Here is a 224,523-nt window from a genome sequence, read left to right on the forward strand (position 1 = left end):
CCCGGCGATGCCGAAACCGAGGTCGCGGCGGAAGTCCCGCTCCGGGCCGAACGCGGCGGCCCGCACCCCCGAGTGCACGCCGTCGGCCCCGACGACCAGGTCGAACTTCCGCGGCGCCCCGCGCCGGAAGGTGACCTCGACGCCGTCCGCGCGTTCGGTCAGGCTCGTGACGCGGTCGCCGAAGACGTACTCGGTGTAGTCCGCGGTGTGCTCGTACAGGACGCGGGCGAGATCACCGCGCAGGATCTCGACCTCGCCGCTCCACGCGGCGCCGGGCACGCTCAGCTGCGGCTTCCCGTCGAGGCCGAGCACGGTCTGCTCACCCATCGCCGTCTCGAACCGGCGCACGTCGCCGAGGACGCCCATCGCGGCCAGCAGCTTCACCTGCTCACCCCGGAAGTCGACGGCCTGGCCGCCGGGCCGCAGCTCCGGCGCGGTTTCGACGACGGTGACGCGGTAGCCGCTGCGGTGCAGCCAGTAGGCCGCGGACGGGCCGGCGATGCTGGCCCCGGACACGAGCACGGTCTTGGCGGTCATCGGGAGTTCCTCTCGGTCGGTGATGACCGAAGACTGCGTGCCGCCGCTGACGACCCGCGCACCGTTCACTGACGGCGGCGCCACTCGCTGGGCAGCACGCCGTAAGCCGCGCGGAAGCGGCGGGTGAAGTGGGTCGGGTCCTTGAACCCCCAGCGGCGGGCGACCGCGGCGATCGGGAGGTGCCGGTCGGCCAGGTCGGCGCGGGCCCCCGCCAGCCGGGCCGTGATGATCCACTGCTCGAGGCTCAGGTCCGCGGCCGCGCAGGCCCGGTAGAGCTGGCGCGGTGACACCGAGAGCGCGGTGGCGACGGACGCGGGGGAGAGGCCGGGGTCGCCGAGGTGGTGGCGCACGTGGGTGCGCACCTGGGCGATCAGCGTCGGCTCCTCGCCCGCCGCGCTCACCAGCAGCGCCCGGACCAGGTCGACGCACACGCGGCCCAGCGCGTCCGCCGCGGGCGTCGCGCTGAGGGCGTCGGCGTCGCGGGCCAGGGCCTGGACGTGGTGCGCGACCAGCCGGTGGAGCGGGCTCGCCGCGAGCCGTGGTGCGGCCCGGCGGACCGTCGCCGCGGACAGGCCTAGCTCGTCCGGCGGGAGGTGCAGCGTCCGCGAGCCGCCGGGCCCCAGCCAGACGAACGTGACCGGCCGCGGGGTGCTGATCAGGCTCAGCTCGCCGGGCTCCTCCCCGCGCGGGCAGGGGATGTCGGCGGCTTCGACGCGGGACAGCGTCAGCGGCCCGAACGACCACCAGGCGAGCTGCGTCTCGAAACCCACGGTCATGAAGCCAGTCAACCGGACGGCTCGGCGTCCCGACAGCGCCCGGATCCCGCAATCGCGTGGCGCGGACGGCCGAGGGCCGGGCACCGAGAGCCGATCCGGCACGCGCCGGGCGCTCCTAGGCTCGGATTCCGGAGGAAAAGAGGTCGTGATGCCGTACGCCAGCACTTCCGACGGTGCCGAGATCTTCTACAAGGACTGGGGTTCCGGGCCGCCGGTGGTGTTCAGCCACGGCTGGCCGCTGAACGCCGACGCGTGGGACCCGCAGCTGAACCTGGTGGCGTCCAACGGGTTCCGCGCGATCGCGCACGACCGGCGTGGCCACGGCCGGTCCAGCCAGACGTGGACCGGCAACGACATGGACACCTACGCCGACGACCTCGCCGCGCTCATCGAGTCGCTGGACCTGACCGGCGTCGTGCTCGTCGGGCACTCCACCGGCGGCGGTGAGGTGACGCGCTACCTGGGCCGGCACGGCACCGAGCGCGTCCGCAAGGCGGTGCTGCTGGGCGCGGTGCCGCCGCTGATGCTGCAGACGGCGGCCAACCCCGGCGGCCTGCCGCTGAGCGCGTTCGACGACATCCGCGCCGGCGTCGCGGCCGACCGGTCGCAGTTCTACCAGGACCTGTCGGCGCCCTTCTACGGCGCGAACCGGCCGGGTTCGACGGTCTCGCAAGGCCTGCGTGACCAGTTCTGGCGCCTGAGCATGCAGGTCGGGCTCAAGGCGGCCTACGACTGCGTCGCGCAGTTCTCCGAGCAGGACTTCACCGGCGACCTCGGCAAGATCGAGATCCCGGTGCTGGTGGTGCACGGCGACGACGACCAGATCGTGCCGATCGACGCGGCCGGCCGGCGCAGCGCCGAGATCCTGCCGAACGCCACCCTCGTCGTCCACGAGGGCGCGCCGCACGGCCTGTGCGGCGACCACGAGACTCGGTTCAACGCCGAGCTGCTCGAATTCATCCGGGAGTGACCGTGACCGTCCCCGCACCCACCGCTCAGGAACTGGCCGAGGTCGAGCGGGCCAACACCTCAGGCAAGCAGCCGGTCGTGTTCGTCCACGGGCTGTGGCTGCTCGACACCAGCTGGGACCGCTGGGCCGAGTTCTTCGAGGCCGCGGGCTACGCCGCGGTCACCCCGGGCTGGCCCGACGACCCCGCCACGGTCGAGGAGGCCCGAGCGAACCCGGACGTCTTCGCGAACAAGAGCGTCGGCGACGTCGCGGCCTACCAGCAGGCCATCGTCGAGAAGCTGGACCGCAAGCCGGCCATCATCGGGCACTCGTTCGGCGGGCTGCTCGTCCAGATGCTGGCCGGACGCGGGCTGTCGGCGGCGACCGTCGCGATCGACCCGGCGCCCTCGCGCGGCGTGCTCCCGCTGCCGGCGAGCGCGCTCAAGGCGTCGTCGGCGGTGCTGACCAACCCGGCCAACCGCCACCGCGCGGTGGCGCTGACGTTCGAGCAGTTCAAGTACGGCTTCGCCAACGCCGTCAGCGACCAGGAGGCTCACGAGCTGTACGAGAAGTACCACGTCGCCGGCTCGGGCGTGCCGATCTTCCAGGCCGCGTTCGCGAACATCAACCCGCGCACCGAGGTCAAGGCCGACAACCTCAACCCCGACCGCGGACCGATGCTCGTCATCTCCGGGGAGTACGACCACCAGGTGCCGCACGCCATCGCGCACGCCGCCTACGAGCGGCAGCTGAAGAACCCGGGGACGACGGAGTTCGCCGAGCTCCCCGGCCGCGGGCACTCATTGACCATCGACAGCGGCTGGCAGGAGGTGGCGGCCGCCGCGCTCGACTTCGTCGGCCGGTTCGTCAAGTAACCGCAGGTCACGCGGGTATGGGCGCAGTTGGCCGGTGATGTCCGGTTCCAGTGGCTAGCATGGCGCGGTGGACCGTTCCGCCGCAGGCCGGATCCAGGAAGACGCCGACGAGGCCGTCGAGGCGCGCATTCTGGACGCCGCCGCGCACCTCATCGCCGAGGACGGCTTCGGCCGGATGAAGCTCGGCGGTGTCTGCGCGCGCTCGGGCTACGCGAAGGCCGTGATCTACCAGCACTTCGGCGACAAGGACGGCCTCGGCGGCAAGCTGGTCGAGTACGCCGTCGAGGAGTTCACCGACGCCTACAGCGAAGCGGTGGCGGCCCGGACCGGGTCCGCCACCGCGACGCCGATGGACATGCTGCGGGCGCTGCTGGACATCATCTTCGAGCTCATCACGACGATGCCGACGCTCAACCACGCGTTCCTGGCCCTCTGGGGCGACGCGTCCGCGGAGAGCTCGGCCATGCGCGCCGCCCTCACCGAGGCCGACCGCCGGTTCCGCTTCGCCATCGCCCAGACCGTCGCCAGCGGCGTCGCGGACGGGAGCATCACGGGCGTCCGGGACGCCGACGCGTACGCGTCCGCCCTGCTCGCCCAGCTGCGCGGGATCTCGATGCAGGCCCTGATCGACCCGGACGGCATCGACCTGCGCGGCGTCCGCGCCGAGCTGGAGCGCGGCGTCGACCGGCTGTCCGCGAGCTTCCGCGGCACGCTACAGGCTGAAGGCGATTGACCGCAGCACCAGCACGGCGACGAACACCAGCGTGAAGGCCAGATCGAGCGAGATCCCGCCGAGCCGCACCGGCCGCACCACGCGGCGCACCGGCCCGATCACGGGCTCGGTCGCCGCGTAGGCCAGCCCGCGGGCTCGCCGGGTCCACGGCGGGCTGGTGCCCACCATGCCGACCCAGTCCAGCACCATCCGCGCGATCAGCACGAGCATGTACAGGGTCAGCGCGAACCCCAGCAACGTCCCCAACGCACCCATCGGTCCTCCTCCGTCTTGCTACCCGATGAACGCGCGGGGGTGGCGGAGAGTGCCAGGTCTGTCCGGTTTCACAGCTTTTCGACAGAAACCAGGGTGACGCGGTACCGCCAGGACCCGTCGTCGCGGACGCCGCCGTGCCGCTCGATGGTCTTCGCCGAGGCGACGTTGCCCGGCTCGCAGACGAGGACCACCTCGGGCATCCCGCGGGCGCGCGCCTCGTCGAGCACGCGGGCCAGGGCCCAGCCCGCGAGCCCACGTCGGCGCGCGGACGGCCGGACGCCGTAGCCGATGTGCCCGGCACCCGCGTCCCTGCGGCGCAGCGCGATCCCGCCGAGCACGCGCTCGCCGTCGACGATCCACCAGTACTCGGTGGACTCGTCGGTCGCCAGCCGCGTCAGCCAGGCCGCGAACCCGGCCGGCGTCGCGACCTCGTCGGCGGGGAGCAGCCCGAATCCGTCCTCGTGGCGGCCGGGGCCCCACTCGGCGTGCGCGTCCAGCCAGGCGGTGCGGCGGTCCGCGGTGGGCGTGATCAGTTCCGGCACTCCGCGACCGTATCCGCCCAGCGGTGGATCGCGAAGTGGCTGCCGTCGCGGCGGATCTCGGCCGCGCCAGGGCCCGCGAAGTGTGCCGGCACAACGAGTTCCCGGTTGTCGGCCGCGCGTTCGAGCACGCTCCGGCGGGTGGCGGCGGCCTGGCGCGGGTCTTCGCAGAAGCAGCTGCTGTGGCGGGGATCGAGGATCTGCACCGGGCTGTGCAGCAGGTCGCCGACGAACACGGCGCGGTCCGCACCGGACGTCAGGCGCACGAGCGACGAGCCGGGCGTGTGGCCAGGCGCCGGCTCGAGCGTGAGGTTGCCGTCGATGCGGTGGCTCGTCTCCCACAGCACGGCCCGGCCGAGCACGGGGGCGATGCTGTCGGCGTAGACGAGAAGGCTGCCTTCGCGGCGCAACTGCTCCTGCTCGGTGCGCGGCGCCGGGCGGCGGTGGGCGTTGCGCGGGTCGAAGTACGTCTGGTCGGCGCGGGGGATCAGGTAGGTGGCGTTGGGGAAGGCCGGCACCCACTCGTCGTTGCGCAGCAGGGTGTTCCAGCCGACGTGGTCGTAGTGGATGTGGGTGTTGACGACGACGTCGACGTCGTCGGTCCGCACCCCGGCGTCGGCCAGACGGTCCAGGAAGCCGGTCTTCAGGTGGTCGAACAGCGGGATCTGCGGCCGCTGCCGGTCGTCGCCGACGCCGGTGTCGACGAGGACGACTTTCCCCTCGCTGCGCAGCACCCACGTCTGGACGGCGGCGTGGTAACCGTCGGTCTCCGGGTTCCAGTGGTCGGGCGCGAGCCAGGACGCGTTGTCCCGCCGGAGCCCGGCCGGGCTGTCCGGCACGATGGTCCGCAGCGGGGCGATCTCGCCCTGCCACTCGACGACCTTGAGCACTTCGACGTCACCGATCTGCATGCCTCCACGCTAAGACGCTCGCGTGAGTGTTTCCATGGCCGAAATGCTCGTCTGAATGCGCGATCGTCTCACGGTTACGATGGTCTCGTGGACCTCCTGAGCGACGCGATCGCCGCGATGCGGATCGGGCAGCCGACGTCGAACCGCCTGCGCGCCGGCTCGACGTGGTGCTACCGCTTCGCGCCGTACGAGGGCGCGGGGTTCCACGTGCTGCTGCGGGGGAGCGGCTGGCTGGTCCCTTCGTCCGGCGAGCCGGTGCCCTTGGGCGCGGGCGACGTGGTCCTGGTCCCGCACGGCAGCGCCCACACGCTGTCGTCCGCCCCGGACGCCGCCGGCGCGGTGCCGTTCGAGACGGCGGTGCCCGACCCGGACGGCCGCACGGAGTTCCTGTGCGGCAAGTACCGCCTGGACCGCGCGCGCCAGCACCCGGTGCTAGCGGGCCTCCCGGAGGTCGTCCACCTCCCCGCGAGGATCGGCCACCACCCGGAACTGCGCGCGGCGATCGACCTGCTGGGCGGCGAGGTTGCGGCGTCCCGCCCTGGTCGCGACACGGTGGTGACGGGCCTGCTGGACCTGCTGCTGGTGTACCTGGTCCGGGCCTGGCTGGCTTCGACCGAGCACCCGGGCTGGCCGGAAGCCTTGCGGGACCGCGAGATCGCGGCCGCACTGGCGGCGTTGCACGAGAATCCCGCGGCCCCGTGGCGCATCGAGGACCTGGCGGCCCGGGTCGGCCTGTCGCGCGCAACGCTGGCCCGCCGCTTCACGGCGTTGACGGGCCGCCCCCCGATGGCGTATTTGACGTGGTGGCGCATGACTACGGCGGCCCGGTTGCTGCAGGACACGGACCTGCCACTGCCGTCGATCGCGTCGAAGATCGGTTACAGCTCGCCGTTCGCCTTCTCGCACGCGTTCAAACGCCAGTTCGAAGTCGCGCCCGGCACATACCGCTCGAGCGCCGGTCGTAAATGATCTTTCGGTCGTTATCTTGACGAACAAGTCATTCTCGCGGGGGATCGCTATCGGTGACCAGTTCGGGAAAGCCTCGAATATTGGCTGGTCAGGCTCATTTCGGTGGCTGTCGAGTTTGTTGGGCCGGGTCGAACAGTGAGCCCAATCGGACTAAAACGGCAAGGATGAAGCAAGTTGTTGCAGAACCTCGCTACGATGGCCTGGGCTATGCCCATAGTGAGGTGGAGGACTTGCGATGATGGGTGAGACACCGGGCGCGGGTGCCCTGTGGTCTCTGGTCCAGGCATTGCAGGGCGTGTCGTGCCTGAGCGACCCCAACAGCCGTCGGCTGGTCCTCCGGTTGCTCTCCGACGAACTGGGCTATTTGTTGCCCGTTAACGAATATTCGCAGACGAACTTGCATTTGCTCGCGATCGTCGACTCGTGCCGGCAGCGGCCGGACGGCTTGCTCGTCCTCCTCGGTGTGCTGGAGAGCGTGGAGCCCGGCACCATCGCGCTGACAGAGGTCCGGCAGATAATTCTCGACCTGACGTCGCTGCAAGCCTGGACGGCCGAGGAGCGGCACCAGTTGTTCGGCCTGTTGTCCGGCGTGACCGCGTCCGACGTCACCGACATCTACGCGCACGTCGCCGGTACCGGTGCACCCCCACTGCCGCCCGAAGCGTCGCTGGAGCAGGCGTTCTTGCTGCTGGAGACCCTGAACTGCGGTCCGGACGGGGTGCCGAAGAGCTTGATGCTCGTCGAGCACGTCGCCGCGCGGCTTAGGTTCGACCTGGCGGCGGAGATCCGGGGATGGGTGGACGAGAAGGCTCGCCGGATGGATCTGGTCAAGGAACTTGAAGGTTTCCGTAATCAGATCAAGGGTGTAGCCCGTTTGGTGGATCCGCCGAAACCCCGGTCGGAGGCCTACCTGGTTTTCCTGCTGCAGCCCGACGGGCCGACCGGCGACGGCTATCTGTTGTCGCACTGGCGGCAGCTCGACGTCTCCAGTGGCTGGTACCCGGAACGCGGACCCGACTTCTTCGGCGGATTCGACGAGGTGCGGCGCAAAGTCGCCGAACTGGCCGAGAAGGTCGAAGGCGAGTGGGCGCCGTACGATCCGGACATCCGGCTCGATTTCATCCTTTCCCGGGACTTGTTGCACCTGGACGTCGACCAATGGCAGTGGGAAGTCGAGACCAGCATTCCGGAACCGCTCGGTTGTCATTTTCCCATGGGGGTGCGGAGTCTGGAAAGAATGAAGGCGAGGAAATGGCACCGTGCGTGGTACGTGCGGTGGAAAGAACTCAAAGCGCAGGCGGGGGGCGGTGGCCCGATCGCGCTCGAATCCGGGTTTTGGAGCCCGCGGGACGAGGCGCGGAATTTGCGTGAACTGACGGCGTGGTTCGAGGCAAAACCGGATCTCGTCGCCTTCGTACTCAGTGAGCCACCTCGCCCGTTCACCGTGGAAAGCGACGAGATCGCCGTAGGCCTGCGCGCCGGCTTTCCCGTCATGGTCTGGCATCGAGAAGACTGCCGTTCGGAGGAATTTTCCCACACCGTGAAAGAGCTACTGCACGCCGAAGATCCGCACCACCTGCTGGAACGCCTTCGGCTCATCAGGCTATCAGCGTTCGCCGAAGGGCCGGAAGGAAGTCACGTCGGCAGCCGGCTGGCGATCTTGTGGGACGACCCCGAACGCATGGTGGTACCGCAGCGCCCGACCGCACCCGAGGCGGTGTCGAGCGTATGACCGGCGCCGAATCGGAAAACCACGAACGCGACTGGCAGGTCTACCGGGGAACCGGGCTTCCCGCCGGAACCGGGGAGGTATCGCTGCCGGACCCGCCACCCTGGCGTGAGTTCGGCGGTGAGGGGCCGGTCACCCTGCCGCCCGACGACGGCGGTGACGGACAACGCCGGATCGGACGGCTGCGCAGCCAGGCCCGGGTCTCGGACCGGCAAGAGGTCGCGATGGTCAACGCGGCCATCTACCTGCGGCGCCCGTTGCTGGTCACCGGTCGTCCGGGGACCGGGAAATCGAGCCTGGCATACCTGGTGGCCACGGAACTCGGGCTCGGCCCGGTGCTCAAGTGGCCCATCTCCAGCCGGTCGGCGTTGAAGGACGGGCTCTACCTCTACGACGCGATCGGCCGCGTCCAGGCGGCGGGCGAGCACCACGCCGAACCGGCCGACATCGGCGGCTACATCCGTGTGGGCCCGCTCGGCACCGCTCTGCTGCCGTTCGAGAAACCGCGGGTCCTGCTCATCGACGAACTCGACAAGAGTGACATCGACCTGCCGAACGATCTGCTGAACGTGTTCGAAGACGGCGAATACGAAATACCGGAACTCGTCCGTCTCGCGAAACTCCGGTCGGAAGTCACCGTGCTCACGCACGACCGCGGCGGTACGGCTGTGGTCAAGGACGGCCGCGTCCGGCCGCGGGCCTTTCCGATCGTCATCATCACGAGCAACGGAGAACGGGATTTCCCGCCCGCCTTTCTCCGCCGGTGCTTGAAACTCGAAATGCGGCCGCCCACGTTCGAGCAGCTGGGGCTGATGGTGGCGGCCCAGTTCGGCGACACCGACGGCCTGGACATCCGGCTGCTCATCGAGCAGTTCCTCGAACGCAGTGAACGCGTGGGTGGCTTGGCGGCCGACCAATTGCTGAACGCCGTCCACATGGCCGCCGAACTCGCGACTTCGGGGGCATACCAGCGCGACGGCGACTGGACCGAACTCCTCGAAGCGATTTGGCACCCGTTGTCGTCCTTGGAGTCGGAGTGACCACGACGCCCAGTGGAGCTCAGCCGCCCCGGGAACCGGGCGCGGCCGAGCCGGCGCTGCGCGTGCGAGACCTCTCGTGGCGGGAGACCCGGGACATCTTGTGGCTGGCCGGCCGGCTCGGTGTGCCGCGAGCGGCGGCGAAACCGGCGAGGCCTGGCAAGAAGAACCCGCCGCCGGCGGTCGACGGGACAGACCAGGCACCGCCCGAAACGCCGGACACCGGCCCCGTTCCCCGGCAACCGGACGACACGGACAACACCGGGCCGGCGGGAGAGGCTGCCCCAGCGGACCCCGGGGCGTCATCGCTGCGCAGGCAGGACTGGCTGCCGGGGCCGACCCGTTTCGTCCACGCCGCGAGCGTGACACCGGACGACGGCCGGGAGACCGCGCCGCTGAACTGGCCCACTGCGCCTGCACTGCCGCAGGCGCGGGAGATCAGCCGGGCGCTCCGGCCGCTCATGCGGTCGTCGCCCTCGCCGTGGGCGACGATCCTCGACGAGGAAGCCACCGCCACTCGAGCCGCCGACGACGGGATGTGGTTACCGGTCTGGAAGCCGGACCTGTGGCACCGGTTCGAACTCGCGCTCGTGGTGGACACCGCGCCGTCGATGGAGCTCTGGCAGCACACCGTCGGCGAGTTCCGGAACCTGGCCCGCAGGCAGGGAGCCTTCCGGGACGTGCGGGTGCACCTGATGGACAGCTCGGAGCCGTCGGCCGGCGATCCCATCCTGCGCGCGGAAGGGAGTGGCGGGGCGGTCTACCGGGCCAAGGACCTCGCCGATCCGACCGGGCGCAGGTTGATCATGGTCATGACGGACGCGATCGGCACGACCTGGCACGACGGCGTCGCCCACGAAATGCTGGCCCGGTGGTCCGAGCAGATGCCCGTGGCCGTCGCGCACATGCTCCCGCAGCGGCTGTGGATGTGGGGCGGGCTTTCCCCCAGCAGGCTGCGGCTGTCGGCGTCCGCTCCCGGCGTGCCCAACCGCCGGTTGCGGGTCCACACCAAGAGGTCCGGCGCGCCCGCGACCGGCGACACGCCTTCGGCGGCGATCGAGGGCGCGGTCGCCGTTCCGGTCCTGACCTTGTCGGAAGCCTGGTTGCGGGACTGGGCCAAACTGGTTTCGACGGCCACCACGATCGAGACGACCGCCGTGCTCGCCCACCCCGACCACCGCAAGCGGCTGCTGGACGCCGCGGGCCAAGCCGAGCCGCCCGAAGAAGTGACGCCACGGAACCAGGTGCTCCGCTTCCGCACCTACGCGTCCGAGCAGGCCTTCCAGCTGGCGGGCCTGCTCGCGGCCGCGCCCCTGAACCTGCCGATCATGCGGCTCGTGCAACGCGTGCTGCTCCCGGGTTCCGGACTTCCCGCGCTGGCCGAGGTGCTCCTCGGCGGTTTGCTCCACCGGGTCTCGCGAAACCACGCCTCGGCCGATCCGTCGGAAGTGACTTTCGAATTCCGGGACGGTGTCCGGGCCGAACTCCTTTCCGGCGAGCGGCGTGACACGACTGTGAGAGTCGCTCGTGTTCTCGGTCAGTACGCGGGTTCTCGGATCGCGGCGTTGCGGAACTACCGCGAAGCGGTCGACGACCCAGATGCCGCGTCGTTGCTGGACGCCTCTCCGGAAAACGTGCCCTACCTGCGTGTTCAGGAAGCTGTATTCCGCGCGCTCTCGGGCAGGTACGCGCGTCGCGCGAAGAAACTCGAGGCGGATCTGGCACCGCACGCAGATCCGGCGAGCGGCCGTGCTTCCGGAGCCCCTAATGTGGTATCTGACACTGTTTCTGGATCAATTCAGAAATCCGGACCCGACCTCGAGGACCACGCCTTGACCACGATTGACACCCGGACCTCGTCGGGTGAGCCCGCGGGTACCACCACCCCCTCCGGAGGAGACGACGCCGTGACAGTTCCCGCCTCGCCTGTACCGGCCGCCACAGGTCCACAGCGAACATCACGGCCGCAGATCTGGGGAACAATTCCCTTGCGCAACCCGGATTTCGTCGGCCGGATCGATCTGCTGGACCAGCTCAGGGCCCGGCTCGTCCAGGCCGGTGGGGCGACAGCGGTGCTTCCCGAGGCCTTGCACGGCATGGGTGGTGTCGGCAAGTCGCAGACCGTGGTCGAGTACATCTACCGCCACGCCAACGACTACGACGTCATCTGGTGGATTCCCGCCGAGCACCCGTCGCAGATCTCGAGCAGCCTGGTCGACTTGGCCAAACGGCTCGGCCTGCAAGTTCCGGGTACGGCGGACGCGGCGGTGCCCAGTGTTCTGGAAGCACTGCGCAAGGGCGATCCCTATTCACGCTGGTTACTGGTCTTCGACAATGCGGACCGGCCGGAGATCGTGAGCCCGTTCTTCCCGGCGGTCGCCGGCGAAACCGGGCACATCGTCGTGACTTCCCGGAACTCCCAATGGTCCGGAGTGGCGCGGACGGTCGAGGTCGACCTCTTCACCCGCGAAGAGAGCAAAGAACTGCTTCGCCGCGCCGGCGGTGAGATCAACGACGGTGACGCCGACCGGCTCGCCGAGGCACTAGGAGACCTGCCGCTGGCCATCGAGCAGGCAGCGGCGTGGCGCGCGCAAACCGGCATGCCCGTCGCCGAATACCTGGAACTGCTCGACCAGAACCTGGCCGAGATGACGGAGAGCGAAGGCTCGGCCGACTACCAGCGATCCGTGGCCGCGGCGTGGAACGTCCCGCTGGCCAAGCTTCGCGCGTCGCACCCGGCCGCGCTCCAATTGCTCCAAGTGTGCGCCTTCTTCGGACCGGAACCCATCTCGCGGAACTTGTTCACTGCGGTGCGCGGCGTTCCGGTGCCCGATGATCTCGCCACCGCGTTCAGCCAGCCGATCAAGCTCAACCTGGCGATCCGCGAGATCAGCCGGTACAGCCTGGCCCGGCTGGACCACCGGAGCAACACCCTCCAGCTGCACCGGCTGGTCCAGACCGTGCTCAAGAACAAACTGGACGACGCCGAGCACGACGTGATGCGGCACGCCGTCCACATCCTCCTGGTTCACGGCGACCCGAACGACCCGGAGAACTCGGCCAACTGGAAGACGTACTCCGAGCTGCTCCCGCACGCCATGGTGTCGCGGATGATGGAGTGCCAGTCCGACGCGTGGGTGCGCCGGATGATGGTCAACCTGGTTCGCTACCTCGTCAGCTACGGCGACTACGAGGGCGCGCGCGAAACTTCGCGGCAGGCGCTCACCAAGTGGACCGAGATGTTCGGCGAAAGCGACCCCGACACGCTGGCCATGGCCCGGCTGCAGGGTGTCTCGCTGTGGCGGCTCGGCCGCACGGAAGAAGCCCGGGAACTCAACAACCGCACCTACGATCTGGTGCGGGAGACCGTAGGGGAGGACAACGAGCTCTTCCTGAACGTCGCCGGCACCGTGCGGCAGGACATGCGGTCCCTCGGCCGGTTCGACCGGGAGCTGGAAATGGGCGAGGACATCCTCGAGCGGTCGCGGCGGGTGCTCGGCGAGGACGACCCGGCGACCCTGGCCGCCGGTGGCAACCTGGCGAGCACGCTCCGCCTGGTCGGCAAGTTCTTCGAGGCGAGGGATCTCGACGAAGACGTCTGGCGGCGCAAGAAAATCGCGCTGGGCGAGGAGCACATCGACACGTTCCTGACCCTGAACGCGCTGGCCATGGACCTGCGTGAGTGCGGCCAGTACGTCGAAGCGTGCGAGCTTCAGGAGGGCACGTTGAAGCGGCAGCGCGAGGTCGTCGGCGACGATCACCCGCGCACGATCGGCGCGATGCGCAACCTCGCCGTCGCCCGGCGGAAGGCCGGTGACCACACGGGGGCGTTCGAGCTTTCGCAGGAATGCGTCGAGCGCTATCGCCGCCGGCACGGTGACCGCCACCTCGACACCATCACGTCGGAAACCTGCATGGCCGCCGATCTGCGGCACCTGGGCGACCTGGCCGGTGCCCGCAAGCTCGGCGAGTCGAGTCACCAGCTGTTCGTCGAGACCCACGGCGCGGAACACCCGTTCACCTTGGTGTCCGCCATCAACCTGGGAATCACCCTCCGCTTGATGGGTGACATCGGGCAGGCGCGGCTGATCGACGAACGGACGAGCGCGGCGCTGCAGCGGGTCTTCGGCCACGACCACCCGTCCACCATGGTGTGCGTGACCAACCTGGCCAGCGACCTCGAAGCGCTCGGCGAGACCGAGGCGGCGTACGAACTCGACGTCGCGAACCTGGAGCGGTCGGGCCGGGTACTCGGGACGGAACACCCCGCCACGCTGGCGATCGCCCTGAACCTGTCGATCGACATGCGCGCCATGGGCCGCGAGGACGAGGCCACGATCCTGCACGCGAACACGCTCGCCGGACTGCGCAAGGCCCTTGGCGAGCAGCACCAGGCCGTGGCCGCGGCGGTCAAATCCGAGCGGGCCAACTGCGACACCGACACCATGCAGCTTTGACGCACACGCTTCCGTGCTCGCCGTCAATCGGCGGGCACGGAAGCGGTGTTCAACCAGCGCACCAGCTCGACCGGCCGGTCGATCCGGTGGTTCCGGGCGAGCAACTTGTCCCGGACGGCGAGGACGACGTGCGGCGAAGTGAGCAGGACGCTGCGCGTCCCGCCGGCTTCGGCCGGCGATGTGAGCCCCAGCCCGAGCCATGCCTGGTCGTCCTGGGGGCTCGCGCGGATCGTGGCGGCGTAGGCCGCCCGGGCCTGGTTGCGGTCTCCGGTCACGTAGTGCAGGTCGGCCGTGGACAAGTTGCGCGTTCGCGCGGGTGGGACCGCGTTCTCCTGGCCCAGGAATCGCAGCTTGAGCAGATCGGAGCGAGGCGACCGGGTGAGTGACCGGTAGCACGGGACGACGACGGCCGGTTCGAGCGGGCCGGGAGGTTCCTGGGCGCCGGCCGACCAGGCTTTTGCGAGGGCGAGGACCTGGTTCTCGTCGGGGCGCAGGTGCTGGAGCCGCCACGCGGCCTGGTGTTCATCCGCGACCTTCGCCACCACTTCTCGTACCTCGTCGGTGACCTCGCTGTCTTCGACGGCCGACAACCGCTCGGCGATCGAGGCGACGAACCGGCGGCCGAATCCGGTCAGCGCCGGCGACGCGAGCAGCGTCTCGGCCGTCTGCCGCACTTGCCGTCGCCGGTAGGCGTAGTTGAACTGGGCGTACCGCCCATCGTCCTCGTCGTGCTCGGCTTGCACCCGCCAGAACTCCACGGCCGTCACGAACGCGAGGGCGCCGTGGAGCAGGCCGCCGATCGGACGAGGGTCGTCACGCCACGGCGCGTAGAAGAGTTCACCACAGTCCGGGTCGTGCAGTTCGACGAGATCGAACAGTGCGTTCAGCTTCGAATGCTGGAGTTCGTGGACGAGTGCTTCGGCCAAGTCGACGGCCGAATATTTCGCGGTCATCGCGATCGCGCCGAACGCGATGGACGAAGACGCGCCGGTGATGGAGTTCTCGCTTTCCAGTGGAACGAGTGCGGACATGCCGGCGGACAGTTCTTCGGCGAATCCCCGGTAGTGCGTGGTGAGGATGTCCCACGCCTCGTCGAGCAGTTTGGTCCATTCGGCGTACTCGAGCGGGTCGAGCGGGCGAGGGCGGATCGGCGCCGAAAAGGTCCGATAGGGGCCGCGGTCATCGATTTCGATCGAAAGGCGGAGCCGGTGCGAAGTCGCGGTGTGCCGGGCGACGGGCACGAATCCGGGGCTGGGTTCCGGTGCGGAGAACGTGACGGACGCGCTCGAGGTGAGCGCCCGCACGGCCGCCGTGCCGTCCGGCGAGACTTCGAGGACCGCGTGGCCCGCGGGGAACGCCGAGGGCAGGGTGACCTGGCCGACTGTTGGCAGCGTGATCACTCCGTGCACCACCGGTACTTCCAGAGTGCAGGGCAGCCCGCAGCGCGTCGCCGCCGCACCGGCGACCGAGGCGAGGTAGTCCAGGTCGGTCCGCAGCGGCGTGCTGTCCGTCGCCGCTCCGGATAATTTCCGGAGCGTCCGGGTCAGCCAGACACCAGCCGAGGGGTGCAGCAGCAGTTCGTTGACCAGCCCGGGATCGCGCCGGTCGGCCGCGACCAGGACGGACCAGGCGTGCGCTGGGCTGTCCGGCCTGGTGTCGAGGAGTTCCGTCAGTGCGCGAGCCTGCAATTTCCGCCGGCTGAGCTGCCCGGAGCGCAGGTTTTCGATGACGGCGGCCGATGCGGGCCCGGTGCAGAGCTGGACGAAGAACGACCACGGCAGCCGGTGACGCGGCAGTTCGGCCTGCATTCGATTATGCTCCTTTTCGCCGGTTCGCCTGAAGCGAATCACGGAGATTCAGGCGCAGGACCGTCCGTCGTGGATCAGATCGAAATCTGCCCTTGAATCTCGTCGACGTCGACTTGCCTGGAGCAGTCGAACACTTTTCTGATTGCCGTGTTCAGCGATGGAGTGTGGAGCGTGCGGAGTTCCCCGAGGGGAACTCCGGTGAGATCGAGCAATTCCGTGTGTACCTCTGAATCGGTTGACCTCACGCCGACCAGCCTCCCTATCGCGATCGCGTTGTTCCATTATGCATGAGGGACATACCCCACGGGAACCGTCCAGCGGCGGGTCTGGGCCGGGTTGTCCACAACTTGTCAAGCCGAGACGGGTCGGCTGCAGGGTGGCACGGAGGAGGAAATGAGTCGGCCCCTACCCGCGTTCTCGCTGGTAGGGGCCGGTTTTGCGCATTGGATCTGGGTGCCCTCGGCAGGATTCGAACCTGCGACACCTGCCTCCGGAGGGCAGTGCTCTATCCCCTGAGCTACGAGGGCCCATCGCTGGGCGACGTCAGAAGTTTAGCGCATCCCCCGTGACCCGCGCGGGCAGGGCGCCGCAAAACGTACTCGCTGGTCAGGGGGCTGAAGTTGATCCATTCGTGGGCGTCTCGATAGCGTGGGAGGCCCACCTGAAGGAGCTGTCGTGGTTGAGCCGTTCCGGGTACCGCTCGATGAGGCCGACGTCGCCGACCTGCGGGAGCGGTTGCGGCGGACCCGGTGGCCCGAGGCCGAGACCGTCGACGACTGGTCGCAGGGGGCGCCGCTCGCCTACGTGCGGGAGCTCTGCCGGTTCTGGGGCGAGGAGTACGACTTCGGCTTCGCCGGCCGGCTCAACGCCTTTCCGCAGTTCCGGGCCACCGTCGACGGCGTCGGCCTGCACTTCCTGCACGTCCGGTCGCCCGAACCGGACGCGCTGCCGCTCGTGCTGACGCACGGCTGGCCCGGGTCCGTCACCGAGTTCCTCGACGTGCTCGGGCCGCTGACCGATCCGCGAGCGCACGGCGGGGATCCGGCCGACGCCTTCCACGTCGTCGCGCCGTCGCTGCCCGGGTTCGGGTGGAGTGACAAGCCCGCGCTCAAGATCCCGCGGGTCGCCGAGCTGTGGGACGCGCTGATGACGTCGCTCGGCTACGAGCGCTACGGCGCCCAGGGGGGCGACTGGGGTGCCGCCGTCACCAACGCGCTGGCGCGGTTCGAGCGCGTCGCCGGGGTGCACGTCAACTACGCGCCCGTGTCGCTGGATCGGGACGATCCGACGGAGCAGGAGCGGCAGGCCCGCGCCGACCTGGCGGAGTTCCGGCGGACCGGCAGCGCCTACGCCGCGCAGCAGGGCACCCGGCCGCAGACGCTCGGTTACGGCCTGACCGACTCGCCCGCCGGGCAGGCCGCCTGGATCGCCGAGAAGTTCTGGGCCTGGACCGACCACAAGGGACAGCCCGAGGACGCCGTCGCCCGCGAACGGCTCCTCGACGCGATCTCCGTCTACTGGTTCACCGCGACGGCCGCCTCGTCGGCGCGGATGTACTGGGAGAACACCGACCGCGACCTGTCCCCGATCACCGTGCCCGCCGGGGTTTCGGTGTTCCCCAAGGAGATCGTGCGGCCGTCGCGGCGGCAGGCGGAGCAGTGTTACGCCGACCTGCGGTGGTTCGAGACGCTGCCCGTCGGCGGTCACTTCGCCGCGCTGGAGCAGCCCGAGCTGTTCGTCCAGCAGGTCCGCGGCTTCTTCCGGCTGGTGCGCTAACCGGAAGAAGCGCCGAAGCGTAATCGGTCCGCCAGGCGGGAAACCCCTCCTGGTGGATTGGTCGGCGCGCGCGTGCGGGGTACTTTTCGGATGGGTGAACTTAGGCTCCCCTCTGTTGCACATATGCGCATCCGACTATATGTTGGGCCTCGACGGTAACCGGGAACGGAGGCGAAATGGGGCACGGACACGGGCACGGCCAGGCGGCCGCGCCGGCGAGCGCGTCGGGCAGGTACGTCCGGAGCCTGACGATCGCCCTGGGCATCGGCGCCGGGTTCATGGTGCTGGAGTTCGTCGTGGGCTTCGCGACCGGCTCGCTGGCGCTGATCTCGGACGCGGCGCACATGTTCACCGACGTCCTCGGGGTCGGCATGGCCCTGACCGCGATCATCCTGGCCCGCCGCTCCGGCCCCACCGTCAGCCGCACGTTCGGCCTCTACCGCGCGGAGGTGCTGGCGGCGCTGGGCAACGCGATCCTGCTGTTCGGCGTCGCGGGGTACGTCCTCGTCGAGGCCGTCGGCCGGATCAGCGACCCGCCCGCGGTGGCCGGCCTGCCGGTGCTGCTGGCCGCGACGGCCGGCCTGGTGGCGAACATCGTGTCGTTCGCGGTGCTGCGCTCGGGGGCGAAGGAGAGCCTCAACGTCCGCGGCGCGTACCTCGAGGTGCTGGCCGACCTGATCGGCTCGGTCGGCGTGCTGGTCAGCGGCGCGCTGACGCTGCTCACCGGCTGGCGCTACGCGGACCCGATCATCGGCGTCGCGATCGGCCTGTTCGTGCTGCCCCGCACGTGGACCCTGGCCCGCCGCGCGTTGCGCATCCTCTTCCAGCACGCCCCGCAGGGCGTCGACGTCGGCGCGATCAGCGCGGAGCTGTCGGCGCTACCGGGCGTCGCGGACGTGCACGACCTGCACGTCTGGACCCTGACGTCGGGCATGGAGGTGGCGTCGGCGCACCTGACGCTCGCCCCGCCGGCGCAGCAATCGGACGTGCTGACCGAGGCCCAGAACCTGCTCTCGACGCGCTACGCGATCGAGCACGCGACCCTGCAGGTGGAGGCACCGCACTGCGCGCGCCGCTGCCAGGAACTCTCCTGGTAGCTCGCGCCGCCCCAAGCCCCGAAAGCCGTGAAGGCCTCCTTGCCGGCCATAAGAGCCGGTAAGGAGGCCTTCACGGACCTCGAAAGCTCGTCAGGGGAGTGGCTGGGCGCCCCGGCCCGCGAGCATCAGCTTCATCTGGTCCATCTCCGCGCCCTGGGACGTGAGGATGCTGTTCACCAGGGCCTTCAGCGCCGGCAGGTTCGAGTGCTCCGACGCGTACTGCGCCATCGACGTGCCGCCCTGGTGGTGGCGGAGCATCAGCTGCAGGAAGTAGACGTCGAACGGGCGGCCCGACAGTGAGCGCAGCTTCGTCAGCTCCGTGTCGGTCGCCATGCCCGGCATCAACGCGCCTCCTGACGGCGACAGCGACGACGGGGCCATCGACATGCCGTCGTGGCCGGACATCGGTTCCGTCATCCACTTCATCGGCGCGCCGATCGCCTGCTCCGGCTGGTCCCACAGCATGAGCCAGCCCTTCATGCGGCCGACCTGCTCGAGCTGCGTGCGTTCGATGTCGAACGCGAGCTGCTTGATCTCCGGGTCGGTCGTGCGGTCGCGGGCGATGCCCGACATCGTGACCGCCTGCAGGTGGTGCGTCGACATGTCCTGCGCGAAGCCGACCTCGACGGAGTCGCGGGCCGGGGTGGCCGTGGCCGCCGGGTCGTCGACGGCGCGGGTGAGGAACATCCCCGCGACGCCGCCGATCAGCAGGACCGCCAGCAGCGTCCCGCCGATGATCACCCAGCGCGACCACATCGGCTGCTCGACGACCTCATCGGTTTCGAGGTCGTCGAGGTCGGCTCCGGAACTCACTGGGACGGCGCGCCCGAGGCCGGGGCGGACGCGGGGGCGGTCGGCACGCCGCCGGGGGCGCCCTGCTCACCCTGCGCGGCGGTGCTGCCCTTGTAGTCCATCGGCTTCGCGTCCGGGCCCGGCTTCGACGGGTCGAACGGCGGCGGGTTGTCCGGGTCGAACGAGCCCGGCACCGCGTCGCAGGACGCGCCGACCTCGGGGTAGACGCCGTTCGGGTTGCTGCGCAGGGCCGCGATGAACTCGTCGATCCGCGGGTCGTCGGCGCTGTCCAGCTTCAGCTGGTGGCCCCAGGACTGCAGCGAGATCGGCTTGTCGAGGCCGGGGTAGGGCGACAGCATCGTGAACGGCTTGTCCTTGGCGCGCACGCTCAGCAGGTTCAGCGCGTCACCCGAGATCTGCTGCGGGTTGTAGGCGATCCACACCGAGCCGTGCTCCAGCGCGTGCACCATGTTCTCGGTGCGGACGGCGTTCGGGTAGACGATGCCGGTGCAGGTGGCCCACGTCTGGTCGTGCGGGCCGCCGAACGGCGGGGTCTTGTCGTAGGCGACGCGCTCGGTCGGCAGGACGTGCACACTGCCGGTGTAGGTCGCGGTGATGACGCCGGGGATGCGCTTCGAGGGATCCGGGTCGGACGCGGTCGGCGCGAACGCGGCGGCGGCCTCTTCACGGCTGGCCTGGTCACGCTTCGGCGCGGACGCCACCATGTAGTAGGTGATCACGGCGGCGGCGAGGGCGACGATGGCCACGACCGCGATGATCGTGCCCCACGGCGTGCCCTTCTTGCTGACCACGGAACCGCGGGCCGCTTTCACGGCCGACCCCTTTTTCCCAGTTGTCCGGTTCGCCATGGCTCCCGCGTTCTCCTCTGCTGGCTGCGGACGGATTCCCGCCCGGGCCAGTGTAGAGACCACACGTCTGATCACCGTTAACACCTCACACAGTGCCCACCGAAGGCCGGGGGCTCCGCCACCCGGAACCCCCGAAAAGCGGTCTGTGGACGCCCGCCGTGACGTGGCCGAGACCGCCGGAAGCGCCCGACCTGGGCACACCTAGAATTCGACGAGTGACTCCCGCCGCTCTCGCCGACCTGGTCCGCAGCTCCGCCGTGCAGGTACTGACCGCACGCGGCATCGACGACACCGTGCTGCCGGAGCAGGTGACCATCGAACGCCCGCGCAACCCCGACCACGGCGACTACGCGACGAACCTGGCCCTGCAAGTGGCGAAGAAGGCCGGCCTGAAGCCGCGTGAGTTCGCCGAGGCGCTGGCCGCGGCGGTCGCGGCGGCCGACGGCGTCGCTTCGGCCGAGGTGGCGGGCCCTGGCTTCCTCAACTTCCGCCTGGCCGCGGCCGCGCAGGGCGACATCGTGCGCCAGGTCATCGAGGCCGGCGCCGCCTTCGGCCGCGGGGACGCGCTGGCCGGCACCAAGATCAACCTCGAGTTCGTCTCGGCCAACCCGACCGGCCCGATCCACCTGGGCGGCACCCGCTGGGCCGCGGTCGGCGACGCGCTGGGCCGCGTGCTCGGCGCGCAGGGCGGCGAGGTCACCCGCGAGTACTACTTCAACGACGCGGGCGCGCAGATCGACCGGTTCGTCCGGTCCCTGATCGCTGCCGCGAAGGGCGAGCCCGCGCCGGAGGACGGCTACGCGGGCGGCTACATCAACGACATCGCCGCCGAGGTCATCAAGGCCGAGCCGAGCGCGCTGTCGCTGCCGGAGCAGGAGCGGCACGAGACGTTCCGCCGCATCGGCATCGGGCTGATGTTCACCGAGATCAAGGACAGCCTGCACGAGTTCGGCACCGACTTCGACGTCTACTTCCACGAGAACTCGCTGCACGAGTCGGGCGCGGTCGACGCCGCCGTCCAGCAGCTGAAGGACTCCGGGAACCTCTACTTCGCGGACGGCGCCTGGTGGCTCAAGTCGTCCGAGTACGGCGACGACAAGGACCGCGTCGTCATCAAGCAGGACGGCAACCCGGCCTACATCGCCGGCGACCTGGCCTACTTCAAGGACAAGCGCAACCGCGGCTTCGACCTCTGCATCTACATGCTCGGCGCGGACCACCACGGCTACATCGCCCGGCTCAAGGCGGCCGCGGCGGCGTTCGGCGACGACCCGGCCACGGTCGAGGTGCTGATCGGCCAGATGGTGAACCTGGTCAGCGACGGCAAGCCGGTGCGGATGTCCAAGCGCGCCGGTACCGTGATCACGATGGAGGACCTGGTCGAGGCGGTCGGCGTCGACCCGGCCCGCTACGAGCTGATCCGCTACTCCGTCGACTCCACTTTGGACGTCGACTTGGACCTGCTGCGCAAGCACTCCAACGACAACCCGGTCTACTACGTCCAGTACGCCCACGCGCGCCTGTGCACGATGTTGCGCGGTGCGGCCGATCTCGGCCTGAAGTCCACTGAGGACGTCGACTTCGGACAGTTGACGTTGCCGGTCGAGGGCGACCTCATCCGCACGATCGGCGAGTTCCCCGAGATGGTGCGCCGGGCCGCCGAAATGCGCGAGCCGCACCGGGTGGCGCGTTACCTGGAGGAGCTGGCGGGCGCGTTGCACAAGTTCTACGCGGTCCGTGAGGCCCGCGTGCTCCCGAAGGGCGACGAGCAGGCCACCGCGGCCAACTTCGCCCGGGTGGCCCTCTGCGAGGCGGCGCGCCAGGTGCTCGTCAACGGTCTCGCCCTGGTCGGTGTCTCTGCTCCGGAACGGATGTAATCGATGGCGCACCCCGCGGGCCCACGGCACGCCGACGTCTACCCCCACGCCGACTCCTCCGGGTTCCCGCCCGCGAGCGGCGACGAGCTCGACCGGCTCTACCCGAAGGTCTGGCCCCGCAACACCTTCCGCGGCGCGGACGGCGTCGTGCGGATCGCCGGCGTCGACGTGCGCGAGCTGGCCGAGCAGCACGGCACGCCGCTGTTCGTCGTCGACGAGGCCGACTTCAAGTCCCGCTGCGCGGACTACGCCGAGGCGTTCGACGACCCGGCGCTCGTGCACTACGCGTCCAAGGCGTTCCTCTCCATCGAGATCGCCCGCTGGGTGGCCGAGCAGGGGCTGAGCCTGGACGTCTGCAGCGGCGGCGAGCTCGCCGTGGCGCAGCGCGCGAGCTTCCCGGCCGAGCGGATCACCTTCCACGGCAACAACAAGTCGCCGGCGGAGCTCGAAGCCGCGGTCGTCGCGGGCGTCGGCACGATCGTGCTCGACTCCTACTACGAGATCGCCCGGCTGGCCGACACCGCCGCGCGCCACGACGTTGTGCAGCCGGTGCTGATCCGGGTGACCGTCGGCGTCGAGGCGCACACCCACGAGTTCATCGCGACGGCCCACGAGGACCAGAAGTTCGGCTTCTCGCTGGCCGCCGGGGACGCCGCGGAGGCGGTGCGGCGGGTGCTCAACGCGCCGTCGCTGAAGCTGACCGGCCTGCACAGCCACATCGGCTCGCAGATCTTCGACGCCGACGGCTTCGAGGTCGCCGCCCGCCGCGTCGTCGGGCTGCTCGCCGACCTGGCCAAGGAACACGGCCCCGAGCTGCTCGACCAGCTGAACCTGGTCGACCTCGGTGGCGGATTCGGCATCGCCTACACCGACAAGGACAACCCGCCGCCGCCGGCGCAGATGATCACGCAGATCCGCGAGATCGTCCGCAAGGAGTGCGCCTACGCCGGGCTCCCGGTGCCGCGCATCGCCGGCGAGCCGGGCCGCGCGATCGCCGGGCCGGGCACGATCACGCTCTACGAGGTCGGCACCATCAAGGACGTCGCGCTCGGCGACAACGCCGTGCGCCGGTACGTGAGCGTGGACGGCGGGATGAGCGACAACATCCGCACCGCGCTCTACGACGCGGTGTACGACGTCCGGCTGGTTTCCCGCTCCGCGAGCGACAACGAAGAGCCGGTGCACGCCGTGCTGTCCCGGGTCGTGGGAAAACACTGTGAGTCCGGCGACATCGTCGTACGAGACTGCTGGCTGCCCGACACGCTGGCTCCGGGCGACCTGGTGGCCGTCGCGGCGACCGGTGCCTACTGCTACTCGATGGCGAGCACGTACAACCGGCAGCCGCGCCCGGCCGTGGTCGCCGTGCGCAACGGCGGCGCCCGGCTGCTGCTGCGGCGTGAGACGACCGACGACATGCTGCGCCTGGAGGTCTGAGAAACCGTGTCCGAACGCAGTGACACTCCAAAACGTGCGATCAGGGTCGCCCTGCTCGGCTGCGGGACCGTGGGCGGCGAGGTCGCCCGGTTGCTCACCGAGCAGGCCGGCGAGCTGGCCGCCCGGGCGGGCGCGCCGGTCGAGCTGGCCGGCATCGCCGTCCGCCGCCCGGACAAGCACCCCGAACTGCCACCGGAGCTGCTGACCGCCGACGCCGAGAAGCTCGTGACCTCCGACGACGTCGACGTCGTGGTCGAGCTCGTCGGCGGGATCGAGCCGGTGCGCAGCTGGCTGCTGGCCGCGCTGAAGGCCGGGAAGTCCGTGGTCACCGCGAACAAGGCGCTGCTCGCCGAGCACTCCGCCGACCTGTTCGAGGCGGCCGACGCCGCCGGTGTCGACCTCTACTTCGAGGCCGCCGTGGCCGGGGCCATCCCGCTGCTGCGGCCGCTGCGCGAGTCCCTGGCGGGTGACCGGATCACCCGCGTGATGGGCATCGTCAACGGCACCACGAACTACATCCTGTCCGCGATGGACTCGACCGGCGCCGGCTACGCCGAGACGCTCGACGAGGCCAGCCGGCTCGGGTACGCCGAGGCCGATCCGACCGCCGACGTCGACGGTTACGACGCCGCGTCCAAGGCCGCGATCCTCGCCTCGCTCGCGTTCCACACCCGGGTGACGGCCTCGGACGTGCACCGCGAGGGCATCGCCGACGTCACCGCCGCCGACCTCGGCGCGGCGCGCGTGCTCGGCCGCACGGTCAAGCTGCTCGCCATCTGCGAGCGGGTGACCGACGACGACGGCGTCGAGTCGGTGTCCGCCCGCGTGCACCCGGTGATGATCCCGCGCAGCCACCAGCTGGCCGGCGTGAGCGGCGCGTTCAACGCCGTCTACGTCGAGGCCGACGCCGCCGGCGAGCTGATGTTCTACGGCCAGGGCGCGGGCGGCGCGCCGACGGCGAGCGCGGTGCTCGGCGACCTGGTCGCGGTGGCCCGCAACCAGGTGGCCGGCGGCCGCGGCCCGCGCGAGTCGGCGCACGCGGCGCTGCCGGTGCGGCCGATGGGCCAGACCCCGACCCGGTACCACGTAAGCCTTTCCGTGGCCGACCGCGCCGGGGTGCTCGCCCAGGTGGCGCAGGCGTTCGCCGCCCACGGCGTGAGCATCGCGGCGGTCCGCCAGCTCCACGTCGACGACCGCGCGAGCCTGGTCGTCGTCACGCACCAGGCCCCTGACGCCGCCCTGCGGTCCACTGTGGACGAGATCGGGCGGCTCGACGTCGTCCACCATGTTGTCAGCGTGATGCGGGTGGAAGGCGAAGACGCATGAGTATCAAGGCCTGGCCCGGCATCATCGAGGCCTATCGGGACCGCGTTCCGGTCCCGGACGGCGCGCGGGTGATCACGCTCGGGGAGGGCAACACCCCGCTGCTGCCCGCCCGCTACCTGTCCGAGCTGACCGGCTGCGACGTCCACCTCAAGGTCGAGGGCGTCAACCCGACCGGCTCCTTCAAGGACCGCGGCATGACCGTGGCCATCACGCACGCGCTCGCCAGCGGGCTCAAGGCGGTGATCTGCGCGTCGACCGGCAACACCTCGGCCTCGGCCGCCGCCTACGCCGTGCGCGCCGGGCTCACCTGCGCCGTGCTGGTGCCCCAGGGCAAGATCGCGATGGGCAAGCTCGCCCAGGCCGTGCTGCACGGCGCGCGGATCCTGCAGGTCGACGGCAACTTCGACGACTGCCTCGAGCTGGCCCGCAAGACCGCGGCCGACTACCCGGTCACGCTCGTCAACTCGGTCAACCCGGTGCGCATCGCCGGCCAGAAGACCGCCGCGTTCGAGGTCTGCGACGCGCTCGGCCGGGCGCCGGACGTCCACTGCCTGCCGGTCGGCAACGCGGGCAACATCACCGCCTACTGGGCGGGCTATTCGGAGTACGCGGCCGATGGTGTGGTGAAGAACACCCCGCGGATGTTCGGCTTCCAGGCGGCCGGCGCGGCGCCGCTGGTGCTGGGCGAACCGGTGCGCGACCCGGACACGATCGCCACCGCGATCCGGATCGGCAGCCCGGCGTCGTGGACCGCCGCGGTCAAGGCGAAGAACGAGTCCAACGGGCTCTTCGAAGCCGTCACCGACGAGAAGATCCTCGAGGCGTACCGGCTGCTCGCCGGGCGTGAGGGCGTGTTCGTCGAGCCGGCGTCGGCCACCAGCGTGGCCGGCCTGCTCGCGACGGCCGCCGACGGCCGGCTGCCGAAGGGCGCCACGGTCGTCTGCACCGTCACCGGCCACGGCCTGAAGGACCCGCAGACGGCGCTGGCGGGCAACGTCGAGGTCGAGCCGCTGGCCGTGGACCCCTCGGCGGTCGCGGCGGCCCTGGACCTGCGGTGAGCGGCGCCTTCCGCGTCACGGTCCCGGCGTCGACGGCGAACCTCGGGCCGGGCTTCGACGCGTTCGGGATGGCGCTCGCGCTCTACGACGTCGTCGAGGTGCAGGTCACCGACGAAGGCCTCAAGGTCGAGGTGATCGACGCGGGCGCGGGCGGCGTCGCCGACGTGCCCACCGACGAGTCGCACCTCGTGGTGCGGGCGATCCGGCGGACCTGCGCGCACCTCGGCGTCGACCCGCCCGGCCTGCACCTGCGCTGCTACAACGCGATCCCGCACGCGCGCGGGCTCGGGTCGTCGGCCGCCGCGGTGGTCTCCGGCGTCGCCGCCGGGTACGCGCTGGCGGGCCGGGAAATCGACGAATTCGACGCGCTGCAGCTGGCCGCGGGCTTCGAGGGCCACGCCGACAACGCGGCCGCGAGCCTGTTCGGCGGGCTCGTGCTGGCCTGGTGCGAGGGCACGGTGTTCCACGCCGAGCGGCTGACCCCGCACGCCGGGATCCGGCCGGTCGTCGCGGTCCCGGCCGTCCGCTCGGCCACCGCGACCACGCGCGGCCTGCTGCCGGCGACGGTGCCGCACCGCGACGCCGCGCACAACGCCGGTCGCGCCGCCCTCGCCGTGCACGCGCTCACGGCGAAACCGGAGCTGCTGCTGGCGGCCACCGAAGACCGCCTGCACCAGCTCTACCGCGCACCCGCTTACCCGGCGAGCACGGCGCTGGTGGACACGCTCCGTGCACAAGGCGTGGCCGCGGCGATCTCCGGCGCGGGCCCGACGGTGCTCGCCCTGACCACGACGGGAATATTGCCGCCAGGGGCCGGTGTTGAGGGTTTCGACGTCTACGAGCTGCCCGCGGATCTCGCGGGTGTGCAGGTTGCGGCTCAGTAAAGGCTGGGTCACGTGCCTGCGGTGGGGGCCGCCACGCGGGGGGTGGTTGTTGCACCCGGCACCGGTGCGGTCTACCCTCGGGGGCGTTCGATCACCGTGCGTTTCCGCACCCGATGCCGGTCCAGGGGAGTTTCCCGGATCGCATCCTTCGTCGATCCGCCAGATCCGCACCGCCTGGCAAGCGGGGTAACGCGGAGGGACGCAGGCGGGTTTCCGGTCTCGGCGGTGTCGGATTCCGCATCCTCCGAATGGAGGACGCAAACCCCTGTGGTGGAGGCGCTCCAGCTGTGTTTCGCACGGCCGAAGAGCTCATCTCCCGTATCGGGGGGCAGTTACGCCGGTTCGCGATCAGAAGCGAGCGGCAGTCCGCTGATCCGCCTGGAGGCGTGGATCGGTCAGGAAGGACATGTGTGAGCAACACCGATCTTTTGAGCGACGTGGGTAACGGCGCCGCAGAGTCGAACGGCACGGCCCCCGCTCCCAAGAAGACGGTCGGCGGGTTGACCGGCAAGACTGTGGCCGAACTGCGTTCGCTGGCTGGGGAGCTCGGCGTCGGCGAGACGACGGGTATGCGCAAGGGCGACCTGATCGCCGCGATCCGTGAGCGTCAGGGCAAGTCTCGCAAGCGTGCGGCGAACGAGACCCTGCCTCTGGAAGGCGTCGGCGAACCGCCCAAGGCGGCCCCGAAGAGCGAGGCCAAGGCCGCGGCCCCGGCGACCAAGCCGGAGCCGAAGAAGGCCGTGGTCCCGGAGGCGTCCGTCGAGGCGCCGGCTGCGCCCGTCGCGGACACCCAGCCGCAGGCCGAGCGCCCGCAGCAGGACAAGCAGGACGGCCAGCAGGGCCAGGACGGCGCGCCCGAGGAGGGCGGCCGCAGCCGACGTCGCCGCGGTTCCAACCGCGCCGCCGGTGCGCCCGAGAGCCAGAACGGCGCCGACCGCCAGAACGACCGCCAGCAGGGTGGTGACCGCCAGAACGGCGGCGACCGCCAGCAGGGTGGCGAGCGTCAGGGCAGCGGCGAGCGTCAGCAGGGCGGTGACCGCCAGCAGAGCGGCGACCGTCAGCAGCGCGACCAGCGTCAGGGCAACCGGAACGACAACCGGCAGGGCCAGGACGGCAACCGTCAGCGCAACCAGCAGGACGGTGGCAGCCGCGGGCAGGACAACAACCGCGACCGCGACCGCGACAACCGCGCCCAGCAGCAGCAGGACGACGACGAGGAAGGCGGCCGTCGCGGCCGTCGCTTCCGCGACCGTCGTCGCCGGGGCACCGGCGGTGGCCAGCGCGAGGTCGGCGGTTCGCCGGACACCGAGATCCGCGAGGACGATGTCCTGCTGCCCGTCGCGGGCATCCTGGACGTGCTCGACAACTACGCGTTCGTCCGGACGTCGGGTTACCTCGCCGGCCCGAACGACGTGTACGTCTCGCTTTCGCTGGTCCGCAAGTACGGCCTGCGCCGTGGTGACGCCATCACCGGCGTCGTGCGTCAGCCGCGTGACGGCGAGCAGCAGCGGCAGAAGTTCAACCCGCTGGTGCGCGTCGACTCGATCAACGGGCTGGAGCCGGACGAGGCCAAGCGCCGCCCCGACTTCACCAAGCTGACCCCGCTGTACCCGAACGAGCGGCTGCGCCTCGAGACCGAGTCGCACAAGCTCACGACCCGCGTGATCGACCTGATCATGCCGGTCGGCAAGGGACAGCGCGCCCTGATCGTGTCGCCGCCGAAGGCCGGTAAGACCACGATCATGCAGGACATCGCGAACGCGATCTCGACGAACAACCCCGAGTGCCACCTGATGGTCGTCCTCGTGGACGAGCGTCCGGAAGAGGTCACGGACATGCAGCGCTCGGTGAAGGGCGAGGTCATCTCCTCCACCTTCGACCGGCCGCCGGCGGACCACACCTCGGTCGCGGAGCTGTCCATCGAGCGGGCCAAGCGCCTGGTCGAGATGGGCCACGACGTCGTCGTGCTGCTCGACTCGATCACGCGTCTCGGCCGCGCGTACAACCTGGCGGCCCCGGCGTCCGGCCGGATCCTGTCCGGTGGTGTCGACTCGACCGCGCTCTACCCGCCGAAGCGGTTCCTCGGCGCGGCGCGCAACATCGAGAACGGCGGCTCGCTGACCATCTTCGCCACGGCGATGGTGGAGACCGGGTCGACGATGGACACGGTCATCTTCGAAGAGTTCAAGGGCACCGGTAACGCGGAGCTCAAGCTCGACCGCAAGATCGCCGAGCGCCGCGTGTTCCCGGCCGTCGACGTCAACCCGTCCGGTACCCGCAAGGACGAGCTGCTGCTCAACCCGGACGAGCTGGCCGTGACCGTGAAGCTGAGCCGGGTGCTGCACGCGCTCGACTCGCAGCAGGCCATCGACCTGCTGATCTCCCGGCTGCGCAAGACGAAGACGAACACCGAGTTCCTCATGCAGGTCTCGAAGACCGCCCTCGGCGGCAACGAGGACGACTGAGTTCCGGTCGCAAGTCCGTGAAGGCCCCCTTACCGGCTCTTATGGCCGGGAAGGGGGCCTTCACGGCGTTCCCGGCCGGGAATACCAGGTCAACGGGGTCTGTTCAAGTCATTGTCAGCCTGTCTGGCAGAATCACCCGCTGAAGTCCGGCACCGGTTCACCCCGCTCGAAGACTGGGGACCCGGAGCCAACGAGAGAGGACACCATGAAGAGCGGCATTCACCCCGAGTACGTGGTCACGAACGTCGACTGCGACTGCGGTAACACCTTCACCACGCGTAGCACGAAGACCAGCGGCACCATCCACGTCGAGATCTGCTCCAACTGCCACCCGTTCTACACGGGCAAGCAGAAGATCATGGACACCGGTGGCCGCGTCGCGCGCTTCGAGGCTCGCTACGGCAAGCGTCAGAAGAAGGACGCCGAAGCCAAGTAGCTTGGTCAACGGCGCCCACCCGCACGTTCGGGTGGGCGCCGTTTCTTTGTCTGAAAAACCGGGCCTGAGAGGTGGCAGAGGTGGATTCGAGCTCGCTCAAGGGGCTGCTCGCCGAACACGCGGAGCTGGAGACCCAGCTCGCGGACCCGGCGGTGCACGCCGACCAGGCGCGCGCCCGCAAGCTCGGCCGCCGCTACGCCGAGCTGACGCCCGTGGTGCGCGCCGTCCACCAGCTCGACACCGCCCGTGAAGACCTCGTGGCCGCGCGCGAGCTGGCCGCGGAGGACTCCGGGTTCGCCGCGGAGGCCGACGAGCTGGCCGCGGGGATCCCCGAGCTGGAGTCGAAGCTCACCGAGCTGCTGCTGCCGCGCGACCCGTACGACGGCTCCGACGTCGTGATGGAGATCAAGTCCGGCGAAGGCGGCGAGGAGTCGGCGCTGTTCGCCGGCGACCTGCTGCGGATGTACCTGCGCTACGCCGAGCGGCACGGCTGGAAGGCCGAGGTGCTCGACTCGGTCGACTCCGACCTGGGCGGCTTCAAGGACGTCACGCTCTCGATCAAGACGAAGTCGGCGGTCGTCGACGGCGTCTGGTCGCGGCTGAAGTTCGAGGGCGGCGTGCACCGCGTCCAGCGCGTGCCGGCGACCGAGTCGCAGGGCCGGATCCACACGTCGGCGTCCGGGGTGCTGATCTACCCGGAGCCCGAAGAGGTCGAGGTCGAGATCGACCCGAACGACCTGCGCATCGACGTCTTCCGCTCGTCGGGCCCGGGCGGCCAGAGCGTCAACACGACCGACTCGGCGGTGCGGATCACCCACCTGCCGACCGGCATCGTCGTCTCGTGCCAGAACGAGAAGTCGCAGATCCAGAACCGCGCCCGCGCGCTGCAGGTCCTGCAGGCCCGCCTCCAGGCGGTCGCCGAGGAGGAGGCCGCGGCCAAGGCGTCCGACGCCCGCCGCTCCCAGGTCCGCACGGTCGACCGCTCGGAGCGCATCCGGACGTACAACTTCCCGGAGAACCGCATCTCGGACCACCGGGTGAACTACAAGTCGTACAACCTGGACCAGGTCCTGGACGGCGAACTGGACGGCGTCCTGGACGCCCTGGCGACCGCGGACCGCGAAGAGCGCCTGGCCTCGCAGTCCGGCTGAGGCCGTGTCGTCGCTCCAAGCACGCGTGTCGACCTTCTGATCACGCTAGCTGACCCTTCAACCACGGGCCGGGCGTGCACGGAACGCCGACACGCGTGATTGAGCAGTCGACTCGCGTGATTGCGGGGTCGACACTGCATCGCGTCAGCGACTCCCGGAACGCCTCGAACACGTGGCAATCCGGCTGAGGCCCGCCGCCCGCTCGGCGGACGGCGGGCTCGTCACGTCAGCCGCAGGCGACCGGTCCGGCCGAGGCGCGGAACTGGTTGACCTGGCCGGTGCCCAGCGAGAGGCTGCCGGAGACGTAGATGCAGTGGCCGTTCGTCCCGGTCACCACCACTCCGCCGGCGAAGGTGGAGAACGTGCCGGAGTCGGTCACCGTGGCGGAGGTGTCCGTCCGGATGCTGACCGACATGGAGTGCGACCCGGACGCGTCGTCGTAGACCTTCGCGCAGTTGGTGCCGCCGTTCGCGCTGGAGTACCACAGGCGCAGGGTGCCGGCCTGCTCGCCGAGCTGGTTCTTCAGCGGCTTGGGCAAGCCCTCCTTGTGGAGTTCGGTGCCCGGACAGGTCGTCACCGGCGCGGCCTCCGCGCCGGGCACCGCGACGAGAGTCGCCGCCACGACGACACCGGCGACGACGGCGAACTTCCGTACTGCTGACCGCACACTTGCCTCCCACAGGTAAGCGGTGTCCGGGCTGCTCCCGGACCACCGCCTTCCCCACGCCCGGGAGGCCGGAACGGTTTAGCGGACCGCGGGCTTCTCCGGCTCCCGGAAGGCGTCGAAGACCTCGGTCATGGCCTCGGACTCCGGCTCTTCCCCGGCGTCTTCCGGCACGACCCGGGACGGCCGCAGGAAGAAGCTCAGCACCGCGAACACCAAGGCCAGGAACGTCGGGAACAGCGTCAGCAGCTGGTGCTTCACGCCTTCCACGCCCTCGCCGAGCGCCGACAGGCCGAACTGGCCGATCGCGAACAGCAGCAGGAAGAACACCACCGTCCCGTACTCGCGCGCCTTGCGGCGGAACGCGCGGATGCCCGCCCAGCCGATCAGCAGCCAGAACGGGACCAGCGCGAACAGGCCCAGCGGCGCGGCGAGCGCGGACAGGCCTGACAGCACCGGCACCCGGTACTCCTGGGCCATCTGCGGGTAGCCGGCCGACTCGGCGAAACTGCCCAGCCGCGACGGGCGGGCCGTGAGCGTGTCGACCGCGCCCTGCTGGAGGACCTGCAGCGTGCGGGTCGGGTGGGACGCGTAGTACTGCACGACGTTGCGGCGGCTGATCTTGTCGCGGTAGGTGTTGTAGCCCGGGTCCGTCCAGGGGCTCGCTTCCCACCAGCCCTTGCCGATGAACTTCTTCGCGTCCGGCGGGAGGCCCAGCGCGGTCAGGTCGGCGTCGGTGTCGTGCTTGCCGTCCACGATGCTGTCGAACACCACGTGGAACATGTTGGCTTCGCGGTACTCGGCGTTGGCCGGGTCGCCCTTCGACTGCACCATCGCCGTGCCGGCGCCGACGATCACCAGCACGCCCAGCGGCACCAGCCACCGCGCGCGGCCCTTCGCGCCGAGCGGCCGGACCAGCGCCAGCGCGATCACGAACAGCGGGATCAGCAGCAGCGTCTGCGACTTCGCGTTGATCCCGATCAGCGCGCCCACCACGGTCAGCCCCGCGCCCCAGTAGCGCCACGCGCCCGTGCGGTGCATCAGCAGCAGCCCGCCCGCGGTCAGCAGCATCCCGACGAACCCGGCGCCTTCGCTCAGCACCGAGGCGAAGTAGCCGAAGAACGCCGAGTCGGCCATCACGAGCAGCAGCAGGACGGCGGCGATGACGCGGTTGCGGCGGCTCAGGTCCAGGCCCAGCACGGTGGCCGCGACGCCCACGGCGACCAGCACGCACGTGATCGCGCCGAGCACCAGCAGGTTCAGCTCGGCCGACGAGCCGAGCACGTGCCCGAGCTTGCTCGCGAACCAGTCGAGCCACGCCTGGCTCGAGATGTAGTCGCTCTTGCAGGCCGAACCCGGCCCGTAGCTGAAGTGGACGTAGAACTCGGGCTTCAGCTCCGGGTGCCGGCCGCCGAGGTTGCACAGCAGGCGCCAGCCGTCGCCGTTGTCGGCCATCCCGACCGGCCTCGGCACGAGGAACCGGAGCAGCAGGACGCCCAGGGAAAGGACGAAGACGCCCAGGCCGAAGCGCAGTTCACGGGATCGCACGCAGGTCAGCGTACGAGATCACGCTGAGTCGGCGGGTGTCGCACCGGGTACCGGCGTCACCGGCCGGTGGCGGAAGACGACGTAGTGGTAGAGCAGGTAGTTCCAGAACAGCCCGACGACGATCGCGGCGCCCTTGGGCACCAGCAGGTTGACCCCCGGGAACAGGTGGTTCACCAGGGTGATGACGAGGAACTGCACCACCCACAGCCCGAACGCGGTGACCACGAAGAACAGCACGGCCTGGCGGCGGACGTCACCGTCCTTCGCCCGGAACGTGAAGTTCCGGTTCAACGTGAACGACAGCAGCATGCCGACCGTCGTGGAGATGAAGTTCGCGACGAACGTCGGCACGCCGAGCGTGGCCAGCAGCGCGTACCCGAGGACGTCGACCAGCGTGTTGCCGATCCCGACGATGCCGAAACGCACCTGCGTGGCGGTGACGAGCCTCATCGGACGGTGCTCCGGCTGTCCTCGGCGGCCTCGTTCGCGCCCGTCCGCACCGACGCGACGCTGTAGAGCGGCCGGTTCTGCACCTGCGAGTACGTCCGGCCGATGTAACTGCCGAGCACGCCGAGCATGATGATCTGGACGCCGCCGAGGAAGAACATCGCGATGGTGATGAACGCCCAGCCGGGCACCGCGGTCTCCGGCTCGAACAGCTTGACGCCGATGACGTAGAGCACGCCGAGGAAGCTCAGCAGCGAGAACAGGTACCCCATCCGCGTGATCATCCGCAGCGGCGTGGTCGAGAACCCGACGATGCCGTCGGCGGCGAACCGCATCATCTTCGTCAGCGGGTAGCCGGTGGCGCCGGTGTGGCGCTTGTCGCGGTCGAACAGCACCGCCGTCTGCTTGAAGCCGATGTAGCTGACCAGGCCGCGCAGGAACCGGTCGCGCTCGCGGTACTTGCGCAGCTCGTCGACGACCTTGCGGTCGACCAGCCGGAAGTCGCCGGTGTTCTTCGGGATGTCGACGGCGGCCATCTTGCCGAGGAACCAGTAGAACGCGCTCGCGGTGAGCCGCTTGAACGGCGAGTCCTGGCGCGATCGCCGCTGCGCGTAGACGACGTCGAAGCCCTCTTCCCACTTCTCGATGAGCTCCAGCGCCACCCGCGGCGGGTCCTGCAGGTCGCTGTCCATGATGATCGCGGCGTCCGCGTCGACCAGGTCGAGCCCGGCGGTGACGGCCATCTGGTGGCCGAAGTTGCGGGACAGCTCGATGACCGTGATCCGGCCGTCGCGGGCGCTCAGCCCGGTGAGCGCGGCCAGGGAGCCGTCCTTGCTGCCGTCGTCGACGTAGATGAAGCTGAAGTCGTACTTCCCGGCCAGCGGCGCGGTGACCTCGTCGACCGTGCGCTGCAGCAGCTCGATGTTCCCTTCCTCGTTGTAGATCGGGAAGATGAACGCGACCCGGCGGCGCGTGGTCGGCTCTGTCGGCACTGGCGCTCCCGGGGTTCGGCGTCTCGGGCATCCTAAAGACCGGCGACGGCCTCGGCGAACGCGGTCATCCGCCGGTCGAACGCCTCGGCCGGGCCGAAGTGGACGGCCACCGCGTCCGCCCCGGCCAGGATATACGCCCGGAACCGGGCGACGGCGGCGTCGAGATCGGTCCCGTCCCACTCCATCCGGGCGGTCGGGCGCACGTCGCGGCCGGCGGCCAGCTCCCCGAGCTTCCCGGCCCGCTCGCCGAACTCGGCGGGGGACAGCCCGGCGCTCTGCCACGCCGAACCGACGCGGGCCGCGCGGCGCAGCGCGATCGTGGAGTTGCCGCCGACGGTGATCGGCACCGGTCCCGCCGGCCGCGGCTCGAAGTGGCCGCCGCCGGGGCCGCGGCCGGTGCGGAACAGCTCCGCGAGCAGGTCGAGGGTGGTGTCGGTCCGCTTCCCGCGCGTCGTGAAGTCGGCCCCGACCTCGGCGAACTCGGGCTCGTTCCAGCCGGTGCCGACGCCGAGGTCGAACCGGTGCCCGGACAGCGCATCGAGGGTCGCGACCTGCTTGGCCAGCGCGAACGGCTCCCGCAGCGGCACGATCAGCACCGACGTCCCGAGCCGGATCCGGCTCGTCAGCGCGGCGATGTGCGCGAGCGTGACGAGCGGTTCGTAGACCCCGCCGAAGACGTCGCCGAACGCGCCGGGCGGGATCAGGTGGTCGGGCAGCCACGCCGTGCGGTAGCCGAGGTCCTCGGCGAGCCGGGCCAGCTCGGCGGGCCGCCCGGGCGGCAGGTCCGGCTGCTCGTTCGGCAGTACGACTTCGAGGTTCACGACAGCCTCCCGAGGAACTTTTCGATCGCGGCGAGCCACTCGTCGCGGGCTTCGGCGCCGATGTTGTGCCCGGCTTCGACCTCGACGAGTTCGGCGCCGGGAATGCCGTCCGCGAGCTCCCGCGACAGCGCGGGCGACGCGAGCCCGTCGAGGGTGGTGGCGACGACGAGCGCAGGCACGGCGATCCCGGCCAGCTCGGCCCGGGTGTCGACCTTCGCGACCAGGGCGACGTGCTCGGGACTGCCGTCGGGGACGAACGCGGCGAGCTGGTCGACGGCCGTCTCCAGCTGCCCGGGCGTCAGGGCTTCGAGGTGGTCGCGGCCGGTCGCGACCAGCGTGAGGAACTTCGCGAGCAGCTTCGGGTCGTCGTGCAGCAGCGCGGCCCAGACGTCGACGGCGAGCCGGATCCGGTTGTCGAGCCGGGCGAAACCGCTGGTCAGGACCAACCCGGTGACCCGATCGGGGTGCCGCGTGGTGGCGCGGACCGCGACGGCCGTGCCGAGGGAGTAGCCGAGGATCGCGAACCGCTCCAGCCCGGCGCCGACGGCGATCGCGACCAGCTCGTCGGCGAGCTCGTCCAGGTCCAGCGGGGTCGCGCTGCGCGGCGTCGTGCCCGAGCCCGGGTAGTCCGGGCCGACGACGGTGCGCGTCCGCGCGAGGTCGTCGAGGATGGCGCCGAAGTTGCCCTCGACGCTGCCGCCCCCGCCGTGGGCGAGCAGCAGGCCCGGGCCGGTGCCGCGGACGACGTGGTGGAAATGTTCGGTCATGCCGGCGACGTTAGGTCTTCACATCAGTGTGAAGGTCAAGTCCGGGGGACACATGCGGATCGGCGAGCTCGCGGAACGGACGGGCGTCAGCACGCGCCTGCTGCGCTACTACGAAGAACAGGGCCTGCTGGTGGCGTCGCGCGACCGCAACGGCTACCGGTGCTACGGCGAGGACGCCGTCGTCCGGGTGCGGCAGATCCGCCGGCTCCTCGGGGCCGGGCTGACCACCGAGGTCATCGCGTCGGCGCTGCAGTGCGCGAGCGGCGAGGAGGCCCACCTCGACCTCTGCCCGGAGCTCGCGCAGCTGCTGCACCGCGAGCTGACGGCGATGGACGACCGGATCGGGACGCTCCAGCGTCGTCGCAGCACCTTGGCCGGGTACCTGACCGAGGAGGGCGGGTGACCGCTCGCTCGATACGCTGCACGGCGTGGGACCGGCGCGTGTCCTGACGGGGGAGTTCCGCCTGGTGTGCCAGGCTTGACGAGGTGAAGGACGACGAGTGAATCGGCAGCCGCTGCGCCTGGCCATCATGGAGGCCACCCGCATTCTCGAGCGGGCGGGCGTCGCTTCGCCGCGGTTCGACGCCGAAGTGATCGCCGCGCACGTGCTCGGGGTCGAACGCGGGCGGCTGCCGATGGTGCCCCTGGTCGATCCGCCCGTCATCGAGGCCATCGGCCAGCTCGTCCAGCAACGCGCGAAGCGGATCCCGCTGCAGTACCTGACCGGCTGGGCTGCACTGGGTGACATCACCGTCGCGGTCGGGGCCGGCGTGTTCGTGCCGCGCCCGGAGACCGAGCTGCTGCTCGAGTGGGGCGTCAAGTTCCTGCAGGGCCGGGAGTTCCCGGTCGTCGTCGACCTGTGCACCGGCTCCGGGGCGCTCGCACTCGGCGTCGCGCACGCGCGCCCGGACGCCGTCGTCTACGCGGTGGACGTCGACCCGCAGGCGCTGGCCTGGGCGCGGCACAACGCGGACGTCCACGCCGACGCCGGCAACACCCCGATCCGGCTGTACTCCGGCGACATCAGCGACCCGACGATGTTCGCCGAGCTCGACGGCCTGGTCGACCTGGTGCTGTGCAACCCGCCGTACGTCCCGGACGGCACGCCGGTGCCGCCCGAGGTCGCCGAGCACGACCCGCCGCGCGCGGTGTTCGCCGAGGAGAGCGGCCTGGCGGTGATCCGCCACGCGATCGCGGCGGGCGCGCGGCTGCTGCGCCCGGGCGGCGGCTTGGCCATCGAGCACGACGACACCCACGGCTCGGCGGTCCCGGCGCTGGTCCGCGCGCGCCGCGTGCTGACGGCCGTCGAGGGCCACAACGACCTGGCGGGCCGCGCGCGGTTCGTCACGGCGAAGCGGCTGGGCTGAGCAGCCCCCGAATTCCACGTTAGCCGGGGGAACCGACAGTTGCGGCTGCTCGCCGGGCCCGCGGGCGGACTTGTCCACAGTGCCGGGCTCCTGGCGATGCCTGACAAACCGGCCAGACTTTCGTCGTGGGGCAAGCGGGTAAACCCTCGCTTCGGGGCAGAACCGCGACAGCGCGGCTCAATACGGTCGATCACGGGACACCGCGACCCCGCCGGTTCCCAGTGAAGGAGCCGCAGATGCGCGCCAGAACCCCGAAAGCGCTCGCCCTGCTCGCCGCCGTCACGGTCTTGACCGGGCTCGGCGCCGGGACCGCGGCCGCCGAACCGCTCACCCGTGGCTGGCCCGCCCCGATCGACGCCGCGCACTGGGAGAACCAGGACCACATGACGTGGTCCGACTACCGCAAGGTGCCCGGGACGAACTGGGCCGACCCCGCCCTGAAGCCGACGCAGCGCGTCTTCAAGGGCGCCGTCGTCCTCGCCGACTACCCCGACCAGGACTTCGTCGTCACGCAGCCGCCGAAGTCGACCGTCTTCGGCAATCCCGGCCCCGAAGCCGCGAACATCCCGCGGGCGGGCGTCGCGCAGTACTACCAGGACTTCCTCAACAAGCCCGAAGCCCTCAACAACGGGCACACCATCAACGAGTACTGGATGGAGGACTCCGGCGGCCGCTTCGGCGTGCAGCTGACGGCGTTCGGCCCGTACCGGATGCCCGGCCAGTCCTACGAGTACGGCATGGAGTTCCAGCCGAACGCCTGCCCGCCGAGCGCGAACTGCAACCGGGACATCCGCACGGACGCCGGGAACGCCTGGCGCGCCGACGTCGGCGACACGGCGAACCAGTTCGACTTCGTCTTCTACCTCTCCGCCGGCCAGGACGAGAGCTCGACCTGGCAGGAGTTCGGCGAGATGAAGTTCGGCACCAAGGAGAACGTGCCCGACGCGTTCGGCCCGCCGAACCACGACCTGCCCAACTACGCCGCCACCCGGTACGTCCCGTGGACGTCGTGGGCGTCGGCCGCCAGCATCTGGCCCAACGCCGGGAACGGCAGCTCGGTGCAGGCCGAGAGCTCCGGGCAGTCGACCTACGCCCACGAGTTCAGCCACATCCTCGGGATCGGCGACAACTACAACAACCCGTTCGGCGTTCCACCGTCCCGCAGTTACAGCGGGCCGTGGGACATGCTGTCGCGCGGCACGTTCAACGGACCGGGCGGCCCGCACACGCGCTGGCAGATCCCGGCCACGCAGGGCAGTTCGATGGGCGCGCAGCACCAGCTGCGCAACAAGCTGAAGCTCGGCATCGTCGACCCGGCGGACGTGCTGCAGCTCGACCGCAACCAGCTGGCGACGTCCGGCCCGGTGTCGGCTCGGCTGACCGCCCGCGAGACCGAGGCACAGCCGGGTGCGTTCACCGGGCTGAACATCAAGCTCACCGGCGGCGACAAGAGCCCGAAGTGCGACCGCGCCAAGGACCCGTTCTGCGACGGCGGCGGCTACGACAACTACACCGTCGAGGTCGTCGACCGGATGGGCGCGGACTCCTTCGCGCCGGACTCCGGAGTCATGATCACCAAGACGAAGAACCAGGACAACGCGCCGTTCGACTGGGTGATCGACGCCAACCCGCAGGACATCGGCATCACCGACTACACCAAGCCGGACGGCACACCGGTGAAGATCACCATCGGTGACTACCGCCAGCTCAACGACGCGCTGTTCAAGGCGGGCACCGAAGCGGCGGCGCCGTACGAGTACACCGACCAGGCGAACCGGCTGAAGTTCCTGATCACCGACCTCGCCCGGGACCGCAAGGGCGTGCTCTCGTACACCGTCACGGTCGCTTCGCTGGACGGCTCGGGCAGCCAGGCGCGCGGCGCCGCGGTGACCCCGGCGCTGCCGGCGTTCGCCCGCGGCGGGCTCGCGACCTGCGACTTCGGCCTGTTCAACACCGGTTCGGCGAAGGGCGCGAAGGCGCCGTACGACACCGACACCTACCGGCTGAGCGCGTCGACCGGCGCGAAGGGCTGGCAGGTCCGGCTGCCGAACGAGCTGGCCACGGCGAAGTTCGGCCAGTTCGTGAAGGTGCCCGCCTTCGCGAAGCGCAGTGGCGGTGACCTGGCCGCCCGCGTGAAGCTCACGGCGACGTCGGTGAGCGATCCGTCGAAGACGGCCACCGCGAGCTGCACGGCGTTCGGCTTCTGACGCGCACCTCGTGACCACGACCCGGAGGGGCCTGCCGCGGCGGGCCCCTCCGGCGCGCGGGGCTACCCTTGGCGCCATGAGCGTGGTCTACGACTGCAGCAAGCGGGACTCCCGGGCGGACGGGCTGGCCGCCGCGGCCGGCGCGGTCCGGTCGAGCCGGCTGGTCGTCCTGCCGACCGACACGGTCTACGGGATCGGCGCCGACGCGTTCGACGCCGGCGCCGTCCAGGCGCTGCTGCGCGCGAAGAACCGCGGCCCGGACATGCCGGTCGGCGTGCTCGTCGGCTCGTGGTCCACTGTGGACGGTCTGGTCCTCGGCGTGCCGCCGCAGGCCCGCGCGCTCATCGAAGCCTTCTGGCCCGGCGATCTGTCCATTGTGCTCCCGCACGCGCCGAGCCTGCAGTGGAACCTCGGCGACGCCCGCGGCACCGTGATGCTGCGGATGCCGCTGCACCCGGTGGCGCTGGAGCTGCTGCGCGACGTCGGCCCGATGGCCGTCTCGAGCGCGAACGTCTCCGGCCGGCCGCCGGCGAGCACGGCGCAGGACGCGCAGGAGCAGCTCGGCGACTCGGTCGCGGTGTACCTCGACGGCGGCTCCAGCGGCGAGGCCGTCGCGTCGAGCATCGTGGACCTCACCGGCACCGAACCGGTGGTGCTGCGCGAAGGCGCCGTGAGCAAGGACGCCATCGCGGAGGTGCTCGGTGTCCCCGCGGAATCGTTGGCGTGAAGCCGGATCAAGGCGCCGGGCGCGGCACGATAGCGTGTCGCGGGTGACCCCGACCCCGCGAGCGTGACGCACCCGTGCCGCCCACATCCGGTCTTCTCCCGATCCGGGAATACATCCTCGTCGCGCTGACCGCGACGGCCGTGACCTACCTGCTCACCGGCGTCGTGCGCCGGCTCGCGATCCGCGTCGGCGCGATCGCGAACCCCCGCGCGCGCGACGTGCACGTCGCGCCGATCCCGCGCATGGGCGGGATCGGCATCTACCTCGGCGTCGCCGCCGCGATGGGCCTGGCCCACCAGCTGCCCGCGCTGTCGCACGGCTTCGACGCCTCGTTCGACTCGGTCGGCGTGCTGCTCGCCGCCGGCGTCATCTCGCTCATCGGCGCGCTCGACGACCGGTTCGAGCTGGACGCCTGGACGAAGCTGGCCGGCCAGGTCATGTGCGCCGGGATCCTGGTCATCTTCGGCGTGCAGTGGGTGTCGTTCTGGGTGCCGTGGGGCGGCACCGGCGCCTCGTTCGGCTCGGTGCTGGTGCTCGACAAGAACCAGGGCGCGCTGCTCACCGTGGTGATGGTCGTCGTGATGGTCAACGCGATGAACTTCGTCGACGGCCTCGACGGCCTGGCCGGCGGCCTCGGCTTCATCGCGGCGGCGGCCACGTGCGCGTTTTCGCTGGGGCTGCTCGACAGCTCGGGCGGCGACGTCGGCACGTACCCGCCGGCGCTGATCGCGGCCACCCTCGCCGGCGCGTGTCTGGGGTTCCTCCCGTACAACTTCCAGCCCGCCAAGATATTCATGGGCGACTCGGGCTCGATGATGATCGGCCTGATGCTCGCGGGCGCGACGACGTCGGCGTCCGGACGCGTGCCCTACCCGCAGTTCAGCGGCAAGGACGCGATCGCGCTGCTGTCCCCGCTGGTCGTCGTGGCGGCGGTGCTGTTCGTCCCGATGCTGGACCTGATCATGGCGGTCGTCCGCCGCACCCGCCGCGGCGAAAGCCCGTTCGCCGCGGACAAGATGCACCTGCACCACCGGTTGCTGGAGATCGGCCACTCCCAGCGCCGCGCCGTGCTGCTGATCTACTTGTGGGCCGGCATCCTGGCGTTCGGCGCGGTCTCGGTGACCCTGTTCGACGACGCCGCCGCGCTCTGGATCATCGGCGTCGGCCTGGTGTTCGCGGTGGGGGTCTCGGTCATCCCGCGGCTGCGCTCACGCCACCAGCCGCGTACCTAGTCCGCGGGGTTCTCTACACTCGGTGTCGAACCGAGCAGGGAGCCAGCTGTGAGCGAGACCGAGACTTCGACCGAAGCGCAGGAGAACCCGCACGCCAAGGTGGTGCTGCAGGCGGCCCGCGCCATGACGAAGGCTTCGCTGCTGGTGACCCCGCCGGCGGTGGTCGTCTGCATCGTGCTCTTCAGCGTCCTCAACGGCATGCCGGGCTTCTGGGGCTCGCTCGTCGGCGGGGCGCTGGCGATGCTGGCGTCGCTCTCGACCCTGGGCATGATGCGCTTCAGCGCCGGCCAGGACCCGATGTTCGTCATGGTGATCGCGCTCGGCGGGTACGTCGTGAAGGTCGTCCTGCTGTTCGGCGCGCTGACCCTGCTGAAGGGCGTCTCCGCGCTGCACCCGATGTCGCTCGGCATCACCATGATCGTGGCCATCCTGCTGGCCGCCGCGGCCGAGTTCGCCGCCTTCCGCAAGACCAAGATCCCGACGATCATCCCCTCCTGACGCCGTCCGGTCCGCCGGGGTGTTCCGTTACCCACGGTGAACCGGCCTGCGGCCACCCGGGTGTGACCGGCGTCACGGCCGTGCGCTTTCGCGCGGGACCCGAAAAGGGTCCCGGACGGCTCGCCTGCGACGTTCCCGGGAGGGTCCCGGCCCCCACCGGACCTGGGTCCCGGGTCGACCCGGGACCTAAGTCCTGGGCTGATCGGTTGGTATGGAGTACGCCTGTACGGCACTGATTGACCTGCTGGTATGGTCCGCGTCAAGGGTGGCGGCCTCGGCCGCGCGCTTCCTGAGACGAACCGCGATCAGCAGTGTGGCGACCGTGTAGTTCCGCCTTCCGCCGCTGGTCCGAAGTAGACCGCAGGGCAGTGTTCACGCGAGACAACCCCATGTGCAGAACGTGAAGCCGTGTTCATCGCACAGTGGGGCAGCCGCCTCCGACGTCCCGATACGTATCGGGTACGTTAAGTCCAGATCGTGACGATTCCCCCGGCGGAGTGAACGCCGGCCGGGAGAACCGGAAGGAGCCCAGTGGGCGCGCTGGTATTGGCCGAGGGTGCGATTTTCGAGCCCCCAGGTGCCGAGAGCTTCATCTTGCCGCCGATTTTCGGCAGTGTCACCAAGCCGATGGTGCTGGTCGTGCTCTCGGTCGTGATCATCGCGACGTACTTCCTCGTGGCGACCCGCAAGCTGAAGGTCGTGCCCAGCAAGGGGCAGTTCGTCGCTGAGTCCATCTACGACTTCAGCCGCAACAACATCGCGCGCGAGCAGATCGGCTCGAAGGACTTCAAGCCGTACGTGCCGCTCGTCTTCGCCTTGTTCACCTTCATCCTGGTGAACAACCTGTACGGGATCATCCCCCTCTTGCAGTTCCCGACCATGGCGCGCTTCGGTTTCCCCGTCGCGCTGGCGGTCCTCGTGGTCTACCCGGTGTACCACTACGCCGGGTTCAAGCGGCACGGGTTCGCGGGTTACTTCAAGAAGGAGCTCGCGCCGCCGGGCGTGCCCAAGGCGGTGCTGCCGCTCTTCTCGGTGATCGAGTTCGCGGAGAAGTTCTTCCTCAACCCGCTGACGCTCGCCATCCGTGTTTTCGCGGCCATGTTCGCCGGCCACCTGATCCTGGCGGTGTTCACCCTCGGCGGCACGTTCCTGCTGACCGAGACGTCGAGCTGGGCGCTGAAGCCGGTTTCCGTGGTGGCCTGGATCTTCGCCATCGGGATGACCTTCCTCGAGGCCTTCATCCAGGTGCTGCAGGCCTACATCTTCGCCCTGCTCTCGGCGGGGTACATCGGCGCCGCGCTGGCGTCGGAGCACTGAGAACACAAGCCCCCGATCCGCGCGAGCGCGTGGACCGAAGTGAAGGGAAATGCACGTGAGCAACATCGTTCTGGCCCAGCAGGCCGCCGAGGCCGTCAACCTCAACAAGGGTCTTGCTGCGATCGGTTACGGCCTGGGCGCCATCGGCCCCGGCATCGGTGTGGGTCTGATCTTCGCCGCCGTCATCAACGGCACCGCCCGGCAGCCGGAGGCCCAGGGCAAGCTGCAGGGCATCGGCTTCTCGACCTTCGTGCTGACCGAGGTCCTGGCGCTGATCGGCATCGTCATCTACTTCATCGCCTCCGCCTGAGTCCTCTGCTCATCGCTTAAGGAGACGTTGTGGTGACGAACGAACTGGTGTTGGCGTCCGAAACGCCGTTGCCTATCGTGCCGGACATTTCGGAGCTGATCCTCGGCATCGTCGCCTTCCTGATCCTGCTGTTCATCCTCAAGAAGTACGTCGTCCCTCGCTTCGAGGCCGCGTACGAAGAGCGTGCGCAGAAGATCGAGGGTGGCATCGAGAAGGCCGAGAAGGCTCAGGCCCAGGCCGAAGCCGCGCTGGCGGAATACCAGGCGCAGCTGAAGGAAGCTCGTGGCGAGGCCGCGAAGATCCGTGACGACGCCCGGCTCGAAGCCGAGCAGATCAAGGCGGAACTGCGGGCCGAGGCCGAGTCCGAGTCCCAGCGGATCGTCGCCCAGGGCCAGGCTCAGCTGCAGGCCCAGAAGGCGCAGATCATCGCCGAGCTGCGGGCCGACATGGGCCGCAACGCCGTGGAGCTGGCCAGCCGCATCGTCGGCGAGTCGCTCGAAGACGAGGCGCGCCGTCGTGGCACCGTCGACCGGTTCCTCGCGGAGCTGGACACGGCCGGTGCCGCTGGTGGAGCGGGGAAGTAGACCCGAATGACGTTGCATGCTGCGAGCCGTGAAGCGCTCGGCCTCGCCGAGGAACGCCTCGGCGAGGTTCTGGCCGACGCGGGAGCCGACGCGGCCACGGTCGGCGACGAGCTGCTCTCGGTCGTCGACCTGCTGGACCGGGAGATCGGTCTGCGCCGGGCGGTGAGTGACGCCTCGGCGACGCCGGAGTCGCGCACCACGCTGGTGCGCCGGCTGTTCGACGGCAAGCTGTCCGAACCGGCACTGAAGGTGCTCGACGCCGTGGCGGGCAGCCGCTGGTCCAGCCCTCGTCAGCTGGTCGACGGGCTCGAGTCGCTCGGGCACTCCGCGCTGCTCACCGCCGCCGGGAAGACCGGCAACATCGACGCCGTCGAGACCCAGCTGTTCCAGGTCTCGCGCGTCGTGGCCAACCACCCGGAGCTCGAGACCGCACTGGCGGACCTGGCCGGTCCCGCCGACGCCAAGCGGTCGCTGGTGCGCGGGCTGTTCGCCGACAAGGTGGACGTGGTCACCGAGACCCTCGTCGAGCAGGTCGTCCGCCGGGCCAAGGGCCGTGGTGTCGGCGCCGGGCTCGACGCGCTGGTCAAGCTGGCCGCGGAACGCCGTCAGCGCTCGGTCGCCTACGTGACCAGCGCGAGCCCCCTGACCGACGAGCAGACCGCCCGGCTGGGCGAGAAGCTCGACACCATCTACGGGCGGTCGATCGCGCTGCACGTCGAGGTCGATCCCAGTCTCGGCGGCGGGCTCGTCGTCCGCGTCGGCGACGAGATCATCGACGGGAGCGCGGCGGGTCAGCTCGCTGCCCTGCGCAGGCGGCTGGCCCGGGCCTAGTCCCCGGCCACACAAGACTTTGCATACTGGCAAGAACGAAGCGAGAGCGGGAAAGACATGGCCGAGCTGACGATCTCCTCGGATGAGATCCGTAGCGCGATCGAGAACTACGTCTCGAGTTACGCCCCGGACGTGAGCCGGGAAGAAGTTGGCGTCGTGATCGACGCGGGTGACGGTATCGCCCACGTCGAGGGCCTCCCCTCGGCCATGGCCAACGAGCTGCTCGAGTTCCCCGGCGGCGTCCTGGGCGTCGCACTGAACCTGGACGCGCGCTCCATCGGTGCCGCGATCCTCGGCGACTTCGAAAGCATCGAAGAGGGCCAGCAGGTCAAGCGCACCGGCCAGGTCCTGTCCGTGCCGGTCGGCGACGGCTACCTCGGCCGTGTCGTCAACCCGCTGGGCGCGCCGATCGACGGTCTCGGCGACATCGAGACCACCGACCGCCGTCCGCTGGAGGTCAAGGCCGCTTCGGTGGTCGAGCGCCAGCCGGTGTCGGAGCCGCTGCAGACCGGTATCACCGCCATCGACGCGATGACGCCGATCGGGCGCGGCCAGCGCCAGCTGATCATCGGTGACCGCAAGACGGGCAAGACCGCCGTCGCCGTGGACACGATCATCAACCAGAAGTCCAACTGGGAGACCGGCGACGAGAAGAAGCAGGTCCGCTGCATCTACGTCGCGATCGGCCAGAAGGGCTCCACGATCGCCGCGGTCAAGAAGTCCCTCGAGGACGCGGGCGCGATGGAGTACACCACCATCGTCGCCGCGCCGGCGTCGGATTCGGCCGGCTTCAAGTGGATCGCGCCGTACACCGGCTCGGCCATCGGCCAGCACTGGATGTTCGAGGGCAAGCACGTCCTCATCGTGTTCGACGACCTGACCAAGCAGGCCGACGCGTACCGCGCGATCTCGCTGCTGCTGCGCCGCCCGCCGGGCCGCGAGGCCTTCCCCGGCGACGTCTTCTACTTGCACTCCCGTCTCCTCGAGCGGTGCGCGAAGCTCTCGGACGAGCTGGGCGCCGGCTCGCTGACCGGGCTGCCGATCATCGAGACGAAGGCCAACGACGTGTCGGCCTACATCCCGACGAACGTCATCTCGATCACCGACGGCCAGTGCTTCTTCCAGTCGGACCTGTTCAACGCCGGCCAGCGCCCGGCCATCGACGTGGGCATCTCGGTGTCCCGCGTGGGTGGTGCCGCGCAGGTCAAGGCGATGAAGTCGGTTTCCGGCTCGCTCCGCATCGACCTGTCGCAGTACCGCGAGCTGGAGGCGTTCGCCGCCTTCGCCTCGGACCTCGACGACGCCTCGAAGGCGCAGCTCGAGCGCGGTGCCCGGCTGTACGAGGTGCTCAAGCAGTCGCAGTACTCGCCGATCCCGGTCGAGGAGCAGGTCTGCACGGTGTGGCTGGGCACGAACGGCCACTACGACTCGGTCCCGACCGAGGACGTGCGCCGCTTCAACCACGAGTTCCTCGACTCGGCGCGCCGCAAGCACGACGACGTCCTTAGCGCGATCCGCGACTCCGGGAAGTTCGAGGACGCGACCGCCGAGAAGCTGGTCGCCGCGGTGAACGAGTTCAAGAAGGAGTTCACCACCGCCGACGGCAACTCCCTGGTCGGGGTGGACGCCGACGCGATGGACGCCGACAAGGTCGGGCAGGAGACCGTCAAGGTCAACAAGCCCGCCCCGAAGAAGTGAGCTGATAGCTCATGGCCGCACAACTCCGGGAACTCCGGTCGCGCATCAAGGCGACCAAGTCGATCGGCAAGATCACCAAGGCGATGGAGCTCATCGCCACCGCGCGCATCACCAAGGCGCGGGCGAAGGTCGCCGCTTCCCGGCCGTACGCCGACGAGATCACCAAGGTGCTCTCGGCGCTGGCCGGTGCGGCGGCCAACCTCGACCACCCGCTGCTGGTCGAGCGCCCGAACCCGAAGCGGGCCGCTGTCCTGGTCGTGACCAGTGACAAGGGCCAGTGCGGTGGTTACAACTCCAACGTGCTGCGCGCGACCGGCGAGCTGCTTTCCCTGCTTCGCGACGAGGGCAAGGAAGCTCGGGTCTACGTCACCGGCAACAAGGGCCTGAACTACTACCGGTTCCGCGGCCGCGAGGTGGTGGACGGCTGGACGGGCTTCTCCGACCAGCCGAACTACGCCGCGGCGGTCGAGGCGGCCGAGACCCTGGTCGAGTCGTTCATGGCCGGCGTCGACGACGGGCACGGCAACGCCGACGGCATCGAGGGTGTCGACGAGATCCACATCGTCTACACCGAGTTCGTGTCGATGCTGACCCAGCGGCCGATCGCCAAGCGCGTCGCGCCGCTCGAGGTCGAGTACACGGACGGCGACGAGGAGCAGAAGCCCACCGGCGACCTGCTCCCCAGCTACGAGTTCGAGCCGAGTGCCGACAAGCTGCTGGACTCGCTGCTGCCGAAGTACATCAACACGCGCATCTACTCGGCGCTGTTGGAGTCGGCGGCGTCCGAGCTGGCCGCGCGCCGGACGGCGATGAAGGCCGCGTCGGACAACGCGAACGACCTGGTCGGCAACCTGACGCGGGAGATGAACCAAGCGCGCCAGGCGCAGATCACCCAGGAGATCTCCGAAATCGTCGGTGGCGCGAACGCGCTCACCGCAGCAGGAAGTGATGATTGATGACCAGTACTGAAGCCCCGCGCGCCAAGGGGCGCATCGTGTCGGTGACCGGTCCGGTCGTCGACGTCGAGTTCCCGCGCGGTTCCGTTCCCGACCAGCACAACGCGCTCAAGGTCGAGATCGAGTTCGAGCAGCTGCGCAAGACGGTGACGCTCGAGGTCGCCTCCCACCTGGGTGACAACCTCGTCCGCACCATTTCGCTGCAGCCGCAGGACGGTCTCGTCCGCGGTGCCGAGGTCACCGACACCGGTGGCCCGATCACCGTGCCGGTGGGCGACAAGGTCAAGGGCCACGTCTACAACGCGCTCGGCGAGTGCCTCGACGAGCCCGGCTACGGCGACGACCTCGAGCGCTGGGGCATCCACCGCAACCCGCCGTCCTTCGACCAGCTCGAGGGCAAGACGGAGATGCTGGAGACCGGCCTGAAGGTCGTCGACCTGCTCACCCCGTACGTCCAGGGTGGCAAGATCGGCCTGTTCGGCGGCGCCGGCGTCGGCAAGACGGTGCTCATCAAGGAGATGATCACCCGTGTCGCCCGGAACTTCGGTGGTACGTCGGTGTTCGCCGGGGTCGGCGAGCGCACCCGTGAGGGCAACGACCTCTTCCTGGAGATGAGCGAAGACGGCGTCATCAACGACACCGCCCTCGTGTTCGGCCAGATGGACGAGCCGCCGGGCACGCGCATGCGCGTCGCCCTGTCCGCGCTGACCATGGCGGAGTACTTCCGCGATGTGCAGAACCAGGACGTGCTGCTGTTCATCGACAACATCTTCCGGTTCACCCAGGCCGGCTCGGAGGTGTCGACCCTGCTGGGCCGGATGCCGTCGGCCGTGGGTTACCAGCCGACGCTGGCCGACGAGATGGGCCAGCTGCAGGAGCGGATCACCTCGACCCGGGGCCGGTCGATCACCTCGATGCAGGCGATCTACGTCCCCGCGGACGACTACACCGACCCGGCCCCGGCCGCGACGTTCGCCCACCTGGACGCCACCACCGAGCTTTCGCGTGGTGTCTTCCAGAAGGGCATCTTCCCGGCGGTGGACCCGCTGGCGTCGACGTCGACGATCCTCGACCCGGCCATCGTCGGCGAGGACCACTACCGCGTGGCTTCCGAGGTCATCCGGATCCTGCAGAAGTACAAGGAACTGCAGGACATCATCGCGATCCTCGGTATGGACGAGCTCTCGGAAGAGGACAAGCTCACCGTCCAGCGCGCCCGCCGGATCGAGCGCTTCCTCTCGCAGAACATGCTGGTCGCGGAGGCGTTCACGCAGATCCCGGGCTCGACGGTGCCGCTGTCGGAGACCATCGAGTCGTTCGACCGCATCGCCAAGGGTGACTTCGACCACTACCCGGAGCAGGCGTTCCTGGGTATCGGTGGCCTCGAAGACCTCGAGAAGAAGTACAAGGAAATCACCAAGAAGTGATCTCCTGAGGCGGCGGGGGCAGTGTCCATTGTGGACTCGGGCCCCCGCCGTTCTCATACCGGGATACAGACCTATTACACTCGGTGGCAACACCCCGAGCGAAGGAGTGCTACGTGGCTGAGATGTCCGTGGAGCTGGTGGCCGTCGAGCGCCGTCTCTGGTCGGGTACCGCCACTTTCGTGGTGGCCCAGACCACCGAGGGCGAGATCGGCATCATGGCCGGTCACGAGCCCGTGCTCGGGCAGCTCGTCGAGGGTGGCGTGGTCAAGGTGACGACCACCGACGGCGAAACGGTCTGCGCGGCCGTGCACGGCGGTTTCCTGTCGGTCACCGGCACCGGGGTGAGCATCCTCGCCGAAAGTGCCGAGCTTTCCGACGAAATCGACGTCGACGCGGCGAAGGCGGCCTTGACCGCCGACGACGAGACCGAGCGGACCAGGGCCTCGGCCCAGCTCCGCGCGGCAGGTCAGTCGGTCTGAGCGAGCGACGGGCAGGAGCCGGGCCGTGCAGATCACCGTGGTGGTAGTCGGGCTCCTGATCGTGCTCGTGGTGCTGGTCGGCTGGTACGGCCAGCGGTGGATCCGGATGCGCCGCGGTGGGGGCGTGAGCGTCGCGCTGCGGTGGCGTCCGGACAGCGCGCGGGCCAGCTGGCACCTGGGGCTCGGCCGCTACGAGGGTGACGAGTTCGTCTGGTACCGGGTGTGGAGCCTGCGCAGCGGCCCGGACCGCGTCTTCCAGCGCGCGAGCATGCAGATCGCCGACCGCCGTGACCCCTCCGGCAGCGAGGCCTACGCGGTTCCCGAAGGCGCCATCGTGCTGCGCTGCGAGTCCGAGACCCAGGAAGCGATCGAGATCGCCATGGGGCCGGGCGCGCTCACCGGGTTTCTCTCCTGGCTCGAGTCGGCCCCGCCCGGACGACGACTCCCGCGCGCGTCCTGACCTACCCTTGTCTCAAACCGAGACAGTCAGGGCCGCCGTTTTGGCCTACGGTTGAGCGCATGATCTTCATCGTGGTCAAGTTCCCGGTCAAACCGGAGCACGCCGAAGCCTGGCCGGACATCGTGGCGGACTACACCAAGAACACCCGCGCCGAAGCGGGCAACCGCTTCTTCGAGTGGTCCCGCAGTCTCGAAGACAAGAACACGTACGTGCTGGTCGAGGGCTTCGAAGGCCAGGACGCCGCCGTCGCGCACGTCGGCTCCGACCACTTCAAGTGGGCCACCGAGAACCTGGGTGCCTACATCTCGGACAACCCGCAGATCATCAACGTCCAGGACGCCTCCGACTGGGGCCCGATGGCCGAGATCGCCCCCCACTAAACTGGGGTTCGTGACCCTCGTCGACATCCCCGGCTCCAAGTCCGTCACCGCCCGAGGCCTGTTCCTGGCCGCCGCCGCGCGCGGCACCACCGTGCTCGGCCGTCCGCTGCACTCGGACGACACCGAGGGCTTCGCCGAGGGGCTCGTGAAGCTCGGTTACCAGGTCGACCGGCGGCCGGACGCCTGGACGATCGAGGGCCGGCCGTCGGGGCCGGGCGTGGCGTCCGCCGACGTCTTCTGCCGCGACGGCGCCACCACGGCCCGCTTTCTGCCCGCGCTGGCCGCGGCCGGCACCGGCACGTTCCACTTCGACGCGTCCGACCAGATGCGCCGGCGTCCGCTGGGCCCGCTCACCGACGCGCTGCAGGAGCTGGGCGTCGACCTGACCTTCGAGGGCGAGCCGGGCCACCACCCGCTGACCGTCCGCGCGAACGGCGTCAAGGGCGGAGACCTGACCCTGGACGCGGGCCTGTCGTCGCAGTTCCTGACGGCGTTGCTGCTGCTCGGGCCGCTGACCGCGGAGGGGCTGCGGATAACGGTGACCGACCTCGTGTCGGTGCCGTACGTCGAGATCACGCTGGAGATGATGCGGCGCTTCGGCGTCGACGTCCGCCGCGAGGGCAAGACGTTCGTCGTCCCGCCGCAGCCGTACCAGGCGTGCGACTACCCGGTGGAGCCCGACGCGTCGACGGCCAGCTACTTCCTGGCCGCGGCGGCGGTCACCGGCCGCACGGTGACCATCCCCGGCCTGGGTTCGACGGCGCTGCAGGGCGACGTCCGGTTCGTGGACGTCCTCGAGCGGATGGGCGCCCACGTGCAGCTCGAAGAGGACTCGGTGACGGTCGCGGGCCCCTCGGACGGCCTGCGCGGCGTCACGGTGAACATGCGCGACATCTCCGACACGGTCCCGACGCTGGCGGCGATCGCGCCGTTCGCGAGCGGCCCGGTGCGCATCGAGGACGTCTACAACACGCGCATCAAGGAGTGCGACCGCCTGGACGCGTGCGAGGAGAACCTGCGCGCAATGGGCGTCTCCGTGGAAACGGGCCGCGACTGGATCGAGATCCAGCCGGGCGTGCCCGCCGGTGCCCTGGTCAAGTGCCGCCGCGACCACCGGATCGCGATGGCGTTCAGCATCACCGGCCTGCTGGTCGACGGCATCACGCTGGACGACCCGGAGTGCGTGAAGAAGACGTTCCCCGGCTTCCACCAGGCCCTCGGGTCCCTGCGGGAGAGCTGGGGGATCTAGGAGGGCTGCCCGCCCGGCTGCCACAGCACGTCACCCTCGGGGTTGGCCAGCCGGGCGAGGATGAACAGCAGGTCCGACAGCCGGTTCAGGTACTTCACCGCGATCGGGTTCGTCGTCTCCGGCTCGGCCTCGTACAGCTCCCACGCCGAGCGCTCCGCGCGGCGTGACACCGTGCGCGCCTGGTGCAGGAACGCCGCGCCCGGAGTGCCGCCCGGCAGGATGAACGACGTCAGCTTGGGCAGGCGGTCGTTGAAGTCGTCGCACCAGCCTTCGAGCCGTTCGAGGTACTTCTCGGTGATGCGCAGCGGCGGGTAGGGCGGGTCGTCCTGGATCGGCAGGCACAGGTCGGCGCCGACGTCGAAGAGGTCGTTCTGCAGCACGCGCAGGACGTCCGTGATCTCGGCCGGCAGCGCGCCCATCGCGACGGCCAGCCCGATGACGGAGTTCGCCTCGTCGGTGTCGGCGTAGGCGCCCAGCCGGGACGATGTCTTGGGCACGCGCGACCCGTCGCCGAGCGCCGTCGTGCCGTTGTCGCCGACCTTGGTGTACACGCGGTTGATGCGAACGACCATGAAGCCACCATAGCGGCCCCCGCCCGGGTCGAATCCGGGCGAGAGGGCATGATTGGCGGCCATGAGCGAGCACTTCGACGTGCATGGCGGAGCCCGGCTGGTCGGCGAGGTCGACGTGGTCGGGGCCAAGAACAGCGTGCTGAAGCTGATGGCCGCGGCCCTCCTCGCGGAGGGCACCACGACCATCACGAACTGCCCGCAGATCCTCGACGTCCCGCTGATGGGCGACGTGCTGCGGAGCGTCGGCTGCGAGGTCGTCATCGAAGGCGACACGGCCACCATCACCACGCCGGCCGAGCTGTCCTACCGCGCCGACTCGGCGGCCATGGGCAAGCTGCGCGCGTCCGTCTGCGTGCTGGGACCGCTGGTCGGCCGGCTGAAGCAGGCCGTCGTGGCGCTGCCGGGCGGTGACGCGATCGGCTCGCGGCCGCTGGACATGCACCAGAACGGACTGCGCAAGCTGGGCGCGACGAGCACCATCGAGCACGGCTGCGTCGTCGCGAGGGCCGAGACGCTGGTCGGCGCGCAGATCTGGCTGGACTTCCCGAGCGTCGGCGCGACCGAGAACATCCTGATGGCCGCCGTCCTCGCCGAGGGCACCACGGTGATCGACAACTGCGCGCGCGAGCCCGAGATCGTCGACATCTGCACGATGCTCGTGGAGATGGGCGCGAAGGTCGAAGGCGCCGGGACGTCGACGCTGACCGTGCACGGCGTGGAGCAGCTGCACCCCACCGAGCACAGCGTGATCGGCGACCGGATCGTGGGCGCCACCTGGGCGTTCGCCGCGTCGATGACCCGCGGCGACCTGACCGTGCGCGGGGTCAACCCGCACCACCTCGACCTGGTGCTGGACAAGCTCCAGCTGGCCGGCGCCGAGGTCACCACGTTCGGCGACAAGGGCTTCCGCATCGTGCAGGCCGAGCGCCCGCAGGCGGTCGACTGGGTGACGCTGCCGTACCCCGGCTTCGCGACCGACCTGCAGCCGTTCGCGGTCGCGCTGTCGGCGGTGTCCGAGGGCACGTCGATGATCACGGAGAACGTCTACGAGGCCCGGTTCCGGTTCATCGAGGAGATGATCCGGCTCTCCGGCGACACCCGCACGGACGGCCACCACGCGGTGGTCCGCGGCGTCGAACGGCTCTCCAGCGCGCCGGTCTGGGCGTCGGACATCCGCGCGGGCGCCGGGCTGGTGCTGGCCGGGCTGTGCGCGGACGGCGTCACCGAGGTCTGGGACGTCTTCCACATCGACCGCGGCTACCCGCACTTCGTCGAGAACCTGAACCGCCTGGGCGCGCGCATCGAGCGCGTCAGCGGCGAGCCCGACCGCACCTGAGCCGTCACACGTCCTGCGCGCCCAGCGCGCGCAGGACGTACTCCACCAGCCGGTCCAGGTAGTCCGGCTCCACCGGGGCCCGGCGGACCACCATGCGCCAGTAGATCGGCGCGCCCAGGACGTCCATCGCCATCTCGACGTCGAGGTCCGCCGGCAGCTCGCCGCGGTCCATCGCGCGGCGCAGCATCACCTCCGCGCGGTCGCGGCGCGGGCCGCCGATGCTGGCGCGCGCGCTTTCGGCCATCTCGGGGTTTCGCGCGCCCTCGGCGACGAGGTCCGGCAGGATCCGCGAGAACACCGGGTGCGTGAGCCAATCGATCATCGCCTGCAGCGTCACGCGCAGGTCGCCGCGCAGTGAGCCGGTGTCTTCGAGCACCGCGCGCGACACGCTGAACTCCGCGACGACCGCGGTGATCATCTCGTGCTTCGACGTCCACCGCCGGTACAGCGCGCTCTTGCCGACGCCGGCCCGTTTCGCCACCGCTTCCATCGACAGCCGCCCGTAGCCCTGCTCGGCGAGCTCGTGCAGCACCGCGTCCGTGATGGCCTGCGTGACTTCGGGCTGGAGGACCGCGGCGCCGGTCGGGGTGCGTGCCATGCCGCACAGTCTAGCGGGTGGACGGAACGGTACCGTCCCGTCTACAGTGACGTCGGGACGGTACCGTCTCGTCCAAACGCTGAAGGAGGCATCCGTGCGACCGAGCGAACTCGTCGAGCACGCGCTCGACCTGCTGGTGAAGCACGACATGGCCGGGTTCGCCGGGCTGTGGGCCGAGGACGGCGTCCTCGAGTTCCCGTTCGCCGCGGCGGGCTACCCGGCCCGCGTCGAGGGCCGTGACGCCATCGCCGACTATCTGCGCGGCTACCCGGACCTGCTCGACGTCCGGGCGATCACGGCGAAGACCGTGCACGAGACCGCCGACCCGGGCGTGGTGGTCGTGGAGATGACCGCGGCCGGTGTCGTCGTCGCGTCGCAGAAGCCGTACGAGCTGTCCTACATCGCCGTGCTGACGGTCGAAGACGGCGAGATCCGGCGCTACCGCGACTACTGGAGCCCGCTCGCCGCGGCCGAGCTGATGGGCGGCGTCGACGAGCTGACGGCGGCGTTCGCCGGGAGCGACCGTGGCTGACGTCCTGGTCCTCGGCGGCACCGGCACCACCGGCGGCCGGGTCGTCGCGGGCCTGCGCGCCCTCGGCGTCACAGCGCGGGCCGCCACGCGCCAGGTGCGCGAGCCCGGTCAGGTGCGCTTCGACTGGACCGACCGCGGCTCGCAGGTGGCCGCGCTGCACGACGTTTCCGCCGTGTACCTGCTCGCCCCGATCGGCGAGGCCGAGCCCGCGCGGCTCGTCGAGCCGTTCCTGGCGGACGCGCTCGACGCCGGCGTCCGGCGGGTCGTGCTGCTCAGCTCATCGGCCGTCACCGCGGACTCGCCCGGGCTCGGCGAGCTGCAGCGCCTGGTGCGCACCGCGCCGGAATGGACCGTGCTGAAGCCGTCGTGGTTCATGCAGAACTTCACCGGCGAGCACCTGGTCGCCCAGGGCGTGCGGGACGGCGAGATCGTCACCGCCACCGGGGACGGCCGGGTGGCGTTCGTCGACGCCGGCGACATCGCGGCGGTCGCCGTCCGCGCGCTGACCGACGCCGAACCGCACAACACCGAACACGTGCTCACCGGCCCTTCGGCGGTGAGCTACGCCGAAGCCGCCGAGATCGTCGCCGCGCACACCGGACGTCCGGTGCGGCATCGCGCGGTGAGCACCGCCGAGTTCGCCGCTTTGGTTACCGCGTCCGGGATTCCCGCCGAGTTCGCCGCCGTTCTCGCCGCGCTCGACGAGGACATCCGCCGCGGCACCGAAGACCGCGTCACCCCGGCCGTCGAAGAGGTCACCGGCCGGCCCGCTCGTTCGTTCCGCACCTTTGTGATGGAGGAAATCCGATGAAGCAGCTCATGTTCACCGAGGACCCGCAGTTCTGGTTCGAGACCCTGCGCCTGTTCGGCCACGCGGCCTACGGCGGTTCGGACTTCGGCGAGGTGCTCGCGGCGGCGTCGACCGTGACGCCGGGGGACTACGACAGCTGGCACGACGCCTACCGCGCCCTGGCCGACCGGCTGTACGCCGAAGCGGCCGACGCGAGCCCGGTCACCGCGCGGGACCTGCTGCTGCGCGCGTCGACGTACTACTTCTCGGCGGACTTCTTCCTGCACGGCGACCCGGCGGACCCGCGGATCGCGGCGGCGTACGACCGCAGCGTCGAGTGCTTCCGGCGCGCGGGCGTCGCCGAGCCGGTCGAAATCCCGTACGAAGGCACGGTGTTGCAGGGCTACTTCTACCGCGCGCCCGGCGCCGGGCCGAAGCCGGTCTTGGTGATGCACAGCGGTTTCGACGGCAGCGCCGAGGAACTCCACTTCTTCGGCGCGGCGTCCGGCGCCGAGCGCGGCTACCACGTCCTGACCTTCGACGGCCCCGGCCAGCCGAGCGCGATGCACCGCGACAAGCTCGTGTTCCGGCCGGACTGGGAGCACGTCGTCACGCCGGTGGTGGACTTCGTGCTCGGCCTCGACGGCGTCGACCCGGCGCGGATCGCGTTGCTGGGCGTCAGTCTGGGCGGCGAGCTCGCGCCGCGCGCGGCGGCGTTCGAGCCGCGGCTGGCGGCGGTGATCGCGGTCGACGGCGTCTACGACGCGGGCTCCGCGGTGACGTCGATGCTGCCGTGGGACCGCGACGAGATCGTCCGCCGCGCGAACGCCGAGCACGACGAGGAGTTCGACGCGCTGCTCGCCGCCGGCCGGCAGGCCAGCTCGACCCTGCGCTGGGCGTGCGACCACGGCCGGTACGTCCTGGGCGCGGCGACGGACCGAGAGTTCGTCGCGAAGTACCTCGAGTACACGCTCGAAGGCGGCATCGCGGAGAAGATCACGTGCCCGACGCTGATCTGCGAAGCGGCGGACGACCTGTTCTTCGCCGGTGAGACGGAATCCGAGCCGCGCCGGCTGTACGACCACGTGACGGCGCCGAAGACGTTGCTGACGTTCACGGCGGAGGAAGGCGCGGACGCCCACTGCCACGTCGGCGCCCAGCGGCTCGCGACCGGCCGCGTCTACGACTGGCTGGACCGCACGCTCTAGCTTTCGACGGCGAGCGCGGCCCCGAAACCGAGCAGCGCGGCGCCGGTGACACCGTCGAGGGTGCGGCGGACCCGGCGCCGCAGCAGCCACGCGCGAATCCGGTGCACCCCGGCGACGATGACGAGCTGCCACAGCGTCGCGAGCACCCCGACGGTCCCGGCGAGCACTAGCGCTTCGGCGACGGTCGAGTCCGGCGTGAGGAACTGCGGCAGCATCGAGAGGTAGAAGACAAGGACCTTCGGGTTGGTGAGGTTGCAGAGAAAGCCCTCACGCCACCGCCGCCCACCGCGGGGCGCGCCGGCGGCGAGAGCCCGGTAGTCCCCCCGCCACGCGGCGACGAGCGCTTTGACGCCGAGATAACCGAGGTAGCCGGCACCGGCCCAGCGCAGAGCTTCGAAAACGGGTTCGGACCGGACGATCACGGCACTCAACCCGAGCGCGGCGGCCAGACCTTGCGCGAGGTTCCCGGACCCGATGCCGAGCGCGGTCAGCACCCCGCCCCGCCGCCCGCCGGCGAGCGAGTTCTTGAGTACCAGCGCGGTATCCGGCCCGGGCACGACGAGCACGAGAAGGACGAAGAGCAGGTAGGTGCCGTAGGTTCCCCAGGTCATGCCACCGAGGCTAGGACGCACGGCGGCGGTTGTCGCCGGATCCCGGAATGCGGTCCCGCCGGCCGCGGCTGTCACGACGCCCTTCGAGCCACGGCCCCCAGGCCCGCCCCCACCCTCCTCCAGGGGGGCGTGCCCAAGTCCAGTCTATCGGCGGGGACCGACCGGACCGGCCGTGAAGCGGTTTTCGCGCGGAGTTGTCCACATCGGGCGAGGCCTGTGGACAAGGCTTGGACCCGGCTCGCGCGGTGGCCGGAACGGGGTCTCGGAAAGCCTTGCCCCGGGGCGACGAAAGCCTCGCCCAGGGGCAGGCGAGGTCGCGTCAGCCCGGGAGCGGGCGGCGAAAGCGTCGCCCCAGGGGCAGGCGACGGAAGCGTCGCCCGGGGAGGAGCAGGCGACGAAAGCATCGCCCTGGGGGTAGGCAAACTCGCCCCCGGGAGCGGGCGACGTCAGCCTTCGAGGGCCAGCGCCGCGCCGAAGCCGAGCAGTGCCGTTCCGGTGACGCCGTCCATGGCGCGGCGCACCTTCCGCTGCTGCAACCAGCCGCGCACCCGGTGCACGAACAAGAGCAGCAGCACCTGCCACACCACGCCCAGGGCGGCGACCGTGTACGCCAGCAGCAGCGCGTCGCCCTGGTCCGTCACGCCCGGGGTCAGGAACTGCGGCAGCACCGATAGGTACAGCACGATCACCTTGGGGTTGGTGATGTTGGAGAGGAACCCTTCGCGGAACCGCCGGGCGCGGGACGCGCGCGCCCGGCGGACGTCGTCGAGCGCTTCGTAGTCTCCGCGCCAGGCGCCGCGCAGGGCCTGGACGCCCAGGTACACCAGGTAGGCCGCGCCGAGCCACTTCACCGTCACGAACACCGGCTGGTAGCGGGTGATCACCGCGCCCAGCCCGAGCGCGGCCGCCGTGCCCTGCAGGAAGTTCGCGACGCTGATGCCGCCGCACGCCCAGCCGCCGCCGCGCGCGCCGCCGGTGAGCGCGTTCTTCAGCACCACCATGGTGTCCGGGCCCGGCATCATTGCCAGCAACGCCATCATCGCCGCGAACCCGGCGTAGGTGCTCCACGTCATCAGGACTCCAGGGCGAGGGCGGCGCCGAACCCGACCAGCGCGGTGCCGGTGACGCCGTCGAGCGTCCGGCGGACCCGGCGACGGCCCAGCCACGCGCGCACGCGGTGCACGAACACCAGCAGCACCAGCAACCACAGCCCGCCGATCACGGCGGTGGTGTAGGCCAGCGCGAGCGCGTCCCACGTCGTCGTGTGCCCGGGGTCGAGGAACTGCGGCAGCACCGACAGGTACAGCACCAGCACCTTCGGGTTGGTGACGTTGGAGAGCAACCCCTCGCGGAACCGGCGGAAACCCCCGCCGCGACGGCGTTGCTGCGTCTGCTCGACGACGTCGTAGTGCCCGCGGAACGCGCCGCGCAACGCCTGGAAGCCGAGGAAGACGAGGTAGGCCGCGCCGACCCACTTGAGGGCGAGGAACACCGGCTGCGACTTCGCGATGAGCACGCCGAGCCCGAGCGCGGCGGCGCTGCCTTGCACGACGTTCCCGGTGAGGATCCCGAGCGACGCGAGCAGCCCGCCCCGGAAGCCGCCGGACAGCGCGTTCTTCAGCATCACCATCGTGTCCGGCCCCGGCGCGAGCACGATCAGGACCACGATGAGCAGGTAACTCCCGTACACACTCCACGTCACGGCTACCCACGCTAACCGACGGATCTCGGTCCGGTCTCGCGGATTTCCGTCACAGCGTCCGGCGCGTAGTTTGTCCGTATGTACCGGGGGGAACTGAGGCTTCAAGCCGGCGAAAACCTGCTGTGGCAGTGTTCGCCGCGACCCGAACCGCCCGAAGAGCGGAACAAGGCGGTGCTGGCTGGGTCGCCGCGGTCGTCGTTCGTGAGCCTCGGCCAGACGACGTTCGCCGCCGTGCTGGCCGTGTTCGGCCTCGTGTCGGGTGGCTGGTCCGAATACTCGCGGCGGCGGCACGCCGATCTGGTCGAGTAACTTCGCGACCGATCAACGGATCGTCGTCCACAGCGACGAAGAGGGCAAGTTCGCCGGCACGATCACCTTCGCCGGCGCCGAAGGTCGGCGCCGGCACCGGGTCGTCCACATCGACCGCTACGCCGAACCCGATCTCAGGCTCCGCGAGATCGACCACGCACAGAGGGTGTTCGCGCACGTACAGCGCGCTCGGCATGCGGCGCCGGACACCCCGGCAGAGTAGTGTTCGGCCATGTCAGCAGGGGAAATCGATCTTCTACCCGGTGAGCGCGTGCTCTGGGCGGGCGAGCCGGTCCAGCGCCCGTTCTACGTCGCCGCGGACGGGGTGATCGCCCCCGCCGGGCTCGTCGTCACCGCGGCCGCGCTGTGGTTCCTCCTCACGCAGCGACCCGAAGGCGCGGGCATGCTCGCCGGGCTGGTCGTGCTGGTGGCCGGCTTGTACGGCGCGGTCGGCCGGTCCGCCGTCCGCTACCTCGCACTCGGCCGGACGACGTATGCCGTGACGGACAGCCGGATCATCGCGCGCTCGGGCCTGTTCCGGCAGAAGGAACGCTCCAGCGAACTGGCCGGCCTGTCGGCGCCGGTCCTCAAGCCCGGTCGGTCGAGCACGGGCACCTTCGCCTTCCCCGAGCCCGGCTCGGTGACGCTGATGGGCGTCGGCGAACCCAAGCGCGTCCGCGACCTGCTGACCAAGGCCATCGACGAGGCGAAGAGCCGCCAGGCCCCGCCGGAACCGGACAGTTCGGCCGCCTGACGGGCAACCCGGACACCCGCCGGAGCGTGCCTCAGGTGTGCAGGCCTACACGGGTGAACAGGTGCTGTGGACGGGAAAGCCGGTCCACCGGCCGCTCTTGAACCGCCACGACCACAACGCCGTGCTCGTCGGGGCCGTGGTGCTCGCGGTCGTGGGGTACTTCGCGGCGGACCAGGCCGCCGCCGAAAGACCACACGCGCTCCTGGCGATGATCGGCTGCGGTGGTTTGCTGCTCTTCCACTTCGGCTTGCGGGCCGTGCAGCTCAGGCGCCTGACCTACGTGCTCACCGACCGCCGGCTGGTCGTCGACGCCGGTGCCGTGTGGCGGCGCACGCGGACCCAGCCCCTCACCGAGCTGGACGTGCCGGTCGTCGTGCCGGAGCGCGGCGGCGCGGGGACGATCACCTTCGGCCCGGCCGACCCGCGTCTCGTGGCCGCGGCGCGCTACGGCGCCCACCGGATCAAGGCCGTGCCCCTCCCGATCGTGCTGACGGGCATCGCCGAACCGGAGCGAGTACGCGCCCTGTTCGTCGAGGCGATCGGCGAGGCCCGGCGCAAGCAGGCGGCCGGCGAACCGGGTGACTCGCTCTTCTGACCCGAACAGGCAACCACCCGGTCCACGCGTGCGTGTTCCCACTGCTTACGGGGGAGTGGAGGCCACGGTGGACCTGCCGATGAACGTGCTGATGCCGGGAGAACGCCTGCTGTGGTCGGGCGGGCCGCGGCGCGTCGCGTTCGACGGCCAAGACTGGTACCGGCTGGTCTTCGGTCTGGTCTGGGGGTTTCTGACACTGGGGATCCCGCTGTTCGGGCACGCGCGGTTCTTGATCGTCTCGCCGATCTTCGCCGCGTTCGGGCTCGCGGTCGCCTGGGGCCCGATCGTCATCCGGCAACGGGCTCTGCGCCGCGCGGTGTACGCCGTGACCGACCGGCGGGTCGTGGTGGCCGATCGCGTCTCGGGCAGGATCCGCGCCTCGGCGTACCTGGGCGCGTTGCCGCCGCCGGTGGTGCGGGCCGGGCGCGCCGGCGCCGTCACCTTCGGGAGCACCGACGGCCTGCTGGGGTCGTTGACCGGGGCCGCGAACCCGGGGGCGTTCCTGGCTCGGTCCGTACGGCTGGTCGGCCTGTCCGACGCCGAGTACGTCCGGGACCTGATCGCGCAGGCCCAGGCCCGGCCGTGGGCCGCCGGCTGAGCGCGGCCGTCACCCGGACGTGTCCGATTCCACTCCGCCGCATAAGTTACCGGCCGGTACACTCTGTGGGTCGACCAGCGCCGGAGGTGCACAGTGCCGTACCCATCCGACCACGAGCGGGATCGCCCGTGGGTGATGCGCACGTACGCGGGGCACTCCTCCGCGGCCGCGTCGAACGAGCTCTACCGGCGCAACCTCGCCAAGGGGCAGACCGGGCTCTCCGTCGCCTTCGACCTGCCGACCCAGACCGGCTACGACCCGGACCACCAGCTCAGCCGCGGTGAGGTCGGCAAGGTCGGCGTGCCCGTGTCGCACATCGGCGACATGCGGCGGCTCTTCGACGGCATCCCGCTCGCCGAGGCCAACACGTCGATGACCATCAACGCGCCGGCCATGTGGCTGCTCGCGCTGTACGTCTCCGTGGCGCGCGAGCAGGCCGAAACCGAGGGCCGGGACGTCGACGAGGTGCTCGCGAAGCTCACCGGCACCACGCAGAACGACATCATCAAGGAGTACCTGTCCCGCGGGACCTACATCTTCCCGCCGGGCCCGAGCCTGCGGCTGATCACCGACATGATCGCGTGGACCGTGCACCACGTGCCGAAGTGGAACCCGATCAACATCTGCAGCTACCACCTGCAGGAAGCCGGCGCGACGCCGACGCAGGAGGTCGCCTACGCGCTGTGCACCGCGATCGCCGTGCTCGACGCCGTCCGCGACTCCGGGCAGGTCGACCCGGCCGACATGGGCAAGGTCGTCGCGCGGATCTCGTTCTTCGTCAACGCCGGCGTCCGGTTCGTCGAGGAGATGTCCAAGATGCGCGCGTTCACCGCGCTCTGGGACGAGATCACGCGGGATCGTTACGGCGTAACGGATCCGAAGGCACGCCGGTTGCGTTACGGCGTCCAGGTCAACTCACTCGGGCTCACTGAGGCCCAGCCTGAGAACAACGTCCAGCGGATCGTGCTGGAGATGCTCGCGGTGTCGCTCTCCCGCGGCGCGCGGGCCCGCGCGATCCAGCTGCCGGCGTGGAACGAGGCGCTCGGCCTGCCCCGGCCGTGGGACCAGCAGTGGGCGCTGCGGATGCAGCAGGTGCTCGCCTTCGAGACGGACTTGCTGGAGTACGAGGACATCTTCGACGGCTCGCACGTCATCCAGGCCAAGGTCGACGAGATCATGGCCGGCGCGCGCGAGGAGATCGCCCGCGTCCAGGACGTCGGCGGCGCGGTCGCCGCGGTCGAGAGCGGTTACATGAAGTCGCAGCTGGTCGGGTCGCTGGCCGAGTACCGCCGCGGGATGGAGAACGGCGAGCGGGTGCTGGTCGGGGTCAACAAGTTCGCGACGACCGAGCCGTCGCCGCTGCAGGCTGAGGGCGCGAAGGCGATCGAGACGATCGATCCGGCCGTCGAGAAGGACGCCGTCGCGGCGCTCGAGGAGTGGCGCGGCCGGCGGGACAGCGACGCCGTCGAGCGGTCGCTGGCCACGCTGAAGGAGACCGCGCGGACGTCCGCGAACCTCTTCGAGGCCACTGTGGACTGTGCGCGGGCCGGCGTGACCACCGGCGAGTGGTCCGGCGCCCTGCGCGAGGTGTTCGGCGAATACCGGGCGCCCACCGGGGTTTCCGCGACCGCCGCGGGCGGCGGCGACCCGGGGATCGAGCGGGTGCGCGCCCGCGTCCGCGCCACCGAGGCGGAACTGGGCGAGCGGCTGCGGATCCTGGTCGGCAAGCCGGGGCTCGACGGGCACTCCAACGGCGCCGAGCAGGTCGCCGTCCGCGCCCGCGACGTCGGCTTCGAGGTCGTCTACCAGGGCATCCGGCTGACGCCCGAGCAGATCACCGCGGCCGCCGTGCAGGAAGGCGTGCACGTCGTCGGGCTGTCGGTGCTGTCCGGCTCGCACCTCGAGGTCGTGCCGCACGTCGTCGACGGCCTGCGGGCCGCTGGCGCGGGTGACGTGCCGGTGATCGTCGGCGGGATCATCCCGCCCGACGACGCCGCGTTGCTCACCGAACGCGGCATCGCACGGGTGTTCACGCCCAAGGACTACGAGCTGACCGACATCATGGACGGCATCGTCTCGCTCATCCGGGAGCGCCACGGCCTCAGCTGAGGCCCGCCAGGATGTCCTTCGTGGACTTGACGGTGGCGAACTGGTTGTGCAGGTTCGCCGCCGTGACGCGGTACAGCTCGTCGGCGGTGACGACGTCGCCGTCCACGCCCGGCAGGTCGAACGTGAACGTGGCGTCGAGCGCGAAAGTCACGTCGTAGCCGAGGTTTCCGCCCATCCGCGCGGTGGTCTCGCAGCAGAAGTTCGTCTGGATGCCGGCGAGCACGAAGCTCGTGATGCCGCGCTTGCGCAGCCACGCGTCGAGGTCGACGTCGCCGATGAACGCCGAGTTGACCCGCTTGCCGAACACCAGGTCGGGGCGCGCGCCGTCGAGTTCGGGCTTGAAGTCGTTGCCCGGCTGGCCGGGCCGCAACGACGACTTCGGTCCCGTCGAGTCGTGGTGCACCAGCACGACCGGCAGCCGCCGCTCCTGCCACGCGTCGAGCAGGGCCTTGATGTTCGCTTCGGCGCCGGGGTTGTTGCGCGGTCCCCAGACGGGCTCGTCGAACCCGCGCTGGACGTCGATCAGGATGAGTGCCGTTTCGGTCATGACGTCGAGTTTCGCCGTTCCGTGCCGCCCGGGGGAGTGGCAGAAGACGCGCGATGCGGTACTTTTCTGCCATGCGCACGATCGGCGTCCTGCTCCTGCCCGGCACCCGGATGTTCGACCTCGCGGTGATCGGCGAGGTCTGGGGCCAGGACCGCACCGACAGCGGGATCGGCCCGTTCACCCTGCGGCTGTGCAGCCCGGGCCGGGTCCGCACGGCCGTCTCGCCGTTCGGCGACGTCGCGGCCACGCACGGCCTGGCCGGGCTCGACGGCTGCGACCTCGTGCTGGCGCCGGGCCGCGACGACCCGCTCGCTCCGGTGCCTTCTGCCGCCGGCGCGGCCCTGCGGCGGGCGCACCGCGCGGGGACGACGGTGGCGGCGCTGTGCTCGGGCGCGTTCACGCTGGCCGCCGCCGGCCTGCTCGACGGCCGCGCGGCGACCACGCACTGGCGCGACTTCGACGCCCTGACCGTCGCCGCGCCGCGCGCCGACCTGCGGCGCGACGTGCTCTACACCGACGACGGCGGCGTCCTGACCTCGGCGGGCGTCGTCGGCGGCCTCGACCTCTGCCTCTACCTGGTCCGCCGGGACCACGGCGCGGACGTCGCCGCCGCGCTCGCGCGCCGGCTGGTGATGCCGCCGGCGCGCGAAGGCGGGCAGCGCCAGTACGTCGACAACCCGCTGCCGCCGGCGACCGCCCAGCCGGGCATGGCGTCCACAATGGACTGGGCGCTGGCCCGGATCGGCGACGACATCGGCGTCGAGGACCTGGTCGGGCACGCGCGGATGAGCGAGCGGACGTTCCACCGGGAGTTCGCCGCGGCCACCGGCGTGACGCCGGGACGCTGGCTGCGCGTCCAGCGCGTCCGGTACGCGCAGCGATTGCTGGAGACGACCGAGCTGCCGGTCGAACGGGTCGCGCAACGCTCCGGCCTGGGCACCGCGGCGAACCTGCGGCGCCGGATGCGCGCCGAGGTCGGCGTCGGCCCGGACAGTTACCGGCGCACGTTCCGACGGGTTACCGTCGGGGCATGACCGAGTACGAGCACATCCTGGTCAAGCGCGACGGCGACACCGTCACGATCACCATGAACCGCGCGGCACGGCGCAACTCGCTGTCCGCGGACCACCTCGCCGAGCTGCTGGCCGCGTTCCGCGACGCCGGGACGTCCGACGCGACGGGCATCGTGCTGGCCGGCGCCGGCCCGGTGTTCTCCGCCGGCCACGACTTCGGCGACGTCGCCGCGCGCGACCTGATGGGCGTGCGCGAGCTGCTGACGCTGTGCACGGACCTGATGCGCACGATGCAGTCGGTGCCGCAGGTCGTCATCGCGCGGGTGCACGGCCTGGCCACCGCCGCGGGCTGCCAGCTGGTGGCCTCGTGCGACCTCGCCATCGCCGCCGAGTCGGCGGGTTTCGCGCTCCCGGGCGGCAAGGGCGGCTGGTTCTGCCACACGCCGGCGGTCCCGGTGGCGCGCTCGATCGGCCGCAAGCGCCTGATGGAGCTGGCGCTGACCGGCGACGTCGTCGACGCGCCGACCGCGCTCGACTGGGGCCTGGTCAACCGCGTCGTGCCGGACGAGCAGCTCGACGACGCCGTCGCGGAGCTGCTCGCGCGGGCGACGCGGGGCAGCCGGGCGAGCAAGGCGATGGGCAAGGTGACGCTGTACGCCCAGCTGGACCGGCCCGAGGCCGACGCGTACGCGATCGCGCTGGAGGTGATGGCCTCGGCGTCGCAGCTGCCCGGCGCCCGCGAAGGCATGGCCGCGTTCCTGGAGAAGCGCAAGCCCTCCTGGCCCGACTGATCACGGCTTCCCGGCGAGAGTCACCTGATCGGGTACCGCTCGGCCAGCATGAGCTGGGTCCATGCGGCCAGCGACTGCGCGTCGGTCATCTCGCCGGTGAGGATCATCTTCTCGACGTCGGCGCGGGTGAACCAGGCGCTGCGCATGTCCTGCTCCTCGATCTCGCGCTCGGGCTCGCCCTCGGTGAGCTCGGTGGCGAGGAACACCCAGCCGCGCTGGCTGCTCATCCCGGCCGCGACGTCGAGCCGGCCGAGCGTCACCATCGTGCCGGCGCGCAGCCCGGTCTCCTCGCGCAGCTCGCGGGCCGCGAGCTCGCCGGGCGGCACGTCGGCCAGGTCGGGCGCGGTGCCCTGCGGGAACTCCCAGCGGCGTTCGCCGAGCGGGTAGCGGAACTGCTCGACCAGCCGGAACCGGTCGCCGTCCTGGGCGATGACGAGCGCGTACGCCGGTTTGTCGATCACGCCGTAGATGCCGGCCGAGCCGTCGAGACGGCGGATTTCGTCCTCCCGGACGGTCATCCAATTGTTCCGGTACACCTCGCGGGACGCGACACGCTGAATGGGGTCCACCAGACCAGTATCCCGGACCTGTCCTACCCTCCTCGGGTGCGTCTCGTGATCGCGCGGTGCCAGGTCGACTACGCCGGCCGGCTGACCGCCCACCTGCCGATGGCTACCCGGCTGCTGCTCGTGAAGTCCGACGGCTCGGTGTCGGTCCACTCCGACGACCGCGCGTACAAGCCGTTGAACTGGATGAGCCCGCCCTGCTGGCTGATCGAGGACGGCAAGATCTGGATCGTCGAGAACAAGCAGGGCGAGAAGCTGGTGATCTCGATCGAGGAGATCTTCCACGACTACTCCCAGGCGCTGGGCGCGGAGCCGGGCCTGCAGAAGGACGGCGTCGAGGCGCACCTGCAGGCCCTGCTGGCCGAGCACATCAAGACCCTCGGCGACGGCTACACCCTGGTCCGCCGCGAATTCCCCACGCCGATCGGCCCGGTCGACATCATGGCCCGCGACGCCGACGGCAAGTCGGTGGCGGTGGAGATCAAGCGCCGCGGCGAGATCGACGGCGTCGAGCAGCTGACGCGCTACCTGGAGCTGCTGAACCGCGACCCGCTGCTGGCCCCGGTGCAGGGCGTGTTCGCGGCCCAGATCATCAAGCCGCAGGCGCGCACGCTGGCGGAGGACCGCGGGATCCGCTGCCTGACCCTGGACTACGACGAGCTGCGCGGCATCGAGTCCGACGAGTTCCGGCTGTTCTGAGTGGTGCAGCCCGGCCGCTACGTCCACTACAAGGGCCACGAGTACGAGGTGCTCGGCGTCGCGTCGCACAGCGAGACCGAGGAACAACTGGTCGTGTACCGCGCGCTCTACGGCGAGCGGGGCCTGTGGGTGCGCCCGGAAGCGATGTTCACCGAGACGGTCGAGACGCCGGACGGTCCGGTGCCGCGCTTCCGCCGGATGACTTCCTGAGCCACCTTCACCACAGTTCACGTCGAGCCGTTCGAGTGCCGGTTGTTCTTCGCCCTTGCAGGCTGAGGGCCGGTGGCGACTTGTTCGTTCAGCAGATCGGCGAACTCGCGGCCGGCGCGAGCACACCGAGGAACAGCACACGCGGGACGGTCACCCGGTCGTTGCGCCCGTACCGGGTTTCCACGTGAGCGGACAGGCCGTGAAGGGACGTTTCCTCCGGGCGGTCCGGTGGCGGGAAGACGCACCTGAGTCGCTTCACCCGTCGCCGCTGTCACGGTGATGCCGAATCGATGCCGTATTCGTGTATCTGATTCGGTGGCCATTACTCCGGCCGGGGAATTGTTGACCGGATAGCGCGCGTTGCGGTGGGCCGATCATTTCATCCGTCTTATCTTAATGCGCTGTTCGGGTGAGGTGCGGATCCATTGAGTCCGGCTCGTGGGATACTCGATTCGAGGGGTTCCGCCGGTACGTCCGGTGTGGCCGGAGGGTGGTGCGCTCGGCCGTCTTTCTTCGTCGTGCCAACGTTTGTTTCCGCCTTTGAGCTCGGTGTGCGCATGTCCTCCGGTCGATGTGCGCGCGTTTCGCCTGCACGGAGGAGGAAGTCATGCGTTATCGCCCGCTCGGTTCCGATCCGCTCGACCCGCGGCTGGGCCGGTTCATTCCGGACGACTGGGAGCACGTCGAACGGTATCCGTTGTCGGCGCTCGCCGACGACGACCGGCCGACGCGGTCGCCCGTCGTCATCGGGGTCAACTGGTACTCCGCTTTCGACACGCCGGAGCAGGACGAGAAGTCCGGCGAGTTCTTCATCGCGAAGGCGGGCGCCGACGCGCTCGGCCGGATCCGCGGCGGGCACTGCGTCTGCCTCGAACCGGGCGGTACCCCGGACACCGACGCCAACTACGCCTTCTACGACCAGGGCGCGGAAGGCGCCTGCGTCGGCTTCGGCTGGTCGCGGTGCATGTCGCTGTTCAACGGCGGCGAGTACACCGCCCGCTGGCTCTGGGACGCGGCCAAGAAGGGCGACGAATGGCCCGAGACCAACCCCGGTGACGACAACGGCACCTCCGTCCGCGCCGGCGCCGAGGTGCTCAAGGACGCCGGCCACGTCCTCTGGGACGACTCGTACAAGAACGACGACTGGGAGGCGCGGGAGAAGTACGTCCCCGACGCCAAGCAGGGCATCGCGGCCTTCCGCTGGGCCAAGTCGGTCGACGACGTGCACGCCGTCCTCGGCAACCCGCGGGCCGACGAGCTCGGCGCGGTGCCGCTGCTCAACTCGTGGGGGCCGGAGTACCCGCACCGCACCTACCTGCCCGACGACGTGCTCGCCCGGCTGATCGACGAGGAGGGTGAGATCGCCGTCCCGACCGATCGATGATCCCCAACTGAGTCGCTCCCGCGGCGTCGAGGGCGCGTTTCCACTGGTCAGAGACCGGGAAACGCGCCCTCTGTGCACAATGGACAGCTCAGCGTGCCGACCCGGAAACCATGCAGTACTGTCCGGATCCGACAGGACAGTGGTGATTCCTGTCGGTTCTTGTCCAGTTTGAAAGTACAGCCGGGAGGTGGGTCGGGTGCTTCTCGCCGATGCGAACCTGCGACTCGACGCCAACGCGATCGACTACATCGAGCTGGCGTTCTACTTCGTCCTGGTGCTCGGCATCGGGTACCTGGCCCGGAGGCAGGTGTCGAGCAGTCTCGACTTCTTCCTGTCGGGCCGTTCGCTACCCGCCTGGGTGACCGGCCTGGCGTTCATCTCCGCGAACCTCGGCGCGGTCGAGGTCATGGGCATGTCGGCCAACGGCGCCCAGTACGGCCTGCCGACCGTGCACTACTTCTGGATCGGCGCGATCCCGGCGATGCTGTTCCTCGGCATCGTGATGATGCCGTTCTACTACGGCTCGAAGGTCCGCAGCGTCCCGGAGTTCATGCGCCGCCGCTTCGGCAAGCCGGCCCACCTGCTCAACGGCATCAGCTTCGCCGCCGCTCAGATCCTGATCGCCGGCGCGAACCTGTTCCTGCTGGCCAGCGTCGTGAACCTGCTGCTGGGCTGGCCGATCTGGGTGTCGATCATCATCGCCGCCGTGATCGTGCTCTCCTACACCGCGCTCGGCGGCCTCTCCGCCGCGATCTACAACGAGGTCCTGCAGTTCTTCGTGATCGTGATCGCGCTGGTCCCGCTGACGATCATCGGCCTGGTGAAGGTCGGCGGCTGGCAGGGCCTGGTCGACAAGGTCACCGGCAGCCCGGGCGGCACCGCGCAGCTGCACTCGTGGCCCGGTGACAACCTGACGGGCTTCGGCAACAACATCCTCTCGATCCTCGGCATCGTGTTCGGTCTGGGCTTCGTGCTCTCGTTCGGCTACTGGACGACGAACTTCGTCGAGGTGCAGCGCGCGATGGCGTCGAAGAGCATGTCCGCCGCGCGGCGCACGCCGATCATCGGCGCGTTCCCGAAGATGCTGGTCCCGTTCATCGTGATCATCCCCGGCATGATCGCCGCGGTCACCGTGTCCGAGTACGTCAAGGACAAGCAGGTCCTGCTCGACGGCGGCACCGCGGAAAGCGGCGTCACCTTCAACAACGCGCTCCTGCTGCTGATGCGCGACCTGCTGCCCAACGGCATGCTCGGCATCGCGATCGCCGGCCTGCTGGCCTCGTTCATGGCCGGCATGGCCGCGAACCTCAGCTCGTTCAACACGGTCTTCACGTACGACATCTGGCAGACGTACGTCAAGAAGGACAAGCCGGACGGCTACTACCTGCGTCTCGGACGCATCGTCACGTCGGTCGGCACGGTCCTCGCGATCGGCACCGCGTTCATCGCCTCGAACTCCGGCAACATCCTGGACTACCTGCAGGACCTGTTCTCGTTCTTCAACGCGCCGCTGTTCGCGACGTTCATCCTGGGCATGTTCTGGAAGCGGATGACGCCGCACGCCGGCTGGAGCGGCCTGCTGCTCGGCACCGCGTCCGCGATCACCGTCTGGGGCCTGTCGCAGGCCGGGGTGATCGGCCTGAGCGGCCAGGGCACCAGCTTCGTGGCCGCCGGTACCGCGTTCGTCGTCGACATCGTGGTGAGCGTCGTGGTCTCGCTGGCGACCAAGCCGAAGCCGGACGAAGAGCTGGTGGGTCTCGTCTACTCGCTGACGCCGAAGGCGACGCGGCAGCACGACAACACCGGCGAGAACGCGGGCTGGTACCGCAAGCCGGGCCTGCTCGCGGGCATCGTGCTCATCCTGACCATCGCCCTCAACGTCATCTTCTAGGAGGTCCCCGTTATGGCTACCGAGTCCGGCGCGCGGCCGAAGAAGGCGGGCGCTTTCGACATCCGGCTGATCATCGCCCTGCTGATCGGCGTCTACGGCGTCATCCTCACGGTGCTGGGCATCGGGTTCACGTCCGACGCCGAGCTGCAGAAGGCGGCCGGGGTGAACATCAACCTGTGGGCCGGCATCGGCATGCTGGTGGTCGCCGCGCTGTTCTTCACCTGGGCGCAGGTCCGGCCGCTGGTCGTGCCGGCCGAGACCGAGACCGAAGAGACCACCGACACGACCCCGGCGGCGGGCGAATAGCCGGGTTGTCCGGACAGCGGCGCGCTGCTGCCGCTACCGTGCATCGCGTGCTCCCTGATGTTCGACACCGCCGTCTCCCGAAGTTGTTCCTGCTGGTCACCGCCCTCACGCTGACGCTGACCGCGTGCGGGCAGGACCTCGGCCGGTCCAACTTCGCGCGGACGACGGTGCCCGCGGGGGCCGGCTCGGGCCCGGCCACCGACGGCCCGATCACCGACGCCGCGGTGGCCACCGGCGCCCTGCGCACGATCAAGCCGTGCCAGTTCCTGACCAAGGACGCCCTCGGCGCGCTCGGCCTCGGCACGGTCGAGGAGGACCCGACGCCGTCGTCGATCGCCTACGACCGCTGCACCAACAAGGTGAAGGACCCCGGCGGCAAGGAGATCCGGCTCGACTTCGAGATCGGCAACACCCTGCTGCCGCACGCGGACAAGACGACCGGTCTGGTCGGCGGGCTGCCGCTGCGCGTCGACAAGACCGACGACTCGGACTGCACGGTCGCGGCGATGACGGCGCTGAACCCGGACACGGCCATCACCCTGACGGTCGCCTACCCGGGTGATCCCTGCCGTCCCGGGCAGACGCTGATGGACGCCGTCGTGCAGAAGCTGCACAGCTCGCCGGAGAAGTACTCCACGCCGCCGGGCACGCTGCTGACCGCCGACCCGTGCGCGATGGCGGAGTCCTCTGTGGTCGCCTCGGCCGCGCCGTCCGCGAAGCCGGCGCCCTCGGGCCTGCACGCCTGCGATTGGAAGGCCAAGGCCGCCTCCGCGACGGTGACGGTCGGGTTCCTGCCGGGCCTGCCCCCGATCGTGGGCGACGGTTACTCCAAGGTGGACCTCGGTGGCGGGATCACCGGCTTCCAGAAGAAGGGCACGTCGGGCTCGTCGCAGTGCGACGTGGAGTGGCAGCACCGGCCGTGGCAGGGCGACGACGTCGAACTGGCCCAGGTGCGCTACCAGAACTACGACGCCAAACCGGACACGGACGACCCGTGCGGCAAGGCGGTCACCGTCGCGAAGAACGTCGTCACCTTGCTCCCGAAACCCTGACCTGGCGTACGGCCGCGCGGAGATGTAGGAAGAGGGCACCCACCCGCTGATGTGCCGGAGGTTGCCGTGAAGAAGATCATCAACGATCCGGCGAACGTGGTCGTGGAGTCGCTGCGGGGCCTCGCCGCCGCGCACGCCGACATCCTCCGCGTCCAGGAGGATCCGGACGTCGTGGTCCGGGCCGACGCCCCGGTCGCGGGCAAGGTCGCCGTCATCTCCGGCGGCGGGTCCGGGCACGAGCCGCTGCACGGCGGCTTCGTCGGCCTGGGCATGCTCGCCGCCGCCGTCCCGGGCGCGGTGTTCACCTCGCCCACCCCGGACGCCGTGCAGGCCGCCGTCACCGCGACCACGGGTGACGCCGGGGCCCTGCTGATCGTGAAGAACTACACCGGTGACGTGCTCAACTTCGAGACCGCCGCCGAGCTGGCCGCCGCCGAGGGCCTCGAGGTGCGCAGCGTCGTGATCGACGACGACGTCGCGGTCAAGGACTCGACGTTCACCGCCGGCCGCCGCGGGGTCGGCGGCACGGTGCTGCTGGAGAAGATCACCGGCGCGGCCGCCGAGCGCGGCGACTCGCTCGACGCGGTGACCGCGCTGGCGGAGAAGGTGATCGGCCAGGTGCGCTCGATCGGCGTCGCGCTGACCGCGCCGACCGTGCCGCACGCCGGCACCCCCAGCTTCGAGCTCGCCGACGACGAGATCGAGTTCGGCATCGGCATCCACGGTGAGCCCGGCCGCGAGCGGATCCCGCTCGAACCGGCGGACGCGCTGGTCGCGCGCATGGTCGAGGCGATCGTCTCGGACCTGCCGTTCGCCTCCGGGGACCGCGTGCTGCTGTTCACCAACTCGATGGGCGGCACCCCGCTGGTCGAGCTCTACCTGGCCCACGGCATCGCCGAGCGGCTGCTGGCCGAGCGTGGGATCGTGGTCGAACGCCGGCTGGTCGGGCCGTACATCACCAGCCTCGAGATGCAGGGGATGAGTCTGACGTTGCTCAAACTGGACGACGAGCTGACGGAGCTGTGGGACGCGCCGGTCAACACCGCGGCCCTGCGGTGGGGGCTCTGATGACCTGCAAGTCCGAAGGGGTCGCGGCGGCCGTGCGCGCCGCCGCGGCGGTCGTCGCCGAACACCGGGCCGAGCTGATCGAGCTCGACCGCGCGATCGGCGACGGCGACCACGGCGAGAACCTGAACCGCGGCTTCACGGCCGTCGTCGCGGCCCTCGACGCCGCCGAGCCGGACACCCCGGGCGGGGTGCTGAAGCTCGTCGCGACGACGCTGATCTCCAAGGTCGGCGGCGCGGCCGGCCCGTTGTACGGCACGGCTTTCCTGCGTGCCTCGGCCAAGCTGGGCACGACCGCCGAGCTCGACGTCCCGGCGCTGCTCGACGCGCTGCGCGCCGGGCTCGAAGGCGTCCAGGCCCGCGGGAAGGCCGTGGCCGGCGACGCGACGATGGTCGACGCCCTGATCCCCGCGCTTTCGGCCGCGGAGAAGGCGGCCGAGGACGGCGGGGACGTCGCCGCGGTGCTGACCGCGGCCGCCGACGCCGCCGACCGCGGCGCCGAGTCCACAGTGGACCTGGTGCCGCGCAAGGGCCGGGCGTCCTACCTCGGCGAGCGGGCGGTGGGCCACCTGGACCCGGGCGCGCGCTCGTCGGCCCTGCTGCTGCGGGCGTTCGCGGGAGCCGCCCGGTGAGCGTCGGCATCGTGCTCGTGTCGCACAGCGGGAAGCTCGCGGAAGGCCTCGCCGAACTGGCCGCCCAGATGGCCCCGGACGTCACGATCCTGCCGGCCGGCGGCCTCGCCGACGGCGGGATCGGCACGGACTACGACGAGGTCGTCGCGGCCACCCAGCGCGCCGACTCCGGCGCCGGGGTGGTGCTGCTCTACGACCTCGGCAGCGCCCAGATGACCGCCGAGCTGGCCGTCGAGTCGCTGGCCGACCCGTCGGCCGCCCTCGTCGCGGACGGCCCGCTGGTCGAGGGCGCGATCGCGGCGGCCGTCGCCGCGCAGGCCGGCGGGGACCGCAAGGCGGTGGCGGAGGCCGCCGCGGCGGCCGGGATGCCCGAGGACCTGATGCCCGCTCCGCCGGTCACCGGCGGGGGTGGTGGTGACGAGATCGAGCTGGAGCTGCACAACGAGGTCGGCCTGCACGCGCGGCCGGCCGCGGTGCTGGTGCGCACGCTGAGCGCGTTCGACGCCGAGGTGAAGGTGGGCCTCGGCGAGCAGGAGGCCGACGGGCACAGCGTGCTGGCCTTGATGTCGCTCGGTGCCCGGCAAGGTGACCGGATCCGTGTCCGGGCGAGCGGCCCGCAGGCGTCCGAGGCGCTGGCCAAGGCGAAAGAGCTGGTGGAGGGCAATTTCGGCGAGTGAGCCCGCGTTGCCGACCGGGTGACAAACGCCGTTCTGACTCGATTCCGTCTGGGCTTCAGAAGGCGGCGCGTGGCAGTATCGGGGCAATTACCGGCGAGTAACATCACTGGAGGCCTCGATGGCGCGGGACATCTCGACAGTCGGAGTGGTCGGCCTCGGCACGATGGGGGCCGGTATCGCCGAAGTGCTCGCGCGCAGCGGCCTCGACGTCATCACGGTCGAGCTGGACGAGACGGGCGTCGCGCGCGGCCGGGGGCACCTGGAGCACTCGACCGAGCGCGCCCTGTCCGGCGGAAAGCTCGACGAAGCCGGCCGCGAGGCCTTGCTGGGCCGGATCCGGTACAGCACCACGCTCTCGGATCTGTCCGAAGTGGACCTCGTGGTCGAGGCGATCCCGGAGAGCCTGGCGGCCAAGGCCGACGTCTTCACGCAGCTGGACAAGGTCACCCGGCCGGAGGTCGTGTTCGCGTCCAACACGTCCTCGCTCTCGATCACCGAGATCGGCGTGCACACCGCGCGCCCCGGCAAGGTCGTCGGCATGCACTTCTTCAACCCGGCGCCGGTGCAGAAGCTCGTCGAGATCGTGAAGACCGTGGTCACCGAGCCGGAGGTGGTCACCGACGTCGTCGCGTTCGCCGAGCGGCTGGGCAAGGTGCCGGTGGTGATCGGCGACCGGGCCGGGTTCATCGCGAACGCGCTGCTGTTCGGCTACCTGAACCACGCGGTGCGGATGTACGAGCAGCGCTACGCCACGCGCGAGGACCTCGACGCCGCGATGCGCTTCGGCTGCGGCTACCCGATGGGCCCGCTCGCGCTGCTCGACCTGATCGGGCTGGACACCGCGAACGAGATCCTCGACACGATGTACCACCAGTCCCGCAACCGGCTGCACGCGCCGGCGCCGCTGCTCAAGCAGATGATCACCGCGGGCCTGCTCGGCCGCAAGACCGGCCGCGGCTTCTACACCTACGACGCGCCGGACTCGCCGAACGTGGTCGCGGACGCCACGGCGACGTCCACTGTGGACGGTGTCGCGCCGCGGCCGGTCGCGAAGGTCGGCGTGGTCGGCACCGGCACGATGGCCACCGGCATCGCGGAGGTCTTCGCGAAGCGCGGCCTCGACGTCGTGCTGCGGGCCCGGAGCCTGGAGAAGGCCCAGGCTTCCGTGGCGAAGGTGAAGAAGTCGCTCGACAAGGCCGTGGTGAAGGGCAGGCTGTCCGAAGAGGACGCGGCGCTGGCCTTGGGGAGGATCACCCCGGTCACCGACTTCGACGCCCTGGCCGACGTCGACCTGGTCGTCGAGGCGGTGGCCGAGGAACTTTCGGTGAAGCAGGCGGTGTTCGCGGCCTTGGACGAGGTCGTCCGCCCCGGCGCCGTCCTGGCCACGACGACGTCCTCCCTGCCGGTGATCGAGTGCGCCGCGGCGACTTCGCGGCCGGGTGATGTGGTCGGTCTCCACTTCTTCAACCCGGCCCCGGTGATGAAGCTGGTGGAGGTCGTGTCGACGATCGCCACGGCCCCGGACGTCGTCGCCACGGCGAGCGCGGTCTGCCAGGCGGTCGGCAAGCACGCCGTCCACTGCGGCGACCGGGCGGGCTTCATCGTCAACGCGCTGTTGTTCCCCTACCTCAACGACGCCGTGAAGATGCTGGAGGCGCACTACGCCGGCGCCGACGACATCGACACGGCGATGAAGGTCGGCTGCGGCCTGCCGATGGGCCCGTTCGAGCTGCTGGACGTCGTCGGCCTCGACGTCTCCCTGGCCATCCAGCGCACGCTCTACAACGAGTTCCGCGAAGAAGGCTTCGCACCGGCGCCGCTGCTGGAGCACTTGGTCACCGCCGGCCGGCTGGGGCGGAAGACCGGGAAGGGCTTCAAGGACTACTGATCAGCCACCCAGGCTGAGCGCGACGTTGCCGTCGCGCGCGTCCTGCGGCGTCACCATGGTCCGGCCGCGGTGGGCGACCTCGACCAGGTAGATCTGCTCGCCAGCGGGGACGCTCTGCGCGGACAGGGAGAACACGCAGGTGCCCATGCCCGCCGGCCGTCCGGTGCCGAGCGCGCCCCGGGAGAGCACGCTGCCGGCGGCGTTGTAGACCGTGACCGCGGCGCCACCGGCGATGTCCGCGTAACCGCCGGAGCCGACGCACGTGCCGAAGCCGTCCCCGCCGCTGGTCAACGTGAAGGTGCCGCGCAGGTCGAACGTGTCCCCGGACGGGCCCGCGGGACCGCCGGAACCGGCCAGGCCGAGACCGGCCCACAACGCGCCGACCAGCGCCGCGCCGCCCGCGGCCGCGAGAACCAGGCGCCAGGGGCTGGTCCGGCACCTGGGCCGAGCCGGTGCGGCCGATGGTGCGCCGGGATCCGGTTGGTACAGGTCGGTCATCAGGACACCTCCGGTCGGCACGATCGGCGGGTCCGTTCGTGCGAAGGAGGTCGTCCGGAGGATGGCGCCCGTTACCCCGGGGCCCGGATCGTGCTCGGTTGGCGCAACGCTCGCCAGTACCGGTTCCGGGGCTGTCGGCCGCTACCGGTAGTACCCCTCGACCGGGACGCGGGCCTCGTCGAACAACGCGGGGCCGTCGAGCTTGTGGCCGCCCCAGGTGACCGGGGGCCGCAGGGTGAGGAACTGCTCGGTCGACAGCGCGTAGACGACCCGGCCGAGCCCGGACCGCTCGATCGCGCCGGCGCACATCCCGCACGGCTGGGTGCTGGTGAACATCGTGGTCGTCGCCGCGACCTCCGGGGCCAGGTGCTGCGCCGCCCAGCGGGCGAGCTTCAGCTCGGGGTGCGCCGTGATGTCGTCGTCGGTGATCGAGGTGTTGCGGTCCTCGGCCAGGACGTTGCCGTCGGCGTCCGCCAGCAGGGAGCCGAACGGCGGGTTGCCGTGCACCTCGCGCGCTTCGCGGGCCAGCTCGATCGCCCGCCGCAGCAGGGTTTCCTCGGTGTCGTTCACAGTTTCTCCTTCCAGGACGCGGCAATCACCGCGAGGTCTCGCCAAGCCACCTCCGGGTGGAGGGTCTCGGCCGGGTCGGCGTCGAACGGGTCGAGCACGACGGTGTCGGCACCCAGGTCCCGCAACCGCGCCAGGTCGTCGAGGACCTGGTCGAGCGTGCCCTCGCCGGCGCGCCGGTCCGGCCCGGTCACCGGCGCGTTCGTCAGCCGCAGCAGGATCCGCGGCGCGAACGCGGGCACCGGCCGGTCGCCGGCCAGGGTTGTCAAGCGCCCCAACCCTTCCCGGAACCCGGCCATGGTCAGCCGCAACGGGTGCCACGCGTCGCCGAGCGCGACCGCGCGGCGTAGCCCGGCGTCGCTGAGCCCGCCGAGCCAGAGCGGGATCGGGCCCGCGCGGTAGTCGTCGTGTTCGGCCCAGGCCGCGCGGATCGCCCGCAGGTACTCGGTGGTGAGCTTCCCGCGCTGCTCGAACGGGACGCCCAGCGCGTCGAACTCCTGCTTCGCCCAGCCGATGCCGGCGCCGAGCACGAGCCGGCCGCCGCTGAGCTGGTCGAGGTTCGCCGCCATCCGGGCGACCAGCAGGGGGTGGCGGTACGGCACAACCAGCACGGTGGTGCCCAGGCGCACCCGCGTCGTGACGCCGGCCAGCCACGACAGCGTCGTGAACGGCTCGTAGAACGGCGCCGGGTACTGCGCCGCGACGTCGGGCGTGATCGCGACGTGGTCGGACACCATCAGCAGGTCGTAGCCGAGGCCTTCGACGGTCTGCGCCCACGCGCGCAGTGCGCCGGGATCCGTGCCGGGGCCGAAGTTGGGGACGTTCACGCCGATCTTCACCCGCCAAGGCTAACGAGGGGAAACCTCTGATCGGAAGGGATCGGCCACGGCGTTCGCCGGCTTCGGCCGTGGATCTCGCGGTATATTCGCCGGATGACCGAGAGTCTCGATCCGACCGACTGGGCCATCCTGGTCGAGCTCCAGCGTGACGCCCGGCTGCCCCTCACCGAGCTGGGCCGCCGGGTGAACCTCAGCGCGTCCGCGACCACCGAACGCCTCCGCCGTCTCGAGGCCACCGGCGTGATCACCGGGTACCGCGCGGACATCGACCTCGGCAAGGTCGGGTACGCGGTGCTCGCCGTCGTCCGGCTCAAGTACCCGGGCAGCCGCCACGAGCCGCTGCACAAGCTGCTGGCCGAGCGCTTCGAGATCCTCGAATGCGTGCGCACCACCGGTGACGACTGCTACACGCTCAAGATCGCCGCGGCCTCGATGGCCCACCTCGAGCGCACGATGGACGAGCTGGCCCAGTTCGGCAGCACGACCACGAGCATCGTCTACAGCCAGACCCTGCCCTACCGCGGACCGCAGGAGCCCGCCCGTGACCTCGACTCCTGACCGGATCGTCGTCTACGGCGTCACCGGCTCGGGCAAGTCGACGCTCGCCGCGCGGATCGCCGAGCGCACCGGCCTGCCGTACCACTCCGTGGACGACCTGACCTGGCAGCCGGGCTGGGTCCAGGTGCCCGACGAGGAGCAGCGCCGCCGCATCGCGGAGGTCTGCGCGGGGGAGCGCTGGGTCCTCGACGCCGCGTACAGCCGGTGGAAGGACGTGGTGCTGCCCCGCACCCAGCTCATCGTGGGTCTCGACTACCCGCGCGGGCTTTCGCTGGGCCGCCTGCTGCGCCGGACGGCCGTGCGGTCGGTGACCCGCGAGCGGATCTGCAACGGCAACGTCGAGTCGTTCCGCCAGATGTTCTCCGCGGACTCGATCATCCGCTGGCACTTCGCGTCGTTCGCGCGGAAGCGGGCGACCATCCGGGGCTGGGCCGCCGAACCGCCGTGCCCCTCGGTCGTCCGGCTGACGTCCGCGCGCGAAACCCGCCGGTGGCTCGAGACGCTGTGACGTCGACGGCCGGACGTCAAGAGCCGGGTGGCAGCAGGGGGCCACCGCTCCAGTGCTGGAACACCAGGTTCGTGTGGACGCGGGCGACTTCGTCGCGGGCGGTCAGCTCGTCGAGCACCAGCCGCTGCAGTTCGCCGGCGGAGCTGGTGGCGACGTGCGCGAGGAAGTCGTCCGGCCCGGTCAGGTGGTAGACCGCGCGCACCTCGGGCAGGGACAGCAGGTGCTCGATGAACGGGTCCACCAGCGGCCGCCGGTGCGGGCGCACCTGGACGAACAGGAACGCCTCCAGCGGCCGCCCGAGTTTCGCCGCGTCGACCGACGCGTGCTGCCCGGTGATCACGCCGGTGTCCCGCAGCCGCGCCACCCGGTCCAGGCACGTCGACGGCGCCAGGCCGACCGCGGCCGCGAGGTCCTTGTTGGTGATCCGGGCGTCGTTCTGCAGCAGGCGCAGAACGTCAAGATCAACCGGACTGAGTTCGACAGAATCGGGCATCGGCGAATGATATCCGAGACTGTTGCCATGGATCCGGTGAAAGATCGAGCATGCTCGTATGACTTCCGCCCTGCGCACCCGCGCCGTCCACGCCGGCCGTGACGACCTCACGGATCTCGGCGTGCACGCCGCGCCGCTCGACCTGTCCACGACCTACCCGTCCCGGGACAGCGCCGGCGAAGCCGCCCGGATCGACGAGTTCGCCGCCGGCGGCGAGGTGGCCGGCCTGCCGATCTACGGCCGGGTGGGTAATCCGACCGTCGAGCGGTTCGAGCGGGCCCTGGCCGAGCTCGAAGGGTTCGACCACGGCGTCGCGTTCGCCAGCGGCATGGCCGCGGTGTCCGCGTGCCTGCTTTCCGCGGTGGCGCAAGGGAAACGCCATGTCGTCGCCGTGCGCCCGCTCTACGGCTGCAGTGACCACCTGCTCCAGTCGGGACTGCTCGGCACCGAGGTCACCTGGGCCACGCCGGACGCCGTCGCCGCCGCGCTGCGGCCCGACACCGGCCTGGTGTTCGTCGAGACCCCGGCGAACCCGACGCTCGCCGAGGTCGACATCGCCGCGCTGGCTCTCGCGTGCGGGGACGTGCCGCTGGTGGTGGACAACACCTTCGCGACGCCGGTGCTGCAGCGCCCGGGCCGCCACGGCGCCCGGATCGTGCTGCACAGCGCGACGAAGTTCCTCGGCGGCCACGGCGACGTGATGGGCGGGATCGTCGCGTGCGACGCCGAGGAAGCCGCCCGGCTGCGGCAGATCCGCTTCGCCACCGGTGGCGTGCTGCACCCACTGGCCGGATATCTTTTGCTGCGTGGGCTTTCCACGTTGCCGCTGCGGGTCGGCGCGGCGTCCGCGACAGCGGCGACGCTGGCCGAGCGGCTCGCCGCCCACCCGGCCGTGACGAAGGTGCACTACCCGCGGCTCGGCGGCCCGCTGGTGGCGTTCGAGGTCGACGGCGACCCGCACGCCCTGATCGGTGCCGTCCGGCTGATCACGCCCGCCGTCAGCCTGGGCAGCGTCGACACGCTGATCCAGCACCCGGGGTCGATCAGCCACCGGATCGTCGACGCCGGCGACCGCCACGACGCCGGCGTGTCCGAGCAGCTCATCCGGCTGTCGGCCGGGCTGGAAGACGTCGAGGACCTCTGGCACGACCTCGACCAGGCGCTGAAGGTGCTCTGAGGCCGGTCAGCCGCAGCAGCCGCCACCACAGCACCCGCCGCCACCGGCCGGGGCCGCGGGACCACCCGCGGCTCCGGTGAGGGCGACCGTCGTGAGCAGCTTGACGGTGTCCGCGTGGCCCTCCGGGCAGGCGGCCGGCGCGCCGGACTCGCTCATCGGGCGCAGGAGCTCGAAGGTCTCGGTGCACTCGCGGCAGCGGTAGGCGTAGGTCGGCATGCGGCGATTATCGCCGGGCAGGCCCCCGGATGGGAAGGTGGGCGCGTGCAGCCCCCTTCGCTCGCCGACGTCGCGCACCTCGGCCAAGTCGTCCCATCCCTGCTCGCCGCGCTCGGGGTGCCCGGGTGCGCGAACACGCTGGACCTGCCGGCGGCGCGGAGCGCGGCGGTGCTGCTGATCGACGGGCTCGGCTGGGAACTGCTGACCGAGCACGCCGCGGACGCCCCGGTGCTGACCGAGCTCGCCCGGCGGACGTTGCGCGTGGGCTTCCCGTCGACCACAGCCGCCGGGGTGGCCGCGATCGGCACGGGCCTCGCGTCCGGTGAGCACGGCATGGTCGGCTACACCTTCGAGATGCCGGGCGTCGGCGTGCTCAACGCGTTGCGCTGGCGCAGCCACGAGGACGGCGGCGACCTTCGCGGCGCGCTCCCGCCGCGTGAGGTGCAGCCGCTGCCGACGACGTTCGAGCTCGCCGCCGCGGCCGGGATCGACGCGGCCGTCGTGTCGTCCGCGCAGTTCGCCGACTCCGCGCTGACCCGCGCCACCCAGAGCGGCGCGCGTTACGCCGGGGTGCACGCGCTCGGCGACCTCGCCGCCCGGACGTTGTCGGTGCTCGCCGGACGGGCCTTTTGCTACGCCTACCACAGTGAACTCGACCTGCTCGGGCACGTGTACGGCCCGGGTTCGAACGCGTGGCGGATGCAGCTGCGCCAGGTCGACCGGCTCGTGGAGTCCCTTGTGGACGGTCTGCCGGCCGGTGCCCTGCTCGCCGTGGTGGCCGACCACGGCATGGTCACCGTCGAGGACAAGCTCGACCTCGAGGACGTGCCGGAGCTGCTGGCGGGTGTCCGGACGTTCGGGGGTGAGGTCCGGGCCCGGCACGTCTACACCGAGCCGGGTGCCACCGCCGACGTGCTCGCCGCCTGGCGGGCGGTGGTGGGCGACCGGGCCTGGGTGCGTTCGCGGGCGGAGGCCGTCGCCGAGGGGTGGTTCGGTCCCACCGTCAGCGACCGGGTGCTGCCGCGGATCGGCGACGTCGTCGTGGCGGCCCGCGGGCGGTTCGGGATGGTGCGCGGGCTGGCCGAGGCCGTGGAGACGTCGCTGGTCGGGCAGCACGGTTCGCTGACCACCGCCGAGCAGCTCGTGCCGCTGGCGATCGCCCAGGGGTGACGGCCGCCAGGTCGCGTACCCGGGCGGACGGCTCGCGTGCCCGGAGGGTCGGCTCGCGTACCTGGGCGGTCGGTTCGCATGCCTGGAGGGTCGGTTCGCGTGCTCCGGCGGGAATCTCGCATGACTGAGGAGGCATCTCACGTGATGGGAGGGGCATCACGCGTGATTGGAGCGCCGGCACGTGTGATCGGGGGGTCGACACGGGACGGGTGGGGGCTGTCACGCGGGTGCGCGGTGGTGGGTGGGGTGCGGTTACCGTTTGGGCGTGCCTCGACGCAACCGTCCCGGCCACCGCTCGGACGGTGGGCCGCCCGAGCGGGAGATCGGTGCTGCCACCGGGTGGGCCCGCGCCGAAGCCGGGAGCGACGGCGAGTGGCTGGTCCGGACGGTGCCCGGCGCGCAGGCCACGAAGTTCTACCGCTGCCCCGGCTGCGACCACGAGATCCGGCCGGGCACGCCGCACCTGGTCGTCTGGCCCGCCGACGAGACCGGCTCCGTCGCCGACCGGCGGCACTGGCACCGGCCCTGCTGGGACGCCCGCGCCCGGCGCCGCCCGCAGCGCCGCCGGTGATCCGCTTCTCTCTGGAGTTGTCAAACAACGCCCGGCTCAGCGCCGGTAGTGCCGGGACAACGCGCCTTCGTACGTTTCCTCCGTGTACTCGGTGAAGCCGAGCCGCTCGGCCACCCGCAGCGACGGCTTGTTGTCCACGTTCACACTGGCCAGCACCGGCAGGGACGCCTGCTCGCGGGCGCACCACTCCAGGACCGCGGCCCCGGCCTCGACCGCGTAACCCTTGCCCCACGCGGACGGCCGGAACCGGTAGCCGAGGTTGAGCACCTTCTCGCCGTGGAACTCGCGCAGCCGCACCCCGCACACGCCGATGACCTCCTTGCCGCCCGGTTCGGTCACCGCCAGGTAGCCGAAGCCCCGCTCGGCCCAGTGCGCCAGCCAGGCCGTGAACATCTCCGACGCCCGCGCGACGCCGGGTGGGTCGGGATTGAAGCGGTTGGTGCGCGGGTCGGTGTGGATGTCGACCATCGCCTGCCGGTCCGCCTCGTGGAGCGGACGCAGGTGCAGCCGGTCGGTTTCGATGTCGGTGAACACGTCGGCGAAGCTAGCGCGGGGGTCCGACAAAATGACGCGCATGACCGAACTGCCGCTGGTCCTCCTCCACGCCTTTCCCCTGGACTCCCGCATGTGGAACGCGGTGCGCGAACCCCTCGCTTCACACCTTCGGGTGATCACTCCGGACCAGCGCGGGCTCGGCCGCTCGCCGCTGCCGGAGTCCGGCCGTGAACCGAGCCTCGACGACGCCGCGCGCGACGTCGCCGCCCTGCTCGACCGGCTGGACCTGGACCGCGTGGTGCTCGGCGGCTGCTCGATGGGCGGCTACCTCGCGATGGCCGTGCTGCGGCTGGCGCCGGACCGGGTCGGCGAGCTCGTCTTCATCGACACCAAGGCCACGCCCGACACCCCCGAGGCCGCGCAGAGCCGCCTCGACGTCGCGGTGCGCGTCGAACAGGAGGGCACCGCGGGCTGGCTGGCCGAGGCCAACCTGCCGAACCTGCTGGCCGAGTCGACGCGCGAGGAACGGCCTGACGTCGTCGAAACCGTCCGGGAGATCATCGAATCCCAGCCGCCGGCCGGGATCTCGTGGACCGCGCTGGCGTTGCGGACCCGGCCGGACTCGCTTGGCCTGCTGCGGGACGCCGGTGTCCCGGCGCTGGTCGTCGTGGGCGAGGAAGACCCCATCACGCCGGTCGCGGCGGCGAGCGCGATGGTCGAGGCCATGCCCGGCGCCACGCTCGTGGTGCTGCCCGGTGCCGGCCACCTGACCCCGCTCGAGGACCCGGCGGGCGTCGTCGAAGCGATCCTCTCCTGGTACCCGGCGACTCACGAGAAGTAGGCAGCGAGTGCTTCGCGCGCTTCGGGAAGCCGGTGCGGGAACCGCTTCGCGATGATGAAGCGCCACGCGACGGCGAAGAGTTCGCGCAGCTCCGTACAAGCTTCGGTCGGGACGTCGGCCGAACCCGGGTAGGCGGCCGAATACTCCGGACCGCCTTGGCGGGCCAGGATCCCCAGGTCCCAGCCGAGCGGCCCGCGCCAGGTGTCCTCGAAGTCGAGCCAGCACGGCCCGGCTTCGGTGGCGATCAGGTTGCCGGGGTGCGCGTCGCCGTGCAGCGGTTGCACGGCGACGTCCGGCAGGGCGGCCTCGATCCGGGCGGCTTCGGCCCGCAGCCGCGGCGCCGCGCCGTCCATCGTGTCGCCGTGGCGGGCGAGCATCCGTTCGAGGTCGTCGAGCGGGCCGCGCCGGGGCAGTTCGCCCGGATACTCCCGCAGTGCCGCGTGCACCCGGGCGAGCGAACTCGCGACGACGTCCGGTGCGTACCGGTGGTCCGGATCGTGCGGTGTGTGGTGCCAGAGCGTGACCGGGAGGCCGTCCGCGAAATGCGGTCCGGCCGGGGGATCCGCGGCCGGTGAGACGACGAGCACACCACGTTCGGTGAGGAAGCGGGAGACGGCGACGTCGCGGGCCAGCCAGGGTGCGGGCGCCGGCCGGGCGAGCAGCGTCGTCGCCGGCACGCGCGCGACCAGCGGACCCAGCTTCACCAGCACGTTCGACCGCGCGTGCAGGACCTCCGGTGAGTGCTCCGGCAGGCCGAGCCGGGCGGTCACCGTGCGGGCCGCGCGCACTGCCGCGCGGGTGAACTCGTCGGCCATGCGCCGATCTTGCCAGCCGGTGCGCGCGACTGTCGGTAGCGAGGGCTACGATCCCCCTAAGCCGCCGGACCGGGTCTTCCCGGGCCCTGGCGGCGCGACGATGACCACCACAAGGTTTCAAGTGTTGGAGGCAGGAGTGACGGCCGTAGCCCCCAAGCCGATCGCGACGCGCCCGTATCCCGCGCGCGAGTCGGTCAAGGGTTCGTACCTGCTGCGGTTGTTCCGCACGACGGACCACAAGCAGATCGGGATCATGTACCTGGTCACGTCGTTCGCCTTCTTCATGGCGGGCGGCGCGATGGCCATGCTCATCCGTACCGAGCTGGCGCGACCCGGGCAGCAGTTCCTTTCGCAGGAGCAGTACAACCAGCTCTTCACCATGCACGGCACGGTGATGCTGCTGCTGTACGCGACGCCGATCCTCTTCGGGTTCGCGAACTTCATCCTCCCGCTGCAGATCGGTTCGCCGGACGTCGCGTTCCCGCGGCTGAACGCGTTCTCCTACTGGCTGTACCTCTTCGGCGGCTTGATCGTGCTGTCGGGCTTCCTGACGCCGGGTGGCGCCGCCGACTTCGGCTGGTTCGCCTACACCCCGCTGTCGGACGCGATCCACTCGCCGGGCGTCGGCGCGGACCTGTGGATCTCGGGCCTGGTGGTCTCCGGTCTGGGCACCATCCTCGGCGCGGTCAACATGGTCACCACCGTGGTCTGCCTGCGCGCGCCGGGCATGACGATGTACCGGATGCCGATCTTCACCTGGAACATCCTGGTGACGTCGATCCTGATCCTGCTCGCCTTCCCGATCCTGACCGCGGCCCTGATGGGCCTGCTGGCGGACCGGCATCTGGGGGCACACGTCTTCGACCCCGAAAACGGCGGGGTGATCCTCTGGCAGCACCTATTCTGGTTCTTCGGCCATCCAGAGGTCTACATCGTCGCGCTACCGTTCTTCGGGATCGTGTCGGAGATCTTCCCGGTCTTCAGCCGCAAGCCGATGTTCGGGTACAAGAGCCTGGTGTGGGCGACGCTGGCCATCGCGGCGCTGTCGGTCGCGGTGTGGGCGCACCACATGTACGCCACCGGCGCCGTGCTGCTGCCGTTCTTCTCCTTCATGACGTTCCTGATCGCGGTCCCGACCGGCGTGAAGTTCTTCAACTGGATCGGCACGATGTGGAAGGGCCAGCTGTCCTTCGAGACGCCGATGATCTTCTCGATGGGCTTCATCGTCACGTTCCTCTTCGGCGGCCTGACCGGCATCCTGCTGGCCGCGCCGGCGATCGACTTCCACGTGTCGGACAGCTACTTCGTCGTCGCGCACTTCCACTACGTGCTCTACGGCACGATCGTGTTCGCCACCTTCGCCGGCATCTACTTCTGGTTCCCGAAGATCACGGGCCGGATGATGGACGAGAAGCTCGGCAAGTGGCACTTCTGGACCACGTTCATCGGCTTCCACGGCACGTTCCTCGTCCAGCACTGGCTGGGCGCGGAAGGCATGCCGCGGCGGTACGCGGACTACCTGACCAGTGACGGCTTCACGACGCTGAACACGATCTCCACGATCGGCGCGTACATCCTCGGTGCCTCGACGCTGCCGTTCATCTGGAACGTCTTCAAGAGCTACCGGTACGGCGAGATCGTCACGGTGGACGACCCGTGGGGCTACGGCAACTCGCTCGAGTGGGCGACGTCCTGCCCGCCGCCGCGGCACAACTTCACCGAGCTGCCCCGGATCCGGTCCGAGCGGCCGGCGTTCGAGCTGCACTACCCGCACATGATCGAGCGCCTCCACAAGGAGGGCGAGATCGGCTTCTTCGGCAAGCAGAAGCTGAACAGCCACGGGTCGGCGCCGTCGCAGGTGCTCACCGAGGCCGTCATGCCGGGTGACCACAGCAAGGACAACTCGGGCGAGCAGTAAGACACCCCGAACGAGTGAGAGCGCGTGCCCGGCTTTTGTGAAGCCCGGCACGCGCTCTACTTATGTCCAAGGCCGGACCGGCAGACTGATCGTGCAGCGTTGCCGAGCGAGGGATGACCAGTGACCCAAACCCCCGTCCTGATCACGACGACCGGCCCTGACAAGCCGGGCGTCTCGTCCGTGCTGTTCGCCGTGCTGACCAGGCACGACGTCGATGTGCTCGACGTCGAGCAGGTGGTCATCCGCGGGCAGCTCGTGCTCGGGGTGCTCGCCGGGGTCTACCGCGACCCGGAGGGGCTGCAGGAGTCCGTCGAGCAGGCGCTGGCGTCGGTCGGGATGCAGGTCGAGGTCAAGATCGGGTCGGCGATCGGGGAGGACCCGTTCGCGCTCGGCCGCCGCGACTCGTCGCACGTGCTGGTGGTGCTGGGCCGCCCGGTCACCGCGCGGGGCTTCTCCGAGGTCGCGCGCCGGCTCGCGTCGCTCGGCGCGAACATCGACTCGATCCGCAGCGTCGCCGACTACCCGGTGACCGGGCTGGAGCTGTACGTCTCGGTCGACCGTGACACCCCCGACGCGGACGCCGCGTTGCGGACGGTGCTCGCCGACGCCGCCGTCCAAGCGGGCGTCGACATCGCCGTGGAGCGGGCCGGGATCACCCGGCGGGCGAAGCGGCTGGTCGTCTTCGACGTCGACTCGACGCTGATCCAGGGCGAGGTCATCGAGATGCTGGGCGCGCACGCCGGCGTCGAGCCGGAGATCCGCGAGATCACCGAGGCCGCGATGCGTGGCGAGCTGAACTTCACCGAGTCGCTGGAGCGGCGGGTCGCGCTGCTGGCCGGGCTGCCGGCCACGGCGATCGACGAGGTCGCCGCGACGATCGAGCTGACCCCGGGCGCGCGCACGACGATCCGCACGCTCAAGCGGATGGGGTTCAAGACCGGCGTGGTGTCCGGCGGGTTCACCCAGGTCATCGGCGGCCTGGTGGACGACCTCGGGCTGGACTTCGCGGCGGCGAATGAGCTCGAGATCGTGGACGGCAAGCTCACCGGCCGGGTGATCGGCGAGGTCGTCGACCGCGCGGGCAAGGCGAAGGTGCTTCGCCGCGTCGCCGGTGAGTACGACATTCCGCTGGAGCAGTGCGTGGCGGTCGGCGACGGCGCCAACGACATCGACATGCTGTCCGCGGCCGGCATGGGCGTCGCGTTCAACGCCAAGCCCGCGCTGCGCGAAGTCGCGGACGCCGCGCTCTCGCACCCCTACCTCGACGCCGTGCTGTTCATGCTCGGCCTCACCCGCGGCGAGGTCGAAGCGGCCGACGCCGCCGACGGGCTCGAGCTGATGCGTCCGTGAGCAGCGTTCTCGACCCGTTGGGCACCCAGTACGCCTACTGGCTCGGGTTGCCGCCCGAAGACACCTCGGACACCTCCGACGAGCTGCCGGAGGAAGTGCGGGCGATGCCGGTCGTCCTGCGCATCGAACGCGCCGAGCCGCCGGGGCGCACGCCGCTGCTGGAGGCCGCGGCGGCGGCCGCGCTGGCGGTCTGCCTGGACGAGCGGACCGAGCCCGAAGGCGAGTGGGCCGAGCCGATGCACGCGTGGCTCGACAACCGGATACGCAAGGTCGCGCGGCGGGCGCGGGGCGCGCACTGGGCGGCGGTGCAGGAGCTGCCGGGCATCACCGTCGAGGTCGACGGCGCCGAGGCGCGGGCCCTGGTGCCGGGCCTGGTCACCGAGACGCCCAAGGAGGTGTCGCGGCTCCAGATCTCGGGCAGTGAGCTGCCGCCGGACGAGCCGGGCCCGATCCCGGACGGCGTCCCGCTGCTCCTGCTCAACCCGCAGGTCCCGATGACCGTCGGCAAGGGCGCCGCGCAAGTCGGCCACGCCACGATGATCCTCGCCGCGCTGCTGGACGACGCGCAGCTCGCCGGCTGGGCCGCGCGGGGCTACCGGACCGCGGTGCGCACGCCGAGTGTCGCGCGGTGGAAGGAACTGCACCCGGGCGACGACCCCGAGGGCGCGTGGCGGCGCGACCGCGTCATCGCCGTGCGGGACGCCGGGTTCACCGAGGTCGATCCCGGCACGATCACCGTGCTCGCCCAGTTCCCGCCCACCCACTGGACGCCGGAACAAGCGACTTCCTGAGCCGGTTGGAGCCGATATGGGACTCGAAGTACAGCGCGACGGTCAGCACAGCTTCGTCGGACGCAACGACCGCGGCGCCGAGGTCCGGCTGGGCCGGACCGGTGCGGAAGGGGCGTTTTCGCCCGCAGAGCTGCTGCAGATCGCGGCCGCGGGCTGCAGCGCCGTGACGGCCGAAGAGCTGATCACACGACGGGTGGGCGAGGACGCGAAGTTCCGCGTGACCGTCTCGGCCGATCGACGTGAGGGTGCCGCGGAACTGGACGCGGTGCATGTCGCCTTCGATGTCGACGTGTCGACTTTGGCGGAGGATCAGCGGGAAGCGCTCGCCGGCGCCGTGGACCGCGCGATCGAACGGCTCTGCACGGTGAGCCGGACGCTCAAGAAGGGGATTCCGGTGACGGAGGAGTTCCCGACCGCGTAAGCGACGTCAGTTCTCGCTGGATTCCCAGACCACGTAGGCCTGGTCCGCGTCCGTTGTCATGGCTTCGACGAACTTGTCATTGTCGAAGCCCGGCAACGACTGCAGCCGCTCGATCAGGGCGTCGGCCGCCGGGTCGCCGCTCGGGACCGCTGTGCCCTTGCCGTCCGTGCCCACCAGCATGAAGAAGACGTCTTCGTTCCACGGGCCGTCGGGGATGACCCTGACCATCACCGAGGACAGGTCGGACCACGTGACGGCTTCTTCGCTGCCGTCCGCGAGGCGACGGCGCACGCCGGTGTCGTCGACACTGACAGTCCGGGACTGTGCGCTGGACGAATCCTGGGTCAACCGGTGCTCCCTTGTCGCTTCGGTTGCTTCACCGTACCGGTCGGTGTTGTGGACCGCGTCACGCGGGCGCGGCTGCGTCGAGGCGGCGCAAGGCGTCGCGCGCCACCTTCGGATCCATCGTGGGCCAGAACGGCGGCAGCGACGCACGGAGGAATCCGCCGTAGCGGGCGTTCGCGAGCCGCGAATCCAGCACCGCGACGACGCCGCGGTCGGTCACCGAGCGGTGCAGCCGGCCGGTGCCCTGCGCCAGCAGCAGTGCCGCGTGCGTGGCCGCCACGGTGAGGAACCCGTTGCCGCCGCGGGCTTCCACCGCGCGCTGGCGCGCCGACGACACCGGGTCGTCCGGGCGGGGGAACGGGATCCGGTCGACGACCACGAGCTGCAGCGACGGGCCCGGGACGTCCACGCCCTGCCACAGGCTGAGCGTGCCGAACAGACAGGTCCGGACGTCCTCGGAGAACTTCTGGACCAGCAGCGACGTCGCGTCGTCGCCCTGGCACAGCACCGGGAAGTCCAGCCGCTCACGCATTTCCTCGGCGGCCTGCTTGGCCGCGCGCATCGAGGAGAACAGGCCCAGCGTGCGCCCGCCCGCGGCCTCGATCAGCTCGGCCAGCTCGTCCATTGTGGACGACGCGAGGCCGTCACGGCCCGGCGGCGGCAGGTGCTTGGCCAGGTAGAGGATGCCGTTGCGCTGGTGGTCGAACGGCGACCCGACGTCCAGGCCGAGCCACTTCGGGCCGGTGCCGGCGTCGGACGGCGCTTCCTTGTCCGTGGCCGCGCCCGGTGCCTTTTCGACGCGGGCGCCGCCCGGCGGGAGCCCCCACTGGCGCGCCATCGTGTCGAACGTGCCGCCCAGCGTCAGCGTGGCCGACGTCAGGATCGTCGTGTGCAGGTTGAACACGCGCTCGCGCAGCAGGCCGGCGACGCCCAGCGGCGCGACCTTCAACGCCGGCGGGCGCGGGTTCGACGAGAACTTGTCGCCCGCGAGCCAGACGACGTCACGCTGGTGCGCCTGGTCTTCGTCGAACGCCTCGAGCAGCCGGACCGCGGTGTCGTGCACCTCGTCGAGCAGCGTGCGCGCCAGTTTGCGCGCGGTGGCCCCTTCGACGTCCTCCTTGCGGTCGGATCCGAGCGCGGAGATGCACGCGTGCGCGGCGTCGCGGACCGCCGGGATGGCGCCCTTCAACGCCTGCGGCAGCGCGTCCATCCGGCCGGCGGGCAGGTCGTCGACGATCAGGGCCAGCCCGTCACCCGCTTCCAGCAGGCGGTCCGCGACGTCGGCGTCGATCAGCTTGCCGCAGCGGCGGGCGGCGGCCGAGCACATCGCGCTGGTCAGCTCGCCGGTGGCGACCGAGGTGACCCGGTCGACCAGGTCGTGCGCCTCGTCGATGATCACGACGTCGTGGTCCGGCAGGACCTGGTAGCCCTGCAAGGCGTCGATGGCCAGGAGCGCGTGGTTGGTGATGATGACGTCGGCCCGGCCGGCCTCGGCGCGGGCCTTCTCGGCGAAGCAGTCCGTGCCGATCGGACAGCGGGACGCGCCGAGGCATTCCCTTGCGGTCACGGAGACCTGGCGCCACGCCTGGTCCGTCACGCCCGGGACGAGCTCGTCGCGGTCGCCGGTTTCGGTGTCCGACGCCCACTCCCGCAGCCGCGTGACCTCCTTGCCGAGGCGCGACACCGCGAACGGGTCGAAGAGCTGGGCGTCCTCCGGCTCGTCCGGCGCGCCGGAGTCCAGGCGGTGCAGGCACATGTAGTTGCGGCGGCCCTTGAGGATCGCGAAGGTCGGTTCGCGGCCCAGCGGCTTCTTCAGCGCCTTCGCGAGCCGGGGGAGGTCGCGGTCGACGAGCTGGCGCTGCAGCGCGATGGTGGCCGTGGAGACCACGACCGTGGCTTCCTTCTGGACCGCGTGCCGGATCGCGGGGACGAGGTAGGCCAGTGACTTGCCGGTGCCGGTACCGGCCTGCACGGCGAGGTGTTCGCCGGTGCGGATGGCGCGGCCGACGGCGTCGGCCATCTCGACCTGCCCCGGCCGCTCGGCTCCGCCCACCGACTCCACCGCGTGGGTGAGGAGTTCGAGGACGCCGGGGAAGTCAGTTCGAGCGGGCACAGCGACACATTAGCCGCCGCCACCGACAGGATCGGTGATCCGTCGCGAACGGGCCACTCGCGCCGTACTGGTAAACGGCGAAGGGCCCGCCGTCGCGACGGCGGGCCCTTCGGCGAGGGACCTCAGTCTTCGGTGCGGCGCGAGACCAGTTTCCACGTGAGCGGCAGCAGGCCGGCGGCCACGACGATCTTCAGCGCGTCGCCGACCAGGAACGGCGTCACGCCCTTGGCGAACGCCGTCGACAGGTCGAACCCGGTCGAGGCCACCAGCCACGGCACGCCGAACGCGTAGATGACGACGTTGCCGAGCACCATGGTGGCGGCGGTGCGCAGCGGCGTCCGGTCACCACCGCGGCCGGCGAGCACGCCGACGAGGGCGCCCGCGAAGACGAACCCGACGATGTAGCCGGCGCTCGCGCCGGACAGGCCCGCGGTGCCGTTCTGGAACCACGGCACGCCCACGGCGCCGACGAGCAGGTAGACCAGCATCGACGCGGCCCCGCGCGACATGCCGAGCGAGGCGCCGACGAGCAGCGCGGCGAACGTCTGGCCGGTCATCGGCACCGGGCTGCCCGGGACCGGGATGATCAGCTGCGCGGCGGCGCCGGTGAGCACGGCACCGCCGGCGACCAGCGCGATGTCCCGGACGAGCGAGCCGGGCACGAGGTCGGCCAGCACGGGCCGCTTTCCGGCGATGGACAGCGAAGACACAGAACCTCCCACGGTGGACACACGCGACGCCCGAGGTTAACGCTCGTTACCCCCGGGAAACGCCGGAAAGTCGCGTTCCTCACCGGCCACTCGTCCGGGTGGACCCGATCAGGCGGCCCGCCACGCCTGCCGATGATCCAGAGGACGACTACGAAACGTCACGAACCGAGGAGGCCGCTGCATGCGAAACGCCAGGAAGAGGACGATCCGGTTGCTGGCCGTGACGGCGCTGGCGGGGCCGTTCCTGGTCGCCGCCGCGCCGGTGACGTCCACTGGCTGGGCGTCCGCCGGTTCGCTCGACGTGCTGATCGACAACGAGCACGTCGTCACCGGTGAGCTGGCGAAGTGCACGGCCGACGGCCCGGCCTCGGCGCGGACGGACGGCGGCGTGACCGGCGACGTCGCGTCGTTCGGCTTCGGGGAGTCCGGCTGCGGCCGCTCGGGCGAGGTGGCCATCGCGCAGGCGTCCGGGCACCGCTTCGAGGCGACGGTCCTCAAGCGCTACGGCGGCCCGGTGATCACGGTCCGGACGTTCTCGGCGAAGTGCGCGACGAGCGCCACCGGCAGCGGTGGCGAGGTGACGATCGGCGCGGTCACCGGCATCACCGTCCCCGCCGAGATCCCGCCGAACGACCGGATCGTCATCCCCGGCGGCCCGGCGGGCACCGCGCTGGCCACGGTGATCCTCAACGAGACCGTGACGCCGCAGCCGCCGGACGGCAGCCTGGTCACCCACGCGGTGCACATCGTGCTGTTCCCGCAGGGCGGCCCGGCGAGCGGCGACGTCTACCTCGGCACGGCCGCCTGCGACCCGTACGGCAAGAAGAAGTGACTACGCGGTCGTGAAGCGGCCGGCGGCCGCGACGAACTCGCCGGCCCGGGTCGCCAGGTCCGGGAGACTGCCGGCGGAGGTCAGCGCGTCGCCCAGCAACGGCGTCGCCGCGGCCACCGCGATCGCGCCCGACCGCAGGTAGCTCTCGACGTCGGCCAGGTGGACGCCGCCGGTCGGGACGAGCGGCACGTCCGGCAGCGGCGCCCGGACCGCGCGCAGGTAGGCGACGCCGCCGACCGCCGCGACCGGGAAGACCTTCACCGCGGCCGCGCCGAGGCGCCAGGCCTGGTCGATCTCCGTCGGCGTCAGCGCGCCGCAGATCACCGGGACGTCGAGGGCGGCCGCCCGCTCCAGGACGGCCGGGTTGACGGTCGGTGTGATCAGGTAGCGCGCACCGGCGTCGACCGCGATGTCCACATCGGACGCTTCGCGGACGCTGCCGGCGCCGATCAGCGCGTCGTCGCCCAGGGCCAGGCGCAGCGCGGTGATCGCGGCGGGCGCGCCCGGCGTCGTCAGCGTGGCTTCGAGCAGCCGGATCCCCGCCGCGTGCAGGACCATCGCCGCGTCGGTGAAGCGCGCCGCGTCTTTGGCCCGCAGGATCGCGACGAGCCGGTGTTCCGCCAGCGCGGCCCGCAGGTCCTTCATCCGACGTGCGCCTCGCCGGTGTGCGCGACGCCGGCCTCGTCGAAATCGCGCAGCGCGCTGTCCACCGAAGCCCGGGCGATCCCGGCCGTGTGGTCGAGCAGCACGCGGACGCCGAAGCCGGCCCGGGCCGCGTCCAGCGCCGTCGCGCGCACGCAGTAGTCGGTGGCGATGCCGACGACGTCGACGTCGGTCACGTCGTGTTCGCGCAGCCAGGTCTCCAGGGACTTGCCGTCCCCGGACGCGCCTTCGAAGCCGGAGTAGGCCGCGCTGTACTCGCCCTTCGAGAACACCGCGCCGATCGGGACGACGTCGAGGGCGGGGTGGAACGACGCGCCGGGCGTGCCCGCCACGCAGTGCGGCGGCCAGCTGGCGACGAAGTCGGGCGTCTCGCTGAAGTGGTCGCCCGGGTCGACGTGGTAGTCGCGGGTGGCCACGACGTGCGAGTAGCCGCCGGTCGCGCTCAGCGCGGAGATCGCCGCCGCGGCCGCCGCACCGCCGGCCACCGCCAGCGAGCCGCCTTCGCAGAAGTCGTTCTGCACGTCCACCACGATCAGCGCGGTCCCCATGGGCTGACTCCGTTCAGAGGAAGAGCGTCGGGATTGCGGGCTCGCCGTGCGAGAGCTTCAGGCCCTCCCACGGCAGGCTGACCAGGCCGCGGCGCAACCGCTGCCTGGCGTCGTCCAGGGTAGGCAGATCCGGCTCGACGCGGCCGCCACGGATCAGCGGCAGCTGCAGCGGCCGGTCGTTCGGCTCCGGCTCGGGCGTGGTCCCCGCCGTCCAGACGACCTCTTCGACGGCCGTGCCGGTGCCGCGGTGGCGCCGCAGCGCGGACTTGCGCCCGCCCCGGGACTCCTTGTGCGCGCTGCGCTTGGCGACCGGCTTGCCGTCCACCTCGACCAGCTTGTAGACCATGCCGGCGGTCGGCGCGCCGGACCCGGTGACGACCGAGGTGCCGACGCCGTACGCGTCCACCGGCTCGGCCCGCAGCGCGGCGATCGCGTGCTCGTCGAGGTCGCCGGAGACGACGATCCGGGTGTCCTTCGCGCCGAGTGAGTCCAGCTGCTCGCGGGCGCGGCGGGCGAGCGGGCCGACGTCGCCGGAGTCGATCCGGATCGCGCCGAGCTCCGGGCCGGCGACGCGCACCGCGGTCTCGATGCCGGCGGTGATGTCGTAGGTGTCGACCAGCAGCGTCGTGTCCGCGCCCATCTTGCCGACCTGCGAGCGGAAGGCCTCTTCCTCGCTGTCGTGCAGCAGCGTGAAGGCGTGCGCGACGGTGCCGCGGGTCGGGATGCCGTAGCGGCGGCCGGCCTCGAGGTTGGACGTCGTCGCGAAGCCGGCCAGGTAGGAGGCGCGCGCGGCCGCGACGGCGGCCCACTCGTGCGTACGGCGCCCGCCCATCTCGATGATCGGGCGGCCGTGCGCGGCGCCCGACATGCGGGCCGCGGCCGACGCGATGGCGCTGTCGTGGTTGAGGATCGACAGCACCAGCGTCTCGAGCAGGACGCACTCGGCGAACGAGCCGGCGAGCGTGAGGATCGGCGAGCCGGGGAAGTACAGCTCACCCTCGGCGTAGCCGTCGAGGTCGCCGGCGAACTCGTAGTCCGCGAGCCAGGCCAGCGTCGTGTCGTCGACCACCGCGGTGGCCTCCAGCTGCGCCAGCTCGGCGTCGGTGAAGCGGAAGTCCGCGATCGCGTCGAGCACCCGGGCGGTGCCCGCGACGACGCCGTAACGGCGGCCGTCCGGCAAGCGCCGGGCGAACACCTCGAACACGCAGGGGCGCTCCGCCGTGCCGTCGGCGAGCGCGCTGCCCAGCATGGTCAGCTCGTAGTGGTCGGTGAGCAGCGCAGTGCTGGTCGTGGCCGGCTCCGGTGAACCCATGGGGTCAGCCTATTCACCCACATGGCCGGACCTGGCGCGGCGTGCCCTGTCGACCCCGTGACACCATGGGGTGCATGTCCACGCCTGTCGCAGCCGAGCAGACGCAGGTCGAGCCGGCCGGTGCCGAGGTCGCCGAGTCGGACACACCGTGGCGGACCGTGGTGTGGAACGACCCCGTCAACCTGATGTCGTACGTGACGTACGTCTTCCAGAAGCTGTTCGGGTACAGCCGCGACCACGCCACCAAGCTGATGCTGGACGTGCACCACAAGGGCAAGGCGATCGTGTCGTCGGGCAGCAAGGAAAAGGTGGAGGTGGACGTGGCGAAACTCCACGCGGCGGGCCTGTGGGCCACCATGGAGCAGAAGTCGTGAACGGTTGGCGGCGCAAGGGCGCGGTCATCCACGCCGGGTTCGAGCAGCAGGAAGCGGCCGTGCTGCGCGGCCTGGTCAGCCAGCTCGAGGACATGCTCACCGCGCGCGCCGAGGAGGCGCCGCAGGACGAGCTCGCCGAGCTGACCGGCATCCGCACCGGCCCGACCGAGTCGCCGGACGACCCGGTGCTCTCGCGGCTGCTGCCCGACTTCCACCGGCTCGACCCGGACAACCCGACCCGCGAGGACCTCGACTCGGCCGCGGCGATGCGCTCGCTGCACGAGCCGGAGCTGCTCGACATCAAGGTCGGCGTGGCCAAGATCGTGCTCGACACGCTGCCGCGCGACGGCGGCAACGTCCGGCTGACCGAAGAGCAGGCCGACGCCTGGCTGGGCGCGCTCAACGACGTCCGGCTGGCCCTGGGCACCGCGCTCGACGTCACCGAGGACATGCCCGACGAGCTGCCCGAGGACGACCCGCGGGCGCCGCACCTGGGCGTCTACCACTGGCTGACCTGGGTGCAGGAGACGCTGATCCAGGCACTGGCCGGATGATCACCGACGTCCCCGGCGTGCTGGTCGGGCACCACGAGCGGGTCGGGGACGGCTGGGCGACCGGGACGACGGTGGTGCTCGTGCCGGACGGCGCGGTCGGCGCCGTGGACCAGCGCGGCGGCGCGCCCGGGACGCGTGAGACGAACCTGCTGGAGCCGGAGAACCTGGTCGAGCGCGTGAACGCCGTCTGCCTCTCGGGCGGGTCGGCGTACGGGCTGGCCGCGGCCGACGGCGTCATGCGGTGGCTCGCGGAGCGGAATCTGGGCTTCCCGGTGGGCACCAAGCCGCACGAAGTCGTCCCGATCGTGCCCGCGGCGGTGCTGTTCGACCTGCCGCGCGGCGAGTGGGGCAACCGGCCCGACGCGTCCTTCGGCTACGCGGCCTGCGCCGCGGCGGCCGCGGGCCCGGTGGCGCAGGGCACGGTCGGCGCCGGTGCGGGCGCGGCCGTCGGGTCGCTGAAGGGCGGCATCGGCACGGCCAGCGAGGTCGTCGGCGAGTTCACGGTCGGGGCCGTGGCCGCGCTCAACGCAGCGGGCGAGGCCGTCGACCTCTCGACGGGCCGGGCGTACGCGGCCGACCACGGCGACTTCGGCGTGACCTGGCCTTCGCGGGCTGTTGAGCTGCCGTCGCGCCGGACCGACCTGAACACGACGATCGGCGTGGTCGCGGTCGACGCCGCGCTGTCGAAGGCCGAAGCCCGGCGGCTCGCCGTCGCGGCGCAGGACGGGCTGGCGCGCGCGGTCCGCCCGGCACACACGATGTTCGACGGAGACACGGTGTTCGCGCTGGCCACCGGCGCGCGGGAACTGCCGGAGGCGAGTCACCCCGCGGTCCGTCCGGCGGCGCTGGACGCGCTCTGCTCGGCGGCGGCGCGGGTGTTCGCGCGGGCGATGGTGCACGGCCTGCTGGCCGCGACCACGGCCGGCGGGATGCCGGCCTACCGCGAGGTCTGGCCGGAGGCGTTCGCCTAGAGGTCCGGGTGCGGGTCCTCGGGCAGGCCGTCGCGGCGCACTTCGAGGTTGGCGGCGCGGACGGCGCTCACGTACTCCTCGTCGATCTCCAGCTGCAGCTCGGCGACGGTGAGGACCGGGCCGAGCGAGGGGTGGACCTCGACCGGGCCGATCTCGGTGCGCCGGGGCAGCCGGTCGTAGACGTCCTTCGGCGTGTAGCGCCGGAAGCGGCCGCCGTAGAGCACCGTGATGCTCCGGTCGGTGACGACGACGAAGAACGCGGCCCGGGTGCGGATCCCGCGGATGTAGAGCGAGATGCCCGGGATCAGGTACTGGATCCGCTCGCCGTCCTCGAGGAACTCGCGGCAGCGTTCACGGGCTTTCGCCGGCAATGGCACCCTGGAAGTGTCCCAGGAACCTCTGATGAGCGGTATATCTCAGAGTCTGGACAGCTTGTGTCCACCACCTAAGATGACGGTGTGCTCCGGATCCGCCGTGAACTCGTCGACGAGATCGTCGCCCATGCCCGCCGTGACCATCCCGACGAGGCGTGCGGGGTGATCGCCGGTGCGGAGGGGTCCGATGTGCCCGAGCGGTTCATCCCGATGCTCAACGCGGCGCGGTCCCCGACGTTCTACGAGTTCGACTCGGGTGACCTGCTGAAGCTCTACCGCGAGATGGGCGCCAACGACGAAGAGCCGGTGGTCATCTACCACTCGCACACCGCGACCGAGGCGTACCCGTCGCGGACCGACGCGTCGATCGCGGCCGAGCCCGGCGCGCACTACGTGCTGGTCTCGACCCGGGACCCCGAAGTGCACGAGTTCCGGTCGTACCGGATCGTGGACGCCGAGATCACCGAGGAGCCGGTCGAGATCGTCGGCTGAGCTGTTCGGAACAAACCGCGCGCCGCAGGCGTCTGCGTGTAGGAACCCACCGGAGGTAAGAACCCATGGCCGTGACCGTCTCCATCCCGACGATCCTGCGCACCCACACCGGCGGCGAGAAGTCCGTCGAGGCGAAGGGCGCGACCGTCCTGCAGGTCATCGACGACGTCGAGTCCCGGCACGCCGGCCTCAAGGCGCGCCTGGTCAAGGAGGAGAAGCTGCACCGCTTCATCAACGTCTACGTCAACGACGAGGACGTGCGCTTCGCCGGCGGGCTCGAGGCCGAGGTCAAGGACGGCGACACCCTGACCATCCTCCCCGCCGTGGCCGGTGGCTGATCGATGGCTCGCTTCGAGTCCCTGCTCGACGCGCTCGGCGGCACCCCGCTGGTCGGGTTGCCCCGGCTCTCGCCGACGCACGACGTGCGCCTGTGGGCGAAGCTGGAGGACCGCAACCCGACCGGCTCGATCAAGGACCGCCCCGCGCTGGCCATGATCGAAGCCGCCGAGCGTGAAGGCAAGCTGCGGCGCGGCTCCACGATCCTGGAGCCGACGTCCGGCAACACCGGCATCTCGCTGGCCATGGCCGCCAAGCTCAAGGGCTACGGGCTGGTCTGCGTGATGCCGGAGAACACCTCGACCGAGCGCAAGCAGCTGCTGCAGGCCTACGGCGCGCGGATCGTGTTCTCCCCGGCCGCGGGCGGCTCGAACGAGGCCGTCCGGCGGGCGAAGGAGCTGTCCGCGGCGAACCCCGAGTGGGTGATGCTGTACCAGTACGGCAACCCGGCCAACGCCGAGGCGCACTACCGCGGCACCGGCCCCGAGCTGCTCAAGGACCTGCCGACGCTGACGCACTTCGTCGGCGGCCTCGGCACCACCGGCACGCTCGTCGGCTGCGGGCGGTACCTGCACGAGGCGAAGCCGGACGTCCAGATCATCGCGGCCGAACCGCGCTACGGCGAGCTGGTCTACGGCCTGCGCAACCTCGACGAGGGGTTCGTGCCGGAGCTGTACGACCCCAGCGTGCTCAACGGCCGGTACTCCGTCGGCGCGTACGACGCGCTGCGCCGGACGCGGGAGCTGCTGGAGCACGAAGGCATCTTCGCGGGCATCTCGACGGGCGCGGTGCTGCACGCGGCCTTGGCCGTCGCCGAGAAGGCCGTGGCCGCCGGCAAGCCCGCCGACGTGGCGTTCGTCGTCGCCGACGCCGGCTGGAAGTACCTGTCGACGGGGGCTTACGCGGGCTCGCTGGACGAGGCCGCCGAGCGGCTCGACGGGCAGCTCTGGGCCTGAGTCACTCGGTCTTCCAGAGCTCCGGCAGAGCCAGGTCGACGTCGTCTTCGGCGGCGAGCCGCTTGAACGTGGCCATCGTCGTGGCCAGGTCGTCGACCAGCTTCGGGAGCAGCTTCAACGGCTTGGACAGCGGCCGCCAGAAGGCGTCCCAGTGCACCGGGCGGACGACCTTCGGCCCGAGCACGCCGACCGTCTCGCGCCAGTACTCCTCCCGCCACGCCTCGGACTGCTTCCCGGCCGCTCCGGCGCCGAGGTAGACGACGTCCGCCGCGTAGCCGGCCAGGGCGCCCGGCACGAAGTTCGCCGACGGGTGGACCAGGATGTTCCCGGCGGGGTGCGCGACGTGGAACGAGTAGCAGCGCCCGGTCTTGAACGCGCTCGCCTTCGCCGGTACGCGGACCGGCTCGGTGATCTCACCCGGTACCCGGTCGCCGTCGCTGTGCCGGGCGTCGACGCCGGTCACCGTGAACTCGCCGAACTTCACCGGCTCGCCCGGCACCAGCTCGTGGAACGGCTCGGCGGCGAGGCCGTAGCTCTCCTGGACCCGGCGCGTCGACGGTGAGCCGCAGAGCGTGGCGCCGGTCCGCTGGGCGACCACCGGCGCGTCCAGGACGTGGTCCACGTGGGAGTGCGCCACCAGGACCGCGTCCAGCTTCGTGACTTCCAGCCGGCGCAGGCACTCGTCGATCCGGCTTCGAGACGGCGAGACCCGGGTGGCCAGCTTCAGCAGCGACGGCCGCGAGAAGAAGCCGTCGACGAGGATGGCCGACGTCCCGTCGCTGATCAGGACGTTGGACACGCCGGCGAACGTGGTGCGGACTCTCGTTTCGGGCATGCTGAACAGCATGAAGGTCATCGGGCTGCTGGGCGGGATGAGCTGGGAGTCGTCCATCGAGTACTACCGACTGGTAAACGAACGGGTGAAGGACGTTCTCGGTGGCTTCCACTCCGCGCACACCGTGCTGTATTCGGTGGACTTCGCCGCGATCGAGGCGATGCAGGCCGAGGGCCGCTGGGACGACGCGGGTGCGGAGCTGAACCGCGCGGCTCGCGCGCTCGAGGCGGCCGGTGCCGACTTCGTCGTGCTCTGCACCAACACCATGCACAAGGTCGCCGAGCGGCTGACCGACGGCCTGGGCATCCCGCTGCTGCACCTCGCCGACGCGACGGCGGCCGCCGTCCGGGCCGCCGGGATCCGCCGGGTCGGCCTGCTCGGGACCGGGTTCACCATGAGCCAGCCGTTCTACCGCGACCGGCTCGCCGCACACGGCCTTGACGTGCTCGTGCCCAGCGCCGAGGACCGCGACCTGGTGCACCGCGTGATCTACGACGAACTGGTGCTCGGCGTCGTGAAGCCGGAGTCGCGCGAGGCCTACCGGGGCGTGATCGCGCGGCTCGTCGAGGCCGGTGCCGAAGGCGTCATCTACGGCTGCACGGAGATCGAGCTGCTGGTGGGTCCCGAGGACAGCGCGGTGCCGACGTTCCCGACGACCCGGCTGCACGCCGAGGCCGCCGTCGACTACGCCCTCGGCAAGGCCCCGCTGCCCGCTTGAGTCACACGGCGACCACCGGCCCGCCGCTCACGTGGGCCTCGTGCTGGGCGACGACGACGCGCCACAACCGGTCGCGCTCCTCGGCCGTGAAAGCCGCCGACGGGATCCCGAAGATGTCGCCCGCCGCCGTCCACCAGGCTTCGGGTGACTCGACGAGTTCCTTGGCGCCGTGGCGGTTCAGCGTCAGCGCGCGCAGGGTGTCGACGCCCGCCGCGTCCCGCCGCTGGATGACGCAGACCCGCACGAACCCCGACTCCGGTGCCGTCGACAGCCACGCGTGCTTCTCGGCGAAGTCGGCCATCTCGGCGACGCCCGGCGCGAAGTCGAAGCCGGCGAAGCTGCCCGACGGGTCGTGGTCGAACCGCCAGCCGCCCGGCGCCACCTCCGACGGCCGCAGCCGGTAGGTGTGCGGACCCTGCGTGTAGGTGCCTTCCCGTAGGGGGAGCGGCTCGTGGATGCCGTCACCCAGCCCGGCGTCCACCAGCCAGGTCGCCGACGGGTCCTCCGGCAGGCCCGTGACGGTCAGCGCCAGGTGGTTCCGGTCCACGTTCGGCGCGTCGGCCGCGCCGCCCTGCACCCCGCCGAGGTGCCGGGTGACGGCGTAGCCGAGTTCGCCCAGCAGCGCCGAAAACGCGCCGTTGAGGTGGTAGCAGTAGCCGCCGCGGCCGCGCAGGATCCGCGCGAGCGACGCCGACGGCTCCAGCGGCGTCGGCCGGCCGAGGGTGATCTCCAGCGCCTCGTACGGCACGCGCTCGACGTGCGCCGCGTGCAGCCGCCCCAGCGCGGCCACGCCCGGCGGCTCCGCGTCGAGGCCGAGCCGCTCCAGATATCCGGTGACATCCATGGCGCGAACGCTAGCGGCAGGCACCGACAAAAACCGGCGATCCGGCCGTACCGGCGATCATCGCGGGCGGCGAGAAACCCCCGGATCAGGGATTTCACCCGAGGCGGACCCGCCGGGCCCTGACGTAGCGTCGAGGACGTGAGCACCTTGCCTGTGACCCCGGACCCGGAAACCGACGCCCGCAAGCGCGTGCTGCCGCCGAAACCGAAGGCGGCCGCGCTCGTCGCGTTGTCCTTCACCCTGCTGCTCTACCTGGTCGAGCTGGCCGACGTGATCCTGCCCGGCGACCTGGACCAGGGCGGCATCCACTCGCGTGAGCTGTCCGGCCTGGACGGCGTGCTGTTCGCGCCCGTGCTGCACGCCGGCTGGTCGCACCTGTTCGCCAACACGGTGCCGGTGCTGCTGTTCTCCTTCCTCGCGATGGCCGCCGGGATCGGCCGGTTCGCGCTGGTCACGGGCATCATCTGGCTCGTGTCCGGGCTCGGCGTCTGGCTGATCGGGCCGGCCAACACGGTCACGGTCGGGGCGTCCGGGCTGGCCTTCGGCTGGCTCGCCTACCTGCTGGTCCGCGGCATCTTCAACCGCGCGGCCGGGCAGATCCTGGTCGCCGTCGTGCTGCTGGGCATCTGGAGCGGGATGCTGCTGGGCCTGCTGCCCGGCAACACCGGCGTCTCCTGGCAGGGGCACGTCTTCGGCGCGCTGGCCGGCGTCCTGGCGGCGTGGCTGACCGGCCGCACGGGGAAGTCCCGCAAACCCGCTCCGGCGGCCACGGGTAGCCTCGACGTGTGACCCTGCCGCTCGCTGATGCCCCGATCGGTGTGTTCGATTCCGGCGTCGGCGGGTTGACGGTCGCGCGGGCGATCCTCGAGCAGCTGCCCGCCGAACAGATGCGCTACGTCGGCGACACGGCGCACAACCCGTACGGCCCGCTCCCGATCGCCACCGCCCGCAGCTACGCGCTCGCGGCGCTCGACGAGATCGTCGAGAGCGGCGTGAAGGCCTTGGTGATCGCCTGCAACACGGCGTCCGCGGCCTGCCTGCGCGACGCCCGCGAGCGCTACGACGTCCCGGTCATCGAGGTCGTCCTGCCCGCCGCCCGCCGCGCCGTCATCGCGACGCACACCGGGCGGGTCGGCGTGATCGGCACCGAGGGCACCGTGCGGTCGCGGGCCTACGAAGACGCCTTCGCCGCGGCGCCGGGCATCACGCTCACCAGCGTCGCCTGCCCGCGGTTCGTGGACTTCGTCGAGCGCGGCATCACCTCCGGGCGGCAGGTGCTCGGGCTGGCCCAGGGCTACCTGGAGCCGTTGCTGGACGCCGAGGTCGACACGCTCGTGCTCGGCTGCACGCACTACCCGCTGCTGCAGGGCGTGCTGCAGATCGTCATGGGCCAGGAGGTCACCCTGGTGAGCAGCGCCGACGAGACCGCGAAGGACCTCGTCCGCGTGCTCACCGAGCGGGACCTGCTGACGACCAGGGAGACCGCGCCCCGGCACGAGTTCCTGGCCACCGGCTCGGCCGAGCCGTTCACCCGGCTCGCCCAGCGGTTCATGGGTTTTGCCCCGGGTGTCCTCGCTCCCACCACCGCGTGATCACACCTTCGGGCGCTTAGGGTGGCGAAGTGCGACTGACCATCCTCGGGTGCTCCGGCAGCATCCCCGGGCCGAACGCGGCCGCGTCCGGTTACCTGGTCGAGGCCGAGGGCTTCCTGCTCGGCCTCGAACTGGGCAACGGCACGCTGGCGCAGCTGCAGGCCGTGGCCGATCCGTTCGACCTCGGCGCGCTCGTGCTCACCCACCTGCATCCCGATCACTGCGCCGACGTCAGCGCGCTCACCGTCCTGCGCCGCTACCACCCGGCGCCGCCGTACCCGGCCCGCCCGCGCCTGCTGCCGCTGTACGCGCCGGACGACGCGCCGGTCCGGCTCGCGAACGCGTACGCGCCCAACGAGACCGAGCGGGCCGGCACGGACCTCTCCGACGTCTACGCCTTCCACCCGCTGCGCTCCGAGCCGTTCCGGATCGGGCCGTTCGAGGTGGTCGCGGTCGAGGTCGACCACCCGACCCCGGCGTTCGGCCTGCGCATCTCCTACGGCGGCCGGATCCTCGCCTTCACCGGCGACACCGGCCCGTGCCGGGCGCTGAACGAGCTCGCCGACGGCGTCGACCTGCTGCTCGCCGAGGCGTCCTGGACGGACTCGGCGGAGCGCCCGGCCGGGGTGCACCTGTCCGGCAAGCAGGCGGGCGAGCTGGCGCGCGACGCCGGTGTCGGACGCCTGCTGCTGACGCACATCGCGCCGTGGACGGACCCCGGTGCCGTGCTGGCCGAGGCCGCGGCCGAGTTCGCCGGGGCCGAGGTCGTCAAGCAGGGTGCCGTCTACGACGTGTGAGCGGCGCGGTCCTAGAGTGCTCTTCGTGGCTCGAAAAGATGGCAGGAACGACGACCAGCTCCGCGACATCAAGATCACCCGGGGGTTCCAGCAGTGGCCCGCGGGGTCGGTGTTGATCGAATTCGGCAACACGCGGGTGCTGTGCGCCGCGAGTGTCACCGAAGGGGTGCCGCGCTGGCGGGCCGGTTCCGGCCTCGGCTGGGTGACGGCCGAGTACGCGATGCTGCCGTCCGCGACGAACACGCGCGGCGACCGTGAATCGGTCAAGGGCCGCATCGGCGGGCGCACGCACGAGATCTCGCGGCTGATCGGCCGTTCGCTGCGGGCCTGCATCGACCTGGCCGCGCTGGGCGAGAACACGATCGTCATCGACTGCGACGTCATCCAGGCCGACGGCGGCACCCGCACGGCCGCGGTGACCGGTGGTTACGTGGCCCTCGCGGACGCGATCACCTGGCTGGCCGCGGCGAACCGGCTCAACGACCCGCAGCCGCTGTCGTCCTCGGTGGCCGCGGTGAGCGTCGGCGTCGTCGACGGCCGGGTGCGCCTCGACCTGCCGTACGAAGAGGACTCGCGCGCCGAGGTCGACATGAACGTGGTGGCCACGGACGCGGGCACGCTGGTCGAGGTCCAGGGCACCGGCGAGGGCGCCACCTTCGCTCGGTCCACTTTGGACAAGATGCTGGACCTGGCGCAGGCCGGCTGCGAAGAGCTGACCCGCCTGCAGAACGAGGCGCTGGCGCTGCCGTACCCGGGCGAGCTGCCGGAGCCGCGTCCGGACAAGAAGAAGGGCTCGAAGTGACGAAGCTGCTTCTCGCCACGCGCAACGCGAAGAAGCTCGGCGAGCTTCGCCGGATCCTGCTCGCCGAGGGCATCTCCGGCATCGAGGTCCTCGGTCTCGCGGACGTCGAACCGTTCCCCGAAGCCCCCGAAACCGCGCCGGACTTCGAGGGCAACGCCGTCGCGAAGGCACGTGACGCCGTGGCGGCGTGTGGCCTGCCCGCGATCGCGGACGACTCGGGCATCGCGATCGACGCGTTGAACGGCATGCCGGGTGTGCTCTCGGCCCGCTGGTCGGGCGGCCACGGCGACGACGACGCCAACCTGAACCTGGTATTGGCCCAGCTCGGCGACGTCCCGGACGAACGCCGCGGAGCGCAGTTCGTCTGCGCGGCGGCGTTGGTTTTGACGTCGGGTGAGGAGACGGTGGTCCGCGGCGAGTGGCGCGGCACCATGGTCCGGGAACGCCGTGGCACCAACGGTTTCGGCTACGACCCGATCTTCCGCCCGGACGGCGGGACCCGGACGTCGGCGGAGATGGAGCCGTCCGAAAAGGACGCCGTCTCCCATCGCGGCCGCGCCCTTCGCTCCCTGCTGCCGGCGCTGCGGGACCTCGCGGAGAGCTAGCCGCCAGTCGCTTGTGGACGGTCGTCGTCGCCCGGCGGCCGGACGGTCTCCAGGTGCCACGCCTCGCGGAAGGCGCTGATGGTGAGCCAGGCGAGCCGGGCGTTCACCGGGAACAGCTGGCGCACCGAGGTGAGGGTGTCGAAGGACGTGTCACCTTCGGTGCGGCCGAGGTCGAGGGACCGCGGGCTGAAGGCGGGGCCGAAGACCTCCAGGATCGTGCCCAGGTAGTAGAGGTACCCCAGGGTTTCGAGCTGCAGCCGGTGCAGCTCGGCCGTTTCCGGCGTCCGCCCGCCCGCGACCGGCGGGTGCGCGGCCGCGTGCAGCAGTTTCGCCGGCTCGGCGACGGCGTGCGCGTCGATGTGGCGGACCAGGTCGCTGACGAGGACCTCGTCGTACGCGCCGCGGGTCACGACCGTGCGCAGGGCGCCGCGTTTCTCCAGGAGGTCCTGCTCGACGAGCCGGCGCGTGACGCGGTCGAGGGAACCGCTGTCGCCGACCACCTGCCGCGCGACGCGGATGAGCTCCCGCGGCAGCCCGCCGGCCAGGCAGTGGCACAGGCAGATGAACGGCTCGGGCAGGCCGAGGACGCGGCCGGTCAGCACCTGCCGCGCGTCGCCCAGCTTGAGGTACTCCACGCGGAAGATGACGTCGAAGGCGCTGTCAAACGCGTCCCGCACCGGCAGGCCCCGCCGCTCGAACGAGGCCAGGGCGTCCTCCGACACGGAGACGAGGAGCAGGAAGCCCGGGACGTCGAGGGTCAGCAGCGCCTTCACTTCGTTGACGAAGTCTTGGGCCGCGTCGGGGGCGACGATCTTGTCCAGCTCGTCGAGGATGATGACCACCGCCGGCCGCGAGACCTCCGGCTCCCGGGCGACGCACGTGATCGTCAGGTCGAGGAAGTCGCGGAACCCGCGGATGATCTCCGGGTACGTGCGCGGCTGCCGGGTCGTCTCCCGCGACCTGGTGGTGGTCGCCTCGACGCCGATCGGCAGGCCGGCCTTGCCCGACCAGCCCGCGGTGTGCTTCTGCTGGAACTCGATCTCGGCGAGCCGGTGGGTGGCGATCATCCGCAGCTCGGCCAGGCTGCCGGGCCGCGTCCCGGCGTGCTCGGCCGGCGGTGTGGTGGCGGCCGAGCCGGGACGGCGGCGGGCGGCCATCGCGGCCAGCCCGGCCACCGCGACCACGGACACCACCGGCCACCACATCGAGGTGAGCCACACCCGGAAGTCGAACTTCGGGTCGCGCAGGGCGAACGTGCCGGCGAGGCCCAGCCCGAGCCACGCCACCACCACCGCGGCGAACGGCCACAGCCGGCGAAGCCGGGCACGGCGGGCCGGCCAGGCACTGGGCGGCTTCGGGCTCGTCGTGGCCCGGCCGGCGCAGAAGTCGATCACCGCCGCGCACATCCGGGCGTAGAGGTACAGCGTGAACTCGCGGACGTCGTAGCGCACCGGGACGCTTTCGAGGAGCGCGACGTGCACACCGCCGGTCTTCAGGAGCTGCCCGGCCTGGTAGGCCTCCAGCAGGGTGGACTTCCCGACGCCGCGCGGCCCGGCCATGCCGACCGCGCCGCCGCTGATCCCCGCCAGGAGCGACTTCAGCCGGACACCGGCCGCCGTGTCCGTGACCACCCGGTCACCGGCCCGCATCTGGCCGAGCGAGCCGCGCTCGAGCTCCGGCAGCTCCGTGCTGAACGGCGGCTCCAGGACGGCGTTGAGGTGGTGCCGCACGCTGCGCTCGACGGGTGCCGCGGCCGCCTCCGACCACGCCTGATCGGCGGCCTCCTGCAGGTTCCGTAGCTCGTCGCGGCGCCGTTCCCACGCCCGGCTGCCGTACCGCGCGACGTCGTCCGACAAGGCGAGCGGTGCCAGGAGCGACAGCGGTCCGCCGAGCGTCGTCCCCGCGAGCAGGAGCGCGTCCAGCGCCAGCCAGATGACCCACGCGGGCCATGGCACCGGGACGACGCCGGTCAGCACCGGAGCCAGGAGCACGGCCACGACGACCGTGACGAGCAGCTCCCGGCGGACGACGGCCACCGCCAGGCAGCTCGCCTGCGGCTTTCTCTTGGCGGGCTGGTTGACGACGGCGTAGAGGACGAAGACCACGAACCAGACCAGCAGCGCCACGACGAACCAGACCACGACCGCCAGGACCGGGCCCATGCCCTCGGCCGACGACGTCCAGAGCCGCCAGAGGGACAGCGCGTACGTCGTGGGAACACCGAGCACGAGCAGCCAGCCGCCGCCGTCGAGCATCTTCCCGCCGGTGAGCCTTCGCCCGGCCCGCACCACGACCCGGCTCGCCGGCCACATCAGGAGGACGCCGGCCACCACGACCGCCACCGAGGTCCAGACGTGCCCGGACGTGCTCATCGGCGCCTGGAGCAGCTGCCAGAAGACCAGGGGGACAAGCACGCCGGTGCCGAAGACCAGACCCAGACCGGCGTGGGCGCGTTTGTCCCGTGCGTCCGGCAGCTGCGGGGCCGAGGGAGCCGGCCGCCGTTCGTGCGCGGCCAGGTCCCGGCGGGCCTGGCGCAACCGGGAGATCTGCTCGTTGGTTTCGCTGAGGAAGGTCGCCGCGTCCTCGGTCACGCGGTCCTTGATCTTCGTGCGCGCCGTTTCACGATCGGCGGCGTGGCTGATGCCTCTGTCCAGCCGATCCTCGAACCTGACCAGCACCTGCTCGGCCAGGCCCGGGATCCGGGCGTACAGCTCTTCGACCAGCTCGTCGGGGCCCTGGTCCGCCGGGACGGTGAGCTCGGCGACGTCGGCGGGGATCTGGCTCGGCACGGACACGGGACGAAAGCCTATCGGGATGTCACACGGCCGAATGGGCGAACTCTACTTGTCACTCGGGCCGAGGATCGAGACTTCGCAGTCGTGTTCGATCTTGTCCGCGTTCGGCGGTTGGGTGTCGCTTCCGTACGTCCACGGGGACTCGTCGTTGTCCGGGGTCTCCACCACGTGCATGCCCTTGTCGTTCATGCACTGCACCCACTTGTGCATGTTGTCCTGGTACGCCGGGTTGTCGCGGTCCATGCCCCACGGCAGCAGCGGCAGCTTCGCGCGGCACGCGTCACCCGCGGCTTTGTGGTCCGCGCTCCACTTCTCCGCGCCCTCGATGCTGTTCGGCTGCGTGTCGACGTCCGCGTCGTGGTCCTTCATGCACGTGCGCCACGGCTCGATCAGCCGCTGGGACTCCTCCGCCGTCTCGTCGACGCGGTGGCGGGGGCGGCCGCCGTCCGCGTCCGTCGACGGCGGTGCGGAAGTCGCCGACGTAGCCGCGGGCGTGGAAAGCGAAGCCACCTGAGGAGCCGCGGGTGGCGGGGACGAGCACGCGGCCAAGCCGAGGAGCAAAGCGAGACCAGCGAGGAAACGAAGTGCCATGAGCAGAGCATGACCGGCGCTTTTCAGGAACTCGTCAGGACGGCGTGAGCGACTCACGCCAGCGCCTGCGTCGGCGGCATCCGGGCGGCGCGCAGCGACGGGTGCAGGCCCGCCGCCACGCCGACGACCAGCGCGCCGAGCACCCCGCCCGCCACGGACAACGGCGGGATCACCGGCGGCCACCCTTGGTATGTCGCGTATCCCAGCGTGACCAGCACGCCCACCGACGTCCCGGCGATGCCGCCGAGGCCGGACAATGCCACGGCCTCGGTCAGGAACTGGTCGCGGATCTGGCCGCGCGTCGCGCCCAACGCGCGGCGCAGGCCGATCTCGCGACGGCGTTCCAGCACCGAGATGAACATCGTGTTGGCCACACCGACCCCGCCGACCAGCAGCGCGACGCCGGCCAAACCCAGGAACAGTGCGGAGAACGCCGTCTGCGTCGCCTGTTTCGCCGCCAGCGCGTCCGACGGCCGGGACACCTGGACCAGGCCGGGCAGCTCCGGGTTGAGCGTCGCCGGCAGCACCGCGCGGACGTCGCCGATCGCGTCCTCGCGGGACTTCACGTAGATCACGGTTGGGTGGCCGTCGAACGCCAGGAACCGTTTCGCCGAGCCCCAGCCGACGAGGACCGCGCGTTCGACGTCCGGCGCCAGCGGCATCGGCGCGAGCACACCCGTGACCGTGTACCAGGTCGTCCCGATCATCACGACCGGCGGCGCCTGACCCGGGACCAGGGAAGGGATGCCGAGCCGGGACGCGGCCACGTACCCCAGCGTGACCTCGGGCAGGTCCGAAGCGTCAAACCGTCCTGATTGGACACTCCCGTTCAACGCCGCCAGCAACCCCGGCGACGCGGCCAGCACCGAAAGGCCCGAGCCGTCCTGCGGGTCCGTGCGGTCGGACCGGCGGACGACGGCGTGGGTGTTCGCGACGGCCGCCGCCGTGGTCACCGGGCCGATCCGCCCGACGCTGCCCAGCGCGGACTCCGGCAGCACGACCGGCGGCGTCTGGTTCGGCTGCGGCTCGGCGCGGAGCATGTTCGTGCCCAGCGCCGTCAGCTTGTCCAGCAACGCCGCCTGGCTCGACGCCGGGATGCCGGTGACCACGATCATCGTCGCGATGCCCAGCGCGATCCCGAGCGCGGACAACGCCGCCCGCAGCCGCCGCGTCCGGATGCCGAGCAGGCCCAGGGAAAGCACGTCCACCAAGGAAAGCCGCGCCGCTTTCACGCCGAATCCCGCACGATCCGGCCGTCACGGAACTCGACCCGCCGGGGCAGCCGCGCCGCGATGTCCCGGTCGTGCGTGATGACCGCGATCGTGGTGCCGTCGGCGTGCAGACCGGTCAGCAGGTCCAGCACGGCCTCGCCGTTGGCGGTGTCCAGCGCGCCGGTCGGCTCGTCGGCCAGCACCAGCGCCGGGTCGTTGACGACGGCGCGGGCGATCGCGACGCGCTGGCGTTCACCGCCGGACAGCTCGTGTGGCCGGTGCTCGACGCGGTGCGCGAGCCCGACCCGGCCGAGCGCGTCCAGCGCCAGCGGCCGGCGCTGCCGGCGGGGGACACCCGCGTACAGCAGGCCGGTCGTCACGTTGTCCACAGCGGACAGTCCGTCGGTCAGGTGGAACTGCTGGAACACGAACCCCAGCCGCCTTCCACGCAACGCCGACAGGTGCCGGTCGCTCAGCCGCGTGACGTCTTCGCCGTCGAGTTCGACCGTTCCCGACGTCGGCAGGTCGAGTGTCCCGGCGATGTGCAGCAGCGTCGACTTGCCGGAGCCGGACGGCCCGGCGATGGCCAGCAGTTCGCCGTCGGACACGGTCAGCGTGACGTCGTCGAGCGCGACGACGTCGCCGGGATAGCGCTTGCTCACTCCGCGCAGGGCCAGCACCGGCGTCACGACGTCGTCACCACCTTCAGGCCTTCGGTGACGCCCGCGCCGCGAACCTCGACGAGGTCGCGCGCGAACATCCCGGTCTCGACGGCTTTCAGCGTCCCGTCCGGCAGCTGCACGGCGTACCCGCCTTCGCGCAACGCGATCAGCGCGCCGACCGGGACCGCGAGCACCCCCGCGTGGGTCTCGGTCGCGATCCGCACCTGCACCGCCGCGGAGTCGAGATCCGCGACGGACTGCGGGTCGTCGGGGGTGACCATGACGTTCACCTTGGGCGGTCCCTGTCCCTCCGCGACGTCCGTGCTGACCGACGTCACCTTCGCCGGGACGCTCTTGCCGTCGGGTCGGACCACCGAGACGGCGGCGCCGGTCTTGATCGCCGCGACGTCCGAGGCGTCCACCGGCGCGACGACCACCTTCGTCGTGGACGTCACCGTGAGCAGGGGTTCCGCGACCGGGTCGCCGGGCTGCGCGGTCACCGAGTTGACCCGCACCGGGCCGGTCAGCACCGCGACCTGGCCGACGTCGAGCGTGCCCGTCTCGTCCAGACCGGACTTCTTCTGCCACTTCTTCAGGACATCGGCGAACGTGAACGTCTTCGGGTGCCCGACTTTGTACCCCAGCGCGGCCAGGTTGGCGGCGACCATCGTGACGTCCGGTCCGGCGAGGTCCGGGTTGTCGAGCTTGCGGAACAACGGCGTGTCGCCGAAGAACACCGGCACCGGGTGACCGTCCACGGAGTACAGCGCCTTGCCGCGCTGGGCGACGTCCCCGATCGCGGGCAGCTTCGTCACGGTGCCGGCGCCGGTGCCCTTCAACGGCTGTGGCGTGCCGAAGCCGAGGGTGCCGGTGAAGGACTGCGTGTTCGCCAGGTCCGTCTTGCGGACGGCGACGGTCGTCACCGCGGGCGGCGGCGCGGCGGTGGCGGCGGTGCCGCGCCCGTGCCGGACGACGAAGAACGCCGTGGCGCCCAGCAGGACCAGGACGACGGCGGTGACAACCAGCCACACCCACCGGCGCCGGCCACCCGATCGGGTTGTGCTCATGGCGTCAGCCTCACAGCGGAATGTCAGGGACCCATGAGGAAATCGTGGTCTTCCGGTAGCCGCGCTTATGCTCGGGACCATGTGCGCCCACATCGTGCTGGCCGAGGACGACGCCAAGCAGGCCGAGCTCGTCCGGCGCTACCTCGAGCGGGAGCGGCACACCGTGGTCGTCGTCGGGGACGGCACCGCCGCGCTGGACCTGGTCCGTCGGCACCCGCCGGACCTGCTGGTGCTCGACGTGATGCTGCCCGGGATGGACGGCCTCGAGATCTGCCGCACGCTGCGCGCCGAGACCGACCTGCCGGTGCTGATGCTCACCGCACGCTCCACAGAGGACGATCTGCTCGCCGGCCTCGACCTCGGGGCCGACGACTACGTCACCAAGCCGTTCAGCCCGCGCGAGCTGATGGCGCGGATCCGGACGCTGCTGCGCCGCGCCGCCCCCGCGCGTCCCGGCGGGACGACCCGCGTGGGCGCGCTGACCGTCGATCCGCTGCGCCACGAGGTGACCGTCGACGGTCACGCGATCGAGTGCACTCCCGGCGAGTTCCGCCTGCTGGAGCTGATGGCCGCCCAGCCGGACCGGGTGTTCACGCGCGGCCAGCTGCTGGAGCACCTGCACGGCTTCGACCGCTACATCACGCAACGCGCGATCGACGTGCACGTGATGAACCTGCGCAAGAAGATCGAGGCCGACCCGCGGCGCCCGGCGCGGCTCGTCACGGTCTACGGCGTCGGCTACAAGCTGACCGCGGGTGCCGATGCGCCGTAGCCTCCTCCTGCGGTTGTTCGTGCTCTCGGCGCTGGTCGCGGTGGCCTCGATCGCCGCGACCGCGTGGCTCGCCGCGCGCACGACGTCCGGCGCGATCCAGCAGGAGCAGGGCCAGGCGCTCGCCGACGACGGCAACATCTACCGCGGCCTGCTGAAGTACGCCGCGACCCACCCGAACTGGCGTGACGTCGCCGCCGAGGTGCGCGGCACCGCGTCGATCACCGGCCGCCGCATCGCGCTGACGCTCACCGACGGCACGCCCGTCTTCGACTCGGCCACCGACGGCCGGCCGCTGCCGCTGCGGCCCTCGATCGTCGTCGACCCGCTGCAGGTCGACTCCGGGCTGGGGCAGGAAACGACCGCCGACCGGATCGACCCGGACGCCGTCGGGCCGTACGCGCTGTCCGCCGCCGACCGCACCCGCCTCGGCGCGCTCGCCCAGCGCGTCCTGCGGTGCGTTCAGACGCGCTCCGGCGCCGGCACCGTCGTGACGTCGCCGGGTGGGCACCCGCGGATCGACGGCGCCGACCCGTTCGTGCTGTCGTCGTGCAACGGCAGCACGCTCAGCCTGCCGGCGAAGTCCGAGCAGGCCGCGCTGGACCAGCTGTCGACGCTGGTGAGCGCGTGCCTGAACCGCGGGCCCGAGCCCAAGCCGCTCGCCCAGGTGCAGGTGCTGCTCGACTTCACCTGGGTGCAGAAGGGCGTGGTGCGCAGCGCCGAGTCGAACCAGGCCGTGCAGTCGTGCCTGAGCGCCGCGCGGCGGGAGCAGCTGACGCCGTTCGTCGCGCCCGCCGCGTCGCTCTACCTCACCGCGCCGGGCGGCGAAGCGCCCACGGGGTTCACGCTGTCGCCGGAGAACAAAGTCCGGCTTTTCGAGGTGGCCGGCGGAATCCTGCTGCTGACGCTGGCCGTCACCGTGCTCGGCGGGATCCGGCTGATCCGGCCGCTGCGCGCGCTCACCGGTGCGGCGAAGCGGATGGAAGGCGGCGAGAGCGGCGCCCAGGTCAAGGTGCGCGGGCGTGACGAGATCGCGCGGCTCGGGACCGCGTTCAACGCCATGTCCGCCAGCCGCGAACGGCTCGAACAGACGCGCAAGGCGATGGTCAGCGACATCGCGCACGAGCTGCGGACGCCGCTGAGCAACATCCGCGGCTGGCTGGAGGCGACGCAGGACGGCATCAGCCGGCTCGACGACGAACTGGTCGATTCGCTGCTCGAAGAAGCCGTCCACCTGCAGCACATCGTCGACGACCTGCAGGATCTGGCGCTCGCCGACGCGGGCGCGCTGCGGCTGCACCCGGAGCCGGTGGACGCGGCGCACCTGCTGGCCCAGGTCGCGGCGGCGCAGCGCCCGGCGGGCATCGCGCTCTCGGTCGAGACGCCCGCCGCCCTCGAAGTGACCGCCGATCCGGTGCGGCTGCGCCAAGCCGTCGGCAACCTGGTGTCGAACGCCGTCCGGCACACACCTGCGGGCGGTGCGGTGGTGCTGCGCGGCCGGCGAGACGGCGACGACGTCGTCATCGAAGTCGCCGACACCGGCACCGGGATCGCCGCCGACGACCTGCCGCACGTGTTCGACCGGTTCTGGCGCGCCGACAAAGCGCGGACCCGGGGGACCGGCGCCAGCGGTCTTTCGGGGGCTCCGGGTGGCGGAGCCCCCGGCCCGGAGCGAAGCTCCGGTTTTCACAGCGGCCTCGGCCTGGCCATCGTCCGGAAACTGGCGGAGGCGCACGGCGGCACGGTCACCGCGGCCTCCGTTCCCGGCCAGGGTGCGACGTTCACGCTGCGGCTGCCCGCTGGTACAGCGGCTGGGTGACGGCTGTCGTGAACTGCGGCCCGAACAGGTAGCGCGTGCAGTCCGGCGTCTGGTCGAGGCAGAGCGAGCCGTCGGCGTGCAGGTACCAGGCCTCGGTGTCGACGCCGACGACCACGCCGTAGCCGGTCGTCCCGGAGAACGCCGTCAGCCGCGGCCCGCCACTGGCGCCGCCGCCCATGTCGCACGGCACGCCCCACTGGCCGCGCGGCATCGGGACGTCGGCGTTGCCCGGGTTCTCCTTCGGCGCGCCCCAGCAGTGCGCGACGCGCTGCCCGGTGAACTCCGGACGTCCTTGGTGGCCGGGCGTTTTCGCGGCACGCGGGTAGCCGAACTCCTGCGCCGGCAGGGTGCCGGGCAGCCCGACGCCGAGTGGCTGGGCGGCCTGGGTGACGTCGGCGGCGCGGCGGCCGTGGCCGTCCGGGTTCAGCACCAGGAACGCCTGGTCGTGGCCGGACTGCTGGTCGTCGGTCACCCAGGTCGTGTCGGCGAAAGCCGCGCGGGCGACGAACTCGCCGTACGGGCGGGTGTTGTCGCGGAACCCCGGCACGAAAAGGAGTTTGTCCGTCCACTGTGGATCGTTGCCGATCAGGTCCATGGTGTGGACGCAGTGCCCGCCGGTCACGACGGTGCTGCGATTGGCCGCGGCGACGAGCGTCGCGGTGCAAGACGGCCGCGGCGAGCACGGGGATCTTCGCTGCCATGTGGGTGTCCTCCCTTTCGTAACCCGGGCAGCGTCCCGAAAGGGTGTGTGGAACCGATGAGCGAGCGGTCAGCCGCCGATCAGGCGGCTCACCGGTGCGGCCTCACGAAAGGGCTGGGCGGCATGCCGATGGCGCGCCGGTAGCGCGCGTCGCATTCCGTGCAGCGGTGCGGCGCGCCGCGGTCACATCGCCGCGCCAGTGCCTCGAACGCGGCGACGCCGCGGGCTCCGCAGAGCATGACCAGCGTTTGCCCGGGTTCGGGTATGCCCGGCAGCTGCGTCCGGTGCCAGTACCCGCCGAGCACCGGATGTATCGCCACCGGATCGATGTGGATCATGGCGCTGGGCAGTTCTTGGTTTCCTCCCACTTCTGTAGTCTCGGCAGCACAGCGGGTGAGATGAACCGAGGCGGTGTCTGCTGGTGTCTGCAACCGAGGGTGAGTACGAATCGGGCGCGCGATTACGCGCCGCTCGCGAGTACGTGAAGCTGAGCCTCGCCGAGATGGCGACGGCTGCGAACTTTTCCAAGTCCTACCTCGGGCAGGTGGAGACCGGGGTCCGGCCGGTTACCCTCGATGTGGTGACCGCGTACGAGAAGGTGCTGGGGAATGGCATGAAGCGCAAGGACATCACCCACCCGAAGCTCAGGAAGATCGAGGACGGCGAGCACCTGGCCGCCGTCAAGGCCGCGGTCGAAGCCGGTGATCCCGGCATCTTCGCCGAAGGGCCGACGTCGAGCACGATCGACGCGGCGGTCGCTCCCGTCGTCAGCGCGGCGGGCGTCGAGAACTTCCGCCGGTGGGCGGTCACCGGGAAGACGTCGACGTTGCGGGCCAACGCCGTGTCCATCATCGGGTTCCTGCCGGGCCGCGAAAACGCCGATCTCGTCGCTCGGGTGCTCGACACCGACGATCGGGTCCGTGAGCTGTGCCTCGCGTCCGAGGTGTCGCGGCTCATGCAGTGGGACTGGGCGACGTCGAAGGCCGTCGCGGCCGATCCGGTCACCGCGCCGGATCCGCGGAAGCTGGCCGCGAAGCTCGCCAAGGAAGCCGTTTGCGAGGACTCCGAGGCGCGCTGGTGTGCCGGTTGGCTGCTTCAGCGGCTCGCGCCGGCGTTGGCCGGCTGACGGCGTGAGCTGCCCGGCCCGTGACCGGGCAGCTCCGCGGTGATCAGGCGGCCAGGCCGAGGTCCCGGATCAGCTTCGCGACGTGACCGGTCGCGCGGACGTTGTAGAAGGCCTGTGCGATCTTGCCTTCCGGGTCGACGACGAACGTCGAGCGGATGACGCCCAGGTACGTCTTGCCGTAGTTCTTCTTCTCGCCGTACGCGCCCCATGCCTCGATCACGGTCTTGTCCGGGTCGCCCAGCAGCGGGAACGTCAGCTCTTCCGTCGCGACGAACTTCGCGAGCTTCGCCTGTGTGTCCGGTGAGATGCCGATGACCTGGTAGCCGGCGTTGTTCAGCTCGGCGAGGTTGTCGCGGAAGTCGCAGGCCTGCTTGGTGCAGCCCGGCGTGCTCGCGGCCGGGTAGAAGTACACGACGACGGACTTGCCGCGGAACTCGCGCAGCGACACTTCCTTGCCCTCGCTGTCGGGCAGTGCGAAGTCCGGGGCGTCGTCACCGGGGGAAAGGCGCTCGGTCATGCCGCCGAGCGTAACGGGCGCCGGCTCAGGCGGGTCCGCAGTAGGTGACCACGGCTTCTTCGGTTGTGCTCGGCCTGACCCGCAGCCGGAGCTGCGTCGGGTCCTGCGGCACCGCGAAGGCCAGGGTGACGTGCACCGAGCGGCCCGGCAGCACGTCCTTGCCCGCGTCGGCGATGCCGGTGAAGCCCTGCGTCGTGTCGACGACCTGCTTGACCGCCGCGCCGGACGCGGTGGCCGTGACCGCGAGGCCCGAAAGCTTGTACGTCGTGGTGCCGTTGTTGGTCAGCAGGACGTCGAAGGCCGCGCCGCGCGGGCTCTGCGGGTACGCCGACGGGCTGGGCTGGAACGACTGGGGCGAGCCGACCGAGATGGTGACGCCGCTGGCGAACCGGTGGTCGGCGCCGAACTTCAGGTCGTTGCCCGCCTGGGCCGCCGCGGCACCCGCGGGTGCGGGGGAGCCGGCGCCGAGCGCGGCGGTGCCTTCCTGCGCCGGGACCCCGCACGCCACCGCCAGGCACAACAGCCCTGAGGTGAAAATGATCTTGCACGTGCGCGCGAGCGCCATCGCGGGTACTCCAGTCGGCGGGTCGGGGGTGCCGTCGGCATCGGGGTGTGCCGGGCGAACCCGCTCCACTCTGGTCGTGATCGCGCGGGGTTACGAGGCGCCACGGGGGGTTGTCGCGCACCTGGTGCCGCCCCGTGGCCAATCCGTGACCGGAACGGCACGGGTGGTGACAATCACCATCCACGTGCCACTTAAACCGCGAGGGCGAACAACAGGATGAAGATCGCCACTCCGGCGACCCAGGCGGCCATCAGCCAGCCGAAATCGCGGACCGGGTCGACCGCGCGGCTCTCCTCGCCGGGCACGTAGACGCCGCGTCCTTCGAACCAGTCCGCCCAGCGGGCGAACCAGCCCAGGGGGTTGCGCGACGCCATGGCTCACCTCCGGGTACCGGCTTCCCCGTCACCCTACGGGTTCGGCGCCGGAGACCGGAAGGCGCGTGATGATCAGGAGTTTCGTCCCGAACCAGACACAGCCGCGCGCTCGTTCGAGCGGGTTCGACGGCTTCGATCGGCCGTCGCGGTGGCGGCGGGCGGAGGCCATGCCACCTCGAGTGGTCCGGTCGCCCGCCGGTCGCCGCCCGGCCGGCTCCGTTCGGTGACACCGGCACGTCGCGGTCCGTGGTCGTCTCACTGGCTGCGATGTGATACGCCACGGCCGAGTGAACGTCGGCGTCACCCGTGTAGAGCTTTCCGCGACGGTCGGAGGACGCCGTTGCGCTGCAGGATCGACACGGCACGCACGGTGGCGTAGCCGCGCCATTCGAGAGCTGCGGCGGGCGAGAAGCTCGCGAAGTCGACGCGCCAGCCGCCGTCGTCCTGCTGCTCCCCGGCGAGCCGCCGCAGCTCGGCGTCGATCACGTCCTGCTTGAACAACGCGCGCGCCGGGCGGTCCGGCAACGGCGCGAAGTCCAGGGCGCGCAGGGTTTCGCTCTCGGAGCCGCCGGCCACCGCGGCCAGGCCGTCGGCCGGGACGAACGCGCCGAGGTGGTCCAGCAGCTCGCTGGCGTCGGGGTGAATGTCGTGGGCCGCGTCGGCGAACTGCACCGCGAAGGACAGCACGATCGCGTGCGGGGCTTCGGAGAGTTCCTTGATGGCGCGGAAGCAGTACTGCGTCGCGCCGGCCAGCCACGGGTGGTCGCGCACGGTGCGGTCGTGCCGCGCGACGCGCAGCGCGACGGCGGCCGCGAACGCCGTGCTTTGCAGAGTGGCCTCGTCGGGATCGGCCTGGACCCAGAACGGCGCGCAGCCCGCCGGGTCGGCCACCGGCAGCGCGAAGGGCAGGCCACCGTCGGGGCGGGACGCGCCGGCCAGCCAGTCGCAGAGCTTCGCCGCGTGCGGCGCGGTGCCGGGGGCGATGTCTTCGAACACCTCGAACGCGTGCAAGGCGCCGCCGGGCTGGCTTTCCGGGGCGCGCAGGTCCGGCTCGAGGCCCCAGCCGTAGCCGCCGTCGGTATTGCGATAGCCGTCGACGGCGGCGAGCACGGCGGCGGCGTCGGTCTCGCCGAGAAGCAGTTCGAAGCGGCGGCGGTCGAGGAGACGGGCGTGCGTGGCCAGGAAGGACGCCGCCGCGGAGAGGTTCGCAGTCACCGGTTCAGGGTCGCACCGGCGCGGCCGGCGGTCTTGAACGGATCGGCGGTCAGGGCAGCTGCGCCGCCGGCGCCGCGGCCTCGCGCAGGCGCGCCGCGTCCTGACCGGGCGGCGCGCCGAACAACCGCCGGTACTCGCGGTTGAACTGCGACGGGCTGTCGTACCCCACGAGGTGCCCCACCCCCGCGATGTCGCCCGCGCCGGCGACCAGCAGGGATCGCGCTTCCTGCAAGCGGATGCGCTTCTGGAACTGCAGCGGGCTCATCGCCGTCACCGCGCGGAAGTGGCGGTGGAACGCCGACGGGCTCATGCCGGTCAGCCGCGCCAGCTCGTCGACGCGCATCGGCTCGGCGTAGTTGCCGCGGATCCAGCGGATCGCCCGGCTGACGTGCGACAGGCTGCTGTCGGCCAGGCCGATCTGGCGCAGCAGGCCGCCGTGCGGGCCGGTGAGCAGCCGCCACAGGATCTCGCGCTCGATCAGCGGCGCGAGCACCGGCGCGTCCGCGGGGTGGTCGAGCAGGCGCAGCAGCCGGGCGGTGGCGTCCAGCAGGTCGACGCCGGCGTCGCCGATCGCGATCGGCGACGTGTCGCGCGAGCGCGTCGGCGGTGTCTCCAGCAGGAGCGGCGCGATGGCCGCGGGCCGCAGGGCCAGGCCCATGCCCAACGCCGGCGTCCGCGGCGACGCGCCCACGAAGTGGCCGGTCACCGGCAGGTCCGTGGTGACCAGGAGGTACTGCCCGGCCGTGTACTCGTGCACCTGCTCGCCGAGCAGCAACTGCTTGCCGCCCTGCGCCATGACGACCAGCAGCGGCTCCGTCAGCGAATGGTGCGGCTCCGCGGAGTCCACTTTGGACAACAGCAGGCCCGGTACGCGGGTGCGCAGGTCCGCGTGGGCGTGCGCCGCGATGAGGTCGCGGATTTCGGCGAGCAGCATGCCTCAAGGGAACCAAGGTCGGCAGGATCGTGCAAGAGGCCGCGTGGATCGATCTACCGCTGAGCTGGCACTTCGCGTTTCCTGGTGACAGGCAATCCGACACGCAAGGAGCGTTTCATGTCACTCGGCCACTACGTCACCCTCAGCCGGTCCGGACTGCGCGTCAGCCCGTTCGCGCTCGGCGCGATGACCTTCGGCGAGGACCCGGGCGGCGCCGGCTGCAGCGTCGAAGAGTCCGAGAAGATCCTGGCGTCCTACTTGGACCTGGGCGGGAACTTCGTCGACACGGCCAACTTCTACACCAACGGCCACTCGGAGAAGATCCTCGGCGACTTCTTCGCCGCGCGGCCCGGCCGCCGCCAGCACGTCGTGCTGGCGTCCAAGTTCTTCGGCAACATGTTCCCCGGCGACCCGAACGGCGGCGGCGCGGGCCGCGCGTCGATCATCGCCCAGCTCGACCAGACCCTCCGCCGCCTGCGGACCGACTACCTGGACCTGTACTGGCTGCACAACTGGGACCGCAACACCCCGATCGAGGAGACCCTGCGGACCCTCGACGACCTGGTCCGCGCGGGCAAGATCCGCTACGTCGGCTTCTCCAACACCCCGGCGTGGGTCACCGCGCAGGCCCAGACGACCGCGCAGCTGCGGGGCTGGACGCCGCTGATCGCGCTGCAGGTCGAGTACTCGCTGCTGGCCCGCACCGTCGAGGGCGAGCTCGCCCCGTTCGCGCTCGACCAGGGGATCGCGCTGACGCCGTGGAGCCCGCTGAAGAACGGCTTCCTGTCCGGCAAGTACCGCCGCGGCGCCGGCACCCCCGACTCGGCCCGCACGGCGTACGTCGGCGGCCCGAGCGAAGCGGAGTTCGACGTCGTCGATGTCGTCGCGGCGATCGCGGGTGAGCTGGGCACGACGTCCGCCGCGGTGGCCCTGGCCTGGCTGCGCGCCCGCCCGGGCACAGTCGTCCCGATCGTCGGCGCCCGCCGCCTGGAGCACCTGAGCGGCAACCTCGCGGCGCTGGAGATCGCCCTTTCGGCGGACCAGCTCGCCCGGCTGGACGACGTCTCGGCGCCGACGCTGGACTACCCGGCCCCGATGCGCGGCGCCCAGCGCGCGATGCTGCAGTTCGCGGGCACGACGGTCGACGGGGAGCCGTCGGCGGTCTACCCGCCGCTGCTGCAGAGCGACGTCCGCTACTGACCGCGGAACGTCCGGCGGTAGGCGTCCGGGGCCACGCCGACCGTGCGGTGGAAGTGCCGGCGCAACGTCGTGGCCGTGCCCATGCCGACCGCCTCCGCGATGGCGTCGACGCTGCTCTTCGACGTCTCCAGCAGCTCCTGCGCGCGGCGGATGCGCTGGGTCAGCAGCCACTGCAGCGGCGTCGTGCCGGTGACCGTCCGGAAGTGGCGGGTCAGGGTGCGGGCGCTCATGCCGGCCCGCCGCGCGAGGTCGTCCACCGACAGCGGCCGGTCCAGGCGTCCGGCCGCCCAGGGGAACAGCTCGGTGAGCGGGTGGTCGTCCCGGGCGGGCACCGGGGCGGGGACGAACTGGGCCTGGCCGCCGTCGCGGTGCGGCGGCACGACCAGGCGGCGGGCGATCGTGTTGGCGACGGCCGAGCCGTGGTCGGTGCGGACCAGGTGCAGGCACAGGTCCATCGCCGCGGCCTTGCCCGCCGACGTCAGGACGCTCCCGTTGTCGACGTAGAGCACGTCCGGGTCGACGGTCACCGCCGGGTAGCGCGCGGCCAGCACGCCGGTGTGGGCCCAGTGGGTCGTCGCGCGCAGCCCGTCGAGCAGGCCGGCGGCGGCCAGCACGAACGCGCCGGTGCAGAGGGACGCCACCCGCGCGCCCCGCGCGTGGGCCTCGCGCACGGCGTCGAGCAGGTCGGCCGGCGGGTCGACGTCGACGTCCGCCCAACCGGGGACGAGGACCGTGTCGGCGCGCGCCAGCCGGTCGAACCCGTGCTCCGGCTCCAGCCGGAACCGGCCGACCAGCACGGGCGCCGAGCCGCAGACGGCGAAGTCGTACCGCGGGTTCTCGCCGAAGACCTCCGACGCGATGGCCAGCTCGAACGACAGCATCCCGTCGGTCGCGGCCAGCGCCACAGTCTTCATGTCCGGAATTGTACGCATGATGGCGTTCCGGACACTGTCAGCGCGGCGCCGCGCTCGTCAGGATGGCGGTATGACATCGGTACTGGTTTACGGCGCCTACGGGCACACCGGCCGTTTCGTGGTGGCCGAGCTGCGCGAACGCGGCTTCGAGCCGATCCTCTCCGGCCGCGACGCGGCGCGCCTGCCCGGCGGCCGGCCGGCGTCGGTCGACGACCCGGCGTCGCTCGACCGAGCACTGGCGGGCGTGGCCGCGGTGATCAACACCGCGGGTCCCTTCGCGGAGACCGCCACCCCGGTCATCGAGGCGGCGCAGCGGGCGGGCGTGCCCTATGTGGACGTCGCGGCCGAGCTGGAGGCCAACCTCGACACCTTCGCGCGCTTCGCGAACGCGGACACCGTGGTCGTCCCGGCGATGGCGTTCTACGGCGGTCTCGGCGACCTGCTGGCCACGGCGGCCATGGGCGACTGGGCGAGCGCGGACGAGATCCACGTCGCGTACGGCCTGAGCGGCTGGCACCCGACGGCGGGAACGCTCGCCGCGGGCCGCGTCTCCCACACGCGGCGGGGCGGCAAGCGCATCCGGTTCGCGGACGGTCGCCTGGAGTACCACGACGACGCGCTGCCGAAGCTGTCGTGGCCGTTCCCCGAGCCACTGGGCGCGCAGCCGGTGCTCGGCGAGTTCACGATGGCCGACGTCGTGACGATCCCCAGCCACCTGAAGGTCCCGTCGGTGACGACGTACATGACGTCGGTGGCGGCCGAGGGCCTGTCGGCGGCGCAGGAGCGGGCGGGGGCCCCGGAGACGTTCGTGGTCGACGTCGTGGTGCGGTCCGACGGCGAGGTGCGCCGGATGGCGGCGCGGGGTCAGGACATCTACGCGGTCACCGCACCGCTCGCGGTGGAGGCGGTGGAGCGGATCCTGACGGGCCGCACCAAGACGAAGGGCGTCGCCTCGGCGGGCGAGCTGTTCGACGCCCCGGACTTCCTGCGGGCGCTGGCACCGCACGTCACGCTCGGCTGAGCTTCAGGGGAGCCGGGGGCGAGGTCAGCGGGCGGTGTCGAGGTCGAGAATCGCGCTCGCCACCTCCGAGTGAAGCAGCGTCGACCAGATGACCTCGCCGGGCGCCGGTTCCATCTCCGCGAGCGGAGACGGCTCAGGCTGCCAGTCGTCCGGCGTGACGCCGGGAACACAGTCGAGGAGCAGGGCGAAGATCGCCGGGTCGGGAATGCCTTCGGCGATGATCGCCAGGTAGGCCTCGTGGTCCTCGTCGAGACGCACCAGAGCTTTGACGCGATGGCACACGCTGAGCTATGTCGGCAGGCCACCGAGGTTGTCGATCTCGGCGGCACTGAATCCGGTCATCAGGGAGATGGCGGCGGCGTCGGAGTTGAGCCGGCCGAGCGCGGCTTTGATGCCCGCGTTGATCTCGTCGCGGTGAGCATCGACGTACTCCCGCACGGCGGCGTCCACCTTGATCGGAGCCGTCGTGGCCATGGCCGAACTCCTCTCCAGGCGATACGAAGCGAGGACGCGGCCGAAGATCGGCGGAAGGCGTCGATGTGAACTCGAGAGCCGATCGGTTCGTCACGCTCGGCTGAGCGAGCGGGGGGATTCGAGTGGGCCCGGAGAGACTCGAACTCTCACTGGCACGGACCTAAACCGTGTGCCTCTGCCAATTGGGCTACGGGCCCTGCGCATCCGGAAGCGTAGCGTGCTGCGGCCTTCGCCACGCCGGGCCGTGGCCGGTGCGGGGTTCCGGGGGCGGGCCAGCTAACGTTGGCCACCAGCAGTCCCTTGCGGCGAGGAGGACCCGTGGCCCGCGATCCCGAGACGATCGAGCGTGAGATCGAGCAGGCTCGAACCGCCCTGGCGGCGACGCTCGACCAGCTGACCGTCAAGGCCGACCCGAAGAAGCTCGCGGACGCGGCCAAGAACGGCGTGCGCGCCAAGCTGGACAACCCCAAGGTCAAGTACCCGCTGATCGGTGCGGGTGTCCTGGTGCTCGCCCTGCTGGTGCGCAAGCTCCTCAAGTAGCTCAGGCGCGGGCCGGCTTGGCCGGGGTCTTCGTTTCGACCTCGGGGGCCGGCTCGGCCACCGGCTTGGGCTCCTCGACTTCCTTGGGGAGCTGCTTGCCCGTCGGCAGCACCGGCTTCTTCTCGGCCGGCTTCTCGACCTTCTCGACAACCTTCTCGGCGGTCTGCTGCTTCGGCACGCTGCCGGGCGGCGGGACCTCGAGCGGCGGGAGCTTCGGGAGCGTCAGCCGGGCGGTCATGTAGGCGCTGGTGAAGTCCAGCGCACTGCCGTTGATCAGGTGCACCACCGTGGTCCGGCCGCCGCCGGCCAGCTGTTCGACCAGCTGGTCCGCGCGGTCCCGCGCGGCGATGATGCCCGGTGCCCGGGCGGTCAGCTCCTTGCCCTGGCCGCTGACCGTGATCGCCCAGTCCGCGTCCTGTTGGACGTACGTCGCCGTGATCGCTTCCACCATCTGCCTCACGCCCCTCTCCCTCTCCAGCATGCCCTCACGCGTACGTGACCCGGTTGCCACGCCCTTATGACGTGGTTCCCGCCACCCTGTTCACGACCGCGCGAAGCCCAGCACACTTTTGTACCGTGTCATCGATACCGTAGAGCAACTCTGTGTCACAAGACACGGAGCGCAAAGTGCGCTGAGTAACGACCGAATGGCCTAATGCACGAGCAGATTACCGTGCACGACCCCGAAGTCCAGCCCAGAGGACGTCCATCGCGTACCCGGTGGCCATTTCGGGGGTCACTTCTTCGTGGCGTTCGCACCAGATAGCGAGCCGCTCGCAGGCTCCGACGACGAATTCCGCGGCCGCTTCGGCTTGCAGGTCGTCGTCTCCGGTGAAATAACCGCTCATCAGTGCGGCGATGAGGTCGGTCTGCTGCCGGCGGGTCTCTTCGACCTCGTCGGCGGCCGGCGTGCCGATCAGCGCCATCTCGTGCCGGAGCAGTGACCAAGCCTGCCGCCGCTCCCGGATGAACACGAAGAACGCCAGCAGGCCGCGCCGCAGGGCGTCCTCGGCGCTGGTCGCGCCCACCATCGCCTGCTCGGTGACCTCCCGCAGGACCGCGCGCGACTCCTGGATGCAGGCCAGGAGCAGGCCTTCCTTCGAGTTGAAGTACTCGTAGAGCATCGGCTTCGAGACGCCGACCAGCTCGGCGATCTCGTCCATGGACGCCGCCGCGTAGCCGCGCGCCGAAAAGACCTGCTCGGCGACGTCGATCATCTGCCGCATCCGCTCGGCCCGGGGCATGCGCTTGCGCTTGGCGGTGGTCACGGGCAACACTCTACCGGTAGTAACCTACTCTGAGTAAGCTGGACGACGGGTAACAGGAAACCGGGAGGCAGGTCATGGGCAACCGCACGGAGACCGGGGTCGTCATCGTCGGAACCGGGTTCTCCGGTCTCGGCATGGCGATCCAGCTGCGCAAGGAGGGGCGCGACGACTTCGTCATCCTCGAGAAGGCGCACGACGTCGGCGGCACGTGGCGCGACAACAGCTACCCGGGGTGCGCCTGCGACATCCCGTCGCACATGTACTCGTTCTCCTTCGAGCAGAACCCCGGCTGGTCGCGGGCGTATTCGCCGCAGCCGGAGATCTGGCGCTACATGCGCGAGGTGGCCGACAAGCACGACCTGCGCCGGTTCATCCGCTTCGGCCAGGAGATGACCGGGGCCCGCTGGGACGGCGAGGAGAACCGCTGGCACGTCGCCACGAGGGGCGGCGACGAGTTCGCGGGTCAGGCGCTGGTCGCGGGCGTCGGGGCGCTGCACCTGCCGCAGATCCCGGAGCTGCCGGGCATCGAGAAGTTCGCGGGCCCGGCGTTCCACTCCGCGCGGTGGCGCCACGACGTCGACCTCGCCGGCAAGCGGGTCGCGGTGATCGGCACCGGCGCCAGCGCCGTCCAGTTCGTGCCGCGGATCGCGCCGGAGGTCGGGCAGCTGACGCTGTTCCAGCGCACGCCGCCGTGGATCATGCCGAAGGCCGACCACGAGATGTCCGGCCGCGCGCGGACGCTGTTCAAGGCGTTCCCGCTCGCCCAGCGCGCTTACCGCAACTTCCTCTACTGGACGCTCGAAGCGCGCGCGATCGGCTTCAACGGCCAGACGTGGATGATGAAGATCGGCCAGCGCCTGGCCAAGCGCAACATCGACCGGGCCATCCAGGACCCGGCGCTGCGCCGCAAGGTCACGCCGGACTACACCATGGGCTGCAAGCGCGTGCTCATCTCGAACGACTACTACCCGGCGCTCGCGCGGGACAACGTCGACGTCGTGACCGACGGCGTCCGGGAGGTCCGTGAGCACAGCGTCGTCGACGCGGCCGGGGTCGAGCACGAGGTCGACGCGATCGTCTACGGCACCGGCTTCCACGTCTCCGACGCCTTCGACGACCTGGAGATCGTCGGCCGCGACGGGCGCAACCTCGGCAAGGAGTGGGCGACCGAGGGGATGCGGACGCACCTCGGGATCACCGTCGCCGGCTTCCCGAACCTGTTCTTCCTGCTCGGCCCGAACACCGGCCTCGGCCACAACTCGGTGGTGTTCATGATCGAGGCGCAGATCTCCTACGTCGCCGAGGCGCTGCGGCTCGCGGGCGGCCGGGCGATCGAGCCGAAGGCCGAGGTGCAGGAGCGGTTCAACACGCGGATCCAGCGCAAGCTCGCGAAGGGCATCTGGACCCGCGGCGGCTGCAAGAGCTGGTACCTGGACGCGAAAGGCGTCAACCGGACGATCTGGCCCGGGTTCACCTGGCGCTACTGGCTCGACACGCGAAAGGTGCGGCGCGAGGACTACCTGGTGGGCTGACAGCCGCGGTCGTGAGTGCGTAACAGTGTTCTAACACTGTTACGCACTCACGACCGGGCGGGGATCAGCGGGAGACGTAGCGGCGGAGGCTGGCGATCAGGTCCACAGTGGGCAGTTCGCAGAGCTCCGCCATCCGCTCCAGGGCGGGCAGGTCGAGGGCGACCTCGCCGGGGCCGTGGTCGCCGGCCGTGCGGAGGCGGTCTTCGGCCCAGCGGCGCAAGGGGAGCAGTTCGGGCGGCGCGTCGGCGACGACCTTGCGCAGGTCGACGCGGACCCGGCCGGGCTCGTCGACGAACACCCGCCGGTGCACCTTGGCCAGCAGGTCCTGGGGCAGCTCGTCCATCGCGACGCACAGCTCGACCAGCCGCACCACGGAACACTGTCTGGTGCCCAGTTCGTAGGTGGCCAGCGTCTGCAGCGAGATCTCGCTCTGCAGGTGCTGGTTCAGCTCCTTGCGCGTCCAGCCTCGGCTGCGCCTGAGCTTGCGGAGCTCGTCTCCGAGTATCCGCTGGTAGTCCTCGGCGTCGATCAGCACATCAATGTCCCCTGCCGTGTTCCTCCCGCGGCACCTTCACGGAGGTGGCAGTTTCCGTGCAGGTGCACCCTCACGTGTATGTAAGTGCGCAGGTGCCCGCGCATTACGCGGATTCCGGCATGTCTTTGATACCGATTGTGAGAGTTAGGCCTAACGGGTTAACGGCAGATGACCACGACGGGCAATTTGCAGGTTCCGTGACTCAGTTGACGCAGGGAACGCCCTCGGCGGTGATGGGCTTCTCCTCGTCGGCCGGCGGCGGCGCGGGCGCCTGGGACGTCGCGCCCCCCGCACTGGAGCCGGCGTTCGAGTCGGTGCTCGGGGCCTTGTAGTCGGAGCCGAGGAACACCGTCACGTGCCCGGCCTGGACGCTCTTGTCCTCCTGGACCGTCGGCGAGCCGCCGAGGGTGTCCGCGACGGCCTGGCCGGTGTCCTTGCCACCCTTCGGCACCCAGATCACCGTGGTCTTGCGCGCGGCCGAGTTCGCCGTGTCGCCCGCGGTGAAGCCCTTGGCCTCGAGGGCCTTGGCGACGGTCGCGGCCAGGCCGGTCTTGCCGGAGGCGTTGCGGACGTCGACCTTGGTCGCCTTGTTCGCGCTGTCGACCTGCGGCGCGGGTGTCGTCGCCCCCGGCTGCGGCCCGGCGAGGCCCTGGACGAAGTTCTTCACCTCGGCCGGGTCGACCTGGATGGCCGAGCCGTCTTCGGGGGTCTTGTAGTCGATGTTCTTCACCGGGATGGTGCGGAACTCGAGCTGGCCACCGGTCAGGCCCTTCATCTGCTGGGCGAACCCGAATATGTCCCAGTTCTGGTTCAGCACGACCGACTTCTTGATCGCGTCGATCAGGTCGCTGAGCTTGCCCGGGTTCGTCAGCGTGCCGGCCGAGAGCACCTTGCGGGCCATGCCGGCCATGAACACCTGCTGCCGGACGACCCGGTCGAGGTCGCCGTTGGGCAGGCCGTGGCGCTGGCGGACGAACTCGAGCGCCTCGACGCCGGAGATCGTGTGCTGGCCCTTGGTGAAGTTCGCGCCGGAGTACTCGTCCTTGACGGTGTTGTTCAGGCAGACGTCGACGCCGCCGATGGCCGTGGTGATCTCGCTGAAGCCGAGCAGGTTGACCGCGGCGTAGTTGTCGATGGTCGACCCGGTGAGCTTCTCGACGGTCTGGATCAGCTCCTTCGCCCCGGCCTGGTTGGCCTGGACGTCGAGCTGCTTGGGGTCGGTGAGGCCCTGCTTCTGCAGGTCCTTGCGGGCCGACAGCATCGCGCGGGCGTACGCGGAGTTGATCTTGTGCTTGCCGTAGCCGCCGGGGATGTCGACGTAGGTGTCACGCGGCAGCGAGATCGCCACGGCCTTGCTGCCGTCGTTCGGGATGTGCACGAAGATCAGCGAGTCGGTGTTCAGCTCGCCGTCGGAGTCGCCGGCCCGCAGCTGGTCGAGCACCTCGCGCGAGAGCGGGTTGCCCTGGGCGTCGGTGCGGCTGTCCAGGCCGACGAGCAGGATGTCGCGGGCACCGTCGGCCGGCTTGTCGCCACCGGCGTCGTTGCTGATCACGTTCGCGTAGTTGAGGCCGTTGACCAGGCCCTGCATGGCGGCCCACGCGTACCCGGTCAGGCCCATCACCAGCAGCGAGACGACGGTCAGCGCGATCTTCGCGCCCCGGAAGGAGTTGCGGCGGGCCCGCGGCGCCGGCCGCTTCGGCGGTGGCGCGCGGCGGGCGTCCACCGGTTCACGGCGAGGTGCGGGACGGCGAGGAGGCGGCGTGCCACGGCGAGCGTCGGCTCGTCCTGGCTCGTCCTGCCAGGGCCGGGCGGGGCGGCGGTCGCCTTGCCCGTTCCGAGGCGGGTGATCCACGCGGGCGCCTCCTCACTGCTCAGATCTGTAGGGCTACAGGATGGGACGCATGGTGCCTTCCCCTGGTTGCCGTAGCGTTACACATCCCCCTGTGGATGTGGCGTGCACCACCCATTTTCCCGCAGGCCTGCCGGTTTCGCCTGGTCAGGCCACTGCCTTCGCCGGACGCCGGAGTGGCCGCCGCGAAGAGCTGGGCGAACCGGTCTGCGCGGGGTGCCCCAGAAGGGTGCCGGTGTCCCACGGACGAGTGAACGCGAGGCCGAGCTTTCGCCAGGAAAGATGCGTCGCGGGGGCCCTCGGACGCATCTTTCCCAGGGAAAGCTCGGCCTTCGGACGGGTTCAGGGAGCCGCGTTGGCGGCCCGGCGGGCCGGGAGCAGCGTTCCGGCCGCGGCCAGCAGGGCGAACACCGCCGTGGCCGCGTGGAGCGTCACGCCCAGCAGGCCCGGGGTGCCGCCGTCGGCCGCGAAGAGCAGGGAGGGCGCGCAGGCCAGCGCCGTGGCCAGCCAGGTGCCCGTCGCCGCGCTCGCGCCGATCCGGATCGTGTGCAGCAGGAACACCCCGAGCAGCAGGTGCACCAGGCTCTGGATCGGGTCGAGCCGCAGGCCGAGGATGTCCGCGTCCGCCGCGACGCCGCCGAAGCGCGTCAGGGCGAAGCCGAACACCCCGAGCGTCGCGTAGCCGATGCCCAGCGCCGCCGCGGCCCTGGTCAGCACGGCCGTCCGGCGGCCGGGGAGCTCCGCCGCGCGCGGGTGGCCGGCGCCGTGCGTGTGCCGCTCGAACCACCAGAACACCAGCGCGCCCGGCACCGCGAGCAACCCGACCGCGACCAGGGTGCGCGGCCGGACCAGCCATGTCAGCCCGTCGGCGATCCGGCCCGGCAGGTAGACGAGCGCCACCAGCAGCAGCATCCCGGCGAGGAACGCCAGGTACAGGCTCATCGGCGCGCGCACGACGAGCCGGCTCATCGCCGTGACGCGGGCCCGGGAACCGAGCCGCGACAGCGGGCCGGCCAGCAGCCCGAGCAGGCTCAGCTGGGTCACGCCGAGCAGCAGCACGCCCCACGGCGGCGCCGAGAACGCGGCCGGCGCGCCCGGGCTGCCGAGCAGCAGCGGCGGCCCGCCCCGGACGACACTCACCACGGCGAGGGCCGCGACACCGGCGAAGGCCGCGAAGCCGAGAAGACGTCGTGACGGCCGTACGCCGTCGGCGTGCGCGAAGGCGAGTTGCTGGGCGAGGAGCGCGAGAGCGAACGTCGCCGCGTAGCGGGGCTGCGGCGAGCCGGTCCAGTTCGCCGCCAGTTCGCCGCCGACGACCAACGCGAGCAGGCCGGCCACCGCCGCCACCGGGGCGCGGCGGTGCAGCGCCAGCAGCGGCGGCGCGCAGACGATCGTCAGCAGGTAGACGCCGAGCAGCCACAGCGGGTGCAGCGCGATCCGCATCACCGTCGCCGTGGTGCCCGCCGGGATGCCGAGCAGCTCCAGCGCGAGCGGCGTCAGCAGCGCGACGACGGCGAAGATCAGCGCCGGGCGCAGCAGCGGGCTGGCGCGTTCGGCCAGGTAGTGGCGGTAGCCGCCGCCCGTCTCCTGCTCGGCGCGCCAGCCGGCCGCGTTGGCGTGCCCGCCGGCGAAGAAGATCAACGGCGCGAGCTGGGCGAGCCAGGTCAGCGGCCACAACGCCGGTTCGGGCGCCCCGGCCCAGTCCGCGAGCGCCGTCACGGACTCGCCGAGCAGCAGCAGGACGACTCCGCCGGCGCCGAGCAGCGCCCAGCGGCTCACCGTCGCGGGTGCGGTCGCGGGCCGCGGCGTGGGCGTCACGCGGCGGGCGTAGTGCCAGCCGCGCAGCCGGAACACCAGCAGGCAGGCGATCACGAGCACGCCGGCGACCATCGGGCCGATCGGGTCGCCGACCGGCGGGCCCCAGCGCTGGTGCCACGAGTTGACGACCAGCCCGGCCGAGTAGAACGACGCGACGACCCGGCAGGTGCCCGCCGAGTCCATCGGGTTGAGGTCGCAGGCGTGGTGCATGTCGTAGGACAGCCGGCTGTCGAGCGCTTCGCGGACCTCCGGGCCGAGCGGGTGGCCCTTGCGGTCGGCGTAGCGCAGCAGGTCGTACCCGAGGTCGTGCGCCTTGCACGGCACCGCGTAGTCCCACTTGGTGTTGTCGTCGCCCCACGGCGTCGAGCAGCCGCCGTCGACGTGCACCGCGCGGACGGTGCCGTCGCGGGCCGGCATCGAACCCGGCGTGACGCCGCTGAGCGCGGTGAAGTCCTTGGGCAGCAACGTGAGTGCGTCCGGGTGCGGGCCGGGGTGGACCAGGGCCTCGATCGCGTTCTGCGCGGCGAGGACGTCGCCGGTGGGCGGCCCCTGGTCGGGCGGCGACGGCGGGCGCGAGGCGATCAGCCCGAACGCGAACACCACCAGCAGCACCAGCAGCAGCCAGCCGGACGTCGACCAGGGTCGGCGGACACGCGGCGGCTCGGTCGGGGCTGGCATGGGACAAGGGTGCCAGCCCCGCCGCCGGGCCGACACGGGGCTAACCCCCGGGTGCGCGGTGGGGTTGCCCCATCGGCTGCCCGTTCTCGCCTCCCGCGGCCGGGCCGCGGTGCGCAGACTCGGGGCGGGGCGCGGTGACCAGGAGGACGTCCGGTGTGCTCGACCGATCGGCGGGTGCCGGTGGAGAACACCGTGCGCGCGCTGCGCCGGCTCGCCCCCGGCGCGTCCCTGCGGGAACCGCGGGACCCCGACGTCCGGGTGCTCGCCCGGGCGTTGCGGAGCGCGGAGCCGGCGTCGCTCGCCCGCGGCTGTCCCGGGGAGGTCGCGCGCGTGGTGCTGGCCGACCAGGTGCGGGCGCTCGGCCGGGCGGCGACCGGCTTCTTCGGCGCCGGGCCGCCGGAAGCGGCCCGGCTGGTGCGGGCTTCCCGCCGCGGCGCCGGCCCGGTGACCGACCGGCTGCGGGCCGAGCCCGGGCTGCGGTGTGCGGCGCTGGCCTGGGCCGAGGCCATGGGCCAGGGCGTTCTCGGTGCTTCGTTGCGCGGCGTACCGCCGGTTCCGGCGGGGGAGGACGGCCGGCGTGCGGCCGAGCTGACGGTCGCCGCGCTGCTGCCCCGCGCCGACCGGCTTCCCGGCGAGCCGGCGGCGCCGAAGGGCGGGGCGATCCTCGAGGTCCGCGGGATCCGCGTGGGCTCGAGCGGGTTCCGCGTCGACGTCGAAGCGGACCCGCCGGTGGAGCTGGCGTCCGGGCCGACGTTGCGGGCGCTGTGGTGGAACGGTCTCGGCCGGGTGACCGACGACCTCGGGTTCGAGTACCTGATCCTGGCGAAGGACCCAGCTGGCACGGGCCCGGTCCGCCACTGGTGCCACCCGCGCCCGGCCCCGGGCGCCCGGGTGCTGCGCCTGGAGTCAGCGGGCTACCGCGGCGAGCGGCTGCGGCTCACGCCGGCGGCGCCGGGGACGACGGCGGAGGTACTGGTGAAGGCCCGGCTCACGGTCCGGCTGGGCGGTTGAGGGGCGAGAACGGGTCGGCGCGGGCCGGTCGGCTTGACGCGGAGGTGTGCGGTTGCGCCGGTCGCTCCGCGATTCGGGGTTCCGCGGGTGGCTCGCCGTCGCGAGTTGCGCGAATTGGTGCGGTTGCGCGGGCTGGGCCAGTCGCCCTGAGGGTCGCGGCCGCGTGGGTTGTTCCGGTGGTCGGCTGAGGAGGGGACATTCGCGCGGCGACCCCTCTCCCGGAATCCGGTGAACGCGCCCGGGTGCTGCGCCTGGAGTCCGCGGGCTACCGCGGCGAGCGGCTGCGGCTCACCCCGGCGGCGCCGGGGTCGACGGCGGAGGTGCTGGTGAAGGCCCAGCTCACGGTCCGGCTGGGCGCCCGGCCGTCAGGACGCGGGTAGCTCGTCCGGGGTGTCCGGGGCGAAGCTCACCTGGTCGCGGCCGCTTTCCTTGGCCCGGTAGACCGCCGCGTCGGCCGCCTGCAGGAGCCGGTCGAGCGTGTCGCCGTGCCTGGGGTACCGGGCCACGCCGATCGACGTCGTGCGGTCGGCGATCGTGGCCGGGTCGCCGCGCTTGTCGGTGGTGACGATGTGCAGCTTGGCGATCGCGATGCGGATGCGCTCGGCGGCGTCGTGCGTGGCCTCTTCGTCGATGTCCGGTAGCAGAATGAGGAATTCCTCGCCGCCGAAACGGCCCACCGAGTCACTCGGTCTGGTCACCTCGTCGAGGGTTTGCGCAACAGTGCGCAGCACGTCGTCACCCGCCGGGTGTCCATAGGTGTCGTTAATCCACTTGAAGTGGTCGAGATCGACCATCAGCAGCGCCAGCTGATCACTCGAACGCGCGGTCCGTTCCAGTGCGCGCTCCGCCGTCTCCGACCAGCCGCGCATGTTGAGAATGCCGGTTTTCGGATCCGTCCGGACGTCGTTCTGCAGCTGGTCGAGTTCGGCCAGGCGATTGAACACGACCGTCACCACGGCCATCACCGCGACCATCGGCGGCACCACCGCCAGCAGGATCGCGGTCACCGCGCCGAGGCCGATGGTGATCGCTTCGAGCATGTTGTCGGCCGGGCTGCCGAGGACGTTGCGAACCGTGGGCTCCGACGACATGCCGAGCGCGAGCGCCCCGCCGACGTAGACGATCTGGATCGCCTCGTAGATCGCGCCGGTGATGACGATCGTGGCGAACTCGTACAGGAAGTCGCCCCAGCCGAGGCCCAGCAGGTGCGGTCCGAGCGCGACGTAGGTGAGGTGCGCGAGCACCCCCGCGAGGCCGTGCGTGAGCGACGAGAAAATGAAGTTGTGCGCCGGCCGCCGGGCGATGAACCAGTGCTGCAGCCGGATGACGAAGATGACCAGCAGAATCAACAGCGGGGGAAGGATCATCGCCGCCGAAAAGGTCCACACCGCGGTGAGGTCGATGAGGACCGTCTTTTTGCGGTTCCGGCGTCTTTCTTCCTGCCGCTGGGTCAGCTGGATGTGAATGGTGGCGCCGGCGGCGAGAATCGCGAAATTGATCCAGTCGCGCGGCACCAATGCCGGGGAACGGGTGAGCGAAAAAGCGAGGACGGCGACGGCGATCGCCTCGCTGGCGAGGATGAAGGCGACCACCCGCGGACGGCGGCGCCAGAGCGCCCAGTTGCGCGGCGAGTACGGGTGGTCGCGCCGGAGTGTCCCGGATGGACCACTGGTAGTGGTCGCCACCTGGTCCGGTTCCGCGCGCGACGACGCGGGCCGCGGTGCGCGGCGGCCTGCGGTCGGGGCGTCGTCTGGTCCGGGATGCAATTGGTCACCTCCTTTCCAGCCTACTTGGGGTCTTGAGTAATCTCATCGGTACCTGCCAGAGTGGTTCACGCATTCCGCCGCCGGGTATCATCCGACAGCAACGGAACTGCCGGGTCCCCGTCGTATCCGCCGGGAACGCGGCCCAAAAGCATCTTCAGGCTCCCCACACGGAGGTGGCACCGTTGAGCAACCGCGATCTCTGATCCGTCGGCTAATTGTCGTCCCTTGATTACTCCGAGAGGTGGCTCCCGTGCGCAACCGCGACCTGTGACGAGTGCGAATCCCATTCACGATCTTGACTTCACGGAGAGGTGGCTTCCGATGGCGAACCGTGACCTCTGAAACCAGACCTTTTCACCCCGGCTCATGACGGCGGTGGTTCCGGCCCGTCGACCCGGCGCCAGGCGAGCGCGACCGGGACGGCCAGCAGCAGGCCCACCGCACCGGCGAGCGCGATCGTCGTGTTCGCGGAGCCGACCCACTGCGCGACCAGCCCGCCGATCCCGACGCCCAGCCCCTGGGCGACCCGCAGCCCGGTCCGGTACAGCCCGCCGGCGCTGCCGCGGATGTCGTTGGGGACCCACGTGATGAACGTGGCCGACACCGTGATGACGTAGGCACCCGTCGCCCCCGCCAGCGCCAGCAGGACCAGTGCGGTCGCCAGCCCCGGCCGCAGCGCGAAGGCCGCCAGCGCGGCCAGCGGCAGCGCGGCCAGCACCCCCAGCAGCTTGCGGCGGCGTTCCGTCGAGACGAACCGCGACAGCACGAACGTGCCGACCACGAAGCCCAGCGGGTCGGCGGCCAGCAGCCAGCCGACGGCTTGTTCACCCGTGCCCAGTTGCGCGGCGAGCGGCGCGGCGAGGCCCTCCGGGATGACCGCCAGCCCGACCAGCCAGGACAGGTAGAGCAGCACTCGCAGCCGTTCGTCGCCGAAAACCTGCCGGATGGCGCCGAACCACGGGGCGCCGCCGTCGCCGGCGGCCGGGCGGCGCAGCACCAGCAGCTGAACCGCGGCCGCGGCGACCAGGAACGTCAGCGCGTCGATCGCCAGCGCCCACGACGTGCCGATCGTCGTCACCAGCAGGCCGCCGACGGCGAGGCCGCCCAGCATGGCCGTGTTGTTGGTGATCCCGCGCAGGTCCTGGCTCTGCAGGTAGACGTCGTCGTCGGTGAAGATCTCCCGGCCGAGCGCGTTCTGCGCGGCGTTGCCCGGCGCGTTCGCCAGCCGGGCGAGGACGAACAGCACGAACAGCCAGCCCATCGGCAGGCCGGGGACGGCCATCAGGCCGATCAGCACGGCCTGCGCGAGCGACCCGGCGGCCAGCACCGCCCGCCGCGGGAAGCGGTCGGCGAGCTGGGACAGGCCAAGGCCGCCGGCGAGCGCGGGCAGGAACGTCAGTGAGTAGACGACGGCCGAGAGCAGCGGCGACCCGGTCCGGTCGAACACGAGGATGGCCAGCGCGACGATGGTGAGCTGGTCGCCCAGCATCGACTGCGTCTCGGCGAACCACAGCGCGCGGAACTCGCGGTTGGCGAGGACGGCCCGGAACCGGGGTGTCGCGCGCGTCGTCACCTTCTGACCACCGTCCCCCGATCGAGTGAATATGGATCGCCCCGCATTGTGCCTCGTCAGTGACGATCCGGTCCGGGGGCGTCACACCCGCGCTCCCGGGACCACTAACAGTATGCCGTCGGCTACTCGCCGACGTAGGCGCAACGACGCGGTACCGCCTCCTCGAACCGATCGGGTTACACCGCCTGACCGGCGGCGGACGGTGGCCGTGACCGGTGCGCGGGTATCTCCGGGCTGATCGAACCGGACTCGCTCGGCGCAGGGCAGCGGCCGCTCGTCGTCGCGGCGATGCTCCGTTGGGCCGAACGGGCGAAGACTGGAGCCAGGACCGGCCGGGGTGGACGGGCCGCCGCGCCGACGGCGCCGCAGATCGGGGAGATGACGATGGACGACTTGATGCAGGGCAAGGCGGTCGTGGTGACCGGCGCCGGGCGGGGGCTGGGCGAGGCGTTCGCGGTGCACATCGCGCGGGCCGGCGGCGCGGTGGTCGTCAACGACATCGACGTCGAGCTCGCCGAGCGGACCGCCCGGACCATCCGGGACCACGGCGGCCGGGCCGTGGCCAGCGGGCACAGCGTGGCCGACGCCGCCGAGGCGCAGGAGATCATCGACTGCTGCGTCAAGGAGTTCGGCGGCATCGACGGGCTCGTCAACAACGCCGGGCTGAACTACGAGGCGCTGCCCTGGGAGGACGACGCCGAGCAGGCCCGCGAGCTGGTCCAGGTCAACGTGCTGGGCGTCGTCAACACCGGCCTCGCCGCGATCAAGGCGATGGTCGACGCGGGCACCGGCGGCTCGATCGTCAACATCTCCTCCGGCGCCTCGCTCGGCCAGCGCAAGCTCGGCGTCTACGCCGCGAGCAAGGGCGCGGTCGCGTCCCTGACCTACTCGTGGGCGCTGGACCTCGAAGACGTCGGCATCCGCGTCAACGCCGTCTGCCCGCTCGCGCACACGCGCATGGTGTGGAAGTCCGAACGCTCCCTGCGCGCCTGCCCGCCGGACCGCACGCCGTCGCGGATCGCGCCCGTGGTGCTGTTCCTGCTCGGCGAGGGCTCGGACGGCATCACCGGCCAGATGATCCGCTGCAACGGCCCGCAGCTGCACGTCATGGGCCAGCCGTTCCTCAAGCAGCCGATCCTGGAGCGCCCGGTGTGGGACACCGAGACGGTGCAGAAGGCCTTCGACGAGGTCTTCAGCGCGCACCTGGAGAACTACGGCCTGGAGAAGCGCGTCCCGCCGCGGCTGCGCAAGTGGACCGACACCTCGCCCCGCACCGCCTGAGGCGTCACTTTCACGTGAAAGTGACCACCTGGGGGCGTCACTTTCACGTGAAAGTGACGCCCTTCGGGGTCAAGAGCCGGCGGCGGGTTCCGGGTTGCGGGCGGCGGCGTAGAGCGCCTCGATGTCGGCCGAGTAGCGGTCGTTGATGATGCGGCGCTTGAGCTTCAACGTCGGGGTCAGCTCGCCCGACTCGGGCGTCCACGTCTTCGGCAGCACGTGGTAGCGCTTGATCTGCTCGATCCGCGCCAGCCGGCTGTTGGCCGACTCGACGGCGCGCTCCAGCTCCGCGCGCACCGCCGGGTGGTCGGCCAGCTCGTCCGGCTTCGCGTCGACGCCGTTGGCCGCGGCCCAGCCGGGCGCGATCTCGTCGTCGATGACGAGCAGCGCCGTGACGTAGGGCCGGTCGTCGCCGATCGCGACGGCCTGGCCGATCAGCGGGTGCTCCTTGAGCAGGCCCTCGATCCGCGTCGGGGCGATGTTCTTGCCGCTCGACGTGATGATCAGTTCCTTCTTGCGGTCGGTGATCGTCACGAAGCCGTCTTCGTCGATCGTGCCGATGTCGCCGGTGGCGTACCAGCCGTCGGCGTCGGTCGCGTCGGCGATCGTGCCGTCCTCCTGCAGGTAGCCGAGGAACACGATCGGGCCGCGGACCAGCAGCTCACCGTCGTCGGCGACACGCACGTCGACGTCGGCGAGCGGCTTGCCGACGCTGCCCGCGCGGAACGCGGCACCCGAGTTCGACGTCGCCGCGCCGGTCGTCTCGGACAGGCCCCAGACCTCGGCGATCTCGATGCCGAGACCGGCCAGGAAGTAGATGATCTCCACCGGCAGCGCGGCCGCGCCGCTGGAGGCGACGAGCACCTGGTCCAGCCCGAGCAGCGCCCGCACCGGCGCGAGGGCGGCCGCGTCGGTCTGCTTGATCCGCTCGGCCAGCTCCGGCGGGACCTCCTTGCCGGCGCTGCGCAGCTTGTAGCCCTGCTGCAGCAGCTCGTTCGCCGCGAGCAACGCCGCTCGCCGGTCTTCTGGCACGCCGCCGAGCATGTTCTTCAGCCCGGCGACCATCTTCTCCCACACACGCGGGACGCCGAAGAAGCTCTGCGGGTGCACCTTGCCGAGCGCGCCGACCACGCCGGACGGGTCGGCGAGTGTGTGCACGTGCCCGGCCCAGACGATCGGCAGGTAGACCGACAGCTCCCGCTCGGCGATGTGCGCGAGCGGCAGGTACGCGATGTTCGTCGCGTGCATCGGCGGGTGGTGCAGCTCCGTCACCGCGTACGCCTGGTGGATCGCGTTGCGGTGGGACAGCACGACGCCCTTCGGGTCACCGGTGGTGCCCGAGGTGTAGATCATCGACAGCGGGTCGTCGGGCTTGATGCCCTGCCAGGACTGCTCGAAGACCTCGGGGTCGGCGGCCAGCGCGTCCCGCCCGCGCGCCCGGAGGTCGGCCAGGGAGACGAACCGGTCGTCGCCTTCGGGGATCGCCGTCTCGTCCATCACGACGATGTGGCGCAGCGCCGGGAGGTCGTCGAGCACCGGCCGCCAGCGGGCCAGCTCGGTCTCACCGCCGAGCACGACGACCGGCGCCGCGCTGTGCAGCGCGACGAACCGGATCTGGTCCGGGCTGAGCGTGGCGTACGCCGTGCACGGGATCGCGGACAGGTGCGTCGCGGCGAGGTCGGCGATGATGTGGTCCGGGCAGCCGGGCGCCATGATCAGCAGCCGGTCGCGCGGGGCGAGCCCGAGCCCGGCCAGGCCGCGGGACACCTCGGCGATCGCGGTGCGGAACTCCAGCCAGCTGAGCGTCGGCTGCCCCTCGATGTCGAGCGAAGTGATCGCCGGCAGGTCGGGGTAGGTGACCGCGTTGCGGTGCAGCAGGCGCGGGATCGTCTGACCTTCGGTCTGCTCGGCGACGGACGGGGTGGTCAACACTGGCCTCCTGGTGGTCCGGATGGCCACACTTTAGGGGCTCCGCAGGCTGGTGGATAGAGAATCGCGGCCAGGTCAAATGTCTCCTTAATCCGGTTTCGGCCGGTCAGCTCCTCACGACCGGACCCAGCGCACGCGGGCGCCGGGCCGCGAACTTCGCTTGAATGGACGGGCCACGTCCGGCGCACGACAGGGGATCCGATGACCCGGCAGGCTCGTGAACTGCTCGACCAGATCCAGGCCGGGCTCGCCGCGCGCGACGACGACAACCGGCTGGTCCCGCTGATCACCGCCGGCCGCGCGCCGCGGCGGGTGTTCGCCGCGCTCGCCGCGGAGGAGAAACGGATCACGCTCAGTGACTGGCGGAGCTTCCACGCGCTGGCCGCACGGGCCGACGAGCCGAACGCGCGCACGTTCTTCGGCGGGCTCGCGCCGGGGGAGCAGCAGGCGCACCTGATGCTCGACGCGCTGATCGCGGCGGCTGGTCCAGACCACGGCGAAGAGCAGCCGCGCGCCGGCTGCCAGGCGTACCCGGCCTACGTCGCGTGGCTGGTGCTGAACGGCGAGCAGGCGGCGGCCACGGCCGGGATCTTCGCCAACTTCGCCGCCTTCGGCCGGTACTGCGCCGACGTCGCGGCCGGCATGCGCGAGCACTACGGGTTCGACGACGCCGCCTGCGCGTTCTTCGACTTCTTCGCCGCGGACATCCCGGAGATCGAGCAGCAGGCGCTCGCCGCGATCCAGGCCGGGATCGACGCGCACCGCCTCGACGTCCACGAGGCGCTGCTCTGCGCCCGGCTGTTCCAGAGTTACGAGCTGCAGTTCTGGAACACCCTCGCCGACGAGTTCCCGGGCTGAGGAAACCCTTGCGGTGAAAGGACTTCAGCCGCCGACGACGGCCTCGGCGGCGCGGATGAGGCTCGCGCGCACCGCGGGCGCGTCTTCGAGGTAACCGCCGACCATCGCGCCGTCGCGCAGCAGCGTCAGCTCCCGGGCGGCTTCCCCGGGTGCCGGGTGGCCGGTGGCGCCGAGGATCCCGGCGATCGACTCGCGGAACCAGGTGCGGTGCTCGTGCACGACCCGGCGGATCGGGTGGTCGGGGTCGGGGTACTCGGCGGCGGCGTTGATGAACGGGCAGCCGCGGAACCCCGGTCCGCAGATCTCGTCGCCGATGCCGAGCACCAGCAGCTTGACCAGTTCGGCCGGCGCCACGTCCGCCCCCGCCGCTTCCGCGACGCGCGCCCGGATCGCCGCGTCCTCCGCCGCCAGGTAGGCCTCGACCAGGTCTTCCTTGCCGGGGAAGTGCCGGTAGAAGGTGGCGCGGCTGACGTCGGCCGCCTCGATCACCTCGTCGACGGCGACGGCGTGGATCCCGCGGGTGTAGAAGACGCGCGACGCCGTCTCCAGCAGGCGGTCCCGGGCCGCGGACCGGCGTCCGGTGGTCGTGGTGCTCATGCCCCGAGTGTAGAGAACGCTCTGTCTCATCGCCGTCCGGTAATCGAATTCTTCGACGACGCGCTATTCCATTCGGAGCAGTGCTGCGGTATCGACTTCCGGAACCGGTTCCGGGCCTGTCGCGGGCCGGTCGAACTCACGATGCGCGGAATGGCGCGAATTCCGGCCCGCGCTCCGGTGAATCCGTGGCGCCGCTCGCGAATCTTGCGCATTTTCGCTTTCCGGCGGCCCGTGGGCCCGAACGAAGTGACGATGTGGCCTGGTCGTGGCACACTCGTGATGTTTCTCACCGAACGATTCGGCGCCGCTGTACGTAGCGCACCCTGGTGCGGCGACTGGTTCGACCGCGCCCGATCACAGCGTGCGCCCGTGGCGTGAAACGGAAGCCGCCCTGGGACGAACGTCACGACTTTCGGTGGTGGACTTTCCAAGCACGGGCAACGAGTGTGAGCAGGTCACCGTTTCCAAGATCACGGTTATCGCCGCGGACTTGACGTGCCCTGAAGGGCTGCCTAACGTCGTCGCGGGCGAAGCAGACCACGGTGATGTTGATCCGGCTGGTCGGAATCCGGGTGTTGACCGCCTCGGGCGACCCGAAACCATGTACTGCCGGAAGGAAAACGGACCCAGGTGAAGCAGATTTCTCTTCGACGCAACCGGGGATCCTCGATTCGGAAGCGCGTCCTCACGATCGCGCTCATCCCCAGTGTCGCGCTGTTGCTCGTCGGCGTGGCTCTCGCAGGTTACCTGATCTACGACGCCGTCACGGGCCGTGACTACGTGAACCGGATCCGCGGCTCGGAAGCGCCGTCGATCCCGTTCTTCGGCGCGCTGCAGCAGGAGCGCCTGGCGACCCTGAGCCTGCTCGCGGGCCAGGGCAACCAGCGCGCGGTGCTCGCGGCCGTCCGCCCGAAGACGGACCAGAACGCCGCGAAGACGATCGAGTACCTCAAGGACAGCTTCGCCGGCTACGACGACACCCCGCCGAGCGTCCAGAAGAACATCACCACGTTCTTCGGGCTCTACCAGCAGCTGCCGCAGACGCGCCAGGCGGTCGACAGCGGGCAGATCCAGATCAGCCAGGCCTTCAGCTTCTACAACAAGATCATCGACCAGTTCACCGACGGCCTGGCCGGGCTGGCGCAGAACGCGCGTGGCGCGCAGAACGCGTTCGACCGGCTGACCGCCATCCCGATGTTCACCGCGGCGGAGGCGATGCAGCGCAGTGACGCGCTCGCGGCCGCCGGGCTGGCCGCGGGCGGGCTGACGAACGACGACTTCCGCACCTACGTCGGCCAGGTCGGTGCCTACCACGCGCAGCTGGACGCGTCGGCGCCGAAGATGATCCCCGACGTCAAGGCCAAGTACGACCAGCTGCTGGCCAGCCAGCCGTGGCAGGTCGTGAACCAGGTCGAGACCGCGTTCCTGCGCGGTGACCTCACCAAGCTGCCGGTGGCGCAGGACCAGTGGCGCGCCGCCGCGAAACAGGTCGGCGACGCCCTGTCGGGCATCTTCGTCGCGCAGAGCGCCAGCGCGAGCCAGGCCGCGATCGACGACGCCGACTCGACGTTCACCGAGTCGCTGATCGCCGGTGTGATCGCCGTGCTGTTCGCGGTCTTCGTCGTCTTCGTCGCCGTCCGGCTGTCGAACCGGCTCATCGGCCGGCTGCACCGGCTGCGCGAGGACACCCTCGACGCGGCCGAGGTCCGGCTGCCCGAGCTGGTCGCCAGGGTCCAGGCGGGTGAGCCCGTCGACCTCGAGGAGGGCGGGCACTTCCTCGACCACGGCACCGACGAGATCGGCCAGGTCGCCGACGCGTTCAACAAGGCGCAGCAGACCGCCATCGCGGCCGCCATCGACGAGGCGAAGATCCGCGAGGGCACCAAGGCGGTGTTCCTCAACATCGCCCACCGCAGCCAGGTCATCGTGCACCGCCAGCTCAAGGTGCTCGACCAGGCCGAGCGCAAGCAGGAGGACCCGGAGCAGCTGGACACGCTGTTCCAGCTCGACCACCTCTCCACCCGCGCCCGCCGCAACGCCGAGAACCTGATCATCCTCGGCGGCGGGCAGCCGGGCCGGCAGTGGCGCAACCCGGTCGGGCTGGCCGAGCTGGTCCGCGGCGCGTCCGCCGAGACCGAGGACTTCGCCAGGGTGAAGACTGCGGCGCTGCCGCAGATCGCCATCCGCGGCCCGGTCGTCGGCGACCTCGTGCACCTGCTGGCCGAGCTGATCGACAACGCGACGTCGTTCTCGCCGCCGCAGTCGCGGGTCGAGGTCCGCGGCAACGTGGTCGGCAAGGGCGTCGTCATCGAGGTCGAGGACCAGGGCCTCGGGCTCGAGCCGGACCAGACCGAAGAGATCAACACGCTGCTGGCCGCCCCGCCGGACTTCGGCATCATGGCGCTGTCCGACGAGCCGCGCCTGGGCCTGTTCGTGGTCGCGCGGCTGGCCGCGCGGCACGGCATCCAGGTGCACCTGCGCGAGTCGGCCTACGGCGGCACCCGGGCCATCGTCCTGGTCCGCACCGACCTGCTCGCCCCGCTCGCCGAGCTCGAGCCGGAGCAGCCGATCACCCCGCCGAAGCCGGAACTGGTGCCGAACCCGGGCGAGACCGAGCCGCCGAACGACGAGGTCCGGCAGCTGCGGCGGCAGCCGCGCCGGCCGGCCCGCCACCGCACCGACCCGCCGCCGATGCCCACGCAGCCGGCCCCGGTGATCGCGCCGGCCCCGGCGCAGCCGCCGTCCGAGCCGACGCCGGTGCCGGTCGGGACCGTCTCCGAGCCGGTCAGCCAGCCCACCCAGATCCAGCCGGTGAGCCAGCCGTCCAGCCAGCCGACCCAGGCCCAGCCGGCGGCGTCGGCCCGGCCGCCCGCGCCGCCCGTCCGCTCGCGCCCGGCCCGCCCGGCCGCGCAGCAGCCGGTGTGGCCGCCGCAGGAGCCCCGGCAGGAACCCCGGCCCGCGGTGTCGGAATCCCGGCCCCAGCAGCCACGGCGTCCGGAGGCCCCCGGCCGCCCGCCGCTGCCGCAACGGCGACGTCAGCAGAGCCTCGTTCCCCAGTTGAGGGAAGATAGGCCCGCACAGCAGGAGCGGGAAGAGGTCCGGCTCGACTCACCGGAAGCAGCCCGCAGTCGGCTGTCCGCGTTCCAGCAGGGCACCCGCCGGGCCCGGGACGCGGAACCAGCCGAGAACGACGACACGTACGGAGAGCGCGAGTAATGGCCAACTCAGGCGTCAGTGAGCTCGACTGGCTGCTGGACGACCTCGTCAAGCGGGTCGCCGGAGCGGACCGCGCCGTGGTGCTGTCCTCGGACGGCCTGCTCATCGGGCGGTCCGGGAACCTCACCGAAGAGGACGCCGAACACCTGTCGGCGGTGGCTTCGGCGTTCCAGAGCCTCGCGCGCGGTACCGGGCGGCACTTCGGCGGCGGTAACGTCCGTCAGACGATGGTCGAGATGGACCACGCGTTCCTGTTCGTGACGGCGGCCGGGCGCGGTGCCTGTCTCGCCCTGCTCGCCCGGGAGGACGCGGACATGGGCCTCGTGGCCTACGAGATGAACCTGATGGTGAAGCGGGTCGGCCAGGTGCTCACCTCGGCCCCGCGGACCGGCGCCGGCGTCCTGCCCACGACGACATGAGTGCCAAGCACGAAGCCTGGTTCGACGACGAGGCCGGCCCCCTGGTCCGGTCCTACGCCGTCACGGGTGGGCGCACGCGGTCCGACACCCTGGGGCTCGACCTCATCACCCTGGTCGTCGCGCTGCGCACGGCGCACGAGGCGGGCATGCTCGAACCGGAGTACGCCCGCATCGTCGCGCTGTGCCAGCGGCCGGTCTCGGTGGCCGAGGTGGCCGCGCGGGTCGATCTGCCGTTGCCCGTGGTCAAGGTGATGCTCAGCGACCTCATCGAGCAGAACCTGGTGCTGTTCCGTACCGCGGCGCCGGTGAACGAAACCCCCAACAAACACGTACTCCAGGCGGTTCTTGATGGCATCCGGAAACTCTGAACCCCGGCGCAACCTGACCGCGACCGCGGTCAAGGTGCTGATCGCCGGCGGCTTCGGGGTCGGCAAGACCACGATGGTCGGTTCGGTGAGCGAAGTGCCGCCGCTGCGCACCGAGGAAGTCATCACGACCGCGTCCGAGGGCGTGGACGACCTTTCGGGCGTCGAGCAGAAGACCACCACGACGGTCGCGCTCGACTTCGGCCGCATCACGATCAACCCCGACCTGATCCTGTACCTGTTCGGCACGCCGGGGCAGGACCGGTTCTGGTTCATGTGGGACGAGTTGGCGGAGGGCGCGCTCGGCGCCGTCGTGCTGGCCGACACCCGGCGCCTCGACAGCTGCTTCGCCGCGGTGGACTTCTTCGAGCGCCGCAACCTGCCGTTCGTCGTCGGCGTGAACTGCTTCGACGGCGGCTACCGCTACGGCACCGAAGAGGTCCGGCAGGCGCTCGACATCGGCATGGACGTCCCGCTGCTGCTGTGCGACGCGCGCGAGCGGGAGTCGACGAAGCAGGTGCTGACCAGCCTGATGGAACACGTGATGGCGCGATCCGACCTGGCCGCCGCCCAGGGCGGCTTCTGAGCCGCGGACGGGTTTCGGCAGACTGGGCCGATGGCGGGCAAACGCAGTGCCGGGCTCCTGCTCCACCGCGGGCGGGGCGACGACGTCGAAGTGCTGCTCGGGCACATGGGCGGGCCGTTCTGGGCGAAGAAGGACGCGGCTTCGTGGTCGCTGCCGAAGGGCGAGCTCGACGAGGACGAGCCCCCGGAGGACGCGGCGCGCCGCGAGTTCCGGGAGGAGCTGGGCCTGCCCGCGCCCGACGGCGACTACGTGCCGCTCGGCGAAATCAAGCAGTCGGGCGGCAAGGTCGTCACGGCGTGGGCGGTCGAGGCCGACCTCGACCCGGCGGCCGTCGTGCCCGGGACGTTCACCATGGAGTGGCCCCCGCGGTCGGGCAAGCAGCAGGAGTTCCCCGAGCTGGACCGCGTCGAGTGGTTCACCCTCGACGTCGCCCGGGAGAAGCTCCTCAAGGGCCAGCTGCCGTTCCTGGACCGGCTGGTCGCGTCGCTGCCTAACGGCTGAGCAGCGCCTCGAGCGGCTTCGCCGTGAAGGACGGCAGGACGACGTCCGCCGCGCCGAAGTCGAGGCTCTCGGTGATCGCGTTGGGCACCGCGACGCAGGTCAGCCCGGCCGCCTTGGCCGAGGTCACGCCGTGCGGGGTGTCCTCGAAGGCGATGGCGTCGCCGGCTTTGGCACCCAGCGCGTCGAGGGCGGCGAGGTAGAGGTCGGGCCGGGGCTTGGCGGCGTGCCGGTCACCGGTGCAGACGGCGTCGAAGTAGCCCGCGATGCCGAGCCGTTCGAGGTGCGGGAGCACCCAGCCCCCGGACGAGCTGGACGCGACGGCCAGCTTCAGGCCGTGGTCCCGCGCGGCGTCGAGGTAGCCGAGGACGCCGTCACGCGGCCCGAGCGTTTCGAGGAGCTTGAGGACCCGGGCCCTGGTGACGGGACGCAGCGCCTCGGTGTCGACGCCCGGGACCCGCTCGGCGAGCAGGGCGAACATCGCGTCCGTGGTGTGCTGGGTGCCGATCACGGCGTACCAGGCTTCGAGCGGCAGCTCGACGCCGTGGTCGCGGAAGGTCTCCTGCCAGGAAGCGAGCACGGCGGACTCGGTGTCGGCGAGCGTGCCGTCGAAGTCGAAGACCAGAGCGCGAGTGGGCACGCCTGCACCTTGCCCGGTCGTTGATCGCTCAGGCAAGGGAGTTGTGACACGCGCGAAACGCGTCCATGGCCTCTTCGCCGCGGAGCGCGAAGACGATCTCCTCGACGTCGGTCTCCGCGGCGCGGACGGTGGCGAGCGCGATCTCGGCGGCGGACTCCATCGGCCAGCGGTAGATCCCGGTGGAATGGCGGGGAACGCGATGGTCTTGGCTTGGAGTTCGCCGGCGACCTTCAGCGTGTTCCGGTGGCAGTCGGCGAGGAGTCCTGACCGGTCTTCGGTGGTCGACCATACGGGCCCGACGGTGTGCACGACCCACTTCGCGGGCAGGTTCCCGGCGGTGGTGGCGACGGCCTGCCCGGTCTTGAGCCCCCGCCCGTAGTGCCCGGCCCGCAGTTCGCGGCACGCGGCGAGGATCGCGGGCCCGCCCTTGCGGTGGATGGCCCCGTCGACGCCGCCCCCGCCCAGCAGCGAGGAGTTGGCGGCGTTGACGACGACATCGACGTCGAGGGTGGTGATGTCGGCTTCGACGATCCGGATGGACGGGCTCATGGTGACCATGTTCCCGGGCCCGTCCACCGGTAATCGCGGCGATGGCAGACTTCCGGCGTGCTGCTGACCTGGATCGCCGAGCTGGGCGCCGAGGAGTTCCTGGTGGAGCCCGCGGATCCCATCGCGGAAGCGCGGCACAACACCTGGTCGCTGAGCGCCGGCCCGGTGGCGGTGCCCACCGGGGAGGTCGTTGCCGCGTTCGAAGCGCTCACCGAGGTGCTTGCCGGCCGCCTGACCGGCGTGACCCTCTACGTCTGGCACGACGAGCAGGTCGGGGCGCTCCGGTGCTCGGTCTCCTCGCGTGCCCCGGAGGCGTTGCCCTTCGGCGGCTCATATCGGCTGGCCGGCGACCTGACGCCAATCGTCGACGCGTTCCTCGCCGACCCGCATCCGGGCGCCGTTCTCTGGAGTGAGCTGGAGGACGCGCCGGACGGGGTGGACGAGCCAGAGCCGCCGCCATTTCCCGTCTGGGCGCGGGTGCTCTCCTAGCTCCGGAAGAAGTCCCTCAGCACCGGGGCCAGCGCCGCCGCCTTCACGATGTGTGTCTGGCCCGCCAGGGTCCGGTAGTCCGCCGATGGCAGGGCCTTCGCCAGTGCCGCCACGCCGTTGCGCATCCACTCCGGGCTCTTGCCGCCGTCGATGGTCACCGTGGGGATCTTCACCTGCGGCCACGCCGGGGACGGCAGCGCGGCACCCGACTGGTGGTCACCCACCACCGCCGTGTCGTACGGGAGGGTGTGGGCCACTCGCTTGAGCTTCGACCAGAACGGCATGATCCGCATCATCGCGACCACGCCGCCGCTCAGGCCGACGCCCTCCCTCATGAAGATCTTGACCGCCTTGCCGCGCTTGCCCGCCGCCACGGCTTCGTCGAGGCGGGTCGCGTAGTCGGCCGGGACCGGCTTGCGGGTGTCGTCGAGGATGAACGGCGGTTCGTACAGCGCCAGCTTCGTTGCCGGGAGCCCGCGGTCCACCGCTTCCAGCGCCAGCGCGGCGCCCGACGAGATGCCGAACAGCAGCGCCGAACCGCCCGCTTCCCCGACCAGCGCGTCGAGGTCCTCGACCTCGCGCTCGACCGCGTACGGCGTCGTGTCGGTGCTCTCGCCGCGTCCTCGGCGGTCGTAGGTGTAGACCGTGAAGTGCGCGGCCAGCTCCTTCGCCAGGTCGTCGTTGGGGGACGACCCGCGGTAGCACATCGCGCCGTCCACCAGGACGAGCGCGGGGCCGGACCCGGCGCGGGTGTAGGCGATCTTGGTGCCGTCGGCGGAAACCGTCGTGCTCATGGGGACTTCTCCTTGTCCGGTAGGGGTTTCAGCGCCGCGCCAGGTGGGCTGACGTCGTCGCGAGCCAGAGCCAGGCGACGGTGACCGCCGCCCAGAAGCCGAGCGTCGCGGCCGGGCTCGTCGAACCGGACGCTACGCCCGCGAAGCCGAGGAAGAAAAGCACGCCGGTGATCCGCGCGTACCAGGCCCGCCCCGGCGTGAGGTGCGAGCCGATGACGAAGCACGCCGCGACCAGGCCGGCGAAGCCGAGGCCGCCGCAGACGAAGTGCAGCGTGCCGTGCCAGCTCACCGACGCCGGCGGCCCGGCGGGCGTGCCGAGCGGGAAGCCGTCCTGCGGGTCGGCCCGGAAGACGCCGGCGCAGAGCAGGCCGACGCCGTAGACCGTGAGCAGTCCCGGGCCCCACCGGCCGGGGAGCGCCCGCCGGATCCCGGCGGCGGCCGCGATCGTCAGCAGGCCGCTGACCAGGAAGTTCGTGATCTGGATGAAGCCGAGCGAGCCGTTCGACAGCAGGCTCGCCGGGTGCCGCGTGAGGTCGAAGCCCGCTCGTGTCAGGCCCTGGACCAGCCCGGTCAGGACGAAGACGGGCCCGGCCAGGACGCCGCAGGCGAGCAGGGCGCGGGTCCGGCCGTCCGGCGTCGCGGCGGTGCGGGCGGGGCTCAGGGTGGTGGTCATGCCGCACAGCCTGACATCCGAGTATAAAAACTGTCAAGACAAAAAAACTTGTCGGTGATGCCGGAGAGAGGCCGCCCCGGGGTCGAGGCGGCCTGACTCAGGCGCGGCGCAGCGTGAGGAGCGTGATCTCGCTGGGCGCGAAGACCCGGAACGGCGGGCCCCAGAACCCGGTGCCCCGGCTGTTGTACAGCTGGGTCGGGCCGAACCGCTTGAGGCCGGACAGCATCGGCTGGTCCAGCCGCACCAGGAAGTGGAACGGCCAGATCTGGCCGCCGTGCGTGTGCCCGGAGATCTGCAGGTCGATGCCCGCTTCCCGGGCCTGCACGACCTGCTTCGGCTGGTGCGCGAGCAGCACCACCGGCACTTCGGACGGCACGCCGTCGAGCGCCGCGGGCAGGTCGGGGCCGTGGCCGGGCAGGCCGGACGACGCGCCCGTCGGGTCGTCGATGCCGGCGAACACGATCCGGTCGCCGCCGCGCTCCAGCAGCGTCGAGCGGTTGTGCAGCGGGTCCCAGCCGAGCCCGGCCATGTGGTCGAGCCAGCCCTGCGCCTCGCCGAAGTACTCGTGGTTGCCGGTGATGTAGAACCGCCCGAGCTTGGCCTGGACGCCGCCGAGCGGGTCGACCTGCTTGCGGCGCCGCGCCACCGAGCCGTCCGCGAGGTCGCCGGCGTGGCAGACGACGTCCGCGTCCAGCGCGTTCACCGCCGCGACGACCTTCTCCGACCACTTCGTGCGGTCGATCGGGCCGAAGTGGGTGTCGGTCAGCACCGCGACGCGCAGGCCGTCGAGCGCCGGGCCGAGCCGCGGGATGACGACGTCGGTCGCCTTCACCGGCGGCACGCGCATCGCGACGCGGTTGCCGTACACCAGCAACGAGACGGCGACGAGCGCCGCCGCGCCCGCGACGATCCGCGACCGCGCCGGGTCGTCGACGCCGAGCAGCGCGACGCGCAGCACCAGGCTCAGCACGGACCACGTGAACAGCACCCAGCTGACGGCGAGCAGCGTGTCGCCGAGGCGGGCACCGCCGTCACGCTGGCGCTTGCCGTGGCCGAAGACCATCGCGACGGGCATCGTCACCAGGCCCAGCGCGAAGAGCGCGGTGCCGGCGACGAAGCCCGCGGTACCCCACTCCGGCGCGAGAACGAGCGTCCACCACGGGACGGTGAACAGCAGAAGCAGCGCCAGAATCGGCACCGCGAGGAAAGGGCCTCTCATCGAACCAGGTTACAGCCCATCGGGCTGTTAGCACTTCGGCTACGCTGGGAGCGGAAGGAAGGGGACGGCCGCCGTGAACACGTTGCTCGAGCTGGCGTTCCCCGCGTTGATCAGCCCCACCGCGCTGGTCGCCTTCGCCTCCCTCGCCGCCGCGAGCCTCCTGGTCGTCCTGCTGGTCGGCAGCACGCAGCGCAGCGAGCTCGCGCTCTGGTCGGTGCCGGCGCGCAGCCGTGTCGCCGCCGCTCGCCGCCGCGCCCGCCGGGCCGAGTCCATCCGGCTCCGCGACCCAGGCGCACCCGGACGCAGCAGGCCACGAGCACCCGGTTTCCGCAGCCTGGCTGCGTAAAACCCTTTCACGCAGCCATTCCGCCTGCCCTTCTCCTTCTCACTCATGCGGAGTGCTGCCCATGTTCGGCTTTCTCGACGTGCCCGTTTCCGGCGCGTACCACCTGATCCACTGGCTGCTCGCGGCCACGGCGTTCACCGGCCCGCTCGCCGCGGCCCTGGCCATCGCCGGCTTCACCCTGTCTGTGCGGCTGCTGCTGCACCCGTTCGCCCGCGCGGCGGCCCGCGGCGAGCGCGCCCGGGCGGTCCTGATGCCCGAAATCAAGGCGCTGCAGACCAAGCACGGCCGTGACCGGGAGCGCCTGGCCGCGGAGATGACGAAGCTGCAGCAGGAGTCGGGCACGTCGATGTTCGTCGGCTGCCTGCCGATGCTGGCGCAGCTGCCGTTCTTCATGGTGATGTACCGCGTCTTCACGACGGCGACGATCGGCGGCGAGCCCAACTCGCTGCTCGGCGCGACGCTGTTCGGCACGCCGCTGGGCGCGCACGGCCTGGCCGGCAGCCCGCTCGTCTTCGTGATCGCGGCCGGGCTCGCCGTCGTCGCGTGGTTCTCCGTGCGCTGGCAGGACCGGCAGCGCGAGGCCGGCGCGGCCGACGTGCCGGGCGGGAAGCTGCTGCGGCTGCTGCCCTACGGCACGGTGCTAGCGACGCTCGTCGTGCCGCAGGCCGCCGGGATCTACCTGCTCACGACGACCGCGTGGAGCGCGGCGGAACGCGCGTGGTTACGGCGTGGCGCGTGACCGGCGCCAGTCTTCGAGCGCTTCCTCGACGTCGACCAGCGCGACGGTGAGCGGCGGCCCGGACAGGTGGTTGCGGTAGGCCTGGCGGATCCGTTCGTTGAGGTCCTCGACGACCTCCCGCACCCGCCGTTCGGTCCGCTCGCCGGCGACGGTGCCGGGCAGGTCCTGCACCTCGCGCTTGAGCGCGAGCGCGGGCGGCAGCAACGCCGCGGTGTCGTGGCCCTCGGCCCGGACCCGCCGCAGGACCCAGTCGGTCGCGGCGTCGTTGCCGGTGGGCGGCGGCAGCGGCTTGCCGGTGCCGGGCAGGTCGTCGAACTCCCCGCGGTCGCGCGCTTCGCTGATCTGGCGGTCGACCCACCAGCGGAAGGAGACCTTGGGCGGCTTGCGTCCGGTCATGTGGTCCAGGGTAGGTGGACGCGCGTCCGGATTCACGGGACCAACGTCCTGAAGTGCCAGGTGAGGGCGGTTCGCCGGTAGGATCCGGGAGGAGCGAGGGGAGCGCATGACCGCCGAACGCAGTGGTGCCGAGAACATCGACCGCACGCTCGGATTGCTCTGGCGCGCCCGGGGCGGCGGTGCCGAACCGACGAGGGGCCGCCGTCCGACGCTGACGGTCGAGCGGATCGTCGCGGCGGCGATCACGGTCGCGGACGCCGACGGGCTCGCGGCCGCGTCGATGCACCGCGTCGCCAAGGAGCTCGGCGCGGGCACGATGACGCTCTACACGTACGTGCCGGGCAAGACCGAGCTGGTGGACCTGATGGTCGACGACGTGCTCGTCGAGCGGCGGCTGCCCGGGCCGGGCGAGCCGCGCCCGGCCGGCTGGCGCGAGCAGGTGGCGCTGTACGCGTCGCGGACCGGCGACGCCTACCGCGACCACCCGTGGCTGTGCGAGGTCTCGCGGGTGCGGCCGCCGCTGGGCCCCGGGCAGCTGGCCGGCCAGGAGTACCTGCTGTCCATCATGGACGGTCTGGGCCTGCCGCCGCGGGACGCCGTCGCGGCGGCCAACGGGATCGGCACGTACGTCGACGCGAACGCGGCCATGGGCGCGGAGAACACGCGCCTGGAGCGCAGCACGGGACAGTCCACCGAGGCCTGGTGGCACCAGCGGTCGTCGTTCTGGGAGAACCACTTCACGGTCGAGGGCCACCCGGCGATCAACCGCGCCTGGCTGGGCGGCGGCTTCGACGGGACGGCGGCGGCCCAGGGCGAAGCGGCCTACGAGTTCGGGCTGCACCGCATGCTCGACGGCATCCAGGCCCTCGTGAGTGGTAATTCGGGTTAGAACCCGCATTGCCACTCACGACCAGCGGCACCGAGGTCTAGCGGCGCGTGGTGCGCAGCCACCGTGACCGGCGGCGTTCCTGGGCCGGGACCGACGGCTCGGCCGGCGTCGTGTCGCCGCGCAGGATGTCGCGGCACGTCGGGTCGAAGCGGCCCGGGGCCTCGATCATCGGGGCCGCCAGCACGACGTGCCCGCAGATCGCGCGGAACCGGCCGCCGTGGCGGCCCGTCGCGAACTCGTCCTCGGTGACGGCGTGGGTGTAGCCGTCGGTGTCGCAGCGGATGTGCACCAGGAACGGCTCCACCGCGCTCAGCCCGTCGGGCTGGTCGTGGTGGTGGTCTCGGTGGGCGTCTCCGCCGAGTCCGCCGGGGTCGTCGCCGTGGTCGACGGCGGCGGGGTGGTCGTGCTCGTGGTCGACGGCGGCGTGGTGGGCGTCGTCGGCGTGGTGGAGGCCGGCGGGGTCGACGTCGTCGGGGTGGTCGACGTCGCCGGTGACGTCGGGGACGTCGAAGTGGTCGGCGTCGTCGACGTGCCCGGCAGCGGGAGCGACCCCGGCGGGCCGGTGACCACCGGCGGAGCGGGCGGGGCGGGGACGCCGACCGGACCGCCGGCCGCGGCGTTGTCCGGAGCGCTCGGCGTGCCGATCGGGACGTCGCTGTCGGGCAGCTGCGCCACCCCGCCGCGGTAGGCCGTGGCCCACGCCAGCACAGTGTCCACATAGGACTGGGAGTTGTTGTAGCGGCGGACGGCGACGCGCTGGCCGGCGTCCGTCGAGAGGTCGAGCCCGCCCGAGCACAGGTACCGCGCGCTGGCCAGGGTCTCGTCGTAGATGTTGTTCGGGTTCGAGACGCCGTCGCCGTTGCCGTCGGAGGCGTAGCCGCGCCAGGTCGCCGGGATGAACTGCGTCGGGCCGACCGCGCGGTCCCACAGCGCGTCGCCGTCGTACTTGCCGCCGTCGGTGTCCGGGATCGCGGCGAACGCGCCCGCGCCGTTGAGCACCGGGCCGAGGATCGGCTCCAGCGTGTCGCCGGCCGCGTTGACGTACCCGCCGCGGGCGTGGTTCGACTCGATGCGGCCGATGCTCGCGATCAGCGCCCAGTCGATGTGGCAGCCCGGCTGTTCCTTGTTCAGGATGTCGGCGGCGTTCTTGTACGCCTTGAGCATGCTGGCCGGGATGCCGAGCGGCCCGGAGATGCCCGCCGAGCCGGCGTGCCCGCCCGGCACGATCAGCGGCATCGGCACGGGCGGCTGCGGCAGGCTGCCGTCGACCGCGACCGGCGGCATGACGATGTTCGGCTGCTGCAGCGGCGCGGCCTGACCCGGCAGCAGCGCGTCCCCGGTGTTCGCCACGACGACCGGCGCGGGCAGGCCGCCCGCGGTCAGCGTGGGCAGCACGACGAGCGCGCCACCGGCGAGCGCGGCGGCGGTCCGGCGAACGGAACGCGCGCTCTTGCGACGTGGCCGGTGCTTCGGCATGGTCGTCCCCGCTTCCCTCGATCTTCGCTGATCGCCCTCACCCGATCGGCCCCACCGCCGGTACTGGCCGGTAGGAGCAAGCTATCCGATGGAAGCAAACTTTGGCGAATGGCACAGCGAAATCCGGCCGCGACGGAGAAGTTCGTCCTGTTGGCACAAAACCTTCGTAGGGAATCTGTCACATTCACCAGGATTTAACGGGTCACTCAGGAGAGTTTGTCCAGTAGCGCGGCCGGGACGGTGATCCCGCGGTGACGCACGTCCGAACGAAACCGCCGGACGAGCGAATCCGACGGCGTAACGGTGAAAGTGACGACGTCGCGGTGCGGCGCGGGCTTCAGCCGCCGCAGCGCCCCGGCGAACGTGCGGGTCAGCGCCGTCGTCGGGACCAGGGCGACCCCCAGGCCCGCCGCGGCCAGCTCGGCCGCCGTCGCCGCCTGCTTCGTCCGCATCACCGCGTCGAGCACCACGCCGTGCTCCGCCACCACTTCGTCCAGCCAGCCGCCGAGGCCGTTGTCCCGGTGGTAGTGGACCACCGGCAGCCCGGCCAGGTCCGTGATCGGCACCGACGCGCGGGTGGCGAGCGGGTGGTCGGTGGCCAGGGCCAGGACGATCTCCTCGCGCCCCACCACCTCGGTGTGTCCAGTCCAGCGGCTCGGCCGCGGCCCCACCGCGACGTCGGCTTCGCCCGCCTCCAACGCCGCGACCAGCGCGTCCGCGCTCGTCGTCTCGGTGAGCGTGATCAGCACGCCCGGCCGGTGCCGGTGCCAGGCGCGCAGGACCGGCGCGAGCAGCCCGGCGGTCATGGACTCCGCGCACGCGATCCGGAGGGTGCCGGCACCGCTGTCCGCCACCGCGCGGCCGGTGCGGACCACCCGCTCGGCCGCCGCCAGCGCCGCGCGCGCGTCGGCCAGGACCGCCCGGCCTGCCGCGGTCGGCCGGACCCCGCGCGGCAGCCGTTCGAGCACGGGCGTGCCCAGTTCGCGCTCGAGCGCGCCGATCTGGTGGGACAGCGCGGGCTGCGACAGGTGCAGCCGCGCGGCCGCTTCGGTGATCGACCCCGCGTCCAGCACGGCGACCAGGCACTCCAGCGCGCGCAGCGTAGGCATTCGCCGATTCTATCGCAGCCATCGAAAACCTTCGGATCGCGACGGGATGGATCCGGCGCCGCCGTGCGCTGAACCCGGTGTGCGAGACGAAAGGAGCACGACGATGTCATTGGTGTCATTGATGTCATTGCGGGAAAAGCGATTGGTGATCGTGGGCGGCGGTTCGGGGATCGGCCGCCGGATCGCGGCGGACGCGCACGCGGCGGGCGCGGAAGTCGTCTTCGCCGGGCGGAATCCGGAGCGTTTCACCGAGCCGGGAATACGCGCGGAATTCGCGGATCTCGGGGACGAATCATCGCTGGAAACGCTGGCCGGGAAGGTGGGCGAACTCGATTATCTGGTCACCCTCGCCGCGGCCCCGGCGAACGGGCCGGTCGCGACACTGGAGCGGGACGGAATCACCCGGGCGTTCGACGCCAAGGTGATCGGGCCGCTGCTGCTGGCCAAGCACTTCGCGCCGCGATTCCGCGCCGGGGGCGCGATCGTGCTGTTCTCCGGCGTCGCCGCGTGGCGCCCGCAGCCCGAGCGGGCGGTCATGGCCACGACGAACGGCGCGGTCGCGTTCCTGGCCGAGGCGCTCGCGGTGGACCTCGCGCCGATCCGCGTCAACGCCGTGTCGCCGGGCATCGTCGACTCGGGCGCGTGGGACCGCCTCGGCGAAGCGAAGGACGGCTTCTTCCGCCGCACGGCGGAATCGAATCCGGCGCGCCGGGTCGGCACCACGGCGGATATCTCCGCGGCCACCTTGAGCGTGCTGGCGAATCCGTTCATCACCGGGACGACCCTGCACGTCGACGGCGGTGGCCGGTTGTCCTGAGCGCGGATCCTTTACACGGCCCCCGGTCATTCCTAAGATCGCCTCGACCGGCCGCGTCGCCACCGTCCGGTCGACCCAGGGTGGAGGGTTTGATGACACGTCGGGCTCCGCGCCGCGAGCAGGTCAGCGTGGCCGAGTTGCTGGTCAGGTCGGACAGCTGGCAGGACGCGCTCGAGTCGCCGCCGTCGCGGCACCGGCGCCGGTCACCGGTGCTGCGTTCGCTCGCCCGCGTCCGGGCGCTCTCGGTCGTCGCCGGGGCGCTCGCGATCACCGGCGGGGTCGCGGCCCTGGCGGCGCAGCCGTTCGAGCACGCCGCGGGCGCGGTCTGGCCGCCCGTCGGTCTCGAACCCGTGCCGCTGGCCCTGACGCCGTCGCCGGCGGACGTCGTGGCGCCACCGGAATCCGTGGTGCCGGAATCGAAACTCGGCGGAATCATTCCCGCGGCCGTGGTCCGGCCGTCGAATTCCGGAAAGCCGGCCGGAAACACCGCCGCGCCGTCGAACCAGGTGGCGCCGGTGCGGCACGAACTCCCGGACTGGGCCGCCGGTGCCGATCGGCACTCGGCCCAGCCCTCGAGTCCGTCGCGCCAGCAGGTTTCGCAACGGCAGCAGGTTTCGGAACGGCAGTCGGTCTCGCAACGGCAATCCGCCTCGTCGCGGCAGTCGGCGTGGTCCGGCGGTCACCACGACGGCGGCGGGCACGGCCACCACCGCGGTGGCGGCGGTGGCCGGCACCGCCGCTAGCCGAGCGGGATCTGGTACTGCATGAACCCCTTGTCGAGCGCGACCTGGTCGTAGAGCCGGCGCGCGGTCGCGTTCGACGTCTGCGTGTGCCAGTAGACGCGCACGCAACCCCGGGCCCGCGCCCAGCCGGCGACGGCTTCGATCAGCGCCCGGCCGACGCCGTGGCCGCGGGCTTCGGGCGCGGTGAAGAGGTCCTGCAGGTAACAGACGTCGCCCGACGTCGTGCTGGCGTGCGTCAGGAAGTGCGTGATCCCGACGAGCTCGCCGTCGAGCCGCGCGCCGAGCGCGTGCATCCGCTCGCCGGTCGAGAACTCGCGCCAGTCGCGATCCGCCAGCTCCGGCGTGAGCGGCCTGCCGTAGAACTCGTTGTAGCCGGCGAACAGGTTTTCCCAGGCCACACGGTCGGTTTCGGTCAACGCCCCAGTGGTGATCATGCGGCGAGGCTAACGCGGCGGATGGCCGGTCGAGGGACACGCCGGACACAACTGGTGAGTAAGGTGACGAACCCGAATTTGATTCATAGAATCAGCGCCATCCCGCACGGCAGCTACTCCCGGAGGTTCCCGATGGCGCGCACGCCACCCCGTGCCAGTGGCAAGCCCGTCACGGTCAGCGAGCTGTACCTGCGGCCGGACGTCCACGGCAGACGCCGGCCCGAAGATCTCGAAGTGCTCGAACTCGCCTACCGCATGCGTCGCCGGATCGGCCCGGAGGCGGCGGTGGCGCCGGTGCCGTCGTCGCGTTCGCGCGCGATGGCCGTCGTCACCGGGCTGCTGCGCCGCAAGCCCCGGTAGCCGCCGGACCCGCTCTCCTGCTGCAGGCCACCCTCGCCGAGGGTGGCCTTTTTGCTGCGCCCGGATCCGGCGCCGCTCCCGCCGTCTGCTGTCTTCTCGCGCACTTCTCTGCGCGGACTCTGTGTGAAGTTGCACGATACGACGATTGACGACGCACAAAACTGCACCTAACGTGACAGGTGTTGCGCACAACCGGCACGGATGGGGAGTTCATGAGCGGGACCTTCATGGCGGCGGAGATCGCGAGCCAGCCCGGCTGCTGGCGGGACGCGGCCGAGCTGGCCTCGGCGAACAGCGGGCAGCTGCCCGCGCCGGGCGCCCGGGTGGCGATCGTCGGCTGCGGCACGTCGTGGTTCGTCGGCCAGGCGTACGCGGTGCTGCGCGAAACCGCCGGGCTCGGCGAGACCGACGCGTTCGCCGCGTCCGAGTTCCCGGTCGGCCGGGCCTACGACCACGTGCTCGCGCTGAGCCGCTCGGGCACCACGACCGAGGTGCACAGCCTGCTCGCGCAGTTGCGCGGCCGGACCCGGACCACGGCGATCACCGGCGTGCCCGCCGAGATCGAGCGGGCCGCGGACGGCGTCGTCGACCTGTCCGCGGTGGACGAACGCTCGGTCGTGCAGACCCGGTTCGCCACCACCGCGCTCGCGATGCTCCGCGCGCACCTCGGCGAGGACCTGACCGGCGTCATCGCGCAGGCCGAGCAGGTGCTGGTGGAGCCGCTGCCGGAGTCATTAGTCGGCGCCGGGCAGTTCAGCTTCCTCGGCACCGGCTGGTCGGTGGGGCTCGCGAACGAGGCGGCGCTCAAGTTCCGCGAGGCGTGTCTGCTGTGGACGGAGTCGTACCCGGCGTGGGACTACCGGCACGGCCCGATCAGCATCGCCGAGCCGGGCCGGGTGACCTGGATGTTCGGCCACGCGCCGGACGGGCTGGCCGAGGACGTCCGCCGGGCGGGCGGCACGTTCGTCGAAAGCGGCCTCGACCCGATGGCCGACCTGGTCCGCGCGCAGCTCGTCGCGGGCGCGATCGCCCGGCGCAAGGGCCTGGACCCGGACAACCCGCGCAGTCTCTCCCGCTCCGTCGTCCTGACGTGAGCCCGCCGTGATCCTCACCGTCACGCCCAACACCGCGCTCGACGTCACGTACACAGTGGACGGTCTGCGGCCGGACGGCGTGCACCGCGTCCGGGAGGTCCGGAGCCGGGCCGGGGGCAAGGGGATCAACGTCGCGCGGGTGCTGCAGGCGCTGGGCGTCGACGTCCGCGCGGTCGCGACGGCCGGCGGGGCGACGGGGTCCGCGGTCGCGGCGGACCTCGGTGCGGCCGGGCTGCCGGCCGAGCTGGTGCCGATCGCCGGCGAGACGCGCCGCACCACGACGGTGCTGGGCGACGACGGGTCGGTCACGCTGCTGAACGAGCCCGGCCCGGCGCTGTCCGGCGGGGAGTGGGCGTTGCTCGCCGACGCGGTCCGGCGGCACGCGCCCGAGGTGCTGGTCTGCTCCGGCAGCCTCCCGCCCGGTGCGCCGTCCGGCGCCTACACGTCGCTGCTCACGGGAACGTCCGTGCCGTCCGTGCTGGATACGTCAGGCCCGGCACTGCTGGCCGGCCTGGCCGCGCACCCGGCCGTGGTGAAGCCGAACGCCGAAGAGCTGCGCGAGGTCACCGGCCTGGCCGACCCGGTCGCCGCGGCGGGTGAGCTGCGGAAGGCGGGCGCGGGTGCGGTCGTCGTGTCGCTCGGCGCCGACGGCCTGCTCGCGGTCACCGGCTCGGGCACGTGGCACGCGACGCCGTCCACCGCGCTCCACGGCAACAGCACCGGTGCGGGTGACGCGGTGGTCGCGGCACTCGCACTCGGCCTCAGCCGCCGCGAGCCGTGGCCGGACATCCTGCGCCGGGCCGTCGCGCTGTCCGGCGCAGCGGTGCTGGGTCCGCTGGCCGGCGACGTCGACCTGGCGCACTACGAGCGCGAACTGGACTTGGTCGCGGTGCGGGTCGTGAGTGGTTAGGGCGGTTAGAACCGCCCTAACCACTCACGACAAGCCGCGGCAGACCCGAAACGACAGGAGTAGGTCATGCCTCTGGTGAGCACCGGGGAGATCGTCACCGCCGCCGCGGCGGCGAGACGCGGCTGTGGAGCTTTCAACGCCATCCAGCTGGAACACATCACCGCCATCGTCGACGGTGCGGCCGCGGCCCGAGCGCCGGTGATCGTGCAGCTCAGCCAGAACGTCGTCCGCTACCACGGCGCCCTCGCGCCGATCGGCGGTGCGGCGCTCGCCGCGGCCCGGGAGGCCGAGCCGGACGTCGCCGTGCACCTCGACCACGCCGAGTCCGCCGACCTCGTGCGGGAAGCCGTCGGGCTCGGGTTCGGCTCGGTCATGTTCGACGCGTCCAAACTGGACTACGCCGACAACGTCCGTGCGACCCGCGAGATCACCGCGTTCTGCCACGACCACGGCGTCTGGGTCGAAGCCGAGCTGGGCGAGGTCGGGGGCAAGGACGGCGTGCACGCGCCCGGCGCGCGCACCGATCCGGACGAGGCGGCGGAGTTCGCCGCGGCCACCGGGGTCGACGCGCTCGCCGTCGCCGTCGGCAGCTCGCACGCGATGCTGACCCGGGACGCCGCGCTGGACTTCGAGCTGATCGCGCGGCTGCGGGCCCGGGTGCCGGTCCCGCTGGTGCTGCACGGTTCTTCCGGGGTGTCCGACGACGGCCTGGCCGAGGCCGTGAAAGCCGGGATGACGAAGATCAATATCGCCACCCAGCTCAACAAGGTGTTCACCGCGGCCGCCACCGGCGACTGGCGTGCGCACCCGGACCGCGTCGACCCGCGGAAGTACCTGGGGGCCGGGCGGGACGCCGTCGCCGTCGAGGTGCGGCGGTTGCTCGGTGTGCTCATGCTGGTCACGGAGGGCGGGCCCAAGTGACGATTGAGCAGAATTTGTTCCAATGAGTGTTGACAGATGCGTGAAACCTAACAAAACTGCGCAGCAACGCGCAGAAGTTGCGTGAAACTCGAACTCTGGTGGTGGCGGATGCGGCGAAGCAAGGTCATGGCGTGTGCGGTGGGGGCCTCTCTCCTGCTGGCCGGCTGCGGCGGGGGCGCGGACTCCGGCAGCGACACCGGTGAGAACGCGCTGCCCGGTGTCGACCAGTACCTCAACGCGCCTTGCCCGGAGGCGGCGGTCAAACCCGCCACGGACAAGGAGTTCACCTACTGGGCGATGTGGACGGCCGACGAGCCCCAGGGCAAGGTCCTGCAGAAGGCCTTCAAGTGCTTCCAGGAGAAGACCGGCGTCAAGGTGAACGTGCAGTGGCTGGGGCGCAAGGCCTACACGCAGAACCTGGTGCCCGCGCTGAACACCGACGCGGTGCCGGACCTGTTCGACCAGGACGTCAGCAAGGTCGGCGCGGCGATCGCGACGCCGGGCGGCACGCAGAGCGTCGACGACGTCTTCGCGATGAAGGTCGGCGAGGGTGACAAGACCGTCAAGGACGTGCTTTCGCCCAGCTCGTACGACTTCCCGCAGAACAAGGACCGCGAGGGCCACAACTTCATGGTCCCCTACACCGTCCAGTCGAGCGCCTGGTGGTTCAACAAGGACGCCGCGGGCGACGTCCAGCAGCCGAAGACGATGGACGACCTGACCGCGCTGTTCGACAAGGCGAAGGCCGACGGCAAGGCCGCGATCAGCCAGGACGGCGACATCCCGTTCTACAACATGTACTTCTTCACCCAGCTCGCCGAGCGTTACGTCGGCTCGGGCGGGCTGAACAAGGCCGCGGCCGACAAGACCGGGCAGCTCTGGAAGACCGACCCCGGTTTCCTCAAGGCCGCCACCGAAACCGCGAAGCTGCCGAAGTACTTCATCGACGGCTGGGACGCGGCGAAGTTCCCGCAGGTGCAGCAGCGCTGGGCGGACGGCGACTCGCGCTACCTCTACGTCGGCACCTGGGCGCCGAGCGAGACGCGCGAGTACCTGGACAAGCAGGGCGCCGGGACGAAGATCAACTACGGCTCGTTCCAGTTCCCGATGCCGGCCGGCGCCACGCACGACACCGTCGAGCAGATGTCGATCGGCTTCGCCGTCACCAAGAAGGCCAAGCACGCCGAAGCCGCGAAGGCGTTCATCGCCTACTTCCTCAACAAGGACATCCTGTCCGGCATCCCGGCGGTGGCCGACAACCTGGTGCCGCGGGCCGACCTCGCCGTGCCGGACGACCTCAAGCAGGTCAAGGCCGCGATGGACGACCCGAAGAAGGAACACGTCCTGCAGTACGACGGGATCGACGGCATCGCCGGCGGCAAGTGGCAGACCGACGTCTTCGACCCGGCCGACACCTCGCTGCTCAAGGGCGAGCTGAACCCGCAGCAGTTCGTGGACCAGCTCGCGGCCAAGGGTGCCGACTTCTGGAAGAACCAGAGCTGATGGCCACGGTCACGACGACGGCGGCGCGGGATCGGGGGACCCGCGCCGCCGGGGCCGCGCACCTGCGCCGCAAGAAGCGGCTGTTCTGGCCGTTCGCCGCCCCGGCTTTGGTGCTGTACCTGGCTTTCCTCGTACTGCCGACGCTCGCGACCGTCGTCCTGAGCTTCACCAGCTGGGCCGGCGCGGGCGACACGCCCAAGCCCAATGGCGTCACCAACTACACGCAGATGTGGGCGAGCGACTCGTTCCAGTACGCCTTCCGCAACACGCTGGTGTACGTCTTCCTCGGCGGCATCGGCACGTTCGCGATCGCGTTCCTGTTCACCATGGTGCTGCGGGACATGCGGGGCGGCAAGGTCGTCCGGGCCATCCTGTTCTTCCCGAACATCGTCGCGCCGGTGGCGCTGGGCATGTTCCTCGGGTTCGTGTTCAAGTACCAGCCGGGCAAGCAGGGCCTGGCGAACTACGTGCTGGAGCACGTCGGCGCGGACGCGGCGAAGTTCCTGGCCCCGGCCAACGTGACCGGCGTCGTGACGGCGTCGCTGATCTGGGCCAGCTCGGGCTTCTACATCACCATCCTGATGGCCGCCGTCGACCGGATCCCGCCGTACCTCTACGAGGACGCCGAGCTGGGCGGCGCGTCGCCGTGGCAGAAGTTCCGCAACATCACGCTGCCGATGACGTGGGACGTCGTCGGCGTCGCCGGTGTCCTGTGGACGATCAACGCGCTCAAGATCTTCGAGCTGGTGTTCGTGCTGGCCGGGCCGGGCACCTACGCCCCGCCGAACCAGGCGTGGACGCTCGGGATCTACGTGTTCGACCGGACCTTCGGCTCGAACGGCACGCCGGACTTCGGGGCCGCCTGCGCCTGCGCGGTGGCGATGATCGCGCTGGTGTCGATCCTTGTTGTCCTGCTGCGCCGGTTGATGCGCCGTGACGCGATCCAGTTCTGAGGGAGATCCGATGACCGTCACCGAGACAGTGCCGGTGCGCCCGGCCGCGAAACCGCCGCGCAAGGTGCCGCGCAAACCGCGTCCCGCGCCGGGTTCGCGGAAGCTGAGCCCGTTGCGGCTGCTGGGTTCCGTGATCGTCTGGGCGTTCACCGCCGGCAACGTGCTGGTGCTGTACTGGCTGCTCACGGCGTCGTTCAAGACGCCAGTGGAGATCTTCACCAAGCCGTTCGCGCTGCCCTACCAGTGGTTCCACCTCGGCAAGCCGTTCCGGAACTTCATCTACGCCTGGAACAACGCGGGCTTCGGCGACGCCGTGCTGACGACGGTGGTGCTGGTCGGGCTGGCGACGGTCGCGACCGTCGCCGTGTCCGCGCCCTGCGCGTACGCGCTGACCCGGCTCGGTGTGCGCGGGTCCGGGCCGCTGACGAACGTCGTCGCGATCGGCATGGGCGTCCCGTTCCAGACGGTGATCATCCCGCTGTTCGTGACCATGAGCAAAGCCCACCTGGACAACGAGTACGGCCTGTTCCTGCTCTACGTCGCGTTGTCGATCCCGTTCACGGTGTTCCTGCTGACCGGGTTCTTCCGCTCGCTGCCGGACGAGCTGGAGGAAGCGGCCTCGTTGGACGGTGCCTCGCCGACGCGGACGTTCTTCTCCGTCATGCTGCCGCTCGCGCGCGGCGGCCTGATCACGGCGTTGACGCTGAACGCCATCGGCCTGTGGAACGAGACACTGCTGGCGATCGTGTTCCTCAAGGACCAGGCCCACTTCACGCTCTCGCGGGCGCTGTTCACCTTCTACGGCGCCGCGAGCTACCAGTCGGAGTACGGCGGCCTGATCGCCGGCGTGGCGATCGTCGTGCTCCCGATGCTCGTGCTCTACCTCGTGCTCGCCCGCCGGATCATCACCGGCCTGACCCTCGGCGCCGGAAAGTAGGACCTGATGGCCACCGTGAGTTTCCAGGACACGACCCGGTTCTACGCCGGTGTCGAGCGGCCCGCCGTCGACGGGCTCGACCTCGAGGTCGCCGACGGCGAGTTCCTCGTGCTGGTCGGGCCGTCCGGCTGCGGCAAGTCGACGACGCTGCGGATGCTGGCCGGGCTGGAGGGCGTCGACGACGGCTCCATCCACATCGGCGACCGGGACGTCACCGAGCTGGCGCCGAAGGACCGCGACATCGCGATGGTGTTCCAGAACTACGCGCTCTACCCGCACATGTCGGTCGGCGAGAACATCGGCTTCCACCTGAAGCTGGCCAAGATGCCGAAGGCCGAACGCGAACGCCGGGTGCAGGAAGCGGCGAAGGTGCTGGACCTGACCGAGTACCTGGACCGCAAGCCCGCGAAGCTGTCCGGCGGGCAGCGCCAGCGCGTCGCGATGGGCCGCGCGATCGTGCGTGAGCCGAGCGTGTTCCTGATGGACGAGCCACTGTCCAACCTGGACGCCAAGCTGCGGGTGCAGACGCGCACGCAGATCGCGTCGCTGCAACGGCGTCTCGGCGTCACGACGCTGTACGTCACGCACGACCAGGTCGAGGCGATGACCATGGGCGACCGGGTCGCGGTGCTCAAGGACGGCGTCCTGCAGCAGGTCGACACGCCGATCGGCCTGTTCGCGCGGCCGGTGAACGTGTTCGTCGCCGGGTTCATCGGCTCGCCCGCGATGAACCTGCTGGAGACCACTGTGGACGCCGACGGTGCCGTCGTCGGCGGGACGCACCTGCCGCTGACCCCGGCGCAGCGCTCGGCGCTGACCGGCCCCGGCATCGTCGTCGGCGTCCGGCCCGAGGGCTGGACGATCGGCGACGGCGGGTTCGACGCGATCGTCGAGGTGGTCGAGGAGCTGGGCAGCGACCAGTACCTGTACTGCCGTGACGGCGACCGGGTGCTGACGGTCCGCACGCCGGGCATGTCGCCGTGGCAACGCGGGCAGGCGATCGCGCTGGCGCCGCAGGTCGGCTCGGTCCACTTGTTCGACGCGGCCACCGGTGACCGGCTGCCATGACGCGCCTGTACCGGACCGTGCTGATCCTGCCCGCGGCCGAGCTGGGGCCGGAGAACCCGCTGCCGCCGCTGGTGAAGCCGGAGGCCGTCGCGTCAGTGTCCAATGTGGACGAGCTGCCGCCGGACCTCGCCGCTGGGCTCGAGTACGGGCGGCTCGACACCGTGCTGCCGTGCCGTCTTCAGGACGGCTACTCGCGGGAACGTGTCACACGGGAGCTGCCCGCGCTGGTGCTGGAGAACGACCGGGTGCGGGCGACCATCCTGCCCACGCTGGGCGGACGGCTGTACTCGCTGGTCCACAACGGACGTGAGCTGCTCTACCGCAACCCGGTGTTCCAGCCCGCGAACCTCGCGCTGCGGGACGCCTGGTTCGCCGGCGGCGTCGAGTGGAACCTCGGCAGCACCGGGCACACGACGCTGACGTGCGCGCCGATGTTCGCGGCTCAGGTCGACGGGCCGGACGGCACGCCGGTACTGCGGCTGTGGGAGTGGGAACGTACCCGCGACCTGCCCTACCACCTCGACTTCTGGCTGCCGGACGACTCGGACTTCCTGCTGGTGGGCGTGCGGATCCGCAACCCGCACCCGCACGACGTCCCGGTGTACTGGTGGTCGAACATCGCCGTGGCGCAGACGCCGGACACGCGCGTGCTCGCACCGGCCACGCAGGCCTGGCACTACGGTTATTCCGGCCGGTTGGATCTGGTCGACGTCCCGGGTGCGCTGACCTACCCGGCGCGGGCGGAGTCCGCCGCGGACTACTTCTTCGAGTGCTCGAAGCCGTGGATCGCCGCGGTCGACGGCGACGGGCGCGGCCTGCTGCAGACGTCGACCGAGCGGCTGCGCGGCCGGAAGCTGTTCCTGTGGGGCGAATCCGCGGGCGGCCGGCGCTGGCAGGACTGGCTGGCGCCGGGCGCCGGCGGCTACCTGGAGATCCAGGCCGGGCTGGCCCGCACGCAGCTGGAGCACCTGCGGCTCCCCTCGGGCGAGTCGTGGGACTGGCTCGAGGCGTACGGCCCGCTCTCGGCCGATCCCGCGGTGGTCCACGGCGACGACTGGCGGGCCGCCACCGACGCCGTCGTCGCGCCGGTTTTGACCGGGTACCACGAACAGTGGCGGAAGATCCTCGACGTCGAGCCGGGCCCGTTGCTGGCCACGGGATCCGGCTGGGGTGCGCTGGAGGCCCGCCGGATGCCGGCGTACCTGCCGGGCACGCCGTTTCCCCCGGAGTCGCTGGGGCCGGAGCAGGAGCCCTGGTTGTCCCTGCTGGACGGTGTCCCGCCGGCGGGTGACCCGCTGGCCGTGCCACCGTCGACGCTGGTCAACCGCTACTGGGCCGATCTGCTGGAGCACACGGCCGACAACTGGCTGACCTGGTACCACCGGGGTGTCGCGCGCTGGGCGGCCGGGCGTCACGAGGCAGCACGGGAGGCGTGGACGTCTTCGGTGTCAGCGGCCGAGAACCCGTGGGCGCTGCGCTGCCTGGCGGTGACAGCCGGCTCGGCGGAGGCGGCCCAGCTGTACGAACGGGCGTTGAAACTGGCGCCGGCTCTGGAGCCGCTGCTGGTGGAAGCCGTCGCGGCCGGGTGTGCGCCGGAGCTGCCGCCGGAACCGACGGGACGGCTCGCGCTGCTGGCCGCTCAGGCGCGGCTCGCACGGGGCGACGTCGAGGGGGCGCGGGCGATCTTCGACGCGGGGTTCGAGGTCGCGAACATCCGGGAAGGGGAGACGTCGTTGTCCGACACCTGGGCGGCGCTGTCGGCCGATCCGCTGCCGGGGCGCTATGACTTCCGGATGAAGTAGGCGGCGTGCCGCGTTTCGAGGACGGTGATCGTGCAGCATAATGCTCGAAACGGTGGTCAACAGCGCACTTCTTTGTGCACAGGAACCTAGGGAGTACCGCCGATGGCCCGGCACGAACGGTTGAGCACCCTGCTGGACATGCTGGGGCAGCGGGTAAAGATCGACGTCGAGGACGTCGCCGAGGAGCTGAGCGTCTCCGCGGCCACCATCCGCCGCGACCTCGACCACCTGGCCGAGCAGCAGCTGCTCACGCGCACGCGTGGTGGCGCGGTCGCCAACGACCTCGCCTACGACCTGCCGCTGCGCTACAAGACCGCGCGGCACGTCCCGGAGAAGCAGCGGATCAGCAACGCCGCGGCCGCGTTCGCCGCCAAGGGGATGGTCGTCGGCCTCAACGGCGGCACGACCACCGCCGGCGTGGCGCGGGCGCTGGCGATCCGCTCCGACCTGTCCGGGCGGGGTGACGCGCCGGGCATCACGGTGGTGACGAACGCGCTGAACATCGCGCACGAGCTGGCAGTGCGGCCGAACGTCAAGATCGTGGTGACCGGCGGGGTGGCGCGGCCGCAGTCGTTCGAGCTGAGCGGGCCGCTGGCCACGCGGGTGCTCAGCGAGCTGACGATCGACCTGCTGTTCCTCGGCGTCGACGCGTTCGACCCGGACGCGGGCGCGTTCGCCCACCACGAGGGCGAGGCCAGCATCAACCGCCTGATGGTGGAGCGTGCCGAGCGCGTGGTCGCGGTGACGGACGGGTCGAAGCTGGGCCGCCGCGCGTTCGCCCGCATCTGCGAGACGTCGCAGGTGCACGCACTGGTGACCGACGCGGAAGCGGACCCGGAGGTCGTGCGCGCGTTCGAGGCCGCGGGCGTCGAGGTCCAGGCCGTCTGAAGGTGGGTCTGCCGCCGCTCTCGTGAGTGGTAATGCGGGTTCTAACCCTCATTACCACTCACGACCGCCCAAGCGAGGGCCGCCGTGAGGACGCGGTGGCCGGCCGCTGTCGGGTGGACGTCGCAGCCGCCCGTCGGCAGCTTGATCAGCAGCCCGGCCGCGCACGGGTCGCCGCCTGTGCGTAGAGAGGCGAGCCGGAACGCCGTGAAGCCGTCGGCGATCTTCCCGTGGTAGCGGCGGGTCACCTGCGTGAGCGCCGCGTCGATCGCCTGCACCTGCTCGACCTGCGCCGGGTCGCGGTAGTCGAGCGAGTAGTACGACATCAGCACGACGTCGCCGCGGTAGTGGGCGCGCACGGCGCCGAGGATCGTCGCGACGTTGCGGCTCATCCGGTTCAGCGCCGCCTGGAAGTCCGGACCGGTGCACTGGTCCGGCGTCGTGGCCTGGCAGACGAACATGTCGTTGGCGCCGATGTTCAGCGTCACCAGCTTGGTGTCCTGGTGGGTGCGCAGGTACCGCGTGGCGTAGTCGATCTGGGTGCCCGCGTACGTCACGTGCAGCGGGAACGTCGTCCGGTAGCCGACCGGGGAGCCGACGGAGTTCTCGCAGCCGTTGCTCTGCGCGCCTATCTTCAGCATGCTTCCGGTCGTCTCGCCGGGACACGACGCGTTCGCGACCCGCAGGCCGCGCAGGGCCGCGTAGTTCTCGGCGTAGCCGCGGAAGTTGGCCGCGTTCAGGTAGTCCGAACCCGGCGTCACGGCGCCGGGGCGGTAGCCGAACGCCACGGAGTCACCGAGCGCGAGGTACCCGCCGCCGTGCCGGACTCCGGCGTCCGCGGGAGCCGTGGCCAGCCCGGTCAGCGTGACGGCGATCGCCGTGCTCGCGAGGAAAGTCCTGAACCGCATGACGGTCTCCTTTGCCCGCGACGTTGCGGGGCCGGAACCGATTGTGCCGCTCCCGGCCTCGCAACGGAAGCGTCAGAAACCGATCGTCACCGGCGCCTTCGGCCCGGCGATCCGGGCCTGCGACGCGCTCGGCTCCACGGCGGCGCAGTGCGTGCCCCGCGCCGGGAGCTTGCCGGTGATCAGGTAGTCGTCGGTCGCCTTGGTGACGCAGTCGCTGTTCTTGAAGTAGGCGCCGTGGCCCCAGCCGTCGTAGGTGAGCAGCGTGTTGCCGGTCTGCCGGGCCACGGTCTGCGACCACGCGTACGGCGTCGCCGGGTCGTACTTGCTGCTCAGGACCAGCAGCGGCGGCGCGCCGTGCACCTGCAGCGGGTGCTGCGGGTTGCTCGCCTTCTCCGGCCAGCCGATGCAGGCGGTCACGGCGGACCAGCCCAGCGAGTTGACCTTGACGTCCGGTGCGGAGGCCGCGGCCGCGCGCCGGTAGGTCTCCAGCTCGGCGTAGCTGTGCACCGGCAGTTTCCAGTCGTCGCAGAAGATGCTCTGGAACACGGTGTTGACCGGGATCTCGTCTCGCGCTCGAGCCGACGCGGCCGGCGGAGTGCCGTCCGCGAAGGACTTCAACGTCTTCGCCAGCTGGTCCCAGCTCGGGCGGTAGAAGGCGCCCTGGAAGATCGACGCGAGGTTCAGCGGGGTGATCGGCTCACCGCTCTGCGGCGCCTTCAGTTCCCCGCGCGCGGCCTTGCCCTGCAGGTCCCGCGTCAGCTTGGAGACGTCTTGGCCGTGCAACACGCAGGCCGGCGTCCGGCCGCACCAGCCGGCGAACTCGCCGAACTCCGCCTGCACGGACTGCGTTTCGCTGCGCAGGAAGTCCCACGCGCCCAGCTGCGAGTGGTCCATGTTGCTGTCCAGCACGAGCGCGCGGACCTTGCCGGGGAACAGCTCGGCGTACTGCTGGCCCATCAGCGTCCCGTACGAAACGCCGTAGTAGGTCAGCTTCTTCTCGCCGAGCGCGGCGCGGATCGCGTCCATGTCCCGCGCGACGGTCTTGGTGTCGGCGAAACGCGCGAGCGGCCCGGTGAGCCGGGAGCAGCTGTCGCCGACCTTCCGGTTGTACTGCGCGAGCTGCTCGAACTCGGCCTGGCTGCGCGGCACCTCGGGGTGGTCGGCGATGACCTCGTCGAGGCCGCACTTGATCTGGGTGCTGTCGCCGATGCCACGCGGGTCGAAGCCCACGGTGTCGAAGCGCTTGGTGACCTCGGCCGAGAGCGACCAGCCTTCCTTGACCTGGCCCGCGCCCGGCCCGCCGGGACCGCCCGGGTCCATCAGGACCGCGCCGATCCGGGCCTGCGGGTCGGTGGCCTTCCGCCGGGCGAGCGCGACGCTCGTGGTGCCCTTCTCCGGATGGGCGTAGTCGATCGGCACGGTCACCGCGCCGCAGTCGACGCCCGGCGCGTCCGCGCAGGGTTTCCAGTCGACGCTTCCCGTTCCGGCCGCCGACGCCGGCGCGGCGGCCAGCAGGCTTCCCGCTACCGCCGTGACCGCCGCCGCGGTCAGCAGCCGCTTGCGTACCCCCAGCATGACCCGTCCTCCCCGTCACTGACCGTGGTTGATCGGCTCCAGGAAATCACCAAACCGGTGATCGCGCCAGGTTCGCAGGTGGGTCCCATCGTGGCGTCCACTGTGGACGATCGCGCAGCGTGGCCGTCGCGGTGCCGGTCAGCTCTTTCGCCGCTCGGCGCGGCGCAGCCAGGCCGTCGCGACGGTACCGAGCACGCACAGCGCGCCCAGCACGCCGAACGCCCAGCCGAAGCCGGTCGCCGGATCGATCGTGAGGCCACGGGACAAGACGATCACGCACAACGCGCCACCGACCGCGCCGCCCACGCGCAGCACGATGTTCACCAACGCCGTCGCGTGCCCGAGTTCGCCCGCGTCGACCGAGGCGTACGCCGCCGTCGACGCGGGCATGATCGACAACCCCAGCCCCGCGCCGCGGACCAGCAGCAACGCCTGGATCAGCCACATCGGCGTGGCCGGGCCGAGCCAGGGCATCGGCACCGTGCTCGCCAGCACCACCAGCGACCCGGTGAACGAGACCGTGCCGCCGCCGTACCGGTCGGTCAGCCGCCCGGCCACCAGCACGAACACCGTGGTGGCCAAGCCCATCGGCGCGAGCAGCACCCCCGCTTCGGCCGGCCCGGCGCCGAGGCGGACCTGGAACCACAGGGGGAGCAGCAGCACCGCGCCGAACATCCCGGCGCCGGCGAGCAGCACGGCGGCCAGCGCCGCACCCATGACCGGCCGGGTGGCCAGCCGCAGCTGCAGCACCGGGTGCGGCGCACGCGTCGACCACCAGGTGAAGACGGCGAGCGCGACCGCGCCGACGGCCGCCAGCACGACGTTCAGCGGGCCGGTGGACCCGGGCGCGCCGAGTTCGGTGAGCGCGTAGACGACCAGCGGCAGGCCGAGCGAGACCAGGATCAGGCCGGGCCAGTCCACCGGCGGCGGCTGCCGCCGGTCGCCGCGCGGCACGAACCGCAGCGCCAGCCCGAACGCGACCACGCCGATCGGCAGGTTCAGCCAGAACAGCACCGGCCACGAGAAGTGCGCGAGCAGCAAGCCGCCGACGCTCGGCCCGATCACCGGCGCGAGCCCGACGACCAGGCCGAGCGTGCCCATGGTCCGGCCGAGCCGTTCCGGGCCGACGGCCAGCCCGATCACGGTCTGCCCGGCCGTGACCATGACGCCGGCGGCCATGCCCTGCACCGCGCGGACGCCGATGAGCGTCCCGACGTCCGGCGCCAGCGCGCACGCGGCCGACGTCACCAGGAACGCCGCGAGCGCGCCGAGCCACAGCCGTCCCGCGCCGAGCTTCCGGACGAGCCACGGCGTCAGCGGCAGCGCCGCGGACAGCCCGAGGAGGTACGCCGTGGCGACCCACTGGACCTCGACCAGGCCGACGCCAAGGCTCAGCCGCATCGACTCCAGCCCGACGGCGACGATCGAGCCGTCCATGTTGCCGAGGAAGCCGCCGAGGGCCATCACCCCGGAGGCGATCCAGACGGTCCGCGGGATCGGCGGCAGGAGAGCAGTCATGCCACCGACGGTAAAAGCTCAAGAATGGTTGAAGTCAACCGTGCCGGCGGGAGTGATCCGGAAGCGGCACTTTCACGTGAAAGTGCCGCTTTCAGCGCGTGGAGCTGCCCCGGACGATCAGCTGCGCCGCCATCGTCGTCGTGGTCGTCGCGGGGGATCCGCCGCCGATGCGGTCCAGCAGCAGCCGCGCCGCGAGCTGGCCCATCGCGTGGGCCGGCTGGGCCACCACCGTCAGGGTCGGCGAAATCAGCGTCGTCCACGGCGCGTCGTCGAACGAGACGATGCCGACGTCACGGCCCGCGCGCAGGCCCCGCTCCGCCATCGCCTGCAGCACGCCGATCGCCATCGTGCTGCTGGACACCAGGAGCGCGTCCGGGGGATCGGCCTGCGTCAGTAACTGTTTCGCCGCTTCGTATCCGCCGGTTTCGCGGAATTCGCAGCGGCGCACCAGCGGCGTCGAGAGCTTTCGGCCCGCGTCGCGAAGCCCGTCGCGGTAGCCGTCGAGACGGTCGTCCGCGGTGGTGATGCCCGGCGGCCCCGCGACGCACGCGATCCGCTCGTAACCGCGGTCGACGAGGTGCCGCACGGCATCCCGGGCGGCGACGCGGGAATCGACGAGCACCGCGTCGCAGTCGGCCGCTTCCAGCCGCCGGTCGACCGTCACGATCGGCGTGCCGTGCGCGAGCAGCGGCCGGACGTCGCTGTCGCCGGTGGTCGGCGACATGATCACGCCCGCCAGCCGTTCCTGCGCCGCGACCTCGACGTACCGGCGTTCCTTCGCGGTGTTCTCGTCGGAGTTGCACAGCATCACGGAGAACCCGGCGGCCTGGGCGGTGTCCTCGACCCCGCGCGCGATCGCCGTGAAGAACGGGTTCTCGACGTCGGAGATGATGAGCGCGAGCACCGCCGTCTCGCGGCGGCGCAGGCTGCGGGCCAGCCCGTTCGGTGTGTAGCCGAGCTCTTCCACCGCCCGCGCGACCCGTTCGGCCAGCACTGGGTCCACAGTGGACTTGCCGTTGAGCGCCCGGGACACGGTCGCGGTGGACACCCCGGCCAGCGCCGCCACGTCGGAGATCGTCGCCACCCGCGTCCTCGTTCACCTGTGTCGTTGACAGTGTTCCCGGCACACCATAGCTTGGTGGTAATCGATTTCCCGCATCAGTGGTGCGTGGAGGGCGGATGACGGGGCTGCTGCTCGGCGTGGACATCGGCACGGCCGGCTCGAAGGGCGTGCTGGTGGACGCCGAGGGCGCGGTGCTCGCCCGGTCCGTCCGCGAGCACGGCGTCTCGACGCCTCAGCCCGGCTGGGTGGAGCACGACGCCGAAGCCGTGTGGTGGGCCGACTTCACCGCCATCGTCGCGGACCTGCTGCGTGCGGCGAACGGCCGGCCGCTCGCCGGGCTGGGGGTCAGCGGCATCGGCCCGTGCCTGCTGCCGGCCGACGAGCACGGTGACCCGTTGCGGCCGGCCATCCTCTACGGCGTCGACACCCGGGCGGGCGCCGAGATCGCGGAGCTGAACGAAGAGTTCGGGGCCGGCGAGATCCTGGCGCGCGGCGGTTCGCCGCTGACCAGCCAGGCCGTCGGGCCCAAGGTGCGCTGGCTGGCCCGGCACGAGCCGGACGTCTACGCGCGCATGGAGAAACTCCTGATGGCGAGCTCGTTCCTGGTGCACCGGCTCACCGGCCGCTACGTCCTGGACCACCACTCGGCCAGCCAGTGCACGCCGCTGTACGACCTTGCGGCGGACGAGTGGGCGAAGGACTGGGCGGAGCGCGTCGCACCCGGGCTCGAACTGCCCGAACTGCGGTGGCCGAACGAGATCGCGGGCGAGGTGACGGCGGCCGCGGAGGCGCGGACCGGGCTGCCGCGGGGCCTGCCCGTCACCGCCGGGACGGTCGACGCCTGGGCGGAGGCGACCAGCGTCGGCGTCCGCGAGCCGGGTGACGTGATGGTCATGTACGGCACCACGATGTTCCTCGTCCAGGTGCTCACCGAACCGCGGCCGCACCCCGGCCTGTGGGGCACGCGCGGCGTCACGCCGGGCAGCTTCACGCTGGCCGCGGGCATGGCGACGTCCGGCGCGGTCACCGACTGGCTGCGCCGGCTCGTCGGCGGCGACTACGCCGGCCTGGTCGCGGAAGCCGCGGAGGTGCCGGCGGGCAGCCGCGGGCTCCTGCTGCTGCCGTACTTCGCCGGGGAGCGGACGCCGCTGTTCGATCCGGACGCCCGCGGCGTGCTCGCCGGGCTGACGACCACGCACGGCCGCGCCGACCTCTACCGCGCGGCGCTCGAAGGCATCGCGTACGGCGTGCGGCACAACCTGGAGGCGATGGCCGCCGCGGGTGGTGCGGCCGGGCGGCTGGTCGCGGTCGGCGGCGGCACCAAGGGCGGGCTGTGGACGCGCATCGTCTCCGACGTCACGGGCCTGCCCCAGCAGATCCCGGCCGAGACGATCGGCGCCTGCCTGGGCGACGCGCTCCTGGCGGCGGAGGCCACCGGCGTCGAGATCGACCCGGCCCGCGCCAACCCGATCGCGACGACGGTGACGCCGGACCCGGCGAACGTCACGCGGTACCAGGAGTTCTACGAGCACTACCGCGCGTTGTACGACGCCACGGCGAAGACGGCGCACTTTCTGGCGGCCCAGCAACGCGAGGCGGCTCGGTAGCCGCTACTCCGGTGGGGGCAGCCGGCGTACCGCCGGGCCGTGCCAACGTTGTCGGTCGACGCGGCCGCGGTAGTCCTCCAGCGCCGCGATCGACTCCGTGACCTGCTCGAAGGACGGCAGTGCCCGCACGTTCGCGATCAGCGTCATGTCCTTGCGCGGGATCTCGACGAAGCACACTTCGACTCCGGAGAGTGACGCTTTGGCGGCCACCTCGGCCTGCCACGTCGGCAGATCGCCGTCGTCGCCCAGCCATTCGTGCAGGTACACGCACCACTTGCCGCGTAGCAGCTCTTCGGCGATGGCGTCCTGTGCCACCAGATATGGCTCTGTCACTCGGTCGGACACTGCTTGTCCTGTGCGTACCACGGCATGACATCCCTCCTGCACCCGACGGCGACCCGACCGCCGGTAAGCGCTCTCTCCGGTCACCTCCCCGATCCCGTCGAGCAGCACGAGCCCCGATGGCTGATCCCCAGCCTTCGGTGGGCTGCCAACTTACTGCGGAAAGTGTTTCACAGCAAGCACTTCATCACTTGCTGACAACTTGCGCGCGCGAGCGCCGTGCGGATGCACGTGCTGTTGCACGCCGGAAAACGCGCAACGGAACCTGAAGTGTGACAACGGGAAACGGCGCGCGTCATCGTCCTGAATGGACAGAGAGATGCGATCTGCAATTTGCAGATGGAGTGACCTCTAAGACGCCGTTCAAGTACCCGGAGTAACTGTACAGCGGAAGGCCGACGGAAGTCGTGAGTCGGGGCGACGGAACCGGTTCAGTGGGTGACACTGCGCGAAACGTGCGCTATACAGACTCCAACATGCGTATTGATGCGCGAAAGGTGTCAGTAATGAGCAGAGTTGCGCAAACGCTCTGGTGTCTGGCGACGGCCGCCGTCCTCGGGCTCTCGCCCGCCACGGCCTACGCCGACCCGCCCGCGGCGCCCTCCGGGCAGCTCGGCGACCTGACCGGGATCTCCGCCGACGGCGCCACGGTGACGCTGACGTCGGGGAGCGCGGCGGTGCGCGTGAGCTTCCCGGCCGACGGCGCCGTCCGGGTCTGGCTCGCCCCCGACGGGTCCTTCACCGACCCCGCCGGCGGCAAGATCGTCCTCCCGAAGACCACGCCCCCGGCCACGCCGAAGCGCGTCGACAAGGGCGCGTACTGGGCCATCTCCACCCCGAAAGCGACATTGCGGGCGTACAAGCACCCGCTGAAGTTCGCCCTCTACGACGGAGCGGACCGCAAGCAGCTCTGGGCGGAGTCCGCGCCGCTGTCCTGGACCGGCTCGACGACCACGCAGAGCCTGACCCGGACCGCGTCGGAGCAGTTCGTCGGCGGCGGCGAGCAGAACGGCCGCTACAGCCACCGCGACCAGACGATCAAGATCTTCGCCGACGACAACTGGAACGACGGCGGCGCGCCCAACTCGCAGCCGTTCTACGCCTCGACCGCGGGCTACGGCGTCCTGCGGAACACCTTCGCGCCGGGCAGCTACTCGTTCACCGACCCGGTCGAGACCACCCACGACGAGCGCCGCTTCGACGCGACCTACGTCGTCGGCGGCAACCTCAAAGACGTCATCAGCGGGTACACCGACCTGGTCGGGAAGCCATTTTTGCCGCCGATCTACGGCCTGGAAACCGGCGATTCGGACTGCTACCTGCACAACGCCAACCGCGGCGAGCGGCACACGCTCGACGCGGTGAAGGTGGCCGACGGCTACGCCGCGCACGACATGCCGAACGGCTGGATGCTGGTCAACGACGGCTACGGCTGCGGCTACGAGAACCTGCCGCAGACCGGCGAGGGCCTGCGGAAAGACACCATGCAGCTCGGGCTGTGGACCGAGAACGGCGTCCCCAACCAGGCCGAAGAGGTCAAGGCCGGGGTGCGGGTGCGCAAGCTGGACGTCGCCTGGGTCGGCCCGGGTTACCAGTTCGCGCTCGACGCCTGTGACACCGCCTACAAGGGCATCGAGGACAACAGTGACGCCCGCGGGTTCGTCTGGCAGCCGGTGAGCTGGGCCGGCGCTCAGCGCTGCGGCGTGCTGTGGAGCGGCGACCAGTCCGGCTCCTACGACTACATCAAGTGGCAGATCCCGACGTACGCGGGCGCGACGACGTCCGGCATCGCGTACAACACCGGCGACATCGACGGCATCTTCGGCGGCAGCCCGCAGACCTACGTCCGCGACCTGCAGTGGAAGGCGTTCCTGCCGGCGGCGATGACGATGGACGGCTGGGCGTCGTCGGACAAGCAGCCGTGGCAGCAGGGTGAGCCGTACACCTCCATCAACCGCAAGTACCTCATGCTCAAGGAACGCCTGCTGCCCTACACCTACAGCTACTCCGCGCAGGCGCACCAGACCGGCGTCGGCCAGGTCCGGCCGCTGGCCCTGGAGTACCCGGACGACCCGAACGTGTGGACCGACAAGGCGAAGTACGAGTTCCTGTCCGGCACCGACTTCCTGGTCGCGCCGGTGTACGAGAAGTCGAACGTCCGCAACGGCATCTACCTGCCCAAGGGCACGTGGGTCGACTACTGGAGCGGCAAGACCTACACCGGCCCGACGACGATCGACGGTTACGACGCGCCGCTCGACACGCTCCCGCTGTTCGTCCGGGCCGGCGCCGTGGTGCCGATGTGGGCCGACGGCACGAAGTCGTGGCAGACGCGCGACAAGGGTGAGCTCGACCTGGACGTCTACCCGCAGAGCAAGGGCAGCTTCACCCTCTCCGAGGACGACGGCGTCACCCGTGGGTACCAGCGCGGGGAGCAGGCGAAGCAGACGTTCACCGTGGACGCGCCCCAGTCCGGCCCCGGCACGGTGACCGTCGGGATCGGCGCGAGTACCGGCACCTACGCCGGCAAGCCGGCCGCGCGGAACTACCAGCTGTCCGTCCACACGGGAACGAAGCCGGCGCTCGTCCAGGCGGGCACCGGGATCCTGCGGCAGTACGGCAGCAAGGTCGAGCTGGACAAGGCGGCTTCGGGCTGGTGGTACGACCCGGCCGCCCACGGCGTCGTGCGCGTGAAGACCGGGCAGATCGGCGCCGGTGCCCGCCAGGACGTCCGGCTCTTCGGGGCCAGTGCGGTCGGCGGGTTCTTCCCCGAGGACGACAACGGCACGACGACGCTGACCACGCCGTCGCTGGCCGCGCCGGGGCAGCCCACGGCGGCGACGGTGAGCTTCACCAACGGCACGCCGCTGCCCGTCCGGGACGTCGCGCTGTCGGTGCGGGGCACCGGGTTCCGCGCCGACGTCCCGGCGTTGCCGAAGCTCGTCCGGCCTGGTCAGACGGTGAAGGTGCCGGTGACGCTGACCCCCGACGCCGGGCTGAAGCCGGCGGACTACCAGGTCACCGCGGCCACGACCTACCGCGCGCGGCTGGACACGCACGAGGCCGTGGACTCGTCGACCGTCACGGTGCCGTACGCGTCCCTGGCGGCGGCCGCCTCCAACGTCGGCGTCACCGACGCGGCACACGTGACGGCCGGTGATCTCGACGGCGGGGGCAGCAGCTTCCGGGCCGAAGGCCTCGCCGAGGCCGGGCTCAAGCCGGGAGCGGCGTTCTCGGCTCTCGGGGTGTCGCTGACCTGGCCTGATGCCCTGGGTTCGAAGCCGGACAATGTCGTCGCGGCCGGTCAGACCGTGGCCGTGAAGGGAACCGGGGCGAAGCTGGTGCTGGCCGGCACGGGCACCGGGACCGCGAAGGGCACGGTCGTCGTCCAGTACGCCGACGGCAGCACCAGCCAGGCCGACCTCGGGTTCCCGAACTGGTGCTGCGCCGACCCCGCCCAGTACGGCGCGACGACCGTCGCGACCGTCCTGGGCAAGAACACCGGGACCGGCGCGGCCTACCCGACCACGCCGTACCGGGTGTTCGCGAACTCCGTCCCGCTGACCGCGGGCAAGGAGGTCGTGGCGGTGACGCTGCCGGCGAACTCGGCGTTGCACGTGTTCGCCGCGAGCGTCGCCTGAAGCAGGTTCGGCGAACCACCGAAGTAGGCGCCGTCCGTGACGAACAGCGTGTCGTCACGGACGGCGACCGCCGTCGGATTGGCCAGTCCGTCCTCAGTGGACAGAATGGTCTTGACGCCGTCGCGGCCGACGGTGACCACGCGGTTGTCCTGGTTGATGGCCGCGACGACGGTGTCGCCGTGGAAAGCGAAGTCGTCGACCGGGCCGAGACCCGACGTGACGACCCGGCCGGGGCCGCCGTGCAAGGGGAAGCGGACCAGCGTGCCGTGGTCCAGGTTGGACACCCAGAGCGCGCCGTCGTGGACCTTGACGCCGTTGGCGCCGAAGCCGCTCACCGGGGCGAGCAGCTCACCGGTGGCCCAGGCCGTGACGCGTCCCCGCGAAACCCGCCAGACCGTCGAGCCGAACGAGTCGGCGACAAAGAGGTCACCGGTCGCCGGGTCGCGCGCGACGCCGTTCTGGAAGCCGGACGGCGGCAGTTTCGCTACCTGCACCGGTGGCACCCCAGCCCTGACCCGGTAGAGGCCGGTGGCCGCCGTGCCGGTGGAGACGGCGACGTACAGGTCACCACCGGGCGCGCGGACGATGCCGCCAAGGAACAGTCTCTTGTGGACGACCGGGACGTCGCCGTCTTCCGGCACCGGGATCCGGGCGATGATGGTGACCCGGCCGCTGGGGGAGACCCGGCCGATCTCGCCGGTGTAGGCGAAGGTCAGGTCCGCGGAGCCGTCGGGCTCCAGGGCGATGTTCTCGGGCTGCTGCCCGGGGGCGAGTGGCACGATCGTCGGTGCCGCGCCGGCCGGGGTGGCCGGCAAGGCGACCATGGCGATCGCGGCCAGCGCGACGCCGATGTGCTTGATGCGCAAGGGAAAACTCCGTCTGAGTCGGGTGCGGCGGCCCGACCCTGGGCCGCCGTGCCTTCGACGGTAGGCCCGTGGTGTCCTCGCGAACCAATAGCTTGCCTTGGCCTGGTCATCGGAAAACCGATGGCGCTCAGAGATCCCGGGCGAAGCAGCGCGAAATCGATACGCCGCGGTACGGCCCGTAGGCCTCGATCGGCTCGTAGCCTTCACGCTGGTAGAACCGCATCGCGTCCGGCTGCCCGGTCCCGGTTTCCAGCAGCAGCCGCGGAATCCCGAGGTCGCGCGCGTGGTCTTCGAGCGCGCGCAGCAGGGCGGTCGCGACGCCGGTGCCGCGCGCGGCCGGGTCGACGTACATCCGCTTGATCTCGGCCGTGCCCGGTCCGAGCGGCCGGAGCCCACCGCAGCCGACGGCGGTGCCGTCGCGGTCGCGCGCGACGAGGAACACCGCCATGGTCTCGGCGGTCGGGAGCGCGCCGGGCTCGTGGTCGTCGGTGCCGTAGCGGGCGTCGAGTTCGACGCGCTGGGCCTCGCGCAGCCGGACGGCGTCGGGATCGTCCCAACTTACAGGCTTTATATCGCTCGTTTCGAGATTGGTCATCGGGCACCCCTCCGTTTCGTAACGAGCGTTACCGTAGCACCTGTTACGCTACCGGGGAAGGAGGTTCCGGGTGCCGAGACAGCGTGACGTGGAGGCGCAGCGCGAGCTGCTGTCGAACGCGGTGTGGCAGGTGCTCGCCGAGGCGGGCCTGCCGGGCCTGACGCTGCGCGCGGTCGCCGAGCGCGCCGGCTGCACGACGGGCCTGGTGCTGCACACGTTCCCGACGAAGAAGGCCCTGCTGCTGCACGCGCGCGACCTGCTCTACGAGCGCACGGCGATCCGCGCGGACGCGGCCGAAGCAGCGGCCGTCGACGCCCCGGCCGCACTGCGCGCGGTCCTGGGCTGCGCGATCGACCTACCGCACGGCCACCACGAGGAGTCGAGCGTCTGGGTAGGTTTCCTCGCGGCCGCCCTGGCGGACGACGACCTGGCGCAGCGCCACCGAGCGGCGAACCACTCGTTCCTCGCCCGCGTCCGCCGCCTGATCGCCGCCTGCCGTCCGGAATGGACGGACAACCACCTGGAGCTGACGACAAAGAGCTTGGTGGCACTGGTGGAAGGCCTCAACGTCCTCGCGGCAGCCGACCCCCGTGGCTACCCAGCGCGGCTGCAAGAGGAGGCCTTGGCCAAGGCGCTCCAAGACGTCGTGAGTGGTAATTCGGGTTAGAACCCTAATTACCACTCACGAGGGCCGGGCCGAAGCGGCGGCGGTAGGCGCTCGGGCTGAGACCTGTGTGGCGTCTCAGTTGCAGCCGCAGGTTCGCCGCCGTGCCGAAGCCGCTTGCCTCGGCCACCCGGTCCAGCCGTAGCTCGCCGCGTTCGATCAGGCGGCAGGCCAGCGTCACCCGCTCGGTCGTCAGCCACGCCAGCGGCGTCGTTCCCAGCTCCGCGCGGAACCTCCGGTGCAGCGTCGCCGGGCTGGTCGCCGCTCGTGCGGCCAGGTCGGCCACCGTCAGCGGGGTGTCCAGCCGTTCGAGGGCCCAGGCCAGCAGCGGCGCCAGCGAGGTGTCCGGCACCGCCGGCACCGGCCGGGCGATGAACTGCCGCTGCCCGCCGTCGCGGTGGCCGGTGAACACCAGGCGGCGGCTGACCGCGTTGACGACCTCCGCGCCGTGGTCGCGGTGGATGAGGTGGAGGCCGAGGTCGAGCGACGCCGCGCTGCCCGCCGCCGTGAGGACGTCGCCCTCGTCGACGAACAGGACGTCCGGCTCCCAGCGCACCGCCGGGAAGCGCTCGGCGAACTCCGCGGCCCACCGCCAGTGCGTGGTCGCGCGCCGGCCGTCCAGCACGCCCGCCTCGGCGAGCGCGAACGCGCCGGTGCAGAAGCTGACCAGCCGGGCGCCCCGGTCCGCGGCCCGGCGGATCGCCGCGATGATCGCCGGGTCGGTCGGCACGCCGGTGTCCGGGCGGGCCGGCGCGATGAGCGTGTCGGCCGTGTCGGCGGCCTCGAGCCCGGCGACGCCGGAGAGCGTGAACATGCCCAGGTTCATCCGCACGTCCGGGGTCGCGGCGCAGAGCGCGAAGTCGTACCAGGGCCGGTTCAGCTCGGGCCGCCGCAGCCCGAACAGCTCGGTCGCGACGCCCATCTCGAACGGGTTCGACTCCGCCGTCACGATCGCGACGACCCGGTGAGAGAATTCTTGCGGCATGTGCGATTCCTAGCACTCGTGCCGCTCACCCGCCAGATCGACCATGGTGGGCATGAACCCGATCGACCTGACCGAAGTCCTGGCGAGCTTCGACGCCGCCTGGAGCCCGCGGATCGTCACCCGCGTCAACGACTACGACATCCGCCTCGCGCGGTTCGCCGGCGAGCACGTCTGGCACGTCCACGAGGACACCGACGAGTTCTTCCTGGTGCTGGACGGCGAGATCGAGATCGGCCTGCGCGACCCGTCGGAACGAGTCGTGACGCTCAAGAGCGGCCAGGTCTTCGTCGTGCCGAAGGGCACGTTCCACAAGCCGTCGTCGAAGGCGGGCGCGAGCGTGCTCCTGGTCGAGCCGGCGGGCACACTCTCGGTCGGCGACCAGCACGACGACGTCCCGGACCACGTCGACGTCACGACCGGCCACCTGGTCTAGCTTCGGGGCATGGCGCTGACCTTCGTGCCCGTGGACTGGGCGGACCTGCAGGCGATCTTCGGCGACCGCGGGGTTCACGGAGGTGAGCCGCCCGACCGTGCGGCGGGTGGTCATGCGGCTGACCTGCTGAGTCTCTCCGGAAAACGGCGTACCCTCGGCCGCATGAAACGGACCTCGTTCGCGCAGTGGCCGTGCTCGATCGCGCGCACCATGGATCTGCTGGGGGACTGGTGGACGCCGCTGGTGCTGCGTGACGCCTTCTACGGCGTCCGCCGCTTCGACGAGTTCCAGCAGGCCCTCGGCATCGCCCGCAACACCCTCGCCGACCGGCTCAAGCGGTTGGTCGACGAGGGGTTGCTGGAGAAGGTCGCCTACCAGACCGAGCCGGTGCGCTACGACTACGTGCTCACCGAGAAGGGCCGCGACTTCTACCCGGTGCTGCTCGCGATGACGCGCTGGGGCGACAAGTGGCTCGCCGGCGATGGCGGCCCGCCGATCACCGTGCACCACCTGGCCTGCGGGCACGACACGCACGCCGAGATCGTCTGCGCCGAGTGCGCCGCGCCGATGACGCCGGACGACACGCGGATGCGCCGCGGCCCCGGCTTCCCGGCCCGGCTGGCGCAGCGCGCGGACGTCGAGGAGCGCTTCGCCCGGCAGGAGTGAGATTGACAGCCGGGTCTACCTACGCAACTATCGTGGTCAGAAGCTCACCGAGAGGAGTGGCGACCACGATGGAGTGGACAGGCGCGCGGTACGCGGACAAGCCGACGGCCGAGGTCTCGACCTGGATCGACGCCGCCCCCGAGGCCGTCTGGCCGGTGGTCTCGGACATCGGGCTGATGCCCTCCCTGAGCTCGGAACTGCAGTCCGTCGAGTGGTGCGACGGCGAGACCCGCCGCAAGTTCGTCGGCCGGAGCAAGCACGACGCGTTCGGCGAGTGGGAGACGACGTCGTACGTCGTCGAGTGCGAAGCGCCGCGCGTGTTCGCCTGGGCCGTGCAGGATCCGGCCGAGCCGAGCTCGGTCTGGAAGTTCACCCTCGAACCCGACAACGGCGGCACCCGGCTCTCGCAGTGGATGCAGATGGGCCCGGGCCGGTCCGGGCTGTCGTTCGCGATCGACCGGATGCCCGAGAAGGAACAGAAGATCGTCTTCGTGCGGCTCCGCGAGTTCGAAACCGCGATGACCGGCAACCTCGCCGCGATCAAGGACCGGGTCGAAGGCTCGTGAAGACCGCGACGACGGTCGAGTTCTCCCGCGACACCCGCTCGACGCTGGACTTCGTGCTGGAGGCGGAAAAGCTCGGCCTCGACGTCTGCTGGGTCGCCGAGGCCTGGGGCTCGGACGCGCCGTCCGCGCTCGGCTACCTCGCCGCGCGCACCGACCGGATCCGGCTCGGCTCCGGCATCGTCCAGCTCGGCACGCGCACGCCGGTCGCGATCGCGCAGGCCGCGCTGACGCTCGCCGACCTGTCCGGCGGCCGGTTCGCGCTCGGCCTCGGCCCGTCCGGGCCGCAGGTGATCGAGGGCCTGCACGGCGTGTCGTTCGCCAAGCCGCTGACGCGGATGCGCGAAACCGTCGAAATCATCCGCCAGGCTTTCGCGGGGGAGAAGATCTCCTTCTCCGGCAAGGCTTTCGAGATCCCGCTGCCCGGCGAGACGCGCCCGATGCGGCTGTCGACCGAGCCGAACCCGGACATCCCGATCTACCTGGCCACGCTCTCGCCGAAGCTCCTCGAGCTGACCGGCGAGGTCGCCGACGGCTGGCTCGGCACCAGCTTCGTCCCCGAAGGCGCCGGCGCGTACTTCACCCACCTCGACGCCGGCCTCGCGAAGTCGGGCCGCACGCGTGCGGACATCGACGTCTGCCAGGGCGCCGAAGTCGCCTTCGCGGCGAACGAGGACGAACTGCGCACGATGGTCGGCGGGCGCAAGAAGGAACTCGCGTTCAGCCTCGGCGGGATGGGCTCGGCCACCACGAACTTCTACAACAACGCCTACAGCCGTCAGGGCTGGGCCGACGTCGCCGCCGAGGTCCGCGAGCGCTGGCAGGCCGGGGACCGGGACGGCGCCACCGCGCTCGTCACCGACGAGATGGTGCTCGGCACCACGCTGATCGGCACCGAAGAGATGGTCCGCGCACGCCTGCGCGTCTGGCGTGACACCGGCATCGACACGGTCCGGCTGTACCCGGCCGGCGAGACGCTCGAAGCGCGGCTGGACACCCTCGGCCGCGCGCTGGACCTGCTGAAGCCTGTCGCGAATGGACGGATCGGATAGTCCGGGCAAACCGCTGCGGGACGGCGGCCTTTCGGTCATAGTGAGAACTCGACCGAAGGGGTGGCCATGCGCAAGATCGTGTCGAACCTGTTCCTCTCGCTGGACGGTGTGGTCGAGGCACCCGACAAGTGGTCGCTGCGCTACTGGAACGACGAGATCGGCCGCGCCGTCGGCGGCGGGATGGCGGCGGCCGACGCGATGCTGCTCGGCCGCGTCACCTACGAGGGCTTCGCCGAGGCGTGGCCCGGGCGGACGGTCGAGGACGACGCGGGCGCCGAGTTCATGAACAGCGTCCGCAAGTACGTGCTGTCGTCGACGTTGTCCGAGGTCAGCTGGAACAACTCGACGCTGTTGACCGGGGATCCCGTCGAAGCCGTCCGGGCGTTGAAGGCCGGCGAGGGCGGCGACATCATGACCAGCGGCAGCACCACGGCCGTGCGCTGGCTGCTGGCCGAAGGCCTGGTCGACGAGCTGAACCTGCTGCTGTACCCGATCGTCGTGGGCCGTGGGAAGCGGCTGTTCCCCGAGGAGGGGCCGGGTTTCCCGCTGGTGCTGAAGAAGTCGGCCACCTTCGGCAACGGCGTCGTGCAGCTGACCTACGTCCCGGCGTGATCACGCCGTTCCGGATCGACGTCCCCGAAGCCGACCTCGACGACCTGCGCGCGCGCCTGCGCCGGACCCGCTGGCCCGAGCCGGAGCCGGTCGGCGACTGGAGCCAGGGCACGCCGCTGGCCGTGCTGCGGGAATTCTGCGAGTACTGGGCGGCCGGCTACGACTGGCGCCGCGCGGAGGCCCGGCTCAACGGATTTCCGCAGTACCGCACCGAAATCGACGGCCTGGGCCTGCACTTCCTGCACGTGCGTTCGCCGCACCCGGACGCGCTGCCGCTGGTGCTGACGCACGGCTGGCCCGGCTCGATCGTCGAGTTCACCAAGGTGATCGGCCCGCTGACCGACCCGCCGGACCCGGCGGACGCGTTCCACGTCGTCTGCCCGTCGCTGCCGGGTTACGGCTTCAGCGACAAGCCGTCGGTGCAGGGCTGGGGCATCGAGCGGATCGCGGCGGCGTGGGCGGAGCTGATGGCCCGCCTCGGCTACTCCCGCTACGGCGCCCAGGGCGGCGACTGGGGAACGTCGATCACGACGTCACTGGCCCAGCGGGACGCGGCCCACCTGGCGGGCATCCACCTGAACCCGCCGATCGCCGCCCCCGACCCGGCGACGTTCGACGACCTGACCGCGGCCGAGCGAGCCGCGCTGGCGGCGTTGGAGCACGCGCAGCGCTGGGAGGACGGCTACTCGGTCCAGCAGTCGACCCGCCCGCAGACGCTGGGCTACGGCCTGGCCGACTCCCCGGCCGGCCTGTGCGGCTGGCTGCTGGAGAAGTTCCACGCCTGGTCCGACGGCTTCCCCTTCACCCGCGACGAGCTGCTGGACACCATCACGCTGTACTGGCTGACGGGCACGGCGACGTCGTCGGCGCGGCTGTACTGGGAGAGCATCGCCAAGGTCCAGAAGTGGTTCAGCGAGGCCACGGACGACACGGTCGACGTCCCGACGGGCTGTTCGATCTTCCCCGCGGAGATGCCGCGCCCGTCGCGCCGGTGGGCGGCGCGGAGGTACACGGACATCCGGCACTGGAACGAGCTGGACCGTGGCGGGCACTTCGCGGCGTTCGAGCAGCCGGAGCTGTTCGTCAACGAGGTGCGGACCTTCTTCCGCCTGGTCCGCTAGCGCTTGAAGCCCTTCGGGTCGGCCAGGTAGCGGTCCAGGTCCGGATCCTCGTGCAGCTCGGTGAACCCGTCCTCGACGGCCTCCCCGAGTTCACGGCGCAGCCGGGCCAGCGCCGCCCGGACGTCGGCGTTGAAGCGCCGGCACCGCGCCTCCCGCCACGGGCCGGGATCCGGCGGGTAGTCCCAGTTCAGCGACTCGTCGTACTGCTCCACGAGGCTGTCCAGCTCCGCGCGCAACCCGGAGCTGATCGGCAGCCGGTCCACGTCCGCCGGGCCGACGCCGGCCCAGAGCACCGCGCCCGAGCCCGCGTCGAAGAAGAACCTCAATTCACCCCTCGGGCCTGGTCCTGCCAGAACGGCTCCCGCAGCTTGAACTTCTGGATCTTCCCGGTCGCCGTCCGCGGCAGCTCGTCCAGGAACTCCACCCGCTTCGGGCACTTGTACCCCGCCAGGTACTCGCGGCAGTGCTTGATCAGCTCCTCGGCGGACACGTCCGAACCCGTCACCACCAGCGCCGTCACCAGCTCGCCCCACTTCTCGTCCGGGATGCCGATCACCGCGGCCTCCCGCACGGCCGGGTGCGAGCTGAGCGCGTCCTCCACCTCGATCGACGACACGTTCTCGCCGCCCGAGATGATCACGTCCTTCTTGCGGTCCGCGATGGTGAGGTAGCCGTCCTCGAACGAACCGCCGTCACCGGTGTGGAACCAGTTGCCCTCCTGCACCCGCGCAGTCTCGTCGGGGTTCTCCCAGTAGCCGTCGAGGTTGTGGTTCGACTGCGCGAGCACCTCGCCGTCGGTGTCGACGGCGATCCGGACGCCCAGCGCGGGCGTGCCGGCGCGGCCCAGCAGCCGGGCCTGCTCGTGCGGGTCGAGGCCGGCCCACTCGCTGCGCATCCGGTTCACCGTGAGCAGCGGCGCCGTCTCGGTGAGACCGTAGATCTGGATGAACTCCCAGCCCAGCTCGGCCCGCACCCGCTCGATCGTCCGGGTCGGCGGCGGCGCGCCGGCCACGACGATCCGGACGCGGTCGCGGCCCGGGATCTGGCCGTCCCAGCTCGCGGCGCCGTCGAGCGCCGCGCTGACCACCGCGGGCGCGGCGCACAGGATCGTGACGCCGTGCTCCTCGACGCGCCGCAGGATCTCGGTGCCGTCGACCTTGCGCAGCACGATGTGCCGCCCGCCGAGCCCGGTCACCGCGTACGGCATGCCCCAGCCGTTGCAGTGGAACATCGGGAGGGTGTGCAGCAGGACGTCGTTGTCGTTCAACGTCGTGTGCAGCCCGAAGACGGCCGCGTTGAGCCAGATGTTGCGCTGGGTCAGCTGCACGCCCTTCGGCCGCGCCGTCGTGCCGGAGGTGTAGTTGATCGTCGCGGTGGCCGACTCGTCACCCGCCCACGGCCGCGGTTCGCCGTCGCCGCCCCAGATCGCGTCGTCGTCGCGGCCCAGCACGAAGACGTGCTTCGCGGTGACGGTGCCGAGCAGGTGTTCCAGCTCGGGGTCGACGATCAGCACCTCCGCGCCGGAGTGCTCCACGATGTACTTCACCTCGGCCGGCGCGAGCCGGAAGTTCACCGGCACCAGCACCCGGCCCCAGGCCGAGACGCCGAAGAACGACACGAGCAGACGGGCGGCGTTGTGCGACACCACCGCGACGCGCCCGCCGACCGGCACGCCCAGCGCGTCGAGGTGGGCGGCCTGCGCGCGGGCCCGCCGCGCGACCTCGCGGTAGGTGAGCGAACCCCAGCTCGGCGCGGGCTGGTCCGGCTCGTCGACCACCGCGACGCGGTCCGGGTACACCGCCTCCGCGCGGTCGAGGAAGTCCCGGACACCCAGATCGAAGAACACGCGCCTTCCCTTCGTCGCCCCTGACCCGATGATGACTGTTCGCGGGTGCTCGCACCAGTCCGATGTGGTTGGCTGGGTGGGATGGACCTGAAGACGGTGGCCGGCGAGCTCTACGGGGGTGACCTCGCGGAGTTCGTCAGCGCGCGCAACGCGGCGGCGAAGACGGCGAAGGCCGAGGGCGACACCGACCTGGCGGCGAAGATCAAGGAGCTGCGGAAGCCGACCACGGCCGCGGCGATCGTCAACCGGCTGGCCCGCGACGACCCGGACGAGCTGCGTGAGCTGGCCGAGCTCGGCGACGAGCTGCGGGACGCGCACACCCGCCTGGCCGGCGACGACCTGCGCGCGCTGGCCCGCCGCCGCGGCGAGCTGGTGCGGCGGATCCTGCACGGTCTGGCCAAGATGAGCGACACCGTGGCGCGGGAGGTCGAGGCGACGCTCGAAGCCGTCGCGGCCGACCCGGACACCGCCGCGCTCGCCCTGGCCGGGTGCCTGACGTCGGTGGCGCACCAGGACACCGACCAGTGGTTCACGCTCGCCGCGACCGCCCCGCCGTCGACCGGCAAGCGCCCGGCGAAGCTGGTGGAAAAGGCCGAACCCGCGAAGGCCAAGCGGACCGAAAAGGCCGAGCGAGCCGAAAAGGACGCCAAGCGCGAGGACGAGGAGCGGGCCGAGCGGGAGCGCGTCCGCGCCGAACGCGAGCGCCTGCGCAAGGAAGCCGCCGAGCTGGCGAAGGAACGCGCGGTGGCCGAGCGCGACCTCGTCCGCACCGAGCGGGCGGCCGAGCAGGCCACGGCCCGCGTCGAAGACCTGCGGGCCCGCCTGGCGGAAGCCGAGGAACGCGCCGAGCGTGCGACGGCCGAGTTCGAGACGGCCAAGGAAGCCTTCGACCAGGCCGACGAAGCTGCCATCGCGGCGAAGGAAGCCGCTGACGACGCGCGCTGATTCCGTGCTACCGTGGAAGTGCGCCCCGGATGGGCCTACGCACGGAGGTAGTGGCTACTCAGCCCCCTGAGATCGACACGTCGGTGTCTCTCGTCTTTTCCCTGCTGTGGGACAAGTGTGCCTCCGTCGTGCCCTCTCACGCCTCCGGTCACTCCACATCGGAAGGACCACGCGAGTTTGATCCAGCTCACCACGACCGGTGCCCGCACCGGCCGGAAACACCGCGTCACCTTGGGAGCCCTGCACATCGACGGCCGGTTGGTCGTCGTCGCTTCGGCGATGGGGTTGCCGAAACACCCCGCCTGGTACCACAACATCCGCAAGAACCCTTTGGTGACCGTGGAAACCGGCACCGAGACGTTCGAGGCGATGGCCGCCATCGCCCCCGATCGTGACGCCCTGTTCGCCAAGGTCGTCGAGCAGCAGCCGGGCTTCGGGGACTACCAGGCCCGCACCACCCGGGAGCTGCCGGTGCTCGTGCTGCACCGCCTCGACCGCGTCCGCCGCATGGGCGACTGGATCGTCGAGGTGCACGACTGGCTGCGCACCGAGCTGCGGGACCTGCGTGCCCAGCTGGATTCCGGCGAACCGCTGAGCTTCGGCAAGCGCTGTCTCGGTTTCTGCTCGGCCCTCACCCGCCACCACGCGGGTGAGGACACGGCGATCTTCCCGATGCTGGCCGCGCAGTTCCCCGCGCTCGCCCCCGCGTTGACGAAGCTCGGCGAGGAACACGTCGTCGTCGCGCAGCTGCAGGAACAGATCCAGCGGCTCGTCGACGAGGAGTCCGACCCGGCCCGGCTGCACGAGGAGTTCGACCGGCTGGCGTCCGCATTGGACACTCACTTCACCTACGAGGAAAGCGTGATCGTCACGGCGTTGAACGCGCTGGCCCCGGCGCCGGGCTGATCAGAGCAGTAGGCCGGCGAGGATCCGGTGGTGCTCGGCCTCCACGTCCGGCGTGGGGCCGAGCACCTGGACGGCCACGTGGTCGGCTCCGGCGTCCACATGGGACCGCAGGCGCTTCGCGATGCTCTCGGGCGTGCCGTGGAGCACGAGGTCGTCGATCAGGTGGTCACTGCCGCCATCGGCGACGTCCGCCTCGGTGTACCCGTGGCGCCGCAGGTTGTTCACGTAGTTGCGCAGCCCGAGGTACGGCTCGCGGACGAACGGCCGGCCGATCGCGCGCGCCGCCACCGGGTCCTCGTCGACGACCACCTTCTGTTCCGGCGTCAGGAGTTTGCCCGGGCCCAGCACCGATCGCGCGTGCCGCGTGTGCGCGACCGGCACGAGGTAGGGGACCGCGCCGGCGGTGCGCTCGGCTGCCAGCTTCAGCACGCGGTCGCCGAGCGCCGCCAGAATCCTGGCCTCGACGGGCACGCCGGCCGCGTCCAGCCGGTCGAGGTAGCCGACGATCTTGTCGTACGGGCTCTGGTAAGCGGCGATCGACTCGGGGTGGCCGACGCCGATGCCCAGGAGCAAGCGCTTTCCGTACCGGCCCGCCAGCCGGTGGTACGACTCGGCCAGGACCTCCGGCTCGTCGGCCCACATGTTCACGATCGCCGTCGCCACGGTGATCCGCTCGGTCGCGGCCAGGACGTCCTCGACGAACGCGAGGTCGCCGACCGACGCGCTGCCGGTGCCGAACCAGACCGTGCCGTAACCGAGCTTGTCGGCCGCGACGGCGTGCGCCTTGCGCGTCTCGTCGTCGCGGTGCGGGGCCAGGAATACACCGAACTCGTTCACTACATTCGCCATACGACTCAATGTAGCAAATGTAGCGTCAGCTCGCGAGGCGGTGCAGCCACTCCCGCAGCAGCTGCCGCTCGGTGGTCGTCAGCTCGTCGACGTCGTCCGCGAGCGCGGTCGACAAAGCGACTGCGAGCGCGCTCGTCGACGACCCCGCGGCCGGGCCGTCGGTCAGCAGCCCGGCCAGCACGGCGTCCCGGACCTGCGTGGACATCGCCAGGTCGCGGGCACCTTCGGGCTGGGCGATCAGGCTGAGCGTGACGCCGCTGTTCGCCGCCGCGAACTGCCGCGCGGCCTCGGTCGCCTCGACGCGCAGCCGCCCGGCGCGGGCGAGCGGGGTGAACAGCTCGAGTAGCATCGCCTCGGCGCTGCTGGTGAGGTTGCACGGCACGCCGGGCTCGATCTGGCCGTAGAGCAGCACGTAGAACGCGGGGTTCTCCAGGCCGTACGCGACGTGCCTGTCCCAGCCCTCGCGGATCCGCGCCACCGGGTCGCCGCCGGTTTCGGGCGCCTGGACGTACTGGGTGAAGCCGTAGTTCACGACGGCGTCGAGCAGGCCCTGCTTGCTGCCGAAGTGGTGGTACAACGTCGGGGCCTGGACGCCGGCGCGTTCGCAGATCGCGCGCGTCGACACCGCGCCGCCGTCCGCTTCGTGCAGGAGCTGCCCGGCGGCCAGCAGGAGGCGGTCGCGGGTACTGGTGGCGTTGCTCGATCGTCCGGCCATGTAGCAAGTGTAGCGGCGATCTGTAACGTCACGCCGTCCCGTCGAGCGCGCGCAGCCGCAGCTGGACCCGGCGCAGGCCGATGAACGCGTCGAGCACGGCCGGGTCGGTCGCGAACGTGGCCGGGCGCACCGACCGGTACCCGTCCAGCAGCGCCTCCCGCAGCTCCGCGCGGTGCGGCAGGTGCGCGAACGCCTCGACCGTCACGGCCAGGTCGTAGGCGTAGTGCCCGTACCCGCAGTCGTCGAAGCCGACCACCGCGACCCGGCCGCGGTGGACCAGGTAGTTCTCCTGGTGCAGGCCGCCGTGGACCAGGCCGAACACGTCGGCGCCGAACCCGAGCGCGGCCCGCACCGCCCGCACCCGCTCCAGCGCGGCGCGGACGTCCTCGCCGGCCAGCGCGACCGCCCGCGCGACGACGGTCGCCGAGAAGCCGTCCACCTGCGCCCGGCCGAACGCGCTGAGGTCGTCGACGCGGCCGCGGTCGAGGCCGTTCATCCGGGCGCCGTGGCGCTGCAGCCGCGCGGTGACCTCGCCCAGCCGGTACAGCTGCGACGCGTTGAGCCGCTCGTCGAGGAACCGGCCCTCGACCCAGTGGCGCAGCACGCAGGTGCGCGGCTCGGGCACGGCCGGGTCGGCGACGACGGTGGCCGGCTCCCGGTGCCGCGTCGGCACCGGCCGCGGCACCACCAGGTCCGTTTCCCGGCACAGCGCCGCGAGCCAGGCCACCTCGGCCCGCACCTGCGTGACGCTCGGGCCGTCCGGCCGCTCCACGCGCAGCACGTAGCGGCGGCCGTCCGCACCGTCGACCCGGAACGTCGTGTTGCGCCCGCGTGCCAACGGCGTCAGCCGCGCCACCGGGACGTCGTAGTCGGTCAACGCCGCTTCGGCGAGCCGGCGCAGCCTGCGCGTGCGGCCCGCGCGGTCGAGTTCGGCGAACGGCCGGAGGTTCGCTTGGAAGTCGGCCATCGACCACGTGGTCAGCTGATCGACCGTTCCGGCTCGCGGGAGTGCGAGACGAGCTCGATCGGCGGCGTGTGGCGGCCGCCGCCGAGCCGCTCGACCCCGCGCAGTCCCTCGACCAGCCGCTCGACCTCGGTGTCCGGCCGCACCCCGAAGCGCATGAACTGGCTGGTCATGCCGATCTTGTTGCCGCACTGGCGCACCAGCAGGTGGTGCTCGGTGAGCAGGTAGTCGCACAATTCGGCGCCGTCGACCGAGCCGGGCAGCTTGACGAGCAGGAAGTTCGCCTGCGACGGGTACACCGTCAGCTCCGGGAACTGGCTCAGCTGCGAGTTCATCATGAACCGGTCGAGCGCGAGCCGCTTGAGGCTGTCCTCGTACTCCGCGCGGTGCTCGGCGAGCATGAAGATGACGGTCTCGGCCAGCGAGTTCAGGTTCCACTTCGGCAGCGCGGCCGACAGCTTGCGCGTCAGCGCCGGGTTCGACACCTGGTAGCCGAAGCGGATCCCGTGCAGCCCGAAGTTCTTCCCGAGGCTCTTCAGCACGATGACGTTCGGCCGCACGACGGCCTCGGCGGCCACCGACGGGTTCATCTCGGCCTCGACGAAGTCGATGAACGACTCGTCGATCACCACGAGGTCGAGGTCTTCCAGGGCGTCCATGAACCGGATGACCTCACGGCGCGACAGGTAGCCGCCGTCGGGGTTGTTCGGGTTGCACAGCACCGCGACCCGCGAGCCGCGGCGCTTGATGAATTCGATGTACTCGTCGACGCGCAGCTCGAAGTTGTTCGCTTCCTTCAGCAGGAACATGTCGACGCGCTTGCCGGTTTCCAGCGGCTGGTCGGTCCAACGGCCGAACGTCGGGATCGGCACCGCGATGCTGGCGTCCACCAGCAGGTGGTCGATCCAGGTGATCAGCTCGGTCGAGCCGTTGGCCAGCGAGATCGTCGAGGGGTTGAGGCGGAGCACGTGCGCCAGCTGCGCGGTGATCGCACCCGCGTCGCTCGGGTAGAACTTGAGGATCGTGCGGAGGTTCCGTTCCAGCTCGCCGAACATCCCGTCGGTCGGGAAGTACGGGTTGCAGGGGATGCAGAAGTCCGCGAGGTCGTCGCCGTGCTGGCCCATCGCCCGCATGACGGAGAAGAACGACGGGCTGTGGGCCTGACTCTGCTGGAAAAGGCCGTTCGTGGTCATGCCGTGCCGCACGTGGTCTCCGTCCGCCGCTTTACCGGCCCCTTGCCTTCCCATCGGAGATACGTACGAATCGGATACCCGGTTCAACGCCGCTCAGCGCGTAAAGTCCGGTGCCGGCCAGCGCGGCCGCCGCCAGGACGGACAACGCGAGTACCGGCAGCGGCGCGGCGAACGGCGAGACGCCGGTGAAGGACTCGACCCCGATCACGGCGGTGAGCACGGCGTCGGCGACCACCGCGATCTTGACGACACGCAGCCGGTGCCCCTCGGGCCAGCGGGTGAAGGTGAGCAGCCAGGCCAGCCCGGGCAGCACGAGGATCGCGTGCATCGCGACCGCGTGCAGCGGCTTGAGCGAGCCCGCGGTGGTGTAGGCCAGTTGCGGATCGCCGCTACGGGCCTCCACGACGCCGCGCGCGATCATCACGGCCCCGGTGGCCAGCGCGACCACCAGCACGAGCAGCCCGGCCCGGACGGCGAGACGCAGGCTCGGCGCGTCCGGCCCGGGTTCCACGAGCGCGGCCGCGGTGAAGCCGATGACGGTCAGGATGAGCACCCCGCCACCCGCGGCGAGCGTCATCGACACGACATTGTCGAACGGCGTCTCGAAGTCGAAGTGCGACGGCACACCACGCCAGGACTGCATGCTGACCAGGGCGACCTCGACGATGCTGGCAACACTGAACGCGCCGAGCAGTATCGACCGCCACCGCGTCCGAACGGTGAGGAACGACGTCGCCCAAGCGACCGAGGCCAGCGTCAGGCCGAACGACAGCCCGAAGGTGACGGCCTTGCGCATCGACAGCGGCCCCAGCCACGAGCCGCCGGTGGCGAGGAGCACGATCGCGTGCACGAGGCCGCTCACGAAGAGGACCGCGCCGACGACGTAGGCGATCCGCTCGGCGCGCCGGCCGTGCCGCCAGACGTCGTGCCGGATCCGGGTCAGTGCGTTCATGCCCCCGAGTCTCGCGCGTCACGGGGGCGGCCCGCATCGGCCCGGCGTCGACTCCCTGTCGTACGCCGATCTACGTACGGTGGATTCAGAAAGCCGCCGTAAAGAATTACCGGAATTCTTGACCGGAATATTGCCGAATACGGTGTCCGGCGCCACTCGGCAGGCGGATGCGGGGTGGCCGGGGGAGTTCTACTCTTGAATCATGTACATCGCACTGCTGACCTACACAGCGCCCGAGACAGAAGTAGACTACGCGCTCCCGGACCATTCGGACTGGTTGCGCACCCAATTCACGAGAGGAATTTTCCTCGTTTCCGGAAAGGGAACCGGAGCGGCCGACCACGTGATCCTCACCCGCCCGGTACTACGCGGCAAACTCGACGCGGTCCTCGCCAGCGACCCGTTCGTGGTCCAGCGCCTCGCCCGCTACGACGTCATCGAGTTCACCGCCACCCGCACCGCACAGGAGTTGCTGGCAATCAACGAGGCCATCGCCTCCTGAGAAGCCACGCCGACGGCCAGGTGGCCCGCAACGACGCCCGCCACCTACCGGCAAACGCCGACGCTCGCTCGCGCGTTGCGTCTTCTCGCCCTGTCCCACTTGCCTCATCCGGCCCTGCTCGCCCGCTCGCCTCGCCCGGCCCTGCTCGCCCGGTCCCCTTGTCCGGCCCTGCTCGCGTGGCCCTAGTCGCTCGACCCCACTCGCCCAGCCTGGCTCGCGTGGCCCCACTCACTCGACTCCACTCGCCCGGCCTCGCCTGCCTCACCCTTCCAGCCTTGCTCGCCCGATTTCGCTGGTCCGGCCTCGCCCGCGTGGCTCGCGCCCGCGTGGCTTGCTTGCCCGGGCCCACTCGCTCGACCTCCGTCGCCCAGCCTGGTCCGGCCCCGCTTGCCCGGCCTTGCTCGCCCGGCATCGCTGGTCCGCCCTCGGTCGCGTGGCTTGCTTGCCTGGGCCCACTCGCTCGACCTCCGTAGCCCAGCCTTGCCCGGCCCCACTCGACCGGCTTCGCCGGTCCGGTCTCGGTCGCGTGGCTTGTTTGCCAGCCGCGCTCGCTCGGCCCCACTCGCTCGACCCCGCCCGCTCAGCCTTGCCCGCACCCGCTTGCCCGGCCCCACTCGACCGGCTTCGCCGGTCCGCCCTCGGTCGCGTGGCTTGCTTGCCTGGCCGCACTCGCTCGGCCCCACTCGCGTGGCTTGTTTGTCCGGCCTGCTTGCTTGACTCTGATCGCCCGGCCCCGTTCGCCCCGGCCCCACTCGTCCAGCCTGGGGCTCGCGTGGCCCCGCTGGCTCGGCCCTGCTTGCCCGGCTTCGCTGGTCCAGCCTCGGTCGCGTGGCTTGCGCCCGCGTAGCTTGCTTGCCTGGCCGCACTCGCTCGACCCCACTCGCGTGGCTTGCTTGCCTGGCGCCGCTTGCCTAAATTCTGATCGCCCGGCCTCTGCTCACCCCGGCCCCGCTCGCCCCGCTTTGCTCGCCCGCCCACTGCGCCGCAGTTTTGTCGGTCCCCTCGGGTAGCATGGAGACCGGGGGCAGCGCCCATCACCATCGCGCGATTTCCCTTGCACCACAACAAAATCTCACGCCGAACCTCGACGCCACACATCACCCGATTCAGCGATGATCTTCGCACGTGTGTTCGGGTAACGTCGATGGCGTGACCAGAACGATCCGCCCGCCCGGCCGGGGCCGGCTACGAAGACAGCAGCCGGCGAAAGTGCTCCGGCAGCTCCAAAGCGCGTGCCGCCGCCGGCGTAAGCCACGCGAAGTCGTCGTGTTCTCCCGGATTGAGCACCACTTCGCCTGCGCCCGTTTCCTCGGCCGTGTAGAAGATCGCGTGGATCTGCAGCGGCCGTCCCGTGATGTCCGGCCAGGAATCGCGGCCGCGTTCCCCGGTGATCCGCACCGTCAGCCCGGTTTCCTCCGCCGCTTCGCGCACCGCTGTGGTCTCGAAGGGTTCGCCCGGTTCGGCCGTCCCGCCCGGCAGCTCCCAGTGCCCGGTGAGGAAGACCCCGGGCGCGCGGCGGAGAAACAGCACCTCGTCACCGCGGGCGATCCAGCAGTACGCGAGGTGCTTGTGGTCCGTCATGCCCGCGATTCTCGCTCAGTTGGTCTTCGACGTCGGCAGGTGGGCGCCCAGGTACCCGACGTACACCGTGCCCGTGCGATCGGTGTCGTCGAGGAAGTGCAGCCGCGGCGCCGGCGACTTGAAGCGCTCCAACGCGATGTGGGCGCCGAAGTAGTCGCGCCCCGCCGGGTTCGTCCGCGGGTCGACGCGGAACGTCCGCGCCTGCCGGAGCCGTTCGTTCGTCGTCACGGTGTCCGACTCGGCCAGCGCGATGATGTTGGCGCTGATCAGCGAGCCCGGCTGGCCGGTGCGGGCGAACGCGAGCACGTCCGACAGCTCGGGTCCCGGGTCCTGGCCGGCGTCGAGCAGCGACCGGCGAGCCCGCGCGTACGCGTCGAGCGTGCGGAGCGCGTCCCACGCCTTCCGGCGCCAGGCAGCGGCTTTCGGGTGGTGGTCGAGGATCGCCGTCGGCGCGGCTTCGGCCGTGATCTCCAGGTGCTTGAGCGTCGCCGCGGCCGCGCCGATGAGGTCGGCGAAGCTCGGGAAGTCGTCCGGCGGAAGCTCGGCGTCGGCCACCTCGGTGCCCGCGTCGTGGTAGCGGGTCAGCGTGCCGGCCAGCAACCCGTTGGCCCGTCTGAGCTCGTCGCGTTCGGCCTCCACCTCGTCGAAGGCGCGCGTGTAGTCGTCCAGCGCCTCCTGCAGCTGCGCGAGCTGCTCCTGCAGACAGGCGATGTCGGTCGCCGACAGCTCCTCGATGCGAGCGCGGAGCGCCTTCACCTCACGGGCCGCGCGATCTCGTTCTTCCGCGCCGGTCTTGGCCTTCTTGCGCAAGATGGTGATCACGCCGCGCGCCTCCGCCAGCTCGCGCTCGACGCGGTCCAGCTTCTCGGTCATCCCGGTGTCGGGTTCCCGCTCCGGCGCCGCGAACGGGTCCGCCGCGTACCAGGCCCGCACACTCGGCACGTCCGCCCACTCCTCGGGCAGCGGCGTCCGGCCCCGCGTCTGGATGAACCGCGTCATGGCGTCCTCGAGCGCCTGGTCCGCCATCGGGAGGGTCGCTTCCACGAAGTCCGGCAGCTCGTCGCACGGCGGGACGAACAGTCGCGCGCCCAGCGGCACCGCGCAGCCGAGTGGGAGGTGGCTGTTGAGGGTGCGGCGAAAGCGGTCGTCGACGTCGAACACGTTCACCAGGCCCGGCCAGCCCTCGACCGGCGCCGTCGGCGGTTCGGTGAGCACCAGCACCGCCGACGTTCGCCACGGCGCCACCAGCGCCTCGGCGAGCAGATCCGCGACGCGGTCGCACTCCTCGCGGGACCAACCGTGCATCGAGAGCACCGGCCCGTCGATCGGGATCTCGTCGCTGCCGCTGGCGCCCAGCTCTTCCAGTCCGATCCGCTGCGCCGGCGCTTCGTGGCAACTGCGCCACGGCCGCGTGCACGCCGCCGCCAGCAACCACGCCACGCGGTCCTCGCCGGCGCGGTAGCAGAGCGAAAGCAATACCTGAACGGAGTAGCGGCCTTCGTGGCCGAGCCACGCGAACTTCAAGTCGCACCGGCGCGACCCGCCGTCGTCGGACGAGCCGAGATCGGTGACGGTGTAGTCGTCGTGCTGCCGTTGTCGGCTGATGAGCCTGCTGCGCAACGCGTCCAGGGGGCGTTTCCCCTCGACGGGGACCAGTCCGTGGTGCCAGATCCGGTGCACCCCCACTGGACTCACTCCGTTCGCCGGGAACCGGTACCTCCAGCGAACATAGCGGATCCTGTGACCGTTCGAACGCAGGGTGTCACCTCATTCACGCGTCCAGAGGCAGAACGGATGCCCGGCCGGATCGAAGTAGACGCGGACCTTCTCCTGCGGCTGGAACGCCGAGAGCCCGGCGCCCGCGGCGATGACGACCGCGCCCGCCGCGTCGAGGTCGTCGACCTCGATGTCGAGGTGCAGCTGCATCTGCTGGGCGCCTTTCGCCTGCGGCCATACCGGCGGCACGTGGTCGGGTTCCAGCTGGAACGACAGGCCGGGCCCGTCGTCGGCGGGGCGGAGCGTCACCCACTCCGGCTCGTCGGTCTTGATCGACCAGCCGAGCAGGGTCGCGTAGAAATCGGCCAGCGCGCGTGGATCCCGAGCGCCGAGCACGGTCGAAGTCAGCTTCATGCCCGGTGTCTACCCGCCGGGGCGGCCGATCTACCTTCGGCGTCCCGACGTTGCGTCACGATGATGTCGCGAACACGCGGCGCCGGAAAACGCGAGCGCGCGCCGGCGCACCTGCCGAAGACCAGTGCCGGCACGTTGATCGGCAGCAACGCGAACCACAGCGAGCACCAGCACGAACGCCTGCGCGACCCAGGAGTACGTCCACGCGGCCATGGCTGGCGCCCGGACGATCACCCAGGCCGCCCAGGTCGCCACTGCCGGCGTCGGGCCGGCCGCGCCGATCGCGACGGCCGTGATCGCGAGGCCGCGTGACTTGGTTTCCGTGGGCTCGGTCTCGTCGTGAGGTTCCCGCATGGCGGGACTAGCACCTCCGCGCGTCGTGTTGCCCGGAATACCCCGGCGAGGCCCCGCCTTGCACCCTGGCGCAGGCGTAGTGATCACTGAGGGAGCCGCCATGTCGTCCGAGCACATCCAGGGAACCGTCGCCGACGGCTACGAGTCCGTTCGCGAGGAATTCGCCGCCGTCGCGACCGAGGAAGGCGGCGACTACGCTGCCCAGTTCGTCGCGCACGTCGCCGGCGAACGCGTCGTCGACCTTTGGACCGGCCCGGAGATCACGGCCGACTCGCTGACCGGCGTGTTCTCCTCCACCAAGGGCGCCGCACACCTGGTGGTCGCGCTGCTGGTGCAGGACGGCGTGCTGGACCTCGACGAGCGCGTCAGCCACTACTGGCCGGAGTTCGGCGCCGCGGGCAAGGCCGCGATCACGCTGCGGGACCTCCTGGCGCACCGCGCCGGCGTCGTCGGCGCGGACCACGGGTTCACCGTCGAGGAGATCGCCGACGACCGGATCATCGCCGAGCGTCTCGCGCCGCAGAAGCCGTACTGGCGCCCGGGGACGGCGTTCGGCTACCACGCACTGGTGATCGGCGCCCTGACCGGCGAAGTCGTCCGGCGGGTGACCGGCCGCAGCATCCAGGAGCACTACGAAGAGCGCGTGCGCAAGCCGTACGACCTGGACTTCTACCTGGGCCTGCCCGAGGACCTGGAGCCGCGTTTCCTGACCACGCAGCCGATGCTGCCGACCCCGGAGCAGCTGGCCGCGCTCGAGGCGAACGCGACGGGACCGGACAGCCTCACGGCGATCGCGTTCAACCGCAACCACCCGGAGGCCCCCGAACTGTGGGACCTCCCGAACCTCAAGCAGGTCCGCCAGCTGAGCCCGGCCTCGGTAGGCGGCGTGGCATCGGCACGAGGCCTGGCGGGGATGTACGCGGCGGCAATCAGCGGCCCCGAACCCCTCCTGACCCCGGAAACGGCAGCGGACGTAGCCCAGATCCACTCGATCGGCGACGACCTGTCGACACGAGGCCCCAACGCTTTCGGCTTGGGCTTCTCGGTCGTCTCGTACGACTACCCGGTCCTGGGCCAGGGAGCATTCGGCCACAGCGGAGCGGCGGGCTCCCAAGCATTCGCAGACCCCCGAACAGGCTTGGCGTACGGCTACAACCGCCGCAGGTTCGCCTTCCCGGGCGGCGCGGCCCCGGAGAACACCCGCCTGATCCAAACGATCCACACGGCGGTGACAGCAAAGCGCGCCTGACCCACAGACGCCCCCGACGCTCCCGGCCGCCAGGTCCGGACCACGAAGGCCCAGACTCCGAAGCACGGCCGGGAGCACCGGATCGCCTAGCAACAAAAGAAGTCCCCGCTACGCCCACCGACGCCTGCGGGGTATGCCAATCGATCCCCGCAGGAGTCCGCAGCCAGCCGTCCCGTGGTCCCGCGATCGGCAAGGATCCCCCAGGCATGGCAGCCGACGGCCTGCGCGTTGAGGCCGAACGTCAGCGGCTGAGCAGGTTCGCTCGGGTACGGCGCCACCAGTAGCGGTGTCCTGCCCGCATGACTCGCGACCTGGCCCGGCCCGCGCGACATCGCGCGGGTAGCGGACGCCGCCGTCGGCCCAGACGCGCTTTCCCAGCTCGCGCGCGGTGGCCGCGCACTCTGCCACGCGCCGAGCAGGTCACCGCGGCCGCCGCAGAGATCCACAAGTATCGCGCCCGAGCCGCAGCCCGTGGCTCGCCGCGCGCGCCCACCCACCCACCCACCCTTCTCTCGCCGCCGTCATCCGCCAGCATCGCCCGCCTGCGCCTGCGCCTGCGCCTGCGCCTGCGTCCGCCGCGCCCGCAGCCGGCGCGCACCGAGGCGGCGACCGAGCGCCGCCAACCAACCGCCGCACTAGACCACCTGAGCGCACGCTCAGTCGCACTCCGTGACCGGCGGTGTGCGTCGATCCGCATGGCCCCGACCGCCCTAGTCCAGCCAGTGGTGATGCACGCCCTGGTCAAAGCCGTTACAGGGTTCACTCGTTAGGACGGTTTGGCGAGCGCGTCTGCCCAGTTCACGCCGATCGGACTGACTTTCCGTAGTGAAAGGCCTCCCGATCACTGCTCCGTTGTGCAACTATTGGTCCGTTCGCGGGGAAGAGGGCCCCGCGGCGAGGGACTCACCGTCACCGGTCAGCGTCCCTATGAAGATCCCCAGGGGAGAGGAGATCGACCATGTCGACGCCCACGGACACCAAGCCCGAAGAAACCCCGGAGCCGGTCGAAAAGGCCGGACCGGTGGTCCCGCACCCGGAGGCCGACGAGCACGGCTGGGTGCACATCGGCCATGACCACCCGAAGAGTGACGGACCGGTCATGACCCCGAACTGCGGGAACCCGTGCTATCAGGTCATCAAGTCCTGAACTTCATCAATTCGTGATCACCCGCCTGCCGGATTTCGCCTGGCAGGCGGGCTTCTTTCTGCGACTGGCTGTGCTGTCATAGGAGAGTGCCTGTGACGAACCTGGACCCGACCGAAGTCATCGAGAAGGTCCGCGCTCTTCAGAAACAAGCCGCAGACGGGTCCTGCCTCAAGCACTACCGCGAGGGTGTCCGGCTGCTGCGACGCGGTATGAGCATGCTGGACTCGATCCACCCCGTTCCGGAGAGTCGTCGCACCGACTGGCTGGTCACGAGGATCCGGCTGGTCAGCCTCATGGCCGCGCTGTCTTCGGAGATCAGCGGGGACCTCGCCGCGGGCTTGGCCGGTCTCGACGATGCCCGGCTGCTCATCAACGCGGTGCCGAATCCCGTGCTGCAAGCCGAACTCAACGGCGCGCTCAACCACAACTACGCGGCGCGGTTGATGAGCGTCGGGCGCAACGAGGACAGCCTGATCGCGTTCGACATCTCCGTCGACCACCAGGAGTACCGCCTGGCGCACGGCCCGGACCCGGAGACCAGGATGGGCGCTTTCGTCCAGACGCTGTCGTCCCGGGCGTGGGTGCAGATCCGCCTGGGCAACGTCAGTGAGGCCCGGGCTGATCTCAACCGCTCGCTCGAGCTCGCCGAAAAGTTCGAGCTACGCTCGGTCGCCGCCGACATGCGGCGCACCATGGGCATGCTCGCGCTGAGGATCGGTGACGTCCCCGAGGCGTTGCGGCTGTACGAGGAAGCCGAACGGACCTACCGGGCATTGGACAGGGACGTTCCGAAGGAGCTGCGGTTCGAGCAGGCGGAGGCGTTGCTGGCGGCGGGGCTGGCCGATGAAGCCGGTGCCCACCTCGACGAGGTGCTTCCGATGCTGGTGGCCGGGCAGAGCATCAGCCGCGAGGTCGCGCGAGCGGAGCTCTACCGGGCCTCCGCCGCGTTGATGACCGACGACGTCGAACTCGCTAGGCAGATGGCCGATTCGTCACGGCGCAAGATGCTGCGGGTGGGCTGCCAGACCTGCATCGCGGACGCGACGCTCGCCGGGTTGCAGGCCGATGTCCGGGACGCGCTACGTGGCTCGGAGGTACCTGCCGCGCTACCGACTCGCGCGCTCCGGCTCGCGGCGAAGATGCCGATGCCGCAACTGACGGAACAGGCTGCGATGGCCCAGATGCTCGCCGTCCGGCTCGACATTCGGCGGGGGAACCTCAAGCGGGCCGCCGAGACGCTGCAAAAAGTGCCGCGGCCCGGGCAGCTGACTCCCATCGACTACCGGATGCTGCGCCGGCTTTGCCGGGCCGAGCTGGCCGTTGCTCAGGGGAGCCGGGCCAAGGCGCTCACCGAGATCCGGTCCGGGCTGACCGAGCTCGACGCCGTCCGGGATCGGATGGGTGGGCTGGACCTCGTGTCCGGGACCGCGCTGCACGGTCAAGAGCTCGCCGACCTCGCCGTGAAGTTGGTGCTGGAGCGCAATGACGCCCGGCGGCTCTTCGTCTGGCTGGAGCGGACCCGCGCGCAGACCTACCGCTACGAACCGCTCTCCGCCGGGACCGATCCCGAGCTGGCCGCGCGGGTGGCCGAGGTGCGGGGTCTCGGGCAGGCCATCCAGGAGGCCCAGCACGACGGGCACCCGATCGCGGGCCTGCGCGCCAAGTACAACGAACGCCTTCGGGAAGCGCAGCGGCTCGGCTGGCACACCGGGCGCTGGGGCCGGCCGCGGCCGGTGGCCGGGTTGGGCGAAGTCGTGGGGCAGCTCGGCGAGCGGGCCTTGGTCAGCTTTGCCGCCTCCGGGAACGAGCTGGTCGCGGTGGTCGTCGCCGGGGGCGAGTGCCGGCTGGTGCGGCTCGGGTCGGCCGGCGACGCCGCCGAGTCCGCGCGCGTGCTGAACGTCGACCTCGACGCGCTCGCGCCGGACAACCTGCCCGAGCGGCTGGCCGAGGTCGTCATGGTGTCGGCGCGCAAGCAGGCCGACAAGCTCGACGCGCAGCTGATCCAGCCCCTGGAAAAGCTGTTCGGCGACCGCGATCTCGTCATCGTTCCCACCGGGCCGCTGTACGCCGTGCCGTGGGGTGTGCTGCCGGGGCTGCGGGGCCGGCCGACCGTCGTCGCGCCGTCCGCGACCGCGTGGCTCGCCGCCGAGCGGACGAAGCTGTCTCGCGCCCGCAAGATCGTGCTCGTCCGCGGGCCGGGGCTGGCCGGCGCGCGCGGTGAGCTCGAGAAGCTGACCACGCACTACCGCACCGCGACGACGATGACCGGCGCCAAGGCGACCGTGAAGTCCGTGCTGCGCGCGATGGACGGCGCCAAGCTGGCCCACTTCGCCGCCCACGGCGCGCACGAGCCGGAGAACGCGCTCTTCTCGCGCCTCGAGCTCGCCGACGGCGCGCTGTTCGGGCACGAGATGGCCGGGTTGCGGCAGCCGCCGCGGCAGGTCGTGTTCGCCGCGTGCGAGCTCGCGCTCAACCGCATCCGGCCGGGCGACGAGGCCCTCGGGTTCGCCAGCGCTTTGCTCGCGAGCGGCTCGCGGACGGTGATCGCGCCGCTGTCCCGCGTCGGCGACCTCGCCTCGGCCGCCGCGATGGACGACTACTACCGGGCCCTCGCGGTTCGCGACAGTCCCGCGCTGGCCCTGGCCGACGCGATCGCGGTCGACCCGTTCCGCCGCCCCTTCGTCTGCCTCGGCGCCGGCTGACGGTCGTTTCGCCCGACGTAGTCAGGTGGATCTGGTCTGTCTGCTTCGGCGCCGGCCGGCAGTGGCCCGGTCCGAGACCCTCGAATTGGCTCTGTGGGCCGGGCCAATCCCGTCTTAGGCTGCCCGGCATGACCAAGCGTCTGCAGCAGGCCTGCGACAACGCCGTCGCGATGTGGACCGTCCTCGGCCGGGCTCGTGGCCACGACGTCCGGGAGCACGACGGCTTCGTGGCGATCGACGGCCCGGCCGGCGTGCGGATCATGCTGACCACCACGGATCCGGGGGAAGACCCGGCGCCGGCCGCGAAGACGTACCAGGACGGCGGCCGCGCCCTGGTCGTCGAGGATCCTTTCGGCACGCTCGACCTCACGGCCATCGGCATGACCGCGCGCTCCCTGCCGGTGATGGTGCGCGAACCGGCGCCCGCGCCCGCGCCCGTCGGTGTCCGCCGTGTCGAGACCGGCGACGACCTGGTCCGGGCCGGGCGCATCGTTGTGGACGGCTTCCCGCTGGAGCACTTCCGGGCCGATGACGTCTTCCCGCCGTCGCTGCTGGAGCAGGACGGTCCGGCCTTCTTCACCCTCGGCGACGCGGGTGCCTGCCTGACCATGGCCCACGGCGGCGTCGGCGGCGCGTACTGGGTCACGACGATGCCGGAGCACCGCTCGAAGGGCGTCGGGCGGACGCTGATGCACGCCGTGCTGCGGCAGTTCGACGGCCTGCCCGTGACGCTGACCGCCGCCCGGGCGGGCAAGCCGCTCTACGACTCCCTGGGCTTCACCAGCGTCGGTGACGCGCACTGGTGGAGCTGACGGCACACGGTGGACTCCGCCCTGTAGTCGCCCAGTAGGGTGACCCCCGTACGCGGCCAGGTGACGCCGGCAGGTGGAGGTCCTTCGATGGCACGCACGGGCGGTGAGGGCGAACTCCCCTCGGTCGCCGAACTGGTGAACCTCTCGCAGACGAAGCCGCTGATGATCCGCGGTGAACTCGACGCGAAGCTCGCCGAGGAGCTTGCCGCCGAACCCGAAGAGCCCAGACCCGACCCGCTCGCGATCCTCGACGCCGAGCTGGCGGCCGAAGACATCGCTGACGACCGCCCGCTCGACGCCCCGCCGGACGAGCGGCCGCGGCGCACGCAGCCGTTCGTCATCGGGGCGGTCGCGGCCGTCGCGCTCGGGCTGGCCGCCGTGGTGCTGTTCCAGCCGCACGAGGTCGGTGGGACGGCCGTGCCGCCGCCGGGGGCCGCCGCGCCACCGCCGCCCGCGACCTCCAGCGAGGCCGTCACGACGTTCAGCGCCTCGGCCGAACCGCCGCCGCTCACGGCCGGGCTGCAGGACACCCCCGTCAAGACGACGAGCCGGCCCGTCGCGGGGCGCAAGCCCGCGAACCCGGTGGCGACGTCGTCGACGCCGCCACCGCCCGAGGACCAGTGGCGCGACATGGTGAGCTCGGCGATCAGCTCGTGGCAGCACGGCCACGGCCGCCCCGGTCGCTGATCCGCGCCGCGATCATCGCCTCACCGGAACCTCGCGGCGCTGCCGAAGATCGGTGACGCGGCATGGCGACCAGTCGTTTGCCCGCGCCGCGCCCGTTGGCTCGTCGGCGCTGCTGCCCGACGACCGGTGACGCGGCACGGCCGCCCCGGCCGCTGGTCTGCGCCGCGATCATCGGCTCGGAGGAACCTCGCGCCGCCGCCGTCCGAAGGCCGGAGGCGCGGCCCGACCACCGCAGGATCTGAGCCGCGCCGCCAGCCGGTCAACCTCCACGATTCCCTGCGCCGCAACGTATCGCGGCCGCCTGAGTGTTAACCGGGCGCGGGACGAAGCGTTACTCAACGGCGTTCTGGTAACGCGCCGATGTTCCGGATGAAACCGTCCGGAAATGGTTCGCCGTTGCACTGATCGGCATGAACTTCGAGCTCGACGGCCTGCACCGGCCGGTGATCGTGGTCGGCGGCGGCCAGGCGGGACTCTCGATGTCCCACTGCCTGACCTCCGCCGGAGTCGGGCACCTCGTGCTCGAACGCGAGCGCGCGGGGCACGAATGGCGGACCCGCCGCTGGGACAGTTTCTGCCTGGTCACGCCGAATTGGCAGTGCCGGCTCCCCGGTTTCCCCTACCCGGGTGATGATCCGGACGGTTTCATGGTCCGGGACGAGATCGTCACCTACCTCGAGTCGTACGTGAAGGCCTTCGACGTCCCGCTGCGCGAGGGCGTCGAAGCGAAGCGGCTGCGGCCGCTTCCCGGCGGCGGGTTCCGGCTGACGACGTCGGCCGGCGAGCTGACCGCCGACCACGTCGTGCTGGCCACCGGTCCGTACCAGGTGCCGTTGAAGCCACGGCTGGCCGAGCGGCTGCCGGAGCACGTCGTCCAGCTGCACTCGGCCGAGTACCGCAACCCGGACCAGCTGCCCGACGGCGACGTCCTGGTCGTCGGCACCGGGCAGTCCGGCTGCCAGATCGCCGAAGACCTGCACCTCGCCGGACGCCGCGTGCACCTCGCCGTCGGGTCCGCGCCGCGCGTCGCCCGGCGCTACCGCGGCCGGGACGTCGTGGCCTGGCTCGACGAAATGGGCTACTACGCCCGCGGAATCGACGAGTTCGCCGACGCGGACGCCGTGCGGTTCCGCGCCAACCACTACGTCACCGGACGCGACGGCGGCCACGACATCGACCTGCGCGCGTTCGCCGCCCAGGGCATGCGGCTCTACGGCCGGCTCAGCAGCGTCCGAAGTGGACAGCTGACGTTCGCCGACGACCTGCGCCGCAACCTCGACGCGGCGGACGCAGTCTCCGAAGGAATCAAGGACTCCATCGACGCCTACATCGCGAAACGCGGGGTAGCTGCGCCGAGGGAGGACCGCTACAAGCCAGTCTGGGAGCCACAGGACAGCCGGAAGTCCCTCGACGCGGAAGCGCTTTCCGCCGTCGTCTGGAGCACCGGCTTCGGCCGCGACCACCGCTGGATCGACGTCCCGGTGTTCGACGGCAAGGGCTACCCGACGCACCACCGCGGCGTCACCAGCTGCCCCGGCCTGTACTTCCTCGGCCTGCCCTGGCAGCACACCTGGGGCTCCGGCCGGTTCTGCGGCGTGGCGGCGGACGCGGAATACCTCGCGAGGCGGATCACCGGAGGCGGCCGCGGCGACGTCCGCTGGCTGTCGGGCACGCCGGTCAGCACCTACCCGGCCGACGACGACTGGGTCGCACCGAGGACGGTCGCATGAAGCGCTGGACCAACGACGCCCACCGCCACCTGGGCGTGCTCCCGCCGTTCCCGTTCTACGGCGGGCCGCCGGTCGCCCCGGCGATCGGCAGCCGTGCGACGATCGGCGACCTGCTGGCCGACCTGGACCGTGAAGGCACCGAACGCGCGCTGGTGATCCCGAACTACGGCGTCCCGGACCCGGCGATCGCATTCTCCTTCAACGAGCTCTGCGTCGAGGCGGCGGGCAAGGACGACCGGATCAGCGCCGCGCTGTGGGTTTCGCCGCGAGCCGAAGACGCCGTCCGGACCGACGACGCGTTGAAGCTGGCGGGCGAGGACGGCGTGCGGGCGCTCAAGCTCAGCTTCCTGCTGGGCGGCAAGGCATCCGACCCCACGTGCAAGCCGCAGCTCGACAAGATCTTCGCCACCGCACGGGAAAACGACCTCGTCGTGCACGTCCACACCTCGCCGGGCGCGGCGTCGGACATCGACGAGGTCGGCAAGCTCGTCGACGCCTACGCCGGCGACGTCAAGCTGCACCTCGTCCACTTCGGCGGCGGGATGAGCGGGCACATCAAGCTCGTCGGCGGCCGCTTCTTCGACTGGATCGCCGCCGGGAAACAGGTCTACACGGACCTGTCCTGGGCGATCGGCTTCACGCCGCGCTGGCTCGTCGAGGAGATCTCACGCCGGGGCCTCGGCCACGACCGCGTGCTGTTCGCCTCCGACGAACCGTGGGGCGATCACGAGGGCGAACTCGCCAAGCTGGCCGCCGCGGCCGGCGACGGCGAGCTCGCCGACCTGGTTTTCCGCGGCACGTTCGACGTGCTGTACGGACCGAAGAAAGGGAAATAGACCGATGGCAGAGCTGACCGACACCGAAAAGACCAGCCTCGACGAGATCCCGCACCCGTCGCTGCCGCAGGGCTCCAACCTGTACGGCGGGACCAAGGTCTTCCCGGACTACCAGGCCGAACCCGGCCAGAGCTACTTCACCCTGGTCCACGGCATCGCGCACGAGTCGTCGGTGAGCTTCGTGGCGATCCTGCAGGCGACGCGCGCGCTGCGGAAGGGCTTCGAAGCCGCGATCTACTTCTACGGCCCGGGTTCGCTGAACTGCCTGGCCACGCGCGGCTTCCCGACCACCGGCAACGCTGCGTTCCCCGGCGAGCTGAACATCAACGACCAGCTCAAGACGTTCATCGGCGAGGGCGGCAAGGCCTACTGCTGCCGCTTCGGCCTGTCGCTGCACGGCGCCCGCGAGGAGGACCTCATCGAGGGCGTCATCCCGACGCACCCGCTGGACGTCCAGGACGCGCTGATCCACTACGCGCGCAAGGGCGCGATCATCAACTCCACCTACATGTTCTAGGGAGCGGTAGTGCGCGTTGGTATCGAAGAGGACCTGGACACCCGCGCCGACATCGCCGTCCGCGGGGTGCGAATGGACGCACCCGTACAGCGCAGCAAGGGCGCCGGGCCGAGCGACGACGGCCACCTGGTGGTCGACGGTGCCAACGCCACGCTGCCGCTGAACCCCGAGAGCCCGTACGTGGTCCGGGACGGCCGCATCTTCCGCGAGACGATCGACCTCGGCCTGAGTGTCGCCCCGGTGGGCCGGCCGCGGTTCTACGACCTGTCCACGGCGGATGGTGTGCCGTACCGCAAGATCGCCCTGCTGCATGGAAAGGACGTCCTCGCGACAACGGTCGTCCAGACGTGCATCCGGTACACGGAGGACCAGCGCTGCCGGTTCTGCACCATCGAGGAGTCATTGCGAGCGGGGTCCACGGTGGCCGCGAAGACGCCGCAGCAGCTCGCGGAAGTCGCCGAGGCAGCGGTGCGGCTCGACGGCGTCCGGCAGATGGTGATGACGACCGGCACGACGTCCGGGCCGGACCGCGGCGCCCGGCACCTCGTGCGCTGCGTCCGCGCGGTGCTCGGCGCCGTGCCGGGCCTGCCGATCCAGGTGCAGATCGAGCCGCCGGGCGACCTCGGCGTCCTCACCGAACTGCGCGACGCCGGGGCGACGTCGATCGGCATCCACGTCGAGTCGCTGGACGACGACGTCCGGCGGCGCTGGATGCCGGGCAAGTCGACGGTGCCGATGGCGGAGTACGAAGCCGCGTGGGCGGAGGCGGTCCGCGTCTTCGGCCGCAACCGCGTCTCGACGTACCTGCTGATCGGCCTCGGCGAGGACCCGGACTCCCTGGTGGAGGGGGCCGGGCGGCTCATCGACATGGGCGTCTACCCGTTCGCCGTGCCGATGCGGCCGATGGCCGGGACGTTGGCCCGGCGCGACGGCGCGACCGCGCCTTCACCCGCGCTGGTCGCCGACGTCACCGGCCGCATCGCCGCGCTGCTGCGGGCGGCCGGGATGACTGGCGCCGACCAGGGTGCGGGCTGTGCCGCCTGCGGCGCGTGCGGCCTGCTCAACGCGGCGGGAGGCTGACGTGGACCACGACATCCTCGCGTTGCTGGGTGACGTCCGCAGTGTCGCGGCGCGTCCGGCGTTCTCCATCGCCGAAGCCGACCACAGTGGACTGACCGCGTACCGCACGTTGCGTCACGAGGCGTTCGTGGCGCGGCAAGGACTCTTCGCCGGGCACGACCTCGACGACCACGACACCGACCCGCGCACCCTGTTCCTGGTCGCGAGGGACGCGGCGGGCGAAGTACTCGGCGGCGTCCGTCTCGGCCCGGCGACCGACGGTCCGGACCTCGGCTGGTGGCAGGGCGGCCGCTTGGTCGTCGCGCCCGGCTCACCGGCCGGGATCGGCTCCGCGCTGGTCCGCGCGGCCTGCGCGCGGGCCGAAGCCGAAGGGGCGCTGCGGTTCGAGGCGACCGTGCAGACGCGCACCGAGCGGCTGTTCACCCGGCTCGGCTGGCAGCGGGTACGGCCGGTGACCGTCGCCGGCCATGACCACGTGCTGATGCGCTGGCCGATCGGCCGGATCGCCGCGCTGGCCCGCTCGACCAAGGCCGCGCTCGGCCCGTTGCTGCAGGGAATGACCGGCATACCCGGCTTTGTCGGCGATGACGGCGTCCCGCTGCCGGGCACCGACGTCGTCGCGGCCTGCGACGCGATCATCCCGTCGATGGTCGAGCGCGACCCGGAATGGGCGGGCTGGTGCTCGGTCCTGGTCAACCTCAACGACCTCGCCGCGATGGGCGCGACACCGACCGGCTTGCTCGACGCGCTGGGTGCGCGTGACGCGTCCTTCGCCGCGCGAGTCCTCGGTGGACTGCGGAAGGCGAGCGAGGCGTACGGCGTCCCGGTGCTCGGCGGGCACACCCAGTTCGGCGTCCCGGCTTCGCTGTCGGTCACGGCGCTGGGCCGCACCACCGATCCGGTGCCCGGGGGCGGCGGCAAGCCGGGTGAGCGTGTCTGGCTCACCGCGGATCTCGCCGGCGGCTGGCGGCCCGGCTACACCGGACGTCAATGGGATTCGACGAGCTTCCGCCGCACGCCCGAGCTGCGCGAACTGCTCGGCTCGGTCGCGAAGGCGCGCCCGGCGGCGGCCAAGGACGTCTCGATGGCCGGCATCGCGGGCACCCTCGGCATGCTCGCCGAAGCGTCCGGCTGCGGCGCGGTCCTGGACGTCGACAAGGTGCCACGGCCGCGCGGAGCGTCCACAGGGGACTGGCTGACCTGCTTCCCCGGCTTCGCGATGCTCACCACCGGCACGCCCGCGCCCGCGGGGCCGGCGGTCACCGCGGACTGCGGCGAACTGGTCGCGGGCACCGGCGTCACGCTGCGCTGGCCCGACGGCGAACGGACGCCCGCCATCGACGGCGGCGTCACCGGATTGGGGAACTCATGACGACACTCAGGATGGCCGCGGTCGCCGCGCCGTTCGACCGCGACCTCGAAGGCGACTTCGCGCGCATCGAGAAGCTGATCGGCGAGGCGAAGGCCGAGGGCGTGCGGCTGCTGGCGCTGCCGGAAGCGGCCCTCGGCGGCTACCTCGCCAACCTCGACGGCGGCGCCGAAGGCCCGCCCGCGCTGGCCGTCGACGGTCCGGAGGTGCAGCGGCTGGCCGCGCTGGCCGGCGACCTCGTCGTCACGGCGGGGTACTGCGAACTCGCCGGCGGCCGCCGCTACAACTCGGCCGTCTGCGTGACCGGCGACGGCGTCCTCGGGAACCACCGCAAGGTCCACCAGCCGCTGGCCGAAAACGCCAGCTACGGCGCCGGCCGCGGGTTCGCGGCGTTCGACACGCCGGTCGGGCGCCTGGGCATGATGATCTGTTACGACAAGGCTTTTCCCGAATCCGCGCGGGCGCTCGCGCTGGACGGCGCCGAGGTCGTCGTCTGCATGAGCGCCTGGCCCGGCAGCCGCACCAACGCGGCGGCCGACCTCGCGCAGGACCGCTGGAAACGGCGGTTCGACCTGTTCGACCGGGCCCGCGCGCTGGAGAACCAGATCGTCTGGGTCTCGGCCAACCAGTCCGGCACCTTCGGCGACCTGCGGTTCGTGGCCGGGGCGAAGATCGTCGACCCGGGCGGCGAGATCGTCGCCGACACCGGCGTCGCCGAAGGGATGGCGATCGCCGAGATCGACGTCCAGGCCGCGCTGGCCACGGCGCGCCGGTCGATGGGGCACCTGGCGGACAGACGCCCGGACGCCTACCCCGTTAGTGTCCCGTGAATGGGGCAGATCCGGATCGCCGCCGTCGCCGCGCACTTCGGCCGCGACCTCGACTTCGACCTGCAGCGCATCGCGACGCTGATCGACCACGCGCGCTCGGCCGGCGCCGCGCTGCTGGTGCTGCCGGACGCGGCCCTCGGCGGTTACCTCGCCGACCTGCGCCATCCGGACCCGGAAGCGCTCCCGCCGGCCCTCGACCCCGACTGTCCGGAACTGAAGACGATCCAGTCGCTCGCCGCGGAGATGGTCGTGTGCGTTGGTTACTGCGAAGCCGACGGGCCGCGGCGCTACAACTCCGCGGTGTGCGTCACGGGTGACGGCGTGCTCGGCCGGCACCGCAAGGTCCACCAGCCGCCGGGGGAGAGCATCGCGTACGAACCGGGCGCCGAGTTCGCCGCGTTCGACACGCCGGTCGGGCGGGTCGGCATGCTGATCGACTACGACAAGACGTTCCCCGAGTCGGCCCGCTCGCTGGCGGTCGACGGCGCGGACATCGTCGCCTGCCTGAGCGCGTGGCCGACCAGCATCACCAACCGCGCGCCGCGGATGGCGCAGGACCGGCAGTCGCGGCTGTTCGACCTCTACGACCAGGCGCGGGCCGCGGAGAACCAGGTCGTGCTCGTGTCGTCCAACCAGACCGGCGCGATGGGCGGCATGCGGTTCCTCGGTCAGGCCAAGGTCGTCGGGCCGGGCGGCGAGATCCTCGCCCGGACCTGGTCCAAGGCGGGGATCGCGGTCGCCGAACTCGACGTCGAACAAGAACTCGCGAACGCCCGCCGTGTGCTGCACCACCTGGGGGAACGGAAACCCGAGGTCTACCGGGAGGCCTGATGCGCATTGCCCTGCTGAGCTACTCGACCAAACCCCGCGGCGGCGTCGTGCACACGCTCGCGCTGGGCGAGGCCCTCGCGGCGCTCGGCGAGGACGTCACGGTGTGGACGCTCGGCCGCGGCGGTGACGCGGGGTTCTTCCGGCCGGTCGATCCCGCTGTCCGATTGTCGATCGTGCCCTTCCCGGACGTCCCCGGCGAGAGTGTCGGCGCGCGGATCCTGCGCTCGATCGCGGTGCTGCGCGCGGCGTTCACGCCGGACGCGTACGACGTCGTGCACGCGCAGGATTGCATCAGCGCGAACGCCGTCGACGCTTGCGTCCGGACGATCCACCACCTCGACACCTTCACGACGCCGGAGCTGGCGGCCTGCCACGAACGCGCGATCATCCGGCCGTACGCGCACGTCTGCGTGTCCGGGTCCGTGGCCGCCGAGGTGCGCGACGGCTGGGGCATCGAGGCGACCGTGATCCCCAACGGCGTCGACTACGACCGGTTCGCCAACGCCCGACCGGATACCGATCGAGGACGTTATGTCTTGGCGGTGGGCGGAATCGAGCCGCGCAAGGGTTCGCTGGACCTGCTGGAGGCGTACGCGCTGCTGGCCGAACCGGACGTCCGCCTGGTCATCGCCGGCGGCGAGACGCTCTTCGACTACCGCGAGTACCGCACCCGCTGGGAGAAACGCGCCGCCGAACTGGGCGTCGAGCCGGAGGTGCTGGGCCCGGTCGCGCACGACGAGCTGCCGTCGCTGATGGCGTCGGCCGCGGTGTTCGCCTTCCCGTCGACCAAGGAAGGTTTCGGGCTGGCCGCGATGGAGGCGCTGGCCGCCGGGGTGCCGGTGGTGACGCGGGACCTGCCCGTGCTGCGCGAAGTCTTCGGCGAGGTGGCCCGCTTCGCCGTCGACCCGCCCGGCTTCGCCCGGGAGCTGCGGGCCGCGATGGCGGGGGTCGACCCGGCGCCGGGCCGCGCGCTGGCGCAGCGGTACACGTGGCCGGCGGCCGCGGCAGCGCACCGGACGTTCTACCGCTCCCTGCTCAGCCGCGGCGCTTGAAGTACGGATTGGCGTCCGCGCGGAACATCAGCGTGAACCCGGCCATCGACAGGCCCAGCACGAGCAGGAACGCCAGGCCCCGCACCAGGTCGCCGGCATCGCGGGCGGACGCGGCGAAGAGCGCGAACAGCTGCAGCACGACGTCGAGGATGCCCAGCGCGCCGGCGATCGCGAGCACGACGCGCGCCCACCCGGCACCGCGGAACACGCCGTACACCAGCGGCGCCCACAGCCCGGCCGCGATCACGAACGCGAGCACCGCGACCGGCGTCGGCAACGTCGTCGCCAGCAACGCGTCGCGCTCCCCGGTCCCACCGACGCCGGCGCCCGGTGTGGCGTGCCCGCCCAGCAGCCGGCCGAGCAGCGAACCGAGGAACCAGCACGCCGTCGCTCCCCACCACGCGAAGGCCGCGCGCCGGACCGGTACGGGCGGCTCGGACATAACGGCAGCGTAGGCGCGGAAACCCAGGTAACGGGACCGCCGCGACCCGAACCGTTATGCACGCGGCGGAACACCGGGGTGCTATAAATCGCTACCCCCGGCGGGGCCGTGTGGTCGTAGGCGGCCGCGCCCGGTGCCGCTAGGGTGATCGCCTGCAAGGTGCCGCTGAACGGGAGAATCCGGTGACCGCCGACTCATCGTGGGATCCCCGCACCCGCTTGCGCGTGCTGCTGATCGAGGACGACGACGGCGACGCGCTGCTGGTCGACGAGATGCTCGCCGACACCTCCGTGCCGGTCGCGCTCGAACGCGTCGAGACCCTGTCCGCCGCCCTGGCCGCGCCGTTGACCGCCGACTGCGTCCTGCTCGACCTCCAGCTGCCCGACGCGATGGGGCTCGGCGGGCTCACCCGCCTGGCCCAGCACGCGCCCGGCGTCGCGGTCGTCGTGCTGACCGGCCAGCACGACCAGGCCACCGGCGTCGCCGCGGTCGCCGCCGGCGCCCAGGACTACCTCGTCAAGGACCAGGTCGACGGGCCGCTGCTGGTGAAGGCCCTGCGCTTCGCCCGCGAACGCAAGCGCGCCGAGCAGGTCGAGCAGCAGTTCCTCCAGCAGCAGCTGCTCGCCCGCGAGAACGCGCGGCTCGAGCGCGGCCTGCTGCCCAGCCCGCTGCTGCGCGACCCGCACCTCGAACTGGCCTCCCGCTACCGGCCTGGCCGCAACGGCTCCCTGCTCGGCGGCGATTTCTACGACGCCATCGAGCTCACCGACGGCAGTCTCAACATGATCATCGGCGACGTCTGCGGCCACGGCCCGGACGAGGCCGCGCTCGGCGTCGCGCTGCGGATCGCGTGGCGCTCGCTGGTGATGGCCGGCCTGCCGATGCCCGACGTGCTGAGCATGGTCGAGCGGGTCCTGGTGCACGAGCGGATCGAGCCGCTGTTCGCGACGGTCTGCATGGTCGTCGTCGCGCCGGACCGAAGATCCCTGCGCCTGTCGCTGGCGGGGCACCTGCCGCCGCTGCTGCTCACCCCCGGCGACGGGCACCTGCTCTCCGGCGAACGCCTCGGCGTCCCGCTCGGCGTCGTCGAGGGCACGAAATGGGAGGCCCTCGACGTGCCGCTGGACCCCGGCTGGTCACTGCTGCTCTACACCGACGGCGTGTTCGAAGGCCGCGTCGGCGCCGGGTCCGAACGGCTCGGCCACGAGCGGATGGCCGAGCTCGTGCTCGACATCCGCCACCAGGACGGCCTCCACGGCCGCGCCCTCCTCGACGAACTGATCGCCCGCGCCGAACGCCTCAACTCCGGCCCGCTGGACGACGACGTCGCCCTCGCCCTGCTGAACCACATCCCTGGGGAGACCGGCCGATGACCGGGACCGTGCGCGGCTGGCCGATCCGCCGCTGGCTGACCCTGCTCGCCATGACCGAGGCCGTGCTGCTGCTCGCGGCCCTGGCCGGCGGCGGGATCGCGTTGAGCAACCTCACCGACGCCCGGAACCGCCTGCTCGACGTCATCGGCTCCCAGCGGCTCGCCGCCATCCAGCTGTCGACGGCCATGCTGAACCAGGAGACCGGCGTCCGCGGCTACCAGCTCGGCCGGCAGCCGGACTTCCTCACGCCCTACACCGACGGCGTCCGCTCGCAGGCCGACGCCGTCAGCCAGCTGCGGCAGCTCGGGGCCACGCCGGGCACGCAGATCGGCGACGACCTCGACCGCGTGCTGCGGGCCGCGTCGGCCTGGCAGGCGACGATCGCGCCCACCATCACCCCGGCCGCGCCCGCGGTCACCCCGGCGCAGGCCGACCGCAGCCGGACCCAGTTCGACGCCGTGCGCGGCGCCCTCGACGCCCAGGCCGCCCACCTCACGACGCTGCGCGGCGAGGGCCGCGCCGACCTCGACAGCGCGGCGAACTTCCTGACCGCGATGCTCATCGCCGTCGCCGTGCTCATCGTGCTGTTGTTCGTCCTGCTGTTCCTGGGGCTGCGGCGCGTCATCACGCGGCCCATCCTGCGGCTGGCCGGCGAGGTCCGGCACGTCGCCGACCAGGACATCCACCGCCCGGTCCGCGGTGACGGGCCGATCGAGCTCGTTCAGCTCGGCAGCGACGTCGAGGCCATGCGGCAGCGGATCCTCGACGAGGTGGCCGAGCTGGAGCGGGCGCACGCGCTCCTGGACCGGCGGACGCACGAGCTGGAGAGGTCCAACGCCGACCTGGAGCAGTTCGCGTACGTCGCTTCGCACGACCTTCAGGAGCCGCTGAGGAAGGTGGCCAGCTTCTGCCAGCTGCTGCAACGGCGGTACGCGGGCCTGCTCGACGAGCGCGGCGAGCAGTACATCGAGTACGCCGTCGACGGCGCCAAGCGTATGCAGGGCCTGATCAACGACCTCCTGTCGTTCTCCCGCGTCGGCCGGAAGCCGGGGGAGCACGTCGTGGTCCCCGCGGGCGAGCTGGTCGACGGCGCGCTCGCGAACCTCGAAGTCGCCCTCTCGCTCAACCGCGGCAAGGTGACCTACGACGACCTGCCCGACGTCCGTGTCGAGCCGGTGCTGCTGACGGCCGTCTTCCAGAACCTCATCGGCAACGCGCTGAAGTTCCACGGCGAGGTGCCGCCGGAGGTGCGCGTCACCGCGGACCGCGACGGCGACGACTGGGTGTTCGCGGTGCGGGACAACGGGATCGGCATCGAAGCCGAGTACGCCGACCGGGTCTTCGCGCTGTTCCAGCGGCTGCACTCCCGCAGCGCCTACCCGGGCACGGGCATCGGGCTGGCCATGTGCCGCCGGATCGTCGAGTACCACGGTGGCCGGATCTGGCTCGACACCGAGGCCGGTGCCGACGGTGCCACTTTCCGCTTCACCCTGCCCGCGCGGCTCGAGCGCGGCGCCGAGGAAAACGAGGACGCATGACCGAGGCCCTGCCCCCGATCGACATCCTGCTCGTCGAGGACGACCCCGGCGACGTGTTGATGACCCAGGAAGCGTTCGAGCACCACAAGATCCGCAACGCCCTGCACGTCGCGAGCGACGGCGTCGAAGCGCTTCGCTTCCTGCACCGCGAGGGCCCGTTCGCCGACGCGCCGCGGCCGGGGCTGATCCTGCTCGACCTCAACCTGCCCCGCAAGGACGGGCGCGAGGTCCTCGGCGAGATCAAGCAGGACCCGGCGCTGCGGACCATCCCGGTGGTCGTGCTGACGACGTCGGAGGCGGAGGAGGACATCCTGCGCAGCTACGACCTGCACGCCAACGCCTACGTCACCAAGCCGGTCGACTTCGAGAAGTTCGTCGAGGTGGTCCGGCAGATCGACGACTTCTGGGTCACCGTGGTGCAGTTGCCGCACCGCTGACGCGGGCGTTGGCGCCGGGGCGCGGATTGGGGCACGATAAGTGGCCGTGAGCCCTTCACCCCGGGATCTCCCCGCCACCGAGCTGGCGGCCACGCTCGACTGGCGCGGCCAGGCCGCCGTGCTCCGCGTGGCGGGCGAAATCGACCTGCTCAGCGCCCCGGACTTCGAGGAAGTCGTCGACACCGTGCTCGCCGAAGGCCCCGAAGTGCTGGTGGTCGACCTGCGAGCGGTGACGTTCTTCTGTTCGGCGGGCCTGCAGGTGCTCGCGGCCGCGCACCGCAAACTGGCGGAGCACGCGTTGCGGGTGGTGAGTGACTCGCCGGTGACGTCGGGACCGCTGACGACCACCGGGCTCGACACGTGGATCGGCGTCCACCCGACGGTCGACGAAGCCCTCCGGAAGTGACGGGCACCGCGAGCCCCGGGCCGGGCAGAAAGGCGAACCCGATGCACGAATCCGCCGGGTCGGCGGCCCCGTTCCGCTGTCACGGCGTCGCCGCCGCACCCGAGGCGTTGCGGCGCCTGCGGCACGACCTCACGGCGTGGGTCCTGGCCGCGGGCGTCGAGCCGTCCCGGGCCCAGGACATCGCGCTGGCGAGCTACGAGGCGCTGGCCAACGTAGCCGACCACGCGTACCACGGCTCGGGCTCCGGCCTGGTCGACCTCGACGCCGCGATCCACGCCGACCGCGTCGAGGTGGTCATCGCGGACCACGGCCAGTGGCGCACGCCGGTCCCCGATCCCCGCCCGGTTTCGTTGCGGGGCCGGGGGTTGATGTTGCTGCGGGCGAGCGCAGACCGGGCGGACATCGCGTCCGGCAAGGACGGGACTGTGGTGACTCTAGCCTGGGATCTGGACCCAGTGCGTCCGTAACTCTCCGTCTTTCGCCCGATCGTGTGATGAACGGGTGTTCGATCCTGAGCTAGTGTTCGTGGTGTGGACAACGACCGGATGTGGCAGGCCGACGCGGCGGCATTAGCTGACCGCGTCGATGAGTTGGTGACCCGGATCCGTTGTGCGGAAGCGGAACTGGGCGCGGTGCTGGTCGAGATCGAGCACCGCGGCGTAGACGAGCTGTTCGGATACCGTTCAGTGGCGCGCTTTCTGGCAGACCGGGCGGACATTTCCGCTGGTGTGGCAGGAAAGCTGATGCGGCGGGCGCGAGAGTTGAACGCGGATCCCGCGCTGGCCCCTGCCGCCGCCGCGGCGGCCCGGGAAGGCCGGCTGAGCAACCCGGCGATCAACACGATCCTCGACACGGTGCGTCAGATCCCAGACGAGCATCGAGCGGATGTCGAACGCGAACTGGTGACGCTGGCCCGGACCACGGGCCGAAGACAGGTGGCCGTGTTGGGCGCGCACCTGCTCTGCCGCTTCACCCCGGACGCCACGTCTCCGCCGACCCCTGAGCGTCAGTTGTCGTTGCGGCGCAAGAGAACCGGAGTTTGGGAGCTACGCGGCCGATTCGACGACGAGACCGGCACTCGAGCCCATGCAATGTTGGATTCCCTGACCGAGCGCCGATCCGACGACCCCCGCTCTCCGAGGGAACGTTTCGGCGACGCGTTCTCGGACGTGATCGACCTGGCTCTGAATTCTCTCGAACTCCCGCGCCAGTCCGGCCGACGAGCCCCCACGCGCGTGACGGTATCCATCGCGGGCCGGAAAACCGGCACTGGCTCGACCTGTCTGGACGACGCAGGCGAAATCCCGGCAGCGGATGCCCTGATCCACGCGTGCGACGGCAGCACCATCTCCGCGGTACCGGACGGCGAGAGCGAGTCCCAGGACCCGGGCCGCCTCCGGCGCCTGATGACGGCAGGACTCCGCCGAGCCCTGCACTTGCGTGGCCGAGGCTGCGCGTTCGGTGGTTGCCACCGACCACCCCGCCAGTGCCAGGGCCACCACATCCGACAGCAGTTCGAGGACGGCCTGGCGAGCTGGGAAAGTCCAGTCCAGCTGTGCGGTTACCACCACCGTCTGCTGCACGGGTTGGGCTGGCAGATCCACATCACCCCGGACGGCCTAGCGGAGTCCACCCCGCCGACGTCCCACGACCGACGCCGAAAACCCGAGCGCAACAACGCCGACAGCCCGCTGCCCAGGGCGGCTTGATCGGCGGTGGGTTCCCGAACGTGGACGATCCCAGGCCGACCAGCGAACCGCGCCAGCAGTCGCTCGCCGGCTTCGACGTCACCGTCCGGACTGTTTCGAGGTACACGGCAGTCGACCTTCCGCGCCCTGAACAGCAAGACGGGCTCGCGGCCACCCGGCCACGAGCCCGTCAAGCACCACGAACTACCGATGCGCCACGGCCCCGGTCTTCGGGTCGAGCGTCAGCTTCGACGCCTGAGGCCACCAGAAGTTGAACATGTTGGACATCGAGTTCGCCCGTGAATCGTACGAGCTGTCGCCGATGCGGCCGGCGAACCAGTTGTCCTCGATGAACTTCAGTACCGAGGTCTGGTCCGTCAGCGTGTGGTCGACGTGGTTCACCTTGCTGTACGGGGAAATCACCATCAGCGGGAGCCGCGGGCCGTAGCCGCAGCGGTCCGCGTAGCCGCCCAGTGTCGTCTTCTTCGCCGTGCAGACGGCCTGGTCCTGCGAAGCGTCGTGAGAACCGTTGATCACCGGGGACGAGACGTGGTCGTACCAGCCGTCCGAGTCGTCGTACGCCAGGACGATCGCCGTCGAGCGCCAGTCGGGGGACTGCTGGATCTTGTTGACTTCGCTGACCACGAACTGCTGCTCGTCCAGCGGGTCCGAGTAACCCGCGTGACCGTCCTGGTACTCCGGGGCCTTCAGGAAGCTCACCGCGGGCATCGAGCCGGCCTGCAGGGAGTCGTTGAAGTCCGCGACGTCGTACTGGTGGTTCGCGCGGTCCGTCTGGCCGATCGCCTGGACCGACGACGGCGGCAGGTGCTTCGGGTTCGCCGTCGACGGGTAGTACTGGAACGGCTCGTGGTGCGGGCTGTAGTCCACCGCCGCGGCGCCGCCGATGTTGGCGTGTGTGGTGCCGCAGACCGCATAACCGTTGGCCGAACCGGTCGGGCGGAAGCCGCCCTGGAACCAGCCCCACGTCACGTGGCGCTGGTTGAGCAGGTCGCCGACGTTGCGGCCGTGCATCGTGGCCAGGTTGTCCGTGCTCGTGTGGTTCTTGTCCGAGCAGTCGTCCCACGCCGGGTCCGGGTCGTTGATCATCGTGCCGACGCCGTTCGCGTCCGGCGACTGGACCGCGTAGGCGTCGCTGACCGGCTCGTGCGTCACCGGGTTCACGGCCTGGACGCCGTGGGTGTTGCCCGAGACGAGGTTGATCGCGCCCGGGGTCGACGGTCCGAAGTTCGCGTCGAACGAGTTGTCGTTCAGCGAGTAGTGCTGCGCGTAGTTCCACATGCCGGTGACGGTGTTGCCGTCGAAGTAGTCCATCACCAGGCCGGGCTCGCCGAACAGCACCGGCTGGCCGGTGCACTTGTCCGTCTCGGTCTTCTCGACGAACTTGTCCATCTTGCCGCCGTTGAAGGCGGCCTGCTCCGCGCCGTAGTTGTGGTTCTGGTCGCAGGTCAACGCCTGCTCGTGCGTGAGCCGCTTCGGGTTGTACGCGTTCGGGTTGTCGGTCAGCAGCTTGTGGTCCAGGCCGTTGACCTTCGGGGTGTTGCGCGCGGCTTGGAACGGCGTGCCGTCCGTGTTCGCCGCGTTCGGGTAGGTGCCGAAATAGTGGTCGAAGGCGATGTTCTCGCCGAAGATGACCACGACGTGCTTGATCGGCGTCGAGGTGGGGATCCACTGCGCCGGGTACGGGTGCAGCGGCTGGGCTTCCGCGGTGGTCGCCGCAGAACCGGTGGCGACGGCCAGCACGGCAACCGAGGCGAGTGCCCCGGCGCCGAGCAGGCCGCGTCGCCGCCGGCGGGGTCGGGTGTCCACTTCGGATTCCTCCTGGTGTTTCGTGGTGGTGGGGAACGGTGTCAGGTCAGTAATGCTCGGCCGTAGTGGTCGTCCGGGCCTGTGACGCCCGGCAGCGCGAAGAAGTAGCCGCCGCCGAACGGGGAGATGTAGTCGGTCAGCGGCTCGTCGGCCAGCCGGGTCTGGACCGCCTCGAACTGGCGCTCCAGGTCCTGCTGGTAGCAGACGAACATCAGGCCCATGTCGAGGTTGCCGTTGCTGTCGACGCCGCGGTCGTAGTTCACGGCGCGCCGCAGGATCCGGCTGTTGTCGGTCTCGGGGGTGCGCGGGTTGGCCTTGCGGATGTGGCTGGTCAGCGGGATCACCGTGCCGATCGGGTCGTCGGCGTAGCGGGGGACGTCCTTCTCGTCGGTGCCGTCGAGCGGCGCGCCCGTGTCACGGCGGCGGCCGAACATGTTCTCCTGCTCGGCCAGTGAAACCCGGTCCCAGAACTCCACCAGCATCCGGATCAGTCGGACGACCTGGTAGCTGCCGCCTGCGGCCCACGCCGGTTCGCCGGCCCCGGTCGTCCACAAGAGGCTGTCCAGATCGGACCCTTCCGGGTTCGCGGTGCCGTCTTTGAAGCCCATCAGGTTCCGCGGCGTGCCAGACGGCCTCGGCGGCGAGCTGAAGCCGTTCAGCCGCCAGCGCAGCTGCATGCCCCCGCGAGTGGCGCGGGTGATGTCGCGCAGGGCGTGCAGCACCGTGTCGTTGGCGTTCGCGGAAAGCGTCAGGCTCAGGTCGCCGTGGCACTGCGCCGGGTCGAGGGCGTCGTTCGGGAACGTCGTCATCGGCTTCAGCTTGGCGGGCTTGAGCTTCGCCAGGCCGTAGCGGTCGTCGAACAGTGACGATCCGACGCCGAGGATCACGCCCAGATCGCCGCCCGGCACGACTGGGCCCAGCACTCCTGAGTCGGCGGGCGGGCCCGTGATGCCGAGCGCGGCCGGCGCGCCGCCGCCGGTGAGGAACCGGGTTCGGTCGGTGATGGCGCGGAACAGGTCGGTCAGCTCGGCCTTCGACTCCGCGACGACATCGAATGATGCGACGACCGTCTGGGTCGGGGGCGGCCGCAGGATCGCGGCCTGGTTGGCGCCGTGAAAGGGAACGGGCGACGTGCTGTCGGTGACGGCGGCGGACGCCCCGAGCCCGGCCCCGGCGGCCACGGTCAGGCCGGCGCCCATCGCGGCCCGGCGCAGAAACGAACGCCGAGGCAGGCCACCGGCCGAGTGGGGGACGGGACAACGAGGCTGGTCGGTCACGGGACCCTCCCCGGTTCGACGCTGGTGGTGATCGGTGTCGGCAGGTCCGCGGCGGTGGGGTGTGGCATGGGACAGGGAGGCTGGTCGGTCACGAGACCCTCCCCGGTTCGGCGCGGGCGGTGAGTCGGTGCCGGCGGCCGGGCGAGGACGGGACGGCGAGGTTGGTCGGTCACACGACCCTCCTCGGTTCGGCGCCGGCAGTGGTCGGCGCCGGCGGGACCGCGGAGGTGGGGTGCGGCGCGGGACAGGGAGGCTGGCGGGTCATGAGACCCTCCTCGGCTCGGCGATTGCCGCTATCGGGGCCAGCAGCTCTGTCAGCTCGCTCACGTCGGCGTTGAGCTTCTGTCGTTGCTTCACGTCCAGCTGGGCCAGCGGGGTCCACGTCCCGTCCGGGCGATGCGCCGTGTCCAGCGTCGTTTGCGTGCGGGTCAGCCAGCTGTCCAGCTTGGGTAGCTGCTGGTAGCGCGGCGTGAGGAGCGGGCGCAGGACGTCGAGGACGGCTCGGGTGCCGTCCAGGTTGGCGCGGGCGGTGGCCAGGTTGGTGCCGCTGCCGTAGTCCGTGCGGCCCGTCAGTTCGAACTGCAGCGTGTTCTCCATGATCTCGTGCGCACGCAGGGCTAGGTCGTTGCCGTCGACCTGGCTGTCGGCGAACGACGTCTGCAGTGCGTGGGCGTCCGTGTCCAGCTGGTCGGCGACGCCGGCGAGCGCGCCTAGGTCCTCGCCGCGCCAGAGGCCGGACTCCAGGCGGTGGAAGCCGGTGAAGCCCTCGTCGCTGGTGCCGCCGGGGAGACTGTCCGCGGTGCCGTTGAGTGCGCCGTCCGTGTCGCCGAACGCGTCGTATGCGGCGCCCAGGCGCTCGTACGTCAGGTGTGCGGTCAGCCAGGCCGTCTCGCTCGCCGCGCGGTCGCCGCCGTGGATGGCGTTCTTCAGCGCGCCCGTGTTCGTGACCAGCTCGCCCAGGCCGGTGGTGACGTGTGCCTGGTACGCCTTGAGCGGGCCGAGCAGGTCGTTGTGCGTCACCGGCGCTACCCCCGGGCCGGTCCGCTCGGCTCCGCCGCTGACCTGCGCGGTCGGCCCGACGATCGCGCCCGCGTCCTCGGGTAGGCAGCGGAACGCGTAGCTGCCGTTGCCCAGGTTGACCTGCAGCGGCCGGGTGGTCGCCGGGCCGAGTCCCTCGATCTCGCCGTAGATCACGCCGGTGGCGGGGTCGATCAAGTCGACCTCGGCGGTCACCGAGCCGGTGTTGTGCACGCGGAACGTCTGCGGGCCCGGCTTCGGGGCTGCCCAGCCGGTGCCGCACGACGAGCGCGACACGGCGATCTCCGGGTCCTGCGCCTCGGCGTCGCGCGGCCAGAACGCGACGACCGCGCCGGCCACGACGGCGAGGGCGAC

Annotated in this window: 234 protein-coding genes, 2 tRNA genes and 2 pseudogenes (2 of these 238 only partly in view); 142 read left to right on the forward strand and 96 right to left on the reverse strand. The window is 71.2% G+C overall.

Annotated features, from left to right (window positions below; genetic code table 11):
* Both OG570_RS19355 and OG570_RS19360 read right to left on the reverse strand, forming a co-directional pair.
* Window positions 1-537, reverse strand: the start of a protein-coding gene (locus tag OG570_RS19355; protein WP_326958137.1) for an FAD-dependent monooxygenase. Its footprint begins 654 nt before the window's first position; only the first 537 of its 1,191 coding nucleotides appear in the window; its start codon is at window positions 535-537; its stop codon lies beyond the left edge, outside the window.
* Window positions 538-602: 65 nt separating this feature from the next.
* Window positions 603-1,313, reverse strand: a complete 711-nt coding sequence (locus OG570_RS19360) for a helix-turn-helix domain-containing protein (RefSeq protein ID WP_326958140.1) — start codon at window positions 1,311-1,313, stop codon at window positions 603-605.
* A 148-nt stretch (window positions 1,314-1,461) separates the two neighbouring features.
* Here OG570_RS19360 and OG570_RS19365 point away from each other — a divergent pair, with 148 nt between their 5' ends.
* The 3 genes from OG570_RS19365 (at window position 1,462) to OG570_RS19375 (ending at window position 3,870) form a co-directional block, all read left to right on the forward strand.
* Window positions 1,462-2,283, forward strand: coding sequence for an alpha/beta fold hydrolase (locus OG570_RS19365; protein ID WP_326944164.1), 822 nt, complete (start codon window positions 1,462-1,464; stop codon window positions 2,281-2,283).
* Between the two features lie 2 nt (window positions 2,284-2,285).
* Window positions 2,286-3,137 carry an alpha/beta hydrolase gene (locus tag OG570_RS19370; protein ID WP_326958142.1) on the forward strand — a complete coding sequence of 284 codons (852 nt, stop codon included), beginning with the start codon at window positions 2,286-2,288 and terminating at the stop codon, window positions 3,135-3,137.
* Window positions 3,138-3,204: 67 nt separating this feature from the next.
* On the forward strand, window positions 3,205-3,870 hold the full coding sequence (locus tag OG570_RS19375; protein WP_326958144.1) for a TetR/AcrR family transcriptional regulator: 666 nt from the start codon (window positions 3,205-3,207) through the stop codon (window positions 3,868-3,870).
* Here OG570_RS19375 and OG570_RS19380 read toward each other — a convergent pair.
* The 3 genes from OG570_RS19380 to OG570_RS19390 form a co-directional block, all read right to left on the reverse strand.
* Window positions 3,850-4,125: a YggT family protein gene (locus tag OG570_RS19380; protein ID WP_326944162.1), complete on the reverse strand. Its 276-nt coding sequence runs from the start codon at window positions 4,123-4,125 to the stop codon at window positions 3,850-3,852. The genes OG570_RS19375 and OG570_RS19380 overlap by 21 nt on opposite strands.
* Window positions 4,126-4,193: 68 nt before the next feature.
* A complete protein-coding gene (locus OG570_RS19385; RefSeq protein ID WP_326958146.1) occupies window positions 4,194-4,667 on the reverse strand; it encodes a GNAT family N-acetyltransferase in 474 nt (157 codons plus the stop codon).
* Entirely contained in the window at window positions 4,655-5,575 is a 921-nt protein-coding gene (locus OG570_RS19390; protein WP_326958149.1) for an MBL fold metallo-hydrolase, read from the reverse strand. The genes OG570_RS19385 and OG570_RS19390 overlap by 13 nt, the downstream gene beginning before the upstream one ends.
* 87 nt (window positions 5,576-5,662) lie before the next feature.
* Between OG570_RS19390 and OG570_RS19395 the strand changes: the two genes are divergently transcribed.
* The 4 genes from OG570_RS19395 (at window position 5,663) to fxsT (ending at window position 13,767) form a co-directional block, all read left to right on the forward strand.
* Window positions 5,663-6,544 carry an AraC family transcriptional regulator gene (locus OG570_RS19395; protein WP_326958151.1) on the forward strand — a complete coding sequence of 294 codons (882 nt, stop codon included), beginning with the start codon at window positions 5,663-5,665 and terminating at the stop codon, window positions 6,542-6,544.
* Window positions 6,545-6,779: 235 nt separating this feature from the next.
* A complete protein-coding gene (locus OG570_RS19400) occupies window positions 6,780-8,276 on the forward strand; it encodes a VMAP-C domain-containing protein (protein ID WP_326958153.1) in 1,497 nt (498 codons plus the stop codon).
* Window positions 8,273-9,313: an AAA family ATPase gene (locus tag OG570_RS19405; protein ID WP_326958155.1), complete on the forward strand. Its 1,041-nt coding sequence runs from the start codon at window positions 8,273-8,275 to the stop codon at window positions 9,311-9,313. Before OG570_RS19400 ends, OG570_RS19405 begins: the two co-directional genes overlap by 4 nt.
* Entirely contained in the window at window positions 9,310-13,767 is a 4,458-nt protein-coding gene (gene fxsT, locus OG570_RS19410; RefSeq protein ID WP_326958157.1) for an FxSxx-COOH system tetratricopeptide repeat protein, read from the forward strand. The genes OG570_RS19405 and fxsT overlap by 4 nt, the downstream gene beginning before the upstream one ends.
* 23 nt (window positions 13,768-13,790) lie before the next feature.
* Here the strand turns inward: fxsT and OG570_RS19415 are convergent, their stop codons facing one another.
* On the reverse strand, window positions 13,791-15,575 hold the full coding sequence (locus tag OG570_RS19415; RefSeq protein WP_326958159.1) for an HEXXH motif domain-containing protein: 1,785 nt from the start codon (window positions 15,573-15,575) through the stop codon (window positions 13,791-13,793).
* A gap of 454 nt (window positions 15,576-16,029) precedes the next feature.
* Window positions 16,030-16,102, reverse strand: a tRNA-Arg gene (locus OG570_RS19420).
* Window positions 16,103-16,250: 148 nt separating this feature from the next.
* Here OG570_RS19420 and OG570_RS19425 point away from each other — a divergent pair.
* On the forward strand, window positions 16,251-17,351 hold the full coding sequence (locus tag OG570_RS19425) for an epoxide hydrolase family protein (RefSeq protein ID WP_326958161.1): 1,101 nt from the start codon (window positions 16,251-16,253) through the stop codon (window positions 17,349-17,351).
* A gap of 176 nt (window positions 17,352-17,527) precedes the next feature.
* Window positions 17,528-18,448 carry a cation diffusion facilitator family transporter gene (locus tag OG570_RS19430; RefSeq protein WP_247057166.1) on the forward strand — a complete coding sequence of 307 codons (921 nt, stop codon included), beginning with the start codon at window positions 17,528-17,530 and terminating at the stop codon, window positions 18,446-18,448.
* A 90-nt stretch (window positions 18,449-18,538) separates the two neighbouring features.
* Here OG570_RS19430 and OG570_RS19435 read toward each other — a convergent pair whose 3' ends face one another.
* Window positions 18,539-19,204 (reverse strand): DUF305 domain-containing protein, encoded by a 666-nt coding sequence (locus OG570_RS19435; protein ID WP_442788323.1) that lies wholly within the window; start codon window positions 19,202-19,204, stop codon window positions 18,539-18,541.
* Between the two features lie 53 nt (window positions 19,205-19,257).
* Complete coding sequence (locus OG570_RS19440) at window positions 19,258-20,073, reverse strand: DUF3105 domain-containing protein (protein WP_247057162.1); 816 nt, start codon at window positions 20,071-20,073, stop codon at window positions 19,258-19,260.
* Window positions 20,074-20,324: 251 nt separating this feature from the next.
* On the opposite strand from OG570_RS19440, the gene argS reads away from it, so the two are divergent.
* From argS to prfA, 8 genes are all read left to right on the forward strand, one after another.
* Complete coding sequence (argS, locus tag OG570_RS19445; protein WP_326958166.1) at window positions 20,325-21,986, forward strand: arginine--tRNA ligase; 1,662 nt, start codon at window positions 20,325-20,327, stop codon at window positions 21,984-21,986.
* A 3-nt stretch (window positions 21,987-21,989) separates the two neighbouring features.
* On the forward strand, window positions 21,990-23,420 hold the full coding sequence (gene lysA, locus OG570_RS19450) for a diaminopimelate decarboxylase (protein ID WP_247057159.1): 1,431 nt from the start codon (window positions 21,990-21,992) through the stop codon (window positions 23,418-23,420).
* A 6-nt stretch (window positions 23,421-23,426) separates the two neighbouring features.
* Window positions 23,427-24,746, forward strand: a complete 1,320-nt coding sequence (locus tag OG570_RS19455; protein WP_326944154.1) for a homoserine dehydrogenase — start codon at window positions 23,427-23,429, stop codon at window positions 24,744-24,746.
* On the forward strand, window positions 24,743-25,804 hold the full coding sequence (gene thrC / locus OG570_RS19460; protein ID WP_326944153.1) for a threonine synthase: 1,062 nt from the start codon (window positions 24,743-24,745) through the stop codon (window positions 25,802-25,804). The genes OG570_RS19455 and thrC overlap by 4 nt, the downstream gene beginning before the upstream one ends.
* Window positions 25,801-26,688 (forward strand): homoserine kinase, encoded by an 888-nt coding sequence (gene thrB, locus OG570_RS19465; protein WP_326944152.1) that lies wholly within the window; start codon window positions 25,801-25,803, stop codon window positions 26,686-26,688. Before thrC ends, thrB begins: the two co-directional genes overlap by 4 nt.
* A gap of 410 nt (window positions 26,689-27,098) precedes the next feature.
* Window positions 27,099-29,153 carry a transcription termination factor Rho gene (rho, locus tag OG570_RS19470; protein ID WP_326958168.1) on the forward strand — a complete coding sequence of 685 codons (2,055 nt, stop codon included), beginning with the start codon at window positions 27,099-27,101 and terminating at the stop codon, window positions 29,151-29,153.
* A gap of 205 nt (window positions 29,154-29,358) precedes the next feature.
* Window positions 29,359-29,589 carry a 50S ribosomal protein L31 gene (gene rpmE, locus OG570_RS19475; protein WP_247057148.1) on the forward strand — a complete coding sequence of 77 codons (231 nt, stop codon included), beginning with the start codon at window positions 29,359-29,361 and terminating at the stop codon, window positions 29,587-29,589.
* Between the two features lie 80 nt (window positions 29,590-29,669).
* Complete coding sequence (prfA, locus tag OG570_RS19480) at window positions 29,670-30,740, forward strand: peptide chain release factor 1 (RefSeq protein ID WP_326944150.1); 1,071 nt, start codon at window positions 29,670-29,672, stop codon at window positions 30,738-30,740.
* A 226-nt stretch (window positions 30,741-30,966) separates the two neighbouring features.
* Here the strand turns inward: prfA and OG570_RS19485 are convergent, their stop codons facing one another.
* From OG570_RS19485 to OG570_RS19510, 6 genes are all read right to left on the reverse strand, one after another.
* The gene (locus OG570_RS19485; protein ID WP_326944149.1) at window positions 30,967-31,407 is read right to left on the reverse strand and encodes a hypothetical protein; all 441 of its coding nucleotides are present in this window, start codon (window positions 31,405-31,407) and stop codon (window positions 30,967-30,969) included.
* Between the two features lie 78 nt (window positions 31,408-31,485).
* A complete protein-coding gene (wsfD, locus tag OG570_RS19490; RefSeq protein WP_326958170.1) occupies window positions 31,486-32,952 on the reverse strand; it encodes a glycan biosynthesis hexose transferase WsfD in 1,467 nt (488 codons plus the stop codon).
* 18 nt (window positions 32,953-32,970) lie between these two features.
* The gene (locus OG570_RS19495) at window positions 32,971-33,402 is read right to left on the reverse strand and encodes a GtrA family protein (protein ID WP_326958171.1); all 432 of its coding nucleotides are present in this window, start codon (window positions 33,400-33,402) and stop codon (window positions 32,971-32,973) included.
* Window positions 33,399-34,391, reverse strand: coding sequence for a glycosyltransferase (locus OG570_RS19500; RefSeq protein ID WP_326958173.1), 993 nt, complete (start codon window positions 34,389-34,391; stop codon window positions 33,399-33,401). Before OG570_RS19500 ends, OG570_RS19495 begins: the two co-directional genes overlap by 4 nt.
* Before the next feature lie 32 nt (window positions 34,392-34,423).
* Entirely contained in the window at window positions 34,424-35,212 is a 789-nt protein-coding gene (locus OG570_RS19505) for a TIGR03619 family F420-dependent LLM class oxidoreductase (RefSeq protein WP_326958175.1), read from the reverse strand.
* The gene (locus tag OG570_RS19510; protein ID WP_326958177.1) at window positions 35,209-35,979 is read right to left on the reverse strand and encodes an alpha/beta fold hydrolase; all 771 of its coding nucleotides are present in this window, start codon (window positions 35,977-35,979) and stop codon (window positions 35,209-35,211) included. The genes OG570_RS19505 and OG570_RS19510 overlap by 4 nt, the downstream gene beginning before the upstream one ends.
* Before the next feature lie 52 nt (window positions 35,980-36,031).
* On the opposite strand from OG570_RS19510, the gene OG570_RS19515 reads away from it, so the two are divergent.
* From OG570_RS19515 to aroA, 17 genes are all read left to right on the forward strand, one after another.
* Window positions 36,032-36,382 (forward strand): MerR family transcriptional regulator, encoded by a 351-nt coding sequence (locus tag OG570_RS19515; protein WP_326958179.1) that lies wholly within the window; start codon window positions 36,032-36,034, stop codon window positions 36,380-36,382.
* 97 nt (window positions 36,383-36,479) lie between these two features.
* Window positions 36,480-37,346: a peptide chain release factor N(5)-glutamine methyltransferase gene (gene prmC / locus OG570_RS19520; protein WP_326944143.1), complete on the forward strand. Its 867-nt coding sequence runs from the start codon at window positions 36,480-36,482 to the stop codon at window positions 37,344-37,346.
* A 236-nt stretch (window positions 37,347-37,582) separates the two neighbouring features.
* Window positions 37,583-39,553, forward strand: coding sequence for a M6 family metalloprotease domain-containing protein (locus tag OG570_RS19525; protein WP_326958181.1), 1,971 nt, complete (start codon window positions 37,583-37,585; stop codon window positions 39,551-39,553).
* A gap of 76 nt (window positions 39,554-39,629) precedes the next feature.
* Entirely contained in the window at window positions 39,630-40,280 is a 651-nt protein-coding gene (locus OG570_RS19530) for an L-threonylcarbamoyladenylate synthase (RefSeq protein WP_326944141.1), read from the forward strand.
* Between the two features lie 74 nt (window positions 40,281-40,354).
* Window positions 40,355-41,512 (forward strand): glycosyltransferase family 4 protein, encoded by a 1,158-nt coding sequence (locus tag OG570_RS19535; RefSeq protein ID WP_326944140.1) that lies wholly within the window; start codon window positions 40,355-40,357, stop codon window positions 41,510-41,512.
* A gap of 48 nt (window positions 41,513-41,560) precedes the next feature.
* A complete protein-coding gene (locus OG570_RS19540) occupies window positions 41,561-42,010 on the forward strand; it encodes a hypothetical protein (protein WP_326944139.1) in 450 nt (149 codons plus the stop codon).
* A gap of 531 nt (window positions 42,011-42,541) precedes the next feature.
* Window positions 42,542-43,327 carry a F0F1 ATP synthase subunit A gene (atpB, locus tag OG570_RS19545; protein ID WP_326958183.1) on the forward strand — a complete coding sequence of 262 codons (786 nt, stop codon included), beginning with the start codon at window positions 42,542-42,544 and terminating at the stop codon, window positions 43,325-43,327.
* Window positions 43,328-43,382: 55 nt separating this feature from the next.
* Entirely contained in the window at window positions 43,383-43,637 is a 255-nt protein-coding gene (locus tag OG570_RS19550) for an ATP F0F1 synthase subunit C (RefSeq protein ID WP_326958185.1), read from the forward strand.
* Window positions 43,638-43,666: 29 nt separating this feature from the next.
* Window positions 43,667-44,221 (forward strand): F0F1 ATP synthase subunit B, encoded by a 555-nt coding sequence (locus tag OG570_RS19555; RefSeq protein WP_326958187.1) that lies wholly within the window; start codon window positions 43,667-43,669, stop codon window positions 44,219-44,221.
* A gap of 6 nt (window positions 44,222-44,227) precedes the next feature.
* A complete protein-coding gene (locus OG570_RS19560; RefSeq protein ID WP_326958189.1) occupies window positions 44,228-45,052 on the forward strand; it encodes a F0F1 ATP synthase subunit delta in 825 nt (274 codons plus the stop codon).
* A gap of 57 nt (window positions 45,053-45,109) precedes the next feature.
* Window positions 45,110-46,750, forward strand: a complete 1,641-nt coding sequence (gene atpA / locus OG570_RS19565; protein ID WP_326958191.1) for a F0F1 ATP synthase subunit alpha — start codon at window positions 45,110-45,112, stop codon at window positions 46,748-46,750.
* A gap of 11 nt (window positions 46,751-46,761) precedes the next feature.
* Complete coding sequence (locus OG570_RS19570) at window positions 46,762-47,706, forward strand: F0F1 ATP synthase subunit gamma (protein WP_326944135.1); 945 nt, start codon at window positions 46,762-46,764, stop codon at window positions 47,704-47,706.
* The gene (gene atpD / locus OG570_RS19575) at window positions 47,706-49,133 is read left to right on the forward strand and encodes a F0F1 ATP synthase subunit beta (RefSeq protein ID WP_247057108.1); all 1,428 of its coding nucleotides are present in this window, start codon (window positions 47,706-47,708) and stop codon (window positions 49,131-49,133) included. The genes OG570_RS19570 and atpD overlap by 1 nt, the downstream gene beginning before the upstream one ends.
* Window positions 49,134-49,246: 113 nt before the next feature.
* Window positions 49,247-49,612, forward strand: coding sequence for a F0F1 ATP synthase subunit epsilon (locus OG570_RS19580; protein ID WP_247057106.1), 366 nt, complete (start codon window positions 49,247-49,249; stop codon window positions 49,610-49,612).
* Window positions 49,613-49,637: 25 nt separating this feature from the next.
* The gene (locus OG570_RS19585) at window positions 49,638-50,072 is read left to right on the forward strand and encodes a DUF2550 domain-containing protein (protein ID WP_247057104.1); all 435 of its coding nucleotides are present in this window, start codon (window positions 49,638-49,640) and stop codon (window positions 50,070-50,072) included.
* Between the two features lie 59 nt (window positions 50,073-50,131).
* Window positions 50,132-50,452 (forward strand): putative quinol monooxygenase, encoded by a 321-nt coding sequence (locus OG570_RS19590; RefSeq protein ID WP_326944133.1) that lies wholly within the window; start codon window positions 50,132-50,134, stop codon window positions 50,450-50,452.
* 10 nt (window positions 50,453-50,462) lie between these two features.
* Window positions 50,463-51,701 (forward strand): 3-phosphoshikimate 1-carboxyvinyltransferase, encoded by a 1,239-nt coding sequence (gene aroA / locus OG570_RS19595; protein WP_326958193.1) that lies wholly within the window; start codon window positions 50,463-50,465, stop codon window positions 51,699-51,701.
* On the opposite strand, the gene OG570_RS19600 is transcribed toward aroA, so the two are convergent.
* A complete protein-coding gene (locus OG570_RS19600) occupies window positions 51,698-52,273 on the reverse strand; it encodes a cob(I)yrinic acid a,c-diamide adenosyltransferase (RefSeq protein ID WP_326958195.1) in 576 nt (191 codons plus the stop codon). The two genes, aroA and OG570_RS19600, sit on opposite strands and share 4 nt — an antisense overlap.
* 61 nt (window positions 52,274-52,334) lie before the next feature.
* On the opposite strand from OG570_RS19600, the gene murA reads away from it, so the two are divergent.
* Complete coding sequence (gene murA / locus OG570_RS19605; protein ID WP_326958196.1) at window positions 52,335-53,609, forward strand: UDP-N-acetylglucosamine 1-carboxyvinyltransferase; 1,275 nt, start codon at window positions 52,335-52,337, stop codon at window positions 53,607-53,609.
* A gap of 4 nt (window positions 53,610-53,613) precedes the next feature.
* On the opposite strand, the gene OG570_RS19610 is transcribed toward murA, so the two are convergent.
* Complete coding sequence (locus OG570_RS19610) at window positions 53,614-54,207, reverse strand: TetR/AcrR family transcriptional regulator (protein ID WP_326958198.1); 594 nt, start codon at window positions 54,205-54,207, stop codon at window positions 53,614-53,616.
* A 94-nt stretch (window positions 54,208-54,301) separates the two neighbouring features.
* On the opposite strand from OG570_RS19610, the gene OG570_RS19615 reads away from it, so the two are divergent.
* The 3 genes from OG570_RS19615 to OG570_RS19625 are packed head-to-tail and all read left to right on the forward strand — an operon-like array spanning window position 54,302 to window position 56,737.
* Window positions 54,302-54,739: a nuclear transport factor 2 family protein gene (locus OG570_RS19615; protein WP_326958200.1), complete on the forward strand. Its 438-nt coding sequence runs from the start codon at window positions 54,302-54,304 to the stop codon at window positions 54,737-54,739.
* Window positions 54,732-55,550, forward strand: coding sequence for an NmrA family NAD(P)-binding protein (locus OG570_RS19620; RefSeq protein WP_326944127.1), 819 nt, complete (start codon window positions 54,732-54,734; stop codon window positions 55,548-55,550). Before OG570_RS19615 ends, OG570_RS19620 begins: the two co-directional genes overlap by 8 nt.
* Window positions 55,547-56,737, forward strand: a complete 1,191-nt coding sequence (locus tag OG570_RS19625) for an alpha/beta hydrolase family protein (protein WP_326958202.1) — start codon at window positions 55,547-55,549, stop codon at window positions 56,735-56,737. Before OG570_RS19620 ends, OG570_RS19625 begins: the two co-directional genes overlap by 4 nt.
* Here the strand turns inward: OG570_RS19625 and OG570_RS19630 are convergent.
* The 3 genes from OG570_RS19630 to OG570_RS19640 all read right to left on the reverse strand — a co-directional run bounded on the left by OG570_RS19630 (window position 56,734) and on the right by OG570_RS19640 (window position 59,050).
* Window positions 56,734-57,348 carry a LysE family translocator gene (locus OG570_RS19630; protein WP_326958204.1) on the reverse strand — a complete coding sequence of 205 codons (615 nt, stop codon included), beginning with the start codon at window positions 57,346-57,348 and terminating at the stop codon, window positions 56,734-56,736. The two genes, OG570_RS19625 and OG570_RS19630, sit on opposite strands and share 4 nt — an antisense overlap.
* A 446-nt stretch (window positions 57,349-57,794) precedes the next feature.
* Window positions 57,795-58,421: a LysE family translocator gene (locus OG570_RS19635; protein ID WP_247057088.1), complete on the reverse strand. Its 627-nt coding sequence runs from the start codon at window positions 58,419-58,421 to the stop codon at window positions 57,795-57,797.
* Complete coding sequence (locus OG570_RS19640) at window positions 58,421-59,050, reverse strand: LysE family translocator (RefSeq protein ID WP_326958207.1); 630 nt, start codon at window positions 59,048-59,050, stop codon at window positions 58,421-58,423. The genes OG570_RS19635 and OG570_RS19640 overlap by 1 nt, the downstream gene beginning before the upstream one ends.
* A 78-nt stretch (window positions 59,051-59,128) precedes the next feature.
* Here OG570_RS19640 and OG570_RS19645 point away from each other — a divergent pair, with 78 nt between their 5' ends.
* From OG570_RS19645 to OG570_RS19670, 6 genes are all read left to right on the forward strand, one after another.
* Window positions 59,129-59,359 carry a hypothetical protein gene (locus tag OG570_RS19645; RefSeq protein WP_326958209.1) on the forward strand — a complete coding sequence of 77 codons (231 nt, stop codon included), beginning with the start codon at window positions 59,129-59,131 and terminating at the stop codon, window positions 59,357-59,359.
* Window positions 59,310-59,582, forward strand: coding sequence for a hypothetical protein (locus OG570_RS19650; protein ID WP_326958211.1), 273 nt, complete (start codon window positions 59,310-59,312; stop codon window positions 59,580-59,582). Before OG570_RS19645 ends, OG570_RS19650 begins: the two co-directional genes overlap by 50 nt.
* A 48-nt stretch (window positions 59,583-59,630) precedes the next feature.
* The gene (locus OG570_RS19655) at window positions 59,631-60,113 is read left to right on the forward strand and encodes a PH domain-containing protein (protein ID WP_326944122.1); all 483 of its coding nucleotides are present in this window, start codon (window positions 59,631-59,633) and stop codon (window positions 60,111-60,113) included.
* 61 nt (window positions 60,114-60,174) lie between these two features.
* The gene (locus tag OG570_RS19660; protein WP_326958213.1) at window positions 60,175-60,708 is read left to right on the forward strand and encodes a PH domain-containing protein; all 534 of its coding nucleotides are present in this window, start codon (window positions 60,175-60,177) and stop codon (window positions 60,706-60,708) included.
* A 67-nt stretch (window positions 60,709-60,775) separates the two neighbouring features.
* A complete protein-coding gene (locus OG570_RS19665; protein WP_326958214.1) occupies window positions 60,776-61,306 on the forward strand; it encodes a hypothetical protein in 531 nt (176 codons plus the stop codon).
* 93 nt (window positions 61,307-61,399) lie between these two features.
* Window positions 61,400-63,415, forward strand: a complete 2,016-nt coding sequence (locus OG570_RS19670; protein ID WP_326958216.1) for a protein meaA — start codon at window positions 61,400-61,402, stop codon at window positions 63,413-63,415.
* On the opposite strand, the gene OG570_RS19675 is transcribed toward OG570_RS19670, so the two are convergent.
* Entirely contained in the window at window positions 63,408-63,962 is a 555-nt protein-coding gene (locus OG570_RS19675) for a cysteine hydrolase family protein (RefSeq protein ID WP_326944118.1), read from the reverse strand. The genes OG570_RS19670 and OG570_RS19675 overlap by 8 nt on opposite strands.
* Window positions 63,963-64,033: 71 nt before the next feature.
* Here OG570_RS19675 and OG570_RS19680 point away from each other — a divergent pair, with 71 nt between their 5' ends.
* The gene (locus OG570_RS19680; RefSeq protein WP_326958218.1) at window positions 64,034-64,996 is read left to right on the forward strand and encodes a GlxA family transcriptional regulator; all 963 of its coding nucleotides are present in this window, start codon (window positions 64,034-64,036) and stop codon (window positions 64,994-64,996) included.
* Window positions 64,993-65,766: an enoyl-CoA hydratase-related protein gene (locus OG570_RS19685; protein WP_326958220.1), complete on the forward strand. Its 774-nt coding sequence runs from the start codon at window positions 64,993-64,995 to the stop codon at window positions 65,764-65,766. The genes OG570_RS19680 and OG570_RS19685 overlap by 4 nt, the downstream gene beginning before the upstream one ends.
* 20 nt (window positions 65,767-65,786) lie before the next feature.
* Here the strand turns inward: OG570_RS19685 and OG570_RS19690 are convergent, their stop codons facing one another.
* Window positions 65,787-66,335, reverse strand: coding sequence for an NUDIX hydrolase (locus OG570_RS19690; protein ID WP_326958223.1), 549 nt, complete (start codon window positions 66,333-66,335; stop codon window positions 65,787-65,789).
* A 36-nt stretch (window positions 66,336-66,371) separates the two neighbouring features.
* Between OG570_RS19690 and nucS the strand changes: the two genes are divergently transcribed.
* The 10 genes from nucS (at window position 66,372) to OG570_RS19740 (ending at window position 76,136) form a co-directional block, all read left to right on the forward strand.
* The gene (gene nucS, locus OG570_RS19695) at window positions 66,372-67,031 is read left to right on the forward strand and encodes an endonuclease NucS (protein ID WP_247057078.1); all 660 of its coding nucleotides are present in this window, start codon (window positions 66,372-66,374) and stop codon (window positions 67,029-67,031) included.
* On the forward strand, window positions 67,032-67,241 hold the full coding sequence (locus OG570_RS19700) for a DUF1653 domain-containing protein (protein WP_326944115.1): 210 nt from the start codon (window positions 67,032-67,034) through the stop codon (window positions 67,239-67,241).
* Window positions 67,242-67,848: 607 nt separating this feature from the next.
* Window positions 67,849-68,625 (forward strand): hypothetical protein, encoded by a 777-nt coding sequence (locus OG570_RS19705; protein ID WP_326944113.1) that lies wholly within the window; start codon window positions 67,849-67,851, stop codon window positions 68,623-68,625.
* 196 nt (window positions 68,626-68,821) lie between these two features.
* On the forward strand, window positions 68,822-70,516 hold the full coding sequence (locus tag OG570_RS19710) for a sodium:solute symporter family protein (protein ID WP_326944112.1): 1,695 nt from the start codon (window positions 68,822-68,824) through the stop codon (window positions 70,514-70,516).
* 12 nt (window positions 70,517-70,528) lie between these two features.
* Window positions 70,529-70,822, forward strand: coding sequence for a hypothetical protein (locus OG570_RS19715; RefSeq protein ID WP_326944111.1), 294 nt, complete (start codon window positions 70,529-70,531; stop codon window positions 70,820-70,822).
* Between the two features lie 47 nt (window positions 70,823-70,869).
* Complete coding sequence (locus tag OG570_RS19720; protein WP_326958225.1) at window positions 70,870-71,874, forward strand: DUF3558 domain-containing protein; 1,005 nt, start codon at window positions 70,870-70,872, stop codon at window positions 71,872-71,874.
* 66 nt (window positions 71,875-71,940) lie between these two features.
* On the forward strand, window positions 71,941-72,942 hold the full coding sequence (gene dhaK, locus OG570_RS19725; RefSeq protein ID WP_326944109.1) for a dihydroxyacetone kinase subunit DhaK: 1,002 nt from the start codon (window positions 71,941-71,943) through the stop codon (window positions 72,940-72,942).
* Complete coding sequence (gene dhaL, locus OG570_RS19730; protein WP_326958227.1) at window positions 72,942-73,571, forward strand: dihydroxyacetone kinase subunit DhaL; 630 nt, start codon at window positions 72,942-72,944, stop codon at window positions 73,569-73,571. The genes dhaK and dhaL overlap by 1 nt, the downstream gene beginning before the upstream one ends.
* Entirely contained in the window at window positions 73,568-74,248 is a 681-nt protein-coding gene (gene dhaM, locus OG570_RS19735; protein ID WP_326958229.1) for a dihydroxyacetone kinase phosphoryl donor subunit DhaM, read from the forward strand. Before dhaL ends, dhaM begins: the two co-directional genes overlap by 4 nt.
* A gap of 118 nt (window positions 74,249-74,366) precedes the next feature.
* On the forward strand, window positions 74,367-76,136 hold the full coding sequence (locus OG570_RS19740) for a 3-hydroxyacyl-CoA dehydrogenase family protein (protein WP_326958231.1): 1,770 nt from the start codon (window positions 74,367-74,369) through the stop codon (window positions 76,134-76,136).
* Here OG570_RS19740 and OG570_RS19745 read toward each other — a convergent pair whose 3' ends face one another.
* The 3 genes from OG570_RS19745 to OG570_RS19755 all read right to left on the reverse strand — a co-directional run bounded on the left by OG570_RS19745 (window position 76,137) and on the right by OG570_RS19755 (window position 78,040).
* Window positions 76,137-76,634 carry a hypothetical protein gene (locus tag OG570_RS19745; RefSeq protein ID WP_326958233.1) on the reverse strand — a complete coding sequence of 166 codons (498 nt, stop codon included), beginning with the start codon at window positions 76,632-76,634 and terminating at the stop codon, window positions 76,137-76,139.
* 141 nt (window positions 76,635-76,775) lie between these two features.
* On the reverse strand, window positions 76,776-77,204 hold the full coding sequence (locus OG570_RS19750; protein ID WP_326944104.1) for a nucleoside deaminase: 429 nt from the start codon (window positions 77,202-77,204) through the stop codon (window positions 76,776-76,778).
* Window positions 77,201-78,040: an LLM class flavin-dependent oxidoreductase gene (locus tag OG570_RS19755; protein WP_326958235.1), complete on the reverse strand. Its 840-nt coding sequence runs from the start codon at window positions 78,038-78,040 to the stop codon at window positions 77,201-77,203. The genes OG570_RS19750 and OG570_RS19755 overlap by 4 nt, the downstream gene beginning before the upstream one ends.
* 93 nt (window positions 78,041-78,133) lie before the next feature.
* On the opposite strand from OG570_RS19755, the gene OG570_RS19760 reads away from it, so the two are divergent.
* Window positions 78,134-78,598, forward strand: coding sequence for an Lrp/AsnC family transcriptional regulator (locus tag OG570_RS19760; protein ID WP_326958237.1), 465 nt, complete (start codon window positions 78,134-78,136; stop codon window positions 78,596-78,598).
* Window positions 78,582-79,106 carry an adenylate kinase gene (locus tag OG570_RS19765; RefSeq protein ID WP_326958239.1) on the forward strand — a complete coding sequence of 175 codons (525 nt, stop codon included), beginning with the start codon at window positions 78,582-78,584 and terminating at the stop codon, window positions 79,104-79,106. The genes OG570_RS19760 and OG570_RS19765 overlap by 17 nt, the downstream gene beginning before the upstream one ends.
* Window positions 79,107-79,122: 16 nt before the next feature.
* Here OG570_RS19765 and OG570_RS19770 read toward each other — a convergent pair whose 3' ends face one another.
* The gene (locus tag OG570_RS19770; RefSeq protein WP_326958241.1) at window positions 79,123-79,599 is read right to left on the reverse strand and encodes an Lrp/AsnC family transcriptional regulator; all 477 of its coding nucleotides are present in this window, start codon (window positions 79,597-79,599) and stop codon (window positions 79,123-79,125) included.
* 58 nt (window positions 79,600-79,657) lie between these two features.
* Here OG570_RS19770 and OG570_RS19775 point away from each other — a divergent pair, with 58 nt between their 5' ends.
* Complete coding sequence (locus OG570_RS19775) at window positions 79,658-80,776, forward strand: trans-sulfuration enzyme family protein (RefSeq protein ID WP_326958243.1); 1,119 nt, start codon at window positions 79,658-79,660, stop codon at window positions 80,774-80,776.
* 6 nt (window positions 80,777-80,782) lie between these two features.
* Here OG570_RS19775 and OG570_RS19780 read toward each other — a convergent pair whose 3' ends face one another.
* Window positions 80,783-80,992, reverse strand: coding sequence for an FmdB family zinc ribbon protein (locus OG570_RS19780; RefSeq protein ID WP_247057042.1), 210 nt, complete (start codon window positions 80,990-80,992; stop codon window positions 80,783-80,785).
* Window positions 80,993-81,037: 45 nt separating this feature from the next.
* Here OG570_RS19780 and OG570_RS19785 point away from each other — a divergent pair, with 45 nt between their 5' ends.
* Complete coding sequence (locus OG570_RS19785) at window positions 81,038-82,162, forward strand: alkaline phosphatase family protein (protein WP_326958245.1); 1,125 nt, start codon at window positions 81,038-81,040, stop codon at window positions 82,160-82,162.
* 265 nt (window positions 82,163-82,427) lie between these two features.
* Entirely contained in the window at window positions 82,428-82,733 is a 306-nt protein-coding gene (locus OG570_RS19790; RefSeq protein WP_247057039.1) for a hypothetical protein, read from the forward strand.
* Window positions 82,734-82,769: 36 nt separating this feature from the next.
* On the opposite strand, the gene OG570_RS19795 is transcribed toward OG570_RS19790, so the two are convergent.
* Window positions 82,770-83,309 (reverse strand): GNAT family N-acetyltransferase, encoded by a 540-nt coding sequence (locus OG570_RS19795; protein ID WP_326958247.1) that lies wholly within the window; start codon window positions 83,307-83,309, stop codon window positions 82,770-82,772.
* Here OG570_RS19795 and OG570_RS19800 point away from each other — a divergent pair.
* Entirely contained in the window at window positions 83,308-84,069 is a 762-nt protein-coding gene (locus OG570_RS19800; RefSeq protein WP_326958249.1) for an alpha/beta fold hydrolase, read from the forward strand. The two genes, OG570_RS19795 and OG570_RS19800, sit on opposite strands and share 2 nt — an antisense overlap.
* On the opposite strand, the gene OG570_RS19805 is transcribed toward OG570_RS19800, so the two are convergent.
* The gene (locus tag OG570_RS19805) at window positions 84,057-84,884 is read right to left on the reverse strand and encodes a phosphotransferase (protein ID WP_326958251.1); all 828 of its coding nucleotides are present in this window, start codon (window positions 84,882-84,884) and stop codon (window positions 84,057-84,059) included. The two genes, OG570_RS19800 and OG570_RS19805, sit on opposite strands and share 13 nt — an antisense overlap.
* Before the next feature lie 136 nt (window positions 84,885-85,020).
* Between OG570_RS19805 and ctaD the strand changes: the two genes are divergently transcribed.
* The 4 genes from ctaD to OG570_RS19825 all read left to right on the forward strand — a co-directional run bounded on the left by ctaD (window position 85,021) and on the right by OG570_RS19825 (window position 89,364).
* A complete protein-coding gene (gene ctaD, locus OG570_RS19810; RefSeq protein ID WP_247057030.1) occupies window positions 85,021-86,802 on the forward strand; it encodes an aa3-type cytochrome oxidase subunit I in 1,782 nt (593 codons plus the stop codon).
* Between the two features lie 120 nt (window positions 86,803-86,922).
* Window positions 86,923-88,152, forward strand: coding sequence for a phosphoserine phosphatase SerB (gene serB / locus OG570_RS19815; RefSeq protein ID WP_247057028.1), 1,230 nt, complete (start codon window positions 86,923-86,925; stop codon window positions 88,150-88,152).
* Complete coding sequence (locus OG570_RS19820; RefSeq protein WP_326958253.1) at window positions 88,149-88,943, forward strand: peptidyl-tRNA hydrolase; 795 nt, start codon at window positions 88,149-88,151, stop codon at window positions 88,941-88,943. The genes serB and OG570_RS19820 overlap by 4 nt, the downstream gene beginning before the upstream one ends.
* 16 nt (window positions 88,944-88,959) lie before the next feature.
* Window positions 88,960-89,364 (forward strand): OsmC family protein, encoded by a 405-nt coding sequence (locus OG570_RS19825; RefSeq protein WP_247057024.1) that lies wholly within the window; start codon window positions 88,960-88,962, stop codon window positions 89,362-89,364.
* A 6-nt stretch (window positions 89,365-89,370) separates the two neighbouring features.
* On the opposite strand, the gene OG570_RS19830 is transcribed toward OG570_RS19825, so the two are convergent.
* The 3 genes from OG570_RS19830 to OG570_RS19840 form a co-directional block, all read right to left on the reverse strand.
* Window positions 89,371-89,712: a hypothetical protein gene (locus OG570_RS19830; RefSeq protein ID WP_326958255.1), complete on the reverse strand. Its 342-nt coding sequence runs from the start codon at window positions 89,710-89,712 to the stop codon at window positions 89,371-89,373.
* A 58-nt stretch (window positions 89,713-89,770) separates the two neighbouring features.
* Complete coding sequence (locus tag OG570_RS19835) at window positions 89,771-91,822, reverse strand: ATP-dependent DNA helicase (RefSeq protein ID WP_326958257.1); 2,052 nt, start codon at window positions 91,820-91,822, stop codon at window positions 89,771-89,773.
* A gap of 122 nt (window positions 91,823-91,944) precedes the next feature.
* Window positions 91,945-92,532, reverse strand: a complete 588-nt coding sequence (locus OG570_RS19840; RefSeq protein ID WP_326958259.1) for a biotin transporter BioY — start codon at window positions 92,530-92,532, stop codon at window positions 91,945-91,947.
* 211 nt (window positions 92,533-92,743) lie between these two features.
* On the opposite strand from OG570_RS19840, the gene OG570_RS19845 reads away from it, so the two are divergent.
* Entirely contained in the window at window positions 92,744-93,364 is a 621-nt protein-coding gene (locus tag OG570_RS19845; RefSeq protein ID WP_326960090.1) for a choice-of-anchor P family protein, read from the forward strand.
* Here the strand turns inward: OG570_RS19845 and OG570_RS19850 are convergent, their stop codons facing one another.
* Genes OG570_RS19850 through OG570_RS19860 form a run of 3 tightly spaced genes read right to left on the reverse strand, consistent with a single transcriptional unit; the run spans window position 93,365 to window position 95,887 of the window.
* The gene (locus tag OG570_RS19850) at window positions 93,365-94,009 is read right to left on the reverse strand and encodes a bifunctional 4-hydroxy-2-oxoglutarate aldolase/2-dehydro-3-deoxy-phosphogluconate aldolase (RefSeq protein ID WP_326958261.1); all 645 of its coding nucleotides are present in this window, start codon (window positions 94,007-94,009) and stop codon (window positions 93,365-93,367) included.
* Window positions 94,006-94,575, reverse strand: coding sequence for an isochorismatase family protein (locus OG570_RS19855; RefSeq protein WP_326958263.1), 570 nt, complete (start codon window positions 94,573-94,575; stop codon window positions 94,006-94,008). The genes OG570_RS19850 and OG570_RS19855 overlap by 4 nt, the downstream gene beginning before the upstream one ends.
* 13 nt (window positions 94,576-94,588) lie before the next feature.
* Window positions 94,589-95,887: a nicotinate phosphoribosyltransferase gene (locus OG570_RS19860; protein ID WP_247057011.1), complete on the reverse strand. Its 1,299-nt coding sequence runs from the start codon at window positions 95,885-95,887 to the stop codon at window positions 94,589-94,591.
* Window positions 95,888-95,961: 74 nt separating this feature from the next.
* On the opposite strand from OG570_RS19860, the gene clpS reads away from it, so the two are divergent.
* The 3 genes from clpS to OG570_RS19875 are packed head-to-tail and all read left to right on the forward strand — an operon-like array spanning window position 95,962 to window position 97,786.
* Window positions 95,962-96,261: an ATP-dependent Clp protease adapter ClpS gene (clpS, locus tag OG570_RS19865; RefSeq protein ID WP_247057009.1), complete on the forward strand. Its 300-nt coding sequence runs from the start codon at window positions 95,962-95,964 to the stop codon at window positions 96,259-96,261.
* Window positions 96,258-96,815, forward strand: coding sequence for a DUF2017 domain-containing protein (locus tag OG570_RS19870; RefSeq protein ID WP_247057007.1), 558 nt, complete (start codon window positions 96,258-96,260; stop codon window positions 96,813-96,815). Before clpS ends, OG570_RS19870 begins: the two co-directional genes overlap by 4 nt.
* Window positions 96,812-97,786 carry a P1 family peptidase gene (locus OG570_RS19875; protein WP_326958266.1) on the forward strand — a complete coding sequence of 325 codons (975 nt, stop codon included), beginning with the start codon at window positions 96,812-96,814 and terminating at the stop codon, window positions 97,784-97,786. Before OG570_RS19870 ends, OG570_RS19875 begins: the two co-directional genes overlap by 4 nt.
* Here OG570_RS19875 and OG570_RS19880 read toward each other — a convergent pair.
* Window positions 97,783-98,163 carry a hypothetical protein gene (locus OG570_RS19880; RefSeq protein ID WP_326944090.1) on the reverse strand — a complete coding sequence of 127 codons (381 nt, stop codon included), beginning with the start codon at window positions 98,161-98,163 and terminating at the stop codon, window positions 97,783-97,785. The genes OG570_RS19875 and OG570_RS19880 overlap by 4 nt on opposite strands.
* A gap of 81 nt (window positions 98,164-98,244) precedes the next feature.
* Between OG570_RS19880 and OG570_RS19885 the strand changes: the two genes are divergently transcribed.
* The 3 genes from OG570_RS19885 to OG570_RS19895 all read left to right on the forward strand — a co-directional run bounded on the left by OG570_RS19885 (window position 98,245) and on the right by OG570_RS19895 (window position 99,944).
* Window positions 98,245-98,652 (forward strand): M67 family metallopeptidase, encoded by a 408-nt coding sequence (locus OG570_RS19885; protein WP_326944089.1) that lies wholly within the window; start codon window positions 98,245-98,247, stop codon window positions 98,650-98,652.
* Between the two features lie 65 nt (window positions 98,653-98,717).
* Window positions 98,718-98,990, forward strand: a complete 273-nt coding sequence (locus OG570_RS19890) for a MoaD/ThiS family protein (protein ID WP_247056999.1) — start codon at window positions 98,718-98,720, stop codon at window positions 98,988-98,990.
* A gap of 3 nt (window positions 98,991-98,993) precedes the next feature.
* A complete protein-coding gene (locus OG570_RS19895; protein WP_247056997.1) occupies window positions 98,994-99,944 on the forward strand; it encodes a PLP-dependent cysteine synthase family protein in 951 nt (316 codons plus the stop codon).
* Window position 99,945: 1 nt separating this feature from the next.
* Here the strand turns inward: OG570_RS19895 and OG570_RS19900 are convergent, their stop codons facing one another.
* The gene (locus tag OG570_RS19900; protein ID WP_326958268.1) at window positions 99,946-100,779 is read right to left on the reverse strand and encodes an MBL fold metallo-hydrolase; all 834 of its coding nucleotides are present in this window, start codon (window positions 100,777-100,779) and stop codon (window positions 99,946-99,948) included.
* 10 nt (window positions 100,780-100,789) lie between these two features.
* Between OG570_RS19900 and OG570_RS19905 the strand changes: the two genes are divergently transcribed.
* Entirely contained in the window at window positions 100,790-101,497 is a 708-nt protein-coding gene (locus OG570_RS19905) for an aspartate/glutamate racemase family protein (RefSeq protein ID WP_326951646.1), read from the forward strand.
* Between the two features lies 1 nt (window position 101,498).
* Here OG570_RS19905 and OG570_RS19910 read toward each other — a convergent pair whose 3' ends face one another.
* Window positions 101,499-102,341 (reverse strand): arylamine N-acetyltransferase family protein, encoded by an 843-nt coding sequence (locus OG570_RS19910; RefSeq protein ID WP_326958270.1) that lies wholly within the window; start codon window positions 102,339-102,341, stop codon window positions 101,499-101,501.
* A 138-nt stretch (window positions 102,342-102,479) separates the two neighbouring features.
* On the opposite strand from OG570_RS19910, the gene OG570_RS19915 reads away from it, so the two are divergent.
* From OG570_RS19915 to rdgB, 5 genes are read left to right on the forward strand one after another with little or no spacing between them, the layout of a single operon-like run.
* Complete coding sequence (locus tag OG570_RS19915; protein WP_326958272.1) at window positions 102,480-103,130, forward strand: rhomboid family intramembrane serine protease; 651 nt, start codon at window positions 102,480-102,482, stop codon at window positions 103,128-103,130.
* Window positions 103,127-103,933, forward strand: a complete 807-nt coding sequence (gene murI / locus OG570_RS19920; RefSeq protein ID WP_326958274.1) for a glutamate racemase — start codon at window positions 103,127-103,129, stop codon at window positions 103,931-103,933. The genes OG570_RS19915 and murI overlap by 4 nt, the downstream gene beginning before the upstream one ends.
* A 29-nt stretch (window positions 103,934-103,962) precedes the next feature.
* A complete protein-coding gene (locus OG570_RS19925) occupies window positions 103,963-104,730 on the forward strand; it encodes an MBL fold metallo-hydrolase (RefSeq protein WP_247056990.1) in 768 nt (255 codons plus the stop codon).
* Window positions 104,731-104,755: 25 nt separating this feature from the next.
* On the forward strand, window positions 104,756-105,532 hold the full coding sequence (gene rph / locus OG570_RS19930; protein WP_247056988.1) for a ribonuclease PH: 777 nt from the start codon (window positions 104,756-104,758) through the stop codon (window positions 105,530-105,532).
* Complete coding sequence (rdgB, locus tag OG570_RS19935) at window positions 105,529-106,137, forward strand: RdgB/HAM1 family non-canonical purine NTP pyrophosphatase (protein WP_326958276.1); 609 nt, start codon at window positions 105,529-105,531, stop codon at window positions 106,135-106,137. Before rph ends, rdgB begins: the two co-directional genes overlap by 4 nt.
* On the opposite strand, the gene OG570_RS19940 is transcribed toward rdgB, so the two are convergent.
* The 5 genes from OG570_RS19940 to OG570_RS19960 form a co-directional block, all read right to left on the reverse strand.
* Window positions 106,134-108,932, reverse strand: coding sequence for a transcriptional regulator (locus OG570_RS19940; protein WP_326958278.1), 2,799 nt, complete (start codon window positions 108,930-108,932; stop codon window positions 106,134-106,136). The genes rdgB and OG570_RS19940 overlap by 4 nt on opposite strands.
* Window positions 108,933-108,977: 45 nt before the next feature.
* Window positions 108,978-109,442, reverse strand: a complete 465-nt coding sequence (locus OG570_RS19945) for a hypothetical protein (RefSeq protein ID WP_326944081.1) — start codon at window positions 109,440-109,442, stop codon at window positions 108,978-108,980.
* 134 nt (window positions 109,443-109,576) lie between these two features.
* Window positions 109,577-110,755 (reverse strand): ABC transporter permease, encoded by a 1,179-nt coding sequence (locus OG570_RS19950; RefSeq protein ID WP_326958280.1) that lies wholly within the window; start codon window positions 110,753-110,755, stop codon window positions 109,577-109,579.
* Window positions 110,752-111,423, reverse strand: a complete 672-nt coding sequence (locus tag OG570_RS19955) for an ABC transporter ATP-binding protein (RefSeq protein WP_326958282.1) — start codon at window positions 111,421-111,423, stop codon at window positions 110,752-110,754. Before OG570_RS19955 ends, OG570_RS19950 begins: the two co-directional genes overlap by 4 nt.
* Window positions 111,420-112,463, reverse strand: coding sequence for an HlyD family efflux transporter periplasmic adaptor subunit (locus OG570_RS19960; RefSeq protein ID WP_326958284.1), 1,044 nt, complete (start codon window positions 112,461-112,463; stop codon window positions 111,420-111,422). Before OG570_RS19960 ends, OG570_RS19955 begins: the two co-directional genes overlap by 4 nt.
* A 79-nt stretch (window positions 112,464-112,542) precedes the next feature.
* Here OG570_RS19960 and OG570_RS19965 point away from each other — a divergent pair, with 79 nt between their 5' ends.
* Window positions 112,543-113,235, forward strand: coding sequence for a response regulator transcription factor (locus OG570_RS19965; RefSeq protein ID WP_326944077.1), 693 nt, complete (start codon window positions 112,543-112,545; stop codon window positions 113,233-113,235).
* Window positions 113,225-115,051 (forward strand): HAMP domain-containing sensor histidine kinase, encoded by a 1,827-nt coding sequence (locus OG570_RS19970; RefSeq protein WP_326958286.1) that lies wholly within the window; start codon window positions 113,225-113,227, stop codon window positions 115,049-115,051. Before OG570_RS19965 ends, OG570_RS19970 begins: the two co-directional genes overlap by 11 nt.
* On the opposite strand, the gene OG570_RS19975 is transcribed toward OG570_RS19970, so the two are convergent.
* Complete coding sequence (locus OG570_RS19975; RefSeq protein ID WP_326958288.1) at window positions 115,014-115,673, reverse strand: trypsin-like serine peptidase; 660 nt, start codon at window positions 115,671-115,673, stop codon at window positions 115,014-115,016. The two genes, OG570_RS19970 and OG570_RS19975, sit on opposite strands and share 38 nt — an antisense overlap.
* Before the next feature lie 167 nt (window positions 115,674-115,840).
* Window positions 115,841-116,089 (reverse strand): hypothetical protein, encoded by a 249-nt coding sequence (locus OG570_RS19980; protein ID WP_326958290.1) that lies wholly within the window; start codon window positions 116,087-116,089, stop codon window positions 115,841-115,843.
* A gap of 83 nt (window positions 116,090-116,172) precedes the next feature.
* Here OG570_RS19980 and OG570_RS19985 point away from each other — a divergent pair, with 83 nt between their 5' ends.
* Window positions 116,173-116,877, forward strand: a complete 705-nt coding sequence (locus tag OG570_RS19985; protein ID WP_326958292.1) for a helix-turn-helix domain-containing protein — start codon at window positions 116,173-116,175, stop codon at window positions 116,875-116,877.
* A 43-nt stretch (window positions 116,878-116,920) separates the two neighbouring features.
* On the opposite strand, the gene bcp is transcribed toward OG570_RS19985, so the two are convergent.
* From bcp to OG570_RS20010, 5 genes are all read right to left on the reverse strand, one after another.
* On the reverse strand, window positions 116,921-117,394 hold the full coding sequence (gene bcp, locus OG570_RS19990) for a thioredoxin-dependent thiol peroxidase (protein WP_326958294.1): 474 nt from the start codon (window positions 117,392-117,394) through the stop codon (window positions 116,921-116,923).
* 25 nt (window positions 117,395-117,419) lie between these two features.
* Window positions 117,420-117,959 (reverse strand): hypothetical protein, encoded by a 540-nt coding sequence (locus OG570_RS19995; protein ID WP_326958296.1) that lies wholly within the window; start codon window positions 117,957-117,959, stop codon window positions 117,420-117,422.
* 191 nt (window positions 117,960-118,150) lie between these two features.
* The gene (locus tag OG570_RS20000) at window positions 118,151-118,333 is read right to left on the reverse strand and encodes a hypothetical protein (protein ID WP_247056974.1); all 183 of its coding nucleotides are present in this window, start codon (window positions 118,331-118,333) and stop codon (window positions 118,151-118,153) included.
* Window positions 118,334-118,633: 300 nt separating this feature from the next.
* Complete coding sequence (locus tag OG570_RS20005) at window positions 118,634-119,548, reverse strand: hypothetical protein (RefSeq protein ID WP_326958298.1); 915 nt, start codon at window positions 119,546-119,548, stop codon at window positions 118,634-118,636.
* A gap of 49 nt (window positions 119,549-119,597) precedes the next feature.
* Window positions 119,598-120,479, reverse strand: coding sequence for an AraC family transcriptional regulator (locus OG570_RS20010; RefSeq protein WP_326960092.1), 882 nt, complete (start codon window positions 120,477-120,479; stop codon window positions 119,598-119,600).
* Window positions 120,480-120,599: 120 nt separating this feature from the next.
* Here OG570_RS20010 and OG570_RS20015 point away from each other — a divergent pair, with 120 nt between their 5' ends.
* Complete coding sequence (locus tag OG570_RS20015; RefSeq protein WP_326958300.1) at window positions 120,600-121,682, forward strand: aldo/keto reductase; 1,083 nt, start codon at window positions 120,600-120,602, stop codon at window positions 121,680-121,682.
* Here the strand turns inward: OG570_RS20015 and OG570_RS20020 are convergent.
* Entirely contained in the window at window positions 121,676-122,596 is a 921-nt protein-coding gene (locus tag OG570_RS20020; RefSeq protein ID WP_326958302.1) for a helix-turn-helix domain-containing protein, read from the reverse strand. The two genes, OG570_RS20015 and OG570_RS20020, sit on opposite strands and share 7 nt — an antisense overlap.
* A gap of 70 nt (window positions 122,597-122,666) precedes the next feature.
* On the opposite strand from OG570_RS20020, the gene OG570_RS20025 reads away from it, so the two are divergent.
* Window positions 122,667-123,617, forward strand: coding sequence for an NAD(P)H-binding protein (locus OG570_RS20025; RefSeq protein ID WP_326958304.1), 951 nt, complete (start codon window positions 122,667-122,669; stop codon window positions 123,615-123,617).
* Window positions 123,618-123,641: 24 nt separating this feature from the next.
* On the opposite strand, the gene OG570_RS20030 is transcribed toward OG570_RS20025, so the two are convergent.
* From OG570_RS20030 to OG570_RS20040, 3 genes are all read right to left on the reverse strand, one after another.
* Window positions 123,642-123,875, reverse strand: a complete 234-nt coding sequence (locus tag OG570_RS20030; protein ID WP_326958306.1) for a hypothetical protein — start codon at window positions 123,873-123,875, stop codon at window positions 123,642-123,644.
* A 30-nt stretch (window positions 123,876-123,905) separates the two neighbouring features.
* Complete coding sequence (locus OG570_RS20035; RefSeq protein ID WP_326958308.1) at window positions 123,906-124,091, reverse strand: hypothetical protein; 186 nt, start codon at window positions 124,089-124,091, stop codon at window positions 123,906-123,908.
* A gap of 123 nt (window positions 124,092-124,214) precedes the next feature.
* Window positions 124,215-124,288: transfer RNA gene (locus tag OG570_RS20040), tRNA-Leu, on the reverse strand.
* A 121-nt stretch (window positions 124,289-124,409) separates the two neighbouring features.
* Here OG570_RS20040 and OG570_RS20045 point away from each other — a divergent pair.
* Complete coding sequence (locus OG570_RS20045) at window positions 124,410-124,631, forward strand: DUF3618 domain-containing protein (RefSeq protein WP_247056962.1); 222 nt, start codon at window positions 124,410-124,412, stop codon at window positions 124,629-124,631.
* Window position 124,632: 1 nt separating this feature from the next.
* Here the strand turns inward: OG570_RS20045 and OG570_RS20050 are convergent, their stop codons facing one another.
* Both OG570_RS20050 and OG570_RS20055 read right to left on the reverse strand, forming a co-directional pair.
* On the reverse strand, window positions 124,633-125,082 hold the full coding sequence (locus OG570_RS20050) for a hypothetical protein (RefSeq protein WP_326960094.1): 450 nt from the start codon (window positions 125,080-125,082) through the stop codon (window positions 124,633-124,635).
* Window positions 125,083-125,299: 217 nt separating this feature from the next.
* Window positions 125,300-125,857 (reverse strand): TetR/AcrR family transcriptional regulator, encoded by a 558-nt coding sequence (locus OG570_RS20055; protein ID WP_247063615.1) that lies wholly within the window; start codon window positions 125,855-125,857, stop codon window positions 125,300-125,302.
* Window positions 125,858-125,973: 116 nt separating this feature from the next.
* On the opposite strand from OG570_RS20055, the gene OG570_RS20060 reads away from it, so the two are divergent.
* Window positions 125,974-127,431, forward strand: a complete 1,458-nt coding sequence (locus OG570_RS20060) for a flavin-containing monooxygenase (protein WP_326958310.1) — start codon at window positions 125,974-125,976, stop codon at window positions 127,429-127,431.
* A 64-nt stretch (window positions 127,432-127,495) separates the two neighbouring features.
* Here OG570_RS20060 and OG570_RS20065 read toward each other — a convergent pair whose 3' ends face one another.
* The 3 genes from OG570_RS20065 to OG570_RS20075 form a co-directional block, all read right to left on the reverse strand.
* The gene (locus OG570_RS20065) at window positions 127,496-127,966 is read right to left on the reverse strand and encodes a helix-turn-helix transcriptional regulator (RefSeq protein WP_326958311.1); all 471 of its coding nucleotides are present in this window, start codon (window positions 127,964-127,966) and stop codon (window positions 127,496-127,498) included.
* A gap of 202 nt (window positions 127,967-128,168) precedes the next feature.
* Window positions 128,169-129,818, reverse strand: coding sequence for an LCP family protein (locus OG570_RS20070; protein WP_442788285.1), 1,650 nt, complete (start codon window positions 129,816-129,818; stop codon window positions 128,169-128,171).
* Between the two features lie 339 nt (window positions 129,819-130,157).
* The gene (locus tag OG570_RS20075) at window positions 130,158-132,311 is read right to left on the reverse strand and encodes a phospholipase (RefSeq protein ID WP_326958313.1); all 2,154 of its coding nucleotides are present in this window, start codon (window positions 132,309-132,311) and stop codon (window positions 130,158-130,160) included.
* Between the two features lie 153 nt (window positions 132,312-132,464).
* On the opposite strand from OG570_RS20075, the gene OG570_RS20080 reads away from it, so the two are divergent.
* Complete coding sequence (locus tag OG570_RS20080) at window positions 132,465-133,322, forward strand: hypothetical protein (RefSeq protein ID WP_326958315.1); 858 nt, start codon at window positions 132,465-132,467, stop codon at window positions 133,320-133,322.
* Window positions 133,323-133,564: 242 nt separating this feature from the next.
* A complete protein-coding gene (locus tag OG570_RS20085; protein ID WP_326958317.1) occupies window positions 133,565-133,702 on the forward strand; it encodes a hypothetical protein in 138 nt (45 codons plus the stop codon).
* Here OG570_RS20085 and OG570_RS20090 read toward each other — a convergent pair.
* Entirely contained in the window at window positions 133,688-135,088 is a 1,401-nt protein-coding gene (locus OG570_RS20090) for a GGDEF domain-containing protein (protein WP_442788286.1), read from the reverse strand. The genes OG570_RS20085 and OG570_RS20090 overlap by 15 nt on opposite strands.
* A 364-nt stretch (window positions 135,089-135,452) precedes the next feature.
* Window positions 135,453-136,661, reverse strand: coding sequence for an MFS transporter (locus OG570_RS20095; protein WP_326944058.1), 1,209 nt, complete (start codon window positions 136,659-136,661; stop codon window positions 135,453-135,455).
* 384 nt (window positions 136,662-137,045) lie between these two features.
* On the opposite strand from OG570_RS20095, the gene OG570_RS20100 reads away from it, so the two are divergent.
* Entirely contained in the window at window positions 137,046-137,942 is an 897-nt protein-coding gene (locus OG570_RS20100) for an SDR family NAD(P)-dependent oxidoreductase (protein ID WP_326958319.1), read from the forward strand.
* 69 nt (window positions 137,943-138,011) lie between these two features.
* On the opposite strand, the gene OG570_RS20105 is transcribed toward OG570_RS20100, so the two are convergent.
* Window positions 138,012-139,871: an AMP-dependent synthetase/ligase gene (locus OG570_RS20105; RefSeq protein ID WP_326958321.1), complete on the reverse strand. Its 1,860-nt coding sequence runs from the start codon at window positions 139,869-139,871 to the stop codon at window positions 138,012-138,014.
* 198 nt (window positions 139,872-140,069) lie between these two features.
* Between OG570_RS20105 and OG570_RS20110 the strand changes: the two genes are divergently transcribed.
* Window positions 140,070-140,726 carry a transcriptional regulator gene (locus OG570_RS20110; protein WP_326958323.1) on the forward strand — a complete coding sequence of 219 codons (657 nt, stop codon included), beginning with the start codon at window positions 140,070-140,072 and terminating at the stop codon, window positions 140,724-140,726.
* Between the two features lie 24 nt (window positions 140,727-140,750).
* Here the strand turns inward: OG570_RS20110 and OG570_RS20115 are convergent, their stop codons facing one another.
* A complete protein-coding gene (locus OG570_RS20115) occupies window positions 140,751-141,323 on the reverse strand; it encodes a TetR/AcrR family transcriptional regulator (protein WP_326958325.1) in 573 nt (190 codons plus the stop codon).
* A 630-nt stretch (window positions 141,324-141,953) separates the two neighbouring features.
* Here OG570_RS20115 and OG570_RS20120 point away from each other — a divergent pair.
* The 5 genes from OG570_RS20120 to OG570_RS20140 are packed head-to-tail and all read left to right on the forward strand — an operon-like array spanning window position 141,954 to window position 146,410.
* Window positions 141,954-144,539 (forward strand): sensor histidine kinase, encoded by a 2,586-nt coding sequence (locus OG570_RS20120; RefSeq protein ID WP_326944054.1) that lies wholly within the window; start codon window positions 141,954-141,956, stop codon window positions 144,537-144,539.
* Window positions 144,539-144,958, forward strand: coding sequence for a roadblock/LC7 domain-containing protein (locus tag OG570_RS20125; protein WP_247056939.1), 420 nt, complete (start codon window positions 144,539-144,541; stop codon window positions 144,956-144,958). The genes OG570_RS20120 and OG570_RS20125 overlap by 1 nt, the downstream gene beginning before the upstream one ends.
* On the forward strand, window positions 144,955-145,326 hold the full coding sequence (locus OG570_RS20130; protein ID WP_247056937.1) for a DUF742 domain-containing protein: 372 nt from the start codon (window positions 144,955-144,957) through the stop codon (window positions 145,324-145,326). Before OG570_RS20125 ends, OG570_RS20130 begins: the two co-directional genes overlap by 4 nt.
* Entirely contained in the window at window positions 145,307-145,909 is a 603-nt protein-coding gene (locus OG570_RS20135; protein ID WP_247056935.1) for a GTP-binding protein, read from the forward strand. Before OG570_RS20130 ends, OG570_RS20135 begins: the two co-directional genes overlap by 20 nt.
* Before the next feature lie 30 nt (window positions 145,910-145,939).
* Window positions 145,940-146,410: an NUDIX domain-containing protein gene (locus OG570_RS20140; RefSeq protein WP_326958327.1), complete on the forward strand. Its 471-nt coding sequence runs from the start codon at window positions 145,940-145,942 to the stop codon at window positions 146,408-146,410.
* On the opposite strand, the gene OG570_RS20145 is transcribed toward OG570_RS20140, so the two are convergent.
* Both OG570_RS20145 and OG570_RS20150 read right to left on the reverse strand, forming a co-directional pair.
* Entirely contained in the window at window positions 146,400-147,047 is a 648-nt protein-coding gene (locus OG570_RS20145; protein ID WP_326958329.1) for an HAD family hydrolase, read from the reverse strand. The two genes, OG570_RS20140 and OG570_RS20145, sit on opposite strands and share 11 nt — an antisense overlap.
* 28 nt (window positions 147,048-147,075) lie before the next feature.
* Window positions 147,076-147,596 (reverse strand): annotated as a pseudogene (locus OG570_RS20150) (O-acetyl-ADP-ribose deacetylase).
* Window positions 147,597-147,653: 57 nt separating this feature from the next.
* Between OG570_RS20150 and OG570_RS20155 the strand changes: the two are divergent.
* Window positions 147,654-148,085 carry a hypothetical protein gene (locus OG570_RS20155; protein ID WP_326958332.1) on the forward strand — a complete coding sequence of 144 codons (432 nt, stop codon included), beginning with the start codon at window positions 147,654-147,656 and terminating at the stop codon, window positions 148,083-148,085.
* Here OG570_RS20155 and OG570_RS20160 read toward each other — a convergent pair.
* From OG570_RS20160 to OG570_RS20170, 3 genes are all read right to left on the reverse strand, one after another.
* On the reverse strand, window positions 148,082-148,879 hold the full coding sequence (locus tag OG570_RS20160; protein WP_326958334.1) for an alpha/beta fold hydrolase: 798 nt from the start codon (window positions 148,877-148,879) through the stop codon (window positions 148,082-148,084). The genes OG570_RS20155 and OG570_RS20160 overlap by 4 nt on opposite strands.
* 28 nt (window positions 148,880-148,907) lie before the next feature.
* Window positions 148,908-149,552 (reverse strand): DUF998 domain-containing protein, encoded by a 645-nt coding sequence (locus tag OG570_RS20165; RefSeq protein ID WP_326958336.1) that lies wholly within the window; start codon window positions 149,550-149,552, stop codon window positions 148,908-148,910.
* 97 nt (window positions 149,553-149,649) lie between these two features.
* Window positions 149,650-150,771, reverse strand: coding sequence for a metallophosphoesterase (locus tag OG570_RS20170; RefSeq protein WP_326958338.1), 1,122 nt, complete (start codon window positions 150,769-150,771; stop codon window positions 149,650-149,652).
* A 73-nt stretch (window positions 150,772-150,844) separates the two neighbouring features.
* Here OG570_RS20170 and OG570_RS20175 point away from each other — a divergent pair, with 73 nt between their 5' ends.
* Together OG570_RS20175 and OG570_RS20180 are read left to right on the forward strand one after the other, a co-directional pair.
* A complete protein-coding gene (locus OG570_RS20175) occupies window positions 150,845-151,117 on the forward strand; it encodes a DUF6412 domain-containing protein (RefSeq protein ID WP_326944047.1) in 273 nt (90 codons plus the stop codon).
* A gap of 61 nt (window positions 151,118-151,178) precedes the next feature.
* Window positions 151,179-151,856, forward strand: coding sequence for a YidC/Oxa1 family membrane protein insertase (locus OG570_RS20180; protein ID WP_326958340.1), 678 nt, complete (start codon window positions 151,179-151,181; stop codon window positions 151,854-151,856).
* Here OG570_RS20180 and OG570_RS20185 read toward each other — a convergent pair.
* On the reverse strand, window positions 151,839-152,252 hold the full coding sequence (locus OG570_RS20185) for a J-domain-containing protein (protein WP_326944045.1): 414 nt from the start codon (window positions 152,250-152,252) through the stop codon (window positions 151,839-151,841). The two genes, OG570_RS20180 and OG570_RS20185, sit on opposite strands and share 18 nt — an antisense overlap.
* Before the next feature lie 106 nt (window positions 152,253-152,358).
* Between OG570_RS20185 and OG570_RS20190 the strand changes: the two genes are divergently transcribed.
* Entirely contained in the window at window positions 152,359-153,141 is a 783-nt protein-coding gene (locus tag OG570_RS20190; protein WP_326944044.1) for a TetR/AcrR family transcriptional regulator C-terminal domain-containing protein, read from the forward strand.
* 37 nt (window positions 153,142-153,178) lie between these two features.
* On the opposite strand, the gene OG570_RS20195 is transcribed toward OG570_RS20190, so the two are convergent.
* The 3 genes from OG570_RS20195 to OG570_RS20205 all read right to left on the reverse strand — a co-directional run bounded on the left by OG570_RS20195 (window position 153,179) and on the right by OG570_RS20205 (window position 155,726).
* Window positions 153,179-153,445, reverse strand: coding sequence for a hypothetical protein (locus OG570_RS20195; RefSeq protein ID WP_247056913.1), 267 nt, complete (start codon window positions 153,443-153,445; stop codon window positions 153,179-153,181).
* 5 nt (window positions 153,446-153,450) lie between these two features.
* On the reverse strand, window positions 153,451-154,617 hold the full coding sequence (locus tag OG570_RS20200) for a lytic transglycosylase domain-containing protein (protein WP_326958342.1): 1,167 nt from the start codon (window positions 154,615-154,617) through the stop codon (window positions 153,451-153,453).
* Window positions 154,618-154,823: 206 nt separating this feature from the next.
* The gene (locus OG570_RS20205; protein ID WP_326958344.1) at window positions 154,824-155,726 is read right to left on the reverse strand and encodes a LysR family transcriptional regulator; all 903 of its coding nucleotides are present in this window, start codon (window positions 155,724-155,726) and stop codon (window positions 154,824-154,826) included.
* Window positions 155,727-155,772: 46 nt separating this feature from the next.
* On the opposite strand from OG570_RS20205, the gene OG570_RS20210 reads away from it, so the two are divergent.
* Complete coding sequence (locus OG570_RS20210; protein WP_326958346.1) at window positions 155,773-156,543, forward strand: SDR family oxidoreductase; 771 nt, start codon at window positions 155,773-155,775, stop codon at window positions 156,541-156,543.
* A 92-nt stretch (window positions 156,544-156,635) separates the two neighbouring features.
* A complete protein-coding gene (locus OG570_RS20215; RefSeq protein ID WP_326958348.1) occupies window positions 156,636-157,286 on the forward strand; it encodes a hypothetical protein in 651 nt (216 codons plus the stop codon).
* Here OG570_RS20215 and OG570_RS20220 read toward each other — a convergent pair.
* Window positions 157,283-157,720: a GNAT family N-acetyltransferase gene (locus OG570_RS20220; protein WP_326944039.1), complete on the reverse strand. Its 438-nt coding sequence runs from the start codon at window positions 157,718-157,720 to the stop codon at window positions 157,283-157,285. The two genes, OG570_RS20215 and OG570_RS20220, sit on opposite strands and share 4 nt — an antisense overlap.
* 132 nt (window positions 157,721-157,852) lie before the next feature.
* On the opposite strand from OG570_RS20220, the gene OG570_RS20225 reads away from it, so the two are divergent.
* From OG570_RS20225 to OG570_RS20270, 10 genes are all read left to right on the forward strand, one after another.
* Complete coding sequence (locus OG570_RS20225; protein WP_326958350.1) at window positions 157,853-158,080, forward strand: hypothetical protein; 228 nt, start codon at window positions 157,853-157,855, stop codon at window positions 158,078-158,080.
* Window positions 158,081-158,292: 212 nt separating this feature from the next.
* Window positions 158,293-159,174: an SIS domain-containing protein gene (locus tag OG570_RS20230; protein WP_326958352.1), complete on the forward strand. Its 882-nt coding sequence runs from the start codon at window positions 158,293-158,295 to the stop codon at window positions 159,172-159,174.
* A 7-nt stretch (window positions 159,175-159,181) separates the two neighbouring features.
* Window positions 159,182-160,084 carry a 1-phosphofructokinase family hexose kinase gene (locus tag OG570_RS20235; protein ID WP_326958354.1) on the forward strand — a complete coding sequence of 301 codons (903 nt, stop codon included), beginning with the start codon at window positions 159,182-159,184 and terminating at the stop codon, window positions 160,082-160,084.
* Between the two features lie 66 nt (window positions 160,085-160,150).
* A complete protein-coding gene (locus OG570_RS20240; RefSeq protein ID WP_326958356.1) occupies window positions 160,151-161,005 on the forward strand; it encodes a class II fructose-bisphosphate aldolase in 855 nt (284 codons plus the stop codon).
* Window positions 161,006-161,131: 126 nt separating this feature from the next.
* The gene (locus OG570_RS20245; protein WP_371827649.1) at window positions 161,132-162,508 is read left to right on the forward strand and encodes an ABC transporter substrate-binding protein; all 1,377 of its coding nucleotides are present in this window, start codon (window positions 161,132-161,134) and stop codon (window positions 162,506-162,508) included.
* Window positions 162,508-163,461: a carbohydrate ABC transporter permease gene (locus OG570_RS20250; RefSeq protein ID WP_247056891.1), complete on the forward strand. Its 954-nt coding sequence runs from the start codon at window positions 162,508-162,510 to the stop codon at window positions 163,459-163,461. Before OG570_RS20245 ends, OG570_RS20250 begins: the two co-directional genes overlap by 1 nt.
* 10 nt (window positions 163,462-163,471) lie before the next feature.
* A complete protein-coding gene (locus OG570_RS20255; protein WP_326958358.1) occupies window positions 163,472-164,398 on the forward strand; it encodes a carbohydrate ABC transporter permease in 927 nt (308 codons plus the stop codon).
* Window positions 164,399-164,404: 6 nt separating this feature from the next.
* The gene (locus OG570_RS20260) at window positions 164,405-165,466 is read left to right on the forward strand and encodes an ABC transporter ATP-binding protein (protein WP_326958360.1); all 1,062 of its coding nucleotides are present in this window, start codon (window positions 164,405-164,407) and stop codon (window positions 165,464-165,466) included.
* Window positions 165,463-167,268 (forward strand): DUF5107 domain-containing protein, encoded by a 1,806-nt coding sequence (locus tag OG570_RS20265; RefSeq protein ID WP_326958362.1) that lies wholly within the window; start codon window positions 165,463-165,465, stop codon window positions 167,266-167,268. Before OG570_RS20260 ends, OG570_RS20265 begins: the two co-directional genes overlap by 4 nt.
* Window positions 167,269-167,370: 102 nt before the next feature.
* Complete coding sequence (locus OG570_RS20270; RefSeq protein ID WP_326958364.1) at window positions 167,371-168,156, forward strand: DeoR/GlpR family DNA-binding transcription regulator; 786 nt, start codon at window positions 167,371-167,373, stop codon at window positions 168,154-168,156.
* Window positions 168,157-168,197: 41 nt separating this feature from the next.
* Here OG570_RS20270 and OG570_RS20275 read toward each other — a convergent pair whose 3' ends face one another.
* The 4 genes from OG570_RS20275 to OG570_RS20290 all read right to left on the reverse strand — a co-directional run bounded on the left by OG570_RS20275 (window position 168,198) and on the right by OG570_RS20290 (window position 173,238).
* Window positions 168,198-169,061: an SGNH/GDSL hydrolase family protein gene (locus OG570_RS20275; protein WP_326958366.1), complete on the reverse strand. Its 864-nt coding sequence runs from the start codon at window positions 169,059-169,061 to the stop codon at window positions 168,198-168,200.
* Between the two features lie 72 nt (window positions 169,062-169,133).
* Window positions 169,134-170,636: an alpha/beta hydrolase gene (locus OG570_RS20280; RefSeq protein ID WP_326958368.1), complete on the reverse strand. Its 1,503-nt coding sequence runs from the start codon at window positions 170,634-170,636 to the stop codon at window positions 169,134-169,136.
* Window positions 170,637-170,774: 138 nt separating this feature from the next.
* A complete protein-coding gene (locus tag OG570_RS20285) occupies window positions 170,775-172,154 on the reverse strand; it encodes a DHA2 family efflux MFS transporter permease subunit (protein WP_326958370.1) in 1,380 nt (459 codons plus the stop codon).
* Between the two features lie 91 nt (window positions 172,155-172,245).
* Window positions 172,246-173,238 carry a LacI family DNA-binding transcriptional regulator gene (locus OG570_RS20290; protein WP_326958372.1) on the reverse strand — a complete coding sequence of 331 codons (993 nt, stop codon included), beginning with the start codon at window positions 173,236-173,238 and terminating at the stop codon, window positions 172,246-172,248.
* 95 nt (window positions 173,239-173,333) lie between these two features.
* Between OG570_RS20290 and OG570_RS20295 the strand changes: the two genes are divergently transcribed.
* Window positions 173,334-174,824, forward strand: a complete 1,491-nt coding sequence (locus tag OG570_RS20295; RefSeq protein ID WP_326958374.1) for an FGGY-family carbohydrate kinase — start codon at window positions 173,334-173,336, stop codon at window positions 174,822-174,824.
* A gap of 3 nt (window positions 174,825-174,827) precedes the next feature.
* Here OG570_RS20295 and OG570_RS20300 read toward each other — a convergent pair whose 3' ends face one another.
* A complete protein-coding gene (locus OG570_RS20300) occupies window positions 174,828-175,139 on the reverse strand; it encodes a hypothetical protein (protein ID WP_247056872.1) in 312 nt (103 codons plus the stop codon).
* A gap of 533 nt (window positions 175,140-175,672) precedes the next feature.
* On the opposite strand from OG570_RS20300, the pseudogene OG570_RS20305 reads away from it, so the two are divergent.
* Window positions 175,673-178,192 (forward strand): annotated as a pseudogene (locus OG570_RS20305) (TIM-barrel domain-containing protein); the annotation flags it as partial.
* A gap of 491 nt (window positions 178,193-178,683) precedes the next feature.
* Here the strand turns inward: OG570_RS20305 and OG570_RS20310 are convergent.
* Both OG570_RS20310 and OG570_RS20315 read right to left on the reverse strand, forming a co-directional pair.
* On the reverse strand, window positions 178,684-179,673 hold the full coding sequence (locus OG570_RS20310; RefSeq protein ID WP_326958377.1) for a hypothetical protein: 990 nt from the start codon (window positions 179,671-179,673) through the stop codon (window positions 178,684-178,686).
* A gap of 127 nt (window positions 179,674-179,800) precedes the next feature.
* Window positions 179,801-180,268, reverse strand: a complete 468-nt coding sequence (locus tag OG570_RS20315) for a GNAT family N-acetyltransferase (RefSeq protein ID WP_326958379.1) — start codon at window positions 180,266-180,268, stop codon at window positions 179,801-179,803.
* Window positions 180,269-180,338: 70 nt separating this feature from the next.
* On the opposite strand from OG570_RS20315, the gene OG570_RS20320 reads away from it, so the two are divergent.
* A complete protein-coding gene (locus OG570_RS20320) occupies window positions 180,339-180,935 on the forward strand; it encodes a TetR/AcrR family transcriptional regulator (protein ID WP_326958381.1) in 597 nt (198 codons plus the stop codon).
* A gap of 4 nt (window positions 180,936-180,939) precedes the next feature.
* Here the strand turns inward: OG570_RS20320 and OG570_RS20325 are convergent, their stop codons facing one another.
* On the reverse strand, window positions 180,940-181,917 hold the full coding sequence (locus tag OG570_RS20325) for a helix-turn-helix domain-containing protein (RefSeq protein ID WP_326958383.1): 978 nt from the start codon (window positions 181,915-181,917) through the stop codon (window positions 180,940-180,942).
* Between the two features lie 43 nt (window positions 181,918-181,960).
* Here OG570_RS20325 and OG570_RS20330 point away from each other — a divergent pair, with 43 nt between their 5' ends.
* From OG570_RS20330 to OG570_RS20355, 6 genes are all read left to right on the forward strand, one after another.
* Window positions 181,961-182,350 carry a cupin domain-containing protein gene (locus OG570_RS20330; protein WP_326958385.1) on the forward strand — a complete coding sequence of 130 codons (390 nt, stop codon included), beginning with the start codon at window positions 181,961-181,963 and terminating at the stop codon, window positions 182,348-182,350.
* A gap of 162 nt (window positions 182,351-182,512) precedes the next feature.
* On the forward strand, window positions 182,513-183,016 hold the full coding sequence (locus tag OG570_RS20335) for a winged helix-turn-helix transcriptional regulator (RefSeq protein ID WP_326944020.1): 504 nt from the start codon (window positions 182,513-182,515) through the stop codon (window positions 183,014-183,016).
* Between the two features lie 68 nt (window positions 183,017-183,084).
* Window positions 183,085-183,582, forward strand: a complete 498-nt coding sequence (locus OG570_RS20340; RefSeq protein WP_326944019.1) for an SRPBCC family protein — start codon at window positions 183,085-183,087, stop codon at window positions 183,580-183,582.
* Entirely contained in the window at window positions 183,579-184,631 is a 1,053-nt protein-coding gene (locus OG570_RS20345; protein ID WP_326958387.1) for an LLM class flavin-dependent oxidoreductase, read from the forward strand. The genes OG570_RS20340 and OG570_RS20345 overlap by 4 nt, the downstream gene beginning before the upstream one ends.
* Window positions 184,632-184,697: 66 nt before the next feature.
* Window positions 184,698-185,243: a dihydrofolate reductase family protein gene (locus OG570_RS20350; RefSeq protein WP_247056852.1), complete on the forward strand. Its 546-nt coding sequence runs from the start codon at window positions 184,698-184,700 to the stop codon at window positions 185,241-185,243.
* Complete coding sequence (locus OG570_RS20355) at window positions 185,240-186,364, forward strand: epoxide hydrolase family protein (RefSeq protein WP_326958391.1); 1,125 nt, start codon at window positions 185,240-185,242, stop codon at window positions 186,362-186,364. Before OG570_RS20350 ends, OG570_RS20355 begins: the two co-directional genes overlap by 4 nt.
* Here OG570_RS20355 and OG570_RS20360 read toward each other — a convergent pair.
* Together OG570_RS20360 and OG570_RS20365 are read right to left on the reverse strand one after the other, a co-directional pair.
* Window positions 186,361-186,690 (reverse strand): hypothetical protein, encoded by a 330-nt coding sequence (locus OG570_RS20360; RefSeq protein ID WP_326958393.1) that lies wholly within the window; start codon window positions 186,688-186,690, stop codon window positions 186,361-186,363. The two genes, OG570_RS20355 and OG570_RS20360, sit on opposite strands and share 4 nt — an antisense overlap.
* On the reverse strand, window positions 186,687-188,210 hold the full coding sequence (locus OG570_RS20365; protein WP_326958395.1) for an AMP-binding protein: 1,524 nt from the start codon (window positions 188,208-188,210) through the stop codon (window positions 186,687-186,689). The genes OG570_RS20360 and OG570_RS20365 overlap by 4 nt, the downstream gene beginning before the upstream one ends.
* 81 nt (window positions 188,211-188,291) lie before the next feature.
* On the opposite strand from OG570_RS20365, the gene OG570_RS20370 reads away from it, so the two are divergent.
* Together OG570_RS20370 and OG570_RS20375 are read left to right on the forward strand one after the other, a co-directional pair.
* Entirely contained in the window at window positions 188,292-189,155 is an 864-nt protein-coding gene (locus OG570_RS20370) for a hypothetical protein (protein ID WP_326958397.1), read from the forward strand.
* A gap of 177 nt (window positions 189,156-189,332) precedes the next feature.
* Entirely contained in the window at window positions 189,333-190,061 is a 729-nt protein-coding gene (locus OG570_RS20375) for a nitroreductase/quinone reductase family protein (RefSeq protein WP_326958399.1), read from the forward strand.
* Here the strand turns inward: OG570_RS20375 and OG570_RS20380 are convergent, their stop codons facing one another.
* Genes OG570_RS20380 through OG570_RS20400 form a run of 5 tightly spaced genes read right to left on the reverse strand, consistent with a single transcriptional unit; the run spans window position 190,062 to window position 194,734 of the window.
* Window positions 190,062-190,910: an LLM class F420-dependent oxidoreductase gene (locus tag OG570_RS20380; protein WP_326958401.1), complete on the reverse strand. Its 849-nt coding sequence runs from the start codon at window positions 190,908-190,910 to the stop codon at window positions 190,062-190,064.
* Between the two features lie 25 nt (window positions 190,911-190,935).
* The gene (locus OG570_RS20385; RefSeq protein WP_247056836.1) at window positions 190,936-191,625 is read right to left on the reverse strand and encodes a TetR/AcrR family transcriptional regulator; all 690 of its coding nucleotides are present in this window, start codon (window positions 191,623-191,625) and stop codon (window positions 190,936-190,938) included.
* 28 nt (window positions 191,626-191,653) lie between these two features.
* The gene (locus OG570_RS20390) at window positions 191,654-192,592 is read right to left on the reverse strand and encodes a phosphotransferase enzyme family protein (protein ID WP_326958403.1); all 939 of its coding nucleotides are present in this window, start codon (window positions 192,590-192,592) and stop codon (window positions 191,654-191,656) included.
* Window positions 192,593-192,603: 11 nt separating this feature from the next.
* Window positions 192,604-193,782, reverse strand: coding sequence for a pyridoxal phosphate-dependent aminotransferase (locus OG570_RS20395; RefSeq protein WP_326958405.1), 1,179 nt, complete (start codon window positions 193,780-193,782; stop codon window positions 192,604-192,606).
* A gap of 31 nt (window positions 193,783-193,813) precedes the next feature.
* The gene (locus tag OG570_RS20400; RefSeq protein WP_326958407.1) at window positions 193,814-194,734 is read right to left on the reverse strand and encodes a hypothetical protein; all 921 of its coding nucleotides are present in this window, start codon (window positions 194,732-194,734) and stop codon (window positions 193,814-193,816) included.
* A gap of 202 nt (window positions 194,735-194,936) precedes the next feature.
* On the opposite strand from OG570_RS20400, the gene OG570_RS20405 reads away from it, so the two are divergent.
* Window positions 194,937-195,236 (forward strand): YciI family protein, encoded by a 300-nt coding sequence (locus OG570_RS20405; protein WP_247056828.1) that lies wholly within the window; start codon window positions 194,937-194,939, stop codon window positions 195,234-195,236.
* Between the two features lie 1,185 nt (window positions 195,237-196,421).
* Here OG570_RS20405 and OG570_RS20410 read toward each other — a convergent pair.
* The 4 genes from OG570_RS20410 to OG570_RS20425 form a co-directional block, all read right to left on the reverse strand.
* The gene (locus tag OG570_RS20410) at window positions 196,422-196,817 is read right to left on the reverse strand and encodes an NUDIX hydrolase (protein ID WP_326958409.1); all 396 of its coding nucleotides are present in this window, start codon (window positions 196,815-196,817) and stop codon (window positions 196,422-196,424) included.
* 15 nt (window positions 196,818-196,832) lie between these two features.
* Entirely contained in the window at window positions 196,833-198,503 is a 1,671-nt protein-coding gene (locus OG570_RS20415) for a hypothetical protein (RefSeq protein ID WP_326958411.1), read from the reverse strand.
* Window positions 198,504-198,584: 81 nt separating this feature from the next.
* The gene (locus OG570_RS20420) at window positions 198,585-198,947 is read right to left on the reverse strand and encodes a VOC family protein (RefSeq protein ID WP_326958413.1); all 363 of its coding nucleotides are present in this window, start codon (window positions 198,945-198,947) and stop codon (window positions 198,585-198,587) included.
* A 30-nt stretch (window positions 198,948-198,977) separates the two neighbouring features.
* The gene (locus OG570_RS20425) at window positions 198,978-199,301 is read right to left on the reverse strand and encodes a hypothetical protein (RefSeq protein WP_326958415.1); all 324 of its coding nucleotides are present in this window, start codon (window positions 199,299-199,301) and stop codon (window positions 198,978-198,980) included.
* 100 nt (window positions 199,302-199,401) lie between these two features.
* On the opposite strand from OG570_RS20425, the gene OG570_RS20430 reads away from it, so the two are divergent.
* The 13 genes from OG570_RS20430 to OG570_RS20490 all read left to right on the forward strand — a co-directional run bounded on the left by OG570_RS20430 (window position 199,402) and on the right by OG570_RS20490 (window position 214,143).
* Window positions 199,402-200,550 (forward strand): serine hydrolase domain-containing protein, encoded by a 1,149-nt coding sequence (locus tag OG570_RS20430; protein ID WP_326958417.1) that lies wholly within the window; start codon window positions 199,402-199,404, stop codon window positions 200,548-200,550.
* 958 nt (window positions 200,551-201,508) lie between these two features.
* The gene (locus OG570_RS20435) at window positions 201,509-201,697 is read left to right on the forward strand and encodes a hypothetical protein (protein ID WP_326944001.1); all 189 of its coding nucleotides are present in this window, start codon (window positions 201,509-201,511) and stop codon (window positions 201,695-201,697) included.
* 92 nt (window positions 201,698-201,789) lie between these two features.
* Entirely contained in the window at window positions 201,790-204,399 is a 2,610-nt protein-coding gene (locus OG570_RS20440; RefSeq protein WP_326958419.1) for a CHAT domain-containing protein, read from the forward strand.
* 128 nt (window positions 204,400-204,527) lie between these two features.
* Complete coding sequence (locus OG570_RS20445) at window positions 204,528-205,211, forward strand: GNAT family N-acetyltransferase (protein WP_326943999.1); 684 nt, start codon at window positions 204,528-204,530, stop codon at window positions 205,209-205,211.
* An 87-nt stretch (window positions 205,212-205,298) separates the two neighbouring features.
* The gene (locus OG570_RS20450) at window positions 205,299-205,898 is read left to right on the forward strand and encodes a hypothetical protein (RefSeq protein ID WP_326958421.1); all 600 of its coding nucleotides are present in this window, start codon (window positions 205,299-205,301) and stop codon (window positions 205,896-205,898) included.
* Window positions 205,899-206,308: 410 nt separating this feature from the next.
* On the forward strand, window positions 206,309-207,628 hold the full coding sequence (locus OG570_RS20455; RefSeq protein WP_326958423.1) for an MSMEG_0569 family flavin-dependent oxidoreductase: 1,320 nt from the start codon (window positions 206,309-206,311) through the stop codon (window positions 207,626-207,628).
* Complete coding sequence (locus tag OG570_RS20460; RefSeq protein WP_326958425.1) at window positions 207,625-208,464, forward strand: amidohydrolase family protein; 840 nt, start codon at window positions 207,625-207,627, stop codon at window positions 208,462-208,464. Before OG570_RS20455 ends, OG570_RS20460 begins: the two co-directional genes overlap by 4 nt.
* Before the next feature lie 4 nt (window positions 208,465-208,468).
* The gene (locus OG570_RS20465) at window positions 208,469-208,981 is read left to right on the forward strand and encodes an MSMEG_0572/Sll0783 family nitrogen starvation response protein (protein WP_326958427.1); all 513 of its coding nucleotides are present in this window, start codon (window positions 208,469-208,471) and stop codon (window positions 208,979-208,981) included.
* 9 nt (window positions 208,982-208,990) lie between these two features.
* The gene (locus OG570_RS20470; RefSeq protein WP_326958429.1) at window positions 208,991-210,061 is read left to right on the forward strand and encodes an MSMEG_0568 family radical SAM protein; all 1,071 of its coding nucleotides are present in this window, start codon (window positions 208,991-208,993) and stop codon (window positions 210,059-210,061) included.
* Between the two features lies 1 nt (window position 210,062).
* Entirely contained in the window at window positions 210,063-211,433 is a 1,371-nt protein-coding gene (locus OG570_RS20475; RefSeq protein WP_326958431.1) for an MSMEG_0567/sll0787 family protein, read from the forward strand.
* Window positions 211,430-212,260, forward strand: coding sequence for a carbon-nitrogen hydrolase family protein (locus OG570_RS20480; RefSeq protein WP_326958433.1), 831 nt, complete (start codon window positions 211,430-211,432; stop codon window positions 212,258-212,260). Before OG570_RS20475 ends, OG570_RS20480 begins: the two co-directional genes overlap by 4 nt.
* Complete coding sequence (locus OG570_RS20485) at window positions 212,261-213,091, forward strand: carbon-nitrogen hydrolase family protein (RefSeq protein ID WP_247056799.1); 831 nt, start codon at window positions 212,261-212,263, stop codon at window positions 213,089-213,091.
* Window positions 213,091-214,143: an MSMEG_0565 family glycosyltransferase gene (locus OG570_RS20490; protein WP_326958435.1), complete on the forward strand. Its 1,053-nt coding sequence runs from the start codon at window positions 213,091-213,093 to the stop codon at window positions 214,141-214,143. The genes OG570_RS20485 and OG570_RS20490 overlap by 1 nt, the downstream gene beginning before the upstream one ends.
* Here the strand turns inward: OG570_RS20490 and OG570_RS20495 are convergent.
* A complete protein-coding gene (locus tag OG570_RS20495) occupies window positions 214,127-214,585 on the reverse strand; it encodes a hypothetical protein (RefSeq protein ID WP_326958437.1) in 459 nt (152 codons plus the stop codon). The two genes, OG570_RS20490 and OG570_RS20495, sit on opposite strands and share 17 nt — an antisense overlap.
* Window positions 214,586-214,767: 182 nt before the next feature.
* Here OG570_RS20495 and OG570_RS20500 point away from each other — a divergent pair, with 182 nt between their 5' ends.
* From OG570_RS20500 to OG570_RS20525, 6 genes are all read left to right on the forward strand, one after another.
* Window positions 214,768-215,958 (forward strand): PP2C family protein-serine/threonine phosphatase, encoded by a 1,191-nt coding sequence (locus tag OG570_RS20500; RefSeq protein WP_326958439.1) that lies wholly within the window; start codon window positions 214,768-214,770, stop codon window positions 215,956-215,958.
* Window positions 215,955-217,496: a sensor histidine kinase gene (locus OG570_RS20505; RefSeq protein ID WP_326958441.1), complete on the forward strand. Its 1,542-nt coding sequence runs from the start codon at window positions 215,955-215,957 to the stop codon at window positions 217,494-217,496. The genes OG570_RS20500 and OG570_RS20505 overlap by 4 nt, the downstream gene beginning before the upstream one ends.
* Complete coding sequence (locus OG570_RS20510; protein WP_247056788.1) at window positions 217,493-217,933, forward strand: response regulator; 441 nt, start codon at window positions 217,493-217,495, stop codon at window positions 217,931-217,933. Before OG570_RS20505 ends, OG570_RS20510 begins: the two co-directional genes overlap by 4 nt.
* Before the next feature lie 46 nt (window positions 217,934-217,979).
* Window positions 217,980-218,339, forward strand: coding sequence for an STAS domain-containing protein (locus OG570_RS20515; protein ID WP_247056786.1), 360 nt, complete (start codon window positions 217,980-217,982; stop codon window positions 218,337-218,339).
* A 41-nt stretch (window positions 218,340-218,380) separates the two neighbouring features.
* Window positions 218,381-218,806: an ATP-binding protein gene (locus OG570_RS20520; RefSeq protein ID WP_326958443.1), complete on the forward strand. Its 426-nt coding sequence runs from the start codon at window positions 218,381-218,383 to the stop codon at window positions 218,804-218,806.
* 63 nt (window positions 218,807-218,869) lie between these two features.
* Window positions 218,870-220,048 (forward strand): DUF222 domain-containing protein, encoded by a 1,179-nt coding sequence (locus OG570_RS20525; RefSeq protein ID WP_326958445.1) that lies wholly within the window; start codon window positions 218,870-218,872, stop codon window positions 220,046-220,048.
* Window positions 220,049-220,231: 183 nt separating this feature from the next.
* On the opposite strand, the gene OG570_RS20530 is transcribed toward OG570_RS20525, so the two are convergent.
* The 3 genes from OG570_RS20530 to OG570_RS20540 all read right to left on the reverse strand — a co-directional run.
* Window positions 220,232-221,854: a phospholipase C gene (locus tag OG570_RS20530; protein ID WP_326958447.1), complete on the reverse strand. Its 1,623-nt coding sequence runs from the start codon at window positions 221,852-221,854 to the stop codon at window positions 220,232-220,234.
* Between the two features lie 41 nt (window positions 221,855-221,895).
* Window positions 221,896-223,053 (reverse strand): Dyp-type peroxidase, encoded by a 1,158-nt coding sequence (locus tag OG570_RS20535; RefSeq protein ID WP_326960098.1) that lies wholly within the window; start codon window positions 223,051-223,053, stop codon window positions 221,896-221,898.
* Window positions 223,054-223,392: 339 nt separating this feature from the next.
* A protein-coding gene (locus tag OG570_RS20540; RefSeq protein WP_442788287.1) for an EfeM/EfeO family lipoprotein crosses the window boundary here: on the reverse strand, window positions 223,393-224,523 show its 3' portion. The gene runs 9 nt beyond the window's last position; only the last 1,131 of its 1,140 coding nucleotides appear in the window; the start codon falls outside the window, past its right edge — the gene reads right to left on this strand; its stop codon occupies window positions 223,393-223,395.

Origin of the sequence: Amycolatopsis sp. NBC_01286 (genome assembly GCF_035982555.1) — a bacterium.
Taxonomy (GTDB): domain Bacteria; phylum Actinomycetota; class Actinomycetes; order Mycobacteriales; family Pseudonocardiaceae; genus Amycolatopsis.

Excerpts from the sequence above, each read along its gene's own strand:
- OG570_RS20165 (WP_326958336.1), bottom strand. The coding sequence starts at position 149,552 with ATGACCACCACCCTGAGCCCCGCCCGCACCGCCGCGACGCCGGACGGC.
- OG570_RS20200 (WP_326958342.1), bottom strand. The coding sequence starts at position 154,617 with ATGCCGAAGCACCGGCCACGTCGCAAGAGCGCGCGTTCCGTTCGCCGG.
- OG570_RS19745 (WP_326958233.1), bottom strand. The coding sequence starts at position 76,634 with ATGACCGACCTGTACCAACCGGATCCCGGCGCACCATCGGCCGCACCG.
- thrC (WP_326944153.1), top strand. The coding sequence starts at position 24,743 with ATGAGTATCAAGGCCTGGCCCGGCATCATCGAGGCCTATCGGGACCGC.
- OG570_RS20340 (WP_326944019.1), top strand. The coding sequence starts at position 183,085 with ATGGAGTGGACAGGCGCGCGGTACGCGGACAAGCCGACGGCCGAGGTC.
- OG570_RS20430 (WP_326958417.1), top strand. The coding sequence starts at position 199,402 with ATGTCGTCCGAGCACATCCAGGGAACCGTCGCCGACGGCTACGAGTCC.
- OG570_RS20185 (WP_326944045.1), bottom strand. The coding sequence starts at position 152,252 with ATGACCGGACGCAAGCCGCCCAAGGTCTCCTTCCGCTGGTGGGTCGAC.
- OG570_RS20315 (WP_326958379.1), bottom strand. The coding sequence starts at position 180,268 with ATGACCAATCTCGAAACGAGCGATATAAAGCCTGTAAGTTGGGACGAT.
- OG570_RS20325 (WP_326958383.1), bottom strand. The coding sequence starts at position 181,917 with ATGCCGCAAGAATTCTCTCACCGGGTCGTCGCGATCGTGACGGCGGAG.
- OG570_RS20110 (WP_326958323.1), top strand. The coding sequence starts at position 140,070 with ATGACCCGGCAGGCTCGTGAACTGCTCGACCAGATCCAGGCCGGGCTC.
- OG570_RS19860 (WP_247057011.1), bottom strand. The coding sequence starts at position 95,887 with ATGGGTTCACCGGAGCCGGCCACGACCAGCACTGCGCTGCTCACCGAC.
- OG570_RS20350 (WP_247056852.1), top strand. The coding sequence starts at position 184,698 with ATGCGCAAGATCGTGTCGAACCTGTTCCTCTCGCTGGACGGTGTGGTC.
- OG570_RS20425 (WP_326958415.1), bottom strand. The coding sequence starts at position 199,301 with ATGCGGGAACCTCACGACGAGACCGAGCCCACGGAAACCAAGTCACGC.
- OG570_RS20020 (WP_326958302.1), bottom strand. The coding sequence starts at position 122,596 with ATGAAGACTGTGGCGCTGGCCGCGACCGACGGGATGCTGTCGTTCGAG.
- OG570_RS20220 (WP_326944039.1), bottom strand. The coding sequence starts at position 157,720 with ATGATCACCACTGGGGCGTTGACCGAAACCGACCGTGTGGCCTGGGAA.
- OG570_RS20115 (WP_326958325.1), bottom strand. The coding sequence starts at position 141,323 with ATGAGCACCACGACCACCGGACGCCGGTCCGCGGCCCGGGACCGCCTG.
- OG570_RS20490 (WP_326958435.1), top strand. The coding sequence starts at position 213,091 with ATGCGCATTGCCCTGCTGAGCTACTCGACCAAACCCCGCGGCGGCGTC.
- OG570_RS20225 (WP_326958350.1), top strand. The coding sequence starts at position 157,853 with ATGGCGCGCACGCCACCCCGTGCCAGTGGCAAGCCCGTCACGGTCAGC.
- murA (WP_326958196.1), top strand. The coding sequence starts at position 52,335 with ATGAGCGAGCACTTCGACGTGCATGGCGGAGCCCGGCTGGTCGGCGAG.
- OG570_RS20210 (WP_326958346.1), top strand. The coding sequence starts at position 155,773 with ATGGATCCGGCGCCGCCGTGCGCTGAACCCGGTGTGCGAGACGAAAGG.
- atpA (WP_326958191.1), top strand. The coding sequence starts at position 45,110 with ATGGCCGAGCTGACGATCTCCTCGGATGAGATCCGTAGCGCGATCGAG.
- OG570_RS20410 (WP_326958409.1), bottom strand. The coding sequence starts at position 196,817 with ATGACGGACCACAAGCACCTCGCGTACTGCTGGATCGCCCGCGGTGAC.
- OG570_RS20000 (WP_247056974.1), bottom strand. The coding sequence starts at position 118,333 with ATGGCGTCGCGCAACCCCCTGGGCTGGTTCGCCCGCTGGGCGGACTGG.
- OG570_RS20480 (WP_326958433.1), top strand. The coding sequence starts at position 211,430 with ATGACGACACTCAGGATGGCCGCGGTCGCCGCGCCGTTCGACCGCGAC.
- OG570_RS20505 (WP_326958441.1), top strand. The coding sequence starts at position 215,955 with ATGACCGGGACCGTGCGCGGCTGGCCGATCCGCCGCTGGCTGACCCTG.
- OG570_RS19875 (WP_326958266.1), top strand. The coding sequence starts at position 96,812 with ATGATCACCGACGTCCCCGGCGTGCTGGTCGGGCACCACGAGCGGGTC.
- OG570_RS20265 (WP_326958362.1), top strand. The coding sequence starts at position 165,463 with ATGACGCGCCTGTACCGGACCGTGCTGATCCTGCCCGCGGCCGAGCTG.
- OG570_RS19600 (WP_326958195.1), bottom strand. The coding sequence starts at position 52,273 with ATGGTCGTTCGCATCAACCGCGTGTACACCAAGGTCGGCGACAACGGC.
- OG570_RS19400 (WP_326958153.1), top strand. The coding sequence starts at position 6,780 with ATGATGGGTGAGACACCGGGCGCGGGTGCCCTGTGGTCTCTGGTCCAG.
- OG570_RS20015 (WP_326958300.1), top strand. The coding sequence starts at position 120,600 with ATGTCACTCGGCCACTACGTCACCCTCAGCCGGTCCGGACTGCGCGTC.
- OG570_RS20050 (WP_326960094.1), bottom strand. The coding sequence starts at position 125,082 with ATGGTGGAAGCGATCACGGCGACGTACGTCCAACAGGACGCGGACTGG.
- OG570_RS20330 (WP_326958385.1), top strand. The coding sequence starts at position 181,961 with ATGGTGGGCATGAACCCGATCGACCTGACCGAAGTCCTGGCGAGCTTC.
- OG570_RS20255 (WP_326958358.1), top strand. The coding sequence starts at position 163,472 with ATGACCGTCACCGAGACAGTGCCGGTGCGCCCGGCCGCGAAACCGCCG.
- OG570_RS19435 (WP_442788323.1), bottom strand. The coding sequence starts at position 19,204 with ATGTGGTCGCGCTGGGTGATCATCGGCGGGACGCTGCTGGCGGTCCTG.
- OG570_RS20535 (WP_326960098.1), bottom strand. The coding sequence starts at position 223,053 with ATGGGCGCCGGCCTGACCGTGGCCGCCGGGGCCGGGCTCGGGGCGTCC.
- OG570_RS20075 (WP_326958313.1), bottom strand. The coding sequence starts at position 132,311 with ATGCCAGCCCCGACCGAGCCGCCGCGTGTCCGCCGACCCTGGTCGACG.
- OG570_RS19430 (WP_247057166.1), top strand. The coding sequence starts at position 17,528 with ATGGGGCACGGACACGGGCACGGCCAGGCGGCCGCGCCGGCGAGCGCG.
- OG570_RS19910 (WP_326958270.1), bottom strand. The coding sequence starts at position 102,341 with ATGGATGTCACCGGATATCTGGAGCGGCTCGGCCTCGACGCGGAGCCG.
- OG570_RS20055 (WP_247063615.1), bottom strand. The coding sequence starts at position 125,857 with ATGCGGCAGATGATCGACGTCGCCGAGCAGGTCTTTTCGGCGCGCGGC.
- OG570_RS20230 (WP_326958352.1), top strand. The coding sequence starts at position 158,293 with ATGAGCGGGACCTTCATGGCGGCGGAGATCGCGAGCCAGCCCGGCTGC.
- OG570_RS19805 (WP_326958251.1), bottom strand. The coding sequence starts at position 84,884 with ATGGCCGACGAGTTCACCCGCGCGGCAGTGCGCGCGGCCCGCACGGTG.
- OG570_RS20385 (WP_247056836.1), bottom strand. The coding sequence starts at position 191,625 with ATGGCCGGACGATCGAGCAACGCCACCAGTACCCGCGACCGCCTCCTG.
- OG570_RS20245 (WP_371827649.1), top strand. The coding sequence starts at position 161,132 with ATGGCGTGTGCGGTGGGGGCCTCTCTCCTGCTGGCCGGCTGCGGCGGG.
- OG570_RS19995 (WP_326958296.1), bottom strand. The coding sequence starts at position 117,959 with ATGGCGCTCGCGCGCACGTGCAAGATCATTTTCACCTCAGGGCTGTTG.
- OG570_RS19795 (WP_326958247.1), bottom strand. The coding sequence starts at position 83,309 with ATGCGCGTCATTTTGTCGGACCCCCGCGCTAGCTTCGCCGACGTGTTC.
- OG570_RS20460 (WP_326958425.1), top strand. The coding sequence starts at position 207,625 with ATGAAGCGCTGGACCAACGACGCCCACCGCCACCTGGGCGTGCTCCCG.
- OG570_RS20295 (WP_326958374.1), top strand. The coding sequence starts at position 173,334 with ATGACGGGGCTGCTGCTCGGCGTGGACATCGGCACGGCCGGCTCGAAG.
- OG570_RS20060 (WP_326958310.1), top strand. The coding sequence starts at position 125,974 with ATGGGCAACCGCACGGAGACCGGGGTCGTCATCGTCGGAACCGGGTTC.
- OG570_RS20190 (WP_326944044.1), top strand. The coding sequence starts at position 152,359 with ATGACCGCCGAACGCAGTGGTGCCGAGAACATCGACCGCACGCTCGGA.
- OG570_RS19360 (WP_326958140.1), bottom strand. The coding sequence starts at position 1,313 with ATGACCGTGGGTTTCGAGACGCAGCTCGCCTGGTGGTCGTTCGGGCCG.
- OG570_RS19390 (WP_326958149.1), bottom strand. The coding sequence starts at position 5,575 with ATGCAGATCGGTGACGTCGAAGTGCTCAAGGTCGTCGAGTGGCAGGGC.
- OG570_RS19890 (WP_247056999.1), top strand. The coding sequence starts at position 98,718 with ATGGCCGTGACCGTCTCCATCCCGACGATCCTGCGCACCCACACCGGC.
- OG570_RS19800 (WP_326958249.1), top strand. The coding sequence starts at position 83,308 with ATGACCGAACTGCCGCTGGTCCTCCTCCACGCCTTTCCCCTGGACTCC.
- OG570_RS20420 (WP_326958413.1), bottom strand. The coding sequence starts at position 198,947 with ATGAAGCTGACTTCGACCGTGCTCGGCGCTCGGGATCCACGCGCGCTG.
- OG570_RS20285 (WP_326958370.1), bottom strand. The coding sequence starts at position 172,154 with ATGACTGCTCTCCTGCCGCCGATCCCGCGGACCGTCTGGATCGCCTCC.
- OG570_RS20380 (WP_326958401.1), bottom strand. The coding sequence starts at position 190,910 with ATGGCGAATGTAGTGAACGAGTTCGGTGTATTCCTGGCCCCGCACCGC.
- OG570_RS19780 (WP_247057042.1), bottom strand. The coding sequence starts at position 80,992 with ATGCCGACCTACGCCTACCGCTGCCGCGAGTGCACCGAGACCTTCGAG.
- OG570_RS19965 (WP_326944077.1), top strand. The coding sequence starts at position 112,543 with ATGTGCGCCCACATCGTGCTGGCCGAGGACGACGCCAAGCAGGCCGAG.
- bcp (WP_326958294.1), bottom strand. The coding sequence starts at position 117,394 with ATGACCGAGCGCCTTTCCCCCGGTGACGACGCCCCGGACTTCGCACTG.
- OG570_RS19705 (WP_326944113.1), top strand. The coding sequence starts at position 67,849 with ATGCGTTATCGCCCGCTCGGTTCCGATCCGCTCGACCCGCGGCTGGGC.
- OG570_RS19760 (WP_326958237.1), top strand. The coding sequence starts at position 78,134 with ATGACCGAGAGTCTCGATCCGACCGACTGGGCCATCCTGGTCGAGCTC.
- OG570_RS20025 (WP_326958304.1), top strand. The coding sequence starts at position 122,667 with ATGACATCGGTACTGGTTTACGGCGCCTACGGGCACACCGGCCGTTTC.
- OG570_RS19825 (WP_247057024.1), top strand. The coding sequence starts at position 88,960 with ATGGGACTCGAAGTACAGCGCGACGGTCAGCACAGCTTCGTCGGACGC.
- dhaL (WP_326958227.1), top strand. The coding sequence starts at position 72,942 with ATGACCTGCAAGTCCGAAGGGGTCGCGGCGGCCGTGCGCGCCGCCGCG.
- OG570_RS20495 (WP_326958437.1), bottom strand. The coding sequence starts at position 214,585 with ATGTCCGAGCCGCCCGTACCGGTCCGGCGCGCGGCCTTCGCGTGGTGG.
- OG570_RS19855 (WP_326958263.1), bottom strand. The coding sequence starts at position 94,575 with ATGGGGACCGCGCTGATCGTGGTGGACGTGCAGAACGACTTCTGCGAA.
- OG570_RS19715 (WP_326944111.1), top strand. The coding sequence starts at position 70,529 with ATGGCTACCGAGTCCGGCGCGCGGCCGAAGAAGGCGGGCGCTTTCGAC.
- OG570_RS19635 (WP_247057088.1), bottom strand. The coding sequence starts at position 58,421 with ATGACGTGGAGCACCTACGCCGGGTTCGCGGCGATGATGGCGTTGCTG.
- OG570_RS20215 (WP_326958348.1), top strand. The coding sequence starts at position 156,636 with ATGACACGTCGGGCTCCGCGCCGCGAGCAGGTCAGCGTGGCCGAGTTG.
- OG570_RS19895 (WP_247056997.1), top strand. The coding sequence starts at position 98,994 with ATGGCTCGCTTCGAGTCCCTGCTCGACGCGCTCGGCGGCACCCCGCTG.
- OG570_RS19415 (WP_326958159.1), bottom strand. The coding sequence starts at position 15,575 with ATGCAGGCCGAACTGCCGCGTCACCGGCTGCCGTGGTCGTTCTTCGTC.
- OG570_RS19515 (WP_326958179.1), top strand. The coding sequence starts at position 36,032 with ATGCGGATCGGCGAGCTCGCGGAACGGACGGGCGTCAGCACGCGCCTG.
- atpD (WP_247057108.1), top strand. The coding sequence starts at position 47,706 with ATGACCAGTACTGAAGCCCCGCGCGCCAAGGGGCGCATCGTGTCGGTG.
- OG570_RS19510 (WP_326958177.1), bottom strand. The coding sequence starts at position 35,979 with ATGACCGAACATTTCCACCACGTCGTCCGCGGCACCGGCCCGGGCCTG.
- OG570_RS20445 (WP_326943999.1), top strand. The coding sequence starts at position 204,528 with ATGACCAAGCGTCTGCAGCAGGCCTGCGACAACGCCGTCGCGATGTGG.
- OG570_RS20160 (WP_326958334.1), bottom strand. The coding sequence starts at position 148,879 with ATGAGCACGACGGTTTCCGCCGACGGCACCAAGATCGCCTACACCCGC.
- OG570_RS19625 (WP_326958202.1), top strand. The coding sequence starts at position 55,547 with ATGAAGCAGCTCATGTTCACCGAGGACCCGCAGTTCTGGTTCGAGACC.
- OG570_RS19495 (WP_326958171.1), bottom strand. The coding sequence starts at position 33,402 with ATGAGGCTCGTCACCGCCACGCAGGTGCGTTTCGGCATCGTCGGGATC.
- OG570_RS20455 (WP_326958423.1), top strand. The coding sequence starts at position 206,309 with ATGAACTTCGAGCTCGACGGCCTGCACCGGCCGGTGATCGTGGTCGGC.
- OG570_RS20250 (WP_247056891.1), top strand. The coding sequence starts at position 162,508 with ATGGCCACGGTCACGACGACGGCGGCGCGGGATCGGGGGACCCGCGCC.
- OG570_RS20395 (WP_326958405.1), bottom strand. The coding sequence starts at position 193,782 with ATGACCACGAACGGCCTTTTCCAGCAGAGTCAGGCCCACAGCCCGTCG.
- OG570_RS19610 (WP_326958198.1), bottom strand. The coding sequence starts at position 54,207 with ATGGCACGCACCCCGACCGGCGCCGCGGTCCTCCAGCCCGAAGTCACG.
- OG570_RS20100 (WP_326958319.1), top strand. The coding sequence starts at position 137,046 with ATGGACGACTTGATGCAGGGCAAGGCGGTCGTGGTGACCGGCGCCGGG.
- OG570_RS20280 (WP_326958368.1), bottom strand. The coding sequence starts at position 170,636 with ATGCTGGGGGTACGCAAGCGGCTGCTGACCGCGGCGGCGGTCACGGCG.
- OG570_RS20125 (WP_247056939.1), top strand. The coding sequence starts at position 144,539 with ATGGCCAACTCAGGCGTCAGTGAGCTCGACTGGCTGCTGGACGACCTC.
- OG570_RS20390 (WP_326958403.1), bottom strand. The coding sequence starts at position 192,592 with ATGGCCGACTTCCAAGCGAACCTCCGGCCGTTCGCCGAACTCGACCGC.
- OG570_RS19380 (WP_326944162.1), bottom strand. The coding sequence starts at position 4,125 with ATGGGTGCGTTGGGGACGTTGCTGGGGTTCGCGCTGACCCTGTACATG.
- OG570_RS19365 (WP_326944164.1), top strand. The coding sequence starts at position 1,462 with ATGCCGTACGCCAGCACTTCCGACGGTGCCGAGATCTTCTACAAGGAC.
- OG570_RS19570 (WP_326944135.1), top strand. The coding sequence starts at position 46,762 with ATGGCCGCACAACTCCGGGAACTCCGGTCGCGCATCAAGGCGACCAAG.
- OG570_RS19405 (WP_326958155.1), top strand. The coding sequence starts at position 8,273 with ATGACCGGCGCCGAATCGGAAAACCACGAACGCGACTGGCAGGTCTAC.
- OG570_RS20180 (WP_326958340.1), top strand. The coding sequence starts at position 151,179 with ATGTTCGGCTTTCTCGACGTGCCCGTTTCCGGCGCGTACCACCTGATC.
- OG570_RS19530 (WP_326944141.1), top strand. The coding sequence starts at position 39,630 with ATGAGCGTGGTCTACGACTGCAGCAAGCGGGACTCCCGGGCGGACGGG.
- OG570_RS20170 (WP_326958338.1), bottom strand. The coding sequence starts at position 150,771 with ATGAGAGGCCCTTTCCTCGCGGTGCCGATTCTGGCGCTGCTTCTGCTG.
- OG570_RS20405 (WP_247056828.1), top strand. The coding sequence starts at position 194,937 with ATGTACATCGCACTGCTGACCTACACAGCGCCCGAGACAGAAGTAGAC.
- OG570_RS19980 (WP_326958290.1), bottom strand. The coding sequence starts at position 116,089 with ATGATCCACATCGATCCGGTGGCGATACATCCGGTGCTCGGCGGGTAC.
- OG570_RS20465 (WP_326958427.1), top strand. The coding sequence starts at position 208,469 with ATGGCAGAGCTGACCGACACCGAAAAGACCAGCCTCGACGAGATCCCG.
- OG570_RS20135 (WP_247056935.1), top strand. The coding sequence starts at position 145,307 with ATGGCATCCGGAAACTCTGAACCCCGGCGCAACCTGACCGCGACCGCG.
- OG570_RS20205 (WP_326958344.1), bottom strand. The coding sequence starts at position 155,726 with ATGCCTACGCTGCGCGCGCTGGAGTGCCTGGTCGCCGTGCTGGACGCG.
- OG570_RS20485 (WP_247056799.1), top strand. The coding sequence starts at position 212,261 with ATGGGGCAGATCCGGATCGCCGCCGTCGCCGCGCACTTCGGCCGCGAC.
- OG570_RS20140 (WP_326958327.1), top strand. The coding sequence starts at position 145,940 with ATGGCGGGCAAACGCAGTGCCGGGCTCCTGCTCCACCGCGGGCGGGGC.
- OG570_RS19645 (WP_326958209.1), top strand. The coding sequence starts at position 59,129 with ATGTACCGGGGGGAACTGAGGCTTCAAGCCGGCGAAAACCTGCTGTGG.
- OG570_RS20130 (WP_247056937.1), top strand. The coding sequence starts at position 144,955 with ATGAGTGCCAAGCACGAAGCCTGGTTCGACGACGAGGCCGGCCCCCTG.
- OG570_RS19525 (WP_326958181.1), top strand. The coding sequence starts at position 37,583 with ATGCGCGCCAGAACCCCGAAAGCGCTCGCCCTGCTCGCCGCCGTCACG.
- OG570_RS19770 (WP_326958241.1), bottom strand. The coding sequence starts at position 79,599 with ATGCCCGATTCTGTCGAACTCAGTCCGGTTGATCTTGACGTTCTGCGC.
- OG570_RS20035 (WP_326958308.1), bottom strand. The coding sequence starts at position 124,091 with ATGGCCACGACGGCTCCGATCAAGGTGGACGCCGCCGTGCGGGAGTAC.
- OG570_RS19685 (WP_326958220.1), top strand. The coding sequence starts at position 64,993 with ATGACCGAGTACGAGCACATCCTGGTCAAGCGCGACGGCGACACCGTC.
- OG570_RS20335 (WP_326944020.1), top strand. The coding sequence starts at position 182,513 with ATGAAACGGACCTCGTTCGCGCAGTGGCCGTGCTCGATCGCGCGCACC.
- OG570_RS20275 (WP_326958366.1), bottom strand. The coding sequence starts at position 169,061 with ATGCGGTTCAGGACTTTCCTCGCGAGCACGGCGATCGCCGTCACGCTG.
- lysA (WP_247057159.1), top strand. The coding sequence starts at position 21,990 with ATGGCGCACCCCGCGGGCCCACGGCACGCCGACGTCTACCCCCACGCC.
- OG570_RS19680 (WP_326958218.1), top strand. The coding sequence starts at position 64,034 with ATGCGCACGATCGGCGTCCTGCTCCTGCCCGGCACCCGGATGTTCGAC.
- OG570_RS19850 (WP_326958261.1), bottom strand. The coding sequence starts at position 94,009 with ATGAAGGACCTGCGGGCCGCGCTGGCGGAACACCGGCTCGTCGCGATC.
- OG570_RS19740 (WP_326958231.1), top strand. The coding sequence starts at position 74,367 with ATGGCGCGGGACATCTCGACAGTCGGAGTGGTCGGCCTCGGCACGATG.
- OG570_RS19675 (WP_326944118.1), bottom strand. The coding sequence starts at position 63,962 with ATGACCGAAACGGCACTCATCCTGATCGACGTCCAGCGCGGGTTCGAC.
- OG570_RS20260 (WP_326958360.1), top strand. The coding sequence starts at position 164,405 with ATGGCCACCGTGAGTTTCCAGGACACGACCCGGTTCTACGCCGGTGTC.
- rpmE (WP_247057148.1), top strand. The coding sequence starts at position 29,359 with ATGAAGAGCGGCATTCACCCCGAGTACGTGGTCACGAACGTCGACTGC.
- OG570_RS20520 (WP_326958443.1), top strand. The coding sequence starts at position 218,381 with ATGCACGAATCCGCCGGGTCGGCGGCCCCGTTCCGCTGTCACGGCGTC.
- OG570_RS20370 (WP_326958397.1), top strand. The coding sequence starts at position 188,292 with ATGGACCTGAAGACGGTGGCCGGCGAGCTCTACGGGGGTGACCTCGCG.
- OG570_RS19560 (WP_326958189.1), top strand. The coding sequence starts at position 44,228 with ATGACGTTGCATGCTGCGAGCCGTGAAGCGCTCGGCCTCGCCGAGGAA.
- OG570_RS19970 (WP_326958286.1), top strand. The coding sequence starts at position 113,225 with ATGCGCCGTAGCCTCCTCCTGCGGTTGTTCGTGCTCTCGGCGCTGGTC.
- OG570_RS20450 (WP_326958421.1), top strand. The coding sequence starts at position 205,299 with ATGGCACGCACGGGCGGTGAGGGCGAACTCCCCTCGGTCGCCGAACTG.
- OG570_RS19630 (WP_326958204.1), bottom strand. The coding sequence starts at position 57,348 with ATGACCTGGGGAACCTACGGCACCTACCTGCTCTTCGTCCTTCTCGTG.
- OG570_RS19900 (WP_326958268.1), bottom strand. The coding sequence starts at position 100,779 with ATGCCCGAAACGAGAGTCCGCACCACGTTCGCCGGCGTGTCCAACGTC.
- clpS (WP_247057009.1), top strand. The coding sequence starts at position 95,962 with ATGTCCACGCCTGTCGCAGCCGAGCAGACGCAGGTCGAGCCGGCCGGT.
- OG570_RS19905 (WP_326951646.1), top strand. The coding sequence starts at position 100,790 with ATGAAGGTCATCGGGCTGCTGGGCGGGATGAGCTGGGAGTCGTCCATC.
- OG570_RS20270 (WP_326958364.1), top strand. The coding sequence starts at position 167,371 with ATGGCCCGGCACGAACGGTTGAGCACCCTGCTGGACATGCTGGGGCAG.
- OG570_RS19960 (WP_326958284.1), bottom strand. The coding sequence starts at position 112,463 with ATGAGCACAACCCGATCGGGTGGCCGGCGCCGGTGGGTGTGGCTGGTT.
- OG570_RS20240 (WP_326958356.1), top strand. The coding sequence starts at position 160,151 with ATGCCTCTGGTGAGCACCGGGGAGATCGTCACCGCCGCCGCGGCGGCG.
- OG570_RS20510 (WP_247056788.1), top strand. The coding sequence starts at position 217,493 with ATGACCGAGGCCCTGCCCCCGATCGACATCCTGCTCGTCGAGGACGAC.
- OG570_RS19775 (WP_326958243.1), top strand. The coding sequence starts at position 79,658 with ATGACTTCCGCCCTGCGCACCCGCGCCGTCCACGCCGGCCGTGACGAC.
- OG570_RS20400 (WP_326958407.1), bottom strand. The coding sequence starts at position 194,734 with ATGAACGCACTGACCCGGATCCGGCACGACGTCTGGCGGCACGGCCGG.
- OG570_RS19590 (WP_326944133.1), top strand. The coding sequence starts at position 50,132 with ATGATCTTCATCGTGGTCAAGTTCCCGGTCAAACCGGAGCACGCCGAA.
- OG570_RS20435 (WP_326944001.1), top strand. The coding sequence starts at position 201,509 with ATGTCGACGCCCACGGACACCAAGCCCGAAGAAACCCCGGAGCCGGTC.